The organism is Peribacillus sp. TH14, from assembly GCF_016651145.1.
Taxonomy (GTDB): domain Bacteria; phylum Bacillota; class Bacilli; order Bacillales; family DSM-1321; genus Peribacillus; species Peribacillus butanolivorans.
In genome coordinates this window covers 4,918,575-5,149,260 of record NZ_JAEKEK010000001.1, presented here as the reverse complement: position 1 = coordinate 5,149,260, position 230,686 = coordinate 4,918,575, and the positions used below count along the sequence as shown (strand labels likewise).

Annotated in this window: 188 protein-coding genes, 2 other RNA genes and 16 pseudogenes (1 of these 206 running past the window's edge); 95 read left to right on the top strand and 111 right to left on the bottom strand. The window is 36.4% G+C overall.

Features of this window, described 5'->3' with window-relative positions:
* Positions 1–376: 376 nt before the first annotated feature.
* A complete protein-coding gene (locus JFU50_RS24770; RefSeq protein WP_201180613.1) occupies positions 377–616 on the bottom strand; it encodes a hypothetical protein in 240 nt (79 codons plus the stop codon).
* Positions 617–995: 379 nt separating this feature from the next.
* Between JFU50_RS24770 and JFU50_RS24765 the strand changes: the two genes are divergently transcribed.
* Positions 996–3,680: an Ig-like domain-containing protein gene (locus JFU50_RS24765; RefSeq protein ID WP_201224593.1), complete on the top strand. Its 2,685-nt coding sequence runs from the start codon at positions 996–998 to the stop codon at positions 3,678–3,680.
* 357 nt (positions 3,681–4,037) lie between these two features.
* Here the strand turns inward: JFU50_RS24765 and JFU50_RS24760 are convergent, their stop codons facing one another.
* On the bottom strand, positions 4,038–4,526 hold the full coding sequence (locus tag JFU50_RS24760) for a hypothetical protein (protein ID WP_201224592.1): 489 nt from the start codon (positions 4,524–4,526) through the stop codon (positions 4,038–4,040).
* A 663-nt stretch (positions 4,527–5,189) separates the two neighbouring features.
* On the opposite strand from JFU50_RS24760, the gene JFU50_RS24755 reads away from it, so the two are divergent.
* Entirely contained in the window at positions 5,190–5,405 is a 216-nt protein-coding gene (locus tag JFU50_RS24755; RefSeq protein ID WP_201180603.1) for a hypothetical protein, read from the top strand.
* Positions 5,406–5,490: 85 nt separating this feature from the next.
* On the opposite strand, the gene JFU50_RS24750 is transcribed toward JFU50_RS24755, so the two are convergent.
* Positions 5,491–6,552: a DUF3900 domain-containing protein gene (locus JFU50_RS24750; protein WP_201224591.1), complete on the bottom strand. Its 1,062-nt coding sequence runs from the start codon at positions 6,550–6,552 to the stop codon at positions 5,491–5,493.
* A 542-nt stretch (positions 6,553–7,094) separates the two neighbouring features.
* On the opposite strand from JFU50_RS24750, the gene JFU50_RS24745 reads away from it, so the two are divergent.
* Complete coding sequence (locus JFU50_RS24745; protein ID WP_201224590.1) at positions 7,095–8,501, top strand: amino acid permease; 1,407 nt, start codon at positions 7,095–7,097, stop codon at positions 8,499–8,501.
* Between the two features lie 639 nt (positions 8,502–9,140).
* Here the strand turns inward: JFU50_RS24745 and JFU50_RS24740 are convergent.
* Positions 9,141–9,347, bottom strand: a complete 207-nt coding sequence (locus JFU50_RS24740; RefSeq protein WP_201224589.1) for a twin-arginine translocase TatA/TatE family subunit — start codon at positions 9,345–9,347, stop codon at positions 9,141–9,143.
* Positions 9,348–9,731: 384 nt separating this feature from the next.
* On the opposite strand from JFU50_RS24740, the gene ssrS (JFU50_RS24735) reads away from it, so the two are divergent.
* The 5 genes from ssrS (JFU50_RS24735) to JFU50_RS24720 all read left to right on the top strand — a co-directional run bounded on the left by ssrS (JFU50_RS24735) (position 9,732) and on the right by JFU50_RS24720 (position 14,043).
* A non-coding RNA gene (ssrS, locus tag JFU50_RS24735) (6S RNA) lies at positions 9,732–9,919 on the top strand.
* A 409-nt stretch (positions 9,920–10,328) separates the two neighbouring features.
* Positions 10,329–11,696, top strand: a complete 1,368-nt coding sequence (locus tag JFU50_RS24730; RefSeq protein ID WP_201224588.1) for an MFS transporter — start codon at positions 10,329–10,331, stop codon at positions 11,694–11,696.
* Positions 11,697–12,235: 539 nt separating this feature from the next.
* A complete protein-coding gene (locus JFU50_RS24725; RefSeq protein ID WP_201180598.1) occupies positions 12,236–12,418 on the top strand; it encodes a hypothetical protein in 183 nt (60 codons plus the stop codon).
* A gap of 280 nt (positions 12,419–12,698) precedes the next feature.
* Positions 12,699–12,941 (top strand): hypothetical protein, encoded by a 243-nt coding sequence (locus JFU50_RS31070; RefSeq protein WP_242489098.1) that lies wholly within the window; start codon positions 12,699–12,701, stop codon positions 12,939–12,941.
* Entirely contained in the window at positions 12,904–14,043 is a 1,140-nt protein-coding gene (locus tag JFU50_RS24720; protein WP_242489097.1) for an MFS transporter, read from the top strand. The genes JFU50_RS31070 and JFU50_RS24720 overlap by 38 nt, the downstream gene beginning before the upstream one ends.
* Before the next feature lie 147 nt (positions 14,044–14,190).
* Here the strand turns inward: JFU50_RS24720 and JFU50_RS24715 are convergent, their stop codons facing one another.
* Positions 14,191–14,511 carry a YnfA family protein gene (locus JFU50_RS24715; protein WP_201180595.1) on the bottom strand — a complete coding sequence of 107 codons (321 nt, stop codon included), beginning with the start codon at positions 14,509–14,511 and terminating at the stop codon, positions 14,191–14,193.
* Positions 14,512–15,401: 890 nt separating this feature from the next.
* Between JFU50_RS24715 and JFU50_RS24710 the strand changes: the two genes are divergently transcribed.
* Positions 15,402–16,337, top strand: coding sequence for a DMT family transporter (locus tag JFU50_RS24710; protein WP_201180593.1), 936 nt, complete (start codon positions 15,402–15,404; stop codon positions 16,335–16,337).
* A 57-nt stretch (positions 16,338–16,394) separates the two neighbouring features.
* Here the strand turns inward: JFU50_RS24710 and JFU50_RS24705 are convergent, their stop codons facing one another.
* Positions 16,395–17,480: an MBL fold metallo-hydrolase gene (locus JFU50_RS24705; protein WP_201224587.1), complete on the bottom strand. Its 1,086-nt coding sequence runs from the start codon at positions 17,478–17,480 to the stop codon at positions 16,395–16,397.
* A gap of 583 nt (positions 17,481–18,063) precedes the next feature.
* On the bottom strand, positions 18,064–18,867 hold the full coding sequence (locus tag JFU50_RS24700) for an alpha/beta fold hydrolase (RefSeq protein ID WP_242485262.1): 804 nt from the start codon (positions 18,865–18,867) through the stop codon (positions 18,064–18,066).
* 157 nt (positions 18,868–19,024) lie between these two features.
* Here JFU50_RS24700 and JFU50_RS24695 point away from each other — a divergent pair, with 157 nt between their 5' ends.
* Complete coding sequence (locus tag JFU50_RS24695; protein WP_201180589.1) at positions 19,025–19,462, top strand: hypothetical protein; 438 nt, start codon at positions 19,025–19,027, stop codon at positions 19,460–19,462.
* 64 nt (positions 19,463–19,526) lie between these two features.
* On the opposite strand, the gene JFU50_RS24690 is transcribed toward JFU50_RS24695, so the two are convergent.
* Both JFU50_RS24690 and JFU50_RS24685 read right to left on the bottom strand, forming a co-directional pair.
* The gene (locus tag JFU50_RS24690; RefSeq protein WP_313888824.1) at positions 19,527–20,315 is read right to left on the bottom strand and encodes an alpha/beta fold hydrolase; all 789 of its coding nucleotides are present in this window, start codon (positions 20,313–20,315) and stop codon (positions 19,527–19,529) included.
* Positions 20,316–21,393: 1,078 nt separating this feature from the next.
* A complete protein-coding gene (locus JFU50_RS24685; protein ID WP_223305279.1) occupies positions 21,394–22,182 on the bottom strand; it encodes an alpha/beta fold hydrolase in 789 nt (262 codons plus the stop codon).
* 530 nt (positions 22,183–22,712) lie between these two features.
* On the opposite strand from JFU50_RS24685, the gene phaQ reads away from it, so the two are divergent.
* From phaQ to JFU50_RS24630, 11 genes are all read left to right on the top strand, one after another.
* Positions 22,713–23,153 (top strand): poly-beta-hydroxybutyrate-responsive repressor, encoded by a 441-nt coding sequence (gene phaQ, locus JFU50_RS24680; RefSeq protein ID WP_053346010.1) that lies wholly within the window; start codon positions 22,713–22,715, stop codon positions 23,151–23,153.
* Entirely contained in the window at positions 23,134–23,685 is a 552-nt protein-coding gene (locus JFU50_RS24675) for a hypothetical protein (RefSeq protein WP_057213883.1), read from the top strand. The genes phaQ and JFU50_RS24675 overlap by 20 nt, the downstream gene beginning before the upstream one ends.
* Positions 23,686–24,050: 365 nt before the next feature.
* Positions 24,051–25,481: a sigma-54 interaction domain-containing protein gene (locus JFU50_RS24670; RefSeq protein WP_116822079.1), complete on the top strand. Its 1,431-nt coding sequence runs from the start codon at positions 24,051–24,053 to the stop codon at positions 25,479–25,481.
* Between the two features lie 304 nt (positions 25,482–25,785).
* Positions 25,786–26,550: an SDR family NAD(P)-dependent oxidoreductase gene (locus tag JFU50_RS24665; protein WP_201224583.1), complete on the top strand. Its 765-nt coding sequence runs from the start codon at positions 25,786–25,788 to the stop codon at positions 26,548–26,550.
* Positions 26,551–26,574: 24 nt separating this feature from the next.
* Positions 26,575–28,164, top strand: a complete 1,590-nt coding sequence (locus JFU50_RS24660) for a class I adenylate-forming enzyme family protein (protein WP_201224582.1) — start codon at positions 26,575–26,577, stop codon at positions 28,162–28,164.
* A gap of 85 nt (positions 28,165–28,249) precedes the next feature.
* On the top strand, positions 28,250–29,575 hold the full coding sequence (locus JFU50_RS24655) for an MFS transporter (RefSeq protein WP_201224581.1): 1,326 nt from the start codon (positions 28,250–28,252) through the stop codon (positions 29,573–29,575).
* Positions 29,576–29,692: 117 nt separating this feature from the next.
* The gene (locus tag JFU50_RS24650) at positions 29,693–30,322 is read left to right on the top strand and encodes a hypothetical protein (protein ID WP_201180578.1); all 630 of its coding nucleotides are present in this window, start codon (positions 29,693–29,695) and stop codon (positions 30,320–30,322) included.
* Positions 30,300–30,872 carry a polyhydroxyalkanoate biosynthesis repressor PhaR gene (locus tag JFU50_RS24645; protein ID WP_053346018.1) on the top strand — a complete coding sequence of 191 codons (573 nt, stop codon included), beginning with the start codon at positions 30,300–30,302 and terminating at the stop codon, positions 30,870–30,872. The genes JFU50_RS24650 and JFU50_RS24645 overlap by 23 nt, the downstream gene beginning before the upstream one ends.
* An 18-nt stretch (positions 30,873–30,890) precedes the next feature.
* On the top strand, positions 30,891–31,955 hold the full coding sequence (locus JFU50_RS24640; RefSeq protein WP_235569436.1) for an alpha/beta fold hydrolase: 1,065 nt from the start codon (positions 30,891–30,893) through the stop codon (positions 31,953–31,955).
* Positions 31,956–32,107: 152 nt separating this feature from the next.
* A complete protein-coding gene (locus JFU50_RS24635) occupies positions 32,108–33,289 on the top strand; it encodes a M20 family metallopeptidase (protein WP_201224580.1) in 1,182 nt (393 codons plus the stop codon).
* Between the two features lie 179 nt (positions 33,290–33,468).
* On the top strand, positions 33,469–33,669 hold the full coding sequence (locus tag JFU50_RS24630) for a hypothetical protein (RefSeq protein WP_201180574.1): 201 nt from the start codon (positions 33,469–33,471) through the stop codon (positions 33,667–33,669).
* Between the two features lie 186 nt (positions 33,670–33,855).
* On the opposite strand, the gene JFU50_RS24625 is transcribed toward JFU50_RS24630, so the two are convergent.
* Together JFU50_RS24625 and JFU50_RS24620 are read right to left on the bottom strand one after the other, a co-directional pair.
* A complete protein-coding gene (locus JFU50_RS24625) occupies positions 33,856–34,902 on the bottom strand; it encodes a phosphotransferase family protein (protein WP_201180572.1) in 1,047 nt (348 codons plus the stop codon).
* Positions 34,862–36,088: an acyl-CoA dehydrogenase family protein gene (locus JFU50_RS24620; protein ID WP_201224579.1), complete on the bottom strand. Its 1,227-nt coding sequence runs from the start codon at positions 36,086–36,088 to the stop codon at positions 34,862–34,864. Before JFU50_RS24620 ends, JFU50_RS24625 begins: the two co-directional genes overlap by 41 nt.
* Before the next feature lie 790 nt (positions 36,089–36,878).
* Here JFU50_RS24620 and JFU50_RS32055 point away from each other — a divergent pair.
* From JFU50_RS32055 to JFU50_RS24610, 4 genes and pseudogenes are all read left to right on the top strand, one after another.
* Positions 36,879–37,181 (top strand): annotated as a pseudogene (locus JFU50_RS32055) (nitrilase); the annotation flags it as partial.
* Positions 37,182–37,270: 89 nt separating this feature from the next.
* Positions 37,271–37,635, top strand: a pseudogene (locus JFU50_RS31060) (GntP family permease); the annotation flags it as partial.
* A 112-nt stretch (positions 37,636–37,747) separates the two neighbouring features.
* Positions 37,748–38,491, top strand: a complete 744-nt coding sequence (locus JFU50_RS24615) for a type II toxin-antitoxin system SpoIISA family toxin (RefSeq protein ID WP_053346022.1) — start codon at positions 37,748–37,750, stop codon at positions 38,489–38,491.
* Positions 38,492–38,671: a hypothetical protein gene (locus JFU50_RS24610; RefSeq protein WP_053346023.1), complete on the top strand. Its 180-nt coding sequence runs from the start codon at positions 38,492–38,494 to the stop codon at positions 38,669–38,671.
* Positions 38,672–38,962: 291 nt separating this feature from the next.
* Here JFU50_RS24610 and JFU50_RS24605 read toward each other — a convergent pair whose 3' ends face one another.
* Positions 38,963–39,919, bottom strand: coding sequence for a sensor domain-containing diguanylate cyclase (locus tag JFU50_RS24605; protein ID WP_201224578.1), 957 nt, complete (start codon positions 39,917–39,919; stop codon positions 38,963–38,965).
* Positions 39,920–40,536: 617 nt separating this feature from the next.
* On the opposite strand from JFU50_RS24605, the gene JFU50_RS24600 reads away from it, so the two are divergent.
* Positions 40,537–43,107, top strand: a complete 2,571-nt coding sequence (locus JFU50_RS24600) for a helicase-related protein (protein ID WP_201224576.1) — start codon at positions 40,537–40,539, stop codon at positions 43,105–43,107.
* Positions 43,108–43,231: 124 nt separating this feature from the next.
* Here the strand turns inward: JFU50_RS24600 and JFU50_RS24595 are convergent, their stop codons facing one another.
* Positions 43,232–43,435 carry a YqaE/Pmp3 family membrane protein gene (locus tag JFU50_RS24595; protein ID WP_201225182.1) on the bottom strand — a complete coding sequence of 68 codons (204 nt, stop codon included), beginning with the start codon at positions 43,433–43,435 and terminating at the stop codon, positions 43,232–43,234.
* Positions 43,436–43,530: 95 nt separating this feature from the next.
* Positions 43,531–44,892, bottom strand: a complete 1,362-nt coding sequence (locus JFU50_RS24590; protein WP_207198828.1) for a sigma-54 interaction domain-containing protein — start codon at positions 44,890–44,892, stop codon at positions 43,531–43,533.
* A 300-nt stretch (positions 44,893–45,192) separates the two neighbouring features.
* Here JFU50_RS24590 and JFU50_RS24585 point away from each other — a divergent pair, with 300 nt between their 5' ends.
* The 3 genes from JFU50_RS24585 (at position 45,193) to JFU50_RS24575 (ending at position 49,029) form a co-directional block, all read left to right on the top strand.
* The gene (locus JFU50_RS24585) at positions 45,193–46,749 is read left to right on the top strand and encodes a long-chain-fatty-acid--CoA ligase (RefSeq protein ID WP_201224575.1); all 1,557 of its coding nucleotides are present in this window, start codon (positions 45,193–45,195) and stop codon (positions 46,747–46,749) included.
* Positions 46,750–46,802: 53 nt separating this feature from the next.
* Positions 46,803–48,581 carry an acyl-CoA dehydrogenase family protein gene (locus JFU50_RS24580; RefSeq protein ID WP_201180559.1) on the top strand — a complete coding sequence of 593 codons (1,779 nt, stop codon included), beginning with the start codon at positions 46,803–46,805 and terminating at the stop codon, positions 48,579–48,581.
* A gap of 178 nt (positions 48,582–48,759) precedes the next feature.
* Positions 48,760–49,029, top strand: coding sequence for a hypothetical protein (locus JFU50_RS24575; protein WP_201224574.1), 270 nt, complete (start codon positions 48,760–48,762; stop codon positions 49,027–49,029).
* A gap of 301 nt (positions 49,030–49,330) precedes the next feature.
* Here JFU50_RS24575 and JFU50_RS24570 read toward each other — a convergent pair whose 3' ends face one another.
* Positions 49,331–49,648, bottom strand: coding sequence for a hypothetical protein (locus JFU50_RS24570; protein ID WP_242485260.1), 318 nt, complete (start codon positions 49,646–49,648; stop codon positions 49,331–49,333).
* A 501-nt stretch (positions 49,649–50,149) separates the two neighbouring features.
* Here JFU50_RS24570 and JFU50_RS31615 point away from each other — a divergent pair.
* Positions 50,150–50,284 (top strand): hypothetical protein, encoded by a 135-nt coding sequence (locus tag JFU50_RS31615; RefSeq protein WP_274606893.1) that lies wholly within the window; start codon positions 50,150–50,152, stop codon positions 50,282–50,284.
* A 244-nt stretch (positions 50,285–50,528) separates the two neighbouring features.
* Here the strand turns inward: JFU50_RS31615 and JFU50_RS24565 are convergent, their stop codons facing one another.
* From JFU50_RS24565 to JFU50_RS24545, 5 genes are all read right to left on the bottom strand, one after another.
* The gene (locus tag JFU50_RS24565) at positions 50,529–50,678 is read right to left on the bottom strand and encodes a hypothetical protein (RefSeq protein WP_201180555.1); all 150 of its coding nucleotides are present in this window, start codon (positions 50,676–50,678) and stop codon (positions 50,529–50,531) included.
* 397 nt (positions 50,679–51,075) lie between these two features.
* On the bottom strand, positions 51,076–51,342 hold the full coding sequence (locus JFU50_RS24560; protein ID WP_201224573.1) for a hypothetical protein: 267 nt from the start codon (positions 51,340–51,342) through the stop codon (positions 51,076–51,078).
* Positions 51,339–51,500 carry a hypothetical protein gene (locus tag JFU50_RS24555; protein WP_201224572.1) on the bottom strand — a complete coding sequence of 54 codons (162 nt, stop codon included), beginning with the start codon at positions 51,498–51,500 and terminating at the stop codon, positions 51,339–51,341. The genes JFU50_RS24560 and JFU50_RS24555 overlap by 4 nt, the downstream gene beginning before the upstream one ends.
* Positions 51,501–51,504: 4 nt before the next feature.
* On the bottom strand, positions 51,505–51,816 hold the full coding sequence (locus tag JFU50_RS24550) for a hypothetical protein (RefSeq protein ID WP_201224571.1): 312 nt from the start codon (positions 51,814–51,816) through the stop codon (positions 51,505–51,507).
* A gap of 112 nt (positions 51,817–51,928) precedes the next feature.
* Positions 51,929–52,234, bottom strand: coding sequence for a hypothetical protein (locus JFU50_RS24545; RefSeq protein WP_201180549.1), 306 nt, complete (start codon positions 52,232–52,234; stop codon positions 51,929–51,931).
* 745 nt (positions 52,235–52,979) lie between these two features.
* Here JFU50_RS24545 and JFU50_RS24540 point away from each other — a divergent pair.
* The 9 genes and pseudogenes from JFU50_RS24540 to JFU50_RS24500 all read left to right on the top strand — a co-directional run bounded on the left by JFU50_RS24540 (position 52,980) and on the right by JFU50_RS24500 (position 66,199).
* Complete coding sequence (locus tag JFU50_RS24540) at positions 52,980–53,882, top strand: AraC family transcriptional regulator (protein WP_242486017.1); 903 nt, start codon at positions 52,980–52,982, stop codon at positions 53,880–53,882.
* 392 nt (positions 53,883–54,274) lie between these two features.
* A pseudogene (locus tag JFU50_RS24535) lies at positions 54,275–55,215 on the top strand (sugar phosphate isomerase/epimerase family protein).
* Between the two features lie 254 nt (positions 55,216–55,469).
* Positions 55,470–56,645 (top strand): Gfo/Idh/MocA family protein, encoded by a 1,176-nt coding sequence (locus tag JFU50_RS24530; protein ID WP_201224570.1) that lies wholly within the window; start codon positions 55,470–55,472, stop codon positions 56,643–56,645.
* A gap of 377 nt (positions 56,646–57,022) precedes the next feature.
* Positions 57,023–58,444 carry a sugar porter family MFS transporter gene (locus JFU50_RS24525; protein WP_201224569.1) on the top strand — a complete coding sequence of 474 codons (1,422 nt, stop codon included), beginning with the start codon at positions 57,023–57,025 and terminating at the stop codon, positions 58,442–58,444.
* A gap of 371 nt (positions 58,445–58,815) precedes the next feature.
* Positions 58,816–59,739 carry a sugar phosphate isomerase/epimerase family protein gene (locus tag JFU50_RS24520; protein WP_201224568.1) on the top strand — a complete coding sequence of 308 codons (924 nt, stop codon included), beginning with the start codon at positions 58,816–58,818 and terminating at the stop codon, positions 59,737–59,739.
* 455 nt (positions 59,740–60,194) lie between these two features.
* Positions 60,195–62,324, top strand: a complete 2,130-nt coding sequence (locus tag JFU50_RS24515; protein ID WP_201224567.1) for an ATP-dependent Clp protease ATP-binding subunit — start codon at positions 60,195–60,197, stop codon at positions 62,322–62,324.
* A gap of 471 nt (positions 62,325–62,795) precedes the next feature.
* Positions 62,796–64,736 (top strand): annotated as a pseudogene (gene pulA / locus JFU50_RS24510) (type I pullulanase); the annotation flags it as partial.
* Positions 64,737–65,313: 577 nt separating this feature from the next.
* Positions 65,314–65,427 carry a 4Fe-4S binding protein gene (locus tag JFU50_RS31605; protein ID WP_309559272.1) on the top strand — a complete coding sequence of 38 codons (114 nt, stop codon included), beginning with the start codon at positions 65,314–65,316 and terminating at the stop codon, positions 65,425–65,427.
* Positions 65,428–65,698: 271 nt separating this feature from the next.
* Positions 65,699–66,199, top strand: a complete 501-nt coding sequence (locus JFU50_RS24500) for a PCYCGC motif-containing (lipo)protein (protein ID WP_201224566.1) — start codon at positions 65,699–65,701, stop codon at positions 66,197–66,199.
* A 101-nt stretch (positions 66,200–66,300) separates the two neighbouring features.
* On the opposite strand, the pseudogene JFU50_RS31055 reads toward JFU50_RS24500, so the two are convergent.
* Positions 66,301–66,656 (bottom strand): annotated as a pseudogene (locus JFU50_RS31055) (transposase); the annotation flags it as partial.
* 221 nt (positions 66,657–66,877) lie between these two features.
* Between JFU50_RS31055 and uvsE the strand changes: the two are divergent.
* Both uvsE and JFU50_RS24485 read left to right on the top strand, forming a co-directional pair.
* Positions 66,878–67,849: a UV DNA damage repair endonuclease UvsE gene (gene uvsE, locus JFU50_RS24490; RefSeq protein ID WP_201224564.1), complete on the top strand. Its 972-nt coding sequence runs from the start codon at positions 66,878–66,880 to the stop codon at positions 67,847–67,849.
* 533 nt (positions 67,850–68,382) lie between these two features.
* The gene (locus tag JFU50_RS24485; protein WP_207196090.1) at positions 68,383–68,955 is read left to right on the top strand and encodes a site-specific integrase; all 573 of its coding nucleotides are present in this window, start codon (positions 68,383–68,385) and stop codon (positions 68,953–68,955) included.
* A gap of 629 nt (positions 68,956–69,584) precedes the next feature.
* On the opposite strand, the gene JFU50_RS24480 is transcribed toward JFU50_RS24485, so the two are convergent.
* On the bottom strand, positions 69,585–69,890 hold the full coding sequence (locus JFU50_RS24480; protein ID WP_201224563.1) for a GyrI-like domain-containing protein: 306 nt from the start codon (positions 69,888–69,890) through the stop codon (positions 69,585–69,587).
* Positions 69,891–70,327: 437 nt separating this feature from the next.
* On the opposite strand from JFU50_RS24480, the gene JFU50_RS24475 reads away from it, so the two are divergent.
* The 4 genes from JFU50_RS24475 (at position 70,328) to glaH (ending at position 73,863) form a co-directional block, all read left to right on the top strand.
* Complete coding sequence (locus JFU50_RS24475) at positions 70,328–70,987, top strand: GntR family transcriptional regulator (RefSeq protein WP_056519518.1); 660 nt, start codon at positions 70,328–70,330, stop codon at positions 70,985–70,987.
* 19 nt (positions 70,988–71,006) lie between these two features.
* Positions 71,007–72,224 carry an L-2-hydroxyglutarate oxidase gene (lhgO, locus tag JFU50_RS24470; RefSeq protein ID WP_201224561.1) on the top strand — a complete coding sequence of 406 codons (1,218 nt, stop codon included), beginning with the start codon at positions 71,007–71,009 and terminating at the stop codon, positions 72,222–72,224.
* Between the two features lie 26 nt (positions 72,225–72,250).
* Positions 72,251–72,592 (top strand): DUF3870 domain-containing protein, encoded by a 342-nt coding sequence (locus JFU50_RS24465; protein ID WP_057213787.1) that lies wholly within the window; start codon positions 72,251–72,253, stop codon positions 72,590–72,592.
* Between the two features lie 332 nt (positions 72,593–72,924).
* Positions 72,925–73,863, top strand: a complete 939-nt coding sequence (glaH, locus tag JFU50_RS24460) for a glutarate dioxygenase GlaH (RefSeq protein WP_201180521.1) — start codon at positions 72,925–72,927, stop codon at positions 73,861–73,863.
* Positions 73,864–74,151: 288 nt separating this feature from the next.
* Here glaH and JFU50_RS24455 read toward each other — a convergent pair whose 3' ends face one another.
* A complete protein-coding gene (locus JFU50_RS24455; RefSeq protein ID WP_201180520.1) occupies positions 74,152–75,270 on the bottom strand; it encodes an NAD(P)/FAD-dependent oxidoreductase in 1,119 nt (372 codons plus the stop codon).
* A gap of 175 nt (positions 75,271–75,445) precedes the next feature.
* Between JFU50_RS24455 and JFU50_RS24450 the strand changes: the two genes are divergently transcribed.
* The 4 genes from JFU50_RS24450 to JFU50_RS24435 all read left to right on the top strand — a co-directional run bounded on the left by JFU50_RS24450 (position 75,446) and on the right by JFU50_RS24435 (position 79,393).
* On the top strand, positions 75,446–76,039 hold the full coding sequence (locus JFU50_RS24450) for a branched-chain amino acid aminotransferase (protein ID WP_190269573.1): 594 nt from the start codon (positions 75,446–75,448) through the stop codon (positions 76,037–76,039).
* 69 nt (positions 76,040–76,108) lie between these two features.
* Positions 76,109–77,457 (top strand): IS3 family transposase gene (locus JFU50_RS24445; protein ID WP_201182105.1). Its coding sequence is split into 2 segments (ribosomal slippage): positions 76,109–76,553 and positions 76,553–77,457, totalling 1,350 coding nucleotides; the frame shifts between segments, so codons are not numbered across the junction.
* A gap of 464 nt (positions 77,458–77,921) precedes the next feature.
* Entirely contained in the window at positions 77,922–78,860 is a 939-nt protein-coding gene (locus JFU50_RS24440; protein ID WP_201225179.1) for an MBL fold metallo-hydrolase, read from the top strand.
* A 350-nt stretch (positions 78,861–79,210) separates the two neighbouring features.
* Positions 79,211–79,393 carry a hypothetical protein gene (locus JFU50_RS24435; RefSeq protein ID WP_201224559.1) on the top strand — a complete coding sequence of 61 codons (183 nt, stop codon included), beginning with the start codon at positions 79,211–79,213 and terminating at the stop codon, positions 79,391–79,393.
* Between the two features lie 23 nt (positions 79,394–79,416).
* Here the strand turns inward: JFU50_RS24435 and JFU50_RS24430 are convergent.
* Positions 79,417–81,025, bottom strand: a pseudogene (locus tag JFU50_RS24430) (FMN-binding glutamate synthase family protein).
* 141 nt (positions 81,026–81,166) lie between these two features.
* Positions 81,167–82,261: a CdaR family transcriptional regulator gene (locus JFU50_RS24425; RefSeq protein WP_201224557.1), complete on the bottom strand. Its 1,095-nt coding sequence runs from the start codon at positions 82,259–82,261 to the stop codon at positions 81,167–81,169.
* 313 nt (positions 82,262–82,574) lie between these two features.
* On the opposite strand from JFU50_RS24425, the gene JFU50_RS24420 reads away from it, so the two are divergent.
* The 4 genes from JFU50_RS24420 to JFU50_RS24405 all read left to right on the top strand — a co-directional run bounded on the left by JFU50_RS24420 (position 82,575) and on the right by JFU50_RS24405 (position 86,589).
* Positions 82,575–83,714 carry a glycerate kinase gene (locus JFU50_RS24420; RefSeq protein ID WP_201224555.1) on the top strand — a complete coding sequence of 380 codons (1,140 nt, stop codon included), beginning with the start codon at positions 82,575–82,577 and terminating at the stop codon, positions 83,712–83,714.
* An 18-nt stretch (positions 83,715–83,732) separates the two neighbouring features.
* Positions 83,733–85,079 (top strand): GntP family permease, encoded by a 1,347-nt coding sequence (locus tag JFU50_RS24415; protein ID WP_201224553.1) that lies wholly within the window; start codon positions 83,733–83,735, stop codon positions 85,077–85,079.
* Between the two features lie 183 nt (positions 85,080–85,262).
* Positions 85,263–85,610: a PadR family transcriptional regulator gene (locus JFU50_RS24410; RefSeq protein WP_201180513.1), complete on the top strand. Its 348-nt coding sequence runs from the start codon at positions 85,263–85,265 to the stop codon at positions 85,608–85,610.
* Positions 85,597–86,589 (top strand): HAAS signaling domain-containing protein, encoded by a 993-nt coding sequence (locus tag JFU50_RS24405; protein ID WP_201224551.1) that lies wholly within the window; start codon positions 85,597–85,599, stop codon positions 86,587–86,589. Before JFU50_RS24410 ends, JFU50_RS24405 begins: the two co-directional genes overlap by 14 nt.
* 170 nt (positions 86,590–86,759) lie before the next feature.
* Here JFU50_RS24405 and JFU50_RS24400 read toward each other — a convergent pair whose 3' ends face one another.
* Entirely contained in the window at positions 86,760–86,975 is a 216-nt protein-coding gene (locus JFU50_RS24400) for a DL-endopeptidase inhibitor IseA family protein (protein ID WP_201254625.1), read from the bottom strand.
* A 65-nt stretch (positions 86,976–87,040) separates the two neighbouring features.
* Positions 87,041–87,870, bottom strand: a pseudogene (locus JFU50_RS32050) (IS3 family transposase); the annotation flags it as partial.
* A 211-nt stretch (positions 87,871–88,081) separates the two neighbouring features.
* On the opposite strand from JFU50_RS32050, the gene JFU50_RS24380 reads away from it, so the two are divergent.
* From JFU50_RS24380 to JFU50_RS24360, 5 genes and pseudogenes are all read left to right on the top strand, one after another.
* Positions 88,082–88,789, top strand: coding sequence for a response regulator transcription factor (locus JFU50_RS24380; RefSeq protein WP_201224547.1), 708 nt, complete (start codon positions 88,082–88,084; stop codon positions 88,787–88,789).
* Entirely contained in the window at positions 88,789–89,775 is a 987-nt protein-coding gene (locus JFU50_RS24375) for a sensor histidine kinase (RefSeq protein WP_201224546.1), read from the top strand. Before JFU50_RS24380 ends, JFU50_RS24375 begins: the two co-directional genes overlap by 1 nt.
* 144 nt (positions 89,776–89,919) lie before the next feature.
* Entirely contained in the window at positions 89,920–90,690 is a 771-nt protein-coding gene (locus tag JFU50_RS24370) for an ABC transporter ATP-binding protein (RefSeq protein WP_201225178.1), read from the top strand.
* Positions 90,665–92,592: pseudogene (locus JFU50_RS24365) on the top strand (FtsX-like permease family protein). Before JFU50_RS24370 ends, JFU50_RS24365 begins: the two are co-directional and overlap by 26 nt.
* 37 nt (positions 92,593–92,629) lie before the next feature.
* Complete coding sequence (locus tag JFU50_RS24360) at positions 92,630–93,349, top strand: lipoprotein BA_5634 family protein (RefSeq protein WP_201180507.1); 720 nt, start codon at positions 92,630–92,632, stop codon at positions 93,347–93,349.
* A 235-nt stretch (positions 93,350–93,584) separates the two neighbouring features.
* On the opposite strand, the gene JFU50_RS24355 is transcribed toward JFU50_RS24360, so the two are convergent.
* Positions 93,585–94,118, bottom strand: coding sequence for an IseA DL-endopeptidase inhibitor family protein (locus JFU50_RS24355; RefSeq protein ID WP_201224545.1), 534 nt, complete (start codon positions 94,116–94,118; stop codon positions 93,585–93,587).
* Positions 94,119–94,610: 492 nt separating this feature from the next.
* Between JFU50_RS24355 and JFU50_RS24350 the strand changes: the two genes are divergently transcribed.
* From JFU50_RS24350 to ssrS (JFU50_RS24340), 3 genes are all read left to right on the top strand, one after another.
* Positions 94,611–94,886 carry an ArsR/SmtB family transcription factor gene (locus tag JFU50_RS24350; protein ID WP_274608367.1) on the top strand — a complete coding sequence of 92 codons (276 nt, stop codon included), beginning with the start codon at positions 94,611–94,613 and terminating at the stop codon, positions 94,884–94,886.
* A gap of 115 nt (positions 94,887–95,001) precedes the next feature.
* Positions 95,002–95,499, top strand: coding sequence for an SRPBCC family protein (locus tag JFU50_RS24345; RefSeq protein WP_201224544.1), 498 nt, complete (start codon positions 95,002–95,004; stop codon positions 95,497–95,499).
* Between the two features lie 471 nt (positions 95,500–95,970).
* Positions 95,971–96,157, top strand: a non-coding RNA gene (gene ssrS / locus JFU50_RS24340) — 6S RNA.
* Positions 96,158–96,368: 211 nt separating this feature from the next.
* On the opposite strand, the gene JFU50_RS24335 is transcribed toward ssrS (JFU50_RS24340), so the two are convergent.
* A complete protein-coding gene (locus JFU50_RS24335) occupies positions 96,369–96,911 on the bottom strand; it encodes a ribonuclease H-like YkuK family protein (protein WP_201180502.1) in 543 nt (180 codons plus the stop codon).
* Between the two features lie 589 nt (positions 96,912–97,500).
* Here JFU50_RS24335 and JFU50_RS24330 point away from each other — a divergent pair.
* Together JFU50_RS24330 and JFU50_RS24325 are read left to right on the top strand one after the other, a co-directional pair.
* Entirely contained in the window at positions 97,501–99,126 is a 1,626-nt protein-coding gene (locus JFU50_RS24330; RefSeq protein WP_201224541.1) for a family 14 glycosylhydrolase, read from the top strand.
* 281 nt (positions 99,127–99,407) lie between these two features.
* A complete protein-coding gene (locus JFU50_RS24325; RefSeq protein WP_201224539.1) occupies positions 99,408–99,737 on the top strand; it encodes a hypothetical protein in 330 nt (109 codons plus the stop codon).
* A gap of 361 nt (positions 99,738–100,098) precedes the next feature.
* Here JFU50_RS24325 and JFU50_RS24320 read toward each other — a convergent pair whose 3' ends face one another.
* Complete coding sequence (locus tag JFU50_RS24320; protein ID WP_201180498.1) at positions 100,099–100,269, bottom strand: hypothetical protein; 171 nt, start codon at positions 100,267–100,269, stop codon at positions 100,099–100,101.
* A gap of 636 nt (positions 100,270–100,905) precedes the next feature.
* Here JFU50_RS24320 and JFU50_RS24315 point away from each other — a divergent pair.
* The 7 genes from JFU50_RS24315 (at position 100,906) to JFU50_RS24285 (ending at position 109,518) form a co-directional block, all read left to right on the top strand.
* Entirely contained in the window at positions 100,906–102,894 is a 1,989-nt protein-coding gene (locus JFU50_RS24315; RefSeq protein ID WP_201224537.1) for a transporter substrate-binding domain-containing protein, read from the top strand.
* 48 nt (positions 102,895–102,942) lie between these two features.
* Positions 102,943–104,319: a sigma-54-dependent transcriptional regulator gene (locus JFU50_RS24310; RefSeq protein ID WP_201224535.1), complete on the top strand. Its 1,377-nt coding sequence runs from the start codon at positions 102,943–102,945 to the stop codon at positions 104,317–104,319.
* Positions 104,320–104,488: 169 nt separating this feature from the next.
* The gene (locus JFU50_RS24305) at positions 104,489–105,400 is read left to right on the top strand and encodes a TAXI family TRAP transporter solute-binding subunit (protein ID WP_201224533.1); all 912 of its coding nucleotides are present in this window, start codon (positions 104,489–104,491) and stop codon (positions 105,398–105,400) included.
* 117 nt (positions 105,401–105,517) lie between these two features.
* On the top strand, positions 105,518–106,618 hold the full coding sequence (locus JFU50_RS24300; RefSeq protein ID WP_242485258.1) for an ABC transporter substrate-binding protein: 1,101 nt from the start codon (positions 105,518–105,520) through the stop codon (positions 106,616–106,618).
* Between the two features lie 19 nt (positions 106,619–106,637).
* Positions 106,638–107,804 (top strand): ABC transporter ATP-binding protein, encoded by a 1,167-nt coding sequence (locus tag JFU50_RS24295; RefSeq protein ID WP_201224531.1) that lies wholly within the window; start codon positions 106,638–106,640, stop codon positions 107,802–107,804.
* Positions 107,768–108,712, top strand: coding sequence for an ABC transporter permease (locus JFU50_RS24290; RefSeq protein ID WP_397329748.1), 945 nt, complete (start codon positions 107,768–107,770; stop codon positions 108,710–108,712). Before JFU50_RS24295 ends, JFU50_RS24290 begins: the two co-directional genes overlap by 37 nt.
* On the top strand, positions 108,712–109,518 hold the full coding sequence (locus JFU50_RS24285) for an ABC transporter permease (protein ID WP_176527609.1): 807 nt from the start codon (positions 108,712–108,714) through the stop codon (positions 109,516–109,518). The genes JFU50_RS24290 and JFU50_RS24285 overlap by 1 nt, the downstream gene beginning before the upstream one ends.
* Before the next feature lie 75 nt (positions 109,519–109,593).
* Here JFU50_RS24285 and JFU50_RS24280 read toward each other — a convergent pair whose 3' ends face one another.
* Positions 109,594–110,235: a hypothetical protein gene (locus JFU50_RS24280; RefSeq protein WP_201224529.1), complete on the bottom strand. Its 642-nt coding sequence runs from the start codon at positions 110,233–110,235 to the stop codon at positions 109,594–109,596.
* Between the two features lie 350 nt (positions 110,236–110,585).
* On the opposite strand from JFU50_RS24280, the gene JFU50_RS24275 reads away from it, so the two are divergent.
* From JFU50_RS24275 to JFU50_RS24240, 9 genes and pseudogenes are all read left to right on the top strand, one after another.
* Positions 110,586–110,900, top strand: a complete 315-nt coding sequence (locus tag JFU50_RS24275; RefSeq protein WP_201224527.1) for an FAD-binding oxidoreductase — start codon at positions 110,586–110,588, stop codon at positions 110,898–110,900.
* A gap of 627 nt (positions 110,901–111,527) precedes the next feature.
* Positions 111,528–111,950, top strand: a complete 423-nt coding sequence (locus JFU50_RS24270; RefSeq protein ID WP_201225175.1) for a HEAT repeat domain-containing protein — start codon at positions 111,528–111,530, stop codon at positions 111,948–111,950.
* A 444-nt stretch (positions 111,951–112,394) separates the two neighbouring features.
* Positions 112,395–112,685, top strand: a complete 291-nt coding sequence (locus tag JFU50_RS30465) for a hypothetical protein (protein ID WP_207198826.1) — start codon at positions 112,395–112,397, stop codon at positions 112,683–112,685.
* A 138-nt stretch (positions 112,686–112,823) separates the two neighbouring features.
* Positions 112,824–115,145, top strand: a complete 2,322-nt coding sequence (locus JFU50_RS24265) for a xanthine dehydrogenase family protein molybdopterin-binding subunit (RefSeq protein WP_201180487.1) — start codon at positions 112,824–112,826, stop codon at positions 115,143–115,145.
* Positions 115,145–115,986: pseudogene (locus JFU50_RS24260) on the top strand (FAD binding domain-containing protein). Before JFU50_RS24265 ends, JFU50_RS24260 begins: the two are co-directional and overlap by 1 nt.
* Positions 115,979–116,470, top strand: a complete 492-nt coding sequence (locus JFU50_RS24255; RefSeq protein ID WP_201180486.1) for a (2Fe-2S)-binding protein — start codon at positions 115,979–115,981, stop codon at positions 116,468–116,470. Before JFU50_RS24260 ends, JFU50_RS24255 begins: the two are co-directional and overlap by 8 nt.
* Positions 116,471–116,512: 42 nt before the next feature.
* A complete protein-coding gene (locus JFU50_RS24250; protein WP_201180485.1) occupies positions 116,513–116,968 on the top strand; it encodes a hypothetical protein in 456 nt (151 codons plus the stop codon).
* Positions 116,969–117,727: 759 nt separating this feature from the next.
* Complete coding sequence (locus tag JFU50_RS24245; protein ID WP_201180484.1) at positions 117,728–118,549, top strand: alpha/beta fold hydrolase; 822 nt, start codon at positions 117,728–117,730, stop codon at positions 118,547–118,549.
* 416 nt (positions 118,550–118,965) lie between these two features.
* The gene (locus tag JFU50_RS24240; RefSeq protein WP_201180483.1) at positions 118,966–119,796 is read left to right on the top strand and encodes a methyltransferase domain-containing protein; all 831 of its coding nucleotides are present in this window, start codon (positions 118,966–118,968) and stop codon (positions 119,794–119,796) included.
* A gap of 2,703 nt (positions 119,797–122,499) precedes the next feature.
* Here the strand turns inward: JFU50_RS24240 and JFU50_RS24235 are convergent.
* From JFU50_RS24235 to JFU50_RS24195, 9 genes and pseudogenes are all read right to left on the bottom strand, one after another.
* Entirely contained in the window at positions 122,500–122,652 is a 153-nt protein-coding gene (locus JFU50_RS24235) for a YfhD family protein (RefSeq protein WP_152952274.1), read from the bottom strand.
* Positions 122,653–122,875: 223 nt separating this feature from the next.
* Positions 122,876–123,393: pseudogene (locus tag JFU50_RS24230) on the bottom strand (GNAT family N-acetyltransferase); the annotation flags it as partial.
* Positions 123,394–123,703: 310 nt separating this feature from the next.
* Entirely contained in the window at positions 123,704–124,681 is a 978-nt protein-coding gene (locus tag JFU50_RS24225; protein ID WP_201224525.1) for an NAD(P)H-dependent flavin oxidoreductase, read from the bottom strand.
* 80 nt (positions 124,682–124,761) lie between these two features.
* The gene (locus JFU50_RS24220; RefSeq protein ID WP_201224517.1) at positions 124,762–126,648 is read right to left on the bottom strand and encodes a sigma-54-dependent Fis family transcriptional regulator; all 1,887 of its coding nucleotides are present in this window, start codon (positions 126,646–126,648) and stop codon (positions 124,762–124,764) included.
* Between the two features lie 268 nt (positions 126,649–126,916).
* Positions 126,917–127,693 (bottom strand): acetoin reductase, encoded by a 777-nt coding sequence (locus JFU50_RS24215; RefSeq protein ID WP_201224515.1) that lies wholly within the window; start codon positions 127,691–127,693, stop codon positions 126,917–126,919.
* A gap of 35 nt (positions 127,694–127,728) precedes the next feature.
* Positions 127,729–129,110: pseudogene (gene lpdA / locus JFU50_RS24210) on the bottom strand (dihydrolipoyl dehydrogenase).
* Positions 129,111–129,127: 17 nt separating this feature from the next.
* The gene (locus tag JFU50_RS24205) at positions 129,128–130,357 is read right to left on the bottom strand and encodes a dihydrolipoamide acetyltransferase family protein (RefSeq protein WP_201224511.1); all 1,230 of its coding nucleotides are present in this window, start codon (positions 130,355–130,357) and stop codon (positions 129,128–129,130) included.
* Positions 130,358–130,459: 102 nt separating this feature from the next.
* Positions 130,460–131,494 (bottom strand): alpha-ketoacid dehydrogenase subunit beta, encoded by a 1,035-nt coding sequence (locus JFU50_RS24200; RefSeq protein ID WP_053346095.1) that lies wholly within the window; start codon positions 131,492–131,494, stop codon positions 130,460–130,462.
* Between the two features lie 21 nt (positions 131,495–131,515).
* Positions 131,516–132,508: a thiamine pyrophosphate-dependent dehydrogenase E1 component subunit alpha gene (locus JFU50_RS24195; RefSeq protein ID WP_201224509.1), complete on the bottom strand. Its 993-nt coding sequence runs from the start codon at positions 132,506–132,508 to the stop codon at positions 131,516–131,518.
* A 1,176-nt stretch (positions 132,509–133,684) separates the two neighbouring features.
* Between JFU50_RS24195 and JFU50_RS24190 the strand changes: the two genes are divergently transcribed.
* Positions 133,685–134,266 (top strand): TetR/AcrR family transcriptional regulator, encoded by a 582-nt coding sequence (locus tag JFU50_RS24190; protein WP_201184675.1) that lies wholly within the window; start codon positions 133,685–133,687, stop codon positions 134,264–134,266.
* Positions 134,267–134,292: 26 nt separating this feature from the next.
* A complete protein-coding gene (locus tag JFU50_RS24185; RefSeq protein ID WP_201224507.1) occupies positions 134,293–135,495 on the top strand; it encodes an MFS transporter in 1,203 nt (400 codons plus the stop codon).
* A 539-nt stretch (positions 135,496–136,034) separates the two neighbouring features.
* On the opposite strand, the gene JFU50_RS24180 is transcribed toward JFU50_RS24185, so the two are convergent.
* The 12 genes from JFU50_RS24180 to cdaS form a co-directional block, all read right to left on the bottom strand.
* Entirely contained in the window at positions 136,035–138,023 is a 1,989-nt protein-coding gene (locus JFU50_RS24180) for an acetoacetate--CoA ligase (RefSeq protein ID WP_201184679.1), read from the bottom strand.
* A gap of 117 nt (positions 138,024–138,140) precedes the next feature.
* The gene (locus JFU50_RS24175; RefSeq protein WP_242489096.1) at positions 138,141–139,040 is read right to left on the bottom strand and encodes a sensor histidine kinase; all 900 of its coding nucleotides are present in this window, start codon (positions 139,038–139,040) and stop codon (positions 138,141–138,143) included.
* A gap of 41 nt (positions 139,041–139,081) precedes the next feature.
* Positions 139,082–139,414 (bottom strand): LytS/YhcK type 5TM receptor domain-containing protein, encoded by a 333-nt coding sequence (locus JFU50_RS31050; RefSeq protein WP_242486020.1) that lies wholly within the window; start codon positions 139,412–139,414, stop codon positions 139,082–139,084.
* A 262-nt stretch (positions 139,415–139,676) separates the two neighbouring features.
* Positions 139,677–140,816, bottom strand: coding sequence for an acyl-CoA dehydrogenase family protein (locus tag JFU50_RS24170; RefSeq protein ID WP_201184681.1), 1,140 nt, complete (start codon positions 140,814–140,816; stop codon positions 139,677–139,679).
* Between the two features lie 122 nt (positions 140,817–140,938).
* Positions 140,939–142,186 (bottom strand): GTPase, encoded by a 1,248-nt coding sequence (locus JFU50_RS24165; protein WP_201184683.1) that lies wholly within the window; start codon positions 142,184–142,186, stop codon positions 140,939–140,941.
* A 154-nt stretch (positions 142,187–142,340) separates the two neighbouring features.
* Entirely contained in the window at positions 142,341–143,093 is a 753-nt protein-coding gene (locus JFU50_RS31820) for a helix-turn-helix transcriptional regulator (protein WP_056522848.1), read from the bottom strand.
* A gap of 263 nt (positions 143,094–143,356) precedes the next feature.
* Entirely contained in the window at positions 143,357–144,103 is a 747-nt protein-coding gene (gene map, locus JFU50_RS24155) for a type I methionyl aminopeptidase (protein WP_201224505.1), read from the bottom strand.
* Between the two features lie 935 nt (positions 144,104–145,038).
* Entirely contained in the window at positions 145,039–145,836 is a 798-nt protein-coding gene (locus JFU50_RS24145) for an ABC transporter permease subunit (RefSeq protein WP_201224501.1), read from the bottom strand.
* A 45-nt stretch (positions 145,837–145,881) separates the two neighbouring features.
* On the bottom strand, positions 145,882–146,691 hold the full coding sequence (locus tag JFU50_RS24140) for an ABC transporter permease subunit (RefSeq protein ID WP_342366309.1): 810 nt from the start codon (positions 146,689–146,691) through the stop codon (positions 145,882–145,884).
* Positions 146,692–146,697: 6 nt separating this feature from the next.
* Complete coding sequence (locus tag JFU50_RS24135) at positions 146,698–147,582, bottom strand: ABC transporter ATP-binding protein (RefSeq protein WP_201184690.1); 885 nt, start codon at positions 147,580–147,582, stop codon at positions 146,698–146,700.
* A gap of 67 nt (positions 147,583–147,649) precedes the next feature.
* The gene (locus JFU50_RS24130; RefSeq protein WP_201224499.1) at positions 147,650–148,273 is read right to left on the bottom strand and encodes a TetR/AcrR family transcriptional regulator; all 624 of its coding nucleotides are present in this window, start codon (positions 148,271–148,273) and stop codon (positions 147,650–147,652) included.
* 457 nt (positions 148,274–148,730) lie between these two features.
* Positions 148,731–149,351, bottom strand: a complete 621-nt coding sequence (cdaS, locus tag JFU50_RS24125) for a sporulation-specific diadenylate cyclase CdaS (protein ID WP_082527466.1) — start codon at positions 149,349–149,351, stop codon at positions 148,731–148,733.
* 317 nt (positions 149,352–149,668) lie between these two features.
* Between cdaS and JFU50_RS24120 the strand changes: the two genes are divergently transcribed.
* Positions 149,669–149,989, top strand: coding sequence for a 2Fe-2S iron-sulfur cluster-binding protein (locus JFU50_RS24120; protein WP_056522869.1), 321 nt, complete (start codon positions 149,669–149,671; stop codon positions 149,987–149,989).
* A gap of 251 nt (positions 149,990–150,240) precedes the next feature.
* Here the strand turns inward: JFU50_RS24120 and JFU50_RS24115 are convergent, their stop codons facing one another.
* Together JFU50_RS24115 and JFU50_RS31815 are read right to left on the bottom strand one after the other, a co-directional pair.
* Positions 150,241–150,804 carry an MOSC domain-containing protein gene (locus tag JFU50_RS24115; RefSeq protein ID WP_201224497.1) on the bottom strand — a complete coding sequence of 188 codons (564 nt, stop codon included), beginning with the start codon at positions 150,802–150,804 and terminating at the stop codon, positions 150,241–150,243.
* 295 nt (positions 150,805–151,099) lie between these two features.
* Positions 151,100–151,978 carry a helix-turn-helix domain-containing protein gene (locus JFU50_RS31815; RefSeq protein WP_201224494.1) on the bottom strand — a complete coding sequence of 293 codons (879 nt, stop codon included), beginning with the start codon at positions 151,976–151,978 and terminating at the stop codon, positions 151,100–151,102.
* Positions 151,979–152,079: 101 nt separating this feature from the next.
* Between JFU50_RS31815 and JFU50_RS24105 the strand changes: the two genes are divergently transcribed.
* Entirely contained in the window at positions 152,080–152,985 is a 906-nt protein-coding gene (locus JFU50_RS24105) for a DMT family transporter (RefSeq protein ID WP_201224492.1), read from the top strand.
* A 158-nt stretch (positions 152,986–153,143) separates the two neighbouring features.
* Here JFU50_RS24105 and JFU50_RS24100 read toward each other — a convergent pair whose 3' ends face one another.
* From JFU50_RS24100 to JFU50_RS24015, 19 genes and pseudogenes are all read right to left on the bottom strand, one after another.
* Entirely contained in the window at positions 153,144–153,641 is a 498-nt protein-coding gene (locus JFU50_RS24100) for a CcdC protein domain-containing protein (RefSeq protein ID WP_201184700.1), read from the bottom strand.
* A gap of 741 nt (positions 153,642–154,382) precedes the next feature.
* Entirely contained in the window at positions 154,383–155,384 is a 1,002-nt protein-coding gene (locus JFU50_RS24095) for an NAD(P)-dependent oxidoreductase (RefSeq protein ID WP_201224490.1), read from the bottom strand.
* A gap of 35 nt (positions 155,385–155,419) precedes the next feature.
* Complete coding sequence (locus JFU50_RS24090) at positions 155,420–156,178, bottom strand: SDR family NAD(P)-dependent oxidoreductase (protein ID WP_201184705.1); 759 nt, start codon at positions 156,176–156,178, stop codon at positions 155,420–155,422.
* 4 nt (positions 156,179–156,182) lie between these two features.
* A complete protein-coding gene (locus JFU50_RS24085; RefSeq protein WP_201224488.1) occupies positions 156,183–157,700 on the bottom strand; it encodes an FGGY-family carbohydrate kinase in 1,518 nt (505 codons plus the stop codon).
* 12 nt (positions 157,701–157,712) lie between these two features.
* A complete protein-coding gene (locus JFU50_RS24080) occupies positions 157,713–158,975 on the bottom strand; it encodes a PTS galactitol transporter subunit IIC (protein WP_201224486.1) in 1,263 nt (420 codons plus the stop codon).
* Between the two features lie 126 nt (positions 158,976–159,101).
* Positions 159,102–159,647: a glycerol-3-phosphate responsive antiterminator gene (locus JFU50_RS24075; protein ID WP_201184710.1), complete on the bottom strand. Its 546-nt coding sequence runs from the start codon at positions 159,645–159,647 to the stop codon at positions 159,102–159,104.
* 101 nt (positions 159,648–159,748) lie between these two features.
* Positions 159,749–160,543, bottom strand: coding sequence for a class I fructose-bisphosphate aldolase (locus JFU50_RS24070; RefSeq protein ID WP_201224484.1), 795 nt, complete (start codon positions 160,541–160,543; stop codon positions 159,749–159,751).
* 204 nt (positions 160,544–160,747) lie between these two features.
* The gene (locus JFU50_RS24065; protein WP_201224482.1) at positions 160,748–161,125 is read right to left on the bottom strand and encodes a VOC family protein; all 378 of its coding nucleotides are present in this window, start codon (positions 161,123–161,125) and stop codon (positions 160,748–160,750) included.
* Between the two features lie 426 nt (positions 161,126–161,551).
* Positions 161,552–161,939, bottom strand: a pseudogene (locus JFU50_RS24060) (iron chaperone).
* Positions 161,940–162,177: 238 nt separating this feature from the next.
* Positions 162,178–162,747: pseudogene (locus JFU50_RS24055) on the bottom strand (amidohydrolase family protein); the annotation flags it as partial.
* Between the two features lie 407 nt (positions 162,748–163,154).
* Positions 163,155–163,880, bottom strand: a complete 726-nt coding sequence (locus tag JFU50_RS24050) for a YjjG family noncanonical pyrimidine nucleotidase (RefSeq protein WP_201184716.1) — start codon at positions 163,878–163,880, stop codon at positions 163,155–163,157.
* A gap of 355 nt (positions 163,881–164,235) precedes the next feature.
* On the bottom strand, positions 164,236–164,934 hold the full coding sequence (locus JFU50_RS24045) for a Crp/Fnr family transcriptional regulator (protein ID WP_201224480.1): 699 nt from the start codon (positions 164,932–164,934) through the stop codon (positions 164,236–164,238).
* A gap of 849 nt (positions 164,935–165,783) precedes the next feature.
* Positions 165,784–166,041, bottom strand: coding sequence for a DUF2533 family protein (locus JFU50_RS24040; protein WP_056522882.1), 258 nt, complete (start codon positions 166,039–166,041; stop codon positions 165,784–165,786).
* On the bottom strand, positions 166,028–166,198 hold the full coding sequence (locus JFU50_RS24035) for a hypothetical protein (RefSeq protein ID WP_201224478.1): 171 nt from the start codon (positions 166,196–166,198) through the stop codon (positions 166,028–166,030). Before JFU50_RS24035 ends, JFU50_RS24040 begins: the two co-directional genes overlap by 14 nt.
* Before the next feature lie 739 nt (positions 166,199–166,937).
* Positions 166,938–167,573, bottom strand: coding sequence for an FMN-dependent NADH-azoreductase (locus tag JFU50_RS24030; RefSeq protein ID WP_201184722.1), 636 nt, complete (start codon positions 167,571–167,573; stop codon positions 166,938–166,940).
* Positions 167,574–168,200: 627 nt separating this feature from the next.
* On the bottom strand, positions 168,201–168,383 hold the full coding sequence (locus JFU50_RS24025; RefSeq protein ID WP_201184724.1) for a twin-arginine translocase TatA/TatE family subunit: 183 nt from the start codon (positions 168,381–168,383) through the stop codon (positions 168,201–168,203).
* A gap of 220 nt (positions 168,384–168,603) precedes the next feature.
* Positions 168,604–169,770, bottom strand: a complete 1,167-nt coding sequence (locus JFU50_RS24020) for a metallophosphoesterase (protein ID WP_242489095.1) — start codon at positions 169,768–169,770, stop codon at positions 168,604–168,606.
* A 31-nt stretch (positions 169,771–169,801) separates the two neighbouring features.
* Entirely contained in the window at positions 169,802–170,014 is a 213-nt protein-coding gene (locus tag JFU50_RS31030; RefSeq protein ID WP_242489094.1) for a hypothetical protein, read from the bottom strand.
* 1,040 nt (positions 170,015–171,054) lie between these two features.
* Positions 171,055–172,314 (bottom strand): MFS transporter, encoded by a 1,260-nt coding sequence (locus tag JFU50_RS24015; protein ID WP_201184728.1) that lies wholly within the window; start codon positions 172,312–172,314, stop codon positions 171,055–171,057.
* A gap of 626 nt (positions 172,315–172,940) precedes the next feature.
* Here JFU50_RS24015 and JFU50_RS24010 point away from each other — a divergent pair.
* A pseudogene (locus JFU50_RS24010) lies at positions 172,941–174,298 on the top strand (IS1182 family transposase).
* A gap of 294 nt (positions 174,299–174,592) precedes the next feature.
* On the opposite strand, the gene JFU50_RS24005 reads toward JFU50_RS24010, so the two are convergent.
* Positions 174,593–175,474 (bottom strand): mechanosensitive ion channel family protein, encoded by an 882-nt coding sequence (locus JFU50_RS24005; RefSeq protein WP_201224477.1) that lies wholly within the window; start codon positions 175,472–175,474, stop codon positions 174,593–174,595.
* 22 nt (positions 175,475–175,496) lie between these two features.
* Positions 175,497–175,889: a sporulation protein gene (locus tag JFU50_RS24000; protein ID WP_223305511.1), complete on the bottom strand. Its 393-nt coding sequence runs from the start codon at positions 175,887–175,889 to the stop codon at positions 175,497–175,499.
* A gap of 755 nt (positions 175,890–176,644) precedes the next feature.
* Here JFU50_RS24000 and JFU50_RS23995 point away from each other — a divergent pair.
* Positions 176,645–176,977 carry a YmaF family protein gene (locus JFU50_RS23995; protein WP_201224476.1) on the top strand — a complete coding sequence of 111 codons (333 nt, stop codon included), beginning with the start codon at positions 176,645–176,647 and terminating at the stop codon, positions 176,975–176,977.
* Positions 176,978–177,758: 781 nt separating this feature from the next.
* Here JFU50_RS23995 and JFU50_RS23990 read toward each other — a convergent pair.
* The 3 genes from JFU50_RS23990 to JFU50_RS23980 form a co-directional block, all read right to left on the bottom strand.
* Positions 177,759–177,908, bottom strand: a complete 150-nt coding sequence (locus tag JFU50_RS23990) for a hypothetical protein (RefSeq protein ID WP_098176179.1) — start codon at positions 177,906–177,908, stop codon at positions 177,759–177,761.
* 333 nt (positions 177,909–178,241) lie between these two features.
* Positions 178,242–178,613, bottom strand: coding sequence for a hypothetical protein (locus JFU50_RS23985; protein WP_201224475.1), 372 nt, complete (start codon positions 178,611–178,613; stop codon positions 178,242–178,244).
* A gap of 10 nt (positions 178,614–178,623) precedes the next feature.
* The gene (locus JFU50_RS23980; RefSeq protein WP_201184737.1) at positions 178,624–178,779 is read right to left on the bottom strand and encodes a hypothetical protein; all 156 of its coding nucleotides are present in this window, start codon (positions 178,777–178,779) and stop codon (positions 178,624–178,626) included.
* Positions 178,780–178,925: 146 nt separating this feature from the next.
* Here JFU50_RS23980 and JFU50_RS31590 point away from each other — a divergent pair, with 146 nt between their 5' ends.
* Positions 178,926–180,317, top strand: a complete 1,392-nt coding sequence (locus tag JFU50_RS31590; RefSeq protein WP_201184739.1) for a DUF4910 domain-containing protein — start codon at positions 178,926–178,928, stop codon at positions 180,315–180,317.
* Between the two features lie 150 nt (positions 180,318–180,467).
* On the opposite strand, the pseudogene JFU50_RS23970 reads toward JFU50_RS31590, so the two are convergent.
* From JFU50_RS23970 to JFU50_RS23955, 4 genes and pseudogenes are all read right to left on the bottom strand, one after another.
* Positions 180,468–180,642: pseudogene (locus JFU50_RS23970) on the bottom strand (ferritin family protein); the annotation flags it as partial.
* A gap of 143 nt (positions 180,643–180,785) precedes the next feature.
* Entirely contained in the window at positions 180,786–182,378 is a 1,593-nt protein-coding gene (locus tag JFU50_RS23965) for a phosphodiester glycosidase family protein (RefSeq protein ID WP_201224473.1), read from the bottom strand.
* A 382-nt stretch (positions 182,379–182,760) separates the two neighbouring features.
* A complete protein-coding gene (locus tag JFU50_RS23960; RefSeq protein WP_201184743.1) occupies positions 182,761–182,904 on the bottom strand; it encodes a hypothetical protein in 144 nt (47 codons plus the stop codon).
* Positions 182,905–182,959: 55 nt separating this feature from the next.
* The gene (locus JFU50_RS23955) at positions 182,960–183,184 is read right to left on the bottom strand and encodes a hypothetical protein (protein WP_201224465.1); all 225 of its coding nucleotides are present in this window, start codon (positions 183,182–183,184) and stop codon (positions 182,960–182,962) included.
* Positions 183,185–183,361: 177 nt separating this feature from the next.
* Here JFU50_RS23955 and JFU50_RS31015 point away from each other — a divergent pair, with 177 nt between their 5' ends.
* Both JFU50_RS31015 and JFU50_RS23945 read left to right on the top strand, forming a co-directional pair.
* A complete protein-coding gene (locus JFU50_RS31015) occupies positions 183,362–183,508 on the top strand; it encodes a hypothetical protein (RefSeq protein ID WP_242485253.1) in 147 nt (48 codons plus the stop codon).
* Between the two features lie 508 nt (positions 183,509–184,016).
* Positions 184,017–184,286, top strand: a pseudogene (locus JFU50_RS23945) (transposase); the annotation flags it as partial.
* Between the two features lie 445 nt (positions 184,287–184,731).
* Here JFU50_RS23945 and JFU50_RS23940 read toward each other — a convergent pair.
* Positions 184,732–185,610, bottom strand: coding sequence for a LysR family transcriptional regulator (locus JFU50_RS23940; RefSeq protein WP_201184747.1), 879 nt, complete (start codon positions 185,608–185,610; stop codon positions 184,732–184,734).
* Between the two features lie 258 nt (positions 185,611–185,868).
* Between JFU50_RS23940 and JFU50_RS23935 the strand changes: the two genes are divergently transcribed.
* Positions 185,869–186,498 carry a chromate transporter gene (locus JFU50_RS23935; RefSeq protein WP_242485252.1) on the top strand — a complete coding sequence of 210 codons (630 nt, stop codon included), beginning with the start codon at positions 185,869–185,871 and terminating at the stop codon, positions 186,496–186,498.
* 84 nt (positions 186,499–186,582) lie between these two features.
* Positions 186,583–187,128, top strand: a complete 546-nt coding sequence (locus JFU50_RS23930) for a chromate transporter (RefSeq protein WP_207196092.1) — start codon at positions 186,583–186,585, stop codon at positions 187,126–187,128.
* A gap of 1,228 nt (positions 187,129–188,356) precedes the next feature.
* Here the strand turns inward: JFU50_RS23930 and JFU50_RS23925 are convergent.
* From JFU50_RS23925 to JFU50_RS23905, 5 genes are all read right to left on the bottom strand, one after another.
* Positions 188,357–188,470: a DUF202 domain-containing protein gene (locus JFU50_RS23925; RefSeq protein ID WP_201224464.1), complete on the bottom strand. Its 114-nt coding sequence runs from the start codon at positions 188,468–188,470 to the stop codon at positions 188,357–188,359.
* Positions 188,471–188,585: 115 nt separating this feature from the next.
* On the bottom strand, positions 188,586–189,770 hold the full coding sequence (locus JFU50_RS23920) for a serine hydrolase domain-containing protein (protein ID WP_201224463.1): 1,185 nt from the start codon (positions 189,768–189,770) through the stop codon (positions 188,586–188,588).
* 22 nt (positions 189,771–189,792) lie between these two features.
* The gene (locus tag JFU50_RS23915; protein ID WP_201184751.1) at positions 189,793–191,028 is read right to left on the bottom strand and encodes an MFS transporter; all 1,236 of its coding nucleotides are present in this window, start codon (positions 191,026–191,028) and stop codon (positions 189,793–189,795) included.
* 186 nt (positions 191,029–191,214) lie between these two features.
* The gene (locus JFU50_RS23910; protein WP_201224462.1) at positions 191,215–192,792 is read right to left on the bottom strand and encodes a class I adenylate-forming enzyme family protein; all 1,578 of its coding nucleotides are present in this window, start codon (positions 192,790–192,792) and stop codon (positions 191,215–191,217) included.
* A 109-nt stretch (positions 192,793–192,901) separates the two neighbouring features.
* On the bottom strand, positions 192,902–194,077 hold the full coding sequence (locus tag JFU50_RS23905; RefSeq protein ID WP_201224461.1) for an acyl-CoA dehydrogenase family protein: 1,176 nt from the start codon (positions 194,075–194,077) through the stop codon (positions 192,902–192,904).
* Between the two features lie 225 nt (positions 194,078–194,302).
* Here JFU50_RS23905 and JFU50_RS23900 point away from each other — a divergent pair, with 225 nt between their 5' ends.
* Both JFU50_RS23900 and JFU50_RS23895 read left to right on the top strand, forming a co-directional pair.
* Entirely contained in the window at positions 194,303–195,154 is an 852-nt protein-coding gene (locus JFU50_RS23900) for a LysR family transcriptional regulator (RefSeq protein ID WP_201224460.1), read from the top strand.
* 546 nt (positions 195,155–195,700) lie between these two features.
* The gene (locus tag JFU50_RS23895; RefSeq protein ID WP_201225172.1) at positions 195,701–196,762 is read left to right on the top strand and encodes a two-component system sensor histidine kinase NtrB; all 1,062 of its coding nucleotides are present in this window, start codon (positions 195,701–195,703) and stop codon (positions 196,760–196,762) included.
* 918 nt (positions 196,763–197,680) lie between these two features.
* Here JFU50_RS23895 and JFU50_RS23890 read toward each other — a convergent pair.
* The 3 genes from JFU50_RS23890 to JFU50_RS23880 form a co-directional block, all read right to left on the bottom strand.
* The gene (locus JFU50_RS23890; protein ID WP_201224458.1) at positions 197,681–198,598 is read right to left on the bottom strand and encodes an RNA-guided endonuclease TnpB family protein; all 918 of its coding nucleotides are present in this window, start codon (positions 198,596–198,598) and stop codon (positions 197,681–197,683) included.
* Positions 198,599–198,772: 174 nt separating this feature from the next.
* The gene (gene cysI / locus JFU50_RS23885; RefSeq protein WP_201184761.1) at positions 198,773–200,491 is read right to left on the bottom strand and encodes an assimilatory sulfite reductase (NADPH) hemoprotein subunit; all 1,719 of its coding nucleotides are present in this window, start codon (positions 200,489–200,491) and stop codon (positions 198,773–198,775) included.
* Positions 200,492–200,517: 26 nt separating this feature from the next.
* A complete protein-coding gene (locus JFU50_RS23880) occupies positions 200,518–202,326 on the bottom strand; it encodes an assimilatory sulfite reductase (NADPH) flavoprotein subunit (RefSeq protein WP_201224456.1) in 1,809 nt (602 codons plus the stop codon).
* Positions 202,327–202,665: 339 nt separating this feature from the next.
* Between JFU50_RS23880 and JFU50_RS23875 the strand changes: the two genes are divergently transcribed.
* On the top strand, positions 202,666–203,571 hold the full coding sequence (locus tag JFU50_RS23875; protein ID WP_201184765.1) for a LysR family transcriptional regulator: 906 nt from the start codon (positions 202,666–202,668) through the stop codon (positions 203,569–203,571).
* Positions 203,572–203,949: 378 nt separating this feature from the next.
* On the opposite strand, the gene JFU50_RS23870 is transcribed toward JFU50_RS23875, so the two are convergent.
* Positions 203,950–204,597 carry a lysozyme family protein gene (locus JFU50_RS23870; RefSeq protein ID WP_313888829.1) on the bottom strand — a complete coding sequence of 216 codons (648 nt, stop codon included), beginning with the start codon at positions 204,595–204,597 and terminating at the stop codon, positions 203,950–203,952.
* A gap of 214 nt (positions 204,598–204,811) precedes the next feature.
* Here JFU50_RS23870 and JFU50_RS23865 point away from each other — a divergent pair, with 214 nt between their 5' ends.
* Positions 204,812–204,967: a DUF4021 domain-containing protein gene (locus JFU50_RS23865; protein WP_082612622.1), complete on the top strand. Its 156-nt coding sequence runs from the start codon at positions 204,812–204,814 to the stop codon at positions 204,965–204,967.
* Between the two features lie 480 nt (positions 204,968–205,447).
* Here JFU50_RS23865 and JFU50_RS30460 read toward each other — a convergent pair whose 3' ends face one another.
* Both JFU50_RS30460 and JFU50_RS23855 read right to left on the bottom strand, forming a co-directional pair.
* Entirely contained in the window at positions 205,448–205,723 is a 276-nt protein-coding gene (locus JFU50_RS30460; RefSeq protein WP_201249433.1) for a hypothetical protein, read from the bottom strand.
* 83 nt (positions 205,724–205,806) lie between these two features.
* Positions 205,807–207,435, bottom strand: a complete 1,629-nt coding sequence (locus JFU50_RS23855; protein ID WP_201224452.1) for an acetolactate synthase large subunit — start codon at positions 207,433–207,435, stop codon at positions 205,807–205,809.
* A gap of 438 nt (positions 207,436–207,873) precedes the next feature.
* Here JFU50_RS23855 and JFU50_RS23850 point away from each other — a divergent pair, with 438 nt between their 5' ends.
* The gene (locus JFU50_RS23850; protein WP_201184774.1) at positions 207,874–208,296 is read left to right on the top strand and encodes a VOC family protein; all 423 of its coding nucleotides are present in this window, start codon (positions 207,874–207,876) and stop codon (positions 208,294–208,296) included.
* 470 nt (positions 208,297–208,766) lie between these two features.
* On the opposite strand, the gene JFU50_RS23845 is transcribed toward JFU50_RS23850, so the two are convergent.
* The 17 genes from JFU50_RS23845 to JFU50_RS23765 all read right to left on the bottom strand — a co-directional run.
* Positions 208,767–209,570 (bottom strand): DUF2935 domain-containing protein, encoded by an 804-nt coding sequence (locus JFU50_RS23845; RefSeq protein WP_201224451.1) that lies wholly within the window; start codon positions 209,568–209,570, stop codon positions 208,767–208,769.
* Between the two features lie 487 nt (positions 209,571–210,057).
* On the bottom strand, positions 210,058–210,390 hold the full coding sequence (locus tag JFU50_RS23840) for an AtuA-related protein (protein WP_201224450.1): 333 nt from the start codon (positions 210,388–210,390) through the stop codon (positions 210,058–210,060).
* Complete coding sequence (locus JFU50_RS23835; protein ID WP_201224449.1) at positions 210,362–211,747, bottom strand: acyclic terpene utilization AtuA family protein; 1,386 nt, start codon at positions 211,745–211,747, stop codon at positions 210,362–210,364. The genes JFU50_RS23840 and JFU50_RS23835 overlap by 29 nt, the downstream gene beginning before the upstream one ends.
* A 266-nt stretch (positions 211,748–212,013) precedes the next feature.
* Positions 212,014–213,156 (bottom strand): M20 peptidase aminoacylase family protein, encoded by a 1,143-nt coding sequence (locus JFU50_RS23830; RefSeq protein WP_201224448.1) that lies wholly within the window; start codon positions 213,154–213,156, stop codon positions 212,014–212,016.
* A 19-nt stretch (positions 213,157–213,175) separates the two neighbouring features.
* Positions 213,176–214,594, bottom strand: a complete 1,419-nt coding sequence (locus JFU50_RS23825; RefSeq protein ID WP_201184787.1) for a YfcC family protein — start codon at positions 214,592–214,594, stop codon at positions 213,176–213,178.
* Positions 214,595–214,644: 50 nt separating this feature from the next.
* On the bottom strand, positions 214,645–215,751 hold the full coding sequence (locus tag JFU50_RS23820) for a mandelate racemase/muconate lactonizing enzyme family protein (protein ID WP_201224447.1): 1,107 nt from the start codon (positions 215,749–215,751) through the stop codon (positions 214,645–214,647).
* 204 nt (positions 215,752–215,955) lie between these two features.
* The gene (locus tag JFU50_RS23815) at positions 215,956–217,155 is read right to left on the bottom strand and encodes a MarR family transcriptional regulator (RefSeq protein WP_201224446.1); all 1,200 of its coding nucleotides are present in this window, start codon (positions 217,153–217,155) and stop codon (positions 215,956–215,958) included.
* Positions 217,156–217,761: 606 nt separating this feature from the next.
* Positions 217,762–218,988: a M20 family metallopeptidase gene (locus tag JFU50_RS23810; RefSeq protein WP_201224445.1), complete on the bottom strand. Its 1,227-nt coding sequence runs from the start codon at positions 218,986–218,988 to the stop codon at positions 217,762–217,764.
* A 163-nt stretch (positions 218,989–219,151) separates the two neighbouring features.
* Positions 219,152–220,621, bottom strand: coding sequence for a M81 family metallopeptidase (locus tag JFU50_RS23805; RefSeq protein WP_201224443.1), 1,470 nt, complete (start codon positions 220,619–220,621; stop codon positions 219,152–219,154).
* 71 nt (positions 220,622–220,692) lie between these two features.
* Positions 220,693–222,321 carry an amidohydrolase gene (locus tag JFU50_RS23800; protein WP_201224441.1) on the bottom strand — a complete coding sequence of 543 codons (1,629 nt, stop codon included), beginning with the start codon at positions 222,319–222,321 and terminating at the stop codon, positions 220,693–220,695.
* A 90-nt stretch (positions 222,322–222,411) separates the two neighbouring features.
* The gene (locus JFU50_RS23795) at positions 222,412–223,431 is read right to left on the bottom strand and encodes an ABC transporter ATP-binding protein (protein WP_201224440.1); all 1,020 of its coding nucleotides are present in this window, start codon (positions 223,429–223,431) and stop codon (positions 222,412–222,414) included.
* Positions 223,376–224,395, bottom strand: a complete 1,020-nt coding sequence (locus JFU50_RS23790; RefSeq protein ID WP_201224439.1) for an ABC transporter ATP-binding protein — start codon at positions 224,393–224,395, stop codon at positions 223,376–223,378. The genes JFU50_RS23795 and JFU50_RS23790 overlap by 56 nt, the downstream gene beginning before the upstream one ends.
* A 33-nt stretch (positions 224,396–224,428) precedes the next feature.
* Positions 224,429–225,334, bottom strand: coding sequence for an ABC transporter permease (locus tag JFU50_RS23785; protein WP_201224438.1), 906 nt, complete (start codon positions 225,332–225,334; stop codon positions 224,429–224,431).
* A gap of 27 nt (positions 225,335–225,361) precedes the next feature.
* Positions 225,362–226,312, bottom strand: coding sequence for an ABC transporter permease (locus JFU50_RS23780; RefSeq protein ID WP_098177646.1), 951 nt, complete (start codon positions 226,310–226,312; stop codon positions 225,362–225,364).
* Between the two features lie 71 nt (positions 226,313–226,383).
* Positions 226,384–227,955 (bottom strand): ABC transporter substrate-binding protein, encoded by a 1,572-nt coding sequence (locus JFU50_RS23775; protein WP_201224437.1) that lies wholly within the window; start codon positions 227,953–227,955, stop codon positions 226,384–226,386.
* 385 nt (positions 227,956–228,340) lie between these two features.
* Entirely contained in the window at positions 228,341–229,663 is a 1,323-nt protein-coding gene (locus JFU50_RS23770; RefSeq protein ID WP_201224436.1) for an MFS transporter, read from the bottom strand.
* 638 nt (positions 229,664–230,301) lie between these two features.
* On the bottom strand, positions 230,302–230,686 hold the final stretch of the coding sequence (locus JFU50_RS23765; protein WP_201224435.1) for an SDR family NAD(P)-dependent oxidoreductase. The gene runs 386 nt beyond the window's last position; the window shows 385 of its 771 coding nt (coding positions 387–771); the start codon falls outside the window, past its right edge — the gene reads right to left on this strand; it ends in the stop codon at positions 230,302–230,304.

Sequence of the window (230,686 nt, the reverse complement as noted above, 5' to 3'; positions counted from 1 at the left end):
AGAGGAAATAGATCCATTATAAAGGTAGAGTAAGAAGGTATAAATGACTGTAGATGGAAAGAAAGCACATAGAGAACTTTAAGAGTTATATGATCATAACGAAAAAAGTGGCGGAAGAGTAGCAGGTATCAAATATACGGATCTTTATGAAAACGATGATGAAAAACAAGAGCATCCAGTGTATGAGTATCTACAAGATAAAGGATTAATTGACTATAAAATTCTAGGTAGTAACACTTATCAAGCCAAAATCACTCCACCTGGTATTGATAGAATAATGATAAGTGGGCGATCTTTTGGGTCAATTCATTATTGGGTTTAAATTTTGTAAAAAGTAAAAGCACTTTACCTTAAATGGTCGAGTGCTTTTTTGTGTTTATATATTTAATACGTCTTTATTCTGATTAATGATGATTTTATTTCTTAATATCATTTCTTTATTATTAAGCCCAACATTTAGTTCGGTAGTATTGCTCATCTTCTCTATAAGGGAAGCTACAGATATTTCTAATAATTCAGGGATAGACATGTCTGTTTTAGCTGATAAGCTTTCAAGCTTATTGATTAATTCTGGAGATAACAATAACTCTAATGCTTGTCTTTCCTTTGTGTCCATGATTGTACCCTCCATATGATGAGTTATTTTTATTAGTTTAATTATATTATAGAAATTTCAAACTCAACATTAAATTGGGGTAAAAAAATAGTAAAGTTTTGATGTCAATTACAAAAGAAAGGAAGCATCTGGAATGTAATTTTGATTTGTGATAGATGAAATATTTTTAACTAAATATTGTTTAGGTGGTCAGAATAAAGCAAGAGACACATTAGAAATGATTTTGAGCGGAATAAAAGAGGGTACAACGTTCAAATTAAGTCATAAAAGGATAAATATTCAAATAATAATATGAATAATTTCAGTATTTAGAAAATGTAATACAGTCCTCCTATTATTATGGTAAAATTTAACTGATATTATAGAAGGGGGCGAAATTTTGAAGTGGTTGCTTAAATGGGTAATAATTGTTTTAATTTGCATCATATCAGGATTCAGTATAAATCCAGTGGTTAAGGCAGAAAGTACAAAGCCAAATATTTCTTTTAGTATTATTTCCCCTACGTCAAATACTACGAAAAATGATGAATTAAAAGTTATTATTTCTAAACCGAACTCCACCTATCAAGTAAGTCAAGTTAAGGCAAAGGTTGAGGGAAAGGAAATCCTTCTAACATATGATAACAATGCTTATGGTGAACATCTTCCAGGATGGGTTGGTACATTAAATTTGAATGGTTTATCAAGAGGAATAAAAACACTTGAAGTCACTGTCTATGATGTTTATGGGAATGCTGTAGCGAAACAAACGACATTTAAGTATACGCAGCCACCAGGTTTAAATATTATTTCTCCTAAATCTTTTGATTTTACAAATGGAAAATTACGGATCACTGCAGAGGCTTCTGATTTAGCTGGTGAAACCTCTACAATAGGGGTATATGCCTCTTCTAATGATGAAGGTTATGGGACGAAATTGCTGGAGAGAGTAAATAGAATCGATGAGACTGTTGATATTAGTAAATATAATGGAAAAGAAATCTATATGACTTTTGTAGTTTCAAATGAATCTGGGGGCACATTTACTACAACTAGGGAAATTTATGTTGATAATAGCCCACTCTTAAGCCCAAAAGATCGAATTGATGGGGAAATATTAGATTATAAGGATAATAAAATATTATATCGAACAAATAATGATATAAGAATAAAAGATTTACACACAACAAACGAAACATTAGTTTTTTCTCATTCGATAAATAAAGTGGATTATGGTTTTTTAACTCCTTTAGGAGTGATGCTTGTTGTACAAAATGTTGATCCATATTATATCTCCAATAGTTTATATGAATATAAAAATGGTACTCTTACTTATTTAGGGAGATTAAACTCAAATAATTCTTTAAAGGTTAATGGTCATTATGCAATTTGGAATGGTGATTTAAAACCTCTTACAACACCTGGTATTGCTTCTGGAGTCGAATTATATTTAAAGAATCTAGAGAGTGATAATATCACACTTGTATCTAACGAAGCAGGAAATTGGATGAATAATGTAACATCTAATGGTGATGTGATTTATTGGTCAGGTTCTGGATGGAATGGGTCAGGGGATACAATATTTAATTACAATATTTATAAATATTCCAATGGAAATACAAGTAGGCTATCTTCTGATGGAAGTTATTTTAATGTATATCCAGTGTCGGATGGAAGCTTAACTGTATATGAAAGACATCGATATAATGAGAATACACATTTCTTAATTTTGAATGTTGATGGAAAAGATGAGACGATTGCTACATCATCAAATGATTTCTCACCTGGAAGAGATTATACCATTAACAATGGCTATGTGGCGTATACCAATTATATAAATGGAACAAAGCAAATTTTTATTTGGAAAGATGGTATTTCTAATCAAATCACTTATTTAGGATCTGATACATCAATTGTATCTCTAAATGCTAATGGTGATGTAATAGCTAGGTTTAGTAATGGCTACTATTTTATCAAGAATGACGGAAGTCAGCCAATAAAACTATATACAATAGGTTTGAACAATTACTGGGTCAATAATGAGCTTTATGGCGTTATCGGTGGGGAACTTTTAAGAATAGAGACAAAACCAGTTATAGTTACAGGAGTTACTCTTTCCAAAACGAATCTTGAATTAAAAATTGGAGAAGAATTTAATTTGACTGCTAATGTTTTGCCTTCTAATGCAACAAATCAAAGGGTTAAATGGGAAAGTAATCATTCAGATATCGCAGCTATTGATGGCACAGGTAAAATAATCGCAAAAAAGGAGGGTACAGCTACCATAACAGTAACCACAGAGGATGGAATTAAGACTGCAAGCTGTACTGTGGTGATAAAAGATGTAACAGCACCATCCATACCAACAGTCAATACTGTATATGATAATGCTACTGTTATTACTGGTAAAGCAGAATCAAATGCAAAGGTATATGCGACGGTAGGAAGCAAGAAAATTGGAGAAACAGCTGCAAAAAATGGTCAATATACGATTAAGATTGCAAAACAAAAAGCAGGTACAACCATCGTTGTTTATGCTAAAGATACTTCAGGTAATAAGAGTGGAAGTAAAACAGTTAAGGTAATAGACAAGACAGCTCCATCGATACCAACAGTTAATAATGTATATGATAATGCCACTGTTATTACTGGTAAAGCTGAATTAAATGCAAAGGTATATGCGATGGTAGGAAGCAAGAAAATTGGAGAAACAACTGCAAAAAATGGTCAATATACGATTAAGATTGCAAAACAAAAAGCAGGTACAACCATCGTTGTTTATGCTAAAGATACTTCAGGTAATAAAAGTGGAAGTAAAAAAGTTAAGGTAATAGACAAAACAGCTCCATCCGTACCAACAGTTAATAAAATTACAAGTAAGACAGTAACAGTAACTGGTAAAGGTGAAAAAGGAGCATCTATTTATATTTACAATGGAAGTAAGAAGATTGGGCAAGGAATCGTGGATAGTCGAGGAAACTTTAAGGTGAAAATTAAGGCACAAAAGAAGGGTTCGTCATTAAAGGTATACGCTCAAGACAAATCAGGAAACAAGAGTAAGAGTAAAACAGTAAAGGTAAGCTAGTAACAAGATTAAATTAGTTTTAAAAGCTATCTGTTTATACATTTTGCGGTAATACTGGACCAAGTATTACCGCTTTTTTTATGATGAAATTTAATAGAGACTTTAAAAAGACCATTAAATCCCTAGAAAGTCTAGGAGAGTGATAATTACTTTTTGCAGTTTTATATACTTTTTGGTCTTTGGAGTACCAACATCATTAATAATATCAACAAAATAACTGGTGTGATAAAAAATAAAGACTGAGTTGATATTTGATTCGGGTTGAAGTATGTGTAAGCACTCATTGTGATGCATATTACGGCCAACAACACTAACAGATATTTTAATACCTTCACTTTTAATCACCATTTTCATTATTTATTGTGGTTTTACCCAGTATGAGTAAACCTTGCCTGTGATTGGCTTTTTTAAAATCTTGATTTTGATTCCATTGCCATCTGCAGCATTGTAAGAAATAACCGCTCCACCAATAGTGTATATTGCAACTGCAACAACAGCTATTGCTGCTCCACCTGGAAGTAATGCAACAAGAGAGCTTGCTCCGCCTCCTCCAGCAATAATGGCAATAATTTTGTTTGTTTTACAAGAATCAACGTATACTGTACCAGCTACAATATTACCTACAAATTTGTTTGTTCCCCCACAGTTTGCTTTTGCTTGAATAAAGAATTTGGGTTGTTGTTTTGCTAAATACGCATTAGCTTTATCATAATCTTCTTTAGTATTCTGCACAAGTTCCAACGGCAATCCATCTTCTAGAGCCTTTACATCATCAAATTTAATAAATGTTCCACTATCGTCTATATATGGCTGTGAAAGATTCCCTTCTTCGGCCTGTTCCTGCAACTCTTCACTTTCTACGTTTGCTATTATTTTATCAATTTGATCTTGAGTGAAACTTTCATCAAAAACATAACCGTTTTCTTCCTCATTGATGTCGTTTTAAGTTTGAGCTGAACCAAAAGGAATAGCTACTGTTAAACTCATTACTAGTGTTAATAATAAAGATATAAACTTTTTCATTTCCCCCGAACATTTTTTCTGCTATTATCATCACTTGCCCTTGAACAGGGTAACATAATTAAGAAAAATATGGATGTGTTTACAATTTTTATAACACGAATCCTGAAAAATGAATAAAAATAGCTATATAATTATCAGATATATAAGGTCTTTTTACCTGTGTTATATTAACTAATGGGTAATTAATCATTGTTTTGTGGTTGTTTGTCTGAATATCCTATTTACTTGTGATGGGTTGACTATATTTACTGTTTACAAATATATGCCTGTTTCGTACAATTTGAAAATTTAAGGCAAATTTGTAGGAGTGATTTAGTGAAAGTCGCTATTTAAACAAGCATATCGACAGATAAAGAAGAACAAAAGCTATCGTTTCAATCTCAGAGTGAGTACTATACACAAAATATTGTTCGGAAAAAGGCTATGATTTGTACCACATATACGCAGATGAAGGGATAACAGGGACAAAAAAAGGATCGAAAAAACATGATGTTAGAGGCTGTTTGGATGTGGAACGGAATTGTCGCTAAATATACAAAACTTTATATGGTCAAATTTATTATTGCGTTGATTGCTGTTGGTTTAGCTGGAGTAAGTCGAGTTGAATACAAACATAGTGCTGGGTGGTGGCCTAAGACAAACAAGATAACATTATTTAATCGAAGAAAAATAAAAAATAGGCAGTCACAAAGACCGCCATAATCGGGATACAACACAGGTATAGTGTGACTCTAGAGTCACGTTCCGAGTCACAAATCATCAAATTTTCTTGTGACTCGGGTTTTCATCAATTTTTATTTAGGATTTTTTCTACTAAAATTTGCAAATCATCAGGTCTATGAAATTCAATCGGCGAAACGCCTTTATCGAATTGAATTGAATCGGCTTCTATCATCAATACATACTTCCCATTAATCTTCCCTAAATGGATGCTGTCGCCGAAATCGGCTAGAAGTCCTTTGATTGATGTACTGCCTAGTTTCATTCGTAATTCAGCTTCAGGTGTATGTTCGACAATCTGGGCTGTGGCTTCGACGACTTGGTGGGTTTCAAGGCGTTCCTGGATTTCCCGCTTTTCGCTTGTTTCCCAGATTTCGAGGTCCTGTTCGAATTTGTGCAGTTCGTCACTGTTTTCTTCGAATTGAGCGGATACATGTTCATGGACCATGTGGATGACCTGGTTTTTCATGATTTCTGGCATCGATTCGCCATATTCAACGAATTTCAAAAAGTCCTCGAAGTAGCGTGCATGTGAAGCCTGGTGGATTTTCAGCTCGCCTTCTTCGACCATCCCTTCTTCGGGCATGTAGGGGTATTGGATTGATTTCATATTTTTAGTGGTGATTGCCATTTCAACGTGTCGAATTAGTGTTCGTTCATCTGAAATGGAAGCAACCTTCGGCTCGAAATCACATTTTAATAAGAAGACGAACGGTTCATCTAGATATTTCGTTAATTTAGCAGATGCGACTAGGAAGACTCCGCCACGCACTGCACTTGTATCTATATAAGACTGAGCGAATTGTTCATTTTCCTGCTGGAAGACTTCTTTTGTACCGGCAAAGCGGACACGGTTAAATACATTGTAATTAGGATTGGAATCAAGTGCATGGCCTTCTTCAACAATAAAAGAACCGATTTTTGTGGGTATTTGTTCAGTTTTTGGATGACGGTCTACTTTTCGTTTGGAGATTTTCATCAATTCCCCATCCAAAAAATCCTTTAAAGGACTTTCTTCGTATTCCTGGGTATCGAGTGTTTGAAAATGTTTAAATCGTTTATCAGCCTGATCGCCTTTTCCTTCAACTTGTATTAAATAAAAAGACAGATAGGTAATCGTAAAATCCATGAAAGTCACCATCTCCAATTAAGCATATTTCCCGTACTTTTTAGACTTAATAAGTATAGAGATGTACATCGATTCCGTCAAACGTTTAGTTCTTGAATGGATAGAATAATTATGGTGTATTATTCCATAATAAGAGTAGGGAACATAAATTGGAGTCTCTATTTAAAATTTGGATATATTGGAAAATAGAATCAAATGAAGATCTAAAAGGGTAAGTAGGTATCCCAGCTCAGGATTTGTCAAATCCATTCATGTAAGATTATAAAATTTGGATATTTATTTTAACGTTCTATATGTAAATGCGCCTAAATATTTGATAGAGAATTTTGTCGAAAAATCATTAGGTATATTCAACGAATTTTCAAAATAGAAATTCTACTATAATAAAACCATTGACGTATAAGGGTTTAATACGTATAATTTGAAAGTCAGATAATTCAGGAATTGTTGAATTTTGTCGAAAATTCTCTACTGTAAAAAGTAAGTGAATACATTTATTTGTTATCTTCTGAATAGTTTTTTAAATTTGCGGAGGAGAAAACATGAGTATTTTTAGAAAGAAGTCTATTGAGGACTTATTGAAAAACGCTGGTTCCAACAGTAAGGGGTTGAAAAGGGAACTAGGTGCTTGGGATTTAACGATGCTTGGAATTGGAGCAATAATTGGCACTGGTATTTTTGTATTAACGGGAACTGGAGCAGTTAATGCTGGTCCGGCACTTTCGTTATCGTTTGTCATTGCCGGTCTTGCTTGTTTATTCGCAGCACTTTCATATGCTGAATTTGCATCATCCGTGCCGGTATCTGGTTCAACTTACACTTATGCGTATGCAACACTAGGTGAATTTGCTGCCTGGATAATAGGGTGGGATTTAATCCTTGAATACTTATTGGCGGTTAGTGCCGTATCGGCCGGCTGGTCTGGTTATTTCCAATCGTTTTTAGGTGGATTCGGGATTAACTTCCCGGAGAAGCTAACGGCAGCACCTGGTTCAATTGAGGGTGTTACAACTTATATGAACTTGCCAGCCTTTATAATAGTTATGGCTATTACTTTATTGATTTCTAGAGGTACGAAACAAACAACCAGGATCAACAACACTATGGTTGTTATTAAAGTGATCGTTGTTTTGCTGTTTATCGTCTCTTCTATTTACTATGTGAAACCTGAAAACTGGCAGCCATTCATGCCATTCGGAATCAGTGGAGTATTTTCTACAGCCGCTTTAATGTTCTTTGCATTTATCGGCTTTGATGCAGTAGCATCTGCAGCTGAGGAAACAAGAGATCCAGGAAAGAATTTACCACGAGGAATAATCGGTTCATTGATTATTTGTGTTGTACTTTATATGATTGTTAGTTTAATTATGACAGGTGTGGTACCGTATGCTCAGTTCGCAACGGCACTGGATCACCCGATTTCTTTAGTACTACAAAGTGCAGGCCAGAATTGGATTGCAGGAATTATTGACCTTGGAGCCTTTATTGGAATGACAACGGTCATTTTGGTTATGTTATATGGACAAACTCGTATCATGTTTGCGATGTCACGTGATGGATTGATGCCTAAATCTTTATCAAAACTTCATAAGAAATATAATACGCCTTATGCGGCATCATGGATGTTTGGTATAATTGCAGCCTTACTAGGAGCCTTTGTACCACTTGGTGAATTGGCCGAATTGGTTAATATCGGAACGTTAACAGCGTTTACGATGATTTCGGTAGCGGTAATCGTTTTACGTAAAACAAGACCAGATATGAAACGTGCATTCTATTGTCCGGCCGTACCGCTTGTGCCAGGTTTAGCCATCGTTTTTTGTGTATTCCTTATGTTACAACTAGGTAGCCATACATGGATACGCTTCTTAATTTGGATGGCTATTGGTATCGTGATTTACTTTGTTTATTCTCGAAAACATTCCAATCTTAATCAGCAGGAAAAATAATAATTTTAAAAAAACACTCATCGGAGTGTTTTTTTGTTTAACTCTAAATTAAAGGTGGAGAAAGTCAAAGTAGTTTAAGACTAATATGCAGTGTTATGGTTGAAATAAAAGTGGCAAGTATATATTGAAGCTTGAACAACAATGATAAAGCTATTTTAAATGGAGTTGAAGTTAATCAGTAATAAACAATATGTTGGATTTTAAAAGTAAATAGGAGAGAGGTCGTCTAAAAGATGATGCAAAAAGGAGTGTAGTATCTTTACAAGAAGGCTAATACCTATTTTTTTCAGTAGAGAATATAGATTTTAAATTTTATATTTGACAAGTTTCCTCGGTAGAATATTTAATCGAAAACATCAACCCTGGTTAGTAGGATAAAATTACATGGTTTTTTATTAATTTATAACCAATTACAAAAAGAAGCGGTTTTAAACTTACAACAATGAAATTTCTTTAAGGAGTTTCAATAATTCTCTTGATATAATACAGGTTAAATGTTATATTAATAAAGCGATGAGCTAATTTGTGTAAGTCGAAGAACATGCTTTTTAAGCTAAACGTCGGGATGTGGCCTGACGGTTCCCGCCTCAAACGCATCAAAGACGCCTCCTGCGTGCAGGCGTCTTTTTCATTGTTTTTTTATTTTACCGATTCTTTTTTCGCGACTTGAACGTCTTCTTTAAATTCCTCTTGAATTTCATCTGTTATTCCCTTCGTTGCATCCTTAAACTCTCGAAGCGATGTACCTACAGCGCGTCCGATTTGAGGAAGTTTTTTCGGCCCAAAGACAATTAATGCTAAAAGAAAGATTAGAATTAAACCAGGAAAACCAATGTTTGAAAGCATAGCTAGTCACTCCTATCAAATCTGATATATAATATTATAGACCCCTGACGAGCATTTGCAAATGTAAATTACTATTAATTGTAAGAGTCTATATATATAAAGGGATAAATAGTACTTTAAAAACCTTTAGATTCTACCTCCTATATCTTATAAATCACATGAAATTCTATAGATCTTTCTTCATTATAATGTTTGTTACATAACATATTATACTTTTTTGAAAAAATTAATGTCTTTACATAGATAGTCTTTTATGGAAGGATTACAGAATCCACTATTAGAGTCTCATTGCAATCAATAACTAATTACGAAATACAAAAATTTTTTTGTTACTTGGGAATTATTAGTCTTGCAAGAGAGAATGAATTTATGTATTATAACTATACAAGTCTGCGTTGTTCGTAATGATAATTAAGTTTTAACCTTTAAGCTGTAATAGGGAGTTTTACATCGAAACAGGAATGTTATGCCTCGTCACTGACTTGGACAACAGGATTGTTTCTGCAAACACCCACTTTGAGGAGTGGTGGTTTAAAACTTTCTTACGTGAATACGGCAATGGCGGCTCTATCTTTAAAATTAGAAACCAGTTCCGATCAGGGACTGGTTTTTTTCTGTTTTTTCATCCTGTTGAGCTATTGAATAACATATCTATAATAAATAGTTGTTGTATTATAGTGTGAAAAAAAAATTTTTTAATACAGGTAACTTGGAAACGATTTCAATCGAAATCATCTTAATTCTCCATTACACTCATGAATTCATTATATTTCAAGATGGCTTATGCTTTGGTGTTTTGATGTTTATGACTAATTTGTGAAAATTTTTATTGAAATATCAGATAATTGCCTATTATAATAACAATTAGATAACTCGGTTCACTATTTGTGTAAAGTTAGTGAAAAGTTATTTTTTTTATTAGCAATTCCGTAAGCGCTATCATGTGGATATTGATAGTCACCTAGAGAGGGGAAATTTTTTATGGCTAGTATTAACACGACAGAGGTAATTAGTAACAGTAAATTTAACCGCTTTCATTTCGGTTTGTTGGCATGGTGTTTCATTATCATCCTTTTTGATGGGTACGACCTTGTCGTTTATGGAACGGTTGTACCAGTGTTAACAGAGGAGTGGAATCTAACTTCAGTGGAAGCGGGAGCAATGGGAAGCTATGGTCTATTCGGTATGATGTTCGGCGCCATCTTTTTTGGGACATTAGCGGATCGGATTGGAAGAAAAAACGTCATTGCCATTTCATTGATTTTATTTAGTTTATTTACATTGCTATGTGGATTTGCGAGTACACCTACTATATTTTCTACTTTTCGATTTTTAGCGGGGTTAGGACTGGGAGGCATTATGCCGAACGTCATCGCTTTATTGACGGATTACGCCCCGAAAACAATGAGAAGCATGGTCGTTTCGATTGTATTATGCGGCTATTCATTCGGGGGGATGCTTGCCCCGATACTAGGTATCCTACTTATGCCTTCATTAGGCTGGGAGTCCATATTCTGGTTTGCCGGCATACCTTTACTATTTCTACCAATCATGATGAAGCATTTACCAGAAACCTCCACACATCTCATTAGAATTAACAGAAAAGAGGAATTAATCAGAGTATTATCCAAAGTCAGTCCTGATAGCAATTTCACCATACATGACGAAATTATAGAAGTGAAAAAATCAGATGAGAAACTGCCGATTGTCGGATTGTTTAAAAATTCCCGCGCTCTAAGTACTTTGATGTTCTGGGTTGCCTTTTTCATGTGTCTACTGATGGTATATGGGTTGAATACATGGCTACCAAAGCTAATGATTGAAGCGGGGTATGCTTTGAATTCAAGTCTAGGTTTCTTAATCGTTCTTCAAGGTGGAGCTATCGTAGGTACTCTTATAATAGCTAAGCTTTGTGATAGATATGGTTCTAAAAAAATGCTTGTACCGTTGTATGCGCTAGGTGCAATTAGTTTGACACTGTTAGGAATGGGTGGAAGTTCCTTCATGATTTACACATTAGTAGCGATTGCAGGGGCCTGTACGATTGGCGCCCAAAATCTTGTACAAGCCTATGTTTCCCAGTACTATCCACCAAATATTAGATCGACTGCACTTGGGGTTGCATCTGGAATAGGAAGGATTGGTGGTATGCTCGGACCCATCCTTGGTGGATTCCTATTATCAATCTCGCTACCAATTCAATTGAATTTTATTGCTTTTGCTATTCCTGGTCTTATTGCCGCGATTGCTTTATCCTTTGTTCCAGTGAAGATGGCTTATTATAAAAATAATCAACCAGAACAAAGTGAAGAAATAAAGGTAGACTCCAATAAAATGAATATACTGTAAGAATAAACATGAAAATGGCGACGTAGGTGATATCCACAGCTGCCATTTTCATGTTTATTTTATGTTAGGAGAGCTTGTATAGTTGCTCCTAATTAAATTTCTTTCTTAGTCTTATAATTAGTTTCTTCGCAGATCTGCTCAAAGGACACAATGTTCTAAATAACGAAGGGTGCTGTCTGGATAAAGTGTAATCATTACAAAAATGAGATTCAATAGATGACTGATGCAAACTATATTGTAAACCCCATTATCTATAAATTCCTTAAATGACAAAGTAATTATTATTAGGGGAGTGGAAAATGTATATTTGTCAATGATAGGTTGTAAAAATAAATGATATCATAAATAATGTGGTCTAAGTTTTAGAGCAATAATAAAATTTCTATGAAAAGTTGCTTAATTGTTCATATTTCGCAATATGATTTACTCCATTATTTAAAGGATAAATGTTAAAATGAAAGAACGGATAATTAATATTCCTCCTTGAAGTGGAGCGAACTAGAATAATTAATCTCATCTTTTGAGAGGGAGTCATTACTTTGAAAAAAATTCTAAAACATTTAATTTTTTGGTTATCTATAATAGGAACATTATTCTCAATGATATATTTCTTTGTAGCGGATATTCCGTTATATATTAAATTGTTAGGCGCAGTCATTATCCTTTATCTTGGGTATGATCTAATAACAGAATCTAAAAAAGAAAGAGAAAAGAAGCATTAGATGCCTAAATTCTTTATTTTCAAAAAAGTCCTCTTTTGACTAGAGGGCTTTTTTTTGCCTTTTTTTATAAAAAGTTTTTCCTATTCTATGAACCTTTATGGACTTTGATAATTGACAATATTCTAAAAATTAAGTTAATATATAGTGAACTTAGTTCTATATAAGTGTAATTTAAGTCTTTATTGTTATTTTTTTATTTGGTGGTTAGCTGGTTTCAAAAAACTTAGAATGTTCCTTTAGACTTTCGTCAATAAAGGAAAAGAAGAAAGAGGCGAAGGAAATGCGCACAATCCGTGTATCTGAAATGATTGATGAACAAAAATTTAACCGCTTTCATTTACAGATTTTATTATGTTGTATCTTTATCATTATCTGTGATGGATATGATATGTTCATGCTTGGAACAATCCTACCATCTTTGATGACTGAGTGGAAAATCACTGCTGTAGAAGCAGGATTATTTAGCGACCTATGCTTTGTTTGGAATGATGATAGGCGCGTTAGTCTTTGGACCAATAGCTGATAAATTTGGAAGAAAGAAAGTCATCTTAATTTGTACGGTCATTTTTTCTATATTTACTTTTACTTCAGGGTTTGCGGATACGCCAACTTCTTTTGGAATACAACGTTTTGTTGCAGGTTTAGGATTGGGGGGAGTCATGCCTAATCTAATAGCAATTATTACTGAATATGCTCCGAAAAAAATTCGTAGCACACTGGTTGCTATTATGTTCAGTGGACATGCATTAGGTGGTGTTGTTGCATCATTAGGTGCGATGTATCTGATTCCGAACTTTGGATGGCGCGCAGTGGTATGGCTTGGTGCTCTTCCACTGATCTTTATGCCGATTCTCTATAAAATGTTACCAGAATCATTGAATTATTTTATATTAAAAAACCAAAAAAGCCAATTGGCGGCCGTACTGAATCAAGTGGATGTAAACGGGAAATACACTGCGAATGATTATTATGTTCTTCATGAGAAAAGTAAAAATGATTCTATTGGTTTCCCGGTGAAACAATTATTCAAAAATGGTCGGACAGTTAGTACAATCATGTTCTGGGTCGCCTTTTTCATGTGCCTGTTTGTGATGTACGGATTGAGTACATGGCTTCCAAAAATTATGGAAGGGGCAGGATATGAATTAGGATCCAGCTTAACATTCCTTGTGACACTTAACCTAGGCGCCGTATTTGGGGCAATTGTCGGAGGAAAGCTTGCTGATCGATTTGGATCTAAAGCGGTTCTGGTTTCCTTCTTAGTCATAGGGTTTGCAACACTTACGATGCTGAGCTTTAAACCAAGCATGATCATGCTCTATGTGTTAATTGCCATTGCGGGAGGAACTACAACTGGTACACAAATCGTAACGAACGCTTATGTATCACAGTTTTATCCTAACGAAATCCGTTCAACTGGAGTAGGCTGGGCATTAGGTGTAGGAAGAATAGGTGGAATTATCGCTCCTACTTTCTGCGGGGTCTTGCTTGATATGAAATTGTCATTGCAGGTTAATTTCTTAGCATTTGCCATTCCATGCATTATCGCGGCAGTTGCGATTTGGTTTATACAGGAAAAATCCAGCAATATGGCCGTTAGTAGTAAGGAAAAGAAATTGGTTTAGTAAAACATTCATTCCAAGGTTATCTGAAGACAACTAAATAATGATCCCGAGAGGACATGAGATTTTATATTGCGTACGCTTACGATCGAAAAATATTTAATCAATCGGCTGCTTTGAGTAAGTAAAGGGCTTTAAAGCCCTTTACTTCTAATGTCTCGGCGCCCAAATGATGACAGACACCCCAATTAAACAGATTGCAGCCCCAATCCAATCATATAAATCAGGTGTTTTCTTATCGATGCCCCATCCCCATAATACCGATAACACAATAAAAACACCGCCATATGCAGCATATACACGCCCGAAAGTTGGAAACGTTTGGAATGTTGCAATGATGCCATATAAAACTAAAACGATCCCTCCAATAAATCCTAAATAAATGGATTTTCCATCTCTTAACCAAAGCCAAATAAGATAACCCCCACCAATCTCAGCTAGACCGGCCAAAAGAAATATAATAGTGGTCACATATGTTAACCTCACTTTCTCCTTGAAATTTTATCATAAGTGAAAATGGAAAATAATCATTATTTAGTAATGTCTTAATGGTCGTTTCTATTATTTTGTGAATAAATAGTGATAATAACTGAAAGTTAGCTACAGAATCTCCATCTATTCTAGCATTATTAAAGAAAATGAAGTCATGCTACATCTAGACTAGGAAATTCATTATTGGGTTTCTTTGAGATATTCAATCGTATTTCCGACAAATCGAAGCTTTTCAATATAATTAAAGGTATCACTACAAGAGGTATGTTACCAAGTAAACTTTTTTGCTGAATACCTTTTATTATCAATATCCGCAGACCATATTTTCAACCGACCATTCACCCTAAAAGGGTTTTAATTTGTATCACACTAAAATAAATTAAATATACTGATTTGCTTTGAAGAAATCAGATTGTATTACACACATCGAAATTGGAACTAACTTCATGAAGTTAGTTCCAATTTAATTTACATACTAAACTTAAAAGGAGATTTAATGTTAAGTACTTAGGTATTGTTTCAAGTTATATTTTAAGCAGAACAGAAGAAGCAAATCCTTTACCTACGGATTTGCTTTTTCTTATTGCCTTTTTAGGAATCTTAGTTTTAGTCATTCATATAATACTAAAACCATCCAAATATAATAAAAACCAAAAGATATATAACCAAGAGTAAAAACTTCGCTAATCGTAACAATTTTTGTCCTTCCTAAGAATAATAAGATTACTGAAGCTTAATATAACCTGCAATATTTAAGGGGAGGATCGTGGGACCTGTATCTTTTACCTTTAAACTTGGGTTGCAATTCAGATTCAAGGGGTACTATACCTAAAATGGATATATAGTAGTCTAGTTGAGGAGCTGCATCTATGAAATCCCAATCTTTTGCATATATGTTGGCCATATTTCATGCCAGTATTGTCGGCCTATCATTCTTATTCACGAAAATGGCAATTGCTGAATCAAATCCACTTGATACATTGGCGTTCCGATTCAGCGTTTCCTTCGCCATCATATCATTATTAGTTGCTTTTAAAGTCATCAAAGTAAATTACACGTGGGAGTCAGCAAAAAAACTGGTTCCGCTGTCATTAGTATTTCCAACTCTTTTCTTTGCCTTTCAAGCCTTCGGACTTAAATACTCACAATCCACCGATGCTGGAATCTTATCAGCCGTTACCCCGATTATAACGGTGATGATAGCGGGATATTTCTTAAAGGAAAAAACGTCTTTATATCAGAAGCTTTCGATTGTCTTATCGGTAGTGGGTGTCATTTTTATTTTTGTATTGAAAGGGAGCTCAATCAATTTTTCCGACATGCTCGGAATGGTGTTAATCCTTCTATCCTGTATTGCTACCGCATGTTATACGACAATGACCCGTTCACTAGCCAAAGATTATACCCCAGGTGAAATGTCCTTTTTTATGATGGGAATAGGATTCGTCATTTTTAACATTACCGCTATCAGTTCCCACATCAACCAAGGAACAATGCAGGAATTCTTTTCACCATGGTTGAGCATGGAATTCATCAGTTCCATTTTGTATTTAGGAATATTGGCCTCATTGGTCACTTCGTTGCTATCCAACAGCATTTTATCAAAAATCAAGGCGTCACAAATGAGTGTCTTTGCAAACCTTTCTACCGTTGTCACGATAGTGGCAGGAGCACTTATTCTAAATGAAAAGATTACAACCTACGATATAATCGGGTCGGTCCTTATCATTTTAGGTGTAATCGGAACAAATTATTTTGGGGGAAAGAAAGATCATACTATAAAAATGAATCTTTATTATAAGTAAGAAAGAACACAGTTAAATAAATAAAATCAGTCTATCCCAAATTAGGATAGACTGATTTTATTTCCACCATATTGTTTGAGGGAACTCTTTTACTCCAATAAATACTGGTTCGCCTATTTGCGGTGTAGAAACCTGAACGGAATGTTCTTTGGCCGCATTAGTTACCCTTTCAATTGGGTCTGTCCAGTCATGAAATGACAATGTGAACCCTGCCCAATGAATCGGAATCATTAGTTTTCCTTGCACATCGATGTTTGCTTGAACTGTTTCTTCAGGCTTCATATGGATGGTGGACCAGCGCTCATCATATTGGCCACATTCCATTAATGTAAGATCAAATGGACCGAATTTTTCTCCAATTTCTTTAAAATGTGTACCATACCCACTGTCCCCGCTAAAAAATATCTTGTCTTGTTTTCCGTTAATTACCCAGGAGCACCACAGAGTTGTATTGCCATCGCGTAAACTTCTTCCGGAAAAATGTCTCGCAGGCGTGCAAACCAAATGCAGGCCGTTGTAATTAACTTCATCCCACCAATTATGCTCCTGAATCTTTTCTTTTTTAACGCCCCATCTTTCAAGATGGCCCCCAACCCCCAGTGGAACAATGAACTGACCGACCTTATCTTTTAACTTCTTTATAGAGTAATAATCTAAATGATCATAGTGGTCATGTGATAGGAGAACCGCATCGATTGGAGGAAGTCTTTCCAAATCTATAGGCAAGTCCCTGCTAAACCGCTTATTTCCAAACAGTGGAAAGGGAGTGGGGGCCTTACCAAACATTGGATCCACTAATAAGGTTTTTCCATCCATCTCCAACATGAAGGCAGAATGTCCAAACCAGGTGATTTTATTGAAATCACCTATCATATGTTCTTTAGTTTCAATCAGAATAGGATTGTCGGGCCGCCTATTGGGATTTCCTTTTATATAATCCCGTAGTATCGAACCTGTATGTTTGAGGCTCATCGCCTGACTTGCAGGAATCTGGTTGATGAACTTCCCATCAACAAAATTCTCCTTCGTGCTGAAACTTTTTATTTTTTCTTTAGTCGCTCGTCTCCCTAAAGGAGGATAAAGGTACAAAAAAAGTGTACCTGAAATAAAAAAGAAAGTTAAAAACTTTATAATTTTAAGCATATATACTTTCCTCCTAAATTTAATCAATATTTTCGTTTACTTATCATAACACAGAATTTGGAAGGTTATTTACTGTGATGTTCTAAAAAGCCTTACATCTTATTCCTTAACTGGCAGGTTATTGCATATTACTAAACTGAATATAATTAATAATCAGAAGGAGTGAAGGATATGTTTGATTTTAGCCCATATATAAAATGTTTGGGTTAGGTTTTAAAATAAAATAATTCCATTAAAATAAACTTCAATCAACTATCTTAATTCAAAAAACAGCAAGGAATTCAGAAGAATTCCTTGCTGTTTTTTACATCTTACTTTTTATTTCATCATTGATTGGCATGTCGTCCATACATTTTATTGGATCCAATTTCTTTTTGTCTTTAAATCTAAGGATGACAGCATCGTAGAAAAGTAAAAGCGCTTGCTCAACAAGAGAGCCCATTAGATGGATTGGTTTATAATCGCCTTCTTACTGACCTTTTGGTGAGCCAGGTAATTTTATTGCGATATCCGCTAATTTCCTATACTTGATCTGGAAGTATTGTAGCAGTTGCAATCGCCCCACAGATACTTTTTGCTGACTTTATTGATGAGCTAGAAACTGTATAACTTTGTCATTTGCTTCCTCAGCTGCTTCTGTTATGTAAATGTGGCCTGCACAGGATACGGTGTGAAACTGAGAACCCTGAATACGTTCAGCTAACATTTTACCGTTTTCATATGGAACCAAATTATCTGCATCACCGTGTATAATCAATGTTGGTATGTTTATTTTATCAAGTTCATTGGATGTATCATGAGTTAGACAAGCTTGTAGTTGAGACAGATATGCGCTTGGCGGAGTAATGATTTCTATTCGCTTTTGGATATCTTCCTGAATTAATTCAGGGTGCTTCTCAATAAAAGCTTGACTATAAACTATTGGTGCCGCTAACCAGGCATTATCCCTTGGAGAACCTGTAAGGGAGGCTCGAGATACCATTAAAGTAGATATTTCTGGAGCAGGTTGAATATGAGTAGTACCACCCGCAGTGGTACAACCTAGAACAAGAGAACGAACACGTTCCGGATAAGTGATTGCCAGCCTTTGGGCAATCATTCCACCCATTGAAATCCCATATACATGTGCTGAGTCAACCGAAACAGCATCAAGGACCGCTCTTGCATCCTCAGCCATCATTTCAATAGAATATGGCTGTTCAGGCTTACTGCTCTTACCAACACCACGATTATCAAAAACGATTACTTTAAAGCGCTTAGCTAAAGTGGGCAACGTTCTATGCCAGGATAAAGAGTTATAGCCGAGCCCCATAATCAACAATAAAGGATCACCTTGTCCGTGAACCTCATAGTAAAGGCTTTCATTGTCATGATTTACGAATGGCATGAAAATACCTCTTTTCTGTAATTAATATTTTAATCATTATATATGATTCTATTATGTGATCGTACCAAATATTTCAAAAATTGCTAATTGACTAAAATCCTATACTACATTACGCTTAATCTGGACACCATAGGGGTTAGTAGATTAGGAGAATAGAATGCCAGGTATGGAAAATGAGACATATATTGAATATAAAAATCTTGAAGAAGAGTGGAATAAACATATTAAACAGACGGCAAATTGCGAACGATTCGTATTGCTGGTAGAAGAGTTAGTAGGGTCACACCTAAACCAAGTCCAGGACCAAAGAGCCATTATTAAATATTGGTTGGACTTCATGAATTACATGAGTAAAGAAGAGATAGTTAATGTTGCTAAGCATTATATTATGAATGAAACTAAACTAGATCATTTAGATGACATAACATACAACATATCAAAAAAATGGAATGAAAAAGGTAACTTCACTTCCTTGAAAGAAGTATTGAATGAGATGAGTCTTGTACTTAAAGAAAGTCGTATGGAAATGATGAATAATGAAATCAATAATTTAAAGGATGAACTAAAAGAGGTAAAGTTGCTCTTTGTAAAGTGACAAACTTGTCAGTTCCAAAGGAAACAATTAAAGAATTTAGAGGGAAGGATGAACTCCTTCCCATTTATCCAGCTTTTTCAGTCAGTCCGTTTTCATTTAAAAAGTTACGCAATGTATGATTGAATTTTTCTGTTACTTCAAGCTTTGCAATATGCCCTGATTTCTTAAGAATAACTAATTTAGAATTAGGGATTAGCTCGTGCATAAGGATCTGTATCCAAACTGGGATTATTGAATCATATTGACAACCAATAACAAGTGTAGGAACCTTTATTTCTGGCAACAAAGAGCGATTATCGACCTCAAGGCATGCTTCCATAGATTTTACATAACCTTCTTTGTTTGGTTTGTAAAACTTGTAGAACTCATCCATATTCTCCTGTTTCCAAGAGTATAAACAAGTTTTGGCAGCCATTAATTTTTGCTCCTCGGAAGACAACAAGAGTGCTCGTGCCTTTCGAACAGGGAAAAACAATGTTCTTAATTGAACTGGAGCATGATAAAACGTACTGACTAGAATTAAAGATAGGCATCTCTCTGATGCTTGCCGATAAATTTCCTGTACTACAATACCCCCCATTGACATTCCACAAATGTGTGCGCTTTCTATTTTTAATTCATCAAGTAAGGACAAAATATCCTTCGCGAAATTTTTAATCGTTATTCCGTCCATTCTTGGATTATTGCCATGACCTCTTAAATCAGGAACAATCAGGTCATACTGATCTGCTAATTCAAACTGTTTTTCCCATCCTTCCTTTATTTCACCAAGTCCATGAATGAGAACTAAAGGTTCGCCATTGCCAGTACGCAAATAGGGCATTTCGTCTTCACTAACAGCTATCGTTTTCACATTCAAAACCTCCTTAACTTGTTTTAATAGAGTTTCCATAATTACGGATGGTTAATCACTTGTAATTGAGTGTTTAATAATTGTTTCTATAATCTTTTGCCTTCTTTCCGGTAAGAGTTTTATGTTGTGCAGTTGTACGGTCGTCTCTTGCTCAAAATGTGTGGCATCTAAAAGAACTAAACCCTTTTCATAGCATGAAGAGGAATGGAGTCCTGCACTTTTTCCAGCATATTATTTCTGAGATTTCTTGACTAAACGGGAATAGGAAGTAACGGAGGATGTATATCAGAAACGTGATTGTTACATTCGCAGCGAAAGTTAAGGTCATGTTTTAATCTTTTTATCAAGTCTTTGATAGTAGGGAGGCGCTCGACAATCCTCTCGAACAAAGAATATATCTTCCAGCATAGTTCAAATCTAAAATAACTATTTTGAAATGTAAGGCAAAATAATATCCAGTCTTAAAGCGTAGGACTCCTGAATACCCTAAAGCTTCTTTGTCTTATATTACGTGTTGGGAGTCACCACTGTTCTAAATGGATGTGAATTATAAATTCATTCAATTTACCTAAAGATATGCTGAAATAACCCTAAAATCATGAAGTGATGATTAGGGTTATTTTAATAAGTTTAATAAAGGCAAAAATGTCAACGAATTAACGTTAAAGTAGGACTTGTCTCTTAATGAACCGATGATTTTGTCCCCCGATGTTGTTCAAATAATTTGATTTCCCCTCAAAGCCGTGAAAAGAATGATATCCTTTGCACATATTCAGCTATTTAATTTCTAATCATGCAAAAAACTCACTCAATTCGAATGAGTTTTTGATTTTGTAAAATAACTTCCGTGCTCCTTCTGTAACTGTTTCAAAGGAACGGATTGGGTGGGAAAATAAAATCTAAGCATTAACAATCAATGTAGTGATCAATGTTCAATAAAATAAAGAAGAAATGCTTCCATTGAAAAAGGAATCATTTCTTCGTTTCTGAGACTGAATTATTGGTGTTGATCTAGAATTAATAATATTCTTTGATTCCAATGGGTAGATAAAAGGGAAGAAAGTACTCCTTCGACAAGTTATCCAGCTTTTTCAGTCAGTCCGTTTTCATTTAAAAAGTGACGCAATGTGTGATTGAATTTTTCCGTAACTTCAAGTTTTGCAATATGTCCTGATTTTTGGAAAATAACTAAATCAGAGTTAGGGATTTGTTCGTGCATAAGAATCTGTATCCAAACTGGGGTTATTGAATCATATTGACAGCCAATAACAAGTGTAGGAACTTTAATTTTCGGCAATAAAGAGCGATTATCGATTTCTAGGCATGCCTCCATAGATTTAACGTAAGCTTCTTTGTTTGGTTTATAAAACTTGAAGAATGCTTCCATGTTCTCCTGTTTCCAAGAGTATAAACAAGTTTTGGCAGCCATTAATTTTTGCTCCTCGGAAGACAATAAGAGTGCCCTTGCCTTTCGAACAGGGAAAAAGATTGTTCTAAACTGTGCTGGGGCATGATAAAACGTACTGACTAAAATTAAGGATAGGCATCTTTCTGGTGCTTGCCGATAAATTTCCTGTACTACAATACCCCCCATTGACATTCCACAAATATGAGCGCTTTCTATTTTTAATTCATCAAGTAAGGACAAAATATCCTTTGCAAAATTTTTAATCGTTATTCCGTCCATTCTTAGATTATCACCATGTCCTCTTAAATCAGGAACAATCAGGTCATACTGATCTGCTAATTCAAACTGTTTCCCCCAACCCTCCTTTATTTCACCAAGTCCATGAATGAGAATTAAAGATTCGCCATAACCAACACGTAAATAAGGCATTTCGTTTTTACTGACAGCTGTCTTTTTCACAATCAAAACCCCCTTAACTTGTTTTGATTTAATTGCCATAAATACGAAGAATGAAACATGGTAATTGCATCGATGTCCGCATGCTCTCTTTTAATGTAACGTCAAGCTGCTAGTAATAAAATTTTCGTACAATAGTGGATGAGCTCGCCATTCACTCCACTCGTACATATACCATCAGCATAGTTCAATTCTTAGGAGCACCCAACCATGGCTATTTTGAATTATAACGCAAGACAAAATCTTAATCGTGACAAACGTTCTCGGTTCTAAGTCGTATAAGTTCTGGATGCCATTTCTTTGTCTAACACGTGTTGGGAGTCACCACCGTTCTCAAATAGTTTGGTCCGTACTTGACTAATTCGAGATTTAGTGATGTATTCCTTTTTCTGTAAAATTAAATTCTTGCCCCTTAATGGATTTACTTTATTAATTTTTCAGTCAATTACACTATATATATATGTGCTCGCTTGACTTGTAATTACTTATAGGTGTAAAATACATATATAGATTAATTATCGAGGTGAAATTGGATGGCAAAAGACAACAAAGAACAATCATTAGCCCCTTCGAAAAATTTTATTATGCCATTTATTTTGTTACTTCTCAGCGGATTTTCCTTACATGGCTACGAGCTTATCCAAAAGCTGCAAAACTTTGGGTTCCAAACCCTTGATCAAGGGAACTTATATCGGCTATTGCGAAAACTGGAACAAGATAATTTAGTGAGTTCTGAATGGGATACCACAGGCAGTGGTCCCGCTAAAAGGAAATATTCGATCACAGACGCTGGTGTTGCTTATTTAAGAACCCATGCAACCCATTTGGAGAACTACCAATCCATGTTGGATCAATTTTTCCGTATGTATTCAAGTTTTTTAGAGCTCTATATGCCTTCATTTCAGATGAGGGATTCAATAGAGAAATCTAGCAAGAATAAGGGGAGGAACAAAAATGAGTCAAAAGAAGAATGAACAAATTGAAAAGGCCTATATTTCTGAATCAATCGTTAATACAGTTTGGAATCAGTATGAAGGTGCTATTGAGCGGTCCCGCAAAGTCCTTGAAAATCAAGAGGAAGTATACATTAGGACACTTGAGGAAACGTCAAAGTTCAATGCTGAACTTCGTAAATCACTCACATCCTTTTACGAAGGAAATAAAAAAGTAAATGCGGATGTTATGAACTCATTCCAAAGTAATAAAGCAGAGGAAGTTTTGTCAGAGGGACATCGTTCTTTCATTAATGAAGGACAGGAAGTCGTGAATCGATTCGAAAACATTATGTTAACTCCATTAAAATCATCCTTTGATATAATGGAGCGATTTGAAAAGAGGGCTGTTGAAAACAATAAAGCCTATGTAGAGAACTTACAAACACATAGAAAAGAACGTACAGCTAATTCAAACGAATACATTAATCTTGCTAGAACAGCACAGCTTAGATTATTACGTCGTGTGGAAGACGGTTTTAAAGTTATGGTAGGTTCAGGGGTAAATAAGTAGTAGATTGTAAGCTCGAGACCGTTAATTATTAAAAATGAAAAATCTCATTGAGAAATAACCATGAACAGGTACTTTCCATTAGTGCTTGTACGGGTTATTTTTTTGGCCATTTTCAAATTCATCCAACTAATTAGAAGTTTTGTAAAGAATTCGTTAACTATGTAGAGTATAGTGAAAATTCTGAAAAAAGAAAAAGGGATTTCCAACAATTTGGAGAATTAAATAAATAAATGTAATTGAGTACATTTTGAATCACCTATGTTTTTTGATTCGAAAATTCATCATTCTATTTATCTAAAACAAAAAGTTTATTTAAAAACGCTTTACCTGTTATTCTTACAAAACACTTTTTAGGGGCGAATGAAATGCAAAATATGTATACAATTGGTGACTTCATCATATCTCAGGACACCAAGATAGAAAGTGTTGACAATACAGACATCCAAAACATCTTAGCTTCCATATTTCAGTCAAGTTACGATGGGATATACGTTGCCGACAAAAATGGTAATGGAATGATGGTAAATCATGCATACTCAAGAGTTACTGGTGTGAAAAGCCAGGAACTTCTTGGTAAAAATATGAAAACAGTGGTGAAAGAGGGCCTAGTTTCTGAATCCGTTACAATGAAAGTTTTAGATGGAAAAGCGCCAAAAACGATTATTCAGACTGTAAGAGGAAAGGAACTATTAGTTACTGGAAATCCTGTATATGACAAGAATGGGGAAATTGCTTACGTTGTAACGAACGTAAGGGATATAACGGATTTAAACCATATGAAGACCGAACTGCAAAATTCCATAAATTTAACCCAAAAATATTTAAATGAAATCGAGGAACTTAAAAAAAAGGAAATGCTGCATATGAACCTTGACGGATCCGTAGCTCAAAGCCAAGAGATTATAAAGGTTTTTCTTCTTGCTAAAAAACTGGCAAAAGTTGATTCAACTTTACTCATCTTAGGTGAGTCTGGCGTCGGGAAAGAAGTCATCGTTAAATACCTACACCAAGAAAGTGAACGCGCAAACCAACCTTTAATTAAAGTGAATTGTGCAGCCATACCAAAGCACCTTCTTGAATCTGAACTTTTTGGATATGAAAAGGGCGCATTTACAGGTGCGGACAGTCGTGGAAAACCTGGTTTATTTGAACAAGCAAATGGGGGTACGATTTTTTTAGATGAGATTGGAGACATGCCAATTGATCTTCAAGTTAAATTATTAAGGGTTTTACAAGAATTTGAAATCACTCGTGTCGGCGGGAGAAGTAGCTTCAAAATAGATGTAAGGGTCGTTTCAGCGACACATAGGAATTTGGAGGAAATGGTCGAAAATGGCGAGTTTAGAAAGGATCTTTACTATCGATTAAATATTGTTCCCATTAAAATACCAGCATTACGAGAAAGGAAAGCAGATATCGTACCGCTAGCCTTCTATTTTTTAAATAAAATGAACAAAAAGAACCGATTAAATAAGCGTTTTCATCCGGAAATCATTCGTTTCTTCGAGGAATATCCATGGCCTGGTAATATTAGGGAGTTGGAAAACTTGATTGAGAGATTAGTTGTAACGGCCGATCTGGAACAAATAGGCTTGGAGGATTTGCCACCAAGTATGTTACAAGGATTAGAACTTAAACAAAATGTAAAGAGTACATTAAAAGAAATCATTGAAAATGTTGAACGAAAGATAATAAAAGAGAAAATTCAAGAATATAAAACAACACGTAGCACGGCTAAAGAATTAGGCATCAGTCAATCGGCACTTGTAAAGAAAATGAAGAGATTAGGTTTGTAAACACGGTAAATGATGAAGAAAGTAATCAAGGGAAATTTATATAATCCATTATGGTCAACGTATATTCGTTGGCTTTTTTTGTAATAAATAAAGTTTTACTACCCCGATTCATTGCTATATAAACATATTTCGGGTAAAAAAGGTGCCATGAATTAATTTTTTTCATCCAATTATAAAAGTTGGCACGGCAATTGCATTAACTAATTATTTGTGTAAGTCTAAAAAAATATATAAATGGCGGTTTGATTATTCTTTTGCTGAAACAAAAGAACAGTCATTCAAAAAGGGGAAGGGGAAAAAGAGTATGAATTTGCCTACATTTAATCTAGCAGGAAAGATTGCACTAGTAACAGGAGGTAGTAAAGGTATTGGATTTGGAATGGCTCAGGCTTTAGGCCATCATGATGCAACAGTTGTCATTTCCAGCCGAGGAACTGAGGAAGGAGAACGAGCGGTTTTACAGTTAAGGGAAGAAAATATTGATGCACACTACATTTCTTGCGATGTTACTAAGAAGTGTCAAGTGGAAGATTTGGTTAGCCAAATTGTCGATAGATTTGGTTCACTTGATATTTTAGTGAACAATGCGGGACTCAATATTCGTAAGCCATTAATTGACATAGAAGAAAGCGACTGGGATACAGTTTTAGAAGTTAATTTAAAAGGAATCTTTCTAGTTGGTCAAACTTGTGCCAAACAAATGATCAAACAAAGCTATGGAAAAATAATCAATATCTCATCTATTTTAGGAACGATTGGAATGCCATTCCAAACATCTTATGCTGCAAGTAAAGGTGGCATTAACCAAATGACAAAAGTATGGGCGGAAGAATTAGCTGCATATAATATTACCGTTAATGCAATTGGACCAGGATATATAAAAACTCCGATGACTGGTGACTGGCTCTCTGACCCTGAAAGGCTTCAAAAGATAATAGATTCCGCAATGATCAAACGAATTGGAGAAATTTCAGACTTGGTAGGGCCAGTGGTTTTCTTGGCTTCTGATACATCTGCGTATGTTACGGGCCAAATATTGAATGTCGATGGGGGCTGGACTGCAAGATAAATAGCTAGTTAAGGAGGTATGAAAATGAACATCGTGGAAGAAATGCATTTTAATCGTAAAATGAAGGTTTTCGGAAAACGGCCAAAAAATATCATGTCTATGTTGAAAGAAACGGTTGAACAATATCCCGAAAAAGAAGCACTGGTCATGAATGGAATTCGACTCACATATCAAGAGATGCTCGATAAAGTGGAAAATATTGCCGGTAATTTACAAAACTCTTTGCTTGTTGGGAAGGGAGACCGTGTGGCCCTTTTATTGGGGAATAGTATCGAGTTCTCTTTACTAGTGTTTGCTTGTGCGAAAATTGGCGCCATAGTTGTGCCATTAAATACGAGATTAAAAGAAAAAGAACTTTCTTATATGGTAGAACATTCCGGCACCAAAATTTTGATTACGGATGATGAATTTTTACCTAAAGTAGAAAACTTGAGGGATGAAGATTCAATCATAAATGTTCAAAATTATTTCTTGATTGGAAATGGAACACCAAGGCGAAAAGACTATCTTCCTTTTGAAGTCCTAGAACAAAAATCTTCAGTTGTAAACATAAATGTCTCGGAAGATGATGAGTTATTCATTATGTATACTTCAGGTACAACGGGACTTCCAAAAGGAGCCATTGGTAGTCATTTAGGAGCCATTCACAGCTCAATGAATTATGAACAGGTACTAAAATTAAATCAAGAAACACGGACATTGATCGCTGTTCCTCTCTTTCACGTCACCGGCTTGATTGGCCAGTTAATGCACATGGTTAGAATAGGTGGGACATCCGTTATCATGAGTAGATATAGGACGGAAGAATATATTCGTTTAACAGCTGAAGAAAATGTTTCCTTTTTATTTAACGTCCCAACCATCTATGTCATGATGATGTCTCACCAAGATTTTCTAAATTATAGGTATCCAAATGTAAATTGTATTGCCTTTGGTGGTGCACCTATGTCTTCCGAAACTATTAATAATTTAAAAAGGCATTTTCCGAATGCCTATCTGCATAATGCTTACGGCGCAACCGAGAGTACTTCACCAGCAACAATAATGCCACAATCCTATAATCAAAACAAGAGTGTTTCGGTTGGATTGCCGGTTCCTGTTGGAGTATTAAAAGTGGTTAATGATAAGGGTGAACCATGTTTACCTGAAGAAGTTGGAGAATTATTAATGAAGGGACCAATGGTGGTTGAGGGCTATTGGGACAATGAGGTAGCGAACCAAGCATCATTCATTGATGGGTTCTGGCGCTCAGGAGATTTAGCAAAAATAGACCAGGATGGTTTTGTATATATTATGGACCGTAAAAAAGACATGATAAACCGTGGTGGGGAAAAAATATTCTCGATTGAAGTAGAAAATGTTTTATATAATCATCCAAAAGTATTAGAAGCCGCTGTAGTAGGAATTCCAGATCCTCTCTGGGGCGAAGTCGTAAAAACCTTTATCATACCCAAGGCTGATGAAACCATTGAAAAGCAAGAAATAAAAGATTTTGTTTCCGAATATTTAGCCAATTATAAGGTCCCAACAGAAATTCAATTCGTAGAAGAATTTCCTCGTAATTCGGCAGGCAAAGTTTTAAAGGCCGAGTTGAAGAATCTTCTGCTTAATTAAAATTTCACACTATTTAGTAGTAAAGCATCTCTAATTATTTATTGCGGATTGATTTACCATAATCTATGTAGAGGAAGCGATCATATTGAATAAAATTGTGAAAAAAGCATGGAACTACCGTTATGTCGTTCTTGTCGTTCTTTGGCTGGTCTATATTATTAATTATTTTGATAGGATGGCAGTCTTAACCTTCCTTCCATTTATTCAGGAAGATTTAAACTTAACCCCAGTCGAAGTAGGACAACTTGCATCCGTGTTTTTCTTTGCTTATGCTGCTGCTCAAATAAGCGCTGGTTATCTTGCTGATAAAATTGGTCCTAAAAAGGTTATGTACATTGCAATATTGGTATTCACTGTCATTACAGCCTTAACAGGAGCTGTCAAAAACTTCACCCAGTTTTTATTATTACGTATTGGCTTAGGATTTGGAGAAGGACATCATTTTGCCCCAGCGATTCGGGCAATAAACAACTGGTTTCCTCAAAATGAAAAAGGAAGAGCCACTTCTTTTTTCGCAACTTCATGGGCAGTTGCTCCCGCAATTGTGCCAGTTATAGTCACTAGTATCTCTTTCTACTTTTTTGGGGGGGATTGGAGACCGGTATTCTATGTTCTTGCTATTCCGGGTGCGGTTGCAATTTTTTTACTGTGGTATTTTGTATCGAATACCCCAAAAGAAATGATTGCTAAAGGGAGAATAAGTAAGGAACAGGATATTGATGGACAAGACGATTCTCCAATTGAAAAGATGTCGAAGGAAGAGAAAAGAAAAACCTACGGGCTTTTCTTAAAAGACTTTCATTTTTATGTCTATACTTTGCTTCTTTTTTGTCAATTGGCCGTTTATTGGGGAACTACTACCTGGTTAACTAGTTTTTTGGTTACGCAGCATGGGATGAATATTAAGGAAATGGGCTTCTTTGGTTCTGCCCCTTATATCATTGCTTTCTTCGCTATGTTATTAGGGGGATGGCTGATGGATAAAGTTCTTGGTCGTATGAAACCTGTTGCTTTAATTGGAGGGATAGGTAGTATTCCTGTATTGTGGATGCTTGGTGCGATAGACAGTGGGAAACCTACCCTGTTGCTCACTCTGCTCTTGCTTGTCGGTTTCTTTGTTAACTTAAACTTCGGCTCAATTTATGCTTTTTTGCCTAAACGCTATCCAAAGGAAATAGTCGGAAGTGCTACTGGGTTATCTAATGGTATTGGTCAACTGGGTGCGTTTGTGTCTCCTCTTGTCGCGGGTTATTTAGTGACTGTAGGGGCGGATGGTTCACAAGACTTTGGTAACGTTTTTATATTTTTTGCCTCAGTAGCGGCCCTGTCTGTTGTTTGTGCAATCATACTTAAAGAAAAGCCGGTATCGGATTCAGTTATTCCAACGGTAAACCAAGAGAAGGTTATTTAAGGTTGCTTAGTAATTTTTATTATCTTTGATTATTTGTGGGTAAGGGAAGTATATATGAATTTTTGACGAAGTCCTATAAATAATGACTTCGATCGTAAAGCGTGGAGGGAAAATATAATGGCAAAAATACACCAAATCGAAAAAAACACTTCAAGTTCAAGTTTAGACCTTTTATGGAATCAAGCGTTTGAACAATTAGATGCTTGGGTTGAAAGGACAGAATTTCGTGAGGAAGTACTACTTCAATCTGCTCTCCAATTTGCAGAAAATGTTAAAAGGAATCATAAAAATAGTAAAGAACTCAGTGAACAATTTTCTAAAGAGCTGCATCATTGGGAAAAAATCTCTAGAGAGGAACTTCTCAACGCAACGACTGTCCTGCAATATTTTTTCCCAGTAAAGTCCTATGAGGAAATTAACAAACAATTAGATGATGTTCAAAACAATACAACAAAGTTAACATCAGGGGCTAATCTGCTAAATGGCGAACATGTTGACAACTTTATGTCCGTATTGAAAGAGCATGTTGAATTTAGACAAAATAACCGCAATCTGTATGTGGACAATATGAAACAAACTGCTTCCATTATCCAGAATAAACAACGTGATTTCTTGAAAATAATGAATAACCAAATGAAAAATGTGTTTTTTCCTTTTCATACATATATGGAGGGATTAAACGAATCAATTAAATCAAATCAAAATACAGGGGGTTCTTCAGAAAATGGTAGATCAAAAAACATTTGATCCTTATGATATGTTTAAAAAATTTAGTGACCAATGGGAAAAACAAGCAAATGATTTCATCAAAGGATCGTCAAATAATCCGGAATTTGTAAGCTATTCAAGATTAACTTCGGATACCCAAGCACGTTATCTGGAGTTTTTTAAAAAGAACCAGGAGTTTTTCGCCAATCAATGGAACGTACCTACTAAAGCAGATTTGTCTAACGTAGCGAAATTAGCTATCCAAACGGAAGAAAAATTGGACTCGCTGGAAGAACAGTTATGGAAATTACAAGATTCTGTTGATTCCTCCAATAAGGAAATGGAAAGCATTACTGAAGTTTCCCGTGACATTATTAAGCTAGTAAAACAGCTAAAAAAAGAGCAAACGATATCCAAAAAAGAGTTAGAAGAGGTAAAACAGTTGAAATCAAATCTCCAAGAAGTGAAAAGTGAATTGGCAGAAATCCATAGCTTAAAAGAGGAGATTCTGATTCTTAAAGAGCTAATGGGCAAAAACATTGATACAAAAGCAAAACAAGAACAAAACCTAGCTGTTACATCTAAATGATAATAAGGAGGAATAAATTTGGCTACTGAAACTCTAAATAATAATACAATTCCCTCTTTCGATTTTGAAAAAGAGATGACGCGTTGGAACGAATTTTCAAATGCCATCAGTGGACCTGAACTAAGTGAAGGTCACACTCCAAGACATGCTATTTGGAAAAAAAATAAGGCGACTTTATGGCATTATCCTACCGTTGAAAAAAAATATGATGTTCCTGTCTTTATTGTTTACTCGCTAATCAACCGCCCTACTATCCTAGATTTTGCACCTGGTACCAGTGTAATAGGAGGCCTTGTAAACAGTGGCTATGATGTGTATTTATTAGACTGGGGGATTGCGGGATACGAAGATAAAGACATTACTTTGGGTGATTATGTTGTTGACTATATTAAAAAAGGTGTAGGGCGAGCATTAAGGCATTCGGGTGCAGATGAAGTGTCTGTAGTCGGGTATTGCCTGGGAGGGACACTTGCAGCCATGTATGCCGCAATTGCGGATGAGCCAATTAAGAACCTGGTATGTGCGGCAGTACCAATTGATTATAGTGTGCCTGCCATGCCTGAGAAATGGGCGGAGGGACTAAAAGAAGGTGCTTTTAATATAGACCGCTTCATTGATGTTTACGGATTAATTCCTCCTGTCTATATTGAAGCAATGTTTAGGTCCATAACTTCTCCAATCTACTACAGTCCTTATGTTACACTTTTGACCCGTGCTAATGATAAGCGTTTTGTGGAAAAGTGGCGGCGTATGAACCAATGGACAAAAGGCCATGTACCTTTAACTGGAGAAGCTTTCCGACAAATAAGTAATGACCTCATGAAAGAAAATAAACTCGTTAAGGGCGAGTTCACTATTCGTGGTAATAAAGTCGATTTGGGTAAAATTAAGTCAAACCTATTAGTTGTTATCTCAAAAAATGATAACCTTATACCTCAAGGACAAAGCCTTCCATTGATGGATTTGGTTTCAAGTGAAGATAAAACCCATCAACTTGTGGAAGCCGGCCATGCTTCCTTGGCATTAACCGGGAAACTTGCAGGCATATTAAATAGTTGGTTATGTGACCGTTCAAATCATTGAGTATATCCAATAAAAATTAGTGATAGAAACCTAGTTCCAATTATTCACTTGTCTCCCAATATACATGGAGACAAGTTGATTTTTGGTATTTGTGAATAAAATTTCAAGCTAAAAAACCTAAAGAAGCATCATTCTAAAAAAGGTGGGATTGGATGACTGATTTACATTCTATTTTTGAACTTATTGATGAATCAAGATCTGTTCGATTTCTACAATCACTTATTCAAGTGAACAGCGTGAATCCACAAGGAAATGAAAAAAGGGTTGCTGAGGTTATTCAATCTTATTTAAAATCATCAAACCTTCAAGTCGAATTGGATGATCTCGGTAACGATCGTGCAAATCTATTTGTAACATACCCGAATGTGAAACCAGATGATAGATATTTAGTGTATAGTGGGCATTTTGATACGGTCCCTACGGGTAAAGTAGAATGGGAACACGACCCGTTTTCCGGAAAATTAATAGATAATAAAGTATTTGGTCGAGGGGCAACCGATATGAAAAGCGGTGTAGCTGCAATGGTCCTCGCTTTAGAATGTATCGAACGGGCTGGTGTTCAATTAAATGGGAAGTTGCAGTTTGTCGGCACTGCAGGAGAAGAGGTTGATGGATACGGTGCAAAAAAAGTCGTAGAAAAGGGACAAATAGATAAAGCTACTGCGTTAGTTGTATCGGAACCTAGTGAAAACGAACTGTATACATCTCATAAAGGATGTCTGTGGCTGGAAATTATCACCTACGGAAAAACGGCCCATGGATCAATGCCTGACCAAGGGATAAATGCCATTACAGCGATGAACGAATTAATGAATCGTCTCCATACCTATGGATTTGAATATTCTCCACATCCACTATTAGGCTACCCAACGATTAATATTGGAACAATTGAAGGTGGAGTAAAAACAAATGTTGTGCCTGATCAGTGTAATTTGACTCTAGATATACGAACTGTCCCTGGACAGGATAATGACAGCATTTTACATGATATTGAGAATATGATCAAAGAGATTTCAGAGAAGTTACAGTCAACATATCAAATAAAGGTTATTAACCGAATGGATTCCGTGTCCACAAATGAATTTGATGACTTTGTAAAACTTGCTGTTCAAACAGGGAAGAATCACCTTAATTTAGACCTAAGGCCCTCAGGTGTTAATTATTATACTGACGCTTCAGTGTATTGGCCGCATTTACGAATTCCAACTATTATAATTGGTCCCGGAAACCCACGACTTGCTCACCAGCCGGATGAATATGTAGAAATTGATAAGTTCATAGAATCTATCCGTTATTTTATTGCACTTGCCATTGATTATTTAGATGGGGAATAGTATGGATTATAGAAACACAATATTAGTCTAGTCAATGGTTTTTCTTTTCGGATTATTATAGAAGAACAGTAAAGGTGAAGTCCAACAGATTTCACCTTTTCTGTTTTACCATGTTGTTGGCAATATTATTTTTCTTTTTTTCTAGATTGCTTTTCGTCATATCGCAGAAGGAATCGAACATGAAGATCAAGGGAATTTCTTCAACAGAATTCATGGGAAATTGGTCAAGATATCACTTGAATCCATTTATTCGGAAACAGATCTCTGAATACTATGAAACCACCCATAGAAGAAAAACTCCACAACCATCTGGAACAGAAATGATCGTGAAGTTTTTCTGTCTTGGTCTTGGGCTGTTTTTATATTTTATGGAAATGTAAATAATATGAAATGTCTTGGTGTCTAGCACCAGACACCATCGGCTCGAGGGCATATGCTAATCGTTGGGGTAGAAGACTAATCCAGCTTACTGACATCCGCCAGTCGCTGTTAAGTGGGAATTTGTACTTTTAAACATTTATCTAAATTTTTAACCCAAGGTGTGGGTAGACACTTCCAATTGTTACTTATAACAATTCACGGTTTTTTGCTCGATTTGCTTGATGCATTAAATTTTTGATTCCAATGTGTAAATGTTCAAACCGGCTGTCCTGACTATCCCCATTTTTCCAACGATAATAAAGCTGCTGAAGGACAACGGCTATCTTATAGAAGGCAAAGGTTAGATAATAGTCAATATCACTGAGACTGTTGCCACTTTTTAATGCATAAAGGTTGGCAAATTCCCTACGTGTTAGGAATCCTGGCTTGCTAGTAACGGAGGTGAGTCCTGTTTCGGTTTCACCTGGCTCGGTCCAATAAGCCAAGCTGATGGCGAGATCCGTTAATGGATCACCGATTGTGCTCATTTCCCAGTCAAAAACAGCCACGGCTTCAGGGCTATTGTAGGAGAACATCATATTATTCAATTTGAAGTCATTATGCACAATACTGGAAAGTGACGAGGAGGGAAGCTTGCCGAGCAGCCACTGCTCGGTTTCACCTACCCCGTCTAATTCATCTGTTTTCGACCGTTCGTAGCGTTTAATCCAGCCTTTGACTTGACGTTCGAGATATCCATTCGGTTTGCCGATCATATTGAGCCCGGCTGCTTGATAATCAATGCTGTGTAAACGTGTAAGTGTATCGACAACCGTTTCCGAGACTGCCTTAGCATATGCTTGATTTCCATCCAACTCAGGGGGAAGGGAATCATCAAGGACAAGCCCTACCTTCTTTTCCATTATATAAAATTGCTTATCCGTAATGGCTGGGTCATCACAATATAAAAACGGTTTTGGTGCCAAAGGAAAAACGGGATTAAGCTTGCCCAAAATCGTAAACTCTCGCTTCATGTCATGTGCATTTGGCGGGAGGTCTCCGAATGGTTGACGACGGAAAACACCCTCCCACTTTCCGATATTGATTTGGTACGTAATATTCGAGTAACCTGCAGAGAAAGCTTTAGCCTGCAGTGAATCATTCGGTAAAAAAGGAATATGTGAGCGGATGTAGTTTTCGATTACGTTCCAATCAATTTGACTGGCTTGTGTTTTGGACTGGTTTTTGGACATTGGATTCCCCCCCCATGAACTCCTTGAGTTCCAGCTTGGCTACTACGCTGCGATGGACTTCATCCGGACCGTCATAGATTCTGGCAGTCCGTGCTTCACGGTAAAAGCCTTCAAGTGGCGTATCCCCTGTAATTCCGAGAGCGCCATGCACTTGAATGGCTCGGTCGATGACATCATGCAGCACTTTTGCTCCAAAATATTTGATTCTTGAGATTTCCTTACGAGCTTGATCACCATTGTCCAATTTCCAGGCAGCATGGAGCGTCATTAGACGAGCAGCTTCAATATCAGCAGATGAATCAGCAATGAAGTTTTGGATCGATTGGAACTCGGTTAGTGTTTTTCCACGTGTCACACGTCGAGAAGCGTAGTCAAGCATTAAATCGAAGCTTCGTTTCGAAACGCCAATCCAGCGCATTGCATGGGTGATTCTTCCTGGTCCAAGCCTTAGTTGGGCAAGCCTAAACCCTTCACCACGCTGTCCAAGAAGGTTTTCTTTAGGAATGCGGCAGTTCGTATACCGCACTTCACAATGGCCACCAGTATAATGATCGCCGATAATAGGTACTTCACGAACGATTTCAAAACCAGGATTATCAGAATCGACGAGAAACAAGCTGAATCTTTGATGACGTGGAGCTTCCGGATCTGTCATCGCCATTACAATGGAAAACGATGCACCTATAGCGCCTGTTGTAAACCATTTATGGGCATTAATGACCCATTCATCGCCCTCCAGTTCAGCTCGGGCCTGAAGTGTCGTAGGGTCCGATCCGGAAACTTCTGGTTCTGTCATCGCAAAGCAGGAGCGGATATCACAGTTGGCAAGAGGCACCAAGTACTTCTCTTTCTGCTTCGGGGTGGCTGCCTTCCATAGAATTTCCCCATTTCCAGCATCAGGTGCCATAGAGCCGAAAATGTATGGACCAATTGGACTTCTACCAATTACTTCAGACAGTAAACCGAGGGAAACGAAGCCCATCCCCATTCCATTAACTTCTTTTGGTAAATGACCGGCCCATAATCCAAGCTCTTTCACTCGTTCCTGTAATGGTTTTAAAATATCATCCGGCAGGCCGCGATGTGGAACCATATATTTTTCATTTGGGTAAACGAACTCGTTCATAAATGCAGTTGCTTTTTCAATCATGATTTGTTGTTCTTCAGAAGGGTTAAAATTAAACAAGAAAATCACTCCTTTAATTTTTTCATTGGTAATACATGCAAGAATAATGCCAGGTCAAGGGCCGTTTAGGTGCGTTCTAATTCTAAAACACATGATTACAATTCGAATCGAGGTGCAAAGTTTTTTTGAAAATAATAATAGGATTGAGATGTATTAGAAAATGAGAAAACTTTGAAACTATATAACTATCTTTAATCAAGCTATGATGAATTTATGTTGCTAATGTGATCGGATATGGAATCATGGGAGGGAGGCATATAAAAAATAACAGGGTGATATAGAGAAGAATTGATTTGTAAGGAACTACGGGACATTAAACGGAAAGGTTTCATTTTAGATTCAATCACTTAAAAGCTAAAAGAGCAGCCAACTGATTACGATCATCCAGCTAGTAAGGGAAAGAAGTTCTGGAGACTGGTAACAAGAAGGTAACACTAAAGTATGGAATAATATCAATAATCTATTATTAATTTAAGGAATACACCCTAGTAGCTTTTTGGCAAAATGCAAGGGCGGCATCATTCAAGGTAGCGGGGGCGTTGCTCGATCTTGGGAGTCGGATGTAGGTAAATTAGTGAATGCATTTATATTCCATGGATCCAACCAACTCTAGTTTAAATTAGATTTTGAAAGTGATTACATTATTCATCAATGATTCCAAATAGAATCGGTCCATTTTATCGAGGAGGCCTAGGACAGTGCTTTAAAAAGATCTTAGAAAGACACCCTGTAAAAAAATAAATAGTAAGCGTATTTGTAAGTAGCTGTCGTCCAAGCTGTTTCTGTTATTATGAATCGAGAAGCAAGTACAGGAAAGGCTGTTTCATTAACCCCAGAATCAGGAAAAAAGGGGCTAACATTGTCGTTTTTCCTGATCCCAGCTACCCGAGGGGATTCAGCCTTGGAGTAACAGTAGGGAATTGCTCTCCTGAAGGAAAAAAACTGGCTTTGTTATTGGGAAAATTCAGTTCCTGTTCCAAGTAAAACAACTGAAAGGTTGGGAGAAGCAGTATGGAAGGCTAGTGGCTATATCGTAATCGGCGTGATTGAAAGAGACAAACAATTCAGTATGAATACTATCTTGCTATGTTCTTCACCATAAAAATATGAATTTTCTGAAAATAATTGAAATGGTAAGACGGAATTTAAGATCAGATTAAATGTAAGTATTCGGTGCAGTAAATCACATCGCTACCTGAGTTAAAAGCCGTTCGTGATGGTATTTCAAGTATTTTCACACGTCCTCTAATAAATGGTTAGGTAACTACTACTATCCTTGCTGGAATCACAGGTTCTGCATCAGGAGGAATGGGAATTTCTCTATGCGTTAATGGCAGATAAGTACATCCAAAATACAGACCAGTATCCGTTTGAAGTAACATCGAGTAGTTTCTAGTAGTTTCAATGGCTGCCGGAGGGATGGATTCCTTCCTCACAATGGTGAGGTTATTACTTTACTTGTCATTACAGGACTAACACACCGTCAATCGTACCGAGATATGTTAGTGTCTTATTTATATAGGGAAAAACTCTCCACCGGCACATAAGTTTCACACTCCCTATGCAGGGAAAAGATGTATATATACTGAATAATATATAGAGAGAGAGATGAGAAAGGTAACAGCTGTATGAGGGGCAGGGTGATAAAACGATGTGTTAATGTTTTTCAGAGTCTTTGTGTGGATTGTATTTATAGCTTTATTAGCATATGTTGTTCTTTCCTGGAAATTTAAAGATAAGGTAAGTAGGAAGATTGAAGCGATTAGGAAAACCTGGTATGTCATTTTTATTTTGGGAGCATTGATTTATTGGAGTTTCTATCCGAAAAGTATATTCATTGAGTGGAAGAACTTTTTGATTATGGCGATTGTGTTTGTTCTGGTGGATATGTTTGTGTTTTTGAGTATGTATATATCCAAAATCGGCGATAATGAACTTTCCTATGCCACAAGAGCTGTTGCGGAAAGTGACAAACTTTTAACGGACAACCGCGAAAAGGTAAAAAATATGTTTCACCTTTTGAAAAAAGAGGGAATTCCGGAGTATTATCAAACGAATAAGGAATACCTAGCTTACTTGAGTATTCTGCTTCAGGCCTATGCAGCTAAAGAGGGAATGAACGTGAAGATTCTCCCTTTTAAAACGGAACAGGACAAGCAATTGGTGCTAAATGGGCATCCGAACTTGAATGGCAGTATCATCCGTGCTACATTGGAAAGAGAAGATACGTATTATAACGATGAAGAAAAAATGGCATTGCAGCCTGTAAGTATTTTAATGGAACCCTATATCCTAAATGTTAAATCAGAAAGCTTCGTTTCAGAAGTGGATTGTTTATTAATAGCATTATTGATCATGATGTTTGATATGGTCATAAAACAAAAGCAAGGTGGTGAAGGATGAATGAGCATTTATGATAAAGCAGGCAGCGAGATTTCAGTTGCCGTAATCAAACCGCAGGTCAAGATTCCCGATGTAGGCTTAAGCCCTCATACTAAAAAGGTGATGAAACAGAATGAACGCATTATCCTGAATCAAAAAGAAAAAACTGCACGGTTCAGCCGATTAAGAGACGTACTATAAGTATAAGGGCAGAGGAAAATTCCTCTGCCCTTATGATATTTGGATGAAATATGCATATACTATTCAAAACTAAAGAATAGGAAGGGTCTTTCAGTATATGAACAAAAAACCCGAGAGAGTGAACATCCCGACCCCCTCCGCTTCACCATCTGAGAAACGGATACATAAAGAAAATGCTGACTTGCTGAAGCTTCTGCAAAGGTTAAAAGCGAAACGTTGGATCTTTTTACGATAATGGAAAACCAGTGTATAATAAACACTGGTTTTTGTATTTATTTAGAAGTGCAGGAATCATTCTTGATAGTATCGGATATTCTTTCGTCCAGACTCTTTAGCCTTATACATTGTCCAATCCGCTTTTTTCAATAGTGACTCCATTTCGGTACCGTTGTCAGGATAAAAACTTATCCCGATGCTTGCGGAGACAAAATAAACATTTTCATTAATGTGAATGGGCATGGTGGATAATTGTTTTAAAATGAATTCAGCCTTTTGTTGTGTGCTTATTAAGAGATCCTCACACTGAGATGTAGGTAACAAAACGATAAATTCATCGCCGCCGATTCGTGCCACATAACTATCCTCGGGTACAAATTGCAATAGACATTCAGCCGTCCTTTTAATAACAAAGTCTCCGACATCATGACCAAAAGAATCATTGAAATATTTAAAATGATCCAAATCAATATAAAGTATAGCCATTTCATTGTGCATTTTATCCTTATTATAATTGAAATAATTATAAATGAAGTTCCGATTATAGAGACCTGTCAATGAGTCCCTGATAATCCCATTTTCAAGAACGATTGATTGACTGATTAAAGTTGCCAAAGACTTAACTAGTATCACATCATACTCTTTGAAATCAAAAGGTTTAATGTCAAAAGCACAAAGTGTCCCGAAGATATTCTCCCCATTTGTAAGGGGATAGCCCATAAAACATCCGTTTCCAATAACCTTCGTTATAGGATGATCACTTGTCAATGGATGTTGCTTTAAGTTGGGGATAACAAGCGGTTCAAAATCATTTTCAACAACTAATTTGCAAAAAACCATATTATAAGGAAGGGTGTCTCCTTCAAATATTAACTCTGCATTTCGGTTAAAAGATTTGATCATAAAACTTTGTAAGGGAGTACGAATAGAAAGGAAGAATGTATTGACCTCTATCGTATGTGCTAATAATGCTAATACCTCCTTAGCGATAGAGTCGAAATTTTTATAGTAATTGATATCATGCTGAATCATTTTCAGGCTCCCCTTTTTCTATAGTCTTTTTAGCTTTTCTGGATTTTTTCATAAACAACTAGAAAGACTCAAGAGCAATATATTGATTGCCGTGACAGTTTGAATTCATTTATAAGGACACATAATGTTATCGATTATGTAAGTAACACTCTCTATATTTCTAAGTTCAGTATGTTTTGTCAGTATACTCATGCCCCTTATTATATTTCGGATAAATTGAAAAATCATTAAATTCCTTATCCTCATTTAAAATCTTCCTTATATACCTTTTACATAAGCATTAGTCAATATATTGTCATTCATACGTTTCCTCTGCAAAATCAATAAGACGTGATTTGTATCACTTCTCGATGAAAGTCCATTATAATAAGTAACTAATCTAACTATCATGTATTATACTGTACATGAAATGGTAAGAGTACCATTTACCTAACACACCTGGTATGATTTATCATATTATCTGCAAGGTTGCGTTTGTACGTTTCTTTAACGAACGACTAAGTCCTTATGAATTTTGCAGATAAAACATGCGTGGAGATAATTTATAAAATTGTTTTGGAGAGGATAAATAAGAAAAAGAGTCAACTTACATACAGGAAATTCAAAAGGGGATCATTATGGGAAAATTAGAAAATATATACCCATTTGCAATAGAGAATACAAAACAAAAAATCATCCAGGATATGGATTTTTATTTAGAGAATCAAGAGACATTACCTTCTTATTCGACGTACATATCTGACAGGATGTCTTATATAGAGCAGATATGGATTAATGTCTGGTTGAGTAAGGCTTCAAACGATGTGCCTAGAAAAGAAAAAAGGGGATTTCTAAACGAAAGGGGCTTTGTTACTGAAGGGTCAGATCACAAGCTAATCAACAGCTTGTTCCGCAATGAATTAAAGAGCTATCGTCCTTTTGATGTTTTAACCTGGATTAAAAAAACCTTCTCTGAAAATCAGGAAGAATGGGAAAAGAGATATAAAAAAGCAAGGGAAAACTTCTTTAAACGACAAGAAGAACAACGGCTGGCTAATGAGCGGTGGAAAGTACGACAAAGGCTTCAAGACGAAGCTAATACTTTTTTTGAGGAGAGTTCGCTTCTTTTATATTTGCATGTTAGGTATTATATCGCTGAAATATTAGTAGCTGATCTGCAAAATAAACCGAAATTTCAATATGTTACCCCATATATGCTAGAAGAACAATTGGTGGAAGCAGGTTTGTTTGAATCAACAGAATACTTAATGGTGACTGATTTTTTTGAAGAACTAACAGGTGATATACACTCCTTGTTTGATTGGGGGAAGAATCATTACGAATATGAAAATTATTTTTATAGGTATGAAAGGGTAATTTCAGAGTTTATTTTAGGATTCGCCCCCAAAAAGTTCATTAACCATTTACCTGTAACACTGCACCATGATTTTTTGGAAGCATATGGGGAAAAATTGACTTCGGGAGCCCTTCAAGGAATACTTCGAGATGAATTGGCTGATTTGTCACAGGCTTGTTTTGATGAGCTTCAAGAAGAATACCTTTCTGATTTACTGAAACTTGTGAAGACTCCTTTTAATGAATCATTGCATCAGAAAATATTTGAAGAAGATGAGGAGAACAGGGAAAGAAGAAAAGCTGAAGCATTAGCGGAACAAGCCAGAAGGCAAGCAGAAGAGGAAAGGATTATTGAAGATATTTTTGGAAAGGCCTATACTCCTTCATTAGGAAAAAGGGTTAGGTATGTTTTGCATATCGGTGAGACCAATACTGGGAAGACACATCAGGCGCTCAAAAAAATGAAGGCAGCCGAAAGTGGTTTATATCTTGCCCCGCTAAGACTTCTAGCACTAGAAGTGTTTGACAAGCTAAATGCAGAAGGGGTGCCTTGCTCATTAAAGACCGGTGAAGAAGAAAAGTCAGTGGAGGGTGCTAAACATTTCTCTTGTACAGTCGAAATGTTTCATGAAAAAGACTACCATGAGGTAATCGTCATTGACGAAGCCCAAATGATTGCAGATAAAGATCGTGGCTTTTCTTGGTTTCGAGCAATCACACAAGCAAATGCTAAGGAAGTACACATTATTGGGAGCAGGAATATAAAAATGATGCTTCTCAACTTATTAAATGGAGCAAATTTGGAACTGCATGAATACACACGGGACATTCCCTTGGAGATAGAACCAAGAGAGTTTGGATTGAAGTATACCAAAAAAGGGGATGCGCTTATTTGTTTTTCAAGAAGGCAGGTTCTAGAAACTGCCTCCCGTCTCCAAGGGAGTGGGCATAGTGTCAGCATGATATATGGGAGCATGCCCCCTGAGAATAGAAAACGACAAATTGAGCTTTTTAATCGTGGCGAAACATCTGTTGTTGTTGCCACAGATGCAATAGGAATGGGATTGAACTTGCCAATCCGTCGCATTGTCTTTCTTGAGAATGAAAAATTCGACGGGACACGCAGAAGAAGACTGACATCACAAGAAGTTAAACAAATCGCAGGACGGGCAGGGAGAAAAGGTATTTACGACACCGGAAAGGTTGCTTTTACAGCAGAGATAAAAATAATGAATAAACTGCTTGAACAGGTAGATGAGCCCGTTCAAACTTTTACTATAGCTCCTACTTCTGCAGTATTTGAACGTTTTCAGAAGTATTATCGGCATCTAGGAACATTTTTTGAATTGTGGGAGAAATTCGAGCCCCCAAACGGAACTAAAAAGGCATCCCTCACAGAAGAACGCGAGCTTTACGAGTTGATTCGAGATACTGAAATCGAAGCACGTTTTTCGTTAATGGATTTATATGGATTCCTACATCTACCCTTTTCAGCTAAAGAACCTAGACTTATCCGGCAGTGGCTAGATACGGTCGAAGCCATTGCCGAGAGCAGCAATCTACCAGATCCAATCATCAAGACAAGGAATCTAGAGGAATTGGAACTTTCCTATAAAGCCATAGGTCTACATCTTTTATTTCTATACCGAATGGGAAGAAGAACTGAAGCCATTTATTGGGAACGTGTCCGTGAAGAGATCAGTGATGGTGTTCATGATCAGTTAAAAGATGAAATGATTAATTATCAGAAAAAATGCAAGCGATGTGGAAAAAAGTTGCCGGATAGCTTACGGTTTCAAATTTGTGACGCATGCTATCATAAGGGTCAAAGAAGAACACACAGATCCAAATAGCTGAACTTGTTTAAGGAAATTGGCAACTGGTGAATTTTAGAGACAGATCAACCCGAATAAATACGCCTTTAAAAAGCGTCGTTATTCGGGTTGTTGGTCATAAAATGATTATTTTTACACTTAGTCATTTCTTTTCGACTGGGCAATAATGGCGGCCTGTCTGCTTCATTCTTTTATCGGCTTTCTTATCATGAACGACCAAGATTGCATGAATCAAACCCGGTACATAGAAAAATAGGGTAAGAATCAAATTAAGCACGGCCTGAATTGGTTTGCCTGCTAATAAGACTGCTAAAGGCGGGAAAAGAATCGCGATTAAATAAAGAATAATAAACACTCTCCAAATATAATAATTTTCATCTAAATATAACATTATCGCTATATAAACACTATGTTAGCCATAAAAAAATATAGCGACTTTTACTATTTAATACTTCTTTTTTTTCGGACTAGGGAGGATATACTGATTCCCAATTGACTTGCACATTCTTGTAATGAAGTTGAACGACTTAATGCACGTGAAATATAAGCCTGTTCAAATGAAGTAACAGCTTCCTTTAATGTGCGGTGCTGGTCGTGTTCACTCCATTCACTTTTTTCTAAACCAGATCTGTGTCTAAGCAAATTTTCAGGTAGATAATCAGTTGTAATCGTTGTACCTTCACTCAAATGATATAGCCGCTCCATCAAGTTTTTCAATTCACGAATATTACCAGGCCAGCCATATGCCATAAATTGCTGTAATACTTGATTGTCCACTTTCTTTTTTATGTGGTATTTTTGTTCGAATTGTCTCAGATAGTAAAATACAAAACTTGGAATATCCTCTTTTCTTTCCCTTAATGGTGGTATATGAATAGATAATACATTCAGTCTATAGTATAAATCCAAACGGAATGCTTTCTGTTTGACTAGCCCTTCGATATCCGCATTTGTGGCAGTAATGATACGGACATTCACTTCTTTCATTTCTGTTCCACCCAATCTCCTTATTTTATAATCCTGTACCACATTTAATAGTTTAACTTGAAGCGAATAGGGGAGATCACCTATTTCATCCAAAAAGATGGTACCATCCTGTGCAGCTTCAAATAATCCTTTCTTCGCCTGACTGGCACCAGTGAAAGCACCTTTCTCATACCCGAATAATTCTGATTCCAAAAGATGATCAGGTATCGCTCCGCAGTTAATTTTAATTAATGGACCTTTTCGTTTACTTTGCTCGTGAATGAAATTAGCCAGGACATCTTTCCCGACTCCAGATTCTCCTAACAGTAATATCGGTAAGTCATTCTCAGCAAACCTTTCTGCAAGCGACATCACCTGCATCATGTTCTTACTCTGATAAATAATATGCTGTTGATTGTCTATTTCATTCCGCAACCGCTCTAAGTTCTTTTGATACATGTCTTTGATTTGTTGTGTTTCTTCCAGTTCTTTTTGCAGCCGGTTCATTTCTGTTATATCCCGTAGGTTGGAAACAACGAACAATATTTCATTATCTGCATCTAAATAAGGAGTGGCTGTGACGATACACTTTTTCCCGTGTTCATATTCAATAATTGTCGTACAAGCTTGTTTCGTTTCAAGGACAATCGCAGCGCTAGTTTTTGGAACCGCCATCATTTCTACAGCATCGTAAATAACATAGGAATTTATAAATGAATGAGACAAATTGGTCATTTCTAATAAGGCTTCATTATAGAGAATCGGATAACCTTCTATATTACATACGAAAAGACCATCAGATGAAGTATTTAATACGTTTGATAACAGTGAGAGCAAATCATTAACATTCTGGGTTTCGAAATACCGAGTTTTATAAATAAAATTCCCTCCTCATCCTTTTTATAGAAATTATTGCATAGCGATAGATGATGGTCAATATTGATCATCTTGTCAAAAGTGGATAGTCAAAAATGAACATGGTATTAAACCATTAGTAGTTTTGATAATACTTTCGATGCTGGTATGGAAATTGCATATTAAGTAATAAAGAAAAGAGAGAGTGCCGCTATAATTTCTGATTCACATGATTTGAAAGCGCTACCTTTTCGATGTAAATAACTAAATGGAGGGGAAATAATGAGAGAAAATGAGGAGATTTCAAACATTACTTTATATGAAATGCTTGAACAATCGGTTTCTAAATGGTCGAAAAATGAAGCCATATCTTATAAGGGAGAAATATGGACTTATACTCAATTGAAAAATCAGGTCGATTCTTTTGCTGCTGGCCTACAGAAAGCGGGCATCAAGAAAGGGGAAAGAATTGCTTTGATTCTTTCCAATTGCCCGCAATATGTCGTTGCCTATTTTGGGATATTAGCCATTGGGGGAGTAGTTGTTCAAATCAACCCGATGTTTACGAAAAGGGAGATTCAATATATTGTTTCTGATTGTGCTGCAGAAACAATCATCGCCTCGGATTCCCTTACTCCTATCATTAAGTCAATTCAAGCTGAGACTACTATAAAGAATATCATTTCTGTTAGCATTAAACCATCAGCCTCAAGCGATTTAGTCAAACATAGCTATGAATCTATTATAAAAGCAGGAAGCAGTCTATTTGAACCGGTTATGTTAAATCCGAAAGAAGATCTTGCTGTGATCCAATATACCGGTGGCACAACAGGCCGTTCAAAGGGGGTCATGCTTACTCATCGTAATCTAGTTGCGAATATTGAACAGCATAACATGATCTTGAAGGAGACAATGATACCGGGCATGGAAAAGGTCCTAACTGTTATTCCCTTATTTCATGTGTACGGAATGACCATTTGCATGAATCTAGGAATATTACAAGGTTCTTGTTTAATCCTTCTTCCAAAATTTCATTTAGAAGAGGTGTTAAACACAATTAAATGGGAAAAACCTACTCGTTTTGCAGGGGTTCCTACTATGTATACAGCCCTTAATAATCATCCGGAGGCTGAAAAGTTTGGGCTCAATTCAATTAAACTTTGCCATAGTGGATCATCACCATTACCGGGTGAAGTGATGGATGAATTCGAGCGAAGGACAGGAGCGGAAATTTCCGAGTCATATGGGTTATCGGAGGCAGCCCCAGGGGTTTTGTGTACTCCTTCTTACATAAAGCGGAAAAACGGATCCGTGGGTATTCCTTTACCATATACAGAGGCAAAAATCCTTGACCTTGCTACAGGATTATATGAAGCCGACATAGGCGTAGCAGGAGAGCTGGTAATAAGGGGGCCGCAAATTATGAAAGGATATTGGAATATGCCAAAGGAAACGGAAGCTTCGTTAAAGGATGGCTGGTTATATACAGGAGATATAGCCAAGAAGGACGGTGATGGATTTTATTACATTGTAGATCGGAAAAAGGATTTGATAATAGCGAGCGGATACAATGTTTATCCTCGGGAAGTGGAGGAAGTTCTTTATGAACACCCGTCGATTTTAGAAGCGGTTGTAGTTGGGATTAAGGATGATTACCGTGGAGAAACGGTTAAAGCGGTTATCGTGCTGAAGGAAGGCAAATATTTGACGAAAGATGAATTGACTATCCATTGCCAAAAATATTTATCGCCCTACAAAGTGCCAAAAGTTGTGGATATACGTGAAACGCTTCCGAAAACCAGTGTAGGCAAGATTTTACGAAGAACCCTAAAGGAATAAAAAAAATGATGGATAATTCTTGAAATTTAATTTATTTGGAAGGAGCAATATTAATGCAAAAAACAAAAGGAATATACGGCGGCAGTTTTATTGTGGAAGACCTAAAAAGTGATACATGCGTTACTCCAGAAGATATAACAGAAGAACAGAAATTGTTTGTTAAGATGACTCGTGACTTTGTCATAAACGAAATTATTCCTAATGAAGAAAAACTAGAAAAGTTAGACTATGAGCTTACTAAAACATTACTTGGGAAAGCGGGGGAAATCGGTCTACTGGGGGTGGATGTTCCCGAGCAATTCGGCGGTTTGGAACTTGATAAGGTTTCTAGTACCTTTATTTCAGAAGCATTATCAAAAACTTCATCATTTCTATTATCGATTGGCACACAGACTGGAATTGGTTCTCTTCCAATCGTCTACTTCGGAACACTCGAACAAAGACAGAAGTATTTACCTGATATCGTAACAGGAACTAAAGTAGGTGCTTACTGTCTTACGGAGCCATCCGCTGGTTCTGATGCACTTGGGGCGAAAACTACAGCAGTTCTTAGCAGGGACAGCAAACAATACATATTGAATGGATCCAAAGTATTTATTACAAACGGAGGTTTTGCGGATATTTATATCGTTTATGCAAAAGTAGATGGAAAACATTTTAGTGCGTTTATCGTGGAAAGAGATACTCCAGGATTTACGGTTGGTCCTGAAGAGAAGAAAATGGGACTTAAAGCATCTTCCACCTGCCCGCTTTATTTTGATAACGTGCATATACCAGTCGAGAATTTGTTAGGAAAAGTCGGTAAAGGCCATTTGATTGCCTTTAATATATTGAATTTAGGCCGTCATAAGCTTCCCACCAATTGTCTTGGAAATGCAAAAGAAGCGCTTGAATTAAGTGCTACTTATGCGAATGCTCGTACCCAATTTGGCACTACAATTGCTAAATATCCACTGATAGGAAAAAAACTTGCTGAAATCAATATCCTGATTTATGTACTAGAAACAATGGTATACAGAATTGCAGGAATGTTTGACGATTCCATGCGGGATATAGATCATTCTTCTCCAGAAATCGCGAGCCAGTCAGAAAAGGCCATAGCTGAATATGCCATCGAATGCTCCATAGTTAAGGTGTTTGGTTCAGAAGTGCTCGACTTTGTTGTAGATGAAGGTGTACAAATTCATGGAGGATACGGATTTATCCAGGAATACAAAATTGAACGGATGTACCGTGACTCACGCGTCAATCGTATTTTTGAAGGGACGAATGAAATCAACCGTTTGCTCATTCCAAGTACATTATTCAAAAAATCAGCTAAGGAAGCATCTCCATTAGTGCAACGAATGGAAGAATTTAGAAAGGAGGCAGCAACCTTTATCCCACAAAGTTCGTTTACTAATACATTAGCTAAAGAATCGTATTTAGTGTCTATAGCTAAAAAAATGTTTTTATTTATAGGCGGTATGGCAATCGGAAAGTATGGAGAGGAACTTGAAAAAGAGCAGGAAATAATGACGAACTTAGCCGATATGTTGATTCAAATTTTCGCAATGGAAGGCATAGTAGGTAGGACAGAAAAAACAATTTCCAAAAACGGAGAAAACAAAGTATTAAATGCGATTGAAATGACACAGGTATTTGTACATGAAGCTTTTGAACAAATTCATGCATCGGCTCTAGAAGCATTAACTACCATGGAATCTGGAGAAGATTTGGAAAGGCAGAGAGCCATTCTATCAAACCTTTTCGAACATTCACCAATAAATAAAACAGCACGAAAAAGATCCATTGCGGAACGTATCGTAAAATCAGAAAAATACACTGTCTAAGTTGAAGAAAAAGCACTAACTATCGCGTTAGTGTCTTTTTTTATCTTTTTAAACTGATTTCGTTTCATTATCTATAAGTCTATTTGAGAATAGTATGGCACCCACTTTACATTCGGCAATCCATTCAATTTGTTCTTTAACCTTTTTTGCGCATATGTATCCTTAAATTTATCAATTGATGTCACTCGATGCATCAATGCCGGGTCTACAAAATGTATCAATTCAATATCGAATTGCGGGGCTTTTTCTATGTATTCTATATAACAATAAATGGATTTTATGCTATGAATTAAGAGAGAAATATAATCAGGAAATTTACAAATACTTAAACGATTTGATTAAAGATGAAAATAGAATACTTGCAGTGACCCAACTATCAATGGTTGAGGCGACAGAGCAGTTTGAACATTTGACAACTAAGACTATAATTAATCCATTGAATGTATGAACAGATTCCGTGATTGATCAATTAGATCTTCGGAAGAAACCATCAATGAAAGATGGTAGAAGTTAAAGTGTTTTGAAAAAAATTAATTGGATTTATAAAATATAAAAAAACATGAAGACTTCCTCTGAAAAATCCACAATTTAGAGTCTTGTATAAAAGAACATTAATACTGCCCCAAATTAGGGGCGATTCAACTGTCTGATGAAACTAAAGGGTCCTAAGTATATAAGCTAATGTGATTTTTGCGTTTTACTAAGAATCGCATCAGAATTGGGGAAATCCATAAGCAGAAAGATTTTTCTTAGTTTTCTTTATTTCGTATTTGTTCACGGATTGTTTCAAGTTCTTCTAAGGATAGATCACCTAGAGATTTTTTTATTTCTTCTTCAATCCTTTTTCGATCAAGCTCCCTATATTTATTCCACCAGTCTCGTAATCCTTCCGTGTTTTCTAGTAGATATTCAATGTCGATTTCTTCTTGTTCATCATCGGATAAATACTTCATGACGGCACCTAACAATCGGTTGAGTTGAACTATTTCATTTTCCTTAACTAATGGTGAGACCTTATTTTCATTCTCTTCATTATCTTTGTTTGCCGGTACATTTCGAGGTGTCATATATATTATCCTCCTGTTTTTAATAGTAGTGTTCCTAAAAGAATGGAATTCAATTTATTTCTAATTAGTTTTCTATAGCCGTTACTATTCCTAGCTTGAAAAATCTTGTTGCAGAGAAAAGATATTAACATTTATGCTTATTACTAATTTCAACATATACCTCGTTAGAATATAAAATATAACTGTCAACCTGTAAATTAGTGATAAAAGTAAGGTAGAATTGTAAGTAAGATATCTCAAAAGGATAAATAAATGTAAAAAACGGTGGGGCAGACTCTAAGTTATTCCTTGATATATTCACCATATAAAGAGGAGGAATCACTTACGCAAATTGTTAAGTACGGAGATTATTTAAAGTACATACATTTAGCAGATACAGTCCGTCATCAATCGGGAACTGGCGTATATCCATCCTCAGATTTCTCTCAATGTACGAGTTAAGTAACTGAGGACAACTGAGGTATAATTGACACATGAAATCCGAGGAGTGTTGTTGTACCAATGATTACAAACGAAAACATAAAGCATGTGGCTATTTATTTGCGACTATCAAGAGATGAAGAAAACCGAGGGATTGAAAAAATCCTCGCTAGCCACAGAAATTCATTAACGGAACTTTCCTATGAAAACGAATAGAAACTCACTAAGGTATAACTAATAGTTCAATAATGAAAACAAAAAAAGACGCCCCGTTGTGGGACGCCCGATTCATTCACATGCAAGTTGTTGACGAATGGGTCTTAGACGGCGATTACACGCAATTTTCATTATCTAGTGAAGCACATCAACCAGGGCGGTTTAGTGAACAAATAAAAAAACATCCCCGAAAGGATGTCTGTTTTCATTTATTCATTATCCTTTTCAATTTTCATTTCGTTCACTATATTTCTGAGTTTTTCGGTATACTCTTCACCTGTAAGAATACCCTTTTTTTCAATAAATTTACTAAAGTTAAAACAGTGGCCATTTGTATGTCCTGCTTACTTAATTTGCCAACATCCAAATTTTTAAATTCATCTTGAGCACTCATATTATCACTTCCTTCAATTTACTTCGTTTCACCAAATGGAACGGTTTTACATGCTTAAAAAAGGACTTCGCTTATTAAGCGGGGGTCCTTTTAATATTCATATTCATCTATAATTGGTTTATACCATTCATAGTTATATTTTTGTTCCTCCGCAATTTTAATTTTTTGATATTCATCTTTTGGCATACCTTCCCAAACTTTTGAAGCGCCATGGTCAACTTATAGTTGATTTAGGATTCGTATGCGGGGTTGTGTCCAAGAAAGCACCGCTCAAGTACATTACTCCATAACCGAATATCATGGTCATGACGGTGAAAATGTAGCCAGCTAATATTAGAAAATTTTTCATTGGTAGCATATGTAATTTTCTAAGGTCATTTCAAATGACCTTAGGATTTCAACTATATAAAATCCGACTTTCAACATTACGCAGCTCTCCAGAAAAAATACTGACAGCCACAATATATTGTGAAGTTCTCGTGGCTGTCATTCGTTTGTCTGGATGTTTCATTTGAAGATACTGTTGTATCGCTCGAAAAAGTTCATTATTCTTCGGTCGGTTAGGGTTATATATTTTTTGTAAACTATTTGGCTTTTCCATGGCTTCTCCTACTTTCCAATGACTAATATTCGTACAGGCGGTACTTGATACGTAGTTCCTCAAGCTCCGCCTTTTTCTTCATAATGTACAAACAACATCAAGTAAATTGCCAATAGAAGGTGCAAATAAAGTGGAATATTCTTATCGTTTTGAATGACAAGAAATATGAAAATTCCATATAGCAAAATTGGAATTGTTAAAATGATTCGTGACTTTGTCACATGCTCACCTCCTTTTTTTCCACTCTTCAAATGCTATGTTACTCGCAATAATTTCAGCATTCATATATCCCAATCCACTTAGAGTAACTTCAATTTCATCAGCGCTCTTGTTATCGAATAATAGTAGTTTGGGAACCAGAGCGTAAGCTCCTTGTTGTTCAATTGTCACAGCTACAGTTGTTGTATCACTAAGCAAATCCAAATCGCTGATGTAATACTCCATTGTCCTCATGGCTAGGAAATCGGTGCTTGTATTCTTACGGAAAAACAAATCTCCTAATGTTTCGATAGCAATTGATAATATTTCTGGTTTCATGTTTTATCCTCCTAATATACTAAATATTCTGATGCTTTAATACTAATTTACTATTTTTATGCTGGCAGTCTTTATTTCATCCAAATAAAAAAGGTCGAAGACATAAATGTCCTCAACCGTAATTCATTTCATCGTAATATGGCCATTCATAGGATTCAAATGGTAAATCCCACAATTTTGTTACTGTTGAAACATGTTTTTTCGGTTTGTATCCATTTTCTACAAGCATGTCATTCATCAGCAAAAAGCATTCAGTTTGTGATTCGTCTGGGTTTTTGTAATGAGCGTTTCTGTAACGGTTAATGAATTTCTTCATCATGTAAAGCTCTGTTTGTTTTGGACGTTTAAATGAAAGATGCCATTTTTCATTTTCGTTCAGTGTAATATCGAGCTTTTCATTTAATAGTAATGGATTCATAGATTTTTTCCTCTTGTTTGGTTTCGTCACTAAAAACACCAATCCTATCCTTTAAGCGTGTAACGTCATGACCTTTAATTATTGCGGACCTTTTGTTTTTGGTTTGTTGAACATCATCACCTTATGGCTTAAGCCATAAGGTGCCATAGGTGCGTGTGTTGGCATTGAGTAAGTATTGTACCAGTAGGGCTTGGCCCTGCATGCTGCTGACATATATCGGCACATTCATAACCATATCCTCCATGGGATTCGCACCAATCCATACATTGTTCATAGGATGAAAATGGTTGACGATACAAAGACAATCACTCCTTATCTTAATCTTATTTTTCACGATATTATATTTAGCTGTATACTTTTGGGTGATTGTCAAACATAGATAGAAAGGCTTATGATGGTGCAGGATTTTGAAGATGGTAACAAACGAAAGGACCGAAAAATGGTCCTTTCGTTTGATGAAATATCAACATAATTATTTAACAGAGCTTATTTGCAAAAAAATCATCCCCAAATTCTCTACTAACTAGAGGGGGGAAATATTACGGGGAAATTAGCAGCGAAGCTTTGTAAAATTTATAGGGTAAAGGCCAAAGGTTGAGCATGATCAAAATCTAAAAAGTCAATGACTTCGTACTAGAACAGAATCATGACTTTTCTCTTTATAGACAAACTTTTATGTTTGAATTATAGTTTGATTAATTATTATTGAAAAAAGTTTTGTATCTTTATGAGAAGGAGGGTTTTTTTGTCAAATATATTGATATCAGGAAAAATCTCTTTGAATGAACATGTTCATCGCATTGTACAAAATGGGGCGGCGTTTTTTGTTCATTACTGGGGCGTCATGCCTAAACATTATGATAACCTAACGCATAAACATTCTTTTTTTGAAGTGTGTTATGTGGTTGAGGGGAGAGGAATCTATATAGATGAAGATTGTACCTATTCGATAAAAGAAAACACAATGTTTTTTTCCAGGCCAGACGTTCACCATCAAATAAAAAGTGAAAGTGGACTATTTCTTCTATATGTTGGGTTTGAATTAATAGAATCAGAATCAAGCGAAGATTGGAAGCAGATAATAGAGGAAGCTAAAAAATGTTCTGAAGTGGTTATTGATGTAAAAGAAGATACAATTGCTCCGTTAATTTGGAAATCTCTGCTTATCCAAGCGACAAAGACTGAACATACTTCTTTTGAAGGAATACTAACAAACTTAGCGTACTCCCTTATCCTTTCGTTACTGCAAACTTTTGTTCCTTACTCACATCCCAATAATCACAAGATCGTTCATAAAAAGTCTTCGATAATCCATACTCAAGCGAAATTATATATAAAAGACAATCTATCTACTCCCTTAAAACTTACTAATGTAGCTACTCATTTGCACATATCCAGTCGGCAATTATCACGATTATTTAGTTCGGAATTAGGCGTGAGTTATTCAGACTATGTTCAAAACGAGAGAATACAGAAAGCAGCCATATTACTCAAAACAACTGATTTATCTATCAAAGATATTGCTGAAGAAACTGGTTTTACAACTGTTCACTACTTTACTCGCGTTTTTACTTCTGCGTTACGTTGTTCACCTGGACGTTTCCGAGCTCTCTACACAAAATTAAAAACAACTACATATACAGATTAGTCAATTGCCCTTTACTTCATGCTATGCATTGAAAGTAGAGGGTTTCTTGTTTTAAATAAAATTCACTGATACTTAGAAAGATGTCTTCATAAGACAAAATTTAGTCCTCACAATATAAAGACGATTATGATGCATTGTTCTACAATAACAATTGTAAGTGTTATTAATTATTGAATTTTCAATAAAATAAAAACGCTTACAAATGAAGAGTATTAAATAAATGGAGGCTTAGATGAAAACAAAGGGCTAAAATTACAAATCAACTAATCACTGAGAAACAAGTCTTTCAATAAAAAAAGAAGTCTTAAGGGAATAACGATGTTTTTAATTTTGTCCTATTTTTACAATTCTAACTGACTTATTTTTAAATGGATTATTAGGAGGCTACAATCATGAAATTATCTTATGTAACAGATAGTTTAGGACACTTACCTATTGAGAAAATGTTGGATGTTATTGCTGAAATGGGAATTGATACGATCGAAATGACCACTGGAGGATGGTCTTCAGCACCTCATTTGAGATTAGATGAGTTATTAGAAAGTGATTTTAAAAGAAGTGAATTTTTAAATAAGTTAGAAAAACGTAATATTAAACTGTGTGCTTTAAATTGTTCTGGAAATCCTTTAGACCCAGGGGAACTAGGTAAAGAGCATCGAGAAGTTACAGATAAAACATTTGAATTAGCAAAATTATTAGGGGTAAAAAAGTGATCATGATGAGTGGACTACCAGCAGGAAGTCCTGAAGACAAGATTCCTAACTGGATTACATATACTGTGAGTTGGCCTCCAGTTCTAAAAGATATTTTAGACTATCAATGGAACGAAGTAGCAATTCCCTATTGGAGAAAATTAGTTGAAAAAGCTGAATCTTGCGATGTTGAAAAAATTGCCCTTGAAAATTTCAGCTCCCAATTAGTATATAATCCTGAAACGTTATTTAAATTACGTAATGCAGTTGGACCTATTGTAGGCTTAAATTTAGACCCAAGCCACCTAATATGGATGGGAGCAGATCCAATTTTGTCAGCTAGAGAATTAGGAGGAGCTATTCACCATGTTCATGGTAAAGATGTTCGGCTTGAGAGACATTTATCAGGTATTAACGGTGTGATGGAAACAAAAGAAGTTACTGATGTAGCTAATAGAGCTTGGAATTACGTAGCAGTAGGCTGTGGACAAGATTTACAGTGGTGGAAAGAATTTTTCTCTGTGATTAAGATGATGGGATATGCTGAAGAAGTTTCTCTGGAAATGGAAGATCTTACTATGTCTGTAGAAGCAGGAGTTAGAACCTCAATTGATGCTTTAAAACAAACCCTTAGCTTTTAGTATAGAGAAAGCTTCTGCTAGGGTAGTCTATTCTTTGACTTAAAATATATAAATTATGCTGGTATTGATGACTTTGTTCTAACTTAGAACTTTAGTTAATGTGGGATGGCTGAATAATTATATTTTTTCTTTTGTAGAGAATGACAATTATCGTCTTATTATTAAGCATTCTTTTCTAGTAAAAGTAAAAGTAAAAGTAAAAGTCCGTAAACAACATAACTTAAGAAAATTATTTGAAAGTGAGGAATTGTACAATGATAAATGGAGAGAAGAAAATTTCAAGAGCACTACGCTGGTCAATGGTGGGTGGTGGTCAGCTTAGTCAAGTTGGATATAAACACCGTATCGGTGCACTAAGAGACAATACAGCCTTTCAGTTAGTCGCAGGTGCATTTGATATAGATCCCGGCAGAGGAAAGGATTTTGGTATCAATATTGGTGTTTCTGAGGATCGTTGCTATAACGACTATAAAACTATGTTTGTGGAGGAGGCTAAGAGGGAGGACGGTATTGAGGTTGTATCTATTGCAACTCCTAATGGTACTCATTATGAAATCTGTAAGGCAGCCCTTGAGGCTGAATTGCATGTTATTTGTGAAAAACCATTGTTTTTTACCTCTGATGAAGTTCGAGAGATTAAGAGTCTTGCAGAGGAGAAAGGAAAGATTGTTGGCGTGACTTATGGTTTCTCTGGTAATCAGATGTTACTACAAATGCGTGCAATGATTGAACAAGGTAAAATTGGTGAGATACGTGTGGTAGATTTGCAGTATACCCACGGTTTTAGTGCAACTGAGGAAGAAAAAACAAGTGCTGCACAAAAATGGCGTGTTGATCCTAAGATTGCAGGACCTAGTTTTGTATTAGGAGATCTTTCCACTCATACTTATTATATGTCCCAGTTAATTATGCCGCATATGAAAATTAAAGAATTGTTATGCGACCGTCAGAGCTTTGTTGGAAGTCGTGCTCCGCTGGAAGACAATGCCCATGTACTTATGCACTATGAAAATGGAGCTGTAGGAACTATGTGGACATCCTCCATCAACGCAGGATGTATGGATGGTCATAGAATTCGTATTGTAGGCTCTAAGGCCAGTTTAGAATGGTGGGATAGCAAACCTGGTGAACTAACCTATGAAATTCAGGGAGAGCCTATCCAAACTTTGATTCGTGCAATGCCGTATTTAGATGATAGTTGTAATGCTGATGAACGATTAGGAGCATTACATGTAGAAGGATTATCTGACTCTTGGGCAAATATTTATCTTAAGTTTGCTATCGCTATCGATGCTAAAAACCAGGGTGACGAGGAAACTATAAAGAATCTTATATATCCGGATATTGACGCGGGACTGGAAGGCGTTCGCTGGATTGAAAATTGTGTGCGGTCTGCAGATAAGGGAGCAGTTTGGGTAAATTTTGAATAATTAGATGGACTTAATGATCGTTCAGATTATGAATATTTTAAGTCGTAAAAACGTTTCAGACTTTATAAGGAAGCGGAATACGGTTCCGCAATCACTCTTAAAGACTAGAATAAATTGATGCTATCAATCTAGAGATAAGGGACCGTATTCCAATTGAAAAGCCAAAAATTATCCAGATGGCAGTATTTTCAGTCTCATATTATTTTATTAACGATTTGATCTTACCTACGATACAGTCTGATTTGATGGAAATGTGGATAAGAGTGGCATATCCATAGCTAAAAGATCATGTGATGGGTTTTTATCATATCGACAAGAATGATATATAAATGGGAAATTACTTATCTATTCTTAAAAGGAATTGAGGAGAAATTGACATGAATAAACAGGTAAACCAAAAGTCGTTTTTGCGTACCATTATCGTAGTCTCCACATTAGGTGGGCTTCTCTTCGGATATGACACTGGTGTCATCAACGGTGCCTTGCCTTATATGTCTGAAGCTGACCAGCTAAATCTCAACCCATTCACTCAAGGTCTCGTTGCGAGTTCACTTCTTTTTGGGGCAGCTATCGGGGCGTTATTCGGCGGCCGACTATCAGATTATGGTGGTCGTCGTAAAACCATTCTTTATCTCGCAGTTTTGTTCTTTATTGCTGCACTTGGATGTACTCTTGCTCCAAATATTACGGTTATGGTTACCTTTCGTTTCCTTCTAGGGCTTGCTGTTGGTGGTGCGTCAGTAACGGTTCCAACCTATTTAGCAGAAATGTCATTTGCGGAAAGAAGAGGTCGAATGGTTAGTCAGAACGAATTGATGATCGTTACTGGCCAATTATTAGCCTTCATCTTCAACGCCATACTTGGTAACACAATGAGTGACAGCTCGCATGTCTGGCGATACATGTTGGTTATCGCGGCACTTCCAGCGATTTTCTTATTCTTTGGCATGCTTAAAGTACCGGAGAGCCCTCGTTGGCTTGTATCAAAAGGGAAAAGTGCAGAAGCTTTACGTGTTCTTCAACAGATACGTGAGAAGAAGCAGGCTAAATTGGAACTCAGCGAAATTGAGGCCGCTTTCGCCGAAGAGTCAGATATTAAGAAAGCAACCTTTAAGGATTTATCTGTGCCATGGGTCCGCCGTATCTTATTTATTGGGATTGGTATTGCCGTCGTGCAACAAATTACGGGGATTAATTCGATTATGTACTATGGTACTGAAATCCTCAAAGATGCTGGCTTTCAAACGGAGGTCGCCCTAATCGGGAACATCGCTAATGGCGCAATTTCAGTTTTAGCCGTTTTCTTCGGCATCTGGCTCCTCGGCAAGGTTGGCCGTCGACCAATGTTACTAATTGGTTTGAGCGGAACTACAACGACACTTCTGTTCATTGCGATATTCTCATTTACGCTTAAAGATTCAGCAGCACTTCCATTTGTTGTACTTGCTTTGACAGTCGTATTTCTCGCTTTCATGCAAGGGTTTATTGGGCCAGTAACATGGTTAATACTCGCGGAGATATTTCCAACAAGGTTAAGAGGCCTCGGTATGGGTTTAAGTGTGTTTTTTCTATGGATCACGAACTCAGTTATTGGTTTGGCTTTCCCAGTATTACTTGGAACGATTGGTTTGTCCACAACCTTCTTTATCTTTGTAGCTCTTGGAATAGGGGGAATCATATTTGTGAAGAAATATATACCGGAAACCAAAGGGCGCACACTTGAGGAGCTGGAACATTACTTCCGTACCTATGATAATCAAGATGATCAGAAAGACATAATGATGAGAGTGATTAAATAACAGTATTGAAATGTAAACCACTCTCGATTTTTGTAAGCGTATACAATATATATAGAAACAATACATGTATTATTTAGGAATTTCATTTATTAACAAAACACCTAAGAATTTGATTCGATGAAAAAAACGAGAGTGCTAGTTTAATATTTAGTAGAGATATAAAGCCATAATAGTTATGTAACACCAAATAATTTATGTATAAAAGCTACTTCATTTTGAGAAGACATCTCCTTTCGGATGTGTTGTGCTTTTATTAGCTGGGTCTTCTTATCTATATAACAAAGTTTGAGGTTTGGCTATAAATGAGTATAAATGTTTTATTATTTACTTAATTAAAAATTAGGAAAAATTCTTAATTGGAGGCGTTTGACTTGAGTATAAAAATTGCAGGCGCACCTTGTTGCTGGGGAGTGGATGATCCAAAAAACCCAAACCTTCCATCATGGGAGAGAGTATTACAAGAAGCGTCACAAGCTGGTTATAAAGGTATAGAGTTAGGTCCTTACGGTTATATTCCAATGGATATTGAACGAGTACAAGTAGAACTTTCCAAAAATAATCTCACAGTTATTGCAGGAACAATTTTTGATAATTTGGTAGCAGAATCGAATTTGGAACACTTAGTGCGCCAAGTTGATGAGATTTGTTCTCTAATTATCAAACTTCCTCCTTCGATACAGGAAGAAGGACAGCAATTTCCAACACCTTATCTTGTACTAATTGATTGGGGACATGATGAAAGGGATTACACAGCTGGTCACCCAGATGATGCAAAACGCTTATCTCCAGAGGGATGGAACAATATGATGACTCATATCCGTATATTGGCAGAGCATGCATGGACAAAATATGGAGTACGATCGGTAGTCCATCCTCATGCTGGTGGCTATATCGAATTTGAAGATGAAATAAAGAAACTTATGCAGGATATTCCACATGAAATTGCAGGACTTTGCCTTGACACAGGACATCTATATTATTCAAAAATGGACCCCGTACAGTGGCTTAGGGACTGTGCAAATAGACTGGATTATATACATTTTAAAGATATTAATCTATATAAATATCAACAAGTAATGACTGAGTGTATCCGCTTTTTTGATGCATGTGGCAAAGGAGTTATGTGCCCTATCGGACAAGGCATCATTGACTATAAATCCATTAACAGGTTACTGAAAGAAATCAATTATCATGGGTACATTACTGTAGAGCAAGAGCGTGATCCTAGAAATTGTGATAGTAGTCTACGAGATGTTAGCCAGAGTTTCGCTTATTTGAAGAGTATTGGTTTTTAATCATAAATACAGTATGAGAACAAAAGTATGATTAATGGCGAAAAAATTATAAGAAAATCGGTTCTGATGCAAAAACTCAAGATAATCTCAATGGATGATAAATCTTGATGTTTTACATCAAAATCAAAATAATGTTGTTTGAACTTTTTATTTTCACTATTAACTAATATACTTGTTCTCCGATATATTTATCATTATATTTATAAGGAAATTGCAACCAATTTCTGAAGATGAAATACAGATAATTTGGATGAAGCCCTATTTCTATAGAAATAGGGCTATTATGGATTATCGATATGGCTGTTATCAATAGAAAAAATTTGAGAAAACAATCCAAAAGAATTTCCAGTCAAAATTATTGAAAGTCAAAGAAGGTCAATGTATAATAAAGTCAGAAAGTCAAAGAAGGTCAAAGTTGATTCATAAAAACAACAAACTTTAAGGAGGAGTACTACATGCTTTGTGAAAAATGCCATGTAAACCAAGCTAATATTCAAGTACATCTAAATATGAATGGTCAGGAGCATGATGTTATGCTGTGCTCCACTTGTTATAAAGAAGAGAGAAATAAACTTGGTGCAGCTATGGGAGGAAAAGATTTAGGGAACTTCCAATTTAATGGATCCCACAATTTATTCAATCCCTTTAATAATAGTAAAATCCCTCAACCGGAACCTGCTCAACAAAGCGGCGGAAGAGGATTATTAGAAGAGTACGGGCAGAATCTGACAGATGCTGCTAAAGCAGGCCTAATTGATCCGGTTATCGGCAGGAATGAAGAAATAAAAAGAGTGATTGAAGTTCTAAATAGACGTAATAAAAATAATCCAGTATTAATAGGTGAACCTGGCGTAGGTAAAACAGCGATTGCTGAAGGACTTGCTCTAGCCATTGTTGAAGGTGCAGTTCCTGTTAAATTGCGTAATAAGCTGGTGTATATGCTTGATATCGCTTCACTTGTTACAAACACTGGAATCCGGGGACAATTCGAAGAACGAATGAAGCAATTAATCAGTGAATTGCAGGAAAGAAAGAATGTCATTTTATTCATTGATGAAATTCACCAAATTGTCGGTGCTGGTTCAGCCGAAGGATCGATGGATGCTGGGAATATCTTAAAACCCGCACTTGCACGAGGTGAACTTCAGCTGGTGGGAGCGACCACTTTGTCTGAATATCGGAAAATTGAAAAAGACGGAGCACTTGAACGCCGCTTTCAACCCGTTCAGGTTAATGAGCCTACAACAGATGAAGCATTGGTTATTTTGCAAGGTTTAAAAGACAGTTATGAAGCGTATCATGGGGTCACATATAGCGAGGAAGCGCTTAGAGCAGCTGTTGAACTTTCAAACCGCTACATTCAAGACCGTTTTCTACCTGACAAAGCAATCGACTTAATGGACGAGGCAGGTTCTAAATTAAACTTGACCATTGAAGATGGACAGGAAGAGGTTATGAAAGAACGTCTTGCAAATATCTATAAGGAAAAAGAGCAGGCCCTAAATGAAGAAGACTATGAAAAAGCAGCTGTACTTCGGGATGAAGAAGAAAAACTGGAAAAATCATTGCAAGCTGGAGTAAATTCAGTTAAACCAAACGTCACTGTCGAAGATATCCAAAAGATTATCGAACAAAAAACTGGAATCCCTGTAGGCAAGCTGCAAGAAGATGAGCAGGAAAGAATGCTTCATCTTCAAGAGGAGCTTATGAAAAAAGTAATTGGGCAGGAAGAAGCAGTCAGGAAAGTTGCGAAGGCCGTCCGAAGGAGTCGTGCCGGTTTGAAGTCCAAAAACCGTCCCACTGGTTCTTTCCTATTCGTTGGTCCGACAGGAGTTGGGAAAACTGAATTAGCGAAAACCCTTGCTTTGGAATTATTTGGTGATAAAGAAGCCATGATTCGCCTTGATATGAGTGAATTTATGGAGAAACATAGTGTTTCCAAATTAATTGGTTCTCCTCCTGGATACGTAGGACATGAGGAAGCAGGCCAATTAACTGAAAAAGTTCGTCGTAAGCCCTACAGTATTATCTTATTGGATGAGATTGAAAAAGCACATCCAGATGTGATGCACATGTTCTTACAAATTCTAGAAGATGGCCGGTTAACTGATAGCCAGGGACGTACTGTTACCTTTAAAGATACCGTCATTATCATGACATCTAATGCTGGAGTCGGGGAAAAACAAAAAGTAATGGGATTCGGTACAAGTACAGCCGTAGATGAAGCTTCTATCTTACAATCATTAGGCAGTTTCTTCAAACCGGAATTCCTGAACCGATTTGACAGCATCATTGAATTCTCAGCACTGAAGAAGGAAGACCTTTTGCAAATTGTTGATATTATGATTCAGGATCTTGACAAAACACTTACTTCTCAAGACATATCATTGGTCGTAACAGATGAAGCAAAACAAAAACTGATCGAGTTAGGTTATCATCCATCATTCGGGGCAAGACCGCTCCGCCGTGTTCTTCAGGAACAGCTAGAAGATGGCATTACTGACTATATCTTTGATCAGCCTAAAGTGAAAAACTTCATGGCAGTTGTTGAAGATAATCAGGTTAAAATAATCAAAACACCATAAAGAGTACTAGAAATGCCTCCAAGACCGTAAAACTGTTATGGAGGCATTTTTTTTTATCACTTTTTAAGGTATAGAATTTCAATATGACTATTTAAAAGACAAAGAGAGGTATATTCTACACAGAAGTAGAATTTTATGTAAAAGTAGTACAGGTTTATGATTTTTGGAACAACTTAGATAAACTAAACTATAAAAAATGGACATCGAGATTCTCAATTATTCCTGAACTTTTTTCGGGTGATAATACTTATTATTGATAAATGAATACATCAAGTTTATTAACATATATCCCTGAGACCCTAGGGCGTTGGAATCATATTGAAAATATCACACTGATTTTTGATAGCAACCCTTCATAAAAAGGAAATAATAAAAATATATGAAATAAATTCCTGTTTTGAAATAGGAATTTCATTGGAGGAATGACCTATTAAAGATTCACTTTCTTATTTTGAAGAGGAAAATACCAATCAAACACCTAAAGATAAAGATCTCGATAATAAGTCGGATGTTCTACCCATTGCAAATACTCAAAATCCTGAAGAACTGGATAATCTTTATTACTATGAAGGAAAAGACTTAGGAAATTCCTATTTAAAAGATAAAACTTCCTTCCGGTTATGGGCTCCTACTTCATCTGAAGCTAAGCTCGTTACTTATAAACGTTGGGATGATACAGATGGATTAGAAATTGATATGCAGCGTTCGGAGAAGGGAACGTGGACTGTTGAAATATCCGGTGATCAGGATGGGTTGATTTATACATATAAAGTGAAAGTGGGCGATGTATGGAATGAAGCTGTGGATCCCTATGTCCGGGCAGTGACTGTAAATGGGAATAGAGGTGTTGTAATAGATTTAGCAGACACCAACCCAGAAAAGTGGACAAATGATAAACCTGCGCTGAATAGCCCTGAGGATGCAATTATCTATGAAATTCATATCAGGGATTTATCGATTCATCCTGAAAGTGGAATTCAAAATAAAGGGAAATTTTTAGGAGTAACCGAAATGGGTACCAAAGGTCCTGAAGGAGTTAAAACTGGTCTCGATCATATTAAGGATTTGGGTGTGACTCATGTTCAATTTATCCCCATTTTTGATTTTGCTACTGTCAATGAAATGAAATTAAATGAACCTCAATATAATTGGGGATACGACCCAAAGAATTATAATGCACCAGAAGGGTCTTATTCGACTGACCCCTTCCAACCAAAGCTCAGAATTCGTGAGGCGAAGCAGATGATCCAAGCATTACATGATAAGGGATTACGTGTAATTATGGATGTAGTTTACAATCACGTATATTCGGTGGATGATTCTAGCTTTAACAAACTTGTACCTAACTATTTTTTTCGCTTTAACGAGGACGGCACACTATCCAATGGTACCGGTGTAGGAAACGACACAGCGTCCGAACATAAAATGATGCGTAAATTTATCGTTGAATCTGTAATCTATTGGGCGAAAGAGTTTAACCTCGACGGCTTCCGTTTTGATTTAATGGGGATTCATGATGTGGTAACGATGAATGAAGTGAAAAAAGCTGTTGGTGAAATTGATCCGACTATTATTGTTTTAGGAGAAGGGTGGGATATGAATACCACATTGTCTCAGGATCAGAAAGCGAATCAAAAGAATGCTTATAAAATGCCTGGTATAGCACATTTTAATGACGCTATCCGGGATGGGCTAAAAGGCTTTGTGATGAATGAACATGATAAAGGCTTTATCAATGGCAAACCAGGTATGGAAGATATCATTAAAAAAGGGATAGCTGGTGGATTGAAATACGATGATCATATAGCAACCTATCAAAATCCAGCCCAGGTCATCAACTATGTCGAGGCCCATGATAATTATACATTATGGGATAAGCTCGTAATTACCAATCCAGATGCGACAGAGCAAGAACGTAAGCAGATGCACAAGCTTGGTTCCTCAGTGGTATTACTGTCACAGGGAATTCCAATGATCCATGCTGGACAAGAATTTATGCGAACAAAGGATGGAGATGAAAATAGCTATCAATCATCTGACTGGGTTAACCGATTGGATTGGAAAAGAAGAGCGGAGTTTGATTATGAAGTAGAATATTTAAAAGGGCTAATTTCGCTTCGAAACAATATTTCCGCTTTCAGGTTAAGAACAGCTGAAGACATCGAGCAGCAGTTAATATTCCTTGATGCTCCGGCGAATGTAATTGCATTTACTCTAATGACAGAACATTCAAAGATTGTTGTTATTCATAATGCAAACTGGGAAGCTGTAAATTTTACACTCCCACTCCATGGAGAATGGGCTGTTTTAGCGAATGGTCAGCGGGCGGGTCTAGAAGAAATTGAAAGGATTCAGGGGAGTCATATAACCGTTTCCCCTTTAAGTTCATATGTGTTGAGAAGTAATTTGTAAAATAGTGATTCGAAGTGAATGATAGGTGATCACTCACTTCGAATTTGTTTTTTTAGCTTTCTATCGAAATATTTACTAAAAAATGGAATAGTGAAATAGCTAATAATGTTGAAATATAATCTCCCATCATTAATTAAGTTCAGGGAAAATTTCCTAGTGCAGAAAATATTAAATGAATAAATTTTCTCGTTTTTTTAGTGAGGAGACGATTATTTTGCCAGAGAAAGTACATATAATTATTAATGAGGCTGAGGCCATCCTGAACGGTAATCAAACAATTTTACATTTGCTAACAAATAGTTCGATTTAAGTTTCGAATGTTTGTTACCATCCAAACTTAGACCCGATTGAAACATGTGATGCATGTCATGTCTCGTGAATGTTAATGGAGAGCTTGTGAGATTGTGTTCTACCGAATTCAAAGATGGGGATGTAATTGATACAGTTGCACCTGATGTCAAAGAAGCATAGGTTATCGCAATGTTCAAGATACTGTATAACCATGAACTGTACTGTACGGTTTGTGATTACAATAATGGGTCATTCATCAACCGTATGTAATGGATAATTTAAATCCATTTTCCGTTATGATCAGGACCAATGCATCCTTTGCGGCCGTTGTGTAGAGGCTTGTCAGGATGTACAAGTCACTGAAATTTTAATTATCGATTGTGAGGCAAAATGGCTCTGAGTCATTTGGGATAAGTAACTCTAGCTGGTTTTGGATTTTAGCCGGAAATTCGTTCATAACCATTCCACTGACGCTATCAAAGAAGAAACAAATGAGAATAAATTAATAGGGAAGGGTCCTTTGATGAATGCCTTTCTTACATTACTTGAATAATTTAAAAATATCTTTTCATGAAGACATCATTTAATAATGTACTTTTTGTGAAATAACTTGTAGAAATACATTCCACCCCATAAAATGGGAGTAACTATAATATTCAAGGAGTGTGCAAATGAATTTTAAATTAATAGCCATAATTGGTATCTGTTCATCTTTACTACTTTCCGGTTGTTCGAATGAAGAAAAAAGTGTTGTGGATAAAGAAACTAGTCATGAAGGCCATTCAGCCCATACTGTTTCAGGAGATCTACAAGAAGAGACTAGCAGTAAGGAAATAGCACCTGAATTTCTATCTGGAAAACCAGAAGAAATGAAAACCATCTATTTAGCGGTTGCTCAAAATCAGGAACTATTAGAAAATATACCATGTTACTGTGGTTGTGGCGAAGAAGCTAACCATAAAAACAATTACGATTGTTTTATCCATGAAAATAAAAAAAGTGGTGAAGTGGTTTGGGACGATCATGGTACTAGATGTGGAGTTTGCCTAGAAATAGCAGCTCAATCCATTTTAGATTTAAGGGATGGGATGTCAATTAAAGATATCCGTACTAAAGTGGATGAAAAATATAAGAGTGGATATGCAAAACCAACACCTACTCCTGAGGTTTAAGTTTATGAATTTCCAAATTAAATAGTTACAAGCGAGTAAATAAATGAAAAAGAGCCTGAAATGAAGTAACCCAAAAAGGTAGACACTTTATTTAATAGGTCAGCCTTGAAGGCATGAACCCGGTAATCGACCCGGCTCATGCCTTTTAATTTTACCTTGATTCGTTTGAGACTGTAGTAATGGATATATTCTTCTTCTAGTTCTTGTTTGAAATGCTCCATGCTTTCAAATTCTTGAAGATAGAGTAAATCTAATTTTAATATGCCAAAGAAGTTTTCAATGACCGCATTATCGATACAATTTCTTTTGTGGGACATGCTTTGTGTAGTGTTATGTCCTTTTAAATCATGCAATATTGTTTCATCTGGTAATGCTAGCCCTAATCTGAATGAAGAATGGGTGAATCTTTCGATTCCAAGCGGTCAAAGGCTTTATCCAGCATTTTGGTAACAAAGGCAATAAATTTATAGTTTTTTTCCCTTCCAAGTACTCAAAAGTCTGCATGTAGTTTTTCGTCTATCGTATATTTAGTCAAAAAAACTGCTCCCCCCAATTGTTAGATGTTGTCTAACAATTGGGGGGCAGTTCAAATTATGAGGCTCTTTTTTATTATTCATATTAAAGATAAATAAGGGAATACTGACAAAAACAACAAAAAAATATAAGGGGGTTATCCATTTGACTTTAATCCGCCTTGGTTATGTGGCCATGAGTACTCATGTGCCAAACTGCTCACCATCCCAAACCATGACTTTTTCCCAGTTTTCGAAAATTAAGGATAGGGAGGCAGCCATAAGAAAACTTGAACGCATTTCAGTTTCTAATTTTAATAATTGCTGGCGATTACTAATCCATAACGCAGCTCATGATATCCAATTTTTTAGGCTTTCATCTAAACTCATTCCCCTTGTCAATCACCCAGAAATTCCAGAATGGGACTACCTAGAACCAATTTCAGAAGAACTTGAAAAAATTAAAACCTATCTTACTAATCAGCCAGCTATAAGAATTGATTTTCATCCAGATCATTTCGTCATTTTAAATAGTTCGAATATCGATATACTGAAGACTTCTCTAAAAACATTAAGAATTCATTATACTTTATTAAAAAAAATGGGATTGGACCCTGAGCATCGTTGTGTTCTCCATGTCGGTGGTGGTTATGGTGAACATGAACAGGCGCTAGAGCAGTTTATACATAATTGGGGGTTTATACCTGAGTCGATTCAAAAAATGGTGATTCTTGAAAACGATGATACTACATTTACTTTATCGGAAACTCTCTACTTGTGTGAAAAACTAGGAATTCCCATGGTTTTTGATTACCACCATTACCTTGCGCACCATTCGGCATCTGAAAAATGGATTGATCATTGGAATCGAATACTCCAAACTTGGGATTACTCCAAACTATCTCCGAAGATGCATATTTCTAGCCCAAGATCGGAAAAAGAATTTAGAGCACACGCTGATTACGTTGATCCGGATATGTTTATGGAGTTTTTACAACAAATAAAAGGAAGTTTACCACAGTTAGATTGTATGATTGAAGCGAAGCAAAAAGATGGTGCACTTTTCCAATTGATGGATCAACTAAGAGCCTACCCGGAAATTGAGATGATTGACGGTGCAAGTTTTTATATCCGCTGAGAGACTTGGATAAAACTTACATTTGATGAAGAGATATGTAAGGCTCTTTATCAAATGTAATAGAATAAATATTAAAAATATATAGTTTACATAATGTTATTATCGTAAATAAAATAAATGGGGAAAGTTGTATAATGTCACAGGGAAGAGAAAGGGTATTATTGTAAATTATAATCCTGAAAAAAATACCAGTGTTTGAACTTCTACATTTTTCATAAAAAAAACAATAAAAGATAAAAAACAGGTCCCATAAATTGATTTTAAGGTGTCCATTTTTAATCGTTAGGGTATTTCATCGCGATTGTTATAAAGTCTTTCTAAACGCTATTAAAATACATTTAAGGGGATTGGGAGAATTAAACTCTTTATCTACTATTAATATAAGAATATTCCGAATGTAACAAAGGACCTGTATTGATACATTCGAAATCGCGTCAAATCAAGGTTTTTGAGAGCATTATAATTTAAAAAACTTGCCTTTTTTTCGTCAATTCACGTACAATGAAAGAAGAGGAAAGGGGAATGAGTTACTCATGCAAGCAACCTCTCAAAGAATCAAAAATGTCCAGCCGATACGCCGACTGGATCACATAGATAAGATGAAAAAATCTCTATTAAAATATTGCAGCTACCGCGATTATATGATGTTCTCTATCGGGATTAACATTGGACTTCGAATCGGTGATCTTTTACAGTTACGTGTAAAAGATATCCTAGAGGGAACGCATATCGTCATTGTAGAGCAAAAGACAGAGAAAATTAAACGGTTCCTTGTCAACCCTCAACTTCGGAAAGAGGTCCGGAAGTATGTTCGGAAGATGAACCTGAAAAGTGAAAACTATTTATTTCCTAGCCGAAAAGGAAATGGTCCAATCACTAGGGTACAAGCATATAGGGTTTTAAACAAAGCAGCAGAAATGGCTGATATTCCGGATGTTGGCACACATACACTCCGAAAAACATTTGGCTATTTGCATTATCAAAAATTTAAGGATATCGCTTTACTTCAACAAATTCTTAATCACTCCAATCCAAAAGATACGATGATATACATAGGACTCACACAGGATTTAATGGACGAAACATTGATGGATTTCTATTATTAAAAAAAGGACCAATAAGGTTCTTTTTTTATTTATCATAATAACATTATGTAAACTAGTTATTTTCAATTATAATTCTAAATTTAAGAGTAAATTATCTAGGATGAATCATTTGTATATAAATTGGTGGTACATCTTATAAGAAACCCTGGGGAATAAAATGAGGTAAATCAAAAAAAGTTTTGTTATTAAATATCTTACATATTAATATAATATTCTTTTGGAATAGTTGTTATTTTATAGAACCATCAGCGCACATTATAAATAACTGGAAAGTAGAATTCCTTATATTTAGAAAAGATATTTAAATCTGTACTAACAAAATATTTGATGAATCTAAAATAAAGAGGGAAGAATAAAGAACATGAGGGAATATTGCTCAACAAGAGTAATGACAGTGTCTTTTTCTTCTTAGATATTAGGTGTTAAATTCAATGGGAAATTGAGCTAAGGATAGTATAGATAACAAAGATCTTAGATAACTATTTTTTAGGGACATTACAAAAGAACCCTATATTTTATAGGGTTCTTTTGTTAATGCATTATTTAATCGCTATATGTATTTCCACTTTTCCATCAGGATAATATTTTTCATAATCCAGGCTATATGCCCTATTTAACTTTTTTCATCTTCAAGTCTGCCATATCTTTTTCCAAGTTTCACTTATGGAATGCTCATCTTGTAAACATTCAAACACTTTATATTCATTTTCTGGAATAATAATTTTTTCATTTGACACTGGAGTTTCAGTAGCAATAGTTAAAGTATAGTCACCACGATAATTACTTGTGTATTGATGGTAAACCCCATACTTAATATCATTTTCAATATTGAAATCATTCATTTTATTCCATAATGACCCAATTTTATCGAATAAATTTTCATCCGTGAAATTATTAGTGCGAATATCGCCAATAATATATACTTCTTTACTCATTATACCCTCACTCCTTTGTATAAATTTGGTTTTTTAGTTAATTGTATCATAGTCAGAAAAAAAGAATCACCTTTTTCAAAATAACAAACGGAAGCATAGTTGAAAAACATAAAGAGGACCAAGTTTTTTTTCCTCTTTTAAATACCAACATTAATAATTATATAATCTATACAAAGGAGAGGATGTGTCTAAACTGATGAAAAACTCCGTCTTCCATAGAACGACATTATTACGTAGAGTAGAAAAATTAAAGATTGAACTAAAGTAAGCGTAGCAGAAGGTTACTTTCTTTTGTGATAGATAAAAGGTGGATTTTCGAGATATTGTATCCAATTATTTTGGGATTGGATACAATATCTTTTATTTTTACTATTGTAATCGTTTTATATAGTTGTTATAGTTAAAATTGTATCCAATGTTGAAAGGTGGAAGATAAATTGGATAATGCTAATAGAGATAAGTCAACAATCGTAAACAATGTAACAAAAAGTCTTAGACAGGCAATTTTAAACGGGACACTGAAAAAAGGCGAGCGTTTAATTCAAGAGGAATGGGCTGAACGATTAGATGTAAGCAGAATGCCCATTCGAGAAGCGCTTACACAGCTTCAAATGGAAGGTTTAGTGGAAATGGTTCCACACAAAGGAGCTATCGTCACTCCAATAACCCGAGATGATATTGAAGAAATCTACCATACTAGGTCTCTTCTTGAAGGCCTAGCTGTTGAAAAGTCACTTCCCTATTTAACAAAAGAAGACAAAAAACAATTAGAGAAAATATTGATTGAAATGGAAGAGATTCAGTTATCCGATGTAACAAATGAACACTATATTCAATTGAATGCGGCTTTTCATGAAACCCTTCGAAAAGGTTGTCCATGGCCTAGGGTTCAAAAAATGGTAGAAACGCTAGGTATCTCGCCAATTGCGCCCAACTTGCTTATTGATTATTACCCTGAAACTCAGCGGGAACACAGGATGATTTATGAAGCAGCTTTACGAGGCGATCCTGCAGAACTTCGAGCATCTGTGGAATATCATATTTTACGAACAAAGAATAATTTAATCACGTGTATGGAGTTGCTAAAAAAACCATAAATAATAAGGAGTGGTAATTATGTATGATTTTGCAATTGTTGGTGGGGGAATTGTAGGTTTATCAACGGGAATGGCACTTTATAAGCGGTATCCTAATGCGAGAGTGGTAGTTATTGAAAAAGAGTCTGTTGTTGCAGATCATCAAACTGGTCATAACAGCGGTGTTATTCATTCAGGAATATATTATAAACCAGGAAGTTTTAAGGCACGATTTGCTCGCCAAGGAAGCAAATCAATGACGGAATTCTGTCAAACACATGGAATCGAACATGATATTTGTGGAAAGGTCATTGTTGCGACAAAGCAAGATGAGTTACCAATTCTTAATGATTTGTATACACGTGGTCTACAAAATGAACTGGCTATAAAAAAAATAAGTGTGGATGAATTAAAGGAAATCGAACCACATGTAAACGGACTTGGTGCGATTCGCGTCCCGCAAGCAGGTATTGTAAATTATCGTCAGGTCAGCGAAAAAATCGCCGATATTGTCAAAGAATATGGCGGTGAGATTAAGCTAAATACAAAAGTAGAAAAAATTAACGAGGAATCAGATAGTGTAACGATTGAGACGAACAACGGTACCCTAAAAGCACGATTGGTAATTAATTGTGCTGGGTTGCACAGTGACCGTATTGCAGCAGCAGCGGGGTACAAAACTGATATGAAAATTGTACCATTCCGTGGCGAGTATTTTAAGTTGATACCAGAAAAACGCCATCTCGTTAACCATTTAATTTATCCTGTTCCAAATCCAAAATTTCCGTTTTTAGGGGTCCATTTTACTCGGATGATTAGCGGAGAAGTAGATGCTGGTCCAAATGCTGTGTTAAGTTTTAAACGTGAAGGCTATAAAAAAACGGACTTCAATGCAAAAGATTTAACAGAAGTTTTAAGTTACAAAGGGTTCTGGAAACTCGCGAGTAAATTTATGAAAGAAGGGATGGATGAATATGTCCGTTCTTTTAGCAAGAAGCAATTTACGAAAAGCCTCCAGGAGTTAATTCCTGAAATTCAGGAAGATGATTTAATTCCGGCACCTGCAGGCGTTCGAGCGCAGGCTCTACAGGACGATGGGAATATGGTAGATGACTTTCATATTATAATGGGGAAACGTACTGTTCATGTATGTAACGCTCCGTCTCCTGCAGCTACAGCTTCTATTGAAATTGGAAAAGAGGTTGTTAACCGTATTCCAGAACAATCGCACTTATTGGAAGCAGCTTTAATAAAATAAATCATTTTTAGAAAGGAAGAAGCCTCATGTTTAATGGTAAAACAATATTTATTGCAGGTCACGCACGTTTACCCCAGGGAATGGCAGCAAAAAGTGTCTTTGAAACGTTAACCATTACTGCAGAAGTCGATGCTAAATATGGGGTTATACTAGAAGCTTCCTGTACATTGGCAACAGAACATGGACGTGAATTTATTGGACGCGTGTTAAAAGGGACTAGTTTAAATGATGGTGTTGATAATGCGATAGAATCTATTCAATCCTATTATCGGGGAAAGGCAACAAATGCGTTGATCGCTGCATTAAAAGACTTAGATCTCCATTTTCAGCAAATTAAGGCCGGGGAAAAACCAAAACAACCGAACTAGATTTTTGATTTAATTTATCTGAATAATAAGTAAAAAGAGTTGACATTAGAATACGAAAGTGTTTTAATTGAATTAAGCCAATATTATGACATTATCACCTTTTGTAAAATACCTTTTCAAAATCGTGAATAGATTATAATAATTGGAAACAGGAAACATAAATAATACATAAACTGCATATTCGCTGTGACTCTATTTGCATAGAGCAGTGAAGTGAATATAAGCCAGTTGTACAAGTAGAATCCTATTTTAGTAGGGAACTTGTGCGACTGGCTTTTTATATTTCCCGTTAACTCATTACCCTATTTTACAAATAACAGGAGGAATTATTCATGAGTATTGCAGAAAAAAAGAAAGCGAAGTTTGAAAAGAAAACTGAAAAATATGAGGTGAAAGTTCACCCGCAAACAGATCGTTTGTATCATATTGAAATCTCAAAAGAGGCAATTGCAAGTTTTTTAGAAGTAGTATTAAAGGATAATCAATCTGTACAACATTTGGAATATACACCATACGCACGTCGCATTGTCGCTTCTTACCTATTGGACCAAGTAGGAGAAGAGTTTGGCGAAGTACTTCGGAGCATTGTTCATGATCGAGAGTCTGGCGGATTCACTCTTGGTTTAGAAGGTGTCTCTGAAAATACTGATGAATATGTTATTTTCGCAACAGCGATTTCACATTTACTTGGAACTCCAAACCATGATGCAATGTCTGGAAAGTACTATGCACGTTTTAGTGTACAAGATACAGATAGCAGCGATTCATATCTACGTCAGGCATATCGTTTATTTACTCTTCATACAGACGGTACCTTTGTAGATGAGCCGACAGACTGGTTGCTTATGATGAAGACGATCGAAGAAAATGCCCGCGGAGGCGAATCACGTTTATTACACCTTGATGATTGGAAGGAACTTGATAAGTACGTCAATCACCCATTAGCAAATCAAAAATTTACGTATAAAGCTCCAAAAAGTAAAAATATTGATCAAGAAATTGAACGTTTAACTTTCTTTAATCATAATAACAAACCGGGTGTTTGTTTTATCGATCAATTTGTTTATCCTGAGTCCATTGAACAAGCAAAATACCTACGTGATTTCTCTAAATCATTGGAAGCTGATGAAAGTGTAATTGAACTAGAACTTCCTGTTGGTGATTTGGTTGTCGTTAATAATATTTTTTGGCTTCACGGACGTGCTGCATTTGAAAAGGATCCAAACTTGAACCGAGAATTACTACGCCAGCGCGGACGTTTTAACCAATAAGTTTTACCTGTAAACCCTATCGTTTATCTCTATCCCCAAAAACCTTTTAAAGATAAATTCTTTTCCTGCCTTTCGGTTCGGAACGAGAATTTGTCTTTTTTTTCTCTGAATTCGAAACTGAAGTACGATTGCATACCGAAAAGAATGACCCTGGACAAAGGCCGGGGTCATTTAGTGGTAAATCAAAGATATTACTGTTGTCAATCGTCTATTTCTTGGGCACAGTTCATATTCTTAATCTATTTTATTTGTTTCGTGTATTTATATATCGAGCGCTAATACAAGAGGTTACATTTCTATAGCACCCTTCACGTCATACTTTTCTAAATCGATGTCTATTTCTCTATCAAGTGCAAGATTTGCCAGTTGAGAGCCGATATAAGGGCCCATTGTTAGACCGGAAGCACCTAGCCCATTAGCAACTATGATACCTTCCCAATCAGGTATGGGGCCAATTACTGGAAGGAAATCAGGAGTGAAGGGTCTGAACCCTACTCTTGCTTCAATAAACGTACTATCTGCCAAACCAGGAGCAGTATTTAATGCTTTATTAAAAACTTCCTGTAATCCTCCTGCGGTCATTCGATTATCGAATACTTCCATATTTTCATGTGTTGCCCCGGCTACGATTTTATTATCTTCGAAAGCCAACAAGTATTGGTCACTAGGCGGCATAACAACCGGCCAGTTATTTGTGTTTGTATCCGGCAACCCTAGATGAACAATTTGAGCTTTTTGAAAGCTGACTTGAAAATTGACTCCCAATGGTTCTAGTAATTGATGGGCCCATGCTCCTGCGCATACAATTACTTTATCGGCGGCAATGACCTCATCAGCAATTGTTACACCTGTTACCTGTGAATCGCTATATGTCAGAGCAGCCTCACCATACATAAGTTTCGCTCCGTTTTTTTGTGAAGCACGAAGTAATGAATCACGAAGTGCCCGTCCATCGACTCGTGCGGCTCCACTTATATGGACAGCAGCATATTCGCCGGAAAGAGGCGGAAATAGGGCATTCGTTTCCTCAGAAGTGAGCAAAGTAATATCCCCTATCTCAGGTGCATCTTCTTTTCGCTTTGTCGCTCGTTTCTGCATGGCCAGCAGTTTTTCTTCATCCGTATGTAAGCTGATAGCCCCTACTTGGGCATAGCCAGTCTCTGTTTCCCCGTCCCGTTCAAGCTCTTTAATTAGATTGGGATAAAAACGCGCACCATTTTTCGCGAGGTGATACCAATCTTTATTACGCCGTTGTGAAATCCATGGACACACGATGCCTGCCGCAGCGGCGGTGGCTTGTCCTCTATCTAGGCGATCAACAATGACAACATCGGCTCCCATTTTTACAAGCTGATAGGCCGTGGAGGCTCCTAAAATTCCTGCTCCCACTATAATGATTTTTTGCATGTTTAACATCTCATTTCTTTCATTTGTATAAAACCCTCTAGTATAACTATATCGAAGACGCCAAACGATTGCCACAATCGATATATTAATTGATTTTTCACATAGTTATTTTATCTGTAATGAATATGCTATGATTGAAACGGATCAGTTTGAAAAGATACTAGGAGGACATACCATGTTAAAAAAACAAATGGAAGCATACATATCAAAAACTTTAAGTGAAAACAAGCTGGAATTGTTTAAAGAAGAATTGGATTATGCAGAGAGACATAAGTTAATCCCTGACGATATTTCTATCGTAGAAAAAGAAAACACTTTCCGCTTTGCTGATGCTTATATCGAACGCAGTAATAAAGAAAGCGAAGAAATGATTTCTGAAGAAACTGCTGCATTTTTATCTCAACCAATTGAGTTTTTAAAAACAAATATAGAGGAATTCCTTTACTTTGAATCTTCATGGTTCGAACTAATCGGGGTTGAGGCACTTTCTTTGGAAGTTGATGATGTATTCAGTACTTATAACGCCATGTTCGGATTAAAATTTCAGAAAAAAATAGGAGATGCTATAAAAGCCTATTTAAATAAGGAGCTTCAAGGCGGTATCGGGTCATTCAGTTTGATGTTCAACCAAGGTGATGGGCTATGGGACGTGAATTTTGCCTTGAATAATGTTAAAGGATTTCGAGAAGACATGTCATTAGGAGAAGCTTTTAGTCTAATCTATAATTTTCTATTTATTCTTGTTGAAACAATCGAGGAAGATAAGTAAAGCGAAGAACCGCCATTGAACTGCACCCCAATTGTTAGACAACATCTAACAATTGGAGGTGCAGTTTTTTTGACTAAATATACGATAGACGAAAAATTACATGCAGTTTTAGAGTACTTGGAAGGGAAAAAATCCTATAAATCCATCGCACAAGAAAGAAATGTAGGTTTATCCCCTCTGAAGAGATGGGTCGCTCGCTATCTAGAACATGGGATGGAAGGAATTGCTTCATCCTATACAAATTACACTCTGCCCTTTAAACTAGAGGTACTTAATTATATGAACGAATATGGGGCATCGATCAGCGAGACCGCTGTACACTATAATCTTCCTTCCGATTCTACACTTTTGAAATGGTCAAATCAGTTGAAGGAAGGAGGTATAGACGCCCTTAAACCAAAGAAAAAGGGGCGTCTATCCATGAAAAAAGAAACCAAAAAAACATCACCAGCTAAAGGCTCTCAAGAAGCACTTCTTGCCGAATTAGAATACTTACGTGCAGAGAATGCCTATCTAAAAAAGTTGAATGCCTTAGTTCAAGAAAAGGAAGCCCTACAAAGAAAGACAAAGCGAAAGTAGTCCATGAACTAAGGAAACAATTTGATTTAAATCTGCTTCTATCCATTTCTAACATGGCACGGAGTACATACTATTATTGGGTAAACGCCTTCGGGCGTGAGGATAAATACACAGAAATGAAATCCCTTATCGAAGAGATTTTCCATACGCATAAAGGGCGCTATGGGTATCGGCGTATCACCCTAGAATTACGTAACAGAGGTGCTCGCATCAATCATAAAACAGTTCTCCGATTGATGAATGAACTAGGATTGAAGTCTTTAGTTCGCATGAAGAAATACCGTTCGTACAAAGGGAAAATCGGCAAGATTGCACCCAACATTCTAGCACGTGATTTCAAGGCAACAAACTCAAATGAAAAATGGGTGACAGACGTCACAGAATTCCATCTAGCTGGGGAGAAACTATACTTATCGGCCATTCTTGATCTGTTTAATGGAGAAATCATCGCCTATAATGTCGAATCTCGGCCTGTTTATCCCCTCGTTTCCAAAATGCTGGAGAAAGCCTTTGACCGCTTGGAATCGAAAGATTCACCCATTCTTCATTCAGATCAGGGCTGGCATTACCAGATGAAACAATATTCGCATGATTTGAAAAGACATAACATTACACAAAGCATGTCCCGTAAAGGAAATTGTCTCGATAATGCGGTCATAGAAAACTTCTTTGGCCTATTAAAATCAGAGTTACTTTATCTTCAAGAATTTGAAAGCATGGAGCATTTCAAACAAGAATTAGAAGAATATATCCATTACTACAATCATCAACGAATCAAGGTAAAATTAAAAGGCATGAGCCCGGTAGAATTCCGGGTTCATGCCCTCAAGGCTGCCTAATTAAATAAAGTGTCTAACTTTTTGGGTTCACTTCACATCATATAGTGATGGCGGTTCTTTTTCATTAAGTTAACTAGTAGTGATTACAATGGAATAAGCAAGCAAAATGACCTCTCTTATAGAATAATTTCTACACGAATTGAATTTGATGTAAGATTATCGTGTTGCTTTATACAGCAACTCAACTATTTAAAGAAAATAATAATTTGATTTTTATACCATTATCGATAAATCCAAGGATATTGATTAGAGGAACATCAGAGAACTCGTCGAATTAATAAATTATATAACTTTATTTAATAGTTGCTTCTATTAACTATTTGTTTGTAGAATATGATAACCAAACAGTCCCCATAAAAGGAATCCCATAACTACATGGCGTAAAATGTTTTTTCGTTATTAAAGAAGGAGGGAATCCAAGAAGAAAAGTGAATTCAATAGTTATATTGGAAGGAGAATTAGACTTGCTGAATGAATTAGAAGTTACTCAAGTTACCATTCCATTGCCTTTTAGGTTGGACCACGTTCATTGTTTTCTAGCAGAAGGTGAAAAAGGGTGGACAATTATTGATACAGGATTGAACAACAAAGTAACAAGGGATATATGGAATCCCATAATTGAAAAACACGATGTTAATGATATCGTACTTACTCATTATCATCCAGATCATTTCGGCTATGCTGGGACTTTACAAGCATTAACAGGTGCAGATGTTTGGATGACACAAGTGGATGAATTGGCGGGGACGACATATTGGGAACCTGGTTCACTACAATTCCTTAAGGGCAATTATGATGCATGCGGTATTATAGATGATAAAGCATCTGCCATGTCCAGTGATGAAATTAGCTTTATCACACAGGTAAAACCCTATCCTACTGTGAATAATCACCTTGAAGAAGGGATGAAAATATGTTTTGGCAAGTACGAATATGAAGTGATTTTGACACCTGGACATTCAGATGGGCTAATTACCCTATATAATAAGGAAAATAGTGTCCTTTTCTCAACAGATCATATTTTACCTAGGATTTCACCAAATATCTCGTATTGGTTTCGAGGCATCACCAATCCATTAGAAGCGTTTTTTACTTCATTGAAAAAAATACAAAAGCTGGACGTTGAATATGTCATCCCTTCACATGGAACACCTTTTAAAAATGCCAATAAAAGAATTGTGGAATTATTGGATCACCATCAAGATCGATTAAATGAAGTTTATAAAAACATGAAAGAGCCGATAACAGTAAATGCCGCGTGCAATGTCCTTTTTAAAAATTTATCAATCCACGAATCACGGTTTGCGGTGGGTGAAACATTGGCACACCTTGAATACCTCTATTCCAACGACCAATGCAGTAAATTCAAACGTGAAGGCATATGGTATTATCAATCCATTTAATTTTTCTTCCTAGTTTTGATTTAAAAATTTAATTTGGTTTATACAAGCTCATACACATGAGCTTTCAGACTGTAGACAAACTCGATGAAAATCGAGTTTGTCTACAGTGTTTTCGAGGGGTTGTAAAAATTCGAACGTTGATTGGAACGTAGGGCACTCGCTTTCCGCGGGCGGTCAGGGAGCCTCCTCGGCGCCTTTGCGCCTGTGGGGTCTCCCTTGGACACGCTTTTCCCGCAGGAGTCTCGCACCTTCCGTTCCAATCAACTTTGTTTTAACAATTAGAAATAAACACTTTTGCCTACAGTCTTTTTTGTTTTAATATAGGAGTATTAAAACTTGATGTGATGACAATGCTCTCGAAACATAATTCTATTCAGCGAGATCAACTTGAAATGATTACTTTGGATCAACTGGTGCCAGCGAACCATTTGGTTCGTAAAATTGAGGGGCCATTGACTTCACTTTCATTTCTTTTCGTATCGAAAGAAATAGAAGAGGAGACTTCGACAAAAAAACGCCTATCAACAAAATAGGCGGTGGTTTAGTACTTTTACAACTATTTACTTACTCTTATTTGTCCCTTTACTTCATTTAGAATATTTTCAAGGGACGTGACGATTCCTTTGTCGTCCTTATAGCTAATATGCATTGGCTGGAAACGAACGGGAGAATCCAAACCAGCGAGTCGCTGATATTCGGAATAGTCCTTTTCTTAGGGTAACGAGAAAATTTACGACCCGGTATTTCTTTTCATCAATGACTAGTGCCTGTTGCAATTCTGGATCAGTCGTTGCAACCCCGACAGGACAAGCATTGGATTGACATTTCATAGTCTGTATACATCCGATTGAAATCATGAAACCACGGGCTATATTGACAAGATCAGCTCCCATAGCTAAAGCGATGGCAATTCGGTCAGGAGTGAACAGCTTACCAGAGGCAATGATTTTCACCTGATCTCGGACGCCATATTTTTCAAGAGTTGAAACTAGGATTGGTAAAGCTGATTTGATAGGCAACCCTACGCTATCAATCAATTCTTGATAAGAAGCACCTGTGCCTCCTTCTCCGCCATCCAATGTTATGAAATCTGGACCTTTTCCAGTATCTTTCATATATTTGGCAAGTTTTTCAACACTATCATTTCCACCGATAACCATCTTAATACCAACCGGTATGCCTGTATGGTTTCGGATTTTGTCAACGAAGTCACACATTGATTCTACATCATGAAATTGATGAAATCGATTCGGACTATCGATTGATTTGTAAGCCTCAACCTTTCGAATCTCTGCAATTTCAGGATTTACTTTTTCAGCATCGATATGACCTCCGCGAGTTTTTGCCCCTTGGGCTAATTTAACCTCAAAGGCTTTGATTTCTGGAATTTCACTTTTTCTTTTTAACTCATCCCAATCCATTTCGCCGATACTATCTCGAACTCCAAACATGGCTGGTCCGATTTGCATAATAATATCGACCCCTCCTATTAAATGATAAGGGGAAAGGCCACCTTCTCCTGTATTCATCCATGTGCCTTTTGCTAAAGCTAATCCTTCAGACAGAGCAGTGATAGCATTCTTCCCCAATGATCCATAACTCATAGCAGACATCCCGATAAGTCCTTTTAATTTAAAGGGATTTTTTGTGTTCGGACCAATAATCACAGCATCCTCATCATCCAATAAATAGGCATTGGATTCTTCATCTCCCCATGTTTCTTCTCGTTGTGAGAAAAGCGGATCCTTCATAAGGACGTATCTTTTAGTCATCACTTTTGTTTCTCGGTCGTATTTTTCTTCTTCAGCCAATTTTGGGAACATACTATTCCTTACAAAGAATCCTTCTTCATCGAAATCTCGTTTTGAACCAAAACCAATGACATCCCGTAAATATTTTGAGCTTTTTACCATGTGTTCATAGTCATCTCGAGAAAAAGGTTTTCCCTCATTATCACTGTTGAACCAGTATTGACGCATTTCAGGACCTATCTTTTCTAAAAAGTAACGAACCCTTCCCAGCACTGGATAATTCCTTAGAATCGCATGATGTTTCTGCCTACGATCAAAGAAAATCATATAGATTAATAAAAGAACTATTACAATGAAAATTAAGAAAATAATAGAAAATCCAAGAATAATTAAAATATTTGCGATGCTATTCATCCTAGCCCTCCTGTATGCAAAGAATCATGTATTGTTAATCTACTCGGTACTTCGATTATTTATACAAAAATTTACTTCAGACTCTTAAACAGGAAAGGAACATAATTAGATTGAAGGTACAACTTTATCACTCAATAAAAATCAAACTTTCCGCTGCATTTGTTTGACCCAAATGGCTAATTGTAAGGTTATTGCATCATTTAGCTCCTGAGGGTTATAACCGGTGATTTCCTTTATTTTTTTGATTCTGTAAATAAGAGAATTACGGTGAATGTACATACTTTTTGCACATTCGCCGATATTTAAGTTACTAAGGAAAAATTGTTGGAGTGTTTCAATCAGTTTTTCAGATAAGCTCCCCAATATTCTTTCTTGAAATTGTTGTTTCGTTCGATCATCTATTCGGTCCAAAAGGGCTTTGGTTTCCACTTCTGTATATGTAGTTAAAGACTGATTGTCGTCGCCGAGTAGCAGGGCTGATTCGGCTTCGTGGAATGAGTGACATATATATAATTCGGATTCCGCCAATGAACCCATCCCAACCCGCAAAGAAAATCTTTTTGCGATTAATTGATGGATAGCTGTATTCATTTTTTGCTTCATTAAATTTTCAGTAAGGGTAGAAGTTAGTATGAAAACTCGATTAACGTTTAAGAATCCAATAAGGGTGTGTTGTGTATCGAAAACATTTTCTAATAGTTGGATCACCTCATTCTTTTTTAACGGATTCAATTTTATTTCCAAAATACCTACTTGAAAAGGAGGTACTAATTTCATTCCAATCAGGTTGAGTCGCTGATCTATTGAATTTTGATTAATCGTTTCCTTAAGTAAGTCTTCAAAAACGAGTTCCTTCAAATGCTGTTTCCACTCGAGTTGTTCTGCCATAAATGATTGATTAAGCATCATTTCTGTAATCATTTTCACTAATTCTCCAAACTCCTTGAGTTCTGCGGGGTCTCCTGTTATCCCTATAACACCAATAATTACTTTCTGGAACTCTATGGGTAAATTAATACCAGGAAGTACACCCAGCCAATGATGGCGATCCTGTTCATGAATAATTAAAGGTTTACCGGTTTTAAGTACCTCTATTGCTCCAAAATGCGCTTGGTTAATACGATCAGGATTCCCTGAAGCAATAATGATTCCTTTCTCATCCATAATATTGATATTTCGATTGAGTCTAATAGTTGTTTGTTTAACAATTTCCCTTGCGATTTCTTGAGTTAGCATATAAATCATCCTTAAATAGTTTTTTAGGTAGTTTTACTGCTGGGATAGAGTAAGTGTAGCTATTTTTATTAACTAACCTTTTAATTTTTATATAAGTGTTTTAAGGTAATACTCAAACCCGCTCTAATACTAGTAGTTTTATAAATTTAGATATTAATGAAAAAAACAAACATAGGATAATTATTTCTATGTAGTATAGCCAAAAAAACTAAATATGTCATACTAATTTTTTGTATAGCTTGAACGATGATTAAAATATTTCTGAAGATTATAATAAACCTAATATTAAATTTATTCGTAGGGGGGCCTGACCATGAAAATTGTTATTGCACCAGATTCCTTTAAAGGAAGCTTGACAGCACTAGAAGCTTCGCAGGCAATAGACCGGGGAGTCAAAAAGGTATTGCCAGCAACAGAGACACTACTAGTTCCCGTAGCGGATGGCGGCGAGGGTACAATGGATAGTCTTGTTGCTGCAACAAATGGTCGGAAAGTCGAAGTTACAGTAAAAGGACCATTACTTGATAGTGTGCAGGCTGCATATGGAATCTTGGGAGATCAGGAAACATGTGTGATTGAAATGGCAAGTGCATCAGGTTTATGTTTAGTCGAGTCAGATAAACTGAACCCATTGATAGCCACTACATATGGAACTGGCGAGCTCATTCAAAAAGCATTGAACGATGGATGTCGAAAATTTATTTTAGGAATTGGTGGAAGCGCTACCAATGATGGCGGAGTGGGAATGCTCCAAGCTTTAGGAATGAAAACATTAGATTTAGAAGGGAAATCGGTTGGATTCGGAGGGGCGGAATTATCACGAATTGTGGAAATAAATACACAAGATTTTGATTCAAGAATAGCAGAATGTGAGTTTATAATCGCATCAGATGTTCAAAATCCATTGGTCGGACCTGATGGTGCCTCTTCTGTATTTGGTCCACAAAAAGGGGCAACACCAGTCATGGTGGATCTTCTTGATAAAGCATTATCAATTTGGGCTGATTTGGTAGAAACCAAGACAGGTATTCGCTTGCATAATAAAGCAGGGGCTGGTGCTGCAGGCGGAATTGGCGGTGCATTCCAAGCCTTTTTCTCTGCCGAAACGAAAAGAGGCGTCGATATCGTTATTGAATATACCAAACTTGGAGAAAAACTCCTTGGAGCTCATTGTGTCTTTACTGGTGAAGGACAAATCGATTACCAAACTGCATCAGGTAAAACACCCATGGGAGTGGCAGAAGAAGCGAAAAAGCAAGGCATTCCCGTATTTGTCTTAGCTGGTTCAATTGGAACAGGTATTGACGTTTTATATAATCATGGAATTACTAGCATTCATAGTCTTGTAAACGCTCCCATGCCGTTACAAGAAGCTATGGAAAGAGGGGCTGAATTTTTAGAGGTTTCAGCTGAGCAAGTTATGCGCACTTTTTTAGCTTCTTTTAAAAAATAAAAAATAGGGAGTTATCATATGTTATTTATTGTTTTAGCCATCGGAGTTTTTTTGATTGTATTTGCAACAACTAAATTTAAGCTACATCCGTTCTTATCGCTTCTATTTGGAACCTTGTTTGTTGGGTTTGCTTCAGGAATGCCTCTAGAACAAATTGTAGAGAATATAAACGGGGGATTTGGCGGTTTGATGACAAGCATTGGGCTTGTCATCGTTTTTGGAACAATTATTGGAACTATTTTGGAAAAGGCAGGAGCAGCTTTACGAATGGCAGAGGTTGTACTGCGTATTGTCGGTCCAAAAAGACCGCAGCTAGCGATGAGTTTGATTGGCTTTATTGTATCCATACCTGTTTTTTGTGATTCTGGATTCGTAATTCTATCCAGCTTAAGAAAAGCCTTGGCAAAACGAGCAAAAGTAGCTGTTGCTTCAATGTCAGTTGCGCTTGCAACTGGTTTGTATGCAACACATACGCTTGTGCCGCCTACTCCCGGTCCAATTGCAGCAGCAGGAAATATAGGAGCAGATGGATATTTAGGAACTGTCATTTTAATAGGGCTTATTACCGCTATTCCTGCGGCACTTGCTGGATATTTATGGTCAATAAAAGTGGCCAGCAAAATAGAGGTAGAAGATGATCGAAATGATTTGGACTACGATTATGATGAGATTGTTCGTTCATTTGGGAAAATGCCATCTGCTTTTCAATCCTTTTTACCGATTGTTTTACCAATCGTCCTAATTGGAGTTAGTTCGGTATTAAATCTGATTGGAACAGAAGGAAGTATCGCTTCATTTTTCATTTTCTTAGGCCAGCCTGTGATTGCATTGCTTGTAGGTGTTATCTCAGCACTCACCTTGCTACCAAAATATGATGAAGAAACGTTAACAAATTGGATTGCGACAGCCTTATTAGATGCAGCCCCAATTTTATTAATTACAGGAGCAGGCGGGGCTTTTGGAACAGTCATTAAAAATACAGGTATCGCTGACATCATTCAAGGTTGGGATCTTGGAAGCATCTTTAGTGGAGTTTTGTTCCTGTTAGTTCCATTCCTTATTGCAGCTGGTTTGAAAACAGCTCAGGGGTCATCCACAGCATCATTAGTCATTACATCATCACTGATTGCACCAATGCTACCAACACTAGGTATTGAGGGTGCTGTCCCACTTGCACTGGTTGTTATGGCTGTTGGAGCAGGTGCGATGACTGTTAGCCATGTAAATGATAGCTTCTTCTGGGTAGTCACCCAATTTAGTGGAATGAAAGTAACGGATGCCTACAAAGCACAAACGATGGCAACATTGCTCCAGGGCGTAGTTACGATAATTACCACGATGATTTTATGGGTCATTCTTGTATGATTTTAATAACGAAATGCAGAGAGGCGGAAACCGCTTCTCTTTTTTGTGATTCTAAAATTTCCATACACTAAATCCTTTTTCAGAAAATATTTACATTTTTTGTTGGTGTAGGAACTATAATAGTGTATGATACATAGTATAAAGTATAGTGTACGTCACATAGTATAGAGAAGAGGTGAGTGGGTGAGCACTTTATTGAATTCATTAACAACAGAGCTTCGCAGAGGAACTTTGACGTTAGCAGTTCTAAGTCAGCTCAAAAAACCCCAATATGGTTATTCGCTTGTCCAACGATTAGAGAAGTCGGGAATTACCATTGATCAAAGTACATTATATCCATTGCTTCGACGCCTGGAAAAACAGGAATTGGTGACTAGTAGCTGGGATACTACAGAGAGCAGACCGCGTAAGTATTATATTTTAAGCGATTATGGAAACGAAATTTTCATTCAACTAAAGAAGGAATGGGAAAAAACATCTCAGGAGCTTTATATTTTATTAAAAGGAGAGGAAGACGATGGAACTGATTGAACTTTATATTCAGGAAGTTACCCGCAGACTACCAGAGAAAAACCGAGAGGATATTGCGCTTGAGCTTCAGTCTACAATCGAAGATATGCTTCCAGACGATTATACCGAGCAAGACGTGAAAGAGGTCCTTTTAAAATTAGGAGATCCGGTTACACTGGCAAGTGGTTATCGAGATCGGCCGATGCACTTGATTGGACCACGTTATTATGATGTATATATCAGTCTATTAAAAATGATTTTACCAATCGCAGCCGTAATTTCCTTGATTGCACTTATAGGAGAAAATGTGTTTGGAGATATTGGTGAAAAAACGATTATAGAAGTAGTTATCATGTTAATAGGAAAAGGGATAGCAGGGATCATCAGTACAGGTATCCAAGTGTTTTTTTGGTTAACGCTTTTATTTGCCATTTTAGAACGCACAGATACTTCAAAGGATCAGATGCCTTTAACAAAAAGTTTGAAACGATGGACTCCAGAGGATTTAAAACATATTCCGAACATTTCTAAGAAAAAAGTAATTCCTAAGATTGAGATTTTCGGAAGTTTGTTAGCTATCTCAATATTCGCTGTCGTTTATTTCAACGCAGCCAACCTCTTAGGTGTCTATGAAGGAAGAAATAACGGCCTCATTTTTGTGACACCCTCTTTTAATCAAGATGTCTTGAATTCCTATTGGCCGCTGATTTTTTGCATCATTATCTTGGGTGTCATCTTGGCTATTTACAAGTTACTCGTAGGACAATGGACGCTAAAACTTGCCTTGATCAATGCCATTTATCAGCTACTATCCACTATAACATTTATCATCATCATCAGTAATCCGAATTTATTCACCCACGAATTCATTACGTATATCTCGAATCTATTTTCTATCAATGAATGGAAAAGCTCGATTTACTGGGGAGTCATACTAATCGATGTATTTTTTACAGTCTTGGAATCCTATAAAGGCTTTCGAAAAGCAAAAATCCGTTAATACACAGCATACTTGCTGTGCTTTATTAGAAGTGAGGTTCCGCGCCATACACAAATATGAGCCTATATAAAGAATTATCCATTCAAATGGTAGTTCTCATAAAAAATACACCTCTTATCCAATATAGTTTTAACTATTTGGATAAGAGGTGTTTCATTTTTGCTATTTTCTTATTGAACTGCATCGAACTGATTTACTTTCCAAGTAGATCCTGACTTGTAAAAGGTAACAATTCGGTTTACGGTGTCACCATCAACAGTAGGAACAATTAATTTATAAGATCTAACGTTTAGTTTTTGAGAGACCAATTTAATTTTTGCTTTCCGCCATTCTAACATGCTGTCGCCGTCCCCTATAGGACGAGCTAATTTTCCTTTATACGTAATATATTTATACTTTGTCAGCCCTTTTTCTACTGCACTATTAGTAAATGTTTCAGTTAAATCTCCAAGGGCTTTTGTGAAGTGTGTGCGTTATTGAAAGCTTTTATGACCAGTTCTGTCGTCATTGAACGAGAAAATGAATACCCTACTATTTTCTTAGAATGAAGGTCCAATACCGAAGCTAAATAACACCATCCGTCTTTTAACGTGTGGATATACGTAATATCTGCTACCCATTTCTCATTAATGGTCTGAGTAGTGAAGTCTCGTTTTAACAAATTATCCAATTAAATAACCTTTTCTTTAGATGGATAGGGACGGTATTTTTTCTTAGTAATAGAACGAATTCTCGCCTTGCTCATTAAACGTTGAACACGCTTTAGACTTAGGGAAAACCCTTTGGATAATAAGCTTTCATGAATATTTGGAGCCCCATATCGTTCCATTGCTTTCCTGGTAAATGAGATGAATTTCCTTCGTGAGTACTTGGTTTTCCTGTTTGATAAGACTATTTGAAGGGACTGATAATGGCTGCTTCTTGGGATGTCTAGTATTTCACACATTTTTTGTATGGGATATTGTTTCTTGTGTTCCTCAATAAATTCGGTAAGAACTGTCTCGGTTACTTTTTCGCGAATATGGCCATAGCCTTTTTTAAGATTTCAACTTCTTGCTTTAACCGAAGGTTTTCCTTCTGTATGGCGGCTAATTCCTTTGGAGTCATAGACTCTTCCCCTAAACTGATAGGGGTAAATTCTTTAACCCATTTATAAATGGTAACTTCTGATACGCCATATTCGCCGCTTAATTCTTTGACCGAATTACCCGAGTAATAAAGATCTACAATAGTCTTCTTGAATTCATTATTATATTTTTTACCTGTATTCTTACGTTCCAAGACGGACACATCCTCTCAAAAATCATTGTAAGGACTTAACTAAAATGTGTCCATGAAACTATACTAACTCCACGATATACGCTTTATTTGATATTAATTGCATTTAAGGGTGTATGTAAGATATTATCTCTTTTATAAATTAACTTAAAAATTAAATATAAAAAGCCAAACGAACATTAAAAATCACACTTAAATTAGAGGTGAGTACAATATGAATACAATCATGATTGTAGAAGATGATATAAAAATCGCTGAATTACTGCGAATTCATATTAAAAAATACGGATATCAAAGTGTTATTATAGAGGATTTTGAAAATATCTTAGATACATTTCAAAAGATTAAACCAGATTTAGTGCTATTAGATATAAATCTGCCTAATTTTGACGGTTTTTATTGGTGCCGCCAAATACGAGCTATTTCTACTTGTCCAATTATATTTCTATCTGCAAGGAGTGGAGAGATGGATCAAGTGATGGCCTTAGAAAATGGTGGTGATGACTATATTACAAAACCATTTTACTATGAAGTGGTAATGTCTAAAATTCGTAGTCAATTAAGAAGGGCGTATGGTGAATATGCACCTAAAGTAACGGAACGTGTAGTTGAAAAATCTGGATTAACCCTTTTTCCTGAAAGGATGGAACTTCGATTGGAAGAAAAAGTTGTTACACTTACAAAAAAAGAAACATTATTACTAGAAATGTTATTAATAAAGTCCCCTATCCTTGTAAAACGTGAAGCAATTTTAGAAGAGCTTTGGGACGTTCATACATATGTAGATGAAAATACGTTAAGTGTCAATATCGGTCGAGTTCGAAAAAAATTACAATATTTAGGAGTTGGTGATGTACTAGAAACTGTTCGTGGTGCCGGATATCGCTTGAATACTACTTGGACAAAGGGTGATAACCAGTAATGAAATTATTTTTAAGAGAACATATCCCACTTATTTGTATTTCAATGATTCAATCATTCATCATCCTTTTAATATATTGGCTGGATGGTTTTTCTCATGTATCGATTGTATTATATACATTGTTTCTCGGTGTTTGCTTATTAATTGTATACCTTGTATATCGATATTGTAGTCATCGATCATTTTATACAAGTTTATCAAATCCAATGGATACACTAAGTGAATCAATAAGGGAGAGGGATTTCACTCCTTTATCAACAGCGTTAGATACATTACTACAAGTCCAATATCGTCATTATCAAAAACAATTAAAAAAATGGGAACGAAAACACCAGGAACAACTTACCTTTATGAACCAATGGGTTCATCAAATGAAAACGCCTCTTTCTGTCATTGAATTAATTACACAGGCAACTGAAGGTTCCGAATTTGATAGTATAATGGAAGAAACGGAGCGAATCAAAAAAGGATTAGAAACTGTGCTATATCTTGCTCGACTAGAGACATTTGAACAAGATTTCATTGTAGAGAGGGTATCATTGCTGAAAATGATTGATTCTGTCATTCATGAAAATAAACGTTATTTTATACGTAGTGATGTCTACCCAGAAGTAAAAGTAGATCCAGATCTTACAGTAGAAACAGATAAGAAATGGTTTCGATTTATTCTTAACCAACTTCTTTCAAATGCGATTAAATATTCAACAGGAAGCAAAGAAAAAATTACAATTTCAGCCTTTATCAACAAACGTACAGTTATTTTAGAAGTGAAAGATCGAGGTGTGGGAATCATAGCTTCTGATTTACCGCGCGTGTTCCGACCATTTTATACAGGAGAAAACGGTCGGAAATTTAAAGAATCGACAGGAATGGGATTATATCTTTCACAAGAAGTATGTACTAAATTACATCATGAAATTAAATTGGAATCTAAAATAGGAGAGGGAACAACAGTTCAACTTGTATTCCCTTATGCATATCATTAGCCGATGAATGAAATATCATTTATCGGTATTTTTTTTGAATCTTACAAAGTTGTTAGATAAATGTTAGGAAGTTCGATATGAGAGAAAAGAAAAATTGGTTACACTTTATAATATAAACAACCAGAAATGAAAGGTGAGAATGCTATGGGAATACTAAATGTTTACGATGTAAGTAAAATATATAAGGGGGATGTTTCCTATACAGCCCTGTCTAATATTGATTTAAAGATAAATAAAGGCGAGTTTGTAGGAATTATGGGGCCATCTGGGAGTGGTAAAACAACACTACTAAATATGATTTCAACTATTGATACCCCTACTTCAGGGGAAGTTATCATTGATGGAGAAAGTCCACATCAGTTGCCAATAAATCAATTAGCTTTATTTAGAAGACGGGAATTAGGATTTGTGTTTCAATCGTTTAACTTATTAAACACATTAACAGTAAAAGAAAATATTATTCTACCGCTTACGTTAGATGGGGTACCCCCTCAAGAAATGAATCAACGTGTGGCATCTATTGCTGGAAAATTAGGGATTACAGATATCTTAAATAAGCGTACGTATGAAATTTCTGGCGGACAAGCACAGCGAACGGCTATTGCACGTGCAATTATTCATAATCCGAAATTATTACTAGCAGATGAACCCACAGGAAACTTGGATTCACAATCTGCAAGTGATGTGATGGAACAATTTTCAAAACTCAATAAAGAGTTGGGTACAACAATGATGCTTGTGACACATGATGCGATGGCTGCAAGTTATTGCGATCGTATTGTATTTATTAAAGATGGAAAGCTGTACAATGAAATTTATTGTGGAGATAGTCGTAAAGTGTTTTATCAAAAAATTCTAGATGTTTTATCGTTATTAGGGGGACGTGGGAATGACTTTTCGGCAGTTCGCGTTTAATAATATTATTCGAAACAAGCGCACATATGTTGCTCACTTCTTGAGTAGCGCATTTTCTGTGATGGTTTTTTTTATATACGCACTACTAGTATTCCATCCTGACCTGCAGGGTGAACTGACTACTATAAGTGCAACAATAAATATACTAGGAAAGATAGGGATGCAGACATCTCAATATTTAATATTTATCTTCTCATTTTTCTTCCTCTTATACTCTGTAAGTGCATTCTTAAAAGTGAGAAAAAAAGAATTTGGACTTCTAATGATTCAAGGTATGTCACCTAGACAATTGCATCAACTGTTATTCATTGAAAATATGCTAATTGGAATGGCTGCTATTATATGTGGGATTACGGTCGGTCTTATTTTGGCTAAACTTGTTTTAATAATATGCGCTAACATTTTTGCGATCCATAAAGGATTAGCGTTTTATATACCAATAAAAGCAATCTTAATGACTGTCGGAGCTTTTTTACTGTTGTTTCTATCCATTGCTTTATTAACTTCTAGAATAGTGAAAGTAGGACAACTAATTGAACTTTTACTGTCTGAAGAAAAACCAAAACCAGAACCTAAAGCATCTATTGTACTTTCTTTGCTGGCAATTATATTAATCGTTGTAGGGTATGCAGTAGAGTTTTATTTTACTTTGCATCAGAATTTGCTCGTTTTGATTCCAATAGGCGTAGTGTTGGTTGTAATAGGAACATATTTCTTATTTACTCAATTGAGTGTGTATATGTTGTATATATTGAAACGTAAGGAATCCATCTTCTTAAAAAACTCAACCTACTTACAATTTCAGAATTAATATATCGTATGAAAGATAATGCCATTATGTTTTTTATGGTAGCGATTATTTCAGCTGTTTCGTTCACAGGGATTGGAACTTTTATGTCTCTGGGAAATCCAGGATTAGCTGAAATGACCAACCCATTTGCTTTTACTTATCAATCCTCTCCTGAAAACAAGCAAGAAGAAACACATGTTTCAGAAATTAAAAAACAGTTGTCAGAGGCTCGTTTTTCCTATCATGAAGGTACTGCCACTCCAAAAGAGACCGAAAATGATCTTATTATTTTTAGTTTGGCAGATTTTAACAGCGTTGCCAATGCACTTGGGCATCCAAAAGAAACACTCAGAAATGACGATGAAGCTATTATAGTGCCAACAACAGTTTCACAGCAAACAAAATTTAGAAATAAAGAAGACGTCATTAAAACAATTGATTTATTGCAAGGAAATATGGATATTCAGTTTCATATTAAGAAAACGGTATCCTATATAGGATGGAATGAAAAAGATACTGGAAAAACGATGGTTGTAGTTTCTGACAGCATGTATGAAAAAATTCCAAACATGAGCCTGAATGCAATGGGGTTACCAAAGTACCATGTATTTGCTGTGAAAGATTGGGAGAAATCCAAAGAAGTTGCCAGTCAATTACAGCACTCTATCCCACTGGATGAAGAAGGAAAATATTATCTTAACTCTCTAGTATTGCAATGGTTGTCTGACAAACAAGAAAACGGAATGTTACTCATTATCAGCGCATTAGTTGGAATTGTGTTTTTTACCTTTGCTGCAAGTTTTCTATACTCACGTCTATATACAGACCTAGAAAGGGACCAACAACAATACAAGACGATTGCGAAAGTTGGTTTAACTCAAAACGAGTTAAAAAAGATCATAACACGTCAGCTCTGTATCATGTTCTTTTTACCAATTACAATAGCTGTAGTTCATAGTATTGTTGCCTTTACTGCACTACAAAATCTAGTTTCGTTTTCTATTGTAACTGATTCTTTTGTTATACTTGTATCCTTTATGTTCTTACAAATTGTATACTTTTTTGTGATTCGTTGGCGTTACCTTCGATATTTGTATAAAAAAACCATGTGAATTGTTGTCCAATATATTTAATTGAGGAGAATGTAAAATGAAGAAAATAATTCGTATATGCATCATTGGAGTAATGGCTATTTCTCTTTTGAGTGCTTGTTCACTATTCGATAATAAGCACGAAACCCAGACTAGAAATGGGATGTTACTGATAGGTAACGAACAACCATTACAAGACATAGTTAATCAATATAAAAATAAAATTCAATCAAATGCCGTATATAAAATTAAACAATCTACAATCGAAGATTTAAATACGTTAATTTTGAAGAGAGATACAGCTGAAGAGCTTGTAAAACAAGGATTGTTACGTCGACCAAAGAATGTGAAATCTCCTACTTTTTCTGATTCTTATTCCATTCAATCTTTACCCGATGTTGAAAAAGATACCGCATTGCTATTATCACGATACGATAGCTCGGAAAATGTAAAACGTTTAAAGGAAGTTACGATGAATGATATTAAATTTAAAGCACAACATGATGATCCAGCTTGGTTCGGATATATCCCAGACCCAAGTTTCGAAACTGTGATTGCCATAGTTAGTGACGAGATGTTTAATAAAATTCCTGTACCAGAAACAAGTATGGCGACTTTACACCTCAAGAAGACCTATGGAAGTCTTAGAGACGAAGTAATAGCTCCTGATGCAAGTGATTCTGATGCATTAAAAACCAAAACAGAATGGTTAAGATTAACTAAAGATATAAAAGAACATGTGAAGCATTTGAAGAGCATTTCCTTTCTTGAAAAGTAAAAACTTCATTGCTAAATTATGTTTTACGGGCCTCATAAATAATTATGTTGATTCGTATGACTATTTATGAGATGTAATATTAAAGTCTGTTTCATTTATATAATCCATTAAATCAGTTCTTAATATGAAGCTTTTAAATAGTGTGGTGATGGGGAATCTGAACTCGCGGGGAAACATGCAAATGAAAAACCTCTTATGTTTACTGCATAAGAGGTTTTTCATCAAAGCCATTAACTTATTGAACTGCATCGAACTGATTAACTTTCCACTTGGATCCGGACTTATAAAAAGTAACTGTTCTTTTAACCGAATCACCGTCGACTGTAGGGACCGTTAAATTATAGGATTTAACGTTCGGTTTTTGATAGACCAATTTAATTTTCGCTTTTCTCCACTCTAACATGCTGTCGCCGTCTCCTATAGGACGAGCTAATTTTCCTTTATACGTAATATATTTATACTTTGTCAGCCCTTTTTCTACTGCACTATTAGTAAATGTTTCAGTTAAGTATTTAACTAGCTTGTCTTTAGTATTAAATTCTTGGCAAAGGTAAGAATACTCTGTACCTTTATAATTAAATGTTTTTTGTGAACAGGATTGATTAGTGTATCCATGTAATGCATTCCAGAAATGATTGCTGGCTTTATCGGCTATCTTTAATGCATTTTTGTCAGATAAATTCTGTGATGTATTTTGTGCTGTAACTACGGTACTCATTGTACAAAAAAGAATGATGATTGATAATAGCATACCTGAAAATTTTTTCATACTTTCTCTCCCCAATCTCTAATTAGGATAATTATGTAACAATAGCGCAATTAATATTACAATTGTTACATTTATATTACAACAAGATCGACATTAGTAAAAGAGAAATTTTAGTAATTTCATAATATATTTTTAGTTTTTATTGGAGTATACATAATTTGTTCATATTATTTCTTTCAAAAGTAGCGTTTACCCTATCTACATAAAGAAAAGGGAATGATTTAAGAGTTGCAATCCAATTTAGCTTACAGCTAAGTATTTATTTATCATCCATCGCTTATTCTATGAGGAACTTACATTATATAGAAGAGCTTCCGCTATATTAGGCAGTTATCGGAATAAATCGCTTTTCTTGTTGACCTAACGTAAGCAAGATAGTGAAATAAAGAGTTGATGTTATACATTACACGAATCTGTTAAAAATAAAAGGCACAAAGATCTTATTTAACCAAATGGTTGAGTTATTTAGTTTAATCCATTATAGTTAACCATTTGGTTGAACAAGATAATGATTACCTAGATAATATTTTCCAAGCTTTGGCTGACCCAACTCGAAGAGAAATAGTTCGTCTTATTGCTTCTAATGACCGAACAGTTTCAGAACTGGCAGCACCTATTGATATGTCTTTAGCAGCAATTTCTAAGCATATCAAAGTTTTAGAACGGACAGAATTACTTAATAAGACAACGAAAGGGAGAACATATATATGTCGTCTAAATCCCGATTCGTTATCATCCGTTATAGAATGGCTTCGTTTTTATGAGTGATTTTGGAACAGGCAGTTTGATGTTCTTGAACGTGAGCTAAATAAAGCCAAAAAGGAAGAACATTAGATTATTAGTACAATTTTATAATTAACTTATTTAGGAAAGGTTGATAAAGATGGTTAATACATCAACCACAACACTTACTATGATTCGTCGTTTTGATGTCCCTGCGGAAAGAATATTTGACGCTTGGCTGAGCCCAGAAATGATGAGAAAATGGTTTTTTACAATGGAATCAACGAATAAAGTGGCAAACAATGAGCCTATTGTAGGTGGCTCCTGGGAAATTGTCGACCATAGAGAAGGTAAAGATTACAGGGCAGTTGGTAAGTACATAGAAGTTGACTCACCAAGTAAATTAGTTTTCACATTTAAAATGCCTCAATTCAGTGATACGGAGGACAGGATTACCGTTGAAATTAATCCTTTTGAAAATGGCTGCGAGATGACCTTCACACAATTGATTGTCGTTCCTCACGAAGAAGGTTGGACTGAGGAAGACATTGAAAAAGCACATGATGAATATAATAGTCAAACTGAACAAGGTTGGGGTTATATGTTTGAAGGGTTAAAAAAATTAGTAGAAACTGGTAAAATTAATTATCCATCTTAAATTACATTCACCGAGCGTCTACTTTCGCTCGTGCTTTTATTTCAGAATTACGCAATAATGCAATAGAAAATAAGGTGCTTGTTTAACTATCGGATAGTTCGTATTATAAGGTCGACCAGTAAAAATTACTGGTTGACCTTTTTTAATAGATTCTATTATATCAGTAGCCAGCCACCTTTTCTGACAAAAAAACAGGATTACACCTTCAAGAAAAAACATGGGGATTATATAGGTTTTTTTAATCAATCGTTTATTTCAATATAAATATATTTTTATCGAATGGGTGTTACATAAACTTTTGAGACAGTGATCATTTAAGTTAGTAAAAATGGGAATTTACCGATATTTTGATTTACAAATGTTCAATTCATTCGTAGCTATTTTTAGGTTGTATAGGGCTTTGCTGAATCTTTTTAGATAATGGTAATTGTTTACATTGTGGAATGAGCGGAGTTTAGGTAATATAAGTATACAAGTCTGCGCTGTTCGTAATGATTATTAAGTTTTAACCTTTAAGCTGTAATAGGGAGTTTTATATTGAAACAGGAATGTTATGCCTTGTCATTGACTTGGACAACAGGATTGTTTCTGCAAACACCCACTTTGAGGAGTGGTGGTTTAAAACTTTCTTACTGAATACGGCAATGGCGGCTTACATCTTTAAATGTTGAAACCGGTCTCGGTCTGAGGCCGGTTTTTTGCTGTTTTTTTCACAACGTACTATCGGAATTGTATGTATCGCTTTGTAGTCTGAAGAACCGAACCGATAATATCGAACCTATATTGAACTAATATATTTATTTTCAACCGTCTTACATTTTTTCCATAGTTTACAGCTTGGTACCGTACGTGTTGTTTATTAGCAACATTTATTCTTGCTTTGTATACCGATTGGCATAACTTGAGGCAACGAAAGCATTGGGTTTAATTTTGGGTTCCACTCCCATGGATTCCATCCTAGCTACCATTTCTTTTACAAACTCACTTGTTTTGTTCCGTTTTCCAATCCCGATATCAATGTGGCCCTCCATGATGAACGTTGCCCCTTGATATACAGCAGGCAGTACAATATCGATTAACTGATTTTTTCTTTCTTCCGTAAACATGGATACAATCTCCTCAGTTAACGACAATTCATGGGAAATACGTTCATGTAATTGGGTCATCCTTCTAGGAATCGTCACTTTTCTTATACAAGCCCACACACCATTCCCGACCTGCTGTATCACAATGCCTGTAATGAAAACCGTATGTTTTTTATGTACTTGAGAATCAGTACCGACCATCAATCGATAGTTACCAGATGGATTTAATTTCATGAACTTTACAATATGATCGAATACCTCTTCAAATGACATGTTTTTTTCCTGAAGATTTTGAAATGGAATGTTATGAATTGGATATTGCCTCATATTGTTGCACCCAACCTTTCCTTGGCTATAATACTGATTGTTCCATATCTACTCCCCGCCAATAACACATCATATGAAGTAAGTTCTTGTTTCGTGCAGTGAGTAGAACCAACCCTCAAATGAAGATGTAGTCATCAATAAAAGGAAATGTAAGAAATAGCTCTTATTAAGAATGCAAAATCCTTAATGAAAATTCTAATTGAGAGATACCGATCCAATCTATTAATGACATTTGCTGATGAAGCTCATTAATAGTTTGAATCGTTAACGGTTCGAAAATATATATCCCTAACTAAACATACATAGAAAGAGATCCATTAGGAATTTTTTTCTGGATAGTCTTTTTTAGGACTATCCAGTTTTTCTTTTTGAGGAGTTATGAATTCCTGAAGTCCCTGCTTAGCGAGACGGATATTTCCCTTTCTTTCCCGAAAAAATAATTGATAAATATTTCCAAGTGAAATATACTTTTTTGTAAAGGTCAACTTTATTTTTCACGAAAATGAAAACGTTATCACATCATGAACCTTATTTCTGATTTTATTACTAAGTCTCGGATTCTATTATCAATAAGGGAAGGTGTGGTTTTTTGAAAAAATTATCTATTGGAATGTTTACCTTTATGCTGTATTTTGTTCCTTTATCAAGTACTTCACCTGGCTTTGCAGAAGTAAAACCAGATTACAAGCTATATGTGATGGCGCCATTGGGTGAAATAACAGATTGGGAAGCATTTAAAGCAGAATTGATTCAGTTGAAGGAAAATGGAGTATATGCAATAACAACAGATATCTGGTGGGGATTAGTCGAGAGTAAAAAAGATAATAAGTTTGAATGGTCCTATTATAAAAAATATGGGGAGGTAGTGGAAGCTTCCGGTTTAAAATGGGTGCCCATTTTATCTACGCATCAATGTGGTGGTAATGTGGGTGATGATTGTAACTATCCCATCCCAAGTTGGCTCTGGAAGAAAGATTCTGCCGAAAACATGGCATTCAAGAGTGAAAGTGGTTACTGGAATAAAGAAGTACTTGCTCCATGGTGGGATGGAACAGCTGATCAATACAACGAATTGTACAAATCCTTTGCAACGAACTTTGCTGATAAAAAGGATCTAATTGTCAAAATCTATCTAAGTGCAGGTCCAGCTGGGGAATTGAGATATCCCTCCTATCAAAATGCAGACGGTTGGAACTATCCTGAGAGGGGACAGCTTCAAGTTTATACAGAAGGTGCGAAACGGAATTTCAGGCTTACCATGAAAGAAAAATATTCCACTATTAAAAAACTCAATGCTGCTTGGGGAACAGAGTATAAAAAATGGAATGAGATTCAACCGCCAGGTAACGGGGATGAATTTTTTACTAGTGGTGAAGCAAGTGACACACAATTTGGAAACGACTTTATGGAGTGGTATCAAGGAGCTCTTGAAAATCATCTTTCAAAAATTTCGAAATTTGCCCATAAACATTTTGATAAAGTTTTTAATGTACCAATTGGGGCTAAAATCTCAGGTGTCCATTGGAAAATGAATGATCCAGTTATGCCGCATTCAGCAGAGTATAGCGCTGGTTACTATAATTACTCTCAACTACTTGAGCAGTTTAAAAAGTCTAATTTGGCCCTCACGTTTACTTGTTTAGAAATGGGTGATTACGACGCCCATACTGCACCATACTATAGCGCTCCTAAAACGTTAGTGACTCAAATCGCTACTTTAGCTAAAAAGAAAGGAATTTCCTTAAACGGTGAAAATGCACTTCCTCTTATCAATAATGAATGGGGTTTCGATAATATAGCAGAAATGGTTTTCAACTACGATTTTGACGGCTTTACCTTGCTTAGAATGTCATATTTATTCGATGATGAAGGAAATCCAACAAATGAGTTTAGGATGCTGGCAGATAAATTAGAAGGTAAGTCTATTCCAGTTACATTCACAGTTGAAAATGTACCTGTCTCACCCAATCAGGGTGTTTACTTGATTGGTGATAGAGGAGAAATCGGCAGGTGGAATCCTGCAGATTACGAATATAAGCTAACCCAAAATCCAGAAGGCAACTGGAGTGGAACATTCCATTTAGCCGCAGATCGATTCTATGAATTCAAGTTTCTCATAAAAGATGAAAATGGAAATACTACATGGCAAGATGGTAAAAATAATAGCTATAAAACTCCTTTGAATGGTAAAGGAAACTACAAAACCTCATGGTAGATAAATATATAAGGAGTTAAAAGAAAATGAGTACTAATGATAGGTAGGCAAAGCTACTGTTTAGAGGGAATGGTGAAATACGATTTGGAAATTTGAAAAAAAATACCTTACTATTTAAAAAAAAGATTTAAGAAGAAGTAATTAGATACTTAGTAAATGGTTGGAATAGATGGCTTATTAAGTTGGCTAGTAATCAAAATGTAAATCGTTTGTCATTGTAATACCCTTGATGTTAGGAGTTTATACGTATAAACTTTATTTAATATTGAGGAGTGGTTAAGTTGAAAAAGGTAACAATAGACAAATTAACATTTAAAAATCATCTATCGACGATTGAACAACTTTCATTGAAAGATTTTATGTTTAAGTGGCTAGGTAACCCCGAAGAAGGTTTAGATGATTTTCTTCCACTTACGTACACAGATACTGTCTTTGCAAAGATGGAAACACCATTGGAAACCAATTTTCGGATTCAAGGTGATGAAACCTTAAGATATGTAACAATAACGGAAGATAATCAGATTGTTATAGGGGTCTTGGACCTAAATCAAGAGTTAGCGTTTAGAATTTTGTCTCTAGAGGAGCATTTGGAATCAAATCTGAACCGTTAGTTGAACAAGATAACAGAACCTGCCATAAATAAAGCCTTGTAATTTTAAGGAAATGCTTTTTAAAATTTTTCCATCTATAGAGTAATATTAGCTTTTTGAGTTGTTAGAAATTAAATTGGGCAAATAATCAATGAATAGACAATTTTGTCCTATGAAATTTAATTAGGAAAACACCCTAAATGTTCGAATTGGATTCTATATCTGAACCTAAGAAAATAGACTTTCAAACGTTTTCCTATTATTAGGGTTTTTGTATAAGATAGTGAAATGGAGTAAACTGAACGAAAAAAATTGACTTTAAGTTGAAATTGAATCTAATAAACATCCGGAACTAAATCTAAATAGTGAGTATGACCAAACATTACTTTCCGTTATATTTATGGCCCATTGTATGTTTTAAGTGTCCAATCACTAATTTATAGCAATCTTGTAATTCTGGAGACATATTTTCATTCTTCACTAACATCCTTAAGGTCTTCTCTGTTTCAGAGACTACTTGGTGTTTAATTGACCTAGTTTGTTGTATCGACATTTTATTCACTCCTTTTCTTAATATTATTGACATATATCAATTTAATTAATCTCAATTTGCCAAAATTACATTAATTTTATACGAGGAAGAGTTTACTTTTTAGGATTATACAATTGCCTATGCGGACTATTTATTTCTGTTGGAATTCTCTGAAATCGGCACCTGCTAGGTTAATCTTTTCTAAACTAAACTAAATAGAATCAGATGCTATTTCTAAAAGTGAATGAAAATTATATGAAATGTTTGAATAGCCCTTCTCAATGTGAGAGGGGCTATTCTTACTTTAGTTGCTTAGCTTTCTGTATTTAGTGTGAATATGTGGTACTTAATTATATAGTAATTACGCTTTTGACATTAAGCCCGATTTACATATATACAGATTTTGCAAACGTGCTGATGCAAGGGTGGCGACGTGGCTACCTACTACAATAAAGTTGATTTATTTATTGTAGAATAGCGGCAAATAATTTGTTGCAACATGTAAAACTGTGTCAGATTTCACTAATAATATGTTTGATATTAAAGGTATCAAGTTCTTATTGGAGAAATATTAATATCATGGCGTTTTTTAACGAGAGTATAACTACATGGAATTAAGAATTTCAACTTTAAGGAGGGCTCTTAATTATAATACAATTGTATAAAATATTAGGTATCTGTTGTTTCACTCTCTTTTTTCAAACAATATGGTCCCCTGATATTTTTGCCGAACAAAAAACGTATAAAATTGCGGGAGAATGGGCTCTTCCACCTTTTTCATTTAAAAATAAGGATGGAGAGCTGACTGGTATTAACATTGATATAATGGAGAAAATAGCGGATTATAATGGGCTTGATTTTGAATATATTCCTATGGGTATGCAAGATGCGGAAAAGGCATTAAAGGATGGATCTATTGATGCGATTGTTGGTAGTACATATAGTACCGAAAAAGATAATCAATTTGATTTTACCCAATCATATTTCACAATGTCTCAATCAATAATTATCCCAAACGCCAAGCAAAATGATATTCATACTCTCACAGATTTACGTAATTCACATGTTGTACTTGATAATAACACGCCAGTAATCAGCACATTTTTGAACATGAGAAATACAAACCTAACTACTGTTTCTAATCAATACTCGGGTATTCTAACATTATTGAACAAACGGGCAGATGTATTTATCGGAAACAAATGGACTGCAGACTATTATTTAAAAAAGTTCAGACAAGAAAATCATTACATCATACTTGATGAAGTTATTGAACCCGCAGATTATACGATTGCAGTTAAACAAGGGAATCAAACGTTGCTTTTCATGATGGACAATACACTCACTGAACTTAAAGCAAATCGAAATTTAAACGAGATAATTGATAAATGGGTCATGCCTCAATCCAATCAAAAAATTGCCAAGCTGGAGCAATTTATCTTTTGGTTAATCATAATCTTAGCCGCAGTAGCTCTGATCCTTTTAATTATTTACATATGGAATCAAAAACTTAAGAAATCAGTCCATGCCCAAACAAAGAGTCTACACCTTTTAAATAAGGATTTACAGATGCAACGGCAAAATATTGCTAATAGTAAAGCATTTAAAGATCAAATTTTAAACAATATAAATACAGGGATCATTACATTCGACCTTGATTTTGTAATAACTAGCTGTAATACAAAAGCATCGGATATTCTTAACATCTCCGCGGAAAATATTTTGAATCTTAGGAATTATCCAACTCTAATAAGGTTATTTAATAGTTCCTATCAAGAACATGAAGAGAAAAATGGGACAAACTATTTTCAAGTTTTGGTATTAAATGAGGAGAGTGAACGCAAAGTAATCTCGTATACGGTACATAAAATGTACAATTCTGAAGAAATACAAACAGGATTCTTACTTTCCATGAATGATGAGACGGAAAAGAAACTATTAGAGAAAAAATTGGTCACTCAAGAAAAGTTGCATGCACTTGGTCAACTAGTCGCAGGTGTTGCACATGAAATTCGGAATCCCTTAACATCTATAAAAACTTTCATAGATCTGCTTCCGAGTAAATATGAAAATCCTCAATTTCGCCAAGTTCTTATGGAACACTTGCCTACTGAAGTAAACCGGTTAAATGCGATTGTTACTGATCTAATTGATTATGCACGTCCACGTCCACCAAATATACGAAATTATTACGCTCACGAACTTATTTCTTTACTTGCTTTTCATAAGGTAACTATGGAAAAAAAACAAATTAATTTTGAACAAACAATTGATGAAGATCTTGTTTTTTATATAGATTTACAACAAATTCATCAGGTGCTTCTTAACTTAGTATTAAATTCTATTCAAGCGGTAGAAGAAACAGAGCATAAAACTATTAAAATTACAATTGATAAAATGAACGAAAAAACAGGACGGATTGTCATAGCTGACACGGGCAAGGGGATGAAACAGGAGGAACAAAATCACATCTTTGAACCTTTCTTCACCAATAAAGAAAAAGGGGTCGGATTAGGCCTTACGTTATCATACAGACTAATTAAAGAAAATAATGGGGATATTTATGTGAAAAGTTATCTTAATTCAGGAACAAAGTTCGTCATCTTATTACCTTTATCTGAAGAACAAGAAGCCATTTTGAGTTAATAATGTTATTAAATCTTTTGTTATGATTATAAAAGGAGGAACAGAAATATGAAGCCACATGTGCTAGTGATTGATGACGAACCTGCAATTTGTACAGCTCTTAGCTTTGCATTAGAAGACGATTATCAAGTTGTCACTACTACAGATCCAGATGAAGGTCTTCGACATATTGAACAGATTTCAGTTGATATTGTTCTACTTGATTTGCGGATTGGAAGTAAAAGTGGATTAGATATTCTTCAAAAAATTAAACACAGGTCCCCCAATGTTACTGTAATTATGATGACGGCCTATTCATCTATTGATACTTCCATTGAGGCAATAAAAAATGGGGCCTATTACTATATCGAAAAGCCTATCAATATAGAAGAACTGTCATTGCTTTTAATGAGGGCAGCCGAATTTAAACAGATGTCCAATCAGTTAGAGACGCTTCATGAAGAATTAGAGAAGACAAGAGGATTCGGAAATTTCCTTGGCAACAGCAAAGCAATGCAACGTATTTTTTCAATGATCGAAAGAGTGAAGGATATTGATTCAAGTGTTCTTATTACAGGAGAAAGCGGAACTGGAAAAGAACTTGTCGCCCGAAGCATTCATACTTTAGGAAGACGAAAAAACAATCCAATGCAGATTGTTAATTGTGCAGCTATACCTGAGATGTTGCTAGAATCTGAATTATTCGGTTATGAAAAAGGAGCGTTTTCCGGTGCCACACAGCGGAAGGAAGGGAAATGCGTTGCTGCCGATGGGGGTATCCTTTTTCTCGATGAGATTAGTGAAATGCCACTTCCTCTTCAAGCTAAATTATTACGTGTGCTACAGGAACGGGAAGTAACACCTCTTGGTTCCAATACAAAAATATCATTGGATTTCCGTATTATAAGCGCAGCTAACAAAAATCTAGAACAAATGGTAATGGAAGGTAAGTTCCGAGAGGATTTGTATTTCAGACTAAATGTTATCCCAATTTCTATGCCACCATTAAGAGAAAGAAAAGAAGATTTACCATTGCTTATGGATTATTTCATCAAAAAACACGCTAAGGATATGAATCGGGAAGATAAGACGTTCACAGCATCAGCACGTCGGTTGTTGCTAGATTATCATTATCCAGGGAATGTGCGCGAGCTTGGTAACATTATAGAGTATGCTGTTGCCCTTTCAAACTCAAATAATATGGAAGATACTGACCTGCCACAATATGTTCAAGAACAAAAGCTAATATTACAGTCTGGCAGTCCCAATGAAGACTTTAACAGTTTTAGTATCCCAATCGGAATCTCGATGAAAGAGATAGAGGAAAAAGTAATAACAGCTACGCTTCAATACTGTAAAAATCACCGACAAAAAACAGCACAAATTCTAAAAATTTCAGAAAGAAGCCTTCGCGATAAAATTAAGCTTATTTCAAATGGGGAATAAGAGATAAATTAAATCAACCACTTACCGGCATTTTTTTCTGGGTACCCGGCAAAAAATGCCGATTTTTAAGATTAAAATGCACAAAAATTCGGCAGGAATTGCATTTTATAGCTATAAATCGACTTGGCACAGTACTTGCATTTAACTTTACTAAGAAAGGAGGGCCAATATGAAAAATGGAGCACTCTTTATAAAAGCTGCTTTGTTATTTTGTTTCATAACAGGATGCTCTTTTATGAATGAGCAGCAGGAAATAACTACACCTGCTAATACCTTAATTCAGAAGCAATTAATTTCTGAGGGTCAGGATTTAAATAATCGGCTGCTAATTATTGCAACAGGAGATATGTCAGGAGTTTATTTTTCATTAGGACAAGTATTGTCCAACTTGTATGAAAAATATAATGGAGCTGTATCGGGGACTCAAGTCACTCATGCATCTATTGAAAATACTGAATTAGTTAGCCAACATCAAGCAGAAATTGGGTTTACTACTGTAGATGTACTTGATTTGCCAGAAACGAATAAATCAAAGTTACGTGCATTAACCACCCTTTATTCAAACTATGTTCAAATTGTTACAACGAAACAAAACAATATTGATTCCTTAGAAGATTTAGTTGGGAAACGCATTAGTATTGGCACGTCAGGAAGTGGTACAAGACTGATTGCAGAACGGGTCCTCTTGGAAACTGATTTACCGCTTGACCAATTGAATTTATCCTATCTTTCATTTTCTCAATCTGCAGAAGCATTACGTAATGGTACTATTGATGTGGCTTTCTTCTCTTCAGGTATCCCGAATAATGAAATCGCTTTCATCTCAAAGGAAACGAATCTCTCATTTATACCTATACCGGAAGATATCATTGACCGCCTTCAAAAACAAAATGGTGGTTATACAAAGAATGAAATTTCAAGTGACACATATAAAGGAATGAAAAAGAATATTAAAACGATTTCAATTAAAAATGTCTTATTAACTTACGACGAAATGTCAGATTTGCAGGCGTACAATCTTGTTAAAACATTATATGAACATCTGCCTGAGTTGCAAGCATACACATCCGGTCGCATCTGATATTTCAATAAATGAAGCAACTATGCAAATTCCTATTGAGTATCATCAAGGTGCCATAAATTATTTTACCGAACAAGGAATTATTCATTAATAAAGTAAAATGGGGAGGTTCATCAATTGAAAAAAATAATTAGTTTATTCTCAATAATATTATTGGTTATGCTTGCAGGATGTGGTAATCCAACGCCACAAAAGCCGGGGGAAGCAACTCAAACAAGTACAGGTGAAAAAGGTGAGAAAAAAATTACGATAGCCGGTAATGGCGGGGTTATTGAAAGTGCCATTCGAGATGTGATTGCTCCAAAATTCAAAGAAGAAACTGGGATTACAGTTAACTATATTTCGGGTTTATCAGGTGAAATTTTGTCAAAAGTGGAATTACAGAAAAACTCTCCACAAATTGATGTTGCCCTTTTTGTACCTGTTGATGTAATACGAGCTCAAGACAAGGGACTTATTGATTCCGTTGATGAGTCTAATGTTCCAAATATGAAATCTGTAGATTCGCGATTCATTCCAATTGAAAAGGCTGCTGCTCCAGTATTCGGCTTGGTTATTGCACCAGCTTACAATACAGAAACATTTAAAAAGAAAGGGTTAAAATCGATTGAATCTTGGAACGATCTTGTATCTCCAGATTACGAGGGTAAAACGGCATTTTCAGACATTACGAATGATTGGGGCTTTAATACTCTTAATGGTTTAGCAATTTCAAATGGCGGCAGTACAGACAACATGGAGCCAGGGCTTGAAAAAGCAAAAGATCTTGCAGGATATTCGAATACTTTTTATAAAAATTCAACACAAATGATGCCAGCTATCCAACAAGGAGCTGCTGACGTAACCGTGATGGGAAGTTATTCTATTGGCGAACTTGCTGTTTCAGGAGTTCCAATCAAAATGGCTGTTCCTAAAGAAGGTGTGCCGCTTCAAGCATTTAGTGCTTCACTTGTGAAAAATACACCTAACAATGAAGAAGCACTTGAATTTATCAACTATTTAATTAGTGAAGAAGCACAAGAGCTAATTTCTGAGAAAGGATTTTATCCGACGGTAGAAGGAATGAAAATTTCAGAAAAATTCGAAGAGTCAATCGGACTTAAAGAAACCGATAAAACATTCAAACCTGATTTTGCTAAGTTTGCTGAGATTCGTGCTGAAGTATCTGACAGATGGGCAAAAGAAGTAACTCCTGAACTAGGTAAAAAACTCAAATAAAAAGGAGCGGGTTGAACACATGGAAGTCTTAAAAAACGATGTAGAAATTAAAAGGACACATACACATCTTGAACCAGTACAACACTTAGGTTCAAATAAAAATGATGTAGAGGTAAAAGGAGCATTTAAACAATTTGGATCAAATGTTGTATTAAATGGCATTGATTTAGAGGTGAAGCAAGGAGAGTTACTTACTCTTCTTGGTCCTTCTGGATGTGGAAAGTCGACAACCTTAAATCTTATTGCAGGTTTCCTCGATGCAGATCGAGGTGAGGTTTATATTAAAGGGAACAATGTAACGAAAGTTCCGCCATATAAGAGAGATTTAGGTATGGTTTTTCAAACTTATTCCCTTTTTCCTCATATGACAGTATATGAAAATCTTAGCTTTGGATTGAAGTTGCGAAAAGTAGGTAAAGCTGAACAAAAAAAGAAAATAAGTAAAGCACTGGAATTAGTAAAAATGTCAGGATTGGAAAATCGTTATCCGAGAGAATTATCAGGAGGGCAACGTCAGCGTGTTGCTATATCCAGGGCACTTGTAGTTGAGCCAGAACTCCTTTTACTTGATGAGCCCCTTTCAAATCTTGATGCTAAGTTACGCCATGAGCTAAGAGCCGAGATTAAACGTTTACAAAAGGAGATTGGGGTAACAACTATTTTTGTAACACATGATCAAGAAGAGGCTCTGTCTATGTCAGATCGAGTAGTGGTTATGAATGCAGGTAAAATCGAACAAATCAGTACCCCAACTGATATTTACAATCATCCTAAAACAGAATTCGTCTTTCAATTTATTGGAAAGTCAAATTGTTTTGAAGGTAAAGTTTCAGAAGTGGATAAGCGGAGAATTTCAGTCAAAATAGGTGATGATATCACTCATGTTGATGCAGATAATATCATGGGAAATGATAGCAATTTGAAAGCTGGGGATGAGGTGAAGATGTATATTAGACCCGAAAAGGTACAAATTGTTCCTGCAGAAGAAACCGCTTTATCACTTTTTGATTACCATAAAGCCAAGATTAGTCAAATTAATTATCTTGGTACGTCATGGGAAATTAATGTTTTATTACAAGGGAAAAGTGTTCAAGTTTTGACTTCTTCTTTTAATTCTTCATGGCAAAATGGGAGTGAGGTGTATATCGGATGGAGCCCATCAGAAGTTATGCTAGTCAAGAAATAGAAAAGGATATGAATCCAATAGAGCCACAAAAAGAACCTAAATTCAAAAAAAGAAAAGTTTGGATACCTGGACTACTCCTTTTAACACCTATTTTATTATTTATCTTTGGTTTCTTTGTCATTCCAATGCTATACATTCTATATTTAAGCTTTATTTCAACTGATAATCTTGGTGGGGCAGATGCAGTATATAGCTTGAAAAACTATACACAAATATTTACGGATAGTTACTATTTGTCTTCTTTATGGTTGACAGTGAAAATCAGTTTATATTCGGTTTTAGTTTCTCTATTTCTAGGTTATCCAGTAGCAATGACAATGGCAAAAAGTTCACCACGAATTAGAGGGTACATCACTCTCTTGATCGTGTCACCACTTTTGGTAAGTATAGTGGTTCGTAATTTTGGTTGGTATCTATTGCTACTGCCTAACGGAACGATAAATCAAACGTTGATGGCTCTAGGTATTATAGATACTCCATTGAAACTACTATTTTCGGAAATTGGAGTTGTTATCGGGCTTTCTAATGCATATCTGCCTTTCATGATCTTATCTATTGTTGCTAGCTTATATAATATTGATCCTTCTTTAGATAAGGCGGGAGCAATTCTTGGGGCAAGTCCTTTCAGAAGGTTCTTTTCAATTACTTTGCCGCTAAGTATACCTGGTATTGTCTCTGGTTGCATTCTTGTATTTAGCTTGTCGATGAGTGCCTATGTTACACCTGCACTAATGGGTGGAGCAAATGTACCTGTTATGCCAGTTGTCATATATGATCAAATAAATAACTTGCTTCACTGGACATTTGGATCAGCTCTTTCTTATATTCTATTAGCAACAACGGTCATTTCAGTAGCTGTCTTTACTAGAATGTTTGAAAAAGGGAAATTTAAGGAGGTATTCCGATGATGAAAACTCTTGGTGGCCTTCGCATCGCTGTTGCTGTGTTAGCAATAATCTATATCTTAATACCACTCATTGTTGTTATACCTGCTTCTTTTACAAGTGCTAATTATCCAAGTTTTCCAGCAGAAGGTTTCTCACTACAATGGTATACCAAAATTTTAGAACGCCCTGAGTTTTTGGAAGCATTTATTAATAGTGCCAAATTCGCCGCCTTAGCAGCTATTTTCTCCGTCATATTTGGAACTTTAGGGGCTCTTGGCATTGCAAAGTATGATATACCCGGCAAATCGTACATTACGGCACTCTTAACTTCTCCATTAAGTGTGCCGCAGCTTGTTTTAGGTATTGCACTGTTGATGTATTTCACACCAATGATGCTTGCCGGTACTTCTACAGGATTTTTAATTGCCCATATTGTCATTTGTATCCCATATGTAATGCGTCTCGTTTTAACTGGTTTAAGTGGATTTGATTATAATCTTGAACGTGCTGCAGCTATACTTGGTGCTAATCCACTTACTGTTTTTTTGAAAGTGACACTTCCGCTTATTGGATCAGCTGCTATCTCAGGAGGACTATTTGCATTTCTAACATCATTTGATAATGTAACTGTCTCTCTTTTTATGGTATCACCTGAAATGCGTACGCTTCCAATTGAGATTTTTTCACAAATGCAGGATGCCTATAATCCAATCGTTGCTTCCGTGTCAAGCGTAGTTATTTTCATATCAGTCGTTCTAATCGTTATACTTGAAAAAATTCAAGGTGTCGGAAAGGTTTTCGGCGGTTCTCATCATACGAACGGTTAATAGAAACGTAGACAATAAGTTTATTATTCACTAGCTTGAATTAATTAATTTTTCAGACATTTTTCCTGCAGGTTTTTACACAATTTGTCCATTCAAATAAGATAAACACCGTTTTGCTGCTGATAAAGGAGCCGTTAGGATGGGGACAGAAGGGTTAACCAGCTTTGCTACATGTTCCATACTATATTGGGAAAGCACAATCACTTCTGTTCTTCCATCCATTTGTTCAACCATCATTTTTACCCGCTCGTCATGTTCTGTTCTTTTTCCTTGCGATAATAAGTGAATAATCCCAGGATCAACTATGGATTCCACATTACAGTCTGGGTTTTTATCTCTTAGATAGTTTTGAAGGGCGATTGGTGTTTCTTTTACTGTAGATATTAGACCGATACTATTATATTGAAGTGCTTCATCAAGCATCGCCTCATCTGACCGAAATAACTTCACAGGATAAAGAGGTTGTAAAATTGATGTAATATCGTTAAATGCAGAGCAGGTAAGTTGAATACAGGAAACACCAGAGTCATAGGCTAAGTTCACTAATAAAGAAAAGCGGCGAATGATTTCTGGAGTTAGCGTGCCGCTTTTTTCCATTAAAGCAAGCAGGTTCGTGTCCATGAAATGAAGAAGCTCAAGGTCTGGTTCAACTGTCTGAAACGCTTTTTCAATCGGATTTAGTGCGGTTGTTGTTGCATGAATCAATGCAATTTTCAATAGAAACCCTCCTTTTCCTTTAATTTCATTATATCTAGCAGGACACTGCAACGCTATCATATTCTTGAATACGAATGACAGAGGTTACAAAATCACTTCGATAAAAACCTCATTTAATAAAAAATGTTGGATAGGTGTTCAATAAAGTATGTCTCTTGTTAGGAAAATGATAAAGTGTTTGACTGAAGAAGTGATATCACTTATCGATGATCTTTTCTGTCGTGAAACTCGATTCATATGTGTACAATCTTTTCGATCAGCCATATTTTTATTCGAAAACTATAAAGTGGGTATGATGATTTTTTCTATTCATTTATCTCTAGATTATTATAGAGAAGGCAGTGAGAAGCATGGAGAAAGAAGTACTTGCTGAAATAAGTCAGATTATCCCCAGTGACAGAATATTTAATGATTTATCAGAAAGGTATTGTTATAGCTATGATGCTTCTTTTGGAGAGTATTTACCTGAAATAGTTATTCAACCAAAGAATGCAAATGAAATTAGTAAATTAGTAAAATTGGCAAATATACATATAAAAGCTGAAGAAGTGGGATTGTTCTATCCACCTGACCCTAGTAGTTCCAATGTGGCCACAGTCATCACTGTTAATCCTGGCTGTCAGATGCAAATGAGCATTGGCATTCAAAGAGAGGGAGCGGCATAGCGGATCAAAAGTATGCCACTTGTTGAAATACTCACTGAGGCTTGCGGATTACATTAATGGAAAGAACAATGCGGTAATTAGTCAATAGAACAAGTAAGCATAAAAAGCACCAGTAATTCCTTTAAATAAGGAGAAATTGCTGGTGCTTTTTGTTAATCCATAATAATCTATTTCATGCTCAATTCTTAAAGCATATGTTACGAAATTATATGATTGATTTCAATACATACTATAACTGTCTGACTCGGTAGATGGCATTATCAGTTGCTCGAAATGTGTTGGTAAGAAATCTAAGGAGAACTTATATAAACAGTTTAATTTTTATTGTACAGAAGCGGATGTTTCTATTCCATTTTTTTAACTTCATTTTATCGAAAGCTAGGGTGAGCCGCCTCGATGACCCCTTTTAGTTCGATTGATTAAAACCTTTAATTGATATTACTAATCATAAGGCCTTGAAATTTTACTATATTAACATATGGAAAAGGGTATAATAAGAAATATAAGAATAAATTTCTTAGTAAAAAGGATATTTGTAGTATCGGGTTTAATTTTTTATAAAACCTTAGATACTTACATAAAGACAGAAGGAGAAATGATTCGTTTGAATAATAAAGAAGCAAAAAAATTGAGTTACCTGCAAATTATGAGGAATTAAAAAAATCTGCCAATCGTACATCGAATTGGAGAGAACGTTTAGATGCGATTGAAGAGTTAGGTCAGTTCAATAATAAACAAGTTATCGATGTACTTACACATATAATGAATAGCGATGCTGTGTATAAGATTCAAGAGGCCGCTTACCGTAAACTTAAAGCATTCGGTGAAGATGTTCAATTACCTTCAAGGAAAAAAGGAGAATTGATTAAGGGATTACGAAAAATCCTGTTAAGAATTAAGAAGAGCTTACCTGAAGATCATACGTTTAAAGAATTCAAAGAGAAGTTAAAGAAAATGAGAATGGACATTTATGATATTTACGAAGGTGAAAAGGGAGCGGACTTTGATAATTGGCTTGAAAACACATGGACAGCCTTATCTAAAAAGTAAATATTAAATGACACAATTTTTATTTTAAAGAATATAAAGTAAGTTACTCGTTCAACTATTAGCGTTTTAGTTTAATAACATAAGAAAAAGGAGCATTGTTTTGCTCCTTTTTCTTATGTTTAAATATCATTACATTAAAATTCACAAAAGTAATGTTCTTCTGATTCACTCAATATTGAATTCGTTAATAATTAATCATATTCCATATTAGGTGTTGTCTTACAAAGCATAAGCTGAGAAAACCAATATAGATGAAGCCATAAAGCAAAAGGTTCTTCTAATGGGAAACCTTAGCTCCAAAATGCACTCCAAACACTTTGTACATTTCATTGTATATATAATGAATTATTTATTAATTCCCCCTAAAAACACATTTTCTTTATAACTCAACATAAAGTTAGTAATACATATATTTGAATTCATACGTTAATGAACGTATATATTATGCTTGAGCTTGAGTATGTTGATCAGAAATTGATAGAAAACTTTTCTCCTAGAAGTAATTTAATGTCCAAAGATATAGATGTTAATTACATAACACGAAAAACCCTTTTTAGTATTCGCTTTAATGGTGGCTACCATCATCGAAGTATTCAAAAAGAACCTATCTACTCCTTAGTTGCTTCTAGTTTTCAAGACTGTTACAACCTCCAATACTTAGAGACAAAAATATCTTTTTCTGAAATTAACAATATACAAGGAAACCAAGAGGCAAAACATATTCTGAAGTTATAGATAGCGCAGGAATACTTGTGTTTTTTTTAGAGGGAAATCTGTTTGCTTACATTGATGATATATTAGATTACTTATTTTGGGAAATTGATATTTGATAACAATTAACCAAGAATAATAATGATAACGAGGGGATTCTATATGGATATTATCGGAAAAGGTGTAATTCGTAAAGATGCATGGGATAAGGTGACAGGACAAGCGATTTACACCGGTGACCATAAAGAAACAAAAATCCTTCATGTTAAAAAGGTAATTAGTCCGTATGGACATGCCAATATTAAAAATATTGACATAACCAAGGCTGAAAAAGTTGCTGGAGTTCGTGCAATCATAACTGGCGGGAATTTACCGCTAACAGGAGAAGAGATCAGGGATAGGTACCCCATAGCTCAAGATAAAGTCCGCTATCATGGAGAAGTTGTCGCACTTGTTGTTGCTGATACACCCAAACAAGCAAAATTTGCAGCAGACAGTATTCAAGTTATTTATGAACCTTTACCTGTTATCAATTCACCAATGGATGCCATAAATCCTAAATATCCTTTACTCCACCCAGATTTAGATACCTATAAAAAAATATCCGAGGTATTTCCTGAGCCAGGTACAAATATAGCAAATCGAACCAAAATCCGAAAAGGTGATATGAAAAAAGGTTGGCAAGAGAGCGATATTATTGTCGAGGAAAAGTTTTCTTTTTCCCCTTCAGATCATGTTGCTATGGAAACAAGATGTTCCTTGGCAGAAATTCGGGCAGATAATAAAGTTGTGATAAGTTCTTCTTCTCAAGCACCATTCATGATCAAGCGTTTAATAAGTGATTATTTTGGTGTTGAAATTGGAAATGTTATTGTAAACACGCCTCTAGTTGGAGGTGCTTTTGGTGGTAAAGCCTCGGTACAACTTGAACTATTAGCCTATATTGCATCAAAGGCTGTTAATGGAAGGCTAGTAAAAGTTGAAAATAGTCGTGAAGAGGATATTTTGACATCACCATGTCATATAGGATTAGATGCGACAGTGAAATTAGGATGTACAAAATCTGGTTTGCTTCAAATTGCGGAAATGACTTATCTTTGGGACGGAGGAGCATATGCTGACAAGGCTACAGACCTGAGTCGTGCTGGAGCAGTTGATTGCACTGGTCCTTACCATATAGAAAATATTTGGTGCGATTCTCTTTGTATGTATACGAACCATCCATATGCCTCACCTTATCGTGGCTTTGCGCATTCAGAAGTTTTGTTTGCATTTGAGCGGACTATGGATTCCCTTTCCAAAAAGCTTGGAATAGATCCACTTGAACTTCGTGAAATGAATGCGATACTCCCTGGTAATTCCACTCCAACCCAGGTTCAATTGAATTCTAGCACGGTAGGTAATCTCCCTAAATGTATAAGTGAGCTTAAGAAAAAAATGAATTGGGAAGAGGGCCAGCTAGTTAAAATAAACGAAAATACAATAAGGGCGAAAGGGATAGCTTGTGTATGGAAAACTTCTACGATTGATACCAACGCTGGCTCAGGTGTCATTTTAACCTTTAATCCTGATGGAAGTGTAAACGTCATATCAGGAGTAATAGAAATCGGTACAGGAACGAAAACGGTTTTAGCACAGATTGTATCTGAAAAATTGAAGATGGATATTGATCATGTAAAAGTTCAGATGGAGGTAAATACACAGAGTACTCCAGAACATTGGAAAACTGTAGCAAGTCGTGCGACATTAATGGCAGGGAGGGCAGCGATTCAAGCTGCCGAAGATGCTCTATTACAAATAAAGCAACTTGCTTCCATTGTGTTAAGAGCCCCAGTTGAAGACATCGACCTCGGTCAAGAAAGGGTATATCTAAGGGGCGATCCTGAAATTGGAATACCATTCAATCAGTTAGTTTATGGATATAAATATCCTGATGGAAGTGCAATAGGAGGACAAATAATCGGTAGAGGACAATATACCATTCCACACATAACAAATTTAGACCCCGAAACAGGTGCAGGCAAGCCAGGACCTGAATGGACAGTTGGTGCACAAGGGGTTGAAGTAGAGTATGACATAAATGAATATACTTACAAGATAGTCAAGGCAATATCTGTCATTGATGCAGGAAGGGTACTGAATCAAAAAACTGCAGAAGGACAAATAATGGGTGCAATGAGCATGGGCTTAGCTTTTGGCGGACGTGAAACGTTCTACTTTGATAACTTTGGTAGGGTGTTGAATCCTCAATTTAGAACATATAGACCGTTAAGATATGGAGAAAATCCTGAATATATTTGTGAATTTGTAAATACACCACAATTAGATGCTCCATATGGCGCTAGGGGCCTTGGAGAACATGGTCTTCTTGGCATGCCAGCCGCTCTCGGTAACTGTTTATCTCTTGCTGCTGGAATACCATTAAACCAGTTGCCGTTAATCCCTGAACTTATTTGGAGAGGGAAGAAAGGGAGTAGACTGTGATGTTATCTTACAATTTCGAATACTATAAACCAAAATCCATAAAAGAAGCGATAGAACAATACCAAACATTAAAATCACAAGATAAAAAACCTTTGTACTATGGTGGAGGAACAGAAATTTTAACATTAGGACGTCTGAATTATATATATACCGATGCGATTATTGATTTGAAGGGTATTCCTGAATGTAAGGTATTCGGCTTTCAAAACAATGAACTAATCATTGGTTCAACATTGAGTTTAAGTGTATTTGAAGAAAACAAGGTGTTCCCTTTATTAACGAATACTTCAAAAGAGGTTGCGGATTATTCATCAAGAAATTCAATTACTATAGGTGGAAATATATGTGGACAAATTTTTTATAGGGAGGCTGTACTGCCATTTTTATTATCAGATAGTACTGTTATTATTGCAGGACCAAGCGGAGAAAAAAAATTTTAATTAATGAGATTTTTAATAAAGAATTACGCCTGGACGAAGGGGAATTTCTAGTTCAAATTGGTACAGAAAAAGAATATCTAAAAGCACCATACCTAAGTGTAAAGAAACGTAAGCAATGGGACACGGGATACCCACTTTTAACAGTTGCTGCTTTAAAAAAAGACGGGATTATTAGATTTGCATTCAGTGGGGTATGCTCATATCCATTTCGTTCAATTCCAATGGAAAAAATACTAAATGACAAGAAATTATCTTATAAGGAGCGAGTTTTAGCTTCTTTTGAGTATTTACCAAGTCCTATATTAAACGATATTGAAGGATCAGATGGATATAGATTATTTGTTTTAGAAAATACCCTATCTAATATTTTGTCATATTTAGGTGGTGAAGAACTTGAATAGGTACCCCACAAATCAAAGAATCACAATTAATTTAGAAATAAATAAAGAGTGGTACGAGATAGATATACTGGCTTCAGATATATTGCTTGATGTACTCCGAGATAAAATCGGACTTACTGGAGCTAAACCTGGGTGTTTAAATGGGGACTGCGGGGCTTGTACTGTGATAGTGAATAATCAGCCAATAAAATCCTGTTTAATGTTAGCTATTGAGGCAATTGATACAGAAATTCTTACAATAGAAGGTCTCAAGGATACACCGATTCAAAGAGCATTTGTAGAGCATTTTGGTTTTCAATGCGGGTATTGTACATCAGGATTTATATTGATTTGTCAGGCATTACTCCTTAATGACAACAATCCTAGTCCTGAAAAGATTAAATCATGGCTTTCTTCGAATATTTGTCGTTGCACCGGATATAAAGAAATTGAAGAATCAATACGTTCAGTAATAAACAATATAAAAAATCAATCAATTAAGTGACGTTTGTCAGTATATCTGAATAAAATGCCTACATAGGGAGTGATGATATTGAATGAGACCTGTGAATTTGATACAAATAAAAAAGTAATTCACTCCTTTCAACGTAGTATCGAAATTACTTCAGCAATCCTATTATTAACCGGGCAAATCACAATCATTGGCATATTTGTAAGGCCAGGCAGATTTAGTCTCTCATTAGGTGGTCCTCTTTTTGGAGGACATCGTTTAGAAGGGAAGGACCACTCGCAAGAAGGAAACCTTTTTATCGATATACTGGACATCATTATAGCTATATTATTAATCAATGATGTAATACATGTGACTGGCTTTTTTGTTTCGTCTGGTGAGTTTACAATTAATGTTTCAGGTCCTATTTTTGGTTATCCTGAAGTTGTTCCGGCACTGCCAATTGAAGATTATAACTTATTTAATACAATCATAACTAAGCATTATATCGTACCACCAGAATTATTAACTAATATAAGAGGGAATGAGTAAAATGTCATTAACAGATATTCCTACAGTAAAAAGTTCTAGAAACAATGCATTTCTAATAGCCCTTCCCATTATCATTTTCATATTTTTCTTCACTCAGCAAAAGTCCACAGATGACTAAATTCATTAATAAAGGTAATACCTTAATCCTAGATAAGTGTCATCTGCTAAAAATGCTAATATAGAGAATCCTTGATACAAAAGGTGCGGGAGATAAATGAATTATCTTTAAGGTATTAAATAAATTGATGAAACACCCGTAAAGATTAGATCAGTATATGAATGAGCGGAACAACAAGATAAATGAATTAGCTTTGATATCTTGAGAGAAACATAGGTTTTAATCATTTCAGAGGTGAGGCCTGATTTTTATGCTTTACCTTTTTTGTTTTGTTTTATAAGTTCTATGTAAATAAAAAATTTTGCATTGCAAGTATTCTTGATGTGGAAACATTTCGAAATCAACATAAACCTAATATATATTGGAGATGCATGAATTAATAAAGACTTATCATAAAAAAATCCCTGAGAATGCATTTTTAAATAAGCTTTGTATAAAAAAACACAAGCATTAAATCGCAGTTAAACATAGAAATGAGAGAGGGAGATAGGTAGAAATTTCAATGAGTCTCTCTGAATAGTCAATTCAGTATTTTATCAATAGTCTGTTTCCAAAGAAATTTCCTTTCTACAATCCAGTAACTATGACCTGATTTTATGCTAATAAGGTTTCACCATACTTATTTTAGGAGGTAGATTAAAGTGGAAAAGAAAAATATGATAATAAATGGAAAGAAGATATCTTATATTGAGAAGGGCAATGTTAATGACCCCCCTGTTCTTTTATTGCACGGGGTACCTGAGTCCAGCCTTTTGTGGAGGGAAATGATTCCTTGCCTTGTGTCTTGTGGATTTAGAACCATTGCACCGGATCTCCCTGGATTCGGCGAAAGTGAACGGTTTGATGAATCCTCAACATGGGAGAGATATGAACAGTTTGTCTCGGATTTTACGAGGGAACTAAAACTAGATAAATTCCATCTGATTGTACATGACTGGGGCGGACTTATTGGACTTAAATGGGCATGTGATCATCCAGAGAGAATACTAAGTCTCTTTGTTTCAAATACAACCATATCAGGAGATTACAAGTGGCACTCACTTGCTCAGATTTGGAGAACACCAAATGTCGGAGAAAAAATAATGAAGCGCATGTCAGATGATTCCCAATTTCAAACTGACATGAAGAATTCGATTCCGAACATAGTTGACGAAACTCTGGAAGACTTCTATCGTGTCTTTAGAACTCCCGAATCAGGTAAAGTCATCTTAGATCTATACCGGTCAGGAAATATAGAAAAGGTTAAATCGTACAATCAAAAACTAAACCAGATCAAAATACCTGTCACCATAATTTGGGGGGAGAAGGATCCTTATATCCCTTTTGAATTTGCCTACAAGCTCCAGAAAGAAGGTTTACCACATGCACAGGTTCACATCATTCAAAATGCCGGGCATTTCATCCAAATTGAAGTACCTGATAAAGTGAATTTTTATATCCAACAGCATTTTAAAAACGTGTAAACCTTTAATAATTTTTATAGAGTGGGAGAAGCGGCAGCATTTCCCTTACACTCTTATCGTTTGATTCTTTAGATCGACTTGTTCTCCCGTAAAAGACACGATTTCTGAACGCCTCATTCCCTTTTTCGCAAGTAATGTAAACATTACTTCATTCTGTTTGAATAATCTTATTGTATTATTAGAATAATTACCTATAAAATAGGGTGATAGAAATCCTTAAAAGTAACAGTGAGTCAATACACAAAGCATTGAACGAAGTTAAGAATGACGAATGCTAATCTGTTGAGAGATCATTATTGAAAAGGGCTTTGTTCATTATCAGGAGCTGATTTGCGGCTCTTTTTCTTTTGCAACTATGGGGTAGAATAGTTTAAGAAAGTATTATACATAAATTATATAATTTGAGGAGAGAAAAGATGAAGACAGATAATTTTGATTATATTGAACTTTGGAGACAAGCCATGGTAGATCATACTGGAAATATACCGAAAAGGCTAAATGATGATGCAGCAGAAGAAGCTTTTTGGTCTTCGAGGGTTGAAGGGAAAAAACAACATAAAGAGGACCCTTATGCAAAACTTGTGCAACAAGAGCTACTAACATTATTAAATCAAGATGATCATGTTTTAGAAATCGGTCCTGGGTGGGGCAATTATACCTTCGCTATTGCTGAAGAAGTCAGGAAGTTAACTTGTATAGATAGTTCAAAAAGCATTATCAGTTTTTTGGCATCTCAGGCAAATGAAAAAGGTTTCGAAAACATGGAATTGATTCATAATAAGTGGGAAAGTGAGACAAAAAGAGAGAAATATGACGTAGTATTTGGTTTTAATTGCTACTACCGTATGAAAGAAATCGGTCATACCTTATTAAAAATGAATGAGTCAGCAACACGTTTAGTTATCGTAGGTATGACAACAGGACCAGAAAAACCTCATTATATGGAATTGAAACAACGAGGATATACAATCAATTTGAGAAAACGAGATTACATACACATTTTAAATGTATTGTATCAACTTGGAATACTAGCCGACTGTAAGATCGTGAAATTGAAAAGCAAAAAAATCTATTCTTCTTATGAGGAAATGATTCGCGATAATACTACAAAAATTCTGGATCAGCATTATTCTGACCATGAGGTGAAAACTATTCTTGATAAATATGTGGTAGAAAAAGAGGGGAAATATGAGTATGAATATCCATTTCATGCAGCCTTAATGTATTGGAGTCCAAAGGGAATTTGAAAATATTAGTCTGGTAACCTTTAATAGTATGTGGTGAGGTATATATAGAAGGAAGGAGCTTTGTCTGAAATACCTTTATTTAGCAGGTGTAATGCCGCCCATGTTGTTTCAATGGACTGCCTTAGCCATTGTTCAACCAGCTAATATTATGTACCGACGCAACCACATATAGGACAAATCCTTTTATATTCAACCTATCCGGTACTAACTCATGGGGGAATCTATCAACGACCTACAAATCCTCAAATGGAGTATCAAACAGATTTAAAAATAACTACCCAATTGAGGTAGTTATTTTTTTAAGTAAAAGGGATTACAAAATATCAAACGAAGAATTGATGGTTTTCTTCTTTTGTAAAAACGCGATATGCGTAAATACTTGTGTTGATGTAATACTTTCATGGTCTAAAAGCTCCTGAAGAGTCCGTAAATCGATGTTAAAATGGTTTTCCTCACACACAAAAGGGGGCGTAAGCGTATGCTGTAAAATGAGACAGGGAAAAACGCGCAGTAAGCAACCGTGCTTTTTCACTTTATAGCCACGTATCCCCAATTACTTTCCATCTTTATAAAAGACTTCCTTATCGTGGATTTGAAACGAACCCTTGGGGGGGAGAAGCGGATGAAACGGCAGCAAAGTCTTTTTTTCCATAAATTCATATCGTTTAATTTAGTAGATGTGTTCCTACGTAAGAAACATGATTTCTGAACGTCCGATTCCTGTTGTCGCAAGTATTTAAAAATCACTTCATTCGGTTTGGCTAATCGCGATGTATTTTGTTTTAAGAAGCGGAAAAACACTATTTTAAATTAAATCCTACAGAGACATATACCGGTAGTTTTATGATCCATTTTCAATCCCATTCATAATTTCCGAGTCAAGGTTAATTTTTTTGTTTTTGAACTTGATCTAATTTGATGCTGTATGAAACGCGCTCAAGTTTTGTTTTCGTGATAGTCTGTAAGCCCATTCAAAAACGCTATAAACATATTCAAATTGCTTATTTTCAAATTGAATGTACAGAATGGATTCAACTATTGCTTGCTGTAACTACAAACAAACCACTATAGTCAAAGGTGCATATACGATAATAAATTATTCGTTCAATAACTTCTAATTATAATTCACATGAAAAGCATTCATAATTCTAAGGATCTTAAGAGGTAGAGGTTCCAAAGTCCAGATAATAAAGGAGGTTCAAAGGTTTAACTATATCATAACTAATTTTTATTCTAGTTTACATAATATATATTATAGGAAGTTGTATTTTAATTGTTAATTTTGTCTCATATCTTAAGAATACTTAACAAAGTGAGACGAAAACTCAGATTTTTATTATTTATAATCTGTTTTATTTATTAATTTTAGAAATTACATTTAGTTAGAAAAAATCAAATAATTATCATATATCATAATTTCGTTAAAAATTTGATTGATTTAGAATCTCAGCATTATAATGTGTTTTTTATTTCTCATTATTGCGGTTCTTACTAATTTCACAGAAAGTTCAAATCTTATGTAATTTACTTTACTTTTACTTATTTCTATAATTATCTGCTAATTTCTTCTGGCTACGTACATAAATGATTTTCAATCTTTATTTTAACCAGGATCTAATATTTATCTAATATTTCATTCGTAGTTTATTTCGGATTTTTCCCAAATTAAATCCAGCATTAATTATCAGAATGTTTCCTCACGATTTGTTTACATAAAAACTCTTACAAATTCAGCAAATATTTTGCTCTGTACTTGGTATCCTTCAACTTTAAAGGTCAAAAAGAATTAAAATCACAAATTTATTATTCTGATATATATAAATATAAGCAAAATGAGAAATATTTCGGGTTAACACTTCGGAAAAGTTATATTAAAATAATTTTAAAAAAAACGGAAATTCCTTATTGAATTGAATAAATCCATCAAAAATTATGCAGTTGTTTAATTAACAACCTGAAATATCATAAGTTCCGCTTACCAATAAGAAATAATAAGATAGTCTTCTCTCTCTACCCACATAATTCTCATAATACCGTTAATATGTTTTATTATTAATTAACTGTTTATTGCTAATGCTACTTAAACAAAGTTGTGTTTGAAAATGCTGTTAGAGGAACGGTTAGCATAAATAACTTTCAGAAATATGTTAATAAATATCAAACATTTTGATCAAATATTAAATCCGCTCTTAGGTAGATTAATGCTGAATTAATTAACCATTCTTATTAAGCACACTAGGAAATAATGATGGAGAAAAACAAAGTAGATCCGCTTTCAAATGATCAAACTTAATTACATCATAATAAAGATATTATGACTAATAATGTTAAACGTAACATTAAGTTTGAGTCTCTTTTCCGCTATATTAAACACAATAATGCTCAAATAGCTACTAAGTCATTTCAAGTAGTATTCTGTAATGTACTAAAAAATCACTAAACAACTAAGCATTTCGAGAAAAGGATACGAGATGCAAAGATTCAGCAATCGGAGAGTACTTTCGCATATTGCGCGATAATTAATAGCTTTAAGGTAAAATAAGTTACTGAATATGAACACAATATGATCTTTTCAACATATAGCTTTGTAAACCTTAATAATGTTGATTTTTAAACATACAAAAGAGACCACTTATTGTGGCCCCTTTTGTATCTGTTTTACTAAAATTTAATAAAGGCATGTAATCAATCCGTATCTTAGTTTCATTTAGGTCTTGTAGCTCTTATTTTCGGACTTTCACCTAGCTCACGAGAAAACTCTTCATTAACACGTTCCGGTTCTATTTTTAAGTTTTTGGGAGTTTGAGGTAATGATTTTTTTCTGCTAGATGATTTTTGATTGTTTGATCTTCCCATAATACTGCCTCCTAACTAAATTTTAATCTTTATTAGTATGGCTAGGAATCACGATTATATATCTTTAGATTAGCTCATGAACAAATATTTTATCTTAATAACAGTTTTTTTGACCAGCTCCTTTTTATACTACTAACGTACGAGTTAATTCATAAAAAAAGCGCTTCTTATTTAAGAATCGCGCTCTTTTATTTAACCCTTTTTTAGGTATTCCCTTATTCAAAAATGCACTTGGATATTCAACAACTCCTGAAATATTATAAAGAGCATTTTCTTGCAACTCCAATGCCATAAATGCCTCTTCTGGTACTTCGAAAGGTGCTTTTATTCCCCATAAAGATGTTTTTTCAAACCCGAATTTCGGATAATATTCTGGGTGCCCTGTACAACAACAGAATTGTATTCAAGTTCTTTTGCTTTTTTTAATGCTTCAAGAATTAAGAGTCTTCCTATACCTTCATTTTGATACTCTGGCAAGACTGAAACAGGAGCAAGGGCAAGGGATTCAGCAAATTGATTGTCATTATTAATTTTTAATTTAGATAAAAGAATATGGCCAACAATTTCTTTATTCACGGCCACTAAAGATAAATTTGGAATAAATGCGTCGGATTTTCTAATACGAGACACCAATTCATGTTCTTTTTTATCACTAAACTCCATATTAGCAAATGCACTTCTTACAACTTTTTCAGTAATTTTATAATCCTCAGATAGTTCCTGCCTAATTGTAATGCTCATTCTTAAATCTCCTAACTCATATAGCTTATATTTTTATATAAACCCGTATTTTATCATATTTTTTTTCGTCAACTAACCTGATCCTTTCATTCCTTAAGAAAGAGGTTGCAACAGCAGAACTTCCCTTGAAGTAAAGCATCAATGACCTGTTTTAGTTGAGTAATCTATGTAGAGAATAATTACTTTTAAATAACACATATTAACGACAAATAAAGAAATCATTTTATATAGTCGCTTATACTATTCATCAATAAAAAATAGAATAGGAAATCATATGCGTTTTCCTATTCTATATGAACAGCTTTGTTGATTAAGTTCGAATCGATTCGACACGATTTTGGATATATTCCAACGAACCTTTAGCTTCATGAACGATTTGTTTTAAAAGTTCATCAACTGTTATGACTTCCTTAATTAAACCGACTGATTGACCGCATGACCAGATCCCTCCGTCTAAATTACCTTCAAAGTAGACGCTTTTACTTCTTTGTCCCGTTATTAGCGGGATTAATTCTCCTATAGTGGCTCCCTCATTTTCTAGTCGGTCGACCTCTTTACTAACAGTATTTAACGCTACACGTGAAGGACTTCCTATATTTCGCTGAATGACGATTGTATCCGCTTCATTTGCTGAAACCATCCAGTTCTTCACGTTATCATGAATAGGGGCTTCCTTCGTAGCCATAAAGCGAGTCCCCATAACAATCCCTTCAGCACCGAGTGCCAATGCACTAATAAGGCCTCTACCGTCTGAAAAGCCTCCACCTGCTAGTACAGGTATTTTAACAGAATCAACCACTCTAGGGAGCATTACAAGCGTTCCTACATCCCCCATGCCAGGATGGCCGCCCGTTTCATTCCCTACGATAACAACAGCATCGACTCCCAATTTCTCTGCAGACAGTGCGTTTTTGACACTTGCAACCTTATGGATGACAGTAAAACCATGCTTTTTAAGTTTTGGCATTAAAGCCTCAGGACTTCGGCCACTGGTTTCAACAATTTTAACGTCTTCCTCTACTAAAATATCAATAAAGTCTTCATTTGGAGTAGCAGTTTGACTTGGAAATAGATTCAGGTTGACAGCAAAGGTTTTCTTCGTTAATGCCTTTACTTTGCGTACTTCATCACGAAGACCTTCGGGTGTAACCTGTGTTTTGGAGGTAATGATACCTAATCCACCTGCTTCAGTTACTGCAGCAGCAAGCTGAGCTCGGCCAACTTGAAACATGCCACCGCAAATAATTGGATATTCTATTCCTAATAATTCAGTAATTCTCGTTTTCATAGGCCATACCCCTCTCTATACTCATGCATTCCGTTAAATATAAATAATCTTTTATTCCAATGAAAAATACACATCCATGACTATAGACCATATTTATGAAGCCGCTTGTAAAATGTACTTCTAGGGAGATCTATCAATTTTGCAGCTGCGGTGACATTTCCTTGTGTCCTTTGCAATGCCTCTAGCATTAAATCTCTTTGTATTTTTTCTCGGGTTGTCAGTTCATTTTCCTTAATCCAATTTTTATCAATTTCCTTCGGAGACTGGCAATCCACTTGCTGCGTAATTGCTAGTGAATGCATAGAATTTAATAATTGTTCATAATCTACTCGACCATCTTGAAGCAAGATAGACAATCGTTGCAGAACATTCTGTAGTTCTCTTATATTCCCTGGCCAATTGTAACCCTTTAAACTATTTAATAATTCTTCTGATAATGGAATATTCCAGTTATTCACTTCACTAAGATAGCGGACAAGATACGGAATATCCCCTTTCCTTTCCCTTAAGGGTGGTACAAATACAGGATAAACATTTAAACGATAATATAAATCTTGGCGAAAGGATCCTTCATTTACAAGCTCTGCAAGGTTACGATGTGTTGCTGTAATAATGCGAATGTCTAAAGAAATACTTTTTGTACCACCAATCGGAACGATTTTTTTTTCTTGAAGTACACGCAATAACGCCACTTGCATGGCATGTGGGATTTCACCAATTTCATCGAGAAAAATGGTCCCTCCATTAGCCTGCTCAAATTTCCCTGTATGCCCTTGACGCTTAGCCCCTGTAAATGCGCCTTCGACATAACCAAATAATTCACTCTCCATTAAATCTTTGGGGATGGCTCCGCAATTTATGGTGATAAACGGTCCTTTTTTTCGAGGACTATTTTCGTGAATAGACATAGCAACAAGCTCTTTTCCAACCCCTGTTTCACCAGATATATACACATTAGCTTCGGTTGGTGCAACAAGCTTTACTTTATGTAATGTGTTTTGAAACGCTTCACTAATACCCATTTCACCCTTGAAATTAAACAACTTAGATGGCGAAGAAGTTGGAAAAAGCCTATTTTGGGTATGACTAAGACCTTCTGATAAAAATAAACACTTTCCTGATACCCTTTTATCTTCTGTAGAAATAAGAAGAGTTTCCTTTTCAATTTGGTATCCAAAGTTTAAAAAATCAGACAGTCTCATTCCAATAGATTGAGAAATTTTTTGACGAACTTGTTTGCTGGCTGAAATGATGATTTCTTTATGATTACAAACAATAAAGGGGCGGTCTGGATAAGCTTCTGCTAGTTCAATAGATTGCTGAGTTAGTGCCAACTCTCTTTTATAGGAGCGAACCGCCATCTCTTGTTCTATCGTATACGCCAAAGTGGCAACCATACCAAGCATAGATGGATGAAAATATTCAACCGGACACGATATATCTAAAACGCCCATTAACATCCTATCTTCATTAAAAATAGGCATTGCAGAACAACTCCATTTATGTGAGGCAATAGAGTAATGTTCGGTTCCTTGAATCATTACTGCCTCCCCCGTTTTCAAAGCAGTTCCAATAGCGTTTGTTCCGACTTCACCCTCCGTCCAGCGTACGCCTTCCACAAAATTTATTTTACCTGCTTCATCCAGAATTTTTTCGTTTCCAGATAGGGAAAGAACATATCCATCAGGGTCTACTAATAAAGCCATCATTCCAGACTCTTTAATCGCTTGGTTCATTCTTGTTAATTGGGGCGATGCTACATCTAGAAGTACGGAGTTTTTTTCTCTTTGAACGTTCAATAAATCATTTGTTAACACATGATTACCTTTATTTAGATACGGATTGACTTGTTCTTTTTTACAGCGATGCCAAGATTCCTTAATTCGCTTGTCCAAGCGATTTGAATCGAGAACCCCCTCACTAATAAAACGTTCCCATGTACGTAAATAACAACTAGTGGATAACATATAATCCTCCTCTAATCATCTGGTTTAAACATTTTCAACATTCATTTGAAAAATAAGAGCATGTCTTTTCAATCAAGAGAAATAATACCGTGGAGTAATAAAAAGGATGTTGATCGAGGTCCACTTTATTATAGTAGATTATGTATGCGCTTACAATATTTTGATTACAATTAACAAAAACTTCACAATAAAAGCTTCACATGATCATTCACGTGAAGCTTACTTATTAATCATTTATGCGTAATGCCTATTCCTATAATGCTTGTTTTTATGAAAAAATGACGCCTCCATCAATCATGATAGATTGTCCTGTCATATAGTCAGAATCTCGTGAGGCGAGATACGATACAAACTTCGCAACATCCTCTGGGGTCTCAGGTCGTCCCAAGGTAATAGAATCCGAAAACTTTTTAAATGCTTCTCCTTTTCCCAGATTCATATATTGCCCCATTTTTTCATCGATAAGATCCCACATTTGTGTACCGACGATACCTGGACAGTATGCATTTACCGTAATTCCAAACTGAGCCAATTCTTGTGCTGCCGCTTGTGTAATGCCTCTAACGGCAAATTTAGTTGCTGAGTAAGTTCCTAGTAGGCTAAACCCTTTGTAACTAGCTATACTGGCAGCACTAATAATTTTCCCGCCTTCTTGCTTTTTCATTTGCTCAGCAGCCGCTTGCAGACAAAAAAGCACACCATTTACATTTATACTAAAAATCTGTTCAAGGTCTTCCTGAGTCACTTCAAGCAATGGTTTAATTTGGGCAATTCCTGCATTTGAAACCATAACATCAAGTTGTCCAAAATGATCCACAACTTGATCAACCATATTGAATACTTCATTTCTTTTACTTACATCAGCTTTCACTGCAAAGCTTTCACGTCCAAGTTCCTTAATTTCGTTTACAACCGATTCGGCGCTATCCAAATTGACGTCGTTAATCACCACATTCAATCCATCTTGAGCTAGTCTCAATGCAATCGCACGTCCAATTCCACGACCTGAACCAGTGACAATCGCTGTTCGATGACTAATAACCATACAAAATACCCCCAATTCAATAGGATTCAGTTCATTTAAGTATGCACTGCTTGGCCACTAACGCTTAATAATGCCTCATGTATGCACTCCGACAAGGTTGGGTGCGCTGCTATTAGATCTTCCATAATATCAGTCGTAATTTCCGCATGGAGCATGACCGTTCCTTGACCAATTATTTCTGTCGCGTGTGGGCCAACGATGGAAAACCCCAGTATCTCATTAAATTGAGGATCTACTACGACTTTGACCTTTCCAATCTGTTTGTTAGAAATAAGCGCTTTTCCATTTGCGGAAAAAGGAAATTCTCCAACTTTAATATCACCATATTTATTTCTTGCTTCTGTTTCCGTCAATCCTACGCTAGCAATCTCAGGGGAAGTATAAATACATCGAGGAATTGCTCGATAATTTACTTTAGTCTCGTGTCCACAGGCATTCAGAGCAGCTACTCTTCCCTCATGAAAAGCTACATGTGCAAGTTGGATTCCACCAATCACATCACCACAGGCATATATTGAAGAATTACTTGTTTGCATTTGATTATTTACAGAAATACCATGTTTGGAAAAATCAATACCATTCCGCTCTAGGTCCATTCCGTTTACTCTAGGCTTTCTCCCTATTGAAACAAGTACGTAATCGGCATGAACTTCGTCAATACTGCCATCACCTTTATCTAAAAATACTTTCTTATTATTGGTATTCATGTCTTTGACAGATGTGGAGGCATGGATTATTACCCCTTGGCTTTCCAATTCTTTATGTAGGACGGCTGAGATATCTTCATCTTCCCCTGGGAGCAGCTTTTCACCCATCTCAACGATTGTAACCTTAGTGCCCATCCGGCTATAAATACTTGCAAACTCGCATCCAATGACTCCGCCTCCAATAATCAAAAGTGAAGTAGGAATAGAAGGGAGTGACATGGCTTGGCCACTATGGATGATCCATTTACCATCGAACGGTGCAAATGGTAATGGAATCGGTTCGGAACCTGTAGAAATAATGATTTTACTAGCTTCAATCTCTTCATATTTATTGTCATTTTCTATCCGAAGTTGGTGGTTCGTTATTAAAGAAGCTCTTCCTTGAATTACTTTTATTTTATTTTTTTCATTAAATAATGAACGCCTTGGACAAGTGTCGACACAATAGCTTTCTTTCGTTTCTGCACCACTTCCCAATCGATATCAATTGTGTTAGATGGGAGACGGATTCCCAATTCACCTGCATTTTTCACCAACTCATACGTATCAGCACTTTCTAACAAAGACTTCGTTGGCATGCATCCTTCGTTTAAACAGGTTCCTCCAAGTGGCCCATCGACAACCAGTATCACTTCTTTTCCCTGCTGGGCAGCAGTAATTGCCGCTACATACCCAGCAGGACCTCCTCCGATAATTGCTATACGATTCAAGAGATTTCCTCCTTTTTCTATAAAAGCATAGTCATTGGCTCTTCTAAATATCTTTTTATTGTTTGTAAAAAGGCAGAAGCAGGAGCCCCATCTAAGACACGATGATCAAAGGTTAAACTGAGTGGCAAAATAGTTCTTCTTTCCAACGTATCTTCAATATAGAGCGGAGTATCATAAGCAGAGCCAATTCCAAGAATTCCTGTTTCCGGGGTATTTAAAATCGGCGTGAAGTGTTCTACACCGTATGCTCCCAAATTGCTGATCGTAAAAGTAGAGCCATTCATTTCTTCAGATGGCAATTGACCTTCACGAGCAAGCTTAGCTAGTTCCTTTCCTTTCTTCGATAACTGCTTTAGTGTACAGACATCCGCATTTCTTATAACTGGAACAACTAACCCCTTTTCCAAGGCAACAGCTAATCCAAGATGTACATGCTCAAATAAATGGATTTTATCTTCTACATAAGCACTGTTCATTTTAGGGTGATCTTTTAATGAATGGACGACAGCTTTGGCAACAAAGTCTGTGACCGTCAGTTTACTATCATCATGTTTTTGAATAATTTCTGTAGCTTGTCTTTGCAATTTGATTAAAGCGGTTACATCTGCCTTCATCGTAAGAGTTAATTGAGCACTACTTTGTAAGCTATCCTGCATACGTGTGGCAATAATTTTCCGCATTCCGTTTACAGGAATCTCCTGTGTTTTCTCTATAGATTGCGCAGGGATTAAGATACTATCTTCTTTATTTTCAGGCTTTGATTCAGGTCTCTTAATTGCTTTCTGTACATCATCTTTAGTAATTCTTCCACCCGGTCCAGTGCCTTGAATTTTCTCAATATCAAGATTAGCGGCCTGTGCCATTTTACGTGCAACAGGGGTAATCATCACACGATCCACATTTTTACTAATTGGCAAATTAGGTAGATCTGGATTTTTCTGTGTTTCTTTTTTGTGGTTTTCCGGCTTGATTTCTTCAGCAACAGGCTCATTAACCAATACGTTTTCATTCGGATTTCCGATATAACAGATAACTGTTCCAGGAGGGACGCCTTGTCCTTCTGGTACAGCTATGTTTAGTATCGTACCTTCTGACGGCGACTCGATATCCATTTCTATTTTCTCAGAATTAATGCTGGCTATTGCTTCGCCCTTTTCTACAGTATCGCCGACTCCCTTACTCCATTCCGAAACAGTACCTTCTTTCATTGCCATGCCTAATTTCGGCATTACTACTTCAACAGCCATGTCTTTTTTCTCCCTTCAGCTTTGTTTCTTTGCCTATCATTGGTTTCAGGCTCCAACTTTCGAGGATCAATGCCAAAAAGGTGGAGCCTTTTTCATTTTTACTTACACCCTAAGAATAGATGGTTCTCCTAACAATTCTGATACAACTTTAATTACTTTCTCTGGTGTAGGTAGATAGATATCTTCTAGTGGTGGAGAAAAAGGTACCGGCGTATGTGGTGCAGTAATTCTTTTTATTGGCGCATCAAGCGTATCAAATCCTTTATCCGCGACCAATGCTGCAATATCTGTGGCCACGCTGCACCTTGGATTTGCTTCATCCATCACAATAAGACGGTTTGTTTTTGCGACGGAGGAAAGAATCGATTCTTCATCCAGCGGTGACAAGCTCCTTGGATCAACAATTTCAACTTCAATGCCTCTACCAGCAAGTTGTTCAGCAGCATCCATTGCCGTATGAACTTGTTTACCGATAGCAACGATGGTTAAATCTGAACCAGACCGTTTTATTTCTGCTTTTCCGATTGGAATCGTATAATAACCTTCTGGTACCTCACCTACCATGTTATATAGCGTTTTATCTTCAAAAAAGATTACTGGATCATTATCCTCGATAGCTGAGAGTAACAGCCCTTTTGCATCATAAGGGGAAGAGGGGACAACTACTTTCAGTCCCGGAATACTTGTAAACAAGGCATATAAGCTTTGCGAATGCTGAGCTGCTGCCCTAAATCCTGCGCCATGCATCGTACGAATCGTAACAGGAACTTGCGCTTTTCCTCCAAACATATAACGGAACTTGGCCCCTTGATTTAAAACCTCATCTAAACAACTCCCAATAAAATCGTTAAACATTAACTCTGCAATCGGACGTAATCCCGTAGAAGCTGCTGCCATAGCGGCTCCCATATACCCTGCTTCGGCAATCGGTGTATCTAAAATCCGGTCACGACCAAATTCTTGCACTAATCCTTTTGTAACCCCTAAAACACCACCCCATGCTTCGTCATCTTGAAGATGATCAACTTCTGCTCCGCCGGCTACATCCTCTCCCATAAGAATGACATTTTCATCTTTTCTCATTGCGAGCGCCATTGCTTCATTTATTGCTTGTGACATACTGATTTTTCTACTCATCTCAATTCCTCCTTTTATTGTTTAATAAGAAACATAAACATCGTTTAATAAATCGGAAGCCTCTGGATATGGGCTTTCTTCACTAAACTTAACAGCTTGTTTAATTGCCTCTTCAACTGAATTCTCGAGGGAAACCAATTCAGTTGAAGCTAACAGATTCTGATTCAGTAAGTATTTTCTAAATTGAGCAATAGCATCTTTTTCTTGTTTATGTTCTTTCTTGTCTTGTTCTTTTTTATATTTCTGAGCATCGCCCTCGAAGTGTCCATAATTTCTATAGGTTACGCATTCTATTAATGAAGGACCTTCTCCTCTGCGAGCTCTTTGAACTGCTTCTTCTGCTGCCTGATAAACAGCAATTACATCCTTCCCATCCACTCGAACTCCCGGGATATTGTAGCTTATCGCACGATCGGCTATTGTTTTGCAGCTAGAAGCATAATTAAAAGGTGTGGCTTCACCATAACCATTGTTTTCAGCAATAAAAACAACAGGAAGATTCCAAATAGCCGCAAGATTGATCCCTTCATGAAAAGTGCCGTGATTATTAGCACCATCTCCAAAAAAACATACACTTACATGATCAGTTTTTTTATACTTGGCAGTTAATGCTGCACCACAAGCAAGTGGAAAGCCTCCTCCGACAATACCGTTTGCGCCTAACATTCCTTTATCTAAATCGGCTATATGCATGGAACCGCCTTTTCCTTTACAAAGACCTGTTACTTTCCCGTAGATTTCGGCCATCATTCCATTTAGGTCGCATTCTTTAGCTATACAGTGACCATGACCCCGATGAGTGCTTGTAATGCTGTCCTTTTCTGTAAGGTGGGCACACACGCCTACTGCCACCGCTTCCTCCCCAGCATACAAATGAACAAATCCTGGTAAGATTCCCTTAGCAAATGATTCATGAACTTGGTCTTCGAATTTTCTAATCTCAAGCATTTTTTTGTACATCCAATAAGCCTTGTCCTGTGATAACTGAATTTCTTTAGTTTGAATCGTTTCCATATTCCAGCCCCCAATCTTAATAATGAGTCAATAATATATAGTGCAATTTACGTGCCAAAATGAAAATTCGCTATATTAGGAATTTATCTATTTTCTAAAGAAACAAAACGAGACAAAATGAGAATGTTGTCTCGTTTTGTCTCGTTTTAAACAAAAAATGATAAAAGGGGGTTTTAGAATTTTTCATATAGAATGTATGTAACATGATTTAGCATGCAAAATTGATAGGTACTATTAAATAGCAGTTCAAAAACTAATAGAGATGGGGACAAAAAAAGACGGATCCATTTTGCTCCGCCTGTATTTGTAGCTTTGTAATAAAGTTTGATAAAAAGTAACCTTATTTGGTTGTTAACACAAAGACTCCATTTTGAAAAAAGTTTGATTATTTCATTGAACCTTCTTCTGCTAAAGCCCCCGTTAGTTCCATAAAAGTGCTGCTGACCTGCTCCGGATATTGAAGTAAAGCACCGTTAAGTTGAAGAAGACGTCGATTCCACCTACCTTTAGATGGTTATTATAGAAATCTCACATTATGAAATATATGTATTTTTCATTCCGTTCGATTATTAATTCTTCTATACCTAAAATTGCTGTATCTGATTTTGTTGTTTGTTCTTGAATCCATGGCAGGTAAAACTGAATTATTAAATTCTTCGTACGCTTTTTTTGGATTAGTATTTCTGGATATTGCAAAGAAATAAATACCTATCGTTCTACCTCTTTGGTAAGAGGCAGTGGCGATAACGGTAGACAACTACTATCAAATTCAAATTGTCTAGTCAGACCAAAGCAAATATTTAGTTCGTCGCTATTCAAAAGTTGATATTTAAGATGCTTTTGTAACATATTTCTCAGTATCGTTCGGATTCCCATAATAAGTAAATTACCTCAACTTATAAAAAAAGTTGCGTAGCAACCCTGTAATAGAAGTAAATCCACCTGTTAGGTTGAAGATCGTTCTGCATTACCGCGTCGCACTATATTACAGATAGGGCCCGTTTGGTTATGTAAGTCGATACCTGACATAATAATCTGTATTACAATATTTATTATTACTAAAGTATTTAACATTAAATTATTTGTTTAGATATCTAAATATATTTTCCACTTGCTTATGTTTATTTAATTTGCTAATATAACTGACGAACGTTCGTTAGATTCGAGGTGATTTTATTGAAAAGCAATGAAATTAAGGAGGCAGCTCTAAAATATTTTACAATTCATGGTTATGAAGGAGCATCCCTTTCTCTAATAGCTGAAGAAGTCGGCATGAAAAAGCAATCCATTTACGCACATTTTAAAGGAAAGGATGATCTTTTTCTACAAGTTTTACGTGATGCTAAAGAGACTGAATTATCTTCAAAACTCCAATATTTCAGTGAAATTGATTCACAAAATCCTAAATCAGATTTATACGGATTTCTACAATTGGTAATCGATCTTTTCCAAAAAAATGAGCAGTTAAAGTTTTGGCTACGTATGTCTTTTTTTCCGCCAGCACATCTTGCGAAAGCAATCGAAAAGGAAGTAATCGATATAGAAGATAAGGTGCAGGTGATACTGGAAAGTAAATTTCAGGATTGGATCGATGCTAAAGTAATAGTCGGAGATGTATCAAAAACGCCGACCTTTGCCTTCTTAGGAGTAGTCGATTCTATTTTGCTGGAGCTTGTATATGGCAATGATGAGAAGCGGCTGAAGGATAAATTAGAAGCCTCTTGGACAGTATTTTGGAGAGGTATTTCACATCAATGATTCATAAAGAAAGGAGGTGTTGATACATGGAGAAAACAATAAAAGAACAAAAGGCGGTATTAATTATTCTTCTAAGCAATATATTCATTGCTTTTCTGGGAATTGGACTCATTATCCCCGTTATGCCGTCATTTATGAATATCATGCATTTATCAGGAAGTACGATGGGCTATCTTGTTGCTATATTTGCGGTATCACAGCTTGTTATGTCACCATTCGCGGGTCGTTGGGTTGACCGTTACGGCAGAAAGAAAATCATCATTATCGGATTATTCCTTTTTGGTGTTTCAGAACTTATCTTTGGTGTAGGCACGAACGTATCCGTGTTTTATTTATCAAGGATCCTAGGGGGAATCAGTGCCGCCTTTATTATGCCAGGTGTTACTGCATATGTTGCAGATATTACATCTGTTCAAGAAAGGCCAAAAGCAATGGGCTATATTTCAGCCGCCATTAGCTTGGGCTTTATAATAGGACCTGGGATCGGTGGCTTTATTGCAGAATTTGGTATACGCTTACCCTTCTTCCTGGCAGCGGCCATTGCTTTTTTAGCATGCCTTTCATCAATATTCATTTTAAAAGAGCCGATGACAAAGGAACAGCTTGCAAAAGTTTCTGCTAATACAAAGCAAACAAACTTTATTGGTGATTTAAAAAGATCACTTAATCCACTTTACTTTATTGCGTTCATCATTGTATTTGTACTCGCTTTTGGTTTATCGGCCTATGAAACTGTTTTTAGCCTATTTTCTGATCATAAATTCGGCTTCACGCCGAAGGATATTGCAATTATCATTACAATAAGCTCTATTTTCGGAGTTGTTGTGCAAGTATTTATGTTTGGAAAACTGGTAGATATCCTTGGCGAAAAAAAGCTTATCCAATTATGTTTAATCGTCGGTGCAATTTTTGCGGTAGCGTCCACTATGATCTCTAGCTTTTTGGCAGTTCTTGTGGTAACTTGCTTCATCTTCCTTGCATTTGACTTGCTTCGTCCGGCATTGACGACATTTTTATCAAAAGCTGCCGGGAAAGAGCAAGGATTTGTTGCTGGAATGAACTCAACCTATACGAGCTTAGGGAATATCGCCGGGCCATCTATGGGAGGATTACTATTTGACATAAACATCCACTATCCTTATCTTTTCGCTGCTGTCATTATCGTCATTGGCCTTGGTATTACAGTCATTTGGAAAGAAAACCGATTGGCAGAAAGCTTAGCGAAATAATTAGAAAAGCACAGGGAGCCTTTGAACAATCAAAAACCCAGGTTTTTTCCTGCGATGATCATACAAAGTAGCTTTCCTTGTGGAGATTGACAATTTTTCTAACTCGAAAAGTTATACTTTTATTTGTATCAAAACCCTTTGTCCATATTGAACAAGGGGTTTTGATCTTATCTACTAATAAATATCCGTTGAGTCAGAATGTAGATTTAAAACGTGTTTTAGGTACTTCTTTACCCTTTTAGCTTCTCCCGCTGTCGAGCCAACCGAGCCATTTTTTATATATAAAATCCTTCTGCGTCATCTTCATTTAATAATCTCAAAGAGACTTCTTCATCAATCTTATGGATAACAAATTTTTCTCTTCCGTTGTCTCTATCCTACCTTGTCTTCTAAGAAAAAAGTTACTTCCCTCTTTTTTCACCAACCTACTACTTTCGTTAAATAAAAAATATCCTGCATTAAACAGGATATCTTATCTAACCACTCTTCATCGGAACATTTTTTAAACATCACGACTCTATTTTAAAGCCACAGTATTCTTAGAATATTTTTTCCTCATTTAATTCAAATGCTAAATCTTTGAAAAATTGAAGCGATTCAGGATTGCCCATAGAGTCTGGATTCACTACCTTATCAAACTCAAAACCTAATAGTACTTTGCGAATCGGAACTTCCATTTTCTTTCCGTTCAATGTTTTTGGTATTTGCTCAATGACATAAATTTGGTCTGGGATAAAACGAGGAGAAACATTCCCTCTAATTTGTTCCTTAATTTTTGCTTTCAGGGTAGGGTCTAGACTGTTGCCAGACTTAAGAACAACAAACATCAGTAAGGAAGAACCACGCCCTAGCACTTCTCTATCAATTACAAGACTTTCCATTACCTCTTCAATCGCTTCAACAACCCGGTAAATATCACTTGTACCCATACGTACTCCAGAACGATTAATCGTCGAATCGGAACGTCCATAAATGATACAACTGCCTTTATCGTCAATTTTTATCCAATCACCATGTTTCCAAATACCAGGATACGTATCAAAATAACTCTCGTAGTATCTTATCCCATCTTTGTCATTCCAGAAATAAAGCGGCATGGATGGCATCGGTTTGGTAATGACCAGTTCTCCGACATCATTAATTAAAGATTGGCCTTGTTCATCAAAGGCTTCGACATGAACACCTAATGCCCGTCCCTGTATTTCGCCAATTCTAACGGGTAATGTAGGCACACCTCCTACAAATCCGGCACAGACATCTGTTCCGCCACTCGATGAACTGAGCCAGATATCCTTTTTAACATTTCCATATACCCACTTGTATCCGTCACCTGATAAAGGAGCTCCTGTAGAAAAAAGAGCTTTCAATTTCGATAGATTATATTTTTCCATTGGCTTGATTCCTAATTTCATAGAATTCGTTAGAAAAGGGGCACTTGTTCCAAAGAATGTCATGCCTGTATCTTCAGCCAATTCCCAAAGAGTATCCATGTTAGGGAAGGAAGGACTACCGTCATAAAGAACTATTGTCGCTCCATTAAGCAAACCACCCATTAGCAGGTTCCACATCATCCAACCTGTCGTTGTGAACCAGAAAACGGTATCTTCGGAAGTCATACTTTGATGCAATCGTGTGGATTTAAAATGCTCCAATAAAATGCCCCCATGCCCCTGTACAATCGGTTTTGGCATTCCGGTTGTACCTGATGAATAGAGGATCCAAAGCGGGTGATCGAATGGAACACTTTCAAAAGATAGATCCGCTGATTCGTTTAGAAGGGTTGACCATGGAATTATTTTCTTCAGATTTACCTCAAAGTTCGTTTTATCTATGTACGGAATCAACACTGTATGCTTGATAGTGGCTATTTCCTTTTGCAGCTGCGAAACAACTGAGGTTTTATCATACACGTTCCCATTATACTGATACCCGTCAATTGCAAGTAAAACAACCGGTTCAATTTGCTTAAAGCGGTCAATGACACTTCTTGCCCCGAAGTCGGGTGAACAACTCGACCAGATGGCGCCTATACTTGCTGTTGCCAAGAACGCTATGACGGTTTCAGGGATATTTGGCATATAGGCCACAACACGGTCACCCGATTTCACACCAAGTTTCCTTAATGAATGAGCGACAGAGGCAACTTTTTCTTTCAGCTCTTTCCAGCTTACCTCTTGCTTCTTGATATGCTCGGAACGGAAAAAAATCGCCGTTTTATCTTCTTGATCATTCGATAATGCATTCTCTGCATAATTGAGTCTCGATCCTTCAAACCACTTTGCACCCGGCATCGAATTATCTGCTAAAACCTTGTCATATTTTCTTTCAGCTTTTACTTCACAAAAATCCCATATTGACGCCCAGAAGTTCTCTAGCTCATAAACCGACCATTTCCATAGCTCATGATAATTATGAAACGCCAAACCTTTCTTTTCCTTTAACCAATTCACGTAATGACTCAATACCGTCTGATCGATTTGTTCTTTACTCGGTTCCCAAATGATTTGTCCATCTGCAAGCGTTTTCATTTAAATCATCTCCCTTTGGCATCAAATGCATTATTGAATTATTTCATATAATTGGTAGTTTAATTAAATGATAAAGTATTCTCTCAAAACCGTCAATTCACTCAAACTTAGGATGGATTAATTCTTTAATCTATCACTTTCGTTTCTATGAATAGGAAGTTTAATACAGAAGCAAGTTCCTTTCCCTTTCACACTTGACACACTAATAGTTCCATTCATACTTTTAATAATACTATAAGAAACCATCATACCTAGTCCTGTCCCTTTTTCTTTTGTCGTAAAATAAGGCTCACCTAAGCGGCTTATTTGTTCTTTTGTCATGCCAACGCCTTTATCTTGAATCTTAATTTGGAGAGTTGGGGCGTGATGGATTAAATGTATGTATAGTTCACCATTAACTTGCATCGATTCGATGCCGTTTTTTAAAATATTAAACAAGCACTGTTGAAATTTTTTTCTTTCTCCTATGATATAATAAGCGTCATCTTCCAAAAGCGATAATTTTATGTCTATTCCATTCATGTTTGCCAAGGGCTTAATAATATTTACCGCATGCTGAATCTCATCGGACACTCTTAAGTGTTCTTTATTTTCAGGGGTTGTTGCTGCAAACGTTAAATAATCATTAATGACTTCTGTAGCTCGATCTAATTCCCTCAAAGCGATATTTGCATACTTTACCTTTGTTTGCGAAGAAACTTCCTCTTGTAACATTTGAATATATCCTCTAGTTACTGTTAGGGGATTACGAACTTCATGTGAAATACTTGCAGCAAGGTGACTTACGATTTGTAACTTTTCTGCTTTTGCTAATTTTTCTAAAATCTGAAAATTCGCAAGGATGGCCTCCCACAGAATAATCACAATAACAATGCCAACGACTTGGATTATAAAGTATTGTTTCCATAAACTTATACCTATATTGATTCCAAATATTTGTGTTGCAATAAACTGTGTAAGAATCTGAACAGTAAAGATTAATAAAATACCAACGATATTTTTTTTGAATACAGACATTTGTAAATAGTATTTAGAAAGAAAAGATATTGAAATACCAATTAACGGAAAAGTGATGCATGAAATATAAAATCCATTTTCTCCCCCGACAAATATCGAATAATAAGAGTGATAGCTATTAATAAAAAACTTAATCGATAACCTCCATATAAACCACCTAAAAGAAATGGAATCCATCGGAGATCCCAAACAAAGTGTTCTTCTATTACTACTGGAAATAACATACATAGAACAAGTGAAAGAATAGGAAAAATGGCTAAGAACCATCCTTTTAATGCATCTAAACGGTACACGTATTTCACTAGATACACCATTTGCAATAAAAAGATGGGAAGAAGAATTAATAAAAAGTTAATCAGTAAATCTTTGGTCATAAGATTCATATCTACACCGAACTTTCAATGTTTTGCGAAAATTTTGAAATGCATATAAATCATAACAAGTTAGGGAATTTTAATCTAGTAAAATTATTGAGTAATTTTCAATAAAGAAAAGCGCAAAACACTGAAGTACATAATAGAATACGAAACAAGAAGCGGTCGATTCAGTCTAAAAAATGAATAGGTGAGAACTTCTCAAAAAAGACAAAAAAAAAGCACTGAAACAGTCATTTCAGTGCAGCACAAATATAATTCTTTAATAAAGAGCTGCTTTTGCGAGCATAGTAATCGTTGCATCGTCCATTGGAGGATTATGAAGTCCCGCACGTACATCTCTGTAATAACGTTGCAATGGGTTCGTCCGTTGTAAGCTTTTGGCCCCAACGACCCTCATCGCTTTATCAACGATAGATATTGATTTGTTTACGACTGATAACTTAACCGCACCCAGCTCTTTCGATAATTCATCATGATTTTCAGTTTGTGTTTCCCATTTTTCCGCGACAGAATAGAGAAAATGGCGTGCTTCACTTAATTCCAGTTCAATTTCTCCAATCATTCTTTGAACATTAGGAAGATCTCGAATTGGTCCCGGCAGGCTATTTGGTGAATAAGTTTTCGCAAATTCGACTGCATAATTTCTTGCAGCCATCGCGATTCCTAAATAGCAGGCTGGTATATGTAACAGCCATGATTCAGGTTTCTTCTTGCCAGGTTTGCTTTGCATGACATAATACTTATCTGGAAGGATGACTTCATTTAACACTAAATCATGACTTCCTGTACCCTGCATAGAAATCATATCCCATGTTTCTTCTATACTTATCCCTTTTATGTTTCGATGAACCAAAAAGGTGCCAAGTTGCTCATCGTGAGGTACCCAGGCTGTAACAAGGAAAATATCTAGGACAGGTGATAGGGTCGTAAAGGTTTTTCTGCCATTCAATACCCATTGATTACCTTTCTTGATAGCTGTCGTTTCAGGACGTCCTCCACGTGTCGGACTTCCTGTTCCTGCCTCTGATGCTGCCGTGTTGATGAGGGCACCTTTGGACACTTCATCAAACAATTCGTCCATAACCTCTTTTTCCCATGGTCTTTTTTCAGTCAGAGAAAGTACCGTTCCTACATGCCAGCCGATTCCTAAGGCAGTTGGACCACAATACTCAGCTATTTTCTCCTGGCTAAGGAGGAAATCATACAAGGATCCACCATTACCTCCATACTCTTTTGCTAGCGTTAATTTAGGATATCCGAAATCCTTTAATTCCTGAATGTTTTCAAAAGGAAAGCCTTTTGATTCATCAAGATTTTCAGATCGTCCGGAAAAAGACTTAATCGCCGCCTCTAATTTTTGTATATATTCTTTTTGCTCTGCTGATTGAAAAAACGACATGAAGATCATCCCTTCTATATATGTAAAACAATATCCTATACCATCTAGCAGGGGAATCAGCATCTGCTAGAACTCACCTTTATCATATCACTTTAGTGGTGATTACAGTTTGAATCTGTACATTAAGAGTTAATGTCTTCATTTTTATATTGTTTATTAGCATTCTTATAAGCTTCTTTCGCTTGATTCATATCTTTATTTTCTATGAAATATGCAATGGCAGCTTGACCAATACCATAAGTAACAGCTCCCGCTACCGCACCTGAAACAGCAAGACCAGCACCTGGAATGAATCGAACTGCAGCTCGAACACCTTCCCTGACAAGCAAACCAATTCCGACGTTAATTCCTAAAGCTGTGATGAATTCACTGGCAGTTTTCGTATTGATATCTTTATCTGCGATAAAACCAATCACAACAATCATCAGTCCTTGGATACCAGTCAATATTGGAAAATCAGCAAAAGGGATTGGCTCGGCACCGATTAGACTGGCAATGGCCGTGAACGTACCTACGATAGTCCGCGCAAATTTTTTCTTAACGAATTGGCTCTGTATCGCCTTTGCAGTCTTTAGTTTCGCTTCACTGGGTAAGGCCTCAATTAAGTAATCAGAAAGCAAATCTATATTCCAGCGCATGTCATATTCAATTATTCCCTTTTCATCAAAATCAATATATGAACAAATTGGAATGATGTTTAATAGTGGGATTTCACTTTCTTTAAACCGCTTAGCCATTAAACCGATGGCCTCATCAATATGCTGTTTTTTCTTAGGGTGGGCATCAAAAGGTACTTGTTTATAATGTGGCGGATCTAATTCATCTACCTGGGTGATAACACAGATTACTGGCACATCATAATGATGTTTATCTTTCACAATTTTCCTCAATTTACTTAACTCTTGTAAATCCTCTTCAATCCGAGAATCCGTTTCTTTTGCTTTGATTAAGAAAAGAAACACATCCGGCTGTTCCTCAGTCACCGCTTTAATTAATTCATCCATTGGTGTCTCTTCTTCATAGTCTTCCGTAGGAGTCTCACTCTCACCCAATCCACGAGAGTCCAGCAGACGAATTTTAGGTTGAGAATCACTCGGATACCAAAGCCATTTACCTTTACCAGTTCCAGATTTAACGGAGCTAACGTATTGCCGTTCTTGGCCAAACATTGCATTAATCAGTGATGACTTCCCTGAACCGCGCCTCCCAACAAGAGCAATCCGCGGTTCCCTCGCATCGACCGTCATCGTTTTAAGCTTCAAAAGCTGATCGAGCATTTTGTTCTTTTTCGATTCTGAAATAGGTAATTTATTTACCTGACCTTTAATAAACGTAAACAAACTGCCCATTTCATCGTGTTTCTCTACCATGTGAATTCCCCCTTGATAAGAACTGTTTTATATAATATTTACCCCTGATTGGTTCAACTTAAGCATGTTCATCGAACCATCCCATTACATCAGCTAAAGGGGATTTATCTGTTCTTCAGGAAACTAGAACTGGAGCGAATTGTTCATTTCTCAGTCAGGATTTATCTTTTAGAAACATAACCACACTGGCCATGTATTTTTGAATTTCTTGTACTTGATATGCGGCTGAATCAGCAATCTGTTTGTAATGATGTTGTCCTTCATCCGTAATTCGTAAATAACGTTTTGTTCGTTTTTCACTTTCCCATCTGCCAACAAGCAGGCCGGTCTCTTCCATTTCATGTGATAAATCGTATAAATACCCGTTAGAAGCAATCCAACCGAACTGATTTTTAAGCAGGTCCCCTATTTCCCCCATATAAATGGGCTTCTTTTTGAAAGCCGCCTTCAATGTGACATAACGGACTAAGTCCTTTACGGATATTATTTTCGAGAAATAAGATCGGTATTCCTCAGGAAGTTCGTTCACAACCGGAGGGTTTTCACCAGATCCTTTTAAATCGAACATAAAGCGGTCAATGACATTTTTCACTTCAGAAAAGCGTTCTAGAAAATTCTCCTGGTACCATTTATAAAGTTCTTTCCCTTTTTCCGTTATTTGATAATAATTTCTTCCCTTGTTCGTGTATAATGATAAATGGCCGGATTCGACAAGAGTATTAGAAATCTTACATAAGTAGTCATAGCTATGCACTTTTCCAGTAAACGTATTTTTCAGGTCCTGATGAATCGCCCTTGGATAATTTGTTTTTACTGTTAAAGAATGCAGTAAAAAAATCGTTAAAAATTCTCTCTGACTTAAACCAACCGATTCTACCGTTGTAGACAGTTTTTCCCCTTTCTTCACTGTCAAAACCTCCTTTATATTGTGTATCAGTTAACTCGTTAGAATAAATATTTCTTCGTCCTCCCCTTATTATCCTGTGCTACCACATAATAGTAAAGTTTTTAATACCTAATCCACTTAGTACTATAGTTTGGGATTTCATCTATTATTGGTTGAATAGAATTCAGAATATTCTGTCGAGGTATTCTTTCTAATAAATAATGATATTTACGACATAAAAAAAGCAACGGCCAATTATTAGGTCGTTGCTTTTTTAAATACTCTTATTGTTCCGTTAAAATAATCGGAGCTTCTTTTGTAATAACAAGAGTATGTTCATATTGAGCAGAAAGTTTGCCGTCCGTTGTTCTAGCGGTCCAGCCGTCTTGGTCCATTTTCATATGCCATGTTCCTGCATTCAACATTGGCTCGATTGTTATGACCATTCCTTCTTTCAGACGAGCACCTTTACCTGGTTTACCATAATGTAAAACAGTAGGGTCTTCATGCATTGTTTTACCAATACCGTGTCCTGTGAAATCACGGACTATAGAAAATTTTTCGCCTTCTGCATAAGATTGAATCGCATGTCCAATGTCACCAAGGCGATTGCCTGCCCGGGCAACTTCAATGCCTCTATAAAGTGCATTTTTTGTTACATCCATCAAACGTTGAGCTTCCTCGGAAACCTCACCAACTGCATAGGTCCACGCTGAATCCGCCAATCCACCATTAAGATTCACAACCATATCAATCGTTACGATGTCTCCCTCTTTCAAGGCTTTCTTTTGCGGGAAACCATGGCAAATTACATCATTCACAGATGCACAAGTTGCATATTTGTAGCCATTATAGCCCTTTTGTTCCGGCGTTGCACCGTGCTCTGCTAGATATTTGTCGACAAACTCTTCAATTTCCCAAGTTGTAATGCCCGGCTTAATCATTTTAGCGATTTCTCTATGCGTCGCAGCAAGAAGCTTTCCTGCTTCATGCATCAAATGTATTTCTCGTTCACTTTTTATTGTAATCATTTAAAATCCTCTTTCGTTTAATATCTTTTCTGATTGAGACTCCTTATTTATCATATGCCTTTTTTTATATAAAAAGCAACCAAAAACCCGGTAAAATTACCGGGTTAATAAATTGATCGCCATTTCTGTATCCGTAATCGGCTTGTAACAAACGTAATTCTCACAAATATAAAACGTTTTATCATCGTTTACCTTTTGACAACTTTCATTAAAAGACGCAAACTCCGCTAGTTTCTGGCTATCTTTGCTGACCAAGTAGGTGCACTGTGCTTCTATAAAGTCATTCCTGTAAATCCTTGCTCATTGATATAATGTGCAAGTGCATGGAAATGAGCCTACCTACTCATACTTTTTTACTTCTTGCTCTTCTGATTCAATAGGCTTAAAAATTGATTCAGATGAAAACATATTAAAGTAGATATTAACAAGTACCTTATTTAGTTTTTGATTTACCACACTTCGCTTGGTATTGTCCAAAGCATTTTTCATTATTACTGCCGCAGTTTATCCTCATCTTTAGGGATGCTACTGTCTCCACATACATATATAAATGACCTTTTTCTGTTTCCCTGAATCAGTAACTTGTAACTCACACATTGTAGCTGTGGAATCTATAGGAATCTAATTTCTTTTAAAAGAATCTTCGTTATATGATTTTTTTATCATTGTAAGGACTTAACTAAAATGTGTTCATGAAACTATACTAACTCCAGCCATCACTATTTATTTATTAGGCTTTAGTTACTTCATAAAAGCGCCCTTTTCTGGAATAAAGCTCAAGGATTTAAATATTTACAAATCCTGAGTAATAATAGTTGAATTTTTTATAAATCTTTTAGCTGTTTGCTTTCAAAAGTTTTATTTAATAGGCTATTTTACATTTCATTGTTGCTTTTTATTTCCATGAAAAAAGACCGAAAATTACGGTCTTTGTACTAAACATTCAAATCTCTTTTTTTATAAAAAACATAGGTTACGACCAAAAGTGTTAGAATCAATATTAGTGAAATTACTACAAGTATTACATCCAAACCGCCGCCATACATTACATTTTTCGCTTCAAAATATTTAAATGGTGTAAGATATCTTAAGCCTTCAAGGTTCTCATTCAAATCAATAACGATTGATAACAAATACGTTAGTAAAAGGATTCCAGCCGCTACAGATGCAGCCGTTTTTGGCTTCTTTTTTACAGCAGCAAGTGCGCTGCCGATGACCATGAACAAGACCTGCAAAAAGAACATTGCCGCCATTAATATGGCTATTTCACCATTAACCGCCTCACCAACGCTGTATTTCCCTAAAAGAATAATGGACGAAACGAATGTTGCGAGATTAAAGATTACGATATTAGTGAATGCTGCCAATAGCTTATTTGTAATGACTTTACTTCTAGATACTGGTTTGACGAATAAAAACTCGGATGTTTTATCCCGTTCTTCTTTAGCAATAATGGTTGCTCCAAGCATTACCGCATGAATGGTTGCCATTAATAATAAATAGAGAAAAAGCATTCCATAGTAGCCGCTGGCCTTCGTTAAATCTAAATCACTGAAACCCAATACAGCCCGCAGCGATTTTGGAATATCTGCGATCAAATCATTTATCGATTGCCCCGATGACGAATATGCTTCATATTTAGTCATTCCTGATGTCACCATAAGGAAGACACCGATGCTCCAAAATATGAGCGATTTTCGATGATACTTCATCTCTTTTAAAAATATATTCATGACCCAACTCCTCCATATAGCGTTCCACAAGTAAAGCAAGCATTCTTAAACAGCATGTATATCCTTCTTGTTATAGACGACATAACTAGCTGCTATGGCAAGAATGATAATAACTGCACCAACAATCAAAAATGTTGCTTCATAGCTGGAATGTTTAATGATATAAGCCGCGTCGAAATATTTAAACGGGGAAATATAACGTTTCACTTCATCACCTGTCGTATCACTGAACATTCCCACAAAGTAGAAAACAAAGACAGTGGCAAGCGAGACGGTCAGCACGGATTTGATCCTTTGGACAATAACAGAAATGATGATCCCCAAGGCTAAGAATAGGAGTTGAATGAAAAAAATTGTAAGCGACAGCAAAAAGAAAATTTTCAAGCTAAACTCATCAGTCTTGACTTGTAATGCCACAAAGCTAGCTGCCGCGAAATAAACGATATTCGTCATGACAATCGAAACAAAAGCTGCCAATAACTTGGCTGTCAAAATTTTAGTACGGGTAACAGGCTTCGTTAACAAAAAGTCCGCTGTTTTTGCAAGGACTTCCTTGCTGACAATAGAAGTGCCGAGATTCATTGCCTGGATTGCTGCGCAAAGAGTAATGAACGATAATGGGAAGCTATAGAATCCTATAATAGTAAAGAAATTTTCTTGATTAAACCCAAGTGCGTTTCTTATTGCAGCCGGATAATTTTCCAATATTTTTTTAAAATCCTCTGCATCCTCTGCAAATGAGGAATACATCGACATGAAAATAACGATGATCACAATTAACGATAGAGACCATATGATTGTAGACTTTCGATAAGCCTTCAAATCATGCATAAAGATATTCATAGAGATATTCATAGTTTCTTAGGCCTCCTTTTCGTAATAATGCATAAATATCTCCTCAAGGTCCGGCTCTTCGATCCATAGATTCGCGATTTCAATTTCCGCGATTCTTTTCATCACTGTATTGATATTACCTCTAAATAAAAAGCTGATTACGTTATTGTTAACCTCTAATTTATTGACCCCTCCGATTTGGAAATAATTCTTATCTAGGGCAGATTTCGTCTCAATTTTAAACTTTTTATAGTTGTTCTCCTGTAACGTACTAATCTTTTCTACCGTTACGATTTTACCTTCTTTAATGATGGCAACTCGATTACATAATCTTTGAACCTCGCTGAGGATGTGCGACGAAAATAGAATCGTAGCACCTTTTTTATTCTCTTCCTCTAATAGTTCAAAAAATTTTTGCTGCATTAATGGGTCAAGCCCGCTCGTGGGTTCATCCAAAATAATAAGTTTAGGTTCATGGAGAAGCCCTTGAACAATCCCGACCTTTTTCTTGTTTCCTAAAGAAAGGTCATCAATTTTTTTATTGAGATCCAAGTCCATTATTTTTGCTAAATCTTTGATTCTCTTACTACAATCCTTTTTATAAAAACTGGCTGAGTAATTTAAAAGTTCCTTTACTTTCATATTGTCATAGTAAAAAACTTCTGATGGTAAATAGCCAATTTCCTTTTTTATTTCTGGAGCAAAACGAATACAGTCTTTCCCAAAAATAGTGGCGCTGCCGCTCGTTGGGTAAATGAGCGATAATAATGTGCGAATCGTTGTCGACTTCCCGGCACCATTCGGTCCTATAAACCCGAAAATTTCACCCTGTTCAACATTAAAACTAATATCGGATATTCCTCTTGATTTGCCGTAAGTTTTGGTTAGATTTTTAATTTCTATTACGTTCATTATAATTCCTCCCTTTTTTCTCATCGGTATGCGGAATTACCAATTTTAGAAATGATGGATCACTACCTTATTCGTACAAAGAATCCCTTAGTATTTCCAAGTATTCTTCCATTTCTGCCATTGTCTTATCGCTAGCGATTTGCTCCAGGGATAGGGACGATACTTTTTCTTGCATTTGATACGCAAACCCTTCTAATGTCCAATTAATAATGTTGATCGCCTTTTTAATATCAATCCCTTTTTTAAATTTAGAAAGATCAATATCGGAAAATAATTTATTAAAGGAACTTTCGAACAATTCCTTCCCCCTGCTGTTTATATCAATTTTAACTGCAGGGGAGGAGTCTTTATAGATCGACTTAACGAAATTTAACATTTCAGGGTAAATTTGATATATTTCAATTTTCAGTAATGCGATTTGCCGATAGCGGACAAAAATGTCTTTTTCTTCCCAATTTATTTTTTCCATAATTTTATCCATTAGAATATCGATCATATGTTCATACAAGAATAAATATAATTGCTTTTTATTTTGAAAATAATGAAATAATAACCCCTTTGATATTCCTGCTTCCTTGACGATTTCATTGGTGGATGCATTGTCATATCCCTTCTGGGCAAATTCCTTTATCGCAGCATTTATTATACGGTCTTGTTTTTCTTTATCCATGTTCAAAAATTTTGAAAACATAGGGGCAGCCCTCTTTTCTTTCATTCTAAATTTACGGTTGACCACATCAGTCAATCAAATTGTACTATCGTTGACCTATCTGGTCAATATTGTTCAAGCTATATTTTTTACAAAAAAATGAAATTGTTGCATTTGTAACTTTTGAATAATGTTTGCTCAAATTAATACTATTAACCTTTATAAACGAAAAAAGAAAGAGCGTGTTTTGAAAAAGATTTTAATCAAAAACACGCTCTTAATATATTCATTTGAATCATTCTTTTATTAAAAATTTTGATGATTTCTGTGATCCTTCCCCCGTTAAAGCGCCCGTTAATTGAGTAAGCGTTCAGAATTTCAATAAAATGCGAGACCAATTGTGTATCCAATATAAGCTAGGATAACACCAAAGGTGGTTACTGTATTTATATATAGTGCGACTGTAATTAATAAAAAATATGATTTTAGAAATTCTTATCTATAGAGACCCATGATTAGTAATTGGGTACAGGTTCCCATTTAAGGCAAATGAAACTCTACCTGTTTCCTCAGATACTACCAGTACAAGAGCATCACTTCGTTCAGTTAAACCTAAAGCAGCACGATGGCGTGTTCCAAGTTTTTTACCCCCTGATGATCTGTCTGAAAGTGGAAGGACATTTGCTGCGGAATCAATATGATTAAGAGTAACCAGTACAGCACCATCATGTAGTGGATTTCCAGGGAAAAAAATTGATTCCAATAAAGAATGGGTTAATTCTGCTCCAATTGAAATTCCTGGTTGAATCAAAGACTCAAGAGAATCTTCCCGTTGAATCACAATTAAGCCACCATGTCTCAGATTCGACATATTTTGTACACAAATTGATAATTCGGGATATTTGTCCGTAAACGGAGACAAATAACAGTTTAAATAAAAAGTTGCAGCTTTCATGTCAATGTAGACAAAATTTTCTTTGATTTTTTCAAAATTTCCAAGAAGACAATAGTTTTCATTATCCATTGCTTCTAAGTTATTCTGTAATTCAGTTATTACTTGGCGAATATCCTCTTTTAATATTTGTTTCATTGGTGAAAAATCGCAATTACCATTATTCACAGACACGCACCTCCCTTCTATTTTTTCACTCTCTTTTTTGCGATAATCATCATTGAACGCAAAAAGTTCAATCTAGATTTTTATTTATTTATATCGGTTTACATCTTGTTCAATCTAGATTTATTAATGTACTTAAAGTTTGTCTTCAAGAGAGTTATTATTCATTAATGAAAGCAAAACGAGTTTTCCATTTCTTCATTCATCTTTTTACATCAATCAGGAATGACTTTACATTTTATTATGTCATAAGGGCAAGGTAAGACAATAAATATGTTAAAGACCAATTGGAAGATATTATATATATGAGGTGGTATAAGATGCCTTACGTAACTGTATTTGACCAAGGAACTTTTGAAGTTGAAATGGGTAAAAAGTTAGTATTAGCTCTAGAAGATAACGACATTAATATTCTCCATCGATGTGGAGGGAAAGCAAAATGTACGACTTGCAGAGTAGAAATATTGGCAGGTGATTTTTTTGAGGTAACACATAAAGAAAAAAAGGCTTTTGAGGAAAAAGGAATGGAAGATCATTTGCGTTTATCCTGTCAAATTTTTGTCAATGGAGACATAACCATTCGACCGATCATGACTGTAGAAAACTCTCGAATAGACGCTGGACCAAGGCCAGCTGACTAAATTTGAACAATATTTTATTCAGTGACCCATTCTAACATCATAACATCAAAATATAAGCTGTAGCCGATTCGTGATCAGTAGCAGCTGGAAGATATGAAATAGAGGCTGAAGCACCATTAATTAAACAATACTCAGGACTATCGGCAGTTAAATAAGGGTTTAAAGTTCTGCTGTCGTTCCGGGGATAGAATGGATAATAATCTTATATTCTTAAATACTTTTCAAACAAAAAAGAGGTTCAAATGAAAACATTACACCCTTTCAAGAGGTATATGAGGTAAAGGAGGTAATTGTATTCTAACCGGGTCTCCGGGGTGAACCTCACCACTTTCCATAACTATGCTCATTATTCCTGCTTTCCGTATCAAGTGCCCCTGCTTATCACGTTCTAAAACTGCTTTCATAAGACCTGATTTAAATTGATCTATTTGGACACCTGGATTTCGTAAGCCTGTTACTTTAATAACTGCTGTTTCCCCAATATATAGAAAGGTATCCCTCGGTAAACCAAGCAGATCGATACCTTGTGTGGTGATATTTTCACCCATTTGACCAGCTGTAACATTAAAGCTATCTTTCAACTCATCTAATAATTCTGAGTGGATTAGATGAACTTGTCGCAGGTTAGGTTGATTTGGGTTACTTGCTACACGTGAACGATGCTTAACTGTTTTACCTAAATGGGCATCTCCTTCGACTCCCAAACCTTTCAAAAGTTTTATACTACTGCAATTATCCTTACTAAATGTGTGTTTATTACTTTTACTTACAGCTAGTACTATTCCACTAGCCGAGCCAATTTTTTCGTAATTCATTTTAATTCAACTCCTTATAATACTTATATTTGACATATTAATTAAAGTATCCTTCCCTGTTATTTGAAGATTAAGGGAAAATGAAAATAGTATCTAGATCACATAATGGCGCTTATCCGCAATGAAAAAAGGATTTTCGGTTGGAAAATCCTTTAACAATCAAAAATAGCAAGGTTTGATCTGAATAATCTTGAAACTAACTGGTATGACCGTACCCTAAACCACTTTCATCATTTTCTGATCCATTAATAAAAAAAACAATATCTCTTTGGATGAAGCAACTTGCCAAAAGGCTTTAAAATTTTTTTTCAACTAGACGAAATTTATTCGGAGTCATGCCAAATGCAGTTTTAAACTTTTCGATAAAATAGCTAGTACTTGAAAAACCTACTTCTAAAGAGATTTCTGTAATAGAACTTGTTGTTCGAACTAAAAGCTCTTTACTTCTATCTAAGCGGTAAGACAATAAATACTGAAAAGGTGTTCGGCCCAGATGCTTTTTAAAAAGACGATTGGTTTCAGCTCTACTTAAATAAGCAACATTTGCGACATCATCTAGTGTGATTTTACTTCCATAATGATGATGCATATATCGTAATATTTCTTTTACTCTTGGATCGTAAACTACTTTTTTCTGCCCATGATTAGGTACGATGTTCGTGACCAGACGCTCAATACAGAAAAGGTACTGTTGTGTAATCACTAATTCACATCCAAATGATTTGTTCTCATACGCGACAAATCCTTTTTTGATTGCTTCCATAATGTCATTTTGCCAATTGATACTAGGTGAAAAAGGGATAAAAGGAACTTTTTCATTTTGAATAAGGAACCCTATATACTTCTTTTCAATATACGAACTGGCTAAATGCACACCTACATTCCAACAAATATAACGTCCCTCACATGAATCGGCATGTGCTTCATGAATTACTCCTGAATTAATAAAAATCCCTTCTCCTTCATTTAAATTAATTTCTTCACCATGAATTTGAAAGCATACATGACCACCTGTTACAACGACAAACTGTAGCTCCTCATGCCAATGAAGTGGAATATAGCCAACAATATTTTTCCGAATATTAGTATGATAGAAAATGACTGGCCATTGTGGATCTTTGTATTGTACAAGTTCTTGGTACTGTGAATTAATAGAAATGTTGTAGATTTGCACTTAATCACCTCAATATTCTTATATTTTTAGAGATTAATTCGCTATTTATAGATCTTAATATTCTATATATTGATTATATCTTAATATTGATAGGTGATTATATGAATAAACAAAATCGTTTAATAGGAATTTTCTATGTCATTTTTGGCGCTAGTTTTTGGGGAGTTGGTGGGACAGTCGCGCAGCATCTTTTTCAATCTGGTAATATCGATGTGGATTGGTTTGTGACAACACGACTCTTAATTGGGGGGATTCTCTTACTTAGTAGCCAATTAGTGAGCAGTAATCGTAAGCATCTTTTTCAAATTTGGAGGGAGCCGACCAGTCGGAATCGGTTAATCACCTTCAGTCTGTTCGGCATGTTACTTGTTCAATATTCTTACATGGTTTCCATCGCTCTCGGCAATGCTGCAATAGCTACATTACTACAATACTTAGCACCGATTTTTATTATTTTTTATTTCATTGTAAAGGGGATTCAAAAATTAACAGGTTCCGATCTTTTGGCCATTAGTTTGACACTCCTTGGTACTTTTTTATTATTAACCAATGGATCATTTAATAATTTATCTGTACCCTTATCAGCTGTTATTTGGGGCGTAATTTCAGGACTATCATTAGCTTTTTACACACTCTATGCACGTTCGTTATTGGAGTCCTTTTCATCCGTTATTGTTGTTGGTTGGGCTATGTTACTTGCCGGAATTATTATGAATTTTGTACATCCTATTTGGGCAATCGAAGCTACAAATTGGTCCGCTTCCATTTATATCGCGTTAGGGTTTACAATCCTCTTTGGCACAGCACTCGCTTTTTGGATGTTTATCAAAAGCTTAGAATACTTAACGGCGAAGGAAACGACTTTACTTGGCACAGTTGAGCCATTAACAGCTGTTGTCAGTAGTATTCTTTGGTTGCAGTTACCATTTGGATTTTTGCAGATTGTTGGTGGACTCCTTATTTTAATATTAGTTGTTTATCTATCTCTACAAAATAAGGAAAAATAGAAAAATCCCCTCCAAGTAATAGTGTAATATCCATGTATATACATGGATGTTACACTGTCTACTTAAAGAAGATAATACCAACAGGGAGCCCTTATTTATGTCTACTCTATAGAATCTATTTCAAGTTCTGAAGAGACTTTCCATTCACATAATCAGTATTATCGAAAGTCAATGTTGTCGCTAGTTTGGATTCGACTTTTGTATAGCTGGCGAAATTTGATGAAAGAGATAATTCTCCAAGGTAAGATATATCCTAGTGCTACAGTCATAAATAGTGATGCTTCTGTTTCTGGACCTAGCCATTTTAAATAATCACGAAGCAAAAACCGGAAAATAAGTACGATGAGAAAGGTAATGATAAAGCTTTTGCTTTTTACAGCATAAATATGCTGATCAGATCGGAGTTCATAGTTAGTGGTCCAAATAAGTGGAATTGACAAAAGGAACCCAAAGATACCTGCACAAACCCATTCCCAACCAGCGACATGTGCTGTTGGATTTAAAATGACGAGAATAAAGGGTAATAACAAAAATAGTATGGGTAAGAGAATGCGGGTCCCGTTTCCCTTAATAGGACGATACATTGCTCTGGTTCTACGCCATAAGACCAATACAGCAATTATGATCACAATAGAATAAAACGAGGAAGAGTCCATAAATTCACCTCTATACATAGTGTATTTCAATTATATGGGAAATATAGATGGTTTAGTAGTGGTATTTGTAGAAAGAAGCAGCCGTTACTTAAGACGGCTGCCCAGTTTGTAGACAAAAGAATACCTCTTATCGTCCGTCGTTAACTAAAATATTACGTTTTCTTTTCATACAGCTGGTAAAAAAATAGGCTATCAACACAGATGAAAAAGTAATTTTATATACGAAATTTTCAGAGGGTAGCCATGAATAGTCTATCAACAGCTATTTTCTTAGGAAACAAGTGGAACTTATGGAACGAACCATACAGCATCAACTACATCTAGTACTTAAATATCAATAAATTCCATTAATGTTTAGAATACACTTCACCTACAAAAGCAATGGAATACCAAAAAAGGCATAGGGTGTATTTTCCTAATATTCGTGATGAGCTAATATAATAATAGGAACGTAATGAGAAAAGCATTACGTTTCTGATTCAAACATACGGCGGCTTACTCAACGATATTATTAAAAGATATTTACATGGTAATCATCAAGATTATGAAGAATGTTTAGATGATGTATTATTAGAAGTTGGGTTTCATACCGATTCATTCGATCCAAAAAAAGTACGTTAAACAATGGATGGCGACCTTGCTAAATATCGAACGATTGATTTCAGTGAAAAGATGGTACTCATTTTTTTCCAGACATAGAACCCCGTCAAATTACCGGGGCTCTTTTTTATAAATAAAGCTTTATGATTTCTTCTTATCCCACTCCAGCAGCCGTTCCGCCAATTTCTTCGGGGTGTTTCGAAAGGCATCATTTGTACTTCCAGCCATATGAGATGTGATTGTCACATTGTCGAGTTGCAGGAATGGACTGTTGTTCCCCAATGGCTCATGGTCAAAGGTGTCGATAGCTGCTCCTGCAATTTCATTATTTTGCAACGCTTGAATGAGATCGTCTTCCTTAATGAGGCCGGACCTCGCTGTATTAACGATTATAGCCGTGTCCTTCATTTGTTGGAAGTGCTGGTAACGGATCATATCTTTTGTCTCTTCTGTTAATCGTCCATGCATCGAAACGACGTCGGACTGTGCAAGTAATGTGTTAAGGTCAACTTGTTCGAAGTCGTTTTGACCTTTATAATACGGGTCATAGTATATGATTCGTGCATCGAATCCGTTTAAGAAACGTCCAACGAGTTGACCGATGTTCCCAAATCCAATTAGACCGATCGTTCTTTCTTCGAGTTCTGGCACGAACGCTCCGTTAGGAAAGTCCTTGCGCCATTTGCCTTGTTTTAAAGAGGCGTGAGAACGAGCTATGTTACGAATTTCTGATAGAATTAAACCGACTGTAAATTCAGCTACACTACGGGCGTTGCGCCCAGGAGTATTGATGACTTCAATGTTTCTGTCTTTCGCCAGATCCTCATTGACATTCTCCGTACCACCACGCAGGACACCTATCAACTTCAAGTTGCTAGCAGCAAGGATTAATTTAGTATTTATAGGGGCAAATTGCGTAATGACGATATCAAATGTCTCGATGTCCTCAAACAAAGTGTCGGGTAACTCCACGACTTCGCTCCCTCCATTTTCGATAGTTAAATTGTCTTTTTGCAGCTGTTCTAAATTCTCATGTATCCACTCGCGGACAGTTACTTCTATTCCAGCTTCAACTAATTTTTTCAAGCCCTGTACCATCATATCTTTTGTAATAAATAAATCAGCAATCGCTAAGCATCTCACCGTTGAACACTCCTTATCATCATTTTTCTTTACTTTTAGCGCATTAACATGCCGCCTGTGGCGTCTAGCGTCGCTCCCGTAATGTAGTTTGCTTTTTCGGAAACTAGGAAGATAGCAATGTCAGCGATTTCTTTCGCTGTAGCAACTCGCCCAAGTGGAATACGATTGACGTAATAGTCTTCATTCTTCTCAAGTGATTCTCTGATCATGTCGGTCTCAACAATACCTAATGCAAGGTTATTGACATTTATACCATTCTTCGCTATTTCACGAGCGAGCGAAATCGTAAACCCGACCATCCCCGCCTTGCTTGCAGCGTAATGAGCGTGTCCAGTCGTCGATCCATGAAACGCAGCTTGCGACGTGATGTTTAAGATTTTGCCACGTTTGTTTCGTTCAAGGCAATGATTGGCAAATGTTTGACACGTCAGAAAAACGCTAGTCAAATTGATTTCGATCGTTTCATTCCATTCCGCTAAGCTCATATCCTTCACATAGCTCGTTGGCCACACCCCAGCATTATTGATGAGCAAATCCACTTCACCAAAATGCTCGATGCTCTTATGAATTAGCTCAACAGCTGCATCAGCATTGGCTAAGTTTACTTGAAAGGAGACTGCTTTGCAGCCAAGCGACTTAATCTCCTCAACCACTTCTTGTGCTTTTTTTTGATTGCCCTGGTACGTTAAGACGATGTTAGCACCTTCATGCGCTAAGGAGAGGGCGGTTTCACGACCTACCCCTCGTGAGCCACCCGTGATGATTGCAGTTTTTCCTTGAATACCTAAGTCCATAGCATTATATACCTACCTTCCACATTTTTTCCATATGCTCCAGAGTTTCTTTATACCTATTGTACTTTTCAGCATACACTTTTGCTTTATCCAGATTCGGTTTAATAATACGGTCGACATTCACCATTTTAATAGCCGCTTCTTTAATTGAACCATATTGTCCATTCATAACAGCGGCACACATTACGGTTCCAAGCGTACCGTGTTCTTTTACTTCAACAATTTCAAGGGGGATCTGCAAGGAATCAGCGAACATTTGAAGCCATACATCTAATTTTGTTACTCCCCCGGCAATGCGAGAGGAGACTGGTTTATCACCATATTTAAGCAATCGCTCAATATGATACATATGGCCGAACACGATTCCTTCGTATACGGCACGAACGAAATGCTCCTGCTTATGCCAACTATTCATGCCAATAAAACAAGAAGTGGCATTTGGTACCGTGTTCGACCCGAATAAGAAAGGGAAAAAGAGCAAATTACTGTCCTCCGGTCCTGTTGAAGCCACCAATTCATTGCAAAGATCGTACACGGACCTCCCTTGATTCTCATACTCAAACTTTTCTCCAACCATGAACTTATCAATAAACCATTCAAGATTGCTCGCTGATGTTGGACTCGCTTCAGTTGTGAGCCAGTAATCAGGCAAACAGTAAATTGACGTCATGAACAAATCTTTATCAATGACTGGCTTTTTTGTGATGTACTCATTAATGCTCCATGTTCCAGCGACGATACATAGCTTATTTTCTTCCACAAGACCGGATGCAATGGCTGACGCGGCAATATCAAAAAGCCCTCCAGCAAGTGGAGTTCCTTCTTTTAGCCCAGTCGCTTCCGCAGCTTCTTTTGTGATGTATCCGCACACATCAGTAGATTGTTTAAGTGGGGGAAGCTTAGTCAAAATCTTTTGTAACCCGAAGAAGTCAAGTAATTCCTCATCAAAACATTGATCTCTCACATTCAATAAGCTCGTGCCAGAAATATCGGTCAACTCCAAGTATGCTTCTCCTGTCAATTTAAAGCGCAGAAAATCCTTAACCATGAATATATAATCAGACTGATCAATTACTTCTTGCTCATGGTCTTGCAACCAAGCTAGCAATGCTACTGGCTGACCCGCCCAAACAGATTGCATAGTCTTAGGAAGTACTTCAGTCTCGAAGCGAGGATCTGCATACCATTCATCTATATACTTCTTCGCCCGATTATCAGTAGAGATGATTCCGTTATAAGGAGACCCTCCGTCTTTTGTCGCTAAATAAAGACCGTTACCGTGACCGGTAATGGATATACCAACAATTTGCCCTGCATCTATCGCCGATTTCCTCAACACTTCTTTAATTACCTTGACGTTTGCTTCCCATAGCTCATCGATATCCCGTTCCGTATGAAATGGCTTTGGCATTATCATTTTTGTCTTTTGCGAGGCAATCTCCACTTCTTTTCCAGACAGTGTGTATAAGGCTGCTTTTGTGACTGTGCCACCATTATCAATTCCCAGTAAATAATTCTCCATTATCGTTCCTCCCTATGCAAAGAATGACGCGATTTTAATCAGTAACCATCCAAGCGGAGTCGAAGCTCCACCGACTAAGTTAGCGAGTTCAGTAGTGTTGCTAATATTGTCTGGAAAGGCGACATTAGCCAATTTTGCAGCTTCTGTAAATGCGCCCGAGATATCCGTCCCAATGTAGAGAACCATAGTCATGATGACGATTCCAGTAATATAAAGGCGGACCATATTATGTTTAAGGAATGGTGAACACATCGCAAATAGAAATGAAAGCGATGCCAAATCCGTGAATGGCAATAAACGATTACCTGGAAGGATTACTGCGAGCACAAGCGCAGTTGGTATCATTAAAAGTCCAGTTGCCAGAACTGCCGGATGGGCAATGAGTAGCGCTGTATCCATAGCGATGTAAAATTCACGGTTTGGAAACCTTCTCTTCAAGAAAGCTTCCGCTGCTTCCCGTATGATTGATAAACCTTCGACAAGGACGTCAACCATTTTAGGTAAAAGTACCATGACCGCACCAACGGTCACCCCTAGCGTCATAACTGATCCAATGTCAAAGCCAGCAAGAATCCCAAGCAAGACGCCGATAATCGCTCCTAGTGTTAATGGTTCGCCGAACACACCGAATTTCTTTGTAATTGATTCAGGGTCCGCCTTCACATCGCGCAACCAGGGTATGCGTTCAATGATCCAGTTGATGGCTATCCCAAACGGAACAAACACGGCGGTCGTCCCATGTGGAAAAGATACACCCTTTAAATTAAAGTCAGACTGAATACGTGGAGCAGTCAAATCACCAATAATCAAGACAATGACAAAGTGAATCAGTGCTGCCAAGGTCGCAATCCATATACTATCTGTCATACTATAAATAAGTGCACCTGTAACCATGAAGACCCAGAAGTTAAATATATCAATATTAACAGTTTTTGTTACTTTCAAGAATAGTAGAATGATATTTAAAAGAATGATCCCCGCTACGGCAAATGGAACGATAGGCGTCCCCCAGCCTATCGCCGCTGCTACAGGCCACCCAGGGTCGATGACTGTCAATTGCAAATCAAATCGGGAAACCATTGCTTCAGCAGCTGGTCCCATGCTTTCAAGAAGAAGTGTGATAATTAAGCTAATACCGACAAATCCAATACCTACAAGCATGGCTGCTTTAAAGGCACGGCCAATTGTCACTCGAAAACAGAGCGCCATGATAAAAAAAATTATCGGCATCATCACCGACGGACCTAAATTGATCACCCAATTAATCATTTCCATGCAAACTCCCCCTTTTTCCTTCTTTTTAAAACAAAAAAACCACAAAGAACGACAGCTTAAACTCTGTCAACTTTGTGGGGACTCTCCATGGTCTCATACCCATTCTTGCTATTTTGTTGTATTTGTTTACCAAAGTTCTTTTTGACTCGTCGTCACAGCTGAAAATCCAGCGCGAAAGACGGTTTCAATCTTTACTTTTGAATCAAGGAAACCACCCGCAAGTAAATGAGTGTTTGGTATTATTGACTGAATTTGGTTAACGTAATGAATCGCGAAAGGACCCGGTAAAACCTCAACTCCATCAAAGTTAATATTCTCCAAAGATTTCAAAGCTTGTTCAAGAGAACGAGAATCAAGTAGGAACACGCGGTAAATTGCCAGTAAATCAAGCTTCATAGCTGTGTTTAATACACGTTGGTTCGGTGAAATGACCCCATCAACCTTGAACATTTCCTTTAACCACTTAACACCCTTTGCATCCTTCGTTAATCCTTCAATCAAATCTAAGTGTACTAACACTTTCTTACCTGCTTGATGACACCGTTTCGTCAATTCCTTTAAATTGCCGATATGTGCTTCTGATAACAATACGTACTCCGACTTACTTGAGAGCGCACTGTCCAAATCTTTTAATTGTCTTGTTGATGGAATAACTGTCTTATCTGAAAACATCTCGACCACCCTTTTAATATAGCGCTTACAACCTTCAATTGTAAAATGTTCCTAAAAAAGTGTCAAGTCATGTTCTTACACATTGTATGTGCTGCATGGTTTCAGTATGCTCTGTATGTTTCATACGCCTCTTCTGCTGTACCTTTCCCGTGAATGATTACATTCAGCGCGGCTACCACACCCGCTGGCTTTTCATTTTGCGTAATATTGCGACCAACGGCTACCCCTTTTGCACCAACATCCATGCAGTGTTTTACGAATTTGAAATAATCTAGTATATGTTCGGTTTTTGGTCCTCCCAAGGCAAGAACAGGCCTTTGAGCCATCTTTACGATTTCTGAATCTCCTGCTTCCCCTGAAAAACGTGTCTTGATAATATCAGCTCCAAGCTCTGTACCAAGACGTGCCCCAGTGGCTATCACTCCCGGATTATTGGAATCCTCATTCGTAACAGCGTATCCGTAAGGCAATGTCTCACACATAAATGGCATGTTCCATTTATCGGCATCACGAGCTAGGTGCCAGGCAATTTGATGTGAGGCTGCTTCGTTAGCTGCACCAGGAAACGTCATTGAAATAATGCCGTCTGCACCAAGCTTCAGTGCATCCTCAACGACTATCAAACCAGTTGTATTTGGTACACTTGAATCGAACACTCCCGTCGATAAATCAGCACGAACGAGCATGCCCACATCTGCAAGTGAATTGGCGTAAGTCTTTGCCATACCATACGTGACAAGTACTGCATCAAGGCCATTTTCAATCATCTTTGGCAATTCGGCAATTGTGTCATCAATTCCCCTGGTATTCGTCGAGAAATAATAACCATCAAGAGCCAATGTGATTGACTTCCCATCTTCTGCAAATATGTTTGCCATTCTCCTTGTTTTTGGCATGTAATCTCCCCATTTCTATAAAATAAACGAACAAAAATCCCCACAAAGAATCGACAGCTATCTGTCAACTTTTGTGGGGATTCACTTAGTCACATACCCAATTAGTATTGCTATTTTGTTGTCCGTTTTATGTTACCTTAATCATATGGGAACTTAAGTCTTCTGTCAAGGATATTTCTGAATCCGTTTTCATTTGTATATGATTTACTTTTTTTCCATAACCGCAAAGTAATTTTCTTCATTATCAGCAAAGTTAAATACTCTACCAAATGGCATACTTACAAGTTCTCCGACTGTGATATTTTTATCCGAAAAGTCTTTATATAATTTATCGAGATTTTCCGAGTAAAACATTAACGACGGTGTATTAAGATTTAATTCAGGTCGCATTTTTGCAATTAATTCTTTATTGTGGAGAATGATACTTGTTTCTGCTTCCTTAGTTGGAGCAATTTCAATCCATCTCATTTGGCCGTTATCTTCTTCAGAAACTACGGTAAACCCTACTTTTTCTGTCCAAAATTTCAATGTCTCATCTTGGTTATTTACATATAACATAATTTGACCGACTTTATTAATCATTTGCTTCTCTCCATTTCTACTAGTTAGGTTAATATTGATATTTTTTTCGTTTGAGCATTATACTTTTGTTTTTAAGCATATAACTACTTAATGAATATACCAAATGTAAGATTTAAGCCAAGTTTTGCTATGCTTCTCTTTTAATTCCGTATTTGATGAACAAATAAAGTTAAGTACCTACATTTTTTGTTATATAAATCTGCCCAATTAGTAGCATAAGAAATGCACCTGTTTCTAGCCTGCCCCATATAGAAGTATTTGATAATTTACTTTCACTTCTAGATTATGATTTTCTTCTGCTTGAACAATTTATGAAAAAGTATGAATAACAGAACAAAAAAGAAGTATTCTTATTAAATTTTGTTATGTGACTAAACTGTCCCGTTACTTGAATAAGAATTTATAATCAACAGAATTTGAATGAAATTATTTTTTCTTTTTCAATCTGCCTTCAGCTTTCTTTATATTCTCAGCAACTCTAAATTTAACTATCTCGCTTATTAATTCATACGGCATCGGCTTTTCTAGAGGAAACTGAACTGCCCCTTTTGAACTTTTATATTCCGAAAATTCATGTTCAAAAGCGGCGATTCCGCTAGAAGTTGGATAAAATCCTATATGTTTTTTATAGGCGACTGAAATGTACCAGATTCCCATGTAAAACAAAGGTAGGCATTTGATAACTTATCTTTTCTTCTGCATCTGGTGCTGATTCTTTTATAACTTTTCTTAACCTTTTAAGTTTTTCCTGAACCTCATGAGGAAATTGTAAAATGTATTCATCAATTGATTTAAACATATAGGATCCCTCCATGATTTCTCCTCTCATTAAACCAAACCCTTAGAATTTCATTTACATATATTATAACGTTTTCTTACTCAAATTTCCTTCCCATTTAGCTCAACAAAATAAAAGGCTACCGCAGACAACCTCATTATTAAACTCAAGCACTCATTAGTTGAACAAGTCACTTCTCTTAAAATGCATATAATAGACGGACTGTGCAGTAATTAATCAATTTGTAATAGCGTTAAGGCCATTTCACCAACTCCTATACTGATATTTTTAAATACCAATTAAGTGCATTTTTATAAAGAACTTTTTTAGCTTCTTCTTCCTCAAGTATATTATTTATCAGCTCTATATCTGAATATCAAAAAGGCCTATTAGCCCTTGTTGAGGGTAAATCTGTTCCGAACATCAATGCATCTGGGTTTGTAGAGTATATAGTCCGAATTGCTTCTTCATCATCAAAATCAATTCTTCCGAAACCAGTTGCTTTTACTCTTACACCTTTATCAACTAAAGATAAAAGATTCGTAAAACCGCTTTTTGATAAACCAAGATGATCTATCGAAACCGAAGTAAGCTTTTCTACTATCGTTGTTATCTCTGTTAAAGAGTTAGAATCAATGTATAGCTCTGTATGCCAATTTACTAATTCATAAACTCTTCTCGCTAAGTAATCTAAACGTGATATATCCTCGGAACCTCCACGATTTACATTGAATCGAATAGCTTTCACACCAAGTTCCTTAAGTTTAATGATTTCATCATCTGATGTATTGTATGGCAATTGAGTTACACCAACAAAGTTTTCACCAAGGGTTTGTAACGCATTATCGATAATATGTAAATGCGAATCAAAACTTTCATATTTTTTCCTCCAGTCTAATTACCTTTCTACTAAATTTTATATCCTGAATTTGCATAATGAAATTTAATAATATTTATAAATATCGATAGGTTTAATTTATCAGTTGATTAATTAAGTTTGCATTTTGATGTTCAATTAAACCTGCCTATTTGTCTCCAATAGAAAAGAGTCGCATCAACAGCCCTTTATTAAACCCTTGTTGTTCTAAAAAAGTTTGATTAAAAACATCTAACACTCATGTTTTTCAAGATACAAAAAGAAACCATTTTAATCAAAGTTAGATCAAAATGGTTCTTTTCTTGCTAATTAATATAGATTTCATAAAAAAATTGATCATTTTATTAAAGCTGTTAACAAAGATAATGCGATAGTCAGGAACAGTACTGACTAACAGCTGTTGATTCTTTTTCTACGTTTAAAATGCAATACAGCTCTTCAAGCTTTTGTATTTGATATGTTGGAACAATTTTAGTTTCATTAGGTTCCAGTTTAGGGTTGAGCCAACATGTATCTATAGCAGTTTGCTGTCCGCCTTTAATATCCGCACTTAAGGAGTCTCCGATGATTAATGCTTTTTCCATCGAGAAATTAGGAATTCGCGCAAAGACATAATCGAAATATTCCTTCATGGGCTTTTGAAAACCAGTATCCTCTGAAACGAAAATATCCTTAAATAGCGGAAATAATCCTGAATCACGTAAGCGTTTATACTGGGTCTTGGAAACACCATTAGTAACAATATATAAGTCATATTTATTTTGCAGATCGGCTATCAATTCAAAGGCCCCATTAACAAGCTGATGCCCCTCTTCTAAATAGCTACGATAGTTCTTTTCCATTAATACTCCATCAACTTCTCGACCGTATTCCTTAAATAAACGTGAATGGCGAGTATTCACTACCGTATCACGATCTATTATTCCTTTTTCAAAGGACTTCCAGAGATCTTGGTTTATTTTTTTATATTGTGCTTCGATTTCAGGAGTTAAGTGGATATTTTGATCCTCGAAAAGCAAGCGCAAAGCTAATTTTTCTGCTGCGCCAAAATCCAATAGTGTATCATCTACATCAAATAATAATGTCTGATATTTTTTCACAATTCCTTCTCCATTCCTACGTATGTAATTTACAAAATTGAGCTAGCATATCTGGGACCAAGCAACTTGATGGCCCTCATTATACTGATGAAGACACCTACTCCGGTTAAGACACTGAACCAGTACCAGGGCTTCATATTTTGCAAAGCAAATATCCTTCAACGATGAGACCAATCATCAGCAAAGGGAAAGATTCCATTCCTAATACAAGTGTCGTTGCAGCCCAAGAGCCTATATTTTCATTCGCTTTACTATTCATTATATTTTGCGAACTGACTAACAAACCTACGATCAGTGCAAATGTTAGTCCTACAATAATAACCTCTACTCCCCAATTTAATGATTCTATTCTAATTCATTCATAAATATTGTGATTGGCTAGGTCACTCAATCCTTCTCGATTTTTAACATGGATGAACTCCTTGTTACGTTCAATCAAACCCTCTGTACATAGGTGTTGGATAACTCGATTGAGATGTCTATAGCTCGTCCCGATTAAATCCGCTACATCTCTTAAACTATTTGTACTGAGACGGCCTTTAAAATGAGCATCTGATTCATCAAAAGATATGGACAATAAATAACTTGCTAATCGTATTTCTACTGGATACATCAAATTAAAGCTCAAAGAGTTAGATTTAATACAAAATTTTCTTGTAATGGTTTTGAGTAAAAATTGTAGAAACGGTGTATAATCACTTCCGTATTTTCCTAACGAATCATAATGAATTCCAATCATGTTAACAGACGAGACGGCCTCAACCGTATTGATAATATCAATACCTTGTACGTATTCAATATCCCCAATCAATTCAAGTGGTGTCTTAAAAGAAAGAATCAATTTCTTACCTTCCAAAGAGGTGGTATAAATTTTAATTTTCCCCTTCACAAGTATATAGAGATACTGTGATGGCTCTCCTTGTGCACAAATAATCTCTCCCTGATCAAAGCTATACAACGACAACTGGGCTATTAATGGAGCGTTAAATATAGATTCTATTTGATGAGCATGCAAATAGTAATTGAGTTGCTGTCTATCTTCGGTTTGCTTCATGAATCGCTTCCGCCTCTTCCCCCTCATTCATTCCATTTCTGAAAAAGTTCTACTATTTAAGCACTAATATCACAACGCTAGCTACCAACATACTCAATACCGATAAACTGCGGTAGCTTCATCTGCTGCTTGATTTCACCGAACCGCCATTACAATCAATGCCAAAGATCAAACTGAGCCGGGCAAGGAGCACTGCTAAAATAGTGTTATCACGAATCCCAATTAGGTAATCGTTGCAGTTTACCAAGTTCTTATATCTTGAATCATCCGCTAATTAACTACTTCTTGCAAAGTAATAAAGGCACTTCCTAAAAACGCGAAGAAACTTCCTCTCATTTTTCACTCACCCATTTAGATTGCTCTCTATATTAAATGATAGATTCACGTAGTTTGGAAAGGACATATGTCCTCAATCTAACATTTACTCGGTTTTTCTTTAGCAGACCTTCTAAGGACTACGCAATCATCGAAAGGTGGTTTACTCTTGCCACGCCTACATGTGCCTTAAAGAATCATGCTTTTAAAGCGAAGAACAAACAATTGAACTAGCTATGTTATTCATGATGCCATAGTTTTTCTATTTTCATCATTCCTGATTTATTACTATTTAAAAAACCCAAATCGGACCTTTTTAAGTGTCCACCATTTTAGGTGAATTCAACAGTATCTAATAACTCTATATCCCTCTTAATATCATTCCAACTAAACAACTAAAAATATTTCTATATGCCATCTATCTTAATTGGTAGTTTAAAATTCGTGTATAAAAAAACACTCATCTATATAATGAGTGTCAGGCTCGCACCGATGTTCGGTGCTTTTTCTTACATCTAAGATCTGTAAATTAGTTTACTTCAATGACTCCACATATGAACGAACCATGTCTGGGGTAACTAATTTACGAGTAGGTATAAACCTTTGATTTGCAAGAACATTGATTTGCATAGTGATTTGATTAATTTGGTCTGTTGTAAAATCCTTTTCAGCTTTACATAATTCAATAGCTCCTTGAATATAATCTTCACGTTGTTGGTCTAAAAGCGAAAATTCAGTAAAAAGTTGATTTTGTTTTTGGGCATGTAAAGAAAGGGCTTTATGTACACTCATTGTCCTTCACTCCTATGATTTTTCTAATAGCTACTTCTATAATAACAAGATAATATAGAAAACTAAAGACTTTAGCGACATCCATTTTTATTACATGTCCTGACGGAGTAGATCCAGAAAAAGCCATTTCTCCTGACCATTTAATTATTGTCTTCAATTATTTCAACCCTTCCTTGGTGTTTTCCTATCCTTTAAACGTTCGTAGAGCTATTTAACAAAATTTCAGTTCAATTAAGTTTTTATTAGTACATAACCTACCGACTATTTTTTGTGTTGAGTCTTAGAGTACCTTAAGGACTATTCCAATTCTTATTTTACATAGTTAACATGTGAACGCCCTTGAGAGATTGTTTGACCTATATATTATGTAATATAGCTAGAAATTATTTAACCAAATTTTCACTGCTATTCTGTAATTAACAAGGATACTATGATTTGCAGAATTTTTTTATCTTTTAACTGTCATTGCAACAAGCACTACGTCTTGACCTTTTCACGACTGATACCTATCTTCAATTTATTAAGAATAGTCTCTCTGCAGGGGAAATCTTTTCATGCAAAAAAGGAGTAAGGAAAACTCCCTACTCCTTTTTATATTTAGGATGTTAATTAACTATTTTACGTTTTTTTCTAAGCCAAAACAGTATTGGACTAAACCCTCTTTTTAAAAATCTAAAATAAAAGTTGATCACATTTAACATTCCAGTCTGGATTTCCGACTAATAATAGAACCTATTTTGAAAAAATATTGAAATTCAAAATAGGTTCTTTATGTTAATTCAGGCATCTAGTTTGTTTAATGCTTCTTCAACTAAAGCACCTGATTGTTGAAGGTCTGATAGCTTTAAGTATAAATCTACATAAAAAAAGCCAACAAGTTGTTGATTCTATGGTAATTAAAAAGTAGAAGCTAAATCTTTTGCTCTTGTAATAGCATTTTCTTTAATTTCTTGTGCTTTATCAGGCATTGCAGCATGTCCTTCAACGAATAATCCTTCAAATGAAGGAACTCCGAAGAATTGCATTATGATATTTAGATATCGGTGTCCCATTTCCATTTCAGCTGCTGGTCCTTCGGAATAAATACCACCACGAGCTTGAATATGCAATGCTTTCTTGTCAGTTAAAAGGCCAACTGGACCTTTGTCGGTATATTTAAATGTTTTTCCTGCAACAGAAACAGAATCAATATATGCTTTTAATACTGGTGGGAATGAAAAATTCCATAATGGTGTTACAAATATATATTTATCGGCAACAATGAATTGCTCACATAATTCTGAGAGTCGACCAACTTTAGTTTTCTCTTCCGACGAAAGTTCTTCAAATCCCTTTCCAGATTGAAGTTTTCCCCAACCACTGAAAACATCCACATCAATTTCAGGAATATTTTCTTTATAAAGGTCAATATTCACAATTTCATGGCTAGGATTTACTTCTTTATAAGTTTCAATAAATGTTTTTCCAACGGCCATACTGTAAGATTGAGTTTCATCATTCGGATGAGCTGTGATGTATAATACCTTTGTCATTCTGCATCTTTCCTTCCCTTTTACATATTTGAACATTCTAGTTTGTCTAAGTAATTTAACATTTATACAATTACCTCTAGCTAAAATATCATTAATTTTAGGTAGTTATATCTTCTACTTTGTATCAAAAAGGAATCTTGCCATAAATGGTAAATAACTAATGTAACTAAAAAAGACACAATTCCTTGTACAAGAATTACGCCTAGTTAAAAATCACAACATTATAAAGGGCGACTGAATATTTTCGCGAAAATTGAATAAAAGAGCCCATTAAAAATGAAACTGTCTAAATTATATAGTCACATGCAAAAACGATACTTCTAAACCTAAAACCCAGGCTAAGACATTTTACGGAAATAAAATGGAAACTTCCTTACAAGAAAAAAGAGAGAACATTAATTGCCACTCTTCCTTTTATTTCTAAATATCACTTAGCTATTAAAGATACATGATCTGCAGTTGCCCAATTGTTTATAGGTACTACTTTATATTTTACACCAGACTTAATTTTCAACATCGCCTTTCTTTATCAAAACATTTGGGATATGGGAGTACTCATTCTTCAGATGGAATACTTGTAAAAACAAGAGGAAGATGCAAGCTTGTTGCTTACATCTTCCTAAAAAATTATTTGGATTGTGTCTTTTCTTCTTTCTCATCTGGAGAAATCAAATCTTTTGTAGAGTTTTTAAATTCTCTTAATGTGCTGCCAAAAGCACGTCCAATTTCGGGCAACTTAGATGGTCCAAATATGATGAGGGCAATGACTAAAATCAATATCAATCCAGGCATCCCAATATTTTGAAACATTGTGTATCCTCCTTAAAATTTAATTCCTTTTTTCTTCGGTCTAAAACGTAACAAACTCTCAGTTTCTATATTGGCTGTCTCTCTTAAAATAGTAAACCAGAAGTTACGGCTGCAAGGGCTGCAGCACCTGTTCCCATATATGTAAAAATGGTACGCCGATTTCACGGTTTGTTTTCCATCAGGTTGTCCTCTTGTATTTCTCCTGAAAGCTAAAGTTATATTAGAGAGTAGCTAATGCTTTTGTTTTTCCCTCTATTTTCAAGAATGTTTTACTCATATTACCAAATGAATCTATCGCATATACTTCGATATCATAACTTATACCTGGCTGCAATCCCTTAACTGGCAGAACGAATGGGTTGGGTATAGGATCTTTGTAGAATTCTGAGAAAGCCCGAAACTCTTTCGCTATTTGTCCTGTTTGTTTGTTCTTCGCCACTACTTTATAAGAATGTACCAGTAAATTATCATTTGCCTGAGTAAACATGACATTCATCTCAGTACTAGTTGTGTCAAGAACCGTAATGCTTGCTCCTTTAGGGAAATGAGGTTTTACTTGCTCTCTCATTTCTGCATATTTAAATGTATTTTTTTTAGCGGGATAGTCAATTACCCATGGCTCGCCTATCCAATTATTTTGATTAAAGTCACGACGATGAATGTTCACTTTGTTTCCATGAACCTCTACAATTAGACCCTGACTAAAGGTTTCGGATCCTTTAGGTAATTCTCCTTGAAGATACCCAGCCTCTACCCACATATTTTTTAGAGAAGCTGTTGCAACAGAGGTAAAATCCTTTTGATGGATTGCTCTTGGTTCATCCAATGGATAATGTGTGTGACCGGAAAACGTAATTACTTGCGGATATTCTTTTAGAGTGTTATACAGTAACTCTCTGTTAACTTCGAATCCCCATTCACTCCCGTATACTGTATTTTTGATAGGCTGATGCAGAAACACAAATATCGGTTTCTTAGGATCATCTTGTTTCGCCTGCTGCAGTTGCTCCCCTAACCACGCAATTTGTTGTTCTGAAAAGTATCCTTCTGTCTTTCCATTTTCAGTGCCAAGAACTATGAAATGAAACCCTTTGATTACCTTATGGTAGAAAATAGACTCCATCCCCATTTTCTTTAAAAACAGTTTTTGGGCATCTGTTACAGATAAACCATTCCAATAGTCATGATTTCCTATCGCAAACAAAGAAGCGGCCTGCGTTTGTTTTTTTGCATTATAAAGAGCCACAAAGCGATCATACTCTTCCGTAAATCCATTTTCTGTTAAATCCCCAACAACAACAAGAGCATCTTGTTTTGGCACCAACTCATTCAATTGATGCAATGCGCTACCCAACTTTTGCAGATCGGTTGTACCACTCTTCAACATATGCACATCACTAATAACAGGAAACACCAAATCAGGATTTTTGTGTAAACCGAACTTTGATGCTTTTTCGACATGCGATGCTTGCTTCGGCCTCAAGTCCATTTAGTGAGTTTACTAGCGATAATCCAAGCGTAAGCCCGGCAATCTTCGTTGTACCTCCCAAAAAACTACGTCGATCCATTCCCTTTTCTAAGATAGTATTTGACAATTTTTCAGTTTCGTTTTTTAGTTGCTCATCTTTCATTGCTACTCCTCTTTTCACAATATGATTTTATTGATTTCAATTAAGACCAATCTAATGAAATTTCTAAAAATTTATGTAAGTAAAGCAAATTTCAAGGTACTTTTAGTTTATTTTATATATAATAAATCATTGAAATTTTGGTAATAAGAATGTATTCATATCATGGAACCCGCCACTCAATCCCCCTCTTATATTCATTTTTTCAGTAGAAAAATTCACTCCTAAAGTTAGTAACGCAAATTGTGTATCACTTACTTTGACAAACTCTAAAAAGAAGGAATAAAATTTTCTAATTTGAATTCTGTATCTTCCTATATGAAAGATCTAGAGGAACTAAGACTTGTTTGTCGGTACAGTATTTATTGTCTATGCAGGTAATAATAACGGAAAAATTGTTAATGCTTGTAATGATTTGTTTCCGACCATCATTTGCTCTCAACAAAGCCCACAATAAAACAACTTTTCCACAAACGGCCTACTTCCAACTCAATATTACTTATTAATTATTAAGCTAACGTTAATGTGAAGTGTATTTTTTTGATTTTGTTGTTAATTCAAACAAATAATTCCATGTTCATTTTTTAAACTAATAAAAAGAGGAAAAGCCAACATTCACTTTTCCTCAACGTAACATGGTATGATTTCTATTTATTCACAATCTCAATTTCTTCTTTTCGTACCTCTGCAATACTTTTTCCGACAGCTTAGAATCTGAAATAATACGGTTAATCCTATCAAACTGGCAAACCTTAAATAAGGATGCAACATCAAATTTACCCGGCAATAGTTATACTTCTCTTTATTAATGGTTTTTAGCATCTGTTACCTTCAGAAACCAATAGTATATTATTCTTAACGATTTATTCATGAATAACATAGTGAATGAAGTACAAAGTTTAAGTAACCAGATTCAATCTTTAAGTAATACCCACTCCTTTAATAAGTTGATATCTTCTAGATTCATGTTATTCAAAAAAGCAGAGAGCCTGCTCTCTGCTTTCAACTTACATGTAAATTTTCACCACTTCACTGACTTTTCCTTATTCCTGCGACTGAGTTTCCAATGATTTCGTTTCTATCTTTTGATTGTACAATGGCAAAATGAAAAACATCCCAATAATAAAAAAGAATGCTGCTGTTTCAAATATAGCGACGAGTGAAAATTGTTCTTTCAACACTCCTGCCGCACTCATAGTCAAAACCATCGAACCAGTGAATAATGGGCTTAAGATTCCATTTACTCTTCCGATGAACTCGCCTTCGGTCCTCTGCAATATCAATGTATTAATTCCAATTTGAATACAAGGCAACATTAGCCCGTTAAAGAACTCTGCGGAAAGTGTAATCCAAAGGTTGGTCGACAACCCCATTACCGCTAATCCAATGGCATTCACAAGCATTCCAAAGGCCAATAACCTCTGCGGTGCCACTTTTTTAGCAAAAATCATCACTCCAGCACCGCCTAAAATCATACCAATACCATTCACCATAAATAACCATTGTAGATTTTCCTTCGGCAGACCTAATTGTTCGGTAACTAGGAAAATCGAGAGCGGCTGAATGAATCCAAGTCCCAGCCCGGCTGCCAGAAAACATAATCCTAATAGACTTAGCTCTTTTTTTCGCAACACGTAGCTCACTCCGCTTTTCATTTCCTGCCATAATGTCGTTTTTACGGTTCCTTCATCCAGTTTGCGATCTTTTGGAAGGAAAGCGAGTGCACCCGCTGATAGTAAAAACGCTAGGCCAGTAATCGCAATCGAGATGTTGATTCCGAATGATTGGAAGGCAAATGTGCCCAGGATCGGGCCTAAAACCATAAATACGGCGAATACGGTCTGATATACAGACATCCCTGTTTGAATTTGACTCTCTGGCAAATGCATCTTAAATAGCTTCATGCCCGATGGCTGAGAGAATTGAGAAAGTATTGCTGAAATTAATGTTGCAAAAAATACCACTTTCCAACTTCCGAAGATAAGGGCGATAAGCACAGCAAATACCGATACTGCACTTAAAATATCACACCAAACCATCGTTTTTTTCGGGCTCCATCGGTCTGCAAACGTCCCACCAATAAATGAAAAAATAAAAATAGGTGCGAATTCAGCCACTGAAATCATTGAAATGGCAAAGGCATCACCGTTTGTTTGTTCCATAACGAATAGCAAAACTGCAAAATTCCGTACCCATATCCCTATTTGTAGAAATAATCCTGAAAAGATAATGGCCCGAAATACACGATTTGTAAATAAGTTAGGTTCCTTATTACTTAATGTTACAGATGCGTTTTTCCCCAATATAAAAACCTCCTGTCAAATATCTGGACAGGAGGCAGTACAATACAAATTAAAAAGGCAAAATATCCCTGATGATGGAAGGAACACAATGATCTTTGTTTGTATTTTAATGTACAGACTAATCCTATCCAGAAAAAAGTTCGTATTTAACACGCATTTTTTCTTAAAGAATAGGATTATATATCATTGTTTAAAGGTCACCCTTCCATTTAATGTTAATTATATAATAATCGAATCATTCTGATTAATCAAGTGCAAATTTCAAAAAATAATACTATTATAGAATAATTACCAAGTATTAAGTCATGAAAATAAAAAAACAGACTTTCTTTAAGAAAGCCCCAGACTGTAGACAAACTCGATGAAAATCGAGTTTGTCTACAGTTTTTTTGAGGGGTTGTAAAAATTCGACGTTGATTTCCACTCCAGGCACTCGCTTTCCGCGGGCGGTCAGGGAGCCTCCTCGGCGCCTTTGCGCCTGTGGGGTCTCCCTTGGACACGCATTTCCCGCAGGAGTCTCGCACCTTCCGTTCCAATCAACTTTGTTTTAACAATTAGATATAACCACTTTTGCCTACAGTCCTTTTTGTTTTAATATAGAAGTATTAAAACTTGAGGTGATGACGATGCTTTCGAAACATAATTCTATTCAGCGAGATCAACTTGAAATGATTACTTTGGATCAACTGGTGCCAGCGAACCATTTGGTTCGTAAAATTGAGGGGGCCATTGACTTCACTTTCATTTATGACTTGGTGAAAGAGATGTATTCAGAGATAGGCCGCCCAAGTATTGATCCAGTTATTTTAGTTAAATTGACATTCATTCAATATACCTTCGGTATTCGTTCGATGCGTAAAACGATTGAAGAAGTTGAAACGAATATGGCTTACCGTTGGTTTTTAGGTTACGGTTTCCATGATAAAGTACCTCACTTCTCAACGTTCGGGAAAAATTATGAGCGTCGCTTTAAAGATACAGACCTGTTTGAACAGATTTTTTATCGTATCCTAATGACAGCCTCAGAAAGAAAGTTAATTAGTGCAGAGCACGTATTCGTTGATTCAACACATGTGAAAGCCAGTGCGAATAAGCGGAAATTCGAAAAGAAAATCGTTCGTAAGGAAACACGAGCATATCAAGGACGCCTTCAAGAAGAAATAAATCAAGATCGTGAAAACAATGGAAAGAAGCCTTTTCCACCGGATAAATTTGATAAAGAAGAAACCAAAGAAATTAAAGAAAGTACAACTGATCCTGAGAGTGGCTACTATGTAAAAGATGAACGAACAAAACAGTTTGCCTATTCATTTCATGCGGCTGCGGACCGCAACGGTTTTGTGCTGGGGACGATTGTAACACCGGGAAATACGCATGATAGTCATATCTTAGAGCCTCTTGTTGAACAAGTGATTGAGAAAGTTGGAAAACCTGAAGTTGTTGCCGCAGATGCAGCTTACAAAACACCAGCCATTACAAGCTACCTTTTTGGGAAAGAAATCACACCAGCTTTACCCTATACACGTCCACGAACAAAAGAAGGGTTCTTTCGCAAGCATGACTATGTTTACGATGAACATTTTGATTGTTATCTCTGCCCATCGGGCGAGATTTTAAAGTACTCAACAACAAATAAAGAGGGCTACGCGAGTACAAATCACCCAAACACACTTGTGCGACATGCTCATTTTTATCACAGTGTACAGTAAGCAAAGACCATCAAAAAGTGGTGACACGCCATATCTGGCAAAATTATATGGAAGAAGCAGATCATCTGCGTCATCACAAGGATGTAAAACCTATATATGCGAAACGTAAAGAAACAATAGAGCGTGTATTCGCAGATGCAAAAGAAAAGCATGGTATGCGTTGGACTACTTTAAGGGGACTTAAAAAATTGTCGATGCAGGCGATGCTTACTTTCGCTGCCATGAATTTAAAGAAGATAGCCAATTGGACATGGCAAGGTCCAAGAATGGCTTAATAAAGTGGGCTCGTAGAGGCCCAATCTCTTAATCTTGAGCAAAATTCAAAGGGAATTTCAAAAGGGGTCCGGAATTAAAACATTCCGAACCCCTTTTGTCTACAAACTGAGACTTTCTTTAAGAAAGCCCGTTTATATTCTTCAACCTCATGAATAGTTGCTAAGTCTATTTTTCTGCCTCAACAGTCCTAGTTAATAATGACTTCCCCACAATCCGTCATTTCATAAGAATCCAATATTATTTATAACACTTCCGAAATAGCCCCAACAAAAATCCAAAAAGATGCTTCTTTTTTAGCTCTCCATCAAACTTCCATGATTCGGATTTGTCTGAACAAGTAAATTGGAAGATGGCATTTGAATTTGATGCTCATGTAAAGCAGACATCATCTCAAACCTCACATTTCTTGATGTTTCAAAATAATCTTCAGGTTTTACTAGTCCAACTATGCATAGCTCATATCCAACATATTTAAGATTCGGATTTAAATCCGTAATGCCAAGATATCTAAAATCTTCTTCAGGTGTACCGTCCTCGAGCCTTAGAAGGCTTTCAGCAAACTTCTCATTACAAGTGAGGCATAATTCTTCCAACATCCGCTTCACCCTATCTGGTTTTTCTTGGTAACTCACCGTGATGCGTTCAATGATTCGCATTCTCCCTTTATTAAAATTTTGAATCGTCTTGATTTCACTGTGTGGGATAGTAAGCAGTTTTCCTGACCATTCCCGAATCTGCATGAACCGGATGCCAATTTCCTCAACCGTCCCGGAACTTGTCCCATTAAATGTAACAAAGTTCCCCACTCGAAATTCATTATCTGAAAACCTAACAAATCCCAATAAGATATCCTTAAGCATTTGTTGAGCGGCAAATCCGATAACGACCCCTACAATCCCAGCTCCAGCCAGTATTCCCTTTATGTCAATAAACTGTCCAATCAGATAAATGAGGAAAAGCGCCGAAATACCGTACCTTAGAGCAGAACGAGTAACACCCTGTATCGTTCTTTCGACTTCTTCCTCAAAAAAATTAGACCTTCTAAAGAACCATTCAACCATTTTGTTCAATATATAATAACCGGCCAATAACAGTAGAGCTATTATAAAAAGCCTCAATAATAAGAATTCTTTCAAATAATCCAAAACCCGCTCTGTAAAATTCAAAATATCCATGTTCCCACCTCCGTTTCCACTCTTATTCAGAATCGATTAAAATCCAATCATCATCCTTGCCTATTATCCCTTTATCAAGAATAAGTCTCGTTTTTAGGCGATAGGAAACCCCTCGCTTATATGGTTCCTTTAATGTAGGCAGACGAAAGTTAAAAGGAATTTCATTACTTTCCCCTGAATCAATCTCACTTGAAGATAAAATGGTGCTCGTTTTAAGGATATCTTCCATTCCCGTAGAATGAGTATCCATAATTAAATCACATTCAATCCTCCTTATTCTTTGCTCCTGGGTACCACCCTTAATCAAGAAATACCCATTTATTAATTCACCAGATTTATACGTATTTTTGGGAAGGATTAAATCTATCTGTGCAGACCCTATCCCTAAAAGTAACAAAGATTTTCTCAGTATCAAAGAATACACTCCATTTATATTTATTTGTTTTTCATTTATCATTCCACAAGCTTAGCTTAAACAATTCTTGAAGGGCTACATTATCCGGACTACAAAAAAACCTTTACCATTTCGGTAAAGGTTTACTAATAGAAAATAGACCTTTACCACTAGGTAAGGTCTGGCTAACAACAAAATGTTGCCAACAAAGCCGAGAGTGAAGAACTCCGTATTGACGACATTGTTGTAAAAGCTACTCCCCTTAGGAGAATATATTCAAGTATATTATTTATCATACGGTAAGATTAGAAAGTTTGTCAAACCTTTTTAGTTTTATGGAATTCCGGGAATAACCCCCGGAAATCACTTAGCTTACCAATGTTTACTAAAATAGGAGTATTCTTTTTAGATAAGCATGGTGTGATTAGTGGTACGTTTTCAGCGTCAAAGAAAGGTAAAAGAAATTAAAAGCAGAAAGTCATCGGGAGCTAATGGAAAGTAGGTATTCTTTATCAAATCTTATGGTTTTAAACATATTTCCCTTGAATTTAGGGGCATGTCAAGTACCAATCGGAAATACAATAAAAAAAGGCAGCAGTATAAGATTTTAATCCAAACAGGCCAAATTTGTAGCATCTTGTCAACCATGTATTACTTGAACCAATGCGTTTACATGATTTAGGTATTGGAAGATGGATTTAATGAAAAAAATGGGTGAACGGTTATAAAAATAGCGACCAATATTCTTTGGAAAAGTGATAGTTAGAAGTGTTAGGATGGTTGGAAAGGATGATTTTGTTCAGGGATTTGTGCCAAACCATAATCATGGGTCCGTTGACTATACATCTGTTAGTGATGGCCATGTTCATCTGTGTTTAGATGTAACTTCACCTCCAGTTATGATTAAGGATGATAACCATGTGCATTACACTGAGGGTTATGTTGTCTTTGAAGATGGTCATACTCATTATTACCAGGCATATTCGGGTCCTGCTATTCCTGTAGGAAATGGAATGCATGTTCATAATTATGATTTTTATACGACTGAAGCAAACGGACATCGCCATCAGGTAAAGGGTGTTGACCAGCCAGCGCCTGGAAATAAGTAAAGTCATTCAAGCTGTCCCAATAATTATACTTTTTTATGAAGATTACCTGTATAATAACGTGCAAAAGCAGTTAGAATATGCGAGTCTTACTGCTTTTATTTTTATTTATTTATATGTTTTATTTCCTACGACTACCTATTAAGTCTATTCCGAATATTGTTAAATAACCAAGAATTCACGTGAAGTCTTTCATATCATTTATTGTATTCTAAAATAGAGGAAGAATAATGTTGGACGCATAATTACAATAACCAGGTCTTTCAAATCATCCAAGAAGGCCAATAATTCCTACATCAATGGATGTGAATACTCATATGGATATATTTATAATTTGGCATATGGGTATTGAGGAAGTTAGTTAATATAAAAATTAACGATTGTAACTTGAAGATCCTGACTAAAAGAAAACTTTAGGGTAGCGTTTTTTCTTATAAAAATATTGGTTGTAGTCTAACTCATACATAAATAACACACCCATAGGTTTAGTAAGCCGAAGTCAAACTGAAACACAATTTACATCTTTTTAAATGCTATTCAAACGGTTAGTCGGGGATCAAGCTCTATTGAAGAAATTTGAGAGCTGTATAAATAGCCCTTAAATGTTTATTTCCAAGGCTTTTCCCATTACTCCATATATATAAACTAGTTACAGATATGATTTACTCAAGGTATATCAAAAAAGAGAACTGATATCGATATATCAGTTCCCTAGTAAATATTCTTCTACATTTGTGAGGGATATGAGAGGAAATTTATACTGGAAACCAAAAAAGATCAGGCCCTATTGAACCTTCCCCTTATACTTGCTTCCATCATTATGCTCTTGGTTATTCTTTTCTGACATTCGTCTTTGATATGCTTTCGTCTCCGCATTCACATGGTTTGCATCATTTGGTTCGTTCTTTTTAGAACGTCCTGCACCATTACTCATATTTATTCACCTCCTGCAACAGCTTATCATACGTTTGTAGCTTACTCTTGTCCCCCAATTTTATACGCACGTCTGAATAGTACGAGTAACTGTTTTTTAAGGATACTGAACATGAAATTTCTAAAGAATCTATAGAAACGATGCAAATTCCCTCATTTGCACTTTAAATAGAGAAACAATCATAAAAAAACTTGCTTCTAAAGAAGAGCTGAGCATTTACCTCGACTCTATTCTAAAATAATGTTACCGCTATCTATTTTGAAACATTTATTAAGTAATGTGATTTCAGTAGATTAGAAGTAAGTTCCACTACATCCGCCTTTGATTTAATTTTTACCTTTTTGGTAATAAAGTATTTCGCATCAAATGTTTTATCACTGACAAAGTCCCTAATATCTCCTGCTTGTCCGCAATAAAGTAGCGTGCATCAAACATTTTATCACTAACAAAATCCTTCGTATCTATCGCTTTGTCGACAATAAAGTTTTTGGTGTCACTCGCTTTATCCGTAACATAATATGCTGCATCCTCTACTAAGTCCTTCACATCACTTGCCTTATCAGCAATAATATATTTTGTATCGAGTACCTTATCCTTGACAAAGTCTTTCGCATCTTCCGCCTTGTCAACAACAAAATATTTTACATCATCTAATTTATAGCTTACTGAATCTTTCATATCGCGAAGTTTATTAAAAAATCCCATCGTCTCTCCCCTAACCGAAATGTAACGTTACAGATTTATCACGCATTATTGTCTTTAATCCGACGCGGTCTTCATAAGGAAGAGCAAGTTGCATTTCTTTAATGGCGCGCATTACAACTGCATTTTTCTCGGCTGTTGTTGCCGCTTTAGTAAGACTAGACGACATGTTGTGGACTATCATATGCTGTCATACTTCTTTATTTTTTGTTATAATATGTATTTTTTTAAAAACATTACAAAAGTCTCATTGATAGCGCTTACATACTAGCCATATACTAAACTAGTATTCTATTTTTGGGGAGGCGAAGGAGTTTGAAAAAAGGAACGAAGATTTTAGGAGCTTCTTTATTGGCAGGGAGTTTACTGTTTTCATCACATTCTGTTATGGCAATCCAGGGTGAAAACCCGTCCGAGCATGCATTTGACAATAAAGTGATCAAACGAATCGATGTTGAAAAAATCTACCAGAATCTTTCACATTTAGCTGTAAATATTGGACCACGGGTAGCCGGAACACAAAGTGAACAAACGACTGTAGATTACATAACTGGTAAATTTAAGGAGTATGGACTTAACGAAGTAGAGGTCCAGCCTTTTCATTTTATTAAGGACTATAAACACCCAAGCTCTGTTTCCTTAAAAGTAAATGGGTGTAATTATGAAACGGCCGCCTTCCGCTTTTCCAATAACACACCTTCCGGCGGAGTGTCAGCAGAGCTTGTGTACGCAGGTTTAGGAACGACGGCAGAGGTAGCTCATGCTTCGGTAGAAGGAAAAATCGCCTTAATTAAAAGAGGCACGATCCCATTTACAGAAAAAATGGATAATGCAAAAAAAGCCGGAGCGATCGGAGTCGTGTTCATTAATACAGATAATTCCACGCCGCTTTTTAGCTTGCCGGCAAATGAGAGTAATCTACCTGTACTATTTATGAAAAAGAGCGATGGTGATGAGTTAATTTCTTCTCTGCAAGGCAATAACCTGACAGCAAATATGTCTGTTGAAGGAGCAGAGTTTGTAAAAGCCACTTCTCACAATGTGATTGCCACGAAAAAACCGATGAAAAATAAGGATACGAATCAAATTATTATAGTTGGCGCGCATCATGACTCTGTTTCTGTTTCATCAGGAGCCAGTGATAATGCATCAGGTACATCCATTGTGCTGGAACTGGCAAGAGTCCTGGAAAATGCACCTTCTGATACAGAAATCAGGTTTATTACCTTTGGCGCAGAGGAGAACGGATTATTAGGCTCCAAGCATTATGCACAAAGCCTTACGAAAGATGAGATTAACAGAACGGTAGCGATGTTTAATATGGATATGGTGGGCAGCAAAAATGCCGGCGAATTTGCCATGTTTACGTACGATGGAAAACCAAATACAGTCACGACATTAGGAAATTCAGCAGGAACAAGGCTTTATGATGCCATTCCTTATAATCAAATTGGAAGAAGTGACCACCAGCCATTCACAGAAGTGGGTATTCCTGCCGCGGTGTTTACGTATGCTCCATTGGAGCCGGAATACCATACGGCAAAGGATACAATTGAGCTGATCAGTAAGGAAAAATTGTTAAAGACGGCTCAAGTGCTCGGTGCAGCAGTCTATCAAGCAGCCCGTCCGGACACACCGGCACTGGAAAGGTCCAATGTAGCACCTGTACCGGTTGAGGCAGAATATGATGAGGATTTACATTTATAATTCTTTTTTCTAATTTACTAGAACCACAGGATAGAATAGTTTCCTAATAAAAAAGACAAGAGACATCCATATTAAACGATGTCTCTTGTCCTTCTATTTAGCTGCTTTTTTAATTTACTGGACCCTATCGTCAATCTCAAATCGCTTTAGCTATTTCGCATTAACAAGATAATATAAAAACCAAACGGCATGATTTTGTTCATCTGCTGCCGCTCTGCGAAAGGCCTCTTTAATACTTGGGTTCGTTACTTCATCTGCAATTCCCAAATAAAAAATCAACTGTTTCCTGTTCATCTTTTAAAAAGAATTCCAATCCGTCGATATACTATTCTCGACACTCTTCACTGACGACCTGTTAAATCGGAATAAATCTATAGCTGCTTTTATCTAAGCGACAAATCCCTTCAATCAAGTGAAGAATTGTAATATTTAGCGATAACACAAAATGATATAAGGTTTCCTCATCCTTTATTTAGGTAAAATAACAATCGCATCCCCAATCGGACGTTCACCGGCCGCATCGGATGTACGATTCACCAATTTGGAGCCTACTGTCATAGTTGTAGAACCTCCGCCATCCAAGTTTACTGCATCAACCGCCCCGAGAGCTTTCATGAGACGGGCACTCTCTTTAAAATTTGCTCCCACACTATAAAATGGCTGACGTCCATCAACCGTAACCAAGAGAATTTTCCCTTTTTCAGTGACCCCTGCAAGAGTTCGGGGATTTCTACGCTCTCCAAATTTATAGTAGAATTCTGGATTTTCGCTCCAATTGAACCCCTCTTTTACCGCATTAATCTTCTCTTTACCGTCATGCAGCAATTGCGGCCCACCATTGACAATACTAATTTTCGGTGCCGCCTTAAGTGGTTGTTTATCAGCAAGAATCCTGGTATTCACTTTCAGTTTTGCACCTAGCTTCGCATGGGCCAAAAGCCAATTAGCGGCATCGCCTGTACCTGCTAGGATGGAGCCTTTAAGCGGAATGAAGCTGCCTCTGCTTTTGCGTACTTCTGTAACTTCACCCTTTGAATTTAAATTAACTTCCACTCCATCCCCAGGCTCAGTTTTAGCACCAAAGGAGGATGTAAATTGAATAAGTTCCCCAGAATCCGTACAAGTGAAATCATGCTTTGCAAAGTTTAAATTATCACCAATGCCTCCACATCCACGGATCAGGCCAGGTTTACGGTTAAGGCCATCCAATTCTCTCTTTGCAGCATCAGATGCCGTAACTGAAAGTTTAGTTTCTACTGAAGCTATCTGTGCCCTATTTCCAGATAAAACCAGGCTTGTCCTGCCATTTACCGCTTCGCTAATGAGCTCGCCACCAATCATGGACGCACCAGCAAGATCCCCTTCTGTACCATCACTCGGTCCCATTACAAAATATCCACCGTTTACAGTCGCTATCGCACCAGTACGGGCTGAAATGCTAGTTAATTTTTCCTTCCCGGGTACTATCTCAGTTCCCAGTTCAGATAAAACTTTTCCTTTAAACTTCTTTGGATCGATTTCTAAAATATTCACAACCCAAGGGCCCGTAGATTTCCCTCCATCTTCAGCCGAAAAAACAACGCGTGAATTACCATATCCTTTTCCTTTTAATTCATCTCTTAATTTGTTGGCATCTCTCTCCGCTTTAAATGATCCAACACGTACAAGGTATCCAAGCGGACCTTGTTCATGATCGTCGGCAGGCCGTTCTGAAATTTTCTTAACTTTGGACTCGTAACCTTTTGAATCCAGTTGAATTTTCACCTTATTAGCTTCTTCCTTGGTTTTGTAAAATCCCACATCAATGATAAAGACATCTTTTTCCGAACTGGCCCCACGGATGATATGCGTATAGGTTAAGCCCTGCGTAATCTTTGTTTGATCCCGGGTTTCCGCAAGATTAGAATTCCCTAGAGGAAGAGCTTGTTCCTTCACAGACGCGGCTTGTACAACACTTGATGGAAAGTCTAACGTTAAAATCGAACCAGCTGTTAATGCCATTGCTGAAAATAAACCTTTACTGACAAGCCTTTGAAAAATTTTCATTGAATTTTTCTTCATTTTTCGACCCCTCCCCCTAATAGAACACCTTGTGTTCCGTCGGTTTCATTATCCTAATCTAATGTGTAGAACCTGCTACAGACCAATGAACTTATTGTAAAGAAATGGTATGAAATGATTAAATTTTTCAAGGTTTCAGGATGTATTAGTAGTTACCAAATTGATTTAACCGAGTTTTTTTAGGTCGGTACTTTATTTTAGTGAATTTCAATGCATCCCTTGCACAAGGACTACAATGTTTTTTTGTGACTACGTGATACTTTGCAAGCCCATTCCTTCTATAAATACAACAGGTTTTTTGAAACTTTAGAAATTGGAGAAGAATTACTGGGATTAGAATTGAGGAAAAAATTTGCTGATCTATCAGTAAGCTCCTGTTTTATTAAAGATGAGTTTCTAGAAAGTTCTCGAATTTCCGATCATTTCTGCAATTTTCGCAAAGATGAAGCATTCTAGTAGGTACCGATTCATCTTTGTTTACGTTTTCCAATTCTTCTTCTAGACCACAGAGTTCACAGATTCTCATTTTTAACCCTCCTTATCATGAAAAAATAAAAGTATTTGCTTACCAAGATTGAAAATTAATGATTTGATGTCTCGATAGTGAAGCCCGTATCTTTAATAGCTTGAAGAAAATCCTCATAAGAAGTCGCATCTTCAATAAAACTTAATGTTGCCAGCTGTTTTTGCAGACTCAACCCTCCCAAAAAACCAAGGATAAGCATACTGTGAAGGGGCAATGTGACTTTTCGAGTATCTGCCTCTACCGTTAAATGTGCAATCCGTGGCTGACTATGAAATCCCATGATATCCCTCCTTGTTCCTTTTAGATTTACCTTATTTGAAATTAATATTATTCATTATCGAGATTTTACAGTTGAGATAGAAAAAAGGGTGCATATGAACATCTAAATTGGTTACCCTTTTAGGGAATTAGTTAAGTTTCTATATATTCATATACGAACAGGGAAGGAGGCTTACAAATGGAAAAGGATACTTTGTTTCATCGAGTACAAACTATGATTATTTCTTCTACCAAAAAGCCGAAATACATCTCCATTTCCACAGTTAAAATCGCAGATCTTTTTCATGTAAATACAGAGGAGGTTGAAAGAACCCTACAGAATTAGTAAACGAAGGACGGCTACAAAAAAGACCCTACCCGAACCGCCTCATTATGAAATTTATGTACTGCCCAGAATAAGAATTTTTTCCATTCCTTGGTCAACTCGTTCACACAATGTTGTTCTTTAAGAATTAGCCAAGCTAAATTATCTTAATTTTGAAATTTAAGCTAAATAAACCATCTTTTTGAGCCTATAAATAAAAGGCTGATCTAGTAAGATCAGCCCCAGACTGTAGACAAACTCGATAAATAATTGAGTTTGTCTACAGTTTTTTTGAGGATTTGTAAAAATTTGAACGTTGATTTCTACTTCAGGCACTCGCTTTCCACGGGCGGTCCGGGAGCCTCCTCGGCGCCATTTGCGCCTGTAGTGTCTCCCTTGGACTCGCTTTTCCCGCAGGAGTCTCGCACCTTTCTTCCAATCAACTTTGTTTTAACATTTAGATAGAACCCCTTTTTCCAACAGTCTTTTTTGTTTTAAAATAGAAGTATAAAAACTTGAGGTGATAAGGATGCTTTCTAAACTTGTTTCTATTCAGCGAGATCAACTTGAAATGATTACTTTAGATCAACTGGTGTCAGCGAACCATTTCGTTCGTAAAATTGAGGCCGCCATTGACTTCTCTTTCATTTATGACTTGGTGAAAGATATGTATTCAGAGGTAGGGCGCCCAAGAAATGATCCAGTTATTTTAGTTAAACTGACATTCATTCAATGTACCTTTGGTATTCGCTCGATGCGTAAGACCATTAAAGAGATAGAAACAAACATGGCCTATCGTTAGTTCTTAGGATACGGCTTTCATGATAAAGTACCTCACTTCTCTACCTTTTTGAAAAAACTTTAGAGCATACTCATGTAAATTCCTCTAACCAGCTCCAGTTTTTCACCCTTGGTTATGTATTGTATTATTAGAAAACCATATTTTTAGGTACTTTACCTGAATTGACCTGGCACTTCAGTTTCAATGATTTTCACATCGTATATTCCTGCTTCCGGTCTTCTAAGTGACATACGACAGGCAATTTCATCTTCCAGCATATCAATTAAAAATTCATGCATCTTTTTTGTACTAATGGCCCAACATTCGTCTGTTCACGTCGTCTTTCAACCCAGCCAATAATTAAAAAATTGGCATATCCCAAATAGTCTAAATAAAAGGATAGAAAATCTCTTTAAAGTGAATAAGAAGTGAAGTAATGATAAATCAAGGTATGCTTCATTCTCTATTGAAGAAAATTCACAAAATTAGATACCCCTATTTTATTAAAACGCTTGTTTTTTCTGACTAGCCATAGATTTCTTGTTATATCTATTCTGGAAATACCCACTTCCCGCAAAAAACCTTGATCCAATTCCCTGGCCACTGTTAACCTTGGCAGAATACTGATTCCAAGTCCAGATTCAACCGCACTTTTTATCGCTTGTGTACTCCCAATCTCCATGTAGCTTTCTATTTTTTCTAAAACCCCGTGCTCTCTTAACATGTTTTCTACGATAAGTCGTGTCCCTGAAATGGATTCACGCCAGATCATCCTTTCATTTCCCAATTCCTCTACCTGGATTTCTTTTCTGTCTTTCCATGGGTGGTCTGATGGACAAACCAATATCAATTCGTCATCGGCGAACTTCTCCACAATAAAATCGGTATTTTCTACAAGTCCTTCCACCAAGGCTAAATCAATAACATCGTTTGATAAATCCTCTAGAACTCGGGGGGTATTTTTTATCGTTAATGTTACTTTTACTTCAGGCTGTTGTTTTTTAAATTTCCCAAGCAAACTCGGCAACAAATACTCTCCGATAGTCAAGGATGCACCTACTATGAGGTTTGTATTGTAAGCGCCCGTTGATTGCTGAATCACTTCCTTTGAATGGTTGAAGTCATTCACAATGGCTTTTGCAAAAGGGTATAACAACTTTCCTGCTTCTGTCACTCTCAGCCTCCCTTCCTCACGGTCGAATAACAAAGTGCTATAATAATTTTCCAATTGGTGAATCTGTCTTGTTACCGCGGGTTGTGATAAGAAACTTAACCTCGCTGCCTGGCTTATACTTCCTTCATCCACTACTAAACAAAACATTCTTAGATTTTCTAGTTTCAAAAGAAACCAACCTCCATGTCTTTAAATAGTTTAATAAAATGATAGCATCATATAGGTAAATGGTGAAATGGAAAAGCGACGCTATATTCCCTGAACAGGTGAGCCTATTCAATTATTGGTGAAATTCTATATAAAACGGATAAATCTTCTAGGTATAACGTTTTGTTATACCCAATGATTTAGTTGCAATTTACCCATTCCTTTTTCTTTGATATGTTAATTATAAGATTTATATAAAGTAGCAAAGGGGAGTGACTGATGACAATGACTGGACAATGGAAAACACTGTTCCAATTATTTTGGACCTTTTTTAAAATAGCACCTGTCACATTCGGAGGCGGGTTCGCGATGATCCCTTTAATCGAAAAAGAAGTAGTGGAGAAGAGAAAATGGCTGAAAAGCGAAGAAGTTACAGATGTTTTTGCGTTATCTCAGTCCGTACCGGGAGCTGTCGCTATTAACTCCGCCACCTTTATCGGCCATCGAATTGCCGGAATGAAGGGCGCAATGGCAGCCATGATTGGTGTATCATTTCCTACCTTTATAATTGTTCTACTCCTCGGCATTTTGTATTTTTTCATTCAGGACAATCCAAAGATAGAATCCGCATTTATATCGATTAGAGCTTCCATAGTAGCCATCATCGCCTATGCGGCTATCAAGATAGGAAAAACAGCTATTGTTGACAAATCAACATTCGGTATATTTATAGTAGGGATTCCAGTCCTTTTCTTCATTCACCCGGTTTTAGCTATATTATCAGGAGCAATAGCAGGGATTGTGACTATCTCTGTTAAGAGGAAATTAGGTTACAAAATCAACATGGACCGAAAAGAAAAGAAAGTAGAAGAAAATGATTTCGAATATTTCATGGGTGCAGGCATATAGGTCCATCGAAGTTGGACGATATTTTCCTGAAATGTTATCGGTATAAACTGTTAAACTAATTTTCAAGAAAGCGTGGGATATAGAATGATAGAATTATGGGAGTTGTTTAGCACCTTCTTTATTATCGGCTTTGTATCATTCGGAGGGGGATACGCCATGATTCCCGTAATAGAATCTGAAGTCTCACAGCATGGATGGATGACGACGCAACAATTTACCGATGTAATCGCTATTGCCGGCATGTCCCCAGGTCCTATCACCATCAATAGTGCCATTCTCGTTGGCTATTCGACTGCTGGATTAGCAGGATCCATATCATCCGCTCTCGGAATCTTGCTTCCTGCTATTATACTCGTAATCGTTATAGCCACCTTCTTCAATAAATTGAATCATTATCAAGTTGTTCAATCGATGTTTTATGGATTAAGACCCATTGTCACTAGTTTAATCCTCTTTGCAGCAATCAGTTTTGCCATTTCCAATCATATGATTGCTCTAAACTTTTCGTGGCATTCGATAAGCTTATTACTCGTCTTTGGGTTATCGTTATTCTCCCTGTTGAAATTACGCTGGCATCCAGCCTATGTCATTATTCTTTCTGGTTTAGTTGGTGTTGTCCTCTATTCATAACTACTCATTCTATTTCTATAAGACTTGTACCAAAATCTAACCTTTGTAAATTCGCATTTTCCTGACGCAACTCGGATCCAATCAGGAAAATGCTTTATCTGTACTATAAGAATCAGGTATATTAAAAGTAATCTAAGAAGAAAAATTGAGTACAAAGTTACTTTGAATACTTGATATATTAACTCTGTAAACAATCTATTCAACCTATTAAATGTAGTGATGTCTTGACAATAAGAGGGCAATGAATAACCGTACCATTCTATTCATCGTTCCGATATAGAACAAAAGCTTTTTCTACTTCTTGATCACGTCTTAAAGCGTGTTAGTTTCCTACAAGGCAAAAGGGAGAAATAATAAAATAAAAGCACCCGAACGAGGCTGTTGACAAATAGACCAGATACTTTTTTAAAAATGCTGCCCATTGGTTATTTATTAAATGTTCAGTTTGAATGTGACCTTGAACAGGAAGTGATTTTAAATATTGTTAATCGTTGGTTTCTGGGACTAGATCTATCTGAATCGCATACCTGACCACTCGACTTTTGCAACTGTCTTTTCATAAAACCCCTCTTTCTTTAAAAGATAATATAATAGAAAATAAACTCAGGGTAAATCTGTCCGTTCGCATGACCGCCCATTAGACGACCAAGGTAAAAAGAGGTAAAATATATTCTACCCCCAGATTTATACAAAATTCAGTTTTTATTTTGGTTATTTTTAAACATCGTATTTACAAAGCTTATATTATAAATACCTATCCCCAGAAGATCCCTCAAATAATGGACTTAATAATGTTTTGTCTATAATATCCCTTATATTTAACGAATTGCTTATTTTATTTGAAGTTCTATAATTTATTTAGTGGGGGATTTTTACATATAATTCTTTACCACTTTATTTCTTATCACTTTTATTTATGCAAAATTTAATTTCGTTAAGACACGTTTTTTTAAAAATAACCCATTTTGTTATTAACCTATATAAATAACAAGAAAGATACATAAAAATAATGAAGATTAAGATGGAATACAGGGAAGGTATAAAGAAAATACAACGATTAGAAGGATTAAATATACCATCCTGGATTTCTTTCCTTTTCCTGAATATTGAAGAGTAGCCAGTACTCCTATTATAAAACCAACGATACGGGCAAAGATGCCGAGGAATATCGCTACGTTATTAATATTATGATTCGAGTTAATTTTAATCGTAAAATGCAAAGACCTGGTCAAAACCATACTCCGACAATAGATACACTAGTCCGTATCCAAGCTAAATACGTTCTTTCATTCGCTAAATGCTGCTGTGCAAATTTTACACTATCGCCTGCCCCTTCTTCCATTTATTTAATGCTTCCATAAAAGGTTACCCTTCCGCTTTCCTTTTCTTGATAGTCTCGTATTCTGTGAAGTAGCTTTTTTAGTGCTTTTAAAACAACAAATACTCCCGGCTTGATGTTATTGCTTTACTAAATAATCTAGTATCGCTTGAAATGCGTCTATTCCCACTGAATTAGGAGAATGATAGGAAGATAATTTAACAATCACTGTATCGGCTTTTGGGGCAATGTGTATTTGCTGATCAAACTTCCCTCGAGCTGAATACCCCCCGTATCGATCATGGCTAATCCACCATTTATTATAATAAGAAAATCCTAAAAGATAATGATGGCTACTTTCCGCAAGATATTTTTGATTCCCACCTTTTTGAATATCCCTAATCATATGTTCCGGAATGATTTGTTGGCCATTGTAGTAACCATTATTTCGCATCATTTCGCCAAATCTTGCCAAATCACGCAATGTAGCCCGCATACCGCCACTGGCTATATCCGTACCGATTTGATCCAAGTGCATCAAGGCGTTTTCTTCTACCCCCAATTTAGACCAGATGAATTCTTGTATTAATTCTGCTAAGTTTTTTCCTGTCAAACGTTTGACAATCCATCCCAATGTTTCTGTTTGTCCGTTCTCATACTTAAATACAGTACCAGGTAGTTTATCTTTTTTACTCGATATCATAAATTCGTATAGGTTTTCCGGCCCATTATAGTTATCTGGTTTTGGCATTGAACCGGATGCAATGAAAATCGGTGTCCCCCGGCCTATCCCCATTGGCGTGTCAGCTTCCATATATTTCACAGGAACTTGCATATCTAGCAATTGCTGAATAGTTCCCTCACCAAGTCCTGTTCCTTCTAACTCTGGAACGTAGAAGGAAGCTTTTTTATTTAAATCCAATACTCCTTCATCAGAAAGCAAACTAACAATCAAGCCGACAAATGATTTTGTCGCGGAGTTCAATGCATGCGGCTGATATGATTTATATCCATTAAAATAGTTCTCGTATAAAACTTCTCCTTTATGCATCACTAAAAAAGCATCTGTGTTCGTTCGCTCAAGATACGATAAAACACTTTCAGCATTGGTAACGTTTATCTTTGCTAAATCTAATGAATCTTTAGCATATGATAATGGGGTGGGACTATGGTTTCCTCTCCAGATAATACGGTTGGAACTTAGTTCCCCGCTATGACAATACCCTTGCAAATTTTTTTGAGTAGTAAACCAATTATCCTTCGTCACGATATCCTCTGAATTTGGCGGAAAAACTTTCATATCATTCTTTGTAATGGACTGCATGACAAATCCCTCCTCCTATTCATTAAAAAGAATGCTCTATAAGCACGTCTTCTTTTGTTTCTTTGACTTTATTTTTAATCGTTATTGATGCAATGGCCCCTGCCAATGCAGCAGTGATTAAAAACCAGGAAGCAGCATTGTATGAACCCTTGAAAAGAGTAAGAACAAATCCAATTACAACAGGAGAAATCCCTCCGGCAATTTGCCCGCCAAAACTGACAAGCCCTGTCACAGATCCAGTTAACTCCTTTGGTGAGTATTTAATGACCATCGTGTAAAGGGATGTTCCGATAAACGCGATGGAAATCGCATTAAAGGTCATATAAACAATCCCAAGGGTAACGGACGTTGCATTAAACATCATATAAAGAAAGACACCAGAAGATATGGATCCTGCTACAGCCAGATATTTTTCTCTTCCGCTCATATATTTATCTAAAATCCAGCCGTTTACATTAAACATAAGAAAAGAAGCAAGATATGGAATGGACATCAAGGCACTTACTGACAACAGATCTAAACCTTTATTTACCAAATAAGATGGCATCCAGGAAATCATACCCCAATTCACGATATTGGAAAAAAACTTAGTAAAGAAGAGCTTCCAAAAATTATTTGTTTTAAATACCTTTTTATAAGAAACCTTCTTTTGATTCTGCTTTTCGTTATTGATTTGTGCATCTGCCGGAGATTTTAGATAGACCCAAAATGCCCATGCGACTAAAACACCTATAATCCCAATACTGACAAACATCGATCTCCATCCAAGGGAAACCACCAAAACCCCTATCGTAACGGAACCTATCGCACCACCGAACGTTTGTGCAGATAGAAAGAATGAACTTGCTCTCCCTCTTTCATTTTCGGGAAAGTTATCGGAAATCGATCGTATACTTGCAGGAAAAACACTGCCTTCCCCGATACCAAACAGGAAACGAAACAAAAGTAGTGATGCAAATGACCAAGCAAAACTCGTAAAAGTAGTAAAAAGCGAAAAAGCTAAGATGGAAAGGACTAACACTTTTCGTGACCCGTACTTATCTGTAAGCCATCCTCCTAATAGGTGCATGAAGGCGTAGCTGAAAAAGAAAATACTTAATACAAAACCTGATTCTAAAGAGTTAAGCTGTAGTTCTTTCTGAATTGGAATGATGGCTACGTTAATCGACGCTTTATCAATGTAACTTAATGTCATTCCGATAAATAGTAAAATGATAATAATGGTTTTACGCTTTTTATTTGTCGCATACGCTTGCATTCCATTCGCCCCCTTTCGCAGTATGAATCAACACTGTTAGCCGTAATCAATACTATACTTAACCAATTTCAAAAACATGAAATGGAAGGGCTTTCATTTTTTTGTAAAATATCTTATTTAAAAAAATACTGATAGAAGTCTTGGCAAGGGACATATTTTGTATGTCCTTTGCCTGTTGATGTCTTACTAATTTACCAGACGTTCTGTCCCTTCCCAGAAAGGTTTTTTCAGCTCTTTCTTGTCTATCTTCCCTACCATTGTTAGAGGTAATGACGTCTCAAAATAGATTTCTTTTGGAAGCATATAGACAGAAGTTCGTTCTTTACAGAACTCCATTAACTCTTCCTTAGAGCAGGTTTCACCCTCACGAAGCACCGCAAATATACAGACCGCTTCTCCCCAATCATTATGTGGTATGCCAATGCATGCGCTCATCGCAACTGCAGGGTGCTGATTGATAAGCCTCTCCACTTCAGCGGGATATACATTGAAACCGCCAGAAATGATCATATCCTTTTTCCGTTCGATAATATGAAGAAAACCATGCTTATCCAGTTTCCCGATATCTCCCGTATAAAACCAACCATCACGATATGCCGCTTCGGTAAGATCGGGTCTTTTGTAATAACCGACAGAGACAGAAGGGGTTTTGACAGCAATTTCCCCTGGATGAAGTGGTTCTACATCATATCCATTATCGTCAATCAAGCGAATTTGGGTTAGCATACACGGTTTTCCGCAGCTCTTTAACACGTCTGGTTTGTGCTCGTACGCCCAGAGATGATCACTTTTTGTGAGTCTGGCAATTAAAATACTGCATTCTGTCATTCCATACTGCTGCCTTAGAATAGGTCCAAAAATCGTAAATGCTTCTTTTAGACGTTCTGTAGAGATGGGGGATGAACCATAATTCATGTTACGCAATGAGCTCACGTTGTAAGTTTTTTTCTTTGCCTCATCAATCAAGCGGTAAATAATGGTTGGAACAACAAAAGTACTTGTAATCTGCGCTTCTTGTACGGTCTGCAAAAACACTTCTGGATGAAACGCCTTCATGATATAGACATGGCAGCCGGATACTAATGACCGCTGCAGCAGTACACCTGCAGCATGAATAAGCGGCGTACAAAGCAGTACCTTGTCCTGATCATCGTACGGATATTCCATGCATGAAGCCATGAGTGAGGCTCCAAAGCCTTGTTGAGAATGCATCACCCCTTTTGGTGTGCCTGTTGTACCACCGGTGTACGATATGGTTGCTAAATCATCCAATGAGGCAACAGGGAATGTCAAGCTGCCTTTTTTATCATCCATATCAACAGAATAGAATTCTTCTGGGTATTCAACACCAAAGCCTGTAAGACCAATAACCGTTACACTGTTTTTATCTGCCTCTTTTTGATAGTCAAGTACAGACTCTACATGTTTCTGGGTTGCCATAATAACCATTTGGGGCTCGGCATCTCTCAAGATAAACTCGATTTCTCTAACGCCCAGCTTATCATTTAACGGGATGACTGTTGCCCCGCATCTACTTACAGCAAGATTATATACAACATTTTCAATACTATTTGGGATCAGTATCGCAACATGGGTTCCGATTTGTACGCCATGCCGAATTAACTGGTTCGCTGCCGTCTCCACCTTATCCAGTAATTCCCTGTAAGTGATGGTTTCATTTGTATCTACACAAGTAAGTGCCGGTTGGTAATCAAATTTGTTCATACTATTGAACAGAAAAGCCTGATAGGTTAAAGTATCCATGAAAAATTCCTCTCCCTAGTAAAATACGAAAGTTAGTGTAAAATATGGTTCTTTTCAATTTGAAACTCCGAATTTTTCCAAATGTATAGTTGACACAATAATCCTTTTTTTATTTCTTCAGCAGTTCTTTGGAAATCATGTTTTTCTGAATTTCAGATGTACCAGTCAGAATTCTAAACATCCGTACGTCCCTGTACATTTTCTCGACAGGGTGTCCTTTCATTAACCCTTGCCCGCCAAAGATTTGAACAGCCTTGTCGGCAACTCGATTAGCAACCTCAGAGGAATACAGTTTAACCATGGATGAAGCTCCTCTCACCTCTTCACCATGATCAATCTTCTCGATGACATCGTAGAGCATGCAACGTGCGGCGTATATTTCAGTCGCCATCTCCGCTAGCATATGTTGAATCGCTTGAAAATCTCCAATTGGTCTACCGAACTGTACCCGCTGTTTGGCATGATCGATAGATAAGTCTAATAGCCGTTGTGCAACGCCAAGGTAGGTAGCCCCCCAAGAAGCCCGATTTTCATTTATTCTGCTGAGCCCCAGCATCAACCCTTTGCCCGGTTGACCGAGAATATTAGTAGATGGGACTCGGCATTGATTAAAGATTAGCTCGGCCGTGCTCCGTTCACCGGAAATTGGAACTTGAATGTTTCCTAATTCAAAACCCGACCTTCCCTCTGTTTGTTTCTCTACAATAAAGGCAGTAACTCTTTCACCATCTGCCTCCACAATCTCTTTCGCCATCACAATGGCCCAATCTGCATAAGGCGCAGCGCTAATAAAATGCTTTTTACCATGTAAAATGTAGTCATCACCTTCGCGTACTGCAGTCGTTTGAATGGCATGGGCATCTGATCCCGCCCCGGGTTCTGACAATGCAAAACAACATCCCGCTTCTGCATTAATTACCGGCATTACATACCTTGTTATTTGATCCGGAGTAAAAATTTTTAACATCTGGCCAATGCGCAAAGGACCGCCTATTTCACCTAATACATGCCCCCATAAAGCAGCCCCTGATTTTGCTAGTTCCTCCTTTAAACCACATAGCCCTTTCAAGCTAAGTGATTGCCCTCCTGCCTCCTTAGGAAGGCTGATGCCATAAAACCCGAGCTCCTTCGCTCGCTTTCTTACCCATTTGATCTGTTCCATCGGAATCTCTTTTTCTGAGTCAATTTCGTGTTCTCTTTCAAACGGTAACAACTCATTGTGAATGAAATGAAGCAGCCTATCCCTTAAATGTTCTATATTCTCGATTTGTACTGTTTCCTGCATACTTTCCTCCTTTCTAATCCCTGCTTTTAAAAGTGATTTCAATTATTCTCATGGTTATTTGAATAGTTTTAATATTCATAATTTTATTTTATATATGGTTGATATTAAAGTAAAATAGCTATATATCATATATACTTGAACCAAATTCATATAAAGGAGGGAATGTTGTGCATCTAGAACAATTAAAATATATTGTTGAAGTAGCTAAAACACGTTCTATTTCCATTGCTTGCACAAAATCTTCATGTTTCACAATCTACCATTAGTAAGGCGATTACCAATTTAGAACAAGAATTAAGCATACATTTGTTTACACGTTCGCGGTTAGGCGCCCAGCCGACAACAGAGGGTAAAAACATCATTAAAAAAGCCTATGAAATTGTTGTGAAGATTGAAGAAATACAAGAAGAAGCGCAAGAGCAAACATCCTTAATAAACGGAGAATTAAATATATCGGCCAGCCCCAGCTTATTCATGCCGATTTTACTCAAAGCGTTAGCAAACTTTAAAAAGGACTATCCTAACTTCCGTATTGTCATGACCGAAAAAAAGTCACTAAATATTATTGAAGATGTTTCCCAAGGGAAAATTGACATTGGATTAGCCATGCTTGATGAAATAGATTGGAATGCACATGAAGAGCTGGTTTTCGAATCCTTATTAGAAGGGAAAATCATGGTGTGTGTCAGCAAACATTCTCCTTTAGCATTCAGTGATCATATAACTCCTGAGGAGCTAATTAATGAAACAGTAGTGATGTATGATGGGGTAATATGGAAAGATTCCATCTCTATATTTATGAATAGATACGGACCGATGAATATTTTATTTGCTTCTAACAATACCGAAGTCATCAAAAAAGCGGTTTCAGAAGGGTTAGCGATAAGCTTTTTGATGGATATAGCACTAAAAGATGACCATTATGTTAAAAGTGGAGAAATTATCCCAATATCATTAATAAACTTTGAATCCAACCACCGATCCTTCGGATGGGTACGGTCAAAGAAAAAACATTTTTCTTTAGCAGCCAGAGAGTTTTTAAAATACCTCAAATTACATATCTCCAAATTAGAATGAGGTTTACCATTACTCGGCAATCCTATCTAGAAATTGAATGAAAGTTTCAAGAAAAATACACTGCTAAGGACTATTGATGATTACTATTATCATACATTCAAATAAAATACCCTTCTTCAACTATCAGAACAGTTTAGTGCAATAAAACAAATCTTTTAAATCTTATTTTGATGCAAATAATCTTAACTATTATTAGGAGATAAAATGTTCAAATATATATTTTCACCTGAAATTCATGCCCTAATTCATAAACTACTTATGCTTTAGGGTCGTACATTTAAATTTCTTAACCCTTTCCTAACCTCTTCGCACCCCTTTTCATAAGGCTGTGCTTTTTTTTGTATACTCTTTTTTATAGAAATTCAATATATTTTATCTAAACTTCTCCACATATTAATGATGTTGAGGAATGATGATCTGTTCTTGAACGAACGTGTAAAAAATAGTTAAACAAATAATTAAAAAGAGCTAAAGTTAAAATTTTTATTCCAGTTAAGCATGTTTCCTGATAAACTAATGGCAATGATTAAATACGGAGTGATTTACTTGGAATTACAAATTGACTCAACAGACATTGACTTCCATCAATTGATCTCGTATTCCCTCAATTCAATTATGATTGTTGGACAGGCAGGAAAAATTCTTTACTGTAATAGAGCTTGTTTGGAATTGCTAAAGTTAGCTTCTCCTGAGGACATATTGTATAAAAACTTGTACGTTTTTCTCCCGCCAGATAACCATGCTAGTTGTAATGACCGATTAAAAAGGGTGCTGGAAAAACAAGAGATATTAGAACTGGCGGAACAAAAAATGATTTGTAGTAATGGAGAGGTTATTGATATTGAAGTAACAGCTGCCCCTTTTTATTTGAAAGAGATGATCTTGACTCAAGTCATTATTCGAGACATTACAGATCGTAAAAAAGCAGAAATTCTTTTGAAAGACAGAGAAAAATTAGCATCAATAGGTCAAATAGCTGCTGGGATTGTTCATGAAGTTAAAAATCCTCTTACTTCAGTAAAGGGATTTTTACAGCTATTAAAAGAATCCCATCCTCATCCTTATATCAATACGATGGAAGCAGAATTAGAAAAAGCATTAGAGACTCTGCAAAATCTATTACACGTTTCTAAACCTGATTTAAACGAGGAGCCTTTTGTTCCCATTGATTTATGTAAGGAGTTAACTGCTCTTTTGTTTTTATTCCAAGAAAAACTTTATAACGTGGAAATAGAATGGGATTTAAGGGATTCAGAGAGAAAAGTAGTTGGAAAGAGAAATTTATTTCTAAAAGCCTTTTTTAATCTGGTGAAGAATGCAATTGAGGCAATTGAGGCAATTGAGGGGATTCAGGGTAAGGGAAAAATTAGAATTGAACATTATTATAAAAGTGGAAGGATTCATATAAAACTTAGTGATACAGGAGTAGGAATATCTAAAGATAAGTTAAAGATGCTAGGAACACCGTTCTTTTCCACCAAAAGCGAAGGAACAGGTTTAGGCCTAACTCAAGTATTTACAACGATACATAAACATGGAGGAGATATCTCAGTTAAAAGTGTAGTTGGAAAAGGAACTACCTTTCATGTTCAGCTTCCTGTTAAATAAAAAATGTCTTCTAAATCGCTAATGGCGTTTGTCAGTGAAAGAAAGATCCCAAAGATAATCACCTTGATATGGCGTTTATCTTAGTATGAGATTGTAAATGATCGTACATTCAAAGGCTGTCAATTGGCGGCCCTCTTATTTTTTAAGCAATCACTAATAAGTAATCAATAAATACAGATTTACCAAACCCAGCAATCATTGAAAAAACTTTATTATCGAACGAATTATCATTTTTTCCGCCCCCTTTATTTCGCAGTATTTATCGACGGTGGAATAATAATGCCCTATAGATTCTAAAATAATTAAGGGCATCTGTCCTGGTACCTCCTCTTGTTCTAAAAAGTCTATAAAATGACTTAATCGCGAGGCTTAAATAAAAAAATACGATATTAAGATATTTAAGGTTAAAGGATTATTTATATATTCTATCGAGGTTAATGGTGCAATATTTTGTTTAAAATATTTTAATGGCTCCAATTATCACGTCCTACGCTTCTTAAATAGATGTCCTAGTACCTTCTCTTATATTTCTAAAACCGTGATTTTTTCCGTTCCTTACTTGTTACTTTATAACAGTATATATTTCTTTTTAAAACACCCCTTCGTTTATTTCCTATTCCTGTTGAACTACTTCAAAACAGCATTCGAGATATAGTAGAGCATTGAATCGGTGATGAAAAAAAAGGGAGAGGTGAAGTCTATCCCGTTCCCTTCTGTACAGATGACAATAAATATGTCATTGTCACCCCTAATAATGGCATGATACACAGTTTTTTGTTCCTGTCTGTCTGAATAGTAGTTTTTAAAAAATACAGTCATTTCAAACAGGACCAATTGAACTACCCACCACTTATCGACCTTACGGTCTGATTAAAGTGGGGGATTCCTAAGAACATTAGCCTATCGGCCAATTTTTAATTAGGCTACTCCCGTAGTTCCTACGGTTAGAAGCCTTATGGCTTCATTCATTAGATTGAGTCCTGCGTTAATATCTCGATCGTGGTGAGTAGAACAAAAAGGACAATCCCATTCACGAAGATTCAGATGTTTAACGTCTTTATTTTGGTTACCGCAGCTAGAACACAATTGGCTAGAAGCAAACGTTTTAGATACGGTCACGATTTGTTTACCATACCATTTTGCTTTGTATTCCAACATTTTTTTGAATTGGTACCAAGATACTTCACTAATAGCTTTAGCTAGTTTGTGATTTTTCATCATATTCGACACTTGCAAGTCTTCCATTCCAATAACATCCTGGTTTTTGATGATTTCGGTAGAAACTTTATGAAAGTAATCCATTCGGGCATTTGAAATTTTTTCGTGTAGGATAGCCACTTTTTGTTTTTGTTTTTGATAGTTTTTAGCTTCAGCCAATGGTTTATTTTGATTCAAGGCTATTTCTTGTCGCCTTGAAAGAATCCGTTGTGCTTTGGCCAATTTCTTTTCGACCGTCCGGAAGAATTTTGGATTTTGATAGACCGTACCATCTGAAAGAATAGCAAAGTTCTTCAAACCAACATCTACACCGCACGAACGATTATTTTTAGGAAGTACTTGTACATTGGTTTCCGCTAAAACGGAAATGAAATATTTACCCGAAGGGTTCCGCCTGATTGTTGCGTATTTATCCAGAAAAGAACCTTTCCATTCATTAGAGCGTAATTGGCCGTTCTGCTTCATTTCTTCACAAATATACCAGTAGGCATCTTTCTCCTTTTGTTTGCCTAAAAAGAAGTTAAAGACAAAACGGGAGCAGCCGATCGTTTTATTGATTAGAACTAGTTGTTCTTTAGTTGGATAGATTCGAAATTTATAAGCTTTGTTTACGACCATTGGTTTCACCCCCTTATAGTTATTATTAACTACCGAACGTATGTTTGTCAAAGATTACTTTGGCTTATCCCAACCGCCATTCATCTCGCCCTTCACACGCTTGAAGAGGGAGTCTTCTGGCGGGAAATGATAAAAAAGAGACAGGAACGTATTCCTGTCTCTGATGCATCTTCATCAATCATGAAAATTTGTGCCGTCTGTCACTGCTTTGATGATGCCTGCGCGGACAGCGAAGTCACCGAAGTGCTCTTCTTCCTGCCGTTCTTTCGCGTAGCGGGAAAGAAGCACACGCAGCTCTCTCAAAATTTCTTCTTCACCGATGTTTTCACGATACATTTTGCTTAACCGGCTACCGTCAAAAGCTGCACCGAGATACATGTTGTATTTACCGGGAGCTTTGCCGATAAAGCCGATTTCTCCGAGTGCGTGGCGGGCACATCCGTTCGGGCAACCAGTCATGCGAATCGTAATTTCTTCATTCCTTAGACCATTTTCATCGACAATGGTCTCGATCTTATCCAATAAAACCGGCAAATAACGTTCTGCTTCCGCCATCGCTAACCCGCATGTTGGAAGGGAAACGCACGCCATTGAGCTGCGGCGGAGGGCTGTATAATGACCGCCATCCGTCAAACCGTATTGTACGATCAGGTCGCTGATTTTTTCCTTTTCCTGGCTTGATACATTGGCAATGATCAGGTTTTGATTTGCAGTCAGACGGAAATCACCGGTATGGATTTTGGCTATCTCGCGTATACCGGTCATCAACTTGTAATCATCAATATCCGCAATACGGCCTCCTTCTACAAACAAAGTAAAATGCCATTTTCCTTGAATGCCTTTTACCCAACCATAGCGGTCACCGTTATTGTCAAAATGATACTTCTTCGCCTCCTCCAACCTCCAGCCTAGACGGTTTTCCAGTTCAGCCTTGACCGTCTCTAACCCAAGTCGGTCAACTGTGTACTTAAATCTTGCATTTTTGCGGAGGGAACGGTTTCCGTAATCACGCTGTATCGTAATGACTTTTTCCGCTACATCAAGAATTTGGTCCGGCATACAGAAGCCAATTACTTTGGCAAGCTGCGGATAGGTTTCTTTGTCGCCGTGCGACATGCCCATGCCACCACCTATCGCCACATTAAAACCGACAAGCTTGTCATCTTCAACAATCGCAATGAATCCAAGATCCTGTGAAAAGACATCAATATCATTCGATGGCGGAACGGCGATACCAATTTTAAATTTACGCGGTAAATAAAGCTTTCCGTACATTGGTTCGACTTCTTCCATTTCTGCCGTGCCAACCACTTTTTCTTCATCCAGCCAAATTTCGTGATACGCTCTGGTGCGTGGCAATAAGTAATCACTCAATTTTGTTGACCAATCATATACTTCGGAGTGGATTTCCGATTGAAATGGATTCGAGTTGCACATGACGTTCCGGTTTACATCACCGCATGCCGCAATTGTATCCAACATAGACGCGTGGATTTCCTGAATCGTTTTTTTCATGTTCCATTTTAAAATGCCATGCATTTGAAACGTCTGGCGTGTTGTCAATTTTAAGGTATCATTGCCGTATTTTTGGGCCAGTTCGTCCATGACAAGCCATTGAGCAGGCAATGCCACGCCACCTGGCATACGGACACGCAGCATGAACTGATACGCAGGTTCAAGTTTTTGCTTTTGACGCTCATTGCGGAGATCCCGGTCATCCTGCAAATAGCTGCCGTGATGTTTCATTAATCGATTGTCATCATCTGGAATACCGGCGCTGATCCGATCCAGCATTACTTCTCCCAGTGTACCACGCAAATAATTGCTTTTATCTTTTATTTGTTCAACATCACTAGGCGGGCCTTCTGGTGCTTTTAATAGTTGGTTCACCATATTGATATCTCCTTTTCATTCATATTTCAGTACACATCACGTTGATAGCGTTTATTCTGTTGCATTTCTTCAAGGTAATCTTGTGCATCAGCATGGCTCATCTGCCCTTCTTTTTCAATGATCTCAATAAGTGTATTATGGACGTCATGTGCCATGTTTTTCTCATCTCCGCAAATGTATACCGCCGCTCCTTCTTGAAGCCATTCGTATAATTTCCTACTGTGCTCAAGCATCCGGTGTTGAACATATACTTTTTCATCCGCGTCACGCGAAAAGGCTACATCCATTTTCGTAAGTACACCTGTTTTCAACCACTTTTGCCATTCAGTCTGATATAGGAAATCCGTTAAGAAATGCTGATCGCCGAAAAAAAGCCACGTTTTCCCAATCGCTTCTGTTTCTTCGCGCTCTTGTATAAAGGATCTGAACGGAGCAATGCCTGTTCCCGGTCCAACCATGATGATTGGAGTGTCTGGGTTCTTCGGCTGCTTAAAGTTTTGGTTATGCTGAATGTAAACAGGAAGCGTATCCCCTGGCTGTAAACGTTCCGCACATAAAATGGAGCAGACACCTTTTCTTTCTCGTCCATGACTATCATACCGGACAGCTCCGACTGTCAGATGCACTTCATCTGGATACGCGGATAGGCTGTTCGCAATCGAATATAGACGGGCTGGAATTTTTCGAAGGATGGAGACGAATTCTTGCGCCGATTCACCCCATGAGCCAAAATCACGGACAAAATCAAGCAAATCACGGCCTTCACGATATTCTTTTAGTTTTTCTTCATTACCAGCTGATAAAAGTGCCTTTAAATCCTCGTTGCCTGAAAGTTGGGCCGCTTGCTCAAGGAGCGATTTTGTTAATACTGTTATTTCAAAATTGGAGATGAGCGATTCCCTTAGTTTTCGAAGGTCTCCCTGCTTGTTGACCTTCACGATTTCTTCAGGGTCCCAATTGATTTCTTTAAGGAGCATATCCACTAAAATGGAATCATTTTGTGGATAAATACCAAGGCTGTCACCAGGTTCAAATGTAATTCCAGAGCCTTCAAGCGATAACTCGATATGGTGTGTCTCTTTATTGGAGCCACGGCCGTTCAAGTTAATATTTTCCATAACTTCCGCTTTAAAAGGGTTTGTCCTGGAATACGTGTGTTCACTTACTGGTGTTATTGTTGCGGGAACGGCAGAAACAGTACTTCCTTGCTCCTCACTTAAGCTCGAAATTACTCCTTCCAGCCATTCTGCAGCCGGCTCATCATAATCAAGATCACAGTCCATCCGCGGAAATAGCCGGGTCCCGCCAAGTTCTTCCAAGCGCTTATCGAATTGTATTCCCGTTTCACAGAAAAACTCATATGAGCTGTCCCCCAGCGCCAATACGGAGAAGCGGAGATCTCCAAGGTTTGGTGCCCTTCTGCCATGAAGAAACTCATGGAAGGACAAAGTATTATCCGGTGGGTCCCCTTCTCCATGCGTGCTAACGGCAATAAGAAGATTCTGGACTTTTTTCAAATTGTTCACTTTAAAGTCACTCATGGATGAAATGGTTACCTGAAAACCATTACCCTCAAGCTTTCTTGCTGCATTCTCTGCCAACCCTTGAGCATTTCCCGTCTGTGAACCATAAAGGATGGTAACCTCTTTTGATATTGTCTTCCCGCTGGGTTGAGCCACCGATACGTCGGCTGTTCCTGCGTTGAAAACTGACAAAGACGCGGTCAGATAACCGCTCAGCCAAACTTTTTGTGTTTCTGTCAAGCTAGGCAGTAGATTGTTAAGAAGCTCTGTCTGTTCATGATTAAAAGGACTGTTACTTACCTGAAGTTGCACGTTTTCCACCTCACAAAGGAATATAAACTTATCTTAGTTGATTCTTATACGAGTTGTTTTAGACATTTTTTAGAACTATGAAATTAACTCGTTTACTCCTATAGACGAAGTCGGTTTTAACTGTAAAAAAATTTAGAAAGTTCAGTTCATACAGGGAAGGAACACTTTTTCATAGCTCACTATTAATAAAAAATAACATAATAAAGGACGATAGCCTTCCCCAACCTAGATTCTTCCTAAAATAAGTTTCTCATTAACTTTACCGAAAGGCACATCATTAGTAAAATATATATAATTAATTGCAACTATTAAGAATATTAATAATAAGGTGGGATTCCTATGTACTATGATGCTTTAAAAACTTTTGTGACCCTTGTAGAAGTCAAGAATTTTACAAAAACAGCAGAAATGCTTCTTATGTCACAACCAAGTGTTAGTTTGCACATAAAAAAATTAGAAGAAGAGTTCCAAACTAAATTATTTCTCCGCTCTCCTAAATTCTTAAAAGTCACTTTAACAGGAGAAATTCTTTATGATCGCGCTAAGCAAATGATCACAATCTATGAACAGACCAGACAAGACATTCAAGAACATGATAAATCCATAAAAGGAGAATTAAAAATAGGCGCAAGTTTTACAATCGGCGAGTATATCTTGCCTTCTTTACTTATTGACCTTCAAAAAGACTTTCCGGAACTTGAACTTCAAGTTGTAATTGGAAACACGGAAGAAATCGTAAAATCAGTCAGGTTATATCAAGTAGATATAGGTTTAATAGAAGGTCAAACAAATGAAAAAGAACTTTCCGTACACGCTTTTTTGCAGGATGAGTTATTTATAGTTTCTTCAAACAATCATAAACTCGCTTGTAAAGATGAAGTTACGATTGCTGACCTTCAGAATCAAGCATGGATAACCAGAGAAGTTGGATCAGGTACACGAGAATATCTTAACCACTTCCTTCGTTCAAATGGTTTGAAAGTTAAATCGCTTCTTACCATAAGCAGTAATCAAGGAATTAAAGAAACACTTATAAAAAATAGTATGGGGCTAACTCTCTTATCCCGTAGTGTCATTGAAAGAGACATTCTGCATAAGACTCTTTCAATTATACAGTTGAAAAATGAGTCTTTTAACAGAACGCTTTCCTACGTGTATTCCCCCATTATGGTAGATAAAAAGAACGTGAAAACATTTATAAGTGCATTAAACAAAAAATGGCCTAACAAAATCAAATCAATATAATAATTAATACAAAATAGGGTCTTATGATCCCGGCATATAGCAGGATCTCACTTTCGGCGATGCCACGAAGCATATCCTTAGATGAAACGCCCATAATATCAAATACAACCGAGCTAGATTGTTGTTTATGTTTACCCCTCTAGTACGTACTTTTTGAATTAGGTAATGTTATCGTGCTCTTTCTTCAATGATGCTTCTATGATACCGAACAAGATTTCCAGTTCACGCTGATATCGACATGGACTATAACCAGATGTTAAAAGTCCATGTCCGAGGTGCTGGGCACTCTGATTAATATCGGTTTTAAATCTAAAAATGTATAGGATCAAATTTGATGAACTGAAAACACAGGTGAGGCCGTTAAGGTACTTCACCTATTTACTCTCCATTTACATGAGTAGGTACACTATCTGCAAGTTCATCAATGTACTTAGCTACCTTTGCACTATATGAAAAGTCACCGTAGCAATATGGATATCGGAAATTTCCTTTGTCGCCTCCGCAATCATAGAGCGTAGGATTCTTTTCAACTTGGAGCATCGAGAACTGCTTCGCTAGTTCTTCAGTATGCTTCCCTCCTGCATTTGCAATGTAATCAATATAACCAATTCCCATATTATAAGATTGAATGATTGTAGAGAAATCCACGTTCTTTTCATTCCCATATTTGATAATTCGCTGGAAATGTTTCACTCCATACCTGATGCTTTCGGTAGGATCGGTAATTGTATTTGGATCGAGTCCCGCCGATTCAGACGCCTGCATTGGATCACCACCCCGCCCACGACTTTCCTGCTGCATCAGGGCTATCAATGTCGATGTGTGCTCCTCAAGCCCATATTTTGCTAACTCATCGTGCAGAAGGTTGCTATACTTTTTCACATTCGCAAACGAATCAGGTGGATTCACTGGTGTGAAGAAATTTCCCTCAATTGAACTTTCCATGACCTGCTTCATGAGCAAAAATACAAAAAGCAGGATAAAGATTACAAAAATAGTGTTTGATTTCTTCCGTTTCCGCTTCACATTCTCTCCCCGTTATCTCTAGTTTATTTATATTTTAACAAATAGTAAGAGTAATAACTATTTAGAATACCAAAATCTATTATAAGTATAATCACTAATAAAAAACGATATAGTATCCATATACAATTGGTACACTTACTCCTAAATGTACCTGAGTCTACGATAGTATATTTACTTTGGTAATAAGACACCCTAATAGTTGGAGGTGAGATGTATGAATAAGAAAAATAATAAAGAAGAAATTCTTGATAATAATAGCAAAAAAAATGATAACGACTTTGGGGCAGATCCCGATGAACAAGAGATGAATGGCATGTATGGTATGTTAGAAACTGAATATGAAGATAAACTTCACGATAAAGATAATTAACGGTTCAAAGTATCTTATATATTTTGTTAAGCGCCTTAATTGGCGTTTTTCTTTATAATAAAAATCAATCTCACCTTATAAAGTGTTATTTGAAGCAATATTTTAAGTTTTTATTGAAAAATGTCGACTCCCCATTAGCTATACTACTTGTCTCTTAAGTTCCTTAAAGGGGACAATCCTTCTTAATCTATTTAAATCTTTGTTAATGAGAATAACACACATGGAATATCTATTAATGAAACTTCTGGATGGTTAAAAAAATGTTGGTGTCTAATACAAATTGTCTAACATATCAATTCGCTTTGGTGCAGCTGTCCCTAGAGCTGTTGCTGGGGGTGAAAAGGTGCTTGTCATTTGATATTAGGGGGCAGAAAAGGAATGAACGAAAATAAGAAGAGAAATCTTAATCCGAATGACATTGCATTACCCAGAGGATACGAAATTGACGTATTCTGTCCGGAATTACATACACCTATTAATCTACTGATTCGGCTGAATGAGAAAGAGCAAAAACAAGGTTAATAAGTAACCAAGCAAACCATATCTTTCTGATAAAACCATACTAAGGATAGCGGGTGTTGTTGCAAGGGGACTAATGAACAAACCAGCTGCCGGAATCAATCCGCCAGCTGCCTGGAGAGTAGCCGCCATAGTACTTAACAGTGCAATGACCGTAATCTTCCTTGAAATAGAAGCTTTTTCATTAAAGGAATAGTGGACTATTTTCGCATGATCTGTAATTGGTTGAAGTAACAATTTATGCTCACCCCTTCAATCGTTCGTCATGCATACTATATTCGGCTTCTCTTTCCTTTATTTATTAAAGTTTCGTGAGTCATCTAACGAGAGTCCTTTAAACGTTCACTCAACCTGAAACTTTCTTGATAATCAACCTCACATTCAACAATTACCGGTCCATCTTCAGATATTGCTTTTTGTAAGACTGTTGTTAGCTCTGCTGCTTTTTTTACCTTATATCCTTTCGCACCATATGATCTTGCAAGGGCAACAAAATCCGGGTTATTAAATTGGATATTAGATGAATGGCCTAACTTGTTTTTTTGTTCCCATTCAATCATTCCATATCTTCCATCTCGCCAAATCATAATAACAATCGGTACCTTCAAACGAACCGCTGTTTCAAACTCTGCTATAGACATGATAAAAGCCCCGTCACCGCATACAGCCATTACTTTTTTATCAGGACACGCAAGTTTCGCACCAATTGCTCCCGGAAGTGCGATACCCATTGAAGCAAGCCCATTTGATAGGATACATGTATTTGGCTTTAATGTCTCATATTGCCGGCCAATCCACAATTTATGGGCTCCAACATCTGATAGTAAAATATCATCATTTGATAGAACTTCCCGTATTTCCTTAATGATACGTTGAGGAGACATTGGGTATGAATTACTGGTTGAATGTAACAATCGATCTGACAATATCGTTTCCTTTACATTACGATAAAATGGATCGATTTCATTCCTTTGATCAATTTGGTCAATTAAACGTAAAAGATTTGCAGACAAGTCACCAACAAGGGATGCCTTTACCGGATAATAGTTATCTAACTCATGGTCTTGTACATCGATATGAATGATAGGTGATAGTAATGGGTTCCATTTTTTAGGTTCGTATTCGATAGGGTCATATCCGATAGCAATGACTAAATCTGCGCGACTAAAGGCTTTATTGACAATATCACCTTCTGGTAGTCCAATTGTTTGTAAATGCAGTGGGTGATTTTCTGGAACTACGCCTTTCGCCATAAATGTTTCTGTGAAAGGGGCTTTAAGCTTTTCGATTAAAGTTAAAATATCAGTAGATGCTCCACCTTTTGAAGCATTATTCCCTATCAAAAATAGGGGGAATTTTGCTTGATTGATAGCCATAGCCACTTCATTGATTGCTTGCTCAGATGATCGTACTTTTTTGTCATAAAGCTGAGTTTGTAAAGGTTCTCCATGCACAAGGGCGGAGGCGATATCATTCGGAAACTCGATATGAATGGCTCCAGTCAAATCCTTTGCAGCCAATGCAAAAGCTTTAGTTATAATTTTTGGAATAACGGAACCATCATAAATAGTTGTACTCCATTTCGAAATCGGGTGATATAGCTCGAGAATATTTATGTATTGATGAGCCCCTTTAAACTGCATGTTGAGATCGGTCTGTGCCGTAATCGCGATTAGCGGCATTCGATCCAAAGTAGCACAGGCAACACCCGTCACCATATTGGTGGCCCCGGGTCCAAGTGTTGAAAGACAAACTCCGGGTTTTCCTGTCAACTTACCCATCATCCCAGCGATAAACGCTGCTCCAGTTTCATGCCGGCAAACGATAAACTGTATGCTCGACTTATTTATCGCGTCCAACAAATCTATGTTTTCTTCCCCCGGCACTCCAAATATGTATTCAACACCCTGACCCTCTAAACATTTTACAAAAAGCTCTGCTGCCTTCAAAAATACATCCCCTTCCCATAATAGACACTAGTTTTATATCCTTATTAACTTACCTTTTATCTATCCCCTTTCAGAATGGATTTATTCGAGGTCGAAAATATTTGTTTGTATTTTGCAGTGCCTTCAATTGTTATTAGTTTTTATTAGGACAGAGCTTTATTATGAAATAGTGAATTTAAACGAGGATAAGGAAGAGGATAAGGAAGATTGGAGTTTATTGAAAAAGGATTGTATTCTAAAAGTGACAAAATTTTTTTGGTAGATACTACAATCTCTCTGAATTTATATTCCATTTGTATTCGTATTTTATTTCTAGTTTGTCGAAACCTTTTTTATGGAACTCGTGGAAATATTTTTGATTTTAAACAGTTAAATGTTACAATATGTAAATAAATCATGTAGCAATGAAAAACAATATAATTCATAGGAGTGAAACAAATGTCAGTTGATGTTTATATTAATTTTAATGGGAACTGCCGTGAAGCAGTAGAGTTTTACGCACAGGTTTTTGGGACTGAAACACCACAAATTATGACCTTTGGAGAAACACCACCTAACCCTGAATTCCCTCTCCCAGAAGAAGCAAAAAATTTAGTTATGCACACAAGGCTTAATATTGAGGGAAGTAATGTAATGTTTTCTGATGTTTTTCCTGGAATGCCTTTTGTTGAAGGAAACAACATAAGCCTTGCAGTAGTTAATAAAAACATGGATGAAATTAAATCTATCTTTAATAAACTGAAAGAAGGCGGCACAGTAGTTATGGACCTTCAAGAAACATTCTGGAGCAAACTCTATGGTCAGGTAACAGATAAGTTCGGAATTATTTGGCAATTAAATTATGACACTGGAGAAATGTGAAAATACATTTTTGCTAGAAATTTAAAGGATATAGGGCTTTTCTTATAGAGAAAAGTTTCTATATCCTTTTTGTGTTTCTAATACTAAAAAATACCTTGTTTATCAAGTTGTGGATGTTGTAGGGTTAGATTCTAAAAGAAGTAATGATATTAAGACAAATAAATGGTTACATTTCACCAATGACAAGTATACATCCCATCTTATTATCAAAAAAAATGTTACCTTTCTAAAAAATTCAGTATGTTTAGACTATAAGGTCTATATAAACGATCAGAATGTCTGATTTTGAAGTTAGGTTTGGATCAATTATTCACTTATAAATTCAGAGGTTCAATAAAAGTTACAATACGTATACCCTTCGTTTGATAGCGTGAATACAACTTGGATTGCTTATGTTATTTAACAGTTTCATGTTAGGTTGGGTGCATTAAGATAAGTTTATCGTGCACTTTTTCGAACTGGTTAGCTGTTCAAATACCCTCATTTAGTCTAGGTTTGGCTGGATCGCAGTTAGGCTTTTCAGAATTTGTCGATTCAGCGAGCTTCATCAAATAATAACATTCTTCACGCGACATATGATCCGCCATTAATGGAGAAAATGTTCCTAGAGCTTGTGCACTAAGTTCTAGTTCCTCCAATTCATTTAGAAAGTGCTGAAAAAGTTTTATTTCTAATTTGACGTCTACATTCATCTTTTCTAATGCAGGAAAAGTGGATAAATTAGTCCGTAAATATCCCGCCAATTCGACTGCTTTTATATAATATTCATTAAAATGCTTCGTATATTGGTCACTTTTCTCTTTTAATCGTTTTTCAACATCATCCAAATTGGATGATATGGCACCTGCATGCCCAGCGGCATCTAACAGCCAAACCAAATGATGATGAAGTTCATGATAAACTGGTGGGGTTTGATTGGATTTAAAGTGTTTTAATAACCTTAAATATTCTTCTAATTCGTTCACCATATGATTAAGAAATGTAGGTGAAAGATGTATTTTGATTTTCCCTACTAAATGTTTTTTCATTAGGTTTAACTTAAACTCTCGAAGTTTTAAAGCCGCATCTTCTGCCGCAAAAGTCAATTGTGAAATATCTTCCGATTTGACTTTACCAAGGAGAGTGTCAAATATTTGAATAAACTCGGATGCAATTTCAATATTTTCTAGTTCAACCGGTGCTAAAGACTCATGGATAAATCGGGAATGATCCCCTAAGATTTGCAGCCAAAACTGATGCTCGAATCTTGCTTTCTTTTCCCATACTTCGCTCATTTATTATCCTCCATATCTTAATAATCGAAAACATTTATGATTTTTTATTCCTTTACGGATATACTTATGAACAAAAAAATGAAAAAAGGTCAGCAAACTGTGTTTGCCCGCAAGTTTTTTATTTGATTATCATTTTTAACGGAAAGAGAAAGGTTCAGCTGCGACCCTCTTTGCTCTTCAACTTATACTACCAAGTAGCTGTAGAATGTATCTTCACTAGTAATAACATATCCCAATAATCTTAACCTCACAATCGTTTTGTATAAGCCACAAGTGACGTATAACAATGTGTCGAGCTTATTTATCTTAGGTAGGAATCGAAAGAAAATCTTCATTATTGCAGTTGGTTTTGATATCCCACTTGAACAGAAGAGTTTTACACATTCATCACCATCTACATAGAATTACTATATAGACTTTTATCGTCCCAAAATTTCGGAATACAAAAAACGAACCTCTGAATAATTGGCTCGCCTTCGTAAGAAAATTAATAATTTGAGTCATTCACATCAGCTTCCATATCGATTTCCATATCCATTAAAGCCGAGCTCAAACTTTTTCCATGTCGATCCAAAGTAAGTGATTTTGTGACGCCTCCGCCTAATGCGTTTTGCATGACAAAGTTCAATGCGAAAATTTTCGGCAGTTCATACCTAACCACATCACCCTTCACTATTTCGTGAAAGTAATCCTTAACCTTTTCTGCTGTTACCTGTTTTTTTACTTTCTCATAATCTTCCATACGATAGACGATGACGGAAACATTTGAAATATTTCCTTTATCCCCTGACCTAGAGTGAGTGACTTGCTTGAGTTTCAATCTTGCCGACCTCCTCGTACGTTACTTCGATTGTAATCTCTTCGCTAGGAATAAGAATGGATGCAATTGATACAACCTCTTGGACATTAACCCGAACACCACCGCCTCCAGCAGGCCCATTAGTATAGAGTGCTTCCACCTCTTGCCCGATCACATCAGCAGCTCCTTTATCAGCCGTCCTGGCAGCCACTCTTAATCGTACCTCGGATAGCCTTTCTCTGTCATACAACGGCTCTGAAATAGAAGATCCATACAGTGAATTAGAACCAATATGATCGATTCTCATTTCTTGAATCTCTATATTAGCCTGAATCAACCGGTGTCTCACTACTTCTTCCGCCAGTCTTGACCTTTCCAAACAACCCGAACCGCCGTAACTAATTTCTGCTTCAACTATGTATCCGTCCACGTAGCCGATGCTTGTTTTATAGAGTCCACTCTTCTCTTTTCCAGACACCCCAGTAATATGCACTTGGTTTATCACTTTTTCTATCACTTCTATTTGAGAGAAATCAGCAATAACATCAGGAGTAAGATATTGGGTTGGGTCGTGAATTTCATAAACAACTTGTTCCTTTACGGTCGCAGCCGTAACCATGCCTCCCGAATCCTCAAGCTTGGTTAAAAAAAAGTCCCCATTTCCCTGTACTTCGGCGATCGGATAACCGACATTCCATAAGTCAGGAACATCCTTATACCCCGGATCGGCGAAATAACCACCTGTCACTTGGGCTGCACACTCGAGTAAATGACCAGCCGCTGTCCCCTTACCAAGAAGCTCATAGTCTGTATCCTGCCAACCAAATTCATGCTGAAGTGGTGCAACTACTAATGAGGGATCTGATACCCGGCCGGTAATTACAATATCTGCCCCTTCTTTCAACGCGGTCACAATTCCAAAAATTCCGATATAGGCATTTGCAGAAATTATGGAAGACTTCACATCTTTCAATGGTACTCCGGTTTCTATAATTGAGCATTCCAAGTACATCCCGATGTTTGGATACACATCATCTCCACTTACTGCTGCTATTTTTAAATCATGGATGCCTTTTTCCTCTGCTATATTCTTAACAATCTTAGCTGCGGCAAGTGGGTTTGCTGCTCCCATATTGGTGATTAATGTGACATTATTCTCGACACACAGTGATAAGACCTTATCCATACGATACTTCAATAAATGGTTATACCCCATATCAGGATTTTTCATTTTCTCTTGCTGAGCAAGGGCAATTGTTCTTTCTGCTAAGCATTCAAAAATTATGTAATCCAAATTTCCTTTTTGTATTAATTCCATCGCTGGTTCAATTCGATCGCCTGCGTATCCCGCACCTGAACCAATTCTAATCTTCTTCATAAGATATTCCTCCCTTCAAGCTCCAGTAGGAACTGGAGTCGTCACGATTGATATAATTTAACTGATTGAAGGGTACGCTTTCACGTTCTACAATAGGAAGGTCGATCATTTTCCCTTCAGTAGTAATACACCTTCCCCTTTGGCTAATGCCTGTTCGAACGCTCTTACAATTCTTTCTGCTTCCTCGATTTCTTCACCATAAAGGTCTGCTCTTTTTTATAATTGAAATGATTCATAGCGATATAAGAATTCGATTTACTATATTTTTATTTGTTATATTTTTCAAAAGTTTCAATAACTACCCTAGTTAATATCTCAATTCCTGTGAAAATGGCGTCCTGATTAAATACCATGTTGGGATGATGTAGACCAGGCTCTAAATCGCAGCCCACACCCAGCATTGTGGCCTTGATTGCAGGCCTTTCTTTTGTATAAAAATGAAAATCCTCTCCACCGGGTGTAATAATAGGCCCCACAAGCCCTTTAGCCCCTAAGGTGTTTTCGATTGCTTTCTCCATAAATTCTGCTGCTTCTTGATCAACAGATGCGGCATAAACTCTTTCTTTGTGCTTGAAGCTTATTTGGCATTGATAGAAGACAGACATTTTATTCAGGACATCGTCCACCTTCTCTATCAATTCATCCATCGCTTCATTTGTTTGCGCACGTAAATCAAGGCTGAACTTGGAGGACCCAGGTATAATATTCGCATTTTCCCCTCCCGCAGAAACCTGTGTCATTTTGACTGAATAAGATAGTTGCGGGTTTAGACGGATTCCTTTAATTTGTTCAACAATCGCACTAATCACTTCAATGGCATTTAAAGTTAAATGAGGTCTTGCGCCATGTCCGTCAAATCCGTGAATCTCACCAAATACTGTATCAGCTGAGCCATGAATGATGCCTGAAGTAGCTTGTCCATTCTTAATTTCCTGAATAGGACGCAGATGAAGACCATATAGAAAGTCAACATCATCCAGTACCTGTTTTTCAATTATCTTTAAAGCACCTTCACCCACTTCTTCAGCTGGCTGAAAAATAAATTTTAACGTACCTGGAAGAATAATCTTCATTTTTCTTAATAAAAGCAAGACACCTAATACAATCGTCATATGAGCATCATGTCCGCAGGAATGGTTAGCACGAAAAGTCCCGTCCACATCCTGAAGTAGAGCATCCATATCAGCTCGTAATCCAATCGTTAAATTACTTATACTGTCCACTGGTGACCACTTACCTATTACTCCAGGCATATCCGAAAAAGTGGTCACTTCAATCCCGTTTTGTTGGATCACCTTTGAAATATAAGATGTAGTCTGAAACTCTTTCCAGCTCACTTCAGGATTCTCATGAAGATGGCGGAAAATCTCCAAAACTTGAGGTTCTATTTCCTTCAATAATTCTTTCATCAAACCGCTCCTTATTTTCTCAGGAGACACCGAGAGCGACTGCCGCTATTAATGCTAAACAAGCAATCAAAGTCCATCCGAGAATTAATTTCCAAATAAATTTAACCCATCTCTCATATGGAATTCCAGCAATAGCCAGGTATCCCATTAATGCTGAGGACGTTGGAATAATTGAGTTCGTAACAGAATCCCCATATTGGAAGGCAAGAACGGCAAGCTGTCTTTCCAATCCCAAAATATCAGTAATAGGAACCATAATTGGCATTGTAGCCGCAGCCTGTCCACTGCCTGAAGAAATGAATAAATTAAGGAATGCTTGGGTGAAGAACATACCTACGACATTCAATGTTTGTGGTAGGTGACTTATCCCCGAAGCTGCCATAAAGACTAACGAATCTATGATTTTACCTTCTTCTAAAACTACTGTAATAGCCCTTGCAAAGCCGACGATCAAGGCACCAAATGTGACTGCTCGAGCTCCCTCAATAAATGAATCAAAAAGTTTCCCAAGTTGCAAACCGCCAACCAGCCCGCTAACGATACCCATAATCAAGAAAGAAGCTGTGAGCTCTGTTAAAAACCAGCCCCATTTAAACACGCCATAAATGTTAAAAGCCAGCCCAAAGATCATTGCTAGAAAAACTAGCTTATGGCGTCCGGTCAATTCAGGGAAATCAACTAATCCGGCCGTTTGTTTTTCTTTTTGTTCAATATCATAGATTACACTTTTTTCAGGATTCCGTTTTACCTTATTTGCATAACGGCTGACATACCAAATGGCAAATGCCAGGACAAAAATATATACAACAAAACGGAAACCAATTCCAGAGAATAAAGGTACTTCTGCCAGTGATTGGGCGACCCCTACAGTGAACGGGTTGAGCATGCCTCCAAAAAATCCGCTAGCAGCACCAAGGGTAATCATAGCCGTTCCAGTAACCGCATCAAAGCCCATAGCTCTTGCTATCGCGATCCCTATAGGCACGAAGATAATGGTTTCTTCTGCCATCCCCATGCTAAAGCCGCCTATGGAAAAAAGCAACATACTCAACGGAATTAATAGTTTTTCTCGCCCTTCAAGAGATCGTACCCCTTTATAGACCCCTGCTTCAATTGCACCAGTAGTGCGAATAATACCAAATACACCACTTACAAGAAAAATATAAAAAATAATCTGGGCTCCCTTTTCTAAGCCCAATGGAATGGACGTGAAAAGGTCAAAGAAGCTCACAGGATCACGATCAATAGCATGATAGCTTCCGTCGACAACAAGCATTCTACCCGATTTCTCATCTTCAACACGATCGAATTCACCGGCAGGAATTACATATGAAGCAAGCCCTGCCATGATGATTATGATAAATATGAGTGTATATGTATGTGGCACTTTTAACCATGCCTTTTTCTTAACTGTCACATTATTTTTTTCAGTTTCCATCATTTCACCTCATCCTAATTGATTTGCTCCATCCGGTTTCAATAAAAATATTAAACTTGCTCTTTTTTTATGGTTAATTGCCCAAGAACTTCCTCGTTGATATTAATTCCAAGCCCCGGTTCTCTTGTAAGATGTACATAGGGAATTTCATAATCAAGATTTCCAATGTCCTGACTGAATAGCAGTGGACCTGTCAGTTCTGTACTGGTAATATTTTTTCGTGAAATGGCCGTATGGTATCCTGCAGACGATCCAATTGAGGATTCTACCATGGACCCAATTTGGCAGCTGATACATGCAATCTCAGCTGTCTTTGCCAATTGGATTGCCTGATAAATTCCACCGCACTTCATTAGTTTTATATTGATTTTATCTACGGCCTTCTTTTTAATTAGTTCCTGTAGATGGTACCCGTGATGGATGCTTTCATCAGCCATAATGGGAATGGTTGTTTTTTCTTTGAGTTCTGCAAGACCGTCAATATCTCCCATTCTAATCGGCTGTTCTAACCATGAAAGGTGAAATGGTTCCAAAGCTTTTACTGCTGGAAGGGCATTGGCATAAGTTCCCCATCCCTGATTGGCATCTACCCGAATTGGAAACTTCTCCCCAACTTTTTCTCGAACCGCTGCTATACGCTCTACATCTGACTCAATATCCCAACCCACCTTAAGTTTTAACGAAGTATATCCTTGGTCGACAGCTTCCTGAGCTTTTTCAGCCATAATCTCTGGTTCGTCAATACTTAAAACCTTTGCAAAAGTTAGGGATTCATGAAATTTCCCACCTAATAAATCATAAATCGGCAATTTTGTGTATTTTCCCATAAGGTCATAGCAGGCAATATCAATTGCCGCTTTTGCTGAGGGATTTCCCATAATGGCCGAATTCATAATGTCGTGAATTTTTTCCAAATTAAAAGGATTTTCTTGTTTCAAAGCAGGCAATAGGACATGCTTTAATACTTCGAATGTTGCATAAAACGTTTCCCCTGTTACATGTTCATCAGGTACTGCTTCACCATATCCTACTAGCCCGTTATCGGCTATCAATTTTACGATAACAGAAGGCATATACTTATATGTTTCATAGGAAATAACAAATGGTTCTTTTAAAGGCAAATGAGTGGCATAAATTTCACAACGTTCGATAATCAAAACTAAGCTCCCCTTTCATACTGTCGCTATATGTCGTTAATAAAAATAATATATACTAATCCCCTTTTTCTGTAAAGTCTGAATTTTTAAATTCCAGTTAGGTTCTTGAATTTTTCTGTAGCTAAATATAAATTTCGAGGTCTTCCTTGATCGTAAGGATGTTCCTCACCTCCTTTTAAAAGACAGCCTCCTTCAATGAGCCTTTTAATGAATCTTTCTGCCGATCGTCGGGTGCAATTCATGTATTCTTCTAGCTCTGCTCGCAGAAAAAGCTCGAAAATTGTTTATGGAAATAAACTGATGAATTAACTTTATATTTTTTGCACTCATTTTAAGTTCACTAGCTAGTTTTTGAATAGTTTCATCCTCGTTTTTCAATTCCACAAGGTGATTTTCTTCAAATAAAGGTCCTTGTAATTTTTGATCTTCATCCACCAAGCATGCAATCGTTTTACTCTTTAGAAATTTATTAGTAAAAAATAACGCCTGGGCTGAATGTTTTTCCGCCTCCTGAATTGTATACCCATACCCAATACCTATTTGGAATAAAGTTTGAAATTCTCTTTCCATTTGTCCGATAATATCATTATAAAAATCGTTTTCGAACGCCTGCAATGCTCCACGTGTTGTATAAATCAAATATGGATTTAAGTATTCAAGAGAAACACGAGCTTGTAGCCTTTTACTCAACTTCTGTAAAAAATTTAAAAATGAATCACTCCCATTAAGATTTTGTTGATAATCTTGAATAGAAATAACAGCAATCTGAGATTCTTCCGTTTTCTTTAGTTTCAACAAGGATATAGCTCTTGTTAGGCTTTCAATTAAGGTATGTTTGGGCTGGACCATATATCTAGAAGGAATGGATAGCCTTTGAAGCTCCTGATAAACTGCATGAATACTCGTTAGTGCAAAAAGGGTTTTTCCTTCCCTATATTGTTTGCTGTGAAAGTGGACAAATTCAGCTATATTTAGTGCCTGGGTTTCTTCATCCCTCTTATATATCCAAGGGTAATCCTTAACATAAAGGGACTTTTCTACGATTTCTGATTCTTCCAGCACCTTCATTAACCGGCTTTGATCCGGTAAATCGATAGAAATTTCATTCAAAGTCACTTGTTCCCGATGAGAAATCGAAAATAACGAGAGCGCTACAGTCAATTCATCAAAAGGGACATATATAGCTTCAATGAAATTTCTTTTAACTTGCTTGTACCCATAATAAAAAGGGATTGAACCTGAAAACAATACTAAATCAGTTTGTTTACCAGCTTCTTCTATTAACAGACTACTTTCTTCCGGCATTTCGTACTGAAAGGAAATAAATTGTACTTCAGGAAATAAGGGATAATGGACAGATAAGGATTCCAAAAAATACTTTGAGCCTATAACACCAATTTTCATTATGTTGTTTCACCTCTAAAATGAAATATAAATATATTATAACGGTAGAATCGTATCAGTAACTATTTTAAATTAATTAATATACCAAAGTCCTGCACGCTCCCGAGGGTAAGTCCCAATCGCCATCAAGTTAAGAAAATGGTTGTTTCACAAATGTTATCAGGCACGCTTTTTTCACGCTGTGATATTTTACCACTAACTACAGAGATATTAAAGAAGCTAAATAACCTCTCAAGTAGTGAATCCATTTAGCTGGAAAAGGGGTACGAAGAGATTCGAGAAAGTGGTGCCACATTGGAAAAGTTCGTTTTTGGCTTCCTTGTATTCATCCATATTTTCACTTCACACTTTCTTTTTAGCAGGGTAAGCCAAACTCTATTCCTCTAAAGTCTTGAGCTCTGGACCATGTTTGAATTTTGCGTTATCGACACCGATAATAAGTGTTTAGCTCCTGTTACTAAACTAATACTTTAAATATTTACCCAGTGTAAAAAGCCTTTACTCTTGAAGAGTAAAGGCTTTTTACGAATTTGCTCTATTAATCGCATAAATCTGCTATAAGACTTATCCAATTTCAAGGGAGTACAGTAATTTAATATCCTTTCACTAAAATGATTCTCCATTTAAAAAAATAAGGGCGGCAGTCCGATAGATTTCTGTTGTCTCCGCAAGTTCTTCAACATCTACATATTCATTTATTTGGTGTGGTACTTCCCTTTCCCCCGCTCCAATCGTGACAATTGGAATACCAGCCATATGCAGGAATGTCCCATCTGTTGCTCCTGGGACTCCGTTATACACCGCTTCTTTTCCCGTAACGATTTGAGCAGCTTTTGCAACAGCCGTGACTACTGGGTTATCACGGTCGGTAATGGTCCATGGACGTTCCTCAATCACTTCCATTTCTGCTTTAAAATCAGGATCATCTTTAGCAAGTTTATCTATTATGTTTTGCAATTGAGATTTTATAACCTTATGCTCTTGGCCAGGTATAGTTCGAATATCCAATGTGGTCATGCATTGATCTGGAACAACATTAATTTGTGCTTCCCCGTGAACAGGTCCCATTAAGATTGTCGGTGTTATGGAGGGCCAGCCCAACAGATCGTGCTTTCCAAGACGTTCTTTCTCAAGAGTTTCTAACTTATCAATTTCACAGATTATTTTAGCCATACGTGTATTCGGATTGATCCCGCTTAAAGGCATAGCTCCATGAGCCATTTTTCCGTAAACATTAATGGCAATCCGCATAGCCCCCTTTTGTGTAATGCAGACTTCATTTTCTTCAGGTTCACAAATGATAGCTCCTGCCACATCTTTTGCCCATCCCTGTTTGATAAAATGTTTAATACCAATCATCATTCCCTCTTCATCACAAGGAATGCATAAAATAATTTTCCCTGACCAGTATTCCTTATCTCTTAATAAGGAATGAACAGCAGTAATCATACAAGACAGATTTCCTTTTGTATCATTTGTCCCTCTGCCATACATTCTTCCATTTACAATTTCCGCTCCAAATGGATCGTACTTCCACGCTTCACGTTCTCCTTCCGTTACTACATCTGTATGACCTTCGAAAAGTAACGTTTTTCCGGGTCTGCCGGAATCAACAATGCCTATAACATTAGGACGGCCTGGCTCTACTTCTTCAATAAATACCTCAATCCCTATATCCCTTAGATAGTTTGCTACATAGTTCGCAACTTTTTCTTCGTTTCCCCCTTCAACTCCGGGGCGATAAACACTTTCGATTTTGACAAGGGACTGGGTAAGTCGGATTACATCCTCTTTATCTCTTATTCTCCTAGCCTGCATTTGATGTACACTCATTCGTAAATACTCCCTTTCTATTAGAAGTTTTTTTAAAATTAGTGGTGGTTCACCTTCAATAGAGAAACGTTGGTATCATCGTTATATCCAAAAAAGACACTGTTAAAGAGTCCTTCGATTGCCTTCCCTTTTTTATTTAATGTTGGGTACACGAGACTCATAATTAATTGCAATCTAACGGATAGATCGGTCTAATAATTCTTTGATAATTAAAGCTAGCTACTTTACTCGTACTTAATCCTGGTGAATCTACAGAGATAATCTTTTTAGCAAGGTGCTTAAAACCAGCACGGAAATGCTGTGCTGATTTTAATGCGACAATCCTAAATTCAGTAACATCAATTCCATGTAACAAAAAGATTTGTTCGTCTAACGTCTGCCAATTTACTGAACAAACTATAATATCTACATTCCCAACCTGTAACCGAACTGACTTTCCTAGATTAAATTCAAATCCTTTCATCATAGGTGATGAAGTGGTAAATCTACCATCGGTCAGTGCTTTTATATAAGCAGAAGTTAGAGCAATTGGTTCTCCATGTAGGGAATCAGTTTTCCCACCAATGGACACATCTATTTTTCCACCAACCCCTACCTGGTGAGCTAGGTTTGCTACTTCTGGATCATAAATAAACCCAAAGCATGATTTGGGAATATTAAACTCTAACATTTCCCTCAATAAATAAGTACCGTCCCCTGGAGCGCCAGCCCCGGGGTTATCAGAAGATTCATTAATGATAATTGGACATTCTCCAATAGATAACGCTTGGAGCATCCCATTTTTAGGATCAGGAAGTTCCCGTAAAAACTTTGCTCTCATAGCCCATATATCCTTGGCCACTTCCTTGCAGACAGTTTGCGCTATTTCATCATTTCCATCTGTTATCGTTATGACAGTTGCCGATACATCTGGAATGTCTGTATATGGAAATCCATGAAAAAAGGTACAATCAATCACTTCTGTTTGTTCTTCCATGTCCAGACATAATTGAGTAATATCTTTTGCAGGAGACATATCCGTCGTACCAGCGGCTATTGGTATTAAAATTGGCAATTTTTTCATTACCATTACAGGGTTGATTTCTCCCTGAAGTATTTTCACTGTTAAATCCATAGCCTTTAAACCTGTTTCATAACAATCAATATGCGGATAATACTTAACACCTAATAGCAAATTTGCCTCATTTACCATTGTTTCAGAAAGATTTCCATGTAAATCCAAAGTGACGACTATGGGAATTTCATAGCCTAGTATCTTTCTTAACTCTTTTAGTAATTCACCTTCTAAATCATCAATTCCATCCACAACCCCAGCACCATGTAAAGCGAGGCAAATAGCATCTAGTTTTCCTTTACCTTGTATATTTGTTAACAGCTCCTTTTTTAATGTTTCAAAACATTCTCTAGTTATCGTACCAGCTGGATTGGCAAATGCAGAAAAACTTGGAATAAGGTCAACTCCTAATTCCCTTCCTTTATCAATCATTCCACCAATATAATCCTTTACACCATCGTGAGATCGTAACACCTCCTCGTTTCTTGCCCAAAGAATCTTCTTGAATGAATCTTCAGTTGTTTTTACAGCGGAAAACGTATTAGTTTCATGCATAATATGACCTATACCTATTCTCAATTCCTTTCATCCTTCCTATTTAAGGAACATATACTTCATCTATCTCTATTTAAATTGATATCTTGATTTAATTAGGATTTGGATAATATATCATTGCTTTCTTTTTGGAATACCACTTTACCGCCTATTATTGTATAATTCACTTGCATATCTTTAATTTGATCAGTAGGTACATCGAGAATTGCACCGTTTAATACAACCAAATCTGCTAACTTTCCTATTTCTATGCTACCTTTTATATTCTCTTCAAAACTCGCATATGCTCCATTCCATGTAAACAGCTTGATTGCCTCTAATACGCCTATTCGCTGGTTACCTCCTACATCCTGCCCTGTTGAACTTTTCCTATTTACAGCTCCATGAATTCCTATAAGCGGATTAAACGAGGTGACCGGACTGTCGGAACCTCCGGCAGCTATTATCCCCTTATCAATGAAATCACGAACTGGATACATATGATTGACTCGGTCTCCGTAGCTTTTAATGTAGCCATCACCGTATTCAAGGAAGAAAGCAGGATTCGGAATAGGAATAACCTCTAATTGCCTCATCCGTTCAACTAAATCAGGCATTGTAATTCCTGCATGTTCAATCCGATGGCGGTGATTCTTTCTAGGATGTTTTTTCAATGCCTCTTCAATACAATTAAGCATCATTTCAATAGCCCGGTCTCCTTGAGCATGAGCTGTGATCTGAAACCCTTTTTCATGAGCCTCCCCGAGAATACGGTTAAGTTCCTCCTGGCTAAAGTACAGGATACCAGAATGTTCCGAATTATCAGTGTAAGGTTCCCTCATTGCAGCAGTTGGCCCGCTACTACTCCCATCAGTAAAAACCTTAGCTGGACCAATTTTAAATTTCTCATCTCCCAGACCTGTTGAAATTCCTGCTTTTATCATCTTGTCAACAAATTCTTCTGACTTATTGATTGTTGAGACAATTGCATAAGTCCTAACCTGAACCTGTCCGTTACGAACTGCCTCTTGCATCACCCTAAAGTTTTCCGGGCTAGAGACACCTGCATCGTGAATACTGGTAATGCCAGAAGCGATAAAATCATTATAAGCCATCATCAAACCTTGTAGAAGCTCTTCATGTGTATAATCAGCCAATTCGTAATAAGGCATTTGTGCGTTTTCTATTAAAACTCCTGTAGGAACTCCTACTTCATCGCGGACCACTATTCCACCTTCGGGATCTGGGGTATGTCCATCAATCCCTGCTATCTCTAACCCCTTGCTATTTACCACGGAAATGTGACCACAGGCGCGCCTAAGAATGATCGGGTGATTGCTAGAAATAAGATCCAATTCTTTTCTAGAAGGATATCTATTTTCTAATAATTTGGTTTCATTGAATCCCCATACACGCACCCAGTTTCCAATTGGTGTTTCATTCACTTTTTTTTCAATTTCTTTTAAAACGTCATGTAGAGATTCGATTGTGGGCTCCTTACAGCTTACTCCTAATTTATTTGTACCAAATAAAGTAATATGAAGGTGAGAGTCAATAAAGCCTGGCACTAAACTTCTACCTGCTAAATCCACTACCTCCGTTTGAGGACCAATTAATCGTTTCACTTCTTCATTCGTTCCCACCGCAACAATTAGGTTATCAGTAACAGCAACAGCTTCATTTACGTCGTATTCCTTGTTTGATGTAATTACTTGACCATTAACTAACACTAAATCTGCAAACATCAATTCACCTCGTTATCGGTTTAGATTCTTCTTTTAAAAAAGAAAAGTTAGTTTGGGAGAATAGTAGTGAACCAGAATAATGTAAATATATTATTCATATAAATGACAAGCTACAAAGTGATTGGCCCCCTTTTTTGTAAGTGCAGGCGATAGAACCTTGCAACGATCCATTACATGAGGACATCTCGTATGAAAAATGCATCCCGATGGCGGATTAAGTGGAGACGGTACATCCCCTTTTAAAATAATCCGTTCCTTTTTTAATTTAGGATCGGGAATTGGAACCGCGGATAATAATGCTTGAGTATACGGATGCAAGGGATGAGAAAATAGTTCATCTGTTGAAGCGCGTTCTACCATATGTCCCAAATACATAACTCCAATGTTATCAGCTATATGTCGGACTACACTTAAATCATGGGCAATAAAGAGGTAAGAAAGATTTAAGTTATCTTGCAATTCCTGCAACAAGTTTATGACCTGAGATTGAATGGATACATCGAGAGCGGACACTGGTTCATCACAAATTACAATTTTAGGGTTTACTGCTAAAGCTCTAGCAATTCCAATTCTCTGTCTTTGCCCACCTGAAAATTCATGGGGATAACGGTAATATTGGTCTTCTCTAAGTCCGACTTTATGAAGTAAGTCCAAGGTTCTTTCCATACGTTCTTTCTTTGACCCTATTTTATGTATCTTCATAGGCTCTTCAATTGCATGTCCTATCGTTTGCTTAGGGTCTAAAGAAGAATGAGGATCTTGAAACACCATTTGTATTTCTTGCCTAATTTGCTCAATTTCCTTCCCCTTTAACTTAAATAGGTCGCTTTCCTTATATATGGCTTGACCCTCTGTAGGTTCCGTTAAACGCATGATGGTTCTTCCTGTTGTGCTTTTCCCACAACCCGATTCACCTACAAGCCCAAGCGTTTCTCGTTCATTTAAGGTAAACTCTACATTATTTACCGCTTTAACATGCCCTTTCACTCGGCCAAGAGGAGAATAAATTGGAAAATACTTCCTCAAATTCTTAACCTGTAAAATCGGAGCTCTTTCATCTGACAGCGTCTGCAATACCTTTTCGCCTCCCCTCTTGTAATACAGTTTCATAATGCCAACAGCGCACTTTATGTCCGTCTTCAATCTCTTTTAATTCTGGTGGTTTTTCTTCACACTGGCTTGTAGAATACGAACACCTTGGAGCAAAGCGACACCCTTGGGGAATATTATTAAGAGACGGGACCATCCCTTCAATCACATGCATATGTTTAGAACGATCCCCATCCAAACGTGGAACGGATTTTAACAATCCTTTGGTGTAGGGATGTAAGGGTTCCGAAAATAAAGATCCTACTTCAGCTTCTTCGATTATTTGACCTAAATACATAACCACCACACGTGTACAGACCTCAGCAACTACTCCTAAGTCGTGTGTTATCAACATGACTCCCATGTTTAGTTCCTTCTTCAAACCTTGAATCAAGTCCAATATTTGGGCTTGAATAGTAACGTCTAATGCGGTCGTGGGCTCATCTGCGATTAGTAGATTAGGGTTACACGCCAATGCCATCGCTATCATTACCCTCTGTCTCATTCCTCCTGATAGCTCATGAGGATACTCATTCACCCTTTTTTCTGGAGAAGGAATCCCTGTTAATTTAAGCATTTCTATAGCTTGGGTATAAGCTTCTTCTTTTCCTAGCTTTTGATGAATGATGAAAGATTCTGCAATTTGATAGCCAATTGTATATACAGGATTAAGAGAAGTCATCGGATCTTGAAATATCATAGATATTTCGTTCCCACGAATGTGTCTCATTTGATCTTCGCTCAAGGATAGCAAGTTACTGCCCTTATAGATCAGCTCTCCTTCATATTTAGTCGTGTTTTCATTTAACAATCGTAAAATTGATTCAGAGGTTACACTTTTTCCGCATCCCGACTCTCCAACAATCCCAAGGGTCTCTCCTGAATATATCTCGAATGAAACCCCATTAACCGCGGTAACAGGTCCCTTTTCTGTCATGAACGTCGTTTTCAGGTTTTTAACCTCTAATAAACATTCTTTACCCATAAACGTCCTCCTCATTAATACCGTGTAATCAAATTATTTCTTTACTTTATTGGTATGCGGATCGAGCAAGTCTCGAAGTCCATCACCGAATAAATTCAAACCCAATACGGATAGAATAATGAATGCACCTGGGAAAACTGTCATCCACCAGGCATTATAAATTACGATTTTACCATCAAATAAAATGTTTCCTAGACTTGGTGCTGGCGCAGGAATACCAGCTCCCAAAAAGCTGAGCGATGCTTCAATTATGACAGAAACCCCAAATACGTAGGTGATTTGAACAATCAGAGGAGACATAGTGTTTGGAGCAATATGAAGCCAGATAATTCGCCATGAACTGGCACCTTGTGATCTCAAAGCTTCTATAAAGGTTTGTTCTTTGACTACAATGGCGGCCGAACGAACGACACGTGCGACAGTAGGTGTATTTACAATAGATAACGAAAGAATGACATTAACTATATTCGGCCCTAATGCTGCCATGAGCGCAATGGCCAATAGAATTGCTGGAAATGCCATTAAGCCATCACATATCCTCATCAGGATATGATCCAAGGTCCTATAATAAGCTGAGTACAAACCAATTACTGCTCCAATTACCAGTGTTATCACAGCTACCGTAAGTCCAACGGTCATGGATACCCGAGTGCCATAAACTACCCGGCTAAATATATCCCTGCCAAAGTTATCTGTTCCAAAAAAATGTTCAGCACTTGGTGGGCTCAGACGAGCTGTTACTATCATGTCATAAGGTGTATATACTGTGATCAAAGGTGCAAAAATAGAGATTAAACTGAGAACTAAGATAATCACACTTCCAGTAACTACAAGCCGATTTGAAAAATACCTGCGCAGAAGGATAGATTGACGTTCTTTCTTCATATGATTTTTTGAATACAATGGGTCTGTTTTTTGTATTATTGTTTTTGCTTCCATAAATCATTTCCCCTTCTATTCATTTCTCTATTTCCGGCTTAACCGTACCCTTGGATCAACCACACCGTACAGTAAATCTACTATTAAATTAATGAATACATAAGCGGCGGATACCAGCAGAACTGTTCCTTGGAGAACCTCGTAATCTCGCTGCACTATTGAGTTCATGATAAGTTGACCGAGTCCCGGAATATTAAAAACCGTTTCTGTAATTACTGCTCCCGCTACCAATGTCCCAAAGGTTTGTCCAACGACAGTCAGAATAGGGATAAAAGCATTTCTCAATGCATGTTTATAAATGATTAATTTTTCTTTTACACCTTTTGATTTTGCGGTTTTAATGTAGTTCATGCTTAGTACCTCTAACATTGAGGCCCTTGTCATCCGCGCAATCAAAGCCGCTTGTATGGCCCCAAGAGACAAGGCAGGCAATATTAGATATTCAAGGTGAGCCAATAGACCATCATCAAGTGGTTTATATCCAGCTACCGGAAACCATTGGAGTTTCACTGCGAAAAATAAAGATAATAATAATGCAAGGAGAAAGCTTGGCAAGGAAATTCCCAACAAAGAACCCACCATGAACATTTGGTCTGTGCTTGTTCCCCGTTTTTTGGCAGCAATAATTCCCATAGGAATAGCTATAAGTATAGAAATCCCCTGTGCCAATATCGCTAATGAAAGAGTCGGACCTAAGTGATCCATAAATACCTGTAATACTGGTTCCTTCATATAAATAGACATTCCCAAGTCGCCTTGAAGAAGACCAAAGACCCAATTAAAAAATTGCTCATACATAGGTAGATTTAAACCGAGTTCTTCTCGTAATCTTTCAATGTCATCTTCAGTTGCATCTGCCCCAAGCATTACTGATGCTGGATCTCCTGGTATTAAATGCATAATGAAAAAGACTACAATAGCTACAGTTAATAGAACCGGAATGAGAGATAAGACTCGCTGTAGAATATAGGCTTTCATTAAAAATCTCCTTTCTACAATTAACCCCTTCACAATGTAAAACGTATGAAGGGGTATCTGAGCAATTGATTTTATTCTTTAACGGTCGTATTCCATAAAACAGGTCCAAGGAATTCTTGATATCCTTTGACTTTTTCCGCTTTTACGGATATGGAATCATAAGCACCAATATTAACAACAGGCATATCTTCCCAAATCACTTTTTGCAATTCATTAAAGGTTTCTTTAGCTTTATCCTGGGAAGATTGAGCTTTAATTTGATCCAATAGTTTGTCTATTTCAGGGTTATTCGTCCAGCCTGCAAACTTTGCTCTAGAATCCAAGAATGGATATTGGAGCGGGGTTGCGCTAACAGGCCAGCTAGTAAAAAACATTTCCCATTGATCAGGCTTATTTCGGCGATCTAATAGAGTAGACCAATCCACCACGTCTAGCTTTACGTTCATACCAATTTTCTTAAGTTGTTGCTGAACTGCGACGGCGGAATTATAATGTTGTGAATAGTCACGGCTTGTCAGGATTCTTAATTCTTCCCCATTATACCCAGCTTCCTTAAGCAATTGTTTGGCCTTTTCAGTATCTTTAGCTTCATAAATTTCTTTCCCTGTATCCGTGTACCATAAGCCTTGCTCTTTTAACATAAATCCAGGGTCCAGTCTAAAATAACCATCAGTAACAGCAGCTGTTAAGACCTCTTTTTTATCAATTGCTAAATTCACCGCTTGGCGAGCTTTAACATTTTTTAGGAATCCATTTTGTTTATTAAAAATTAGAGTGTGAATTCCCAAAGGCGCTTGAATGGTTTCGAGACTTGGTACATTTTTAAATTGTGGTGCTGCATCCCATGGCATCATTACGCTCAAGTCATATTCTCCACTAATCATCCCTGCTACTCGAGTCGAGTTATCAGTGACGAAGTGAAAATATATGTCATCTACAAGAGCTTCCTTTTTACCAGCTAAACCGTCTGCAGGTTGAGATGAAGCCTTATAATCATCAAATTTCTTTAAATGAACGTATTGATTTTGTTTCCACTCTACAAACTTAAATGGACCTGTTCCGATATATTCTGTGATTCCACTTGTACCACCCGATTCTATCACCTCTTTTGGCATGATGGCTGCGAATTGCCCCACTTCTGCCAGTACTGGTAATAGAACGATAGATGGTGTTTCGACATGTAGGATAACCGTATATTCATCTTTAGCTTCCCACTTAGAATTTCCTAGGTTTGCCTTTGCAACGGCCCCTTCTTGCCATTTTTTCATGGAAGCAATGACATCCTCAGCTTTCATTTCTTTCCCATTATGAAATTTGACGCCTTTTCTTAATACAAATGTAACTTTTTTTCTATCTTTACTAACCTCATAGGATTCAGCAAGCATTGGAGTTACTTCAAATTTAGAATTTAAAGTGACTAATGTCTCAAATATATGCCTTGCTGGGTCGCGTGTTGCATTTGCTGTCGTCAGGTGTGGATCCAGTGATGTCGGCTGTGCTGGATAAGCCACTTTTAGTGAACCTCCCTTAGATGCTGACGAAGTATCATTGTTTGAATTATCTGACTTCGAACTGCATCCACCAAGGGCAAGAGCACAAATCAACATGACTATCGAAATGAAAAGATTTTTCTTTACAAACATTTTCTTTCCCCCTTTTTTTCATTCTGTTTTTTATATGGACAGGTTTCTTACTAATGTAGTGGAGGGTTTGTTCCTTCTGGAAGAGGAGTTCTGTAATTACCTTTGGCTTCTAATTCTTTCTCAAATTCTTCTTTTACAACTTTCACTAGTTTCTCATTTTTCATTAAATCAATGACGTTTACCCTAATATTTTCGAAGTTGCATATTTTGTAGTCAAAAAAGATTTGGTAAATAAATTACTTATTTAGTTCTAATATCAATGACCTTACTCCTACTTATATGAAATTAGGGAATCTCTCTACAGACTCCCTCTACAGACTCCCTATTATTAATCCGTATATATCTATTTTCAATTCGATTTCTTGTTCTGCACTAACGTTTCTCTTTACCTTATATTAAGGTTTTTTGATTGCTGCTGAACTGAAGCAGAAGTAACAAGTCCTTTCTTAATTGTAAAGACGAGTAAAAAGCAGATGAATAAGACTATACTAATAAAATATAATCCCATCTCTACACTACCTGTAGAATCCTGTACATATCCAATTACATATGGGCCGATAAACCCACCTAAATTACCAATGGAACTAATGAGCGCTATTCCTACAGCAGCTTCTAATTCAGTAAGGAATAATGAAGGAATTGCCCAAAAAGGTCCGAAAATACTGTAAATACCAACAGTTGCAACAGACATCATGATTATAGATAGGATAGGATCCGTAGTTAATCCACATCCCATAAGGCCAATAGCACCAACAAGCGGCGGAATGGCAGCATGCATTTTTCTTTCACCAGTGCGATCAGATCGGCGTGCCCACCAAACCATCGCTATTCCTCCAAAAATATAAGGTATCATTGTAATCAAACCGACTTGAGTATTTGTTAAAATATTTGAAAAGGATTTGATAATAGTTGGCATCCAAAACCCTATTCCATACAAACCAGTGACTAATGTAAGGTAAATAAACGACAATCTCCAAATTCTAGAACTCCCAAAAATATTTTTCAGACTAGAGTGTTTGCCTATCTCCTTACCTTGATTTTCTTTTTCAATTTCGGATATGAGCCACCCTTTCTCTTCCTTTGTAAGCCACTTTGCCTGTTCAGGACGATCTGTTAAATAAAAGATAGTCGTAATCCCTAAAATGACAGCAGGAATTCCTTCCAGTACAAATATCCAGCGCCATCCAGCCATTCCACCCCAATTAATATTATCTATTATCCACGTGGTAACAGGTGCTCCAATAATATTGGACACTGTCAAAGCTGTCATGAAAAGGGCTACTGCACGAGCTCGTTCTTTTCCTCGGAACCAATACGTAATATAAAGTAAAACGCCTGGAAAAAATCCAGCTTCGGCAACTCCTAGCAAAAAACGTAGGATATACAAATGATTCGCATTTTGGACCCAGGCTGTTAATATTACAACAATACCCCAGGTTATCATTATTCGCCCAATCCACTTTCTCGCTCCTATACGATGCATTAGCATATTACTGGGTACTTCAAAAAGAAAGTAACCAATAAAGAAAATACCAGAAATTAACCCCAAAGTGGATGCTGTTAAACCGAGATCTTTATTCATCTCCAGAGCAGCATAGCCAATGTTTACTCTGTCTAAAAAAGCAATGATATACAACACAAAAATATAAGGAATAATCCTTCTGGATACCTTTTTTATTGTACGTGCTCCTAATTCAGATTCCTGCATATTACAACTCCTATTTAGGAAATTTTGTTAACATTGGAGTACTAGAGATTTGCTCGTTTTTTTACTACTATTCTAACTAATAGAATCACTGCAGTTGCCCAGTTAAATCTTTCAAGGATATCCTTGAGCCATTTTTATTTGATTCCTCCTACTTTTTTGTAGGGGGATAATTTAGTAGGCTCTGCCCATAGTAATCTCGTACCTCGATACATCACATAAAGTTGAAGCATAAAAGAAAGTCTTATTTAACGAAACATGTGAGCTAGCTTGTTGCTAGTTCTACTGATTTCGGTCTCGTAATCGAGGTTCGTGAAGTCCTATCGTCCTAGGTAAATTCAAAGTAAGCTGACATTTTGGTTGCAATAGTGTGTTAGACAGATTCGCTCTAACTTTGACTGCTATACCGGGTTCAAAGGCTATAAATACTGATGAACTAAAAAATACTAGATTGAAGTCGTTCTTTAAAAGTATTATGGCAAAATCAAAAGTCTCAACATCAAATGCAACTAGCGGACACTTACATTTTTTGAATGCATACGATATTGCTTAAAGTCATTTCACAATATCGTATGGCTTGGCTGAAAAAATACACTTAATTAAGGGAGTCTCGTTATCTATATTTTCGTCCAGCTCACTAATTATATCCCACGTCCACCATCTACATTGAGTATCTCACCAGTCACTATTTTTGCTAAGTCGGAAGCGAGATAAAGGGAAGCTTGCGCAATATCTTCTGCCTGTATAAGGGAACCTAATGGAACGCTGTCCAAAAAGATCTTTTTCTTATCTTCTTCCATCAGTGTCCCGTCCCCATTCAAAAATTGATTGATCATCGGTGTATCAGCAGGTCCTGGGTTAATGGCATTCACACGAATTTTATAAGGTGCGAACTCCAATGCCAATGCCTTAGTAAGCATAATGGCAGCTCCTTTTGACGCACAGTATGCATTTAAACCGGGACGAGCTCGTACCCCTGCAATGGAAGCGATATTTATAATCGAACCGCTTTGCTGTTTTTTCATG

Bases quoted from the DNA above. Each gene is read 5' to 3' on its own strand.
- JFU50_RS23850 (WP_201184774.1), top strand. From the start codon at position 207,874: ATGTCAGTTGATGTTTATATTAATTTTAATGGGAACTGCCGTGAAGCA.
- JFU50_RS24120 (WP_056522869.1), top strand. From the start codon at position 149,669: ATGCCTTACGTAACTGTATTTGACCAAGGAACTTTTGAAGTTGAAATG.
- JFU50_RS24660 (WP_201224582.1), top strand. From the start codon at position 26,575: ATGAACATCGTGGAAGAAATGCATTTTAATCGTAAAATGAAGGTTTTC.
- JFU50_RS24700 (WP_242485262.1), bottom strand. From the start codon at position 18,867: ATGCCATTCGTAAATCATGACAATGAAAGCCTTTACTATGAGGTTCAC.
- JFU50_RS24205 (WP_201224511.1), bottom strand. From the start codon at position 130,357: ATGGCTGTTGAAGTAGTAATGCCGAAATTAGGCATGGCAATGAAAGAA.
- JFU50_RS23790 (WP_201224439.1), bottom strand. From the start codon at position 224,395: ATGGGTAAAGAATGTTTATTAGAGGTTAAAAACCTGAAAACGACGTTC.
- JFU50_RS24310 (WP_201224535.1), top strand. From the start codon at position 102,943: ATGAAGCCACATGTGCTAGTGATTGATGACGAACCTGCAATTTGTACA.
- JFU50_RS24360 (WP_201180507.1), top strand. From the start codon at position 92,630: ATGAAGAAAATAATTCGTATATGCATCATTGGAGTAATGGCTATTTCT.
- JFU50_RS24305 (WP_201224533.1), top strand. From the start codon at position 104,489: ATGAAAAATGGAGCACTCTTTATAAAAGCTGCTTTGTTATTTTGTTTC.
- JFU50_RS24545 (WP_201180549.1), bottom strand. From the start codon at position 52,234: ATGAATCCATTACTATTAAATGAAAAGCTCGATATTACACTGAACGAA.
- JFU50_RS24140 (WP_342366309.1), bottom strand. From the start codon at position 146,691: ATGAATATCTCTATGAATATCTTTATGCATGATTTGAAGGCTTATCGA.
- JFU50_RS24750 (WP_201224591.1), bottom strand. From the start codon at position 6,552: ATGGATTTTACGATTACCTATCTGTCTTTTTATTTAATACAAGTTGAA.
- JFU50_RS24195 (WP_201224509.1), bottom strand. From the start codon at position 132,508: ATGGAAACGATTCAAACTAAAGAAATTCAGTTATCACAGGACAAGGCT.
- JFU50_RS24295 (WP_201224531.1), top strand. From the start codon at position 106,638: ATGGAAGTCTTAAAAAACGATGTAGAAATTAAAAGGACACATACACAT.
- JFU50_RS24135 (WP_201184690.1), bottom strand. From the start codon at position 147,582: ATGAACGTAATAGAAATTAAAAATCTAACCAAAACTTACGGCAAATCA.
- JFU50_RS24235 (WP_152952274.1), bottom strand. From the start codon at position 122,652: ATGGGAAGATCAAACAATCAAAAATCATCTAGCAGAAAAAAATCATTA.
- phaQ (WP_053346010.1), top strand. From the start codon at position 22,713: ATGGCAAAAGACAACAAAGAACAATCATTAGCCCCTTCGAAAAATTTT.
- JFU50_RS24265 (WP_201180487.1), top strand. From the start codon at position 112,824: ATGGATATTATCGGAAAAGGTGTAATTCGTAAAGATGCATGGGATAAG.
- JFU50_RS24070 (WP_201224484.1), bottom strand. From the start codon at position 160,543: ATGCCAAAAACAAGGAGAATGGCAAACATATTTGCAGAAGATGGGAAG.
- JFU50_RS24720 (WP_242489097.1), top strand. From the start codon at position 12,904: ATGATGATAGGCGCGTTAGTCTTTGGACCAATAGCTGATAAATTTGGA.
- JFU50_RS24615 (WP_053346022.1), top strand. From the start codon at position 37,748: ATGTTTTTCAGAGTCTTTGTGTGGATTGTATTTATAGCTTTATTAGCA.
- JFU50_RS24370 (WP_201225178.1), top strand. From the start codon at position 89,920: ATGGGAATACTAAATGTTTACGATGTAAGTAAAATATATAAGGGGGAT.
- JFU50_RS24130 (WP_201224499.1), bottom strand. From the start codon at position 148,273: ATGTTTTCAAAATTTTTGAACATGGATAAAGAAAAACAAGACCGTATA.
- cysI (WP_201184761.1), bottom strand. From the start codon at position 200,491: ATGGTGAACCAACTATTAAAAGCACCAGAAGGCCCGCCTAGTGATGTT.
- JFU50_RS23800 (WP_201224441.1), bottom strand. From the start codon at position 222,321: ATGTTTGCAGATTTAGTGTTAGTTAATGGTCAAGTAATTACATCAAAC.
- JFU50_RS24115 (WP_201224497.1), bottom strand. From the start codon at position 150,804: ATGAATTACGAAAAAATTGGCTCGGCTAGTGGAATAGTACTAGCTGTA.
- JFU50_RS24030 (WP_201184722.1), bottom strand. From the start codon at position 167,573: ATGACAAAGGTATTATACATCACAGCTCATCCGAATGATGAAACTCAA.
- JFU50_RS23810 (WP_201224445.1), bottom strand. From the start codon at position 218,988: ATGAGTGTACATCAAATGCAGGCTAGGAGAATAAGAGATAAAGAGGAT.
- JFU50_RS24240 (WP_201180483.1), top strand. From the start codon at position 118,966: ATGAAGACAGATAATTTTGATTATATTGAACTTTGGAGACAAGCCATG.
- JFU50_RS24610 (WP_053346023.1), top strand. From the start codon at position 38,492: ATGAGCATTTATGATAAAGCAGGCAGCGAGATTTCAGTTGCCGTAATC.
- JFU50_RS24745 (WP_201224590.1), top strand. From the start codon at position 7,095: ATGAGTATTTTTAGAAAGAAGTCTATTGAGGACTTATTGAAAAACGCT.
- JFU50_RS24100 (WP_201184700.1), bottom strand. From the start codon at position 153,641: ATGGACTCTTCCTCGTTTTATTCTATTGTGATCATAATTGCTGTATTG.
- JFU50_RS24025 (WP_201184724.1), bottom strand. From the start codon at position 168,383: ATGTTTCAAAATATTGGGATGCCTGGATTGATATTGATTTTAGTCATT.
- JFU50_RS24435 (WP_201224559.1), top strand. From the start codon at position 79,211: ATGCTCTCGAAACATAATTCTATTCAGCGAGATCAACTTGAAATGATT.
- JFU50_RS31015 (WP_242485253.1), top strand. From the start codon at position 183,362: ATGGAAAAGGATACTTTGTTTCATCGAGTACAAACTATGATTATTTCT.
- JFU50_RS23955 (WP_201224465.1), bottom strand. From the start codon at position 183,184: ATGGGATTTCATAGTCAGCCACGGATTGCACATTTAACGGTAGAGGCA.
- JFU50_RS23930 (WP_207196092.1), top strand. From the start codon at position 186,583: ATGATAGAATTATGGGAGTTGTTTAGCACCTTCTTTATTATCGGCTTT.
- JFU50_RS24220 (WP_201224517.1), bottom strand. From the start codon at position 126,648: ATGTTATCCACTAGTTGTTATTTACGTACATGGGAACGTTTTATTAGT.
- JFU50_RS23910 (WP_201224462.1), bottom strand. From the start codon at position 192,792: ATGGATACTTTAACCTATCAGGCTTTTCTGTTCAATAGTATGAACAAA.
- JFU50_RS24730 (WP_201224588.1), top strand. From the start codon at position 10,329: ATGGCTAGTATTAACACGACAGAGGTAATTAGTAACAGTAAATTTAAC.
- JFU50_RS23935 (WP_242485252.1), top strand. From the start codon at position 185,869: ATGACAATGACTGGACAATGGAAAACACTGTTCCAATTATTTTGGACC.
- JFU50_RS24075 (WP_201184710.1), bottom strand. From the start codon at position 159,647: ATGTTTTCAGATAAGACAGTTATTCCATCAACAAGACAATTAAAAGAT.
- JFU50_RS24525 (WP_201224569.1), top strand. From the start codon at position 57,023: ATGAATAAACAGGTAAACCAAAAGTCGTTTTTGCGTACCATTATCGTA.
- JFU50_RS24480 (WP_201224563.1), bottom strand. From the start codon at position 69,890: ATGAGTAAAGAAGTATATATTATTGGCGATATTCGCACTAATAATTTC.
- JFU50_RS24575 (WP_201224574.1), top strand. From the start codon at position 48,760: ATGTCACTCGATGCATCAATGCCGGGTCTACAAAATGTATCAATTCAA.
- JFU50_RS23985 (WP_201224475.1), bottom strand. From the start codon at position 178,613: ATGGGATTTTTTAATAAACTTCGCGATATGAAAGATTCAGTAAGCTAT.
- JFU50_RS24225 (WP_201224525.1), bottom strand. From the start codon at position 124,681: ATGAAAACGAGAATTACTGAATTATTAGGAATAGAATATCCAATTATT.
- JFU50_RS24565 (WP_201180555.1), bottom strand. From the start codon at position 50,678: ATGAGTGCTCAAGATGAATTTAAAAATTTGGATGTTGGCAAATTAAGT.
- JFU50_RS24650 (WP_201180578.1), top strand. From the start codon at position 29,693: ATGGCAAAAATACACCAAATCGAAAAAAACACTTCAAGTTCAAGTTTA.
- JFU50_RS24425 (WP_201224557.1), bottom strand. From the start codon at position 82,261: ATGCTAACTCAAGAAATCGCAAGGGAAATTGTTAAACAAACAACTATT.
- JFU50_RS24705 (WP_201224587.1), bottom strand. From the start codon at position 17,480: ATGCTTAAAATTATAAAGTTTTTAACTTTCTTTTTTATTTCAGGTACA.
- JFU50_RS31050 (WP_242486020.1), bottom strand. From the start codon at position 139,414: ATGACCAAAGATTTACTGATTAACTTTTTATTAATTCTTCTTCCCATC.
- JFU50_RS24500 (WP_201224566.1), top strand. From the start codon at position 65,699: ATGAATTTTAAATTAATAGCCATAATTGGTATCTGTTCATCTTTACTA.
- JFU50_RS24605 (WP_201224578.1), bottom strand. From the start codon at position 39,919: ATGATTCAGCATGATATCAATTACTATAAAAATTTCGACTCTATCGCT.
- JFU50_RS23845 (WP_201224451.1), bottom strand. From the start codon at position 209,570: ATGAGCGAAGTATGGGAAAAGAAAGCAAGATTCGAGCATCAGTTTTGG.
- JFU50_RS23815 (WP_201224446.1), bottom strand. From the start codon at position 217,155: ATGAAAATTGGTGTTATAGGCTCAAAGTATTTTTTGGAATCCTTATCT.
- JFU50_RS30465 (WP_207198826.1), top strand. From the start codon at position 112,395: ATGCTTGAGCTTGAGTATGTTGATCAGAAATTGATAGAAAACTTTTCT.
- JFU50_RS23770 (WP_201224436.1), bottom strand. From the start codon at position 229,663: ATGCAGGAATCTGAATTAGGAGCACGTACAATAAAAAAGGTATCCAGA.
- JFU50_RS24040 (WP_056522882.1), bottom strand. From the start codon at position 166,041: ATGAGTGTACATAAAGCCCTTTCTTTACATGCCCAAAAACAAAATCAA.
- JFU50_RS31615 (WP_274606893.1), top strand. From the start codon at position 50,150: ATGATTACAAACGAAAACATAAAGCATGTGGCTATTTATTTGCGACTA.
- JFU50_RS24165 (WP_201184683.1), bottom strand. From the start codon at position 142,186: ATGGTAGAGAAACACGATGAAATGGGCAGTTTGTTTACGTTTATTAAA.
- JFU50_RS23835 (WP_201224449.1), bottom strand. From the start codon at position 211,747: ATGAAGAAGATTAGAATTGGTTCAGGTGCGGGATACGCAGGCGATCGA.
- JFU50_RS24080 (WP_201224486.1), bottom strand. From the start codon at position 158,975: ATGGAAATGATTAATTGGGTGATCAATTTAGGTCCGTCGGTGATGATG.
- JFU50_RS24215 (WP_201224515.1), bottom strand. From the start codon at position 127,693: ATGGTTATTAGTCATCGAACAGCGATTGTCACTGGTTCAGGTCGTGGA.
- JFU50_RS24515 (WP_201224567.1), top strand. From the start codon at position 60,195: ATGCTTTGTGAAAAATGCCATGTAAACCAAGCTAATATTCAAGTACAT.
- JFU50_RS24455 (WP_201180520.1), bottom strand. From the start codon at position 75,270: ATGCAAAAAATCATTATAGTGGGAGCAGGAATTTTAGGAGCCTCCACG.
- JFU50_RS24345 (WP_201224544.1), top strand. From the start codon at position 95,002: ATGGTTAATACATCAACCACAACACTTACTATGATTCGTCGTTTTGAT.
- JFU50_RS24175 (WP_242489096.1), bottom strand. From the start codon at position 139,040: ATGTCTGTATTCAAAAAAAATATCGTTGGTATTTTATTAATCTTTACT.
- JFU50_RS24585 (WP_201224575.1), top strand. From the start codon at position 45,193: ATGAGAGAAAATGAGGAGATTTCAAACATTACTTTATATGAAATGCTT.
- JFU50_RS24005 (WP_201224477.1), bottom strand. From the start codon at position 175,474: ATGGATATTTTGAATTTTACAGAGCGGGTTTTGGATTATTTGAAAGAA.
- JFU50_RS24380 (WP_201224547.1), top strand. From the start codon at position 88,082: ATGAATACAATCATGATTGTAGAAGATGATATAAAAATCGCTGAATTA.
- map (WP_201224505.1), bottom strand. From the start codon at position 144,103: ATGATTACAATAAAAAGTGAACGAGAAATACATTTGATGCATGAAGCA.
- JFU50_RS24285 (WP_176527609.1), top strand. From the start codon at position 108,712: ATGAAAACTCTTGGTGGCCTTCGCATCGCTGTTGCTGTGTTAGCAATA.
- JFU50_RS24290 (WP_397329748.1), top strand. From the start codon at position 107,768: ATGGAGCCCATCAGAAGTTATGCTAGTCAAGAAATAGAAAAGGATATG.
- JFU50_RS23960 (WP_201184743.1), bottom strand. From the start codon at position 182,904: ATGAGAATCTGTGAACTCTGTGGTCTAGAAGAAGAATTGGAAAACGTA.
- JFU50_RS24570 (WP_242485260.1), bottom strand. From the start codon at position 49,648: ATGACACCTCGAAATGTACCGGCAAACAAAGATAATGAAGAGAATGAA.
- JFU50_RS23785 (WP_201224438.1), bottom strand. From the start codon at position 225,334: ATGGAAGCAAAAACAATAATACAAAAAACAGACCCATTGTATTCAAAA.
- JFU50_RS24550 (WP_201224571.1), bottom strand. From the start codon at position 51,816: ATGAAACCAGAAATATTATCAATTGCTATCGAAACATTAGGAGATTTG.
- glaH (WP_201180521.1), top strand. From the start codon at position 72,925: ATGAGTATTGCAGAAAAAAAGAAAGCGAAGTTTGAAAAGAAAACTGAA.
- JFU50_RS24485 (WP_207196090.1), top strand. From the start codon at position 68,383: ATGCAAGCAACCTCTCAAAGAATCAAAAATGTCCAGCCGATACGCCGA.
- JFU50_RS24450 (WP_190269573.1), top strand. From the start codon at position 75,446: ATGTTAAAAAAACAAATGGAAGCATACATATCAAAAACTTTAAGTGAA.
- JFU50_RS23995 (WP_201224476.1), top strand. From the start codon at position 176,645: ATGGTTGGAAAGGATGATTTTGTTCAGGGATTTGTGCCAAACCATAAT.
- JFU50_RS31070 (WP_242489098.1), top strand. From the start codon at position 12,699: ATGCGCACAATCCGTGTATCTGAAATGATTGATGAACAAAAATTTAAC.
- JFU50_RS23830 (WP_201224448.1), bottom strand. From the start codon at position 213,156: ATGAAAGAATTATTGAAGGAAATAGAACCTCAAGTTTTGGAGATTTTC.
- JFU50_RS24530 (WP_201224570.1), top strand. From the start codon at position 55,470: ATGATAAATGGAGAGAAGAAAATTTCAAGAGCACTACGCTGGTCAATG.
- JFU50_RS24320 (WP_201180498.1), bottom strand. From the start codon at position 100,269: ATGTCGATACAACAAACTAGGTCAATTAAACACCAAGTAGTCTCTGAA.
- JFU50_RS24250 (WP_201180485.1), top strand. From the start codon at position 116,513: ATGATATTGAATGAGACCTGTGAATTTGATACAAATAAAAAAGTAATT.
- JFU50_RS23890 (WP_201224458.1), bottom strand. From the start codon at position 198,598: ATGGTCGTAAACAAAGCTTATAAATTTCGAATCTATCCAACTAAAGAA.
- JFU50_RS24415 (WP_201224553.1), top strand. From the start codon at position 83,733: ATGTTATTTATTGTTTTAGCCATCGGAGTTTTTTTGATTGTATTTGCA.
- JFU50_RS23775 (WP_201224437.1), bottom strand. From the start codon at position 227,955: ATGTTTGTAAAGAAAAATCTTTTCATTTCGATAGTCATGTTGATTTGT.
- JFU50_RS24635 (WP_201224580.1), top strand. From the start codon at position 32,108: ATGACTGATTTACATTCTATTTTTGAACTTATTGATGAATCAAGATCT.
- JFU50_RS23990 (WP_098176179.1), bottom strand. From the start codon at position 177,908: ATGAGTAATGGTGCAGGACGTTCTAAAAAGAACGAACCAAATGATGCA.
- JFU50_RS24600 (WP_201224576.1), top strand. From the start codon at position 40,537: ATGGGAAAATTAGAAAATATATACCCATTTGCAATAGAGAATACAAAA.
- JFU50_RS24200 (WP_053346095.1), bottom strand. From the start codon at position 131,494: ATGAGTAGAAAAATCAGTATGTCACAAGCAATAAATGAAGCAATGGCG.
- JFU50_RS23905 (WP_201224461.1), bottom strand. From the start codon at position 194,077: ATGCAGGAAACAGTACAAATCGAGAATATAGAACATTTAAGGGATAGG.
- JFU50_RS24405 (WP_201224551.1), top strand. From the start codon at position 85,597: ATGGAACTGATTGAACTTTATATTCAGGAAGTTACCCGCAGACTACCA.
- JFU50_RS23780 (WP_098177646.1), bottom strand. From the start codon at position 226,312: ATGAAAGCCTATATTCTACAGCGAGTCTTATCTCTCATTCCGGTTCTA.
- JFU50_RS24625 (WP_201180572.1), bottom strand. From the start codon at position 34,902: ATGTCCAAAAACCAGTCCAAAACACAAGCCAGTCAAATTGATTGGAAC.
- JFU50_RS23915 (WP_201184751.1), bottom strand. From the start codon at position 191,028: ATGCAAGCGTATGCGACAAATAAAAAGCGTAAAACCATTATTATCATT.
- JFU50_RS23920 (WP_201224463.1), bottom strand. From the start codon at position 189,770: ATGCAGTCCATTACAAAGAATGATATGAAAGTTTTTCCGCCAAATTCA.
- JFU50_RS23925 (WP_201224464.1), bottom strand. From the start codon at position 188,470: ATGGAAGAAGGGGCAGGCGATAGTGTAAAATTTGCACAGCAGCATTTA.
- JFU50_RS24275 (WP_201224527.1), top strand. From the start codon at position 110,586: ATGGAGAAAGAAGTACTTGCTGAAATAAGTCAGATTATCCCCAGTGAC.
- JFU50_RS24710 (WP_201180593.1), top strand. From the start codon at position 15,402: ATGAAATCCCAATCTTTTGCATATATGTTGGCCATATTTCATGCCAGT.
- JFU50_RS24065 (WP_201224482.1), bottom strand. From the start codon at position 161,125: ATGATTAATAAAGTCGGTCAAATTATGTTATATGTAAATAACCAAGAT.
- JFU50_RS23875 (WP_201184765.1), top strand. From the start codon at position 202,666: ATGTACTATGATGCTTTAAAAACTTTTGTGACCCTTGTAGAAGTCAAG.
- JFU50_RS24420 (WP_201224555.1), top strand. From the start codon at position 82,575: ATGAAAATTGTTATTGCACCAGATTCCTTTAAAGGAAGCTTGACAGCA.
- JFU50_RS23965 (WP_201224473.1), bottom strand. From the start codon at position 182,378: ATGAAGAAAAATTCAATGAAAATTTTTCAAAGGCTTGTCAGTAAAGGT.
- JFU50_RS23865 (WP_082612622.1), top strand. From the start codon at position 204,812: ATGAATAAGAAAAATAATAAAGAAGAAATTCTTGATAATAATAGCAAA.
- JFU50_RS24020 (WP_242489095.1), bottom strand. From the start codon at position 169,770: ATGTTGAAGAGTGGTACAACCGATCTGCAAAAGTTGGGTAGCGCATTG.
- JFU50_RS24755 (WP_201180603.1), top strand. From the start codon at position 5,190: ATGATGTTAGAGGCTGTTTGGATGTGGAACGGAATTGTCGCTAAATAT.
- JFU50_RS24645 (WP_053346018.1), top strand. From the start codon at position 30,300: ATGGTAGATCAAAAAACATTTGATCCTTATGATATGTTTAAAAAATTT.
- JFU50_RS24090 (WP_201184705.1), bottom strand. From the start codon at position 156,178: ATGGACTTAGGTATTCAAGGAAAAACTGCAATCATCACGGGTGGCTCA.
- JFU50_RS24375 (WP_201224546.1), top strand. From the start codon at position 88,789: ATGAAATTATTTTTAAGAGAACATATCCCACTTATTTGTATTTCAATG.
- JFU50_RS24630 (WP_201180574.1), top strand. From the start codon at position 33,469: ATGAAGATCAAGGGAATTTCTTCAACAGAATTCATGGGAAATTGGTCA.
- JFU50_RS24695 (WP_201180589.1), top strand. From the start codon at position 19,025: ATGCCAGGTATGGAAAATGAGACATATATTGAATATAAAAATCTTGAA.
- JFU50_RS23825 (WP_201184787.1), bottom strand. From the start codon at position 214,594: ATGGAAACTGAAAAAAATAATGTGACAGTTAAGAAAAAGGCATGGTTA.
- JFU50_RS24675 (WP_057213883.1), top strand. From the start codon at position 23,134: ATGAGTCAAAAGAAGAATGAACAAATTGAAAAGGCCTATATTTCTGAA.
- JFU50_RS24355 (WP_201224545.1), bottom strand. From the start codon at position 94,118: ATGAAAAAATTTTCAGGTATGCTATTATCAATCATCATTCTTTTTTGT.
- JFU50_RS24335 (WP_201180502.1), bottom strand. From the start codon at position 96,911: ATGAGGCAATATCCAATTCATAACATTCCATTTCAAAATCTTCAGGAA.
- lhgO (WP_201224561.1), top strand. From the start codon at position 71,007: ATGTATGATTTTGCAATTGTTGGTGGGGGAATTGTAGGTTTATCAACG.
- JFU50_RS23980 (WP_201184737.1), bottom strand. From the start codon at position 178,779: ATGTCGTCTAGTCTTACTAAAGCGGCAACAACAGCCGAGAAAAATGCA.
- JFU50_RS24185 (WP_201224507.1), top strand. From the start codon at position 134,293: ATGGAGAAAACAATAAAAGAACAAAAGGCGGTATTAATTATTCTTCTA.
- JFU50_RS24170 (WP_201184681.1), bottom strand. From the start codon at position 140,816: ATGTCGTTTTTTCAATCAGCAGAGCAAAAAGAATATATACAAAAATTA.
- JFU50_RS24145 (WP_201224501.1), bottom strand. From the start codon at position 145,836: ATGAATATATTTTTAAAAGAGATGAAGTATCATCGAAAATCGCTCATA.
- JFU50_RS24770 (WP_201180613.1), bottom strand. From the start codon at position 616: ATGGACACAAAGGAAAGACAAGCATTAGAGTTATTGTTATCTCCAGAA.
- JFU50_RS24665 (WP_201224583.1), top strand. From the start codon at position 25,786: ATGAATTTGCCTACATTTAATCTAGCAGGAAAGATTGCACTAGTAACA.
- JFU50_RS24580 (WP_201180559.1), top strand. From the start codon at position 46,803: ATGCAAAAAACAAAAGGAATATACGGCGGCAGTTTTATTGTGGAAGAC.
- JFU50_RS31030 (WP_242489094.1), bottom strand. From the start codon at position 170,014: ATGAAAGATGAGCAACTAAAAAACGAAACTGAAAAATTGTCAAATACT.
- JFU50_RS24105 (WP_201224492.1), top strand. From the start codon at position 152,080: ATGAATAAACAAAATCGTTTAATAGGAATTTTCTATGTCATTTTTGGC.
- JFU50_RS24740 (WP_201224589.1), bottom strand. From the start codon at position 9,347: ATGCTTTCAAACATTGGTTTTCCTGGTTTAATTCTAATCTTTCTTTTA.
- JFU50_RS24465 (WP_057213787.1), top strand. From the start codon at position 72,251: ATGTTTAATGGTAAAACAATATTTATTGCAGGTCACGCACGTTTACCC.
- JFU50_RS24180 (WP_201184679.1), bottom strand. From the start codon at position 138,023: ATGAAAACGCTTGCAGATGGACAAATCATTTGGGAACCGAGTAAAGAA.
- JFU50_RS24085 (WP_201224488.1), bottom strand. From the start codon at position 157,700: ATGGAGAATTATTTACTGGGAATTGATAATGGTGGCACAGTCACAAAA.
- JFU50_RS23795 (WP_201224440.1), bottom strand. From the start codon at position 223,431: ATGAAACTGTATTACAAGAGGGGAGGCGAAAAGGTATTGCAGACGCTG.
- JFU50_RS24670 (WP_116822079.1), top strand. From the start codon at position 24,051: ATGCAAAATATGTATACAATTGGTGACTTCATCATATCTCAGGACACC.
- JFU50_RS24045 (WP_201224480.1), bottom strand. From the start codon at position 164,934: ATGAAGCAAACCGAAGATAGACAGCAACTCAATTACTATTTGCATGCT.